Origin of the sequence: Campylobacter concisus (genome assembly GCF_003048615.2) — a bacterium.
Lineage (GTDB): Bacteria > Campylobacterota > Campylobacteria > Campylobacterales > Campylobacteraceae > Campylobacter_A > Campylobacter_A concisus_C.
On the sequence record NZ_CP049263.1, the window covers coordinates 1378943 to 1609628 of the forward strand.

The following is a 230686-nucleotide window of genomic DNA, read 5'->3' on the forward strand; positions in this document are numbered from 1 at the left end:
TAGTCGAGGTTTTAGGAAATTTAGAAGATCCGCTAAGCGATGAGAAAATTTCGCTTGCTATTTATAATAAAAATGATAAATTTAGCGAGGCTTGCGAGCTTGAAGCAAAGGCATTTGGCGATGAAGTCGATGCTAGCATGTATCCAAACAGGGTTGATCTAAGAAATTTAGAGTTTTGTACGATCGATCCAGTCGATGCCAAAGACTTTGACGATGCCATATATTTTGATGAGAAAAAGCGCGAAATTTACGTCGCAATTGCCGATGTAAGCGAGTATGTGACCGCATATAGCGCCATTGATAGCGAGGCTAAAAAAAGAGGCTTTTCTATTTACTTTCCGCACATCTCAGTGCCGATGTTGCCGCGTGCGCTTAGTGAAAATATCTGCTCGCTAAAGCCAGACGTACCACGCCTTGCATTTTGTTTTAAAATTTCACTCGATGCAAACAATGATGTAAAAAAAGAGGAGCTTTTTGAGGCGATCATCCTTTCAAAAAGGCGCTTTAACTACGACGAGATCGATGAAATTTTAGAAGGTAAAAGAGAGTGTGAAATTTCATGGATCAAGCCACTTTTTAAACTCACCACGAAGCTTCGCAAAAAAAGGCTTTTGCACGCATTTGACTTCAGGACAAAAGAGCTTAGAATGAGCCTTGATGAAGAGGGTCAAATTTTGCAAACTAGGTTTGAAAGCGACTCCGACTCACATAGACTTGTTGAAGACTGCATGCTTTTAGCAAACAAGGCCGCCGCAAAGCTCATCACAAAGGGCGTTTTTAGAAACCACGCTTCGCCTGATTTTAAAAAGATAGATACCTTGCTTGAGGACTTGCAGCTTTTGGGGCTTGATTTTGCCTACGAGAGCGACCTTGCAAATTTGATAAGAAAGATCCAAGCAAAGGCCGATGAACTAGGCAACCGCGAAGAGATAGATAAGCTCATCATCAAGTCTCAAAAAAAGGCTGAATACTCAAGTGAGAATTTAGGCCACTTTGGGCTTGGATTTGATAGATACACGCACTTTACAAGCCCTATTAGACGCTATTCTGACCTTATTTTACACAGGCTTTTAAAGGCTAAAATTTCAAAAGATGATAAGCTTTACAACTTCTTGCTTTTAAACATCCAAAGCACATGTGCAACCTTAAGTGAGCTTGAAAGAGAGGCTGACAAGGTGGCCTACGACTTTATGGATAGGAAATTTGCGCGTTGGGCAGCTGCAAATATCGGCAAAGAGGTGCGCTGCTACGTGAGCGAAAACCAAAATGTCTTAGTTGCCAAGCTTGATGATTACTTTGTTGGAGCTAGGATTTTCATCACTGGATACAGCGCAAATTTACTTCAAAAGCTTGTCGTAAAGATCACAGAGGCCGACATCGCGAGCGCTAAAATTTTTGCAAAAGTAGTAAGAAAGATCGATGTATAGAAAAGATTTGGAGCTAAATTTAGCAAATGCAAATTTAAGCAACTACTTCTTGCTTTTTGGCGCAGATGAGTTTCAGATAGAGCTTTTTGGCAAGGAAATTTTGAGCTTTTATGCAAGTGAAGATGCAAATTTATTAAGCCTTTATTTTGACGAGTACAACTACGCTCAAGCAAGCTCTCACCTAAGCGAGCAGTCGCTTTTTGGCGGCAAAAATATCCTCTATGTAAAAAGCGACAAAAAGATCCCAGCAAAAGAGCTAAAAGAGCTCATCTCGCTTTGCTCAAAAAGCCATGACAACTACTTTTTATTTGAGCTTTATGAGGCCGATATGAAGCTAGTTTTTGATACGCAAAAGGCTTTTGGGACAAATTTTGCTAGATTTTTCAAGCCCTCAAACCCAGATGAAGCTATAAATTTACTAGCCAAAAGCTCGGCTAAAATAGGCCTAAACATAACCAAAAACGCACTTTATGAACTTTACTTTACGCATAATGAAAATTTATATCTCGCAGCAAGCGAGCTAACAAAACTAAAGAGCCTAAACACCCACATCGAACAAGACGATGTAAAAAGGCTAGTTTTTGGACTTGGCGGGATAAATTTTGATGATTTTTTTAACAAATTTATGGCTCTAAAGGATATAAAAAACGACTTTTTTACCTATCTAGAAGATCCAAATTTTAATGAAATTTTACTTCTAAACTCACTTTACAAAGCATTTTTTAGGCTATTTAAAATTTACTCTTACATTAAGATAAATGGCCGATTAAATTTAGATGAGGCAATTGGTTATCAACCACCTGTAAATGTGGCAAATTTACTAAAAGCAAATAGCTTAAAGCTAAGTTTAAATGCCTATTTAGAGATATTTAAAACGCTAAATTTAGCCGAGCTAGAGCTAAAAACAAATACAAAAATGGATAAAGAAATTTTCGTTTTATCAACCATTTTAAACCTCCAACATCTAATATCAACAGCAAATATTAAGTAAATTTAAGCTAAAATCCACCCTTGCTTAATGCAAAATCCTTGCTCACAAAGTGAGCTAAATATCCATAAGGAGAAAAAATGAAACATTACGAGCTTTTATTTATTCTTAAGCCGACATTGACGGAAGAGGAAGTTAAAGCTAAGGTTGACTTCGTAAAAGAAGTCATAACAAAAAACGGCGGCGAGATCGCTACTGTCGTTGAGATGGGCACTAGAAAACTAGCTTATACCATCAAAAAATATGAGCGTGGAACATATTTTGTTATCTATTACAAAGCTCCACCAGCACTTCTTGCAGAGCTTACAAGAAACGTAAGAATCACAGAAGATATCATAAGATTTTTAAGCGTTAAATATGAAAACAAACGCGAAATCGCAGCTTGGGAAAGACTTTGCAAAGGTATCAAGCAAACTATAAAAAAAGAACCACGCGAGCCAAGAGCACCACGCGAGCCAAGAGCTGAAAAAGTAGACGAGCAAACATTTACAGAAGAATAATCAAGGATAAAAAATGTTCAATAAAGTAGTATTAGTTGGAAATTTAACCAGAGATATAGAGCTTAGATATACTACTAGCGGGTCAGCTATCGGAAATTCTGGTATCGCTGTAACTAGAAGATTTAACACAAATGGTGAAAAACGCGAAGAGACATGCTTTATTGACATATCATTCTTTGGCAAAGCAGCTGAGATAGCAAATCAGTATCTAAGTAAAGGCTCAAAGCTACTTGTTGAAGGAAGATTGAAATTTGATCAATGGACCGACAACAATGGACAAAACCGCTCAAAGCACTCGATTGTAGTAGAAAATATGGAGATGCTTGGCGGAAATGGCGGAGCTGGTGGACAAAATCAAGGTGGATTTAATCAAAATAATTCATACTCACAACAAAGAAATTATGGCTCAAACAATAACTATGGTGATGGCGGATATCAAAACTCAGCACCACAAAGACAGCAAGCACAGCCACAAAATAAAAAGCAACAAGAGTATTATGAAGAGAAAATCCCTGATATAAATGTTGACGCTGACAATTTTGAAGGCGATAACGAAATACCGTTTTAATTTTAAAGGATAAAGAAATGGCAGAAAAAAGAAAATATTCACGCAAATATTGCAAATTTACAGAAGCAAAGATTGATTTTATAGACTACAAAGATACTTCACTTTTAAAGTATTGCTTATCAGAGAGATTTAAAATCATGCCAAGACGCCTAACTGGCACATCAAAAAGATATCAAGAGATGGTAGAAAAAGCAATCAAGAGAGCTCGTCACGCAGCCATCATACCTTATATAATTGATCGCAAAGACGTAGTTTCAAATCCTTTTGAAGGTCTATAACTACCTTATTCGGACCCATATTTGGGTCCAACTTCTTTAGAAATATTTTAAAATATCAATACTCATGTTAATAATTTAATATATCAAACTAAAAATGAAGTTGAAAACATATGTTTCAAACTCCAACGGAGTAAATTCTAATTAGGGATTGTCTTTGTAGAGTTAAAGCCAATATATGGTTTCAAACTCCAACGGAGTAAATTCTAATAAATTCTCCCAGTCTTGCCCTTCTAGGTTGCAAAGTTTCAAACTCCAACGGAGTAAATTCTAATATATATGGCTAGACTGGGCGGAGGAGATGTATAAGGCGTTTCAAACTCCAACGGAGTAAATTCTAATTCTAAAGCAATACCCCTAAAACATCGAGAACCAAGTTTCAAACTCCAACGGAGTAAATTCTAATCTGGCTTTACCGATGAAGTAGAGCAAAAGGTTGTTTTGTTTCAAACTCCAACGGAGTAAATTCTAATCGTAATAGGATCAAGCCAATGACCCTCTCCATCATGTTTCAAACTCCAACGGAGTAAATTCTAATTATCAAGTATCTGTAAATGATTATTTTACAGATTTATAGTTTCAAACTCCAACGGAGTAAATTCTAATCACCCATTTTCTCATTATAAAAATCAGGGCGACATTGTTTCAAACTCCAACGGAGTAAATTCTAATGATACTTGGGATTTTGATAGAGAGGAATACAGAAGTTTCAAACTCCAACGGAGTAAATTCTAATTTTGGCTGAAGAGGCAAAGAGGGGAGTAGCCACAAGTTTCAAACTCCAACGGAGTAAATTCTAATAAAAGCAAAGAATATTTTGCTAGCCTCGCAGGTGTGTTTCAAACTCCAACGGAGCAAATTCTAATCATAATACTTGACGCATTTTTTGAAATTTGGAAAGGGCGTTTCAAACTCCAACGGAGTAAATTCTAATTCATAAAAATATCTGACGGCGACACTATCACTGTGCGTTTCAAACTCCAACGGAGTAAATTCTAATTAGAAGATGATGAGATAAAAGCCTTGCACTCAAACGTTTCAAACTCCAACGGAGTAAATTCTAATTTAATTGCATTATAGAAAATGATTAAATTGCATTGTTTCAAACTCCAACGGAGTAAATTCTAATTCTCTTTAGTTGCTTTGCTATTATTAACATAATAGTTTCAAACTCCAACGGAGTAAATTCTAATTAGAAAAGTTAGAATTGTTTAAAACTTTAGACGAATGTTTCAAACTCCAACGGAGTAAATTCTAATTCTCTTTAGTTGCTTTGCTATTATTAACATAATAGTTTCAAACTCCAACGGAGTAAATTCTAATTGTTCTACATCAAATATAGTATCATCATTAATTGTTTCAAACTCCAACGGAGTAAATTCTAATGGTGCTGTTCTAGTTGCTTATGGCGTATTCTTCGCTGTGTTTCAAACTCCAACGGAGTAAATTCTAATAAAGTTAAATCAAATTGTTGAGAGTGCTAAACTCTCGTTTCAAACTCCAACGGAGTAAATTCTAATAGCCATTACGTCTAAAAGCTCACTTTTAGTTTTAGTGTTTCAAACTCCAACGGAGTAAATTCTAATATTAAGTTTAATTTATTGCGCTTGATTAGCTTAATGTTTCAAACTCCAACGGAGTAAATTCTAATTTAAAGATTTTTTATATCTTGAAGATTATTTATAGTTTCAAACTCCAACGGAGTAAATTCTAATGCAAGTTTAGCTTTAATAAGAATATATCGAAGTTTAATGTTTCAAACTCCAACGGAGTAAATTCTAATGAAAATTGTAAAACTCGAAAATCGTCAGACGATAAAGAAGTTTCAAACTCCAACGGAGTAAATTCTAATGCTAGATTATTGATATATTCAATTACGATTTTTTCGTGTTTCAAACTCCAACGGAGTAAATTCTAATTTTCTCTCTTTTAGGCTGTGATACTGCTCGCTTTCGTTTCAAACTCCAACGGAGTAAATTCTAATTTGTTTTCATAGGCTTATGTTAAAAAAATTTACATTAGTTTCAAACTCCAACGGAGTAAATTCTAATGAAAATTGTAAAACTCGAAAATCGTCAGACGATAAAGAAGTTTCAAACTCCAACGGAGTAAATTCTAATGCTAGATTATTGATATATTCAATTACGATTTTTTCGTGTTTCAAACTCCAACGGAGTAAATTCTAATTTTCTCTCTTTTAGGCTGTGATACTGCTCGCTTTCGTTTCAAACTCCAACGGAGTAAATTCTAATTTGTTTTCATAGGCTTATGTTAAAAAAATTTACATTAGTTTCAAACTCCAACGGAGTAAATTCTAATGAAAATTGTAAAACTCGAAAATCGTCAGACGATAAAGAAGTTTCAAACTCCAACGGAGTAAATTCTAATGCTAGATTATTGATATATTCAATTACGATTTTTTCGTGTTTCAAACTCCAACGGAGTAAATTCTAATGCTTTTGATTTTGGTAAAGGAACAAAACTTTGAGGTTTCAAACTCCAACGGAGTAAATTCTAATTAAATTCAATTTGATACTTATAAAGACACTAGAAAATGTTTCAAACTCCAACGGAGTAAATTCTAATCGATTAGAAATAGCAATGAATAACACATTATTTTTGTTTCAAACTCCAACGGAGTAAATTCTAATCTTATGCAAGCGGTATAAAAACAGACGAGCTAACTGGTTTCAAACTCCAACGGAGTAAATTCTAATATTGACCTTATTAGAAACGAGTTTGACGAGTGGAGTTTCAAACTCCAACGGAGTAAATTCTAATTAGTATTGTTTTCAAGCATCGTGTTGAAGATCCAAAGTTTCAAACTCCAACGGAGTAAATTCTAATTTCTAGCGGTGGCAATAATAACGGCTCGAGTGGCAAGTTTCAAACTCCAACGGAGTAAATTCTAATTCATTGTCTTATCTCTTTTATGCTCTCTTGCTTTTTCGTTTCAAACTCCAACGGAGTAAATTCTAATGGTATTTTTGATCATTTTGTTGTTTCTGATTATCCGTTTCAAACTCCAACGGAGTAAATTCTAATAAAATTTAGTTCATTTCTATTTTTATATCTTTTTGTTTCAAACTCCAACGGAGTAAATTCTAATCAACTCTAGCGGAGAGAGTGGCAACTCTTCAAATAAGTTTCAAACTCCAACGGAGTAAATTCTAATGCGTCCGCCCCTGCAAATTGGGCGTTCTTGTCAAATGTTTCAAACTCCAACGGAGTAAATTCTAATCCCCTTTAACTATTTATATAAGCTTGTTTCCTTATAGTTTCAAACTCCAACGGAGTAAATTCTAATAAAGCTATGATGTATGCGAGTATAAGGGCTTTGTTGGTTTCAAACTCCAACGGAGTAAATTCTAATGGCTTAATAGCCCCTATTATACAGACCCAACGGGGTTTCAAACTCCAACGGAGTAAATTCTAATTTGGAAATACAACAAAAATCCTCAGCCATTTGTTGGTGAGTTTCAAACTCCAACGGAGTAAATTCTAATTTTTAAAACTCTTTCAAATTCTGCATTACAAGAAAGTTTCAAACTCCAACGGAGTAAATTCTAATGCTCGCTTTGTAGTGCCGAAAAAGAAGTAGCAGTATGTTTCAAACTCCAACGGAGTAAATTCTAATGTATTTTGCCTCTTGGCTCGTTTAGCTTCATCGAGTTTCAAACTCCAACGGAGTAAATTCTAATTGCAGCTCCTATTCCGTTGCCGCCAGTCGTGGGGTTTCAAACTCCAACGGAGTAAATTCTAATTGCTGTCGGTCTTGGTATTAGCATTTTAATGACAAGTTTCAAACTCCAACGGAGTAAATTCTAATATGTTATATTCCACAATACTAGGGTTGGACATATACCGTTTCAAACTCCAACGGAGTAAATTCTAATAATAGTGGCAACGGCAAAGAAGACGGAAAGGGTGACGGGTTTCAAACTCCAACGGAGTAAATTCTAATTTTACGCACGCTTTCAGACTGAATAGCCCCAGCAGTGTTTCAAACTCCAACGGAGTAAATTCTAATTTTTTTACTCCTTATAGCCTATCAAATTTCAAAGGTTTCAAACTCCAACGGAGTAAATTCTAATGGTGCTGTTCTTGTTGCTTATGGCGTATTCTTCGCTGTGTTTCAAACTCCAACGGAGTAAATTCTAATTTTGATTTTGATGATGCGGAGGTTAAAGAAGAGGGTTTCAAACTCCAACGGAGTAAATTCTAATTTATCCAACACATCAAATACGTGCCAACAAAGGCAGGTTTCAAACTCCAACGGAGTAAATTCTAATATTAGCATTGAAGAAGCTTTGCAAAACAGCAAGGGTTTCAAACTCCAACGGAGTAAATTCTAATAGTATTAAAATTTTCACCAGCATTACAAGTAGCAAGTTTCAAACTCCAACGGAGTAAATTCTAATAACGATATACACGATATTCGTTTAAAGAACCATAATGTTTCAAACTCCAACGGAGTAAATTCTAATGAAATCGGACGAACTTCGTCACAAAAACCTAAAAGAGTTTCAAACTCCAACGGAGTAAATTCTAATTAAGGCACTTAAAAGATGATGGTATTCTTAGTTTTGGTTTCAAACTCCAACGGAGTAAATTCTAATCTTTTCTTGATACGCCACACTTTGAAAGAAATTGTGTTTCAAACTCCAACGGAGTAAATTCTAATAGAATAAAAATGAAGCGACAACCGCAGGGCGTCAGGTTTCAAACTCCAACGGAGTAAATTCTAATATACGCTAACTATTGATATTACGCTGATAAATCAATGTTTCAAACTCCAACGGAGTAAATTCTAATGCTAAATTAGATTAATTCTGTAACTAGATAATTATCGTCGTTTCAAACTCCAACGGAGTAAATTCTAATAGCACCAAAAAGCTGATTTATAGGCCTTTTGATGCAAGAAGTCTATATTTTTTCGCCTTAAATTTGACTAAATTTTAGCCATGTATAAATACGCCAAGCCCTAAATTTCAAGCTTTTTAAAATCTTAAAAAACGCTTTATTAAAATGCGATTTCACTCCCACTTAAATCCTTCATAAGGCGCGTCCTCGCAGATGCACTTTTTAAGCTTGTTTGCTTCGCGGCGGATCACCTGCCTCCACGTTAGCTCCCTACCGCCCACCGTGAGCGTCTCGCAAAGACGCGAGATCATCTTTAGCTCGATCTTTTGCACGGCGTCGTTGCTAAATTTTATCCTGCCAGCGTCCGTTTGGAAGTCCTTTGCGGTGATCTCTTTTTTATTTAGCATATTAAAAATCAGCGTATCGCCCAAGATCGGCTTAAAAATCTCCGCAAGATCGAGGTGTAGGCTTAGTGCGCGGTAGTTTGGCTCGTGCAAAAAGCCGATGCGAGGATCTAGCTCGGTCTTGTAAATTTCGCTGAGACAAACGTTATAAATGCGCGTATTTACGTAGCTTATGAAGCTGTTGATCTTATCAGCGGGCGGGCGTTTTGAGCGGACGGTAAATTTAAAGCTTCGCTGATCTGCGATGATCTCGTTCCACTTTTCGTAGTAGAGCTTTTGAAATGCACCCTCTACCGCCATGATAGCAGGCACGCTAGTGGCCGCATCTAGTGCCTTTATGTGAGGCTGCACGTCAAATTTTACGCCGTGTCTTTTGCAGTTTGCAGCGTCATTTATGATGTGGGCTCTAGTGATCTCGCGCGCGATATATGCACGTTTGATCGGATCATCAAAAGAGCGGAGCTGGCAAAGCAGCACAAAGCCGCTTTTATTTACGGAGTTTGGCGTGTTTGGGTAGAAATTCCCGCGAAAGCTCTGATACGGACTAAAGATGTGCAAAAGGATGTTATTATCCGCTAAAAATGCGATGGTGTAGGTGTCGATCTGCACCTTTGCCAGCACGTAAATTTCATCGATCGCGTTTACCGGCAGGATCTTGCACGAAGCTCGCTCGCCCATCTCGTCAAATTTTTCAAAATAGATATTGTTATCTTGCCTATAAAGCCTACCTGGACTAAGTATAAAGTGCGTCCTGTCGCTCTTTTGCATATTTGCTCCTTAGCTAAATACCGGGCTATTTTTATCTACGCCAATGACGATGCGCTCGGAGTATTTTAGTGAGTTAAATGTATAGATGACGATGGAGTCTAGCTCGCTTACGCACTCTTTTTGCAGCGTCTTGCTTAGCTTTTTAAAGTCGCTCTCGCGGATCTCGCCCTCATAGACTGAAAACTGGACGCGAGGCAGAAATTTCTCGACCGCTTTTCTGATGCGATTTGCGTTATTTCGCTCTTTTTGCTCGCGCCCTGCGATGTCGTAAAAAAGTATCACATACATCTTCTCTCCTAAGCAGTGCAATAGTCGCGATATGCGCAGTTTTGGCAAAATTTGCCCTGCATAAATTTGGGCGGCTTTTCTAAATTTACAAGTGCGCTTATCTCGCCTAAAATTTGCTCCATTAGAGCGAAATTTTCGCTGGTGTCATCAACTAATATCACCTTTTTACCGCTTATTAGTTTGCCTTTTACCTCTTTTAAATTTAAGCACGTTTTTAAAAGATAGATGTAAAAAAGCAGTTGCATCTTGCCTGCAAGCTCGTTTTTTAGGCTCTTTTTATACTCAGTGATGAGGTAGTGGCCGTGCTGTTTTGAGAGTTTGTCAAATTTTAGGTTGCCAAAGGCAAATTCTTGCAAATCGCGCTCTTTGATGTCCGCCAGCGCCTTGCCCATCAGCACGTTTTCATCCTCTTGGTCGGCATGGATCTGATGCGCGTAAAGCCACGCCTCGCGCTTACAGGTGAAGTAGTAATTCACAAGCGTGCCAGTGATCTGATCTTTTGAGAACATTAGTCAAATACCTCGTCGGTTATGTCTAAATTCATATCTTTTTTAAGGCCACACTCGGCACTATAAAAATAAGACGAGCCAAACGGCAGATAAAACATATCTTTTAGTCCGTTTATCTGTTTTAAATTTGGCATTAGCTTATTCATATCTTTTAACGTTACATTTATGCTAAATTTCGACAACTTTCTGATGTGGTTTTTAAAAAGATCTCTTATGGTAAATTTCTCATTTGGACTATTTTTGATCTCAAAAATTCTAGCTTCAAAATCTTTAATGAAATTTTCTTCAGGTTCGATTATTATGGTTTGTTTGTAGTTGCCGTTCATGATATCTTCGATTTTTTGATTGATATTTTCAAATTCCAACTTTTCTATCTCGCTTTTTATATGCAAATTTTCCAGTTGATTGCTTATCTTTTGAAAATATAAATTTGAAATTTCTAAAATTTCGCTCTCTCGCACCTCTTTTTGCTTAAGATCGCTCAAAATAGCCCCGCTTACTTTATATAAATCGCCGTAAATCAAATTTGTAAATTTACTTATTTCGGGAAAGACGTATAACTCGCCGCAAATTTCTCCAAAATGCCTATTTACACGGCCTGCTGTTTGTATGATAGAGCTAATAGGCGAGACTTCGCGAAATCCAACGTCAAAGTCAAGATCCACTCCAGCTTCTATGGACTGCGTGGAGATAAGTAAAATTTTGCTTGCGAGCGGATCAACTTTGTTTTTATCTATCGCACACCTTACGGCATTGGTAGTAGCGCGCTTGTGATCATCATACATATATCCGTTTAGGCAAAAGCAGTTAAATTTATCCCTTAGCTTTGTAAAAAGTTCTTGCGCTTTTTTGATAGTATTTACGACGACTAGAGTATTTTTATCGCTTACAGCCTCGCAAATCTTTTCTAAAAGCTCATCTTCGCCGCCTATATCAAGCCATTTTATGACGTATCTATCCTGCTTTGAAAAATAGTCCAAATTTGAAATTTCTTTAAATTTTTCGCTTTTGATAACCGGCATCGTCGCCGACATAAATATAAAAATAGTGCCAAGCCGCTGCGAAATGATCTCGCAAAGCAGGATAAAATCTTTTCTAAAATTATATGGGATCGCTTGGGCCTCGTCGATGATAACGACGCTATTTTTGAGTTGATTAAATTTGACGTTGTCTTTGTTTTTATTACCAAATAGCGCAAATATAAGCTGATAAAGCGTAGTAACGTTTATCTCGCCGCTAAAAGATTCCATCAAAAATTTGATCTTAGAATACCTATCGTCTTCGGTCAGATTTTCTTCATCTATCGTCGTTTTGTGATGAGCCTTGCTAACCGAAATATCGTTATTTTTATAAATTTTCGCGATAATATCGTAGGTTTGATCGATTATCGAAGTGAAAGGAAGCGCATAAATTATGCGAGATTTGTTAAATTTCAATGCAAAATTTAATGCCGTCAAGGTCTTTCCGTAGCCCGTAGGCGCAGTTAAAGTAAAAAGCTTGTAGTTTTCGTCAAAGTTATTTAAGACAAAATTTCTAAACGCGTCTCTCTTTTCATTTGGCGGCAAATTTTGGATATCACTCTCTAAAACATCTATCGGTATATCTTTGCTTTCTTGCTTTGGTATGCTAAAGATAGCTTCAAATTTATCGCTATAAATCAAATTTGAATATAGGCTTTTGAAATTTATAAAGTCCTCATAGGTAAATTTGCGCCTGTACTGTGATAAAATTAAGTATTGACGAAGCTTCTCCGCTCTATCTAAAAACTCATCTTTTTTTGTTGATAATCCAGAATAGATCTTAATGTTTTTAGCAGCGCCAGCCACTTCGTCCCACTGCTCTAGCTCTTTTTGGTTTTTGAAAAATTTATTAGCCTCCCTAGCTAGCGTCATTAAATTTACCACGTCGCCATGGTGCGAAACGATGGTAAGAAAGCCAAATATGGTTAGTATCTCATCAAATTTTGAGTTTAACAAGAAAAAATATGCCGACAAAAGCGAGTGGTTTTTATCTAGCTTGTCATTTGAAGTATCTCTGATGTAAATTTGAAAATTATTTTTCAGTTTTGCGATGTCGTGAAAGAGCTTGACCTGCCTATCCAGTTCTTCATCGTTAGGCGAGATCATATTTTTTATATGATTTTTTAAAAGTTTATTTGGATGAGACCAAAACTCGTCAAATAAAATAGACTCTTTCATCGTTTATCTGATATATATTTCCACGGTTTTTAGATTTTATAAGCTCTTTGCCGTTTATCTCCATCACAAAGTCTTTAAAATCTTTAAAAATTCGCCCATTTTCGCAGCCACAAGGCATTCTAGCCGTAGTTAATTTCGCTTTTTCATTAATGCCTTCAAAAACAAAATCATCCATAAGCGTAAATGTATTTATAAAGCTTTCATCTTGCGATATTTTTTCGCATATTTTTATATCGATCCAGCTAAAATCCGCTATGCAAAAATTTATCCCAAGATAGGGCGTAAAGGCGGTTTTGTGCTCTTTTAAATTTGAGATTATTTTATCTTGATAGCTTTGCTCTAAATTTTCTAAATTTAAAAATACGACATAAGACGGCGAGCAGATTAGCTCTCTGTAAAACTGCTTTTTCTCTTTTGCGTTTTGATAGCCTTCTTCTATGTGCATATTGCTTGAGAGGGCAAATTTTATGCCGTTAAAAACAAAACTCTTTTTTAAAATTTGCCTATCTATTTTTACGCTGTATTGGATGTTTGATAGCTTAAAGTAGTCCTCCTCGCCTATAACAGCGCCTAAAAAGCCCATTATAGTGGTCTTTGGTGGCACTGGATAGGTCAAGCTAGAATAAATCGTCGCTGGATGTGAAAAATGAGCGTAATCTCCAAATAATCTAAAAGCAACAATGCTCATTTTATGCCTCTATCTTTTTCCAGCTGCTGTCAAAATTTTCTTTGTTTATCGTTTCAAAATCATAATCGCTCATATACTCTATCTTTTCTATATTTGCAGCGTATCTTGCGAGTTTACTTTTTAAATTTGTAAAGTCGATAGTGTATTCATTGATGCTTCTTATCACTCTATCTTCTTTTTCGCTTTTTAGACTTATGCTATTGTTTAGATCGCCTGCAAACGTATCGTCTTTGTATGTGATGATTAGCATAAATCTTGGAGTTTGACCGATTTTGGAGCGAGTTGTCAGATTTTTAGTACCGTGCCACAAAGCTTTTAAAATTTTAGCCTCATCGGCTTCGTTAAAGCCTGTTTTTGCTGCATTATAGTTATCTATGATGCCATAAGTGGCAAAAATAGCGTATTTTATAAATTCCTCTTCTCTAAAAGTCGCTTGATCTTTTTGTTTTTTTGTGTCGTTTGGATCATAATCACTAGCAAAAGCGCCAGTTCCTTTGACATGCTCTACTTCGACCTTGTTTAGGGATTTGCTTAGTCTAAACTGCACTGGCCCAGTAAATTGAACGCCTGCGGTTTTTATCTCTTTGTCTTGCTTCATCTCGTCTTTATCTGAAATAGGCAAAACTCCGCCAAATGCGCGGATATCTATAAATTTAGACAAAATTTCTCTTTGCAGTTCGCTTTTGTTTTGCTTTATATTTATACTTTGTCTGATCGCAGTTTTAGCGTCTAGTAGGGCGTCTTCTATCCTATACTCCTTTATAAAAATCGACGCCTCATCTTTTTTCATGATCTCATCTCTAATAGTTCTTTTTATACGCACGTCCGTCACCTCGGCTACGCCAGTTTCATCATCTCGCCTAGGAGCGTTGTCCTTTAGCATGTCGCCGTTTGGGTTCCAGTTCTCTCCGTCCCATAAAAAAAGTATCTCTTTTTTTTGCATCTTATTCTCCTTATTTTGTTTTTTCTTTTATAAATTTACGATAGTCGCTTCCGCCCATAGCAAAGGCAAGCGTAGTATGCGAGGTTTTTACTATCTTTCTCTCCTTAGAAAAGACCTGCGGTAAAATTTCGATCAAACACTCTTTTATGTTTTCAATGTTAGAATTTGGCTTGCCAGAAGCGGCCTTAAGTTTTCTAATCATCTCATCGCACTTGGTCCAAATTCGCTCCAAATTTTCCATACTTATCGATCCGCAGTCGTTGAGCCAGTTGCTAAAAGATACGCCACCGTTCACGCCAAGCTGCCAGTTTATCAGGGCTGCACTTAGCATGCCGAGTAAATAAGCGCTAATGAGCGCATCGTTTTGATTTAAAAACTCGCTATTTTTGATTAGCTCTTTGATCAGTTCTTTTTTATCGGTTAAATTTTCCAAATCGCACTCCTTTTGAAAGACTAGTTTTTTGTTTAAGACATCGGTCTCATTAAAGAAATTTTGATATTTTGCAATATTTTCAAACTTTCTTTCTTTATAAAAATCGTTAAAGTATTTGCTCCATTCTAACTTTTTTGCGTAACTTTTATTGACACTACCATAATAAATCAGATCGCTATATCTTTCAATCATAATCTCTAAATCAAATTTATTTCTTGATAGCAAAAAGCTCATCACGCTAAGCCTGCTTTCAAATAAATTTTGCAGATAAATCGTCTCATCTGTGCCACTATTTTTTTCATAGAAGGCTTTTATGTTAAAACGGCTCATTAAATTTGAGATGTAAGAGATAAAAGATGGTAAAACATCGTCTATCGCAAGCTTTAAATCGATAGCAGCGTTGCTTTGCGTGTAAAATAAAATCGTATTTAAAACAGGTAAAATTTCCTGCTTTTTGGCTGTTGTCTCGAGATAATAATCTATGCTAAATTTTATAGCTTCCTCGGCGATTTCAATATTTTTTATGTCGCTCTTTGAAGTTTCTTCAAGTATTTTTACAATCTCTTCTAAATTTACTGAGCTACTCAAAATAGTCGGTAAAATCGCCATTTTCATACCATAAAAATTATGCGATAGCTTATCTTTTATCGCTTTAAAGCCATTTTCTACCTTTTTTGCGCTATTGGCGCTCAGTGGCAGGAGCTTTGATTTGATAAATTGCATATTAGCAGGCATCTCATTTACTGAGCAAAACGCTAAATTTGCATCACCGCCGATACCCTTTTCATTTGTCAAGATATCGTATCCGTAAGATGATTTTTGCTCTTTTACACTGATATGATTTTCAAAAATTTGCTTAAAATATGCAGAAACTGGTTTGCCATTATATGAGAGCGAGAAAAAAGTAGCGACTTTTTTGCCTTTTTCGTTTTTTAGCTCATCAAGACCTTTGATCTCATCTATAATACCAACAAAATACTCTTCGTTTATGCTTGATAGTATGGATAAAATAGCGTCTTTTTCTATAATGCTTGGCTCAAAAAAGGAGAGCAAATTTGAAATAGATTTCAAAATGCCTCTTATAAATTTAGCTTCGTCTTTATTTACTTCTTTGGATAAAAATTGAGAATTTGGGAAAAGATTGCCAGAATTTGCTCCAACGCCAAATCTACATATTATTAGGTCGTCTTTGCTTATGTTTAAATTTGGCTCGATCTGCTTGGTCGCTATGTCGCAAAGATAGACTTTGATCTTGTCGTATTTATGAGCGCCATTTTTGAGCTTAAGCTCTTCTTTTTCATATACCTCGCCTATGTCAGCAAGAATTTTAACTATATCAGCCAAAATATGCTCCTTAAACTAAGTAAGCATTACTTTACTCCAAATATTTTTAAAAGTCAAGTTATCATATTTTATACAAAGATATTTTGATCTATTGTCTATTTTGTTGTACAATAATCCAAGAAAAGCAAGCCAAATAGTAGTCTCCTTGTAGGATTTGAAATTCATATTTTATTCAACTTGCTTTTCTTCTACCACTTCTAAAAACCCGAGTCCGCAGTTCATACATCCACTACCAACTCCCACATCAAGGATCAAATTTATAAGCTCTGGCTTTGCTTTGATATGCCATTTTGCAGGCCATGCTCTGACTGGCATATTGTTGTTGCCGTAGTAAAAATATAAAGGCTTTTGTAAATTTTGCCAAAGCAAATTTAGCTCAAATTCGCCCTCATATTTATACCCCATAAGTGTTTCAAATCTTTGTAGCGCGTTGGTTTTCATCATTTCAAGATGTCTGGAGTCTTGCGGCTCAAGATGCACTTTGTATCCCAAAAGTCCAACAACTGAACACGCTACGCATCCTTGAAAAGTAGCCTCATTTTGTGAAATTCTATGCTCTTTAACTGACACAGACGTATCAAGCAAACAAATATTGCCAAGTTTTAATCCGTCTTTTAGTACAGCAAAAGCGATCGTTTTTTCAAATTCTGGCACAAACGAGCTAAATCTTATTTCTAAGCTTAAGCCATTTAGCTTAAAATCAAAATTTGATCTTTTAAAATTTTTACCACTTGTCTCATGCTTGTATCCATCATGCTCAGCCTTTGGCAAATAGCTGTAAATATAGCCTTGTATGAGCCTAGATAAAGACTTTTCTATTTTTAAATTTTGAGTTGGAAGACGTGAACTTATAATGATCATCCTTGCTCCTTGTTGTTGCTAAAATGGATTATAACTCAAAATTTTGTAAAAAATAGACAATTATATAAAATAAATTTTTTAGAATTTATTTTTTATTTTAAAATAATGTAGCTAAATAAAATCAAAGACTTATTTGAAAATTTAAATGATCTTTTCTTGACATATAATAATGTTTTTTGTATAATCTCAATTCTTTTTTAAATAATCATGTCTTGCTAGCTCAGTCGGTAGAGCATCTCACTTTTAATGAGGGGGCCGTTGGTTCGAATCCAACGCAGGACACCATTTTTGGGTTTATGACCCTTTCGTCTAGTGGCTCAGGACTCTACTTTCTCTGTGTAGGAACAGAGGTTCAAATCCTCTAAGGGTCGCCAGATATTTTAAATTTTTAGGTCGCTTAGCTCAGTTGGTAGAGCGCCACCCTTACAAGGTGGATGTCATAAGTTCGAGTCTTATAGCGACCACCATTACTTTTAGGTGCAGCGGTAGTTCAGTTGGTTAGAATGCCGCCCTGTCACGGCGGAGGTCGCGGGTTCGAGCCCCGTCCGCTGCGCCATCTACTTTTAAATTTTTCATTTTTTTATTTTTGTCTTTATTTTTTAAGTTTAATGCAATTTTTTTATAAAATATTCTGTTAAATAATATGTAAAATAATACATAAAATATTGTCTTTAGAAAAATTTAAAATATATTTTTCTTTATTAAAAATTTTTAGTTTTTATAGCAAAAATAACAATGAAAGCCCAATTTTCACTCGATTTTCTAAACAAAGAATATTTTAATTTTAAAACCAAATTTAATATAAAATTTTTTAATTATCTTTATAGCATTATTGAAAATCAAAATAAAAAAATATCTATATTTAATGTACGAGGCATATTTTAAAATTTAAAGTCAAAATTTGTTTTATAGCGCAAATATATAAATTTTATGCCTATATGAGATAAATTTATCCTGCCAAATGGCTAATATAAACCTCAAAAGCTTAAATTTTGGTGTAAATTCTATTTTTTCTCAAAAGTAATTACCGGCAAAGAAAAAATATGGTTTTTATCTTTTGATTATCAAAATATCAATATAATCGTAAAAATTTATAAAAGGATAATTATGGCACTTGAAAATGTATTAAAAGCAATTGAGGATATAAAAAATGGGAAAATGGTCGTCATGGTCGATGACGAGGACCGCGAAAACGAGGGCGATCTAGTCTTTTCAGCAACTAGTAGCGACATGCAAAAGGTAAATTTTGCTATCACTCATGCAAAGGGTGTGCTCTGTCTTGCGATGGACGAGGCAAACGCTAAAAGGCTTGATCTGCCGCTAATGGTAGCCAAAAACACATCGAGCCACGAGACAGCATTTACAGTCACGATCGACGCAAAAGACGCAACAACGGGCGTTAGCGCATATGAGCGCGATATGACGATCAGGCTTGCAGCTGATGCTAGCTCAAAGCCTGAAGACTTCGTGCGCCCAGGACACATATTCCCACTCATCGCTAAAAATGGCGGCGTGCTCGTTCGCACAGGCCACACCGAGGGCTCAGTCGATCTTTGCAAGCTTGCAGGTGTTACTCCGATGGCTTCGATATGCGAGATAGTAAAAGAAGATGGCACTATGGCAAGACGCGATTATTTAGAGGAGTTTTGTAAGAAATTTGGGCTAAATATGATCAGTGTTTCTGATCTGGTCGAGTATAGACTAAGCCATGAAAGCCTCATAAGAGTTGGAGAAAAAAGTGACGTGATGATCGCAAACTGCGCTGCAGCAAGATACGATATCGCCGATCACAAAGGTAAAATTCACTCAGCTTATCTTTTTGGTGAGCCAAAGAGCAAGGCAAATGTCAAATTTCAAAAGATCCTAGCCGATCACGAGCTTTTGAGCAGTCCAAAATATGAAGAGCTTTTAAAAACTATCAAATTTCTAAGTCAAAATGGTGGAATTTTGATCTTTTTAGATAGCGACAATTCAAACACAAGCAAGGACTACGGCATTGGAGCGCAAATTTTAAATCACTTTGGCGTAAAGGATATCGAACTTTTAAGCTCAAATAAAAATAAAGAATTTGTAAGCTTAGCTGGTTTTGGGCTAAATATAGTCGGTTATAAGGAAATTTAAAACTTTTATCAACTGTGCTTTTTATTTTCAACAAGCACAGTTTTTACTAAGAAACAACTTTTTGTCTTAATAACAAAACTCGCTACTTGGGAAAATTTTGCTTTTTACTTCGCTAGCATACTCTTGCACGCCTTTTCGCACAAGAGCGGCTCCGTCAAGATAGCGCTTGACAAATTTAGGTTTAAAGTCCTCGAAAAATCCCAACATATCAGACCAGACAAGCACCTGCCCATCGACATCCACCCCAGAGCCTATGCCCACAACTGGCACACGAACCTGCCTTGTTATCTCGCTTGCTACCTTGCTAAGTGTGCCCTCAAGAAGTATGCCAAACGCACCAGCTTGCTCAAACGCCAAAGCCTCTTCAACTAGCCTTTTTGCCTCAAGCTCGCTTCTACCTTTTATCTTATATCCGCCCTCAAATTTAAAAAATTGTGGCTTTAGTCCAATGTGAGCCATCACGTTTATGCCCTCTTCGCAGAGGCGTTTTACTAAATTTGCCTGATGCATGCCAACTTCAAGCTTTACCGCATCGGCATTTGTCTGCTTAAAAAATTTCATCGCATTTTTGATCGCTTGTTTTTCGTTTGTGTAGCTGCCAAATGGCATATCAGCTAGGATAAAAGTCTTTTTAGCACCGGCACAAACTGCCTTTGTGTGATAAAGCATGGTGTTCATATCGGCACTTAGTGTGCTCTCTTTCATATTAAAGCTCATGTTTAAGCTATCGCCAACAAGGATAACATCAGCATAATCATCAAAAATCTTAGCAAAAAGCGCATCGTAGGCGGTTATCATCACGATAGGCTCGATGCCTTTTTTGTTTTTTATATCATTTATAGTGAGTTTTTTCTTTGCGATTGTTTCATCTTTCATGGCTAAGTCCGGTAAATTTTGTGATAATGCTAACAATTTTATCAAAATTTTGCTACAATTACGCCAATTTCTTAAGGACATGAAAATGGGTATATTAAAAAGGCTTGAGGTCGATTATTCTTATGATATAGTTGAGGAGTTTCTCTCCCACTACACTTTGATGTGCGATTTGCTAGAGCCTTTGATAATAAATTTAGGAAGAGCTGATAAGTATAAGGAGAGCATTTTAGAGCTTTCTAGGATCTTTCACAATATCAAATCAGCAGCAGGTTTTATGCATCTTGACCCGATCTTAAAACTAACGACTTTGGCTGAAGAGGTCACTCAAGAGGCTAGAAGCTTAAAAGGTCCAGCAAATGATAAATTTATAGATTGGTTGCTGCTTATTAGCGATCAGTTTCATAAATACAAAGGCGACGTCGAGAAAGACCTAGAGTATTTTAGCGTCCTTGAGCCAAAGATCATTGACGTACCTGCAAAGCTTGACTAAACAATCCAACTAAACCATTTCATTTTTTATGGGAGCGACTTGGCTTCGACAGGAGCAGAGTTTGTACGGTGGCACGTCGCTTTGAGCAAAGCGTAAAAAGCTCAAATTAAATTTAAACGCAAACAACGTTAATTTCGCTCCTGCTTACGCTAAAGCTGCGTAAGTTCAGTTGAGCCTCGCTTTGTCTCATTCTAGCTAGGATGTAAGCGAGTAATTTAGCTAGAGTAGGCCAGCAAAGTGACTGCTTGCTAGCTGAAATTTTAGTCTTAGTCTAAATTTTGGTTTTGGAAAGTGAGCCTTTTTAGATGAAATTTTCACTTTTGCTAAGCGTGTAGAGGCTGTACGGATTTTGTTTTTGGACAGGGGTTCGATCCCCCTCGCTTCCACCATCCTTACATTATATTTCTCATTAAAATAAACCAAAAATCATATAAATTCTTGGCTACCTTTTATTTTAAAAAAGCTCTTCTGATTCAAGATAGTTTTGCGAGATGTTTCGTTCTTTTTCGTCGGTATTTACATGAAGGACGTAGTAGCCTATCTGCGTGTTGCTAGCATCAAGTAGCGGCACAACGCAAAAATAGTGCGTCTTATAGACGTAAAATTCATACTTTTTAAGGTCGATATCACGCAAAATTCCAACTATATTTAAATTTGCACTGCTTAAATTTTCGATGTAATAATCACTTAGAATTTGATCACTCGGCGCGCTTTTATGTGCTGGCATCTTATCTTTTGATAGGAGCACGAAAAGATCTATGCCTTGCGTTTTATAAAAATTTCCAAGTGAGTCGTAGTTTAGCAAAACCTCGATGCTACCGATATTTTTGCCCTCATGCATCACATTTGAAACAGCCCTTATATGCACTCCAGCATACCACGCCTCGATGCCAACCATGGGCTTATTTTGACGTCTTGACTCTTGGACTAAAAACCTACCACTAGCGATCATATCGCCATATCTGTTTAGATCCCAGCTTCTTACGTAGCTTTTTAGATCTTTGTCGTAAAGATGAAGTTTGATGTTGTTATACATCGATGCTGCGCCAAGAGTTTTGGTCAAATTTTCGATGTTTTTTACGCATTCGTCGCGGTCTTGACCTAGCAAGCACATCTGTATAGACTCATTTTGAGCAAGCAAGATCGAGATCGCCATTGATGAAAATTTCTCATCATCGATGCTTTTGTTAAGTTGCTTTACGTGGTAGTCAAAAAAGACGCGCATGTTGTTTTGCTTTTTTTCAGCCATGTATGAGCTATAAAGAAAGTAAAAAAGGCTACCAAGCAGCGCAAAAACGACTAGGACGATATAGATATTAAAATATTTTTTATATTTACTCAAAACTTTGCCTTAGTTTTTTTTCTAAAAATTTAGCAAACTCATCAAATTTAGGCAGCTCAAGCTCGCTTTTTCTCTTTTCATTAGCCCAAACGCTATCTGGGAAAAACGCGTCCTTTTCAAATCTCGCAATAACGTGAATATGCACGTGTGGCACGTAGTTTCCAAAGCTTGCGATGTTTATCTTAGTTGGTTTATAAAACTCAAGCATCGCCTTTTCAGCCACCAGCATCGCCTCAAAAAGCCTAGCTCTACTCGCCTCATCGCAGTCGCTTAGCTCGCGGTAGGGCTTAGCAGTAAAAATTTTCACCCACGGAAGCTCATTCTCTTCGCGCTCAACTCTTATAAATTTATCTTCATATATCATATTTTGCCCCTATTTTATACGAAATTTCTCTCACGCAAAAGCGTGTAAAGCTTGATCGTTGAGACAAAAAATGTCACGATCGCAGGTCCAAGTATCACGCCCCAGAAGCCAAACGTCGTGATGCCAGCGATCATCGCAAAAAAGATGAGTAGCTCGTTTATCTTTGTTGGTATCTTGACTAGTTTTGAGTTTATAAATTTAATGACAAGCGGTTTTAGCAGCGTATCAGCGCCAAATGAGATCACGATGATGGTGTAAAGTGCGATCGTAATAGCGGCTGCTGTGTTGCCATTTGCAAACTCATAAATGCTAATAGGCGCCCACGCCAAAAAGCCGCCAACGACTGGGATGAGTGAAGCGAAGCTAAAAAAGATGCCAGTTAGCACGCCGTCATAGCCGTAAAAACTGGTTACAATGGCAAATAAAAAGCCCTGGATGATCATATTTGCGATGGTTGAGTAAAAAACGACGCCCATCACGTTACCAACCTCGCTAAGTATCGACTCAGTGTCCTCTTTTTTAAGCGGAAGCGCCTCTTTTAGGTAGTTTATAAGCTCGTTGCCGTAAAGGTTGCAAAAGAAAAAAAAGACTAGGATAATGATCATATCAACGCCAAATTTAAGGCTTAGTTTGCCTAAATTTGCAAGATTAGCAGCGACTTGCGAAAAGAGCATCTTGATATCAAGCCCGCCTATAAATTCCTTGATCTTTGGCTCTAAGAAATTTATCGACTCTGGCAGGCTAAAGTCGTAGTTTTTGATAAATTCGATCGTCTTTGTGACGTTGTTTATATCAAAGCCAGCTGCGTATTTCGCGATCTCGATGACGGCGTAAAGAAGCGGCGCGATAAATAAGCAAAGAAGCGCAAATGTCGTAAGACCTGATGAGAGCGTTTTGCGGTTTTTAGTAAGCGCTAAAAATGCGATCTGCACGTTTGCAACAGCCACAGCAAGTAGCGCTGCGATAAAAATGTCAAGTAAAAATGGTTTAAAAAGATAGACCACCAAAGCCAAAGCACAAAACGCAAAAATTCCAAAAAACAGCCTGTTATTCATTTCGCTCCCTTAAAATGGGGTAATTATAGCAGATTTATCAAAGCTACTCATTTGCTCGATAAATTTACTAAAACGCTTTGGCGCCAAATTTGTAAAAAGCAGGCTTTTGGCATTTTAGCGTGGGTTAGCACTTAGTAAATTTAGATAAATTTATGCCTTACGTAAATTTTCTAGCTCAAAAGCTCCTATAAATTTAGCCTTTTACGTGCACTGAAAATTTGCTCCAACAACCTCGCACTCATCACAAATTTGCATATAAATAGTGCCCTCGCCGTCTATCAAGGCACCAAAAGGAATTTGCGCTAGATATTTCATCGTTTTACCGCATTTTGGGCAGGCTAGATACTCGCTGTCTTGCTGCCACTGCGGATACCCGCCAAGTAAAATTTCACTATCTATCATATATGAGTAGTGAGCGCAAACCTCGCTGGCGAGCTCAAATTTTTGCCCATCAAGCGTTGCCACAGCATCTCTTACATAGTCTTCGCTCTCACCCTCGCCCACTACCTCCGTTTGCACGCTTTTTCCGTCGTTTTGACAAAAGTACTGCACAAAGCCAATGCATGTCGGGCAAAATTGAAGCACGGCGTCATTTTTAAGCTCTAGCCCAAGTCGCTTTAGGCTCTCTTTTTTGATTGTAAATTCCAGCATCTCGCCGTTACAAAATTTACATTTTTCATCATTTGCTGCTTTAAATTTAACGCTTGCCTCTGCGCTTTGGCTTGGCTCGCAGGTAAAGCACTTATCAAAAACTAGGCTTCTTCTCTTGCCACTGCTATCAAAACTCCAGCCAGCAGTCTGAGCATATGCGTCAGTGTCGGCATAAAGCTTCGTCTTCCAAGGCTTTGACGCACCATAAAGCCTAAAAAATAGCTCTCTCACCACCTCATCGCCCTGCCATGCAAGTGCTGATAGGATGTGATTTAGCTTGACTATATTTTCTTCGCTTGAAAGCCTCTTTATAAGCTCATCTCTGATCTTTATTGAAGCCTTTTTGTAAATTTCAGGTGGGTAGTACCCGCTGTTTTTTGTCACTTCTTCGATGATCTGCTCGTCGCAAATGCCGTGTAGGTAGAAAATATAGACAAGATCGCTGTAAATTTCATCGTATTTGCCTATCTCGTCTATATGCGCTAGGACATTTTTTAGCTTTTGTTTGATCTCGTCTTTGCTTAAGCCTTGGTAAAACTCCAGCTTCTCTTTTTCCCTACACTCATAACAAATCCCGTCAAAGTAAATCGTCCTTTGCTTGCACTTAGGACAAAGATGTGGCTCGCCCATTTTTGCTCCAAATTTAAATTTCGCTACTCAAAAAGCCCTTTTTCGATGTCGATCTTGATGTTAAAGGTCTCAAAGCACTTCGCACTTGCGATCCTACCCTTTGCGGTGCGCTCGATAAAGCCATTTGCAAGCAGATATGGCTCGATGACATCCTCAACCGTGCCCTCATCCTCGCTAAGTGCCGCTGCGATCGTGCTAAGCCCCATAGGACGGCGCCTTGCTTGCATCAAAATTTCTAAATACCTAATATCCATCTCGTCAAATCCAAGCGAATTTACCCCAAGCGCGTTAAGCCCCTCTTTTGCACGCTCGTGGCTGATGATTTGCTCGTCATTTACCTCGGCAAAGTCGCGAATTCGCTTTAATAATCTAAGAGCAATCCTTGGCGTGGCACGTGAGCGTTTGGCGATCTCAAGCGAGGCGTTTTTATCGCACTCTTTGCCAAGCTTGGCAGAGGCGATCTGCACGATGCGGCTTAGCTCGCTGCTTGTGTAAAACTGCAACCTAAAGTCCATCCCAAAGCGGTCTCTTAAAGGCGCTGAGATCATGCCAGCACGCGTCGTTGCGCCTATTAGCGTAAATTTTGGCAGGTCTATCTTGATAGTCTGGGCAGCTGGCCCTGAGCCAATGATGATGTCTAGCCTAAAGTCCTCCATCGCAGGATAGAGCACCTCTTCGATAGCTGGGCTTAGGCGGTGGATCTCATCGATAAAGAGCACGTCGCCCTCTTGTAAATTTGTAAGGATCGCCGCTAGGTCGCCACTCTTTTCTATCATCGGCGCTGCGGTCATTTTGATACTTACGCCCATTTCGTTTGCGATGATGTGAGCGAGTGTAGTTTTACCAAGCCCTGGAGGGCCGTAAAATAGCACGTGATCTAGGCACTCGTTTCGCTTTTTGGCGGCTTTTATAAAGACATCTAAATTTTGTTTTATCTTTTCTTGACCGATATAGTCTTCAAATTTTGTCGGTCTAAGCGAGACTTCAAAGTCATTTTCAAAGCTTACTTTTTCGATTTCAACGATTCTATCCAAAGTTTTTCCTTCTAAATTTAAGGCTTCATTTTACGCTTTTATGCTTAATCTAAGCTCGTTTAAATTTATAGTAAAAGGTGCTACCTTCATTATAAACGCTATCAACGCCGTATAAAATGTCATGTTTTTGACAAATTTCACTGACGATATTTAGCCCAAGGCCAAAGCCGCCTTGGATTTCATCCTCTCTGACGTAGCGCTTCCAGACCCTTTTAACGTCCTTTATCCCCTTGCCAAAGTCCTGCACGCTAAGATTGATGCGCTCATCTTCAAGCTCTAAATTTACTATTATCTCGCTCTCTTTTGGGCTGTATTTTATGGCATTTGTGATGGTGTTATCGATGATGCGCTGAGCTTCTACCTTGCTTAGCATAGTAAATGCCTCGCTTGCTAAATTTGTCTTTACCACGATGTGCTTGACATCAGCTACGCTTGAGAGAAATTTCACTCGCTCTTTAACGTATTCGCCTAAATTTAACCTCTCAAGTGGAAATTTGATGTAGCCTCGTTTTATGAAGTACTCGACATCTTCGTAGGTTATTTGCATCTGTTTTAGGGCATTTTTGATGCGGGTTATATACTTGTTTTCAAGTCCAAGCATCTCAAGGTTCATGCCAGCTACGCCAAGTGGGGTCTTTAGCTCGTGCATAGCGTCGTTAAAGAAGTTGTTCATATACTTTTGAAACTCTTTGTAAGGCTTAACGCTGCTTAGATATAAAAAATAGACGATAAAAAGCACCGCCACAAGGATAACAAGCAGCATGATAGCTGTTAAAAAGATGTTCTTTTTGTTATCAAGCTCCTTTTCTACGACGATGTAGTAAGGGGTCTTATCTTTTATAAAAAAGCTCTTGTAAAAAAGATATCCGCCCTCTTCTAGAGTTACAAATTTAAAGCTACTTGGCTCTTTGCTAAGCGTTGAGATGACTGGTTTAAAATTTACGTCATAAATCGCAAATTTATACTTTAATGAGCTAGCTATATTTTCGTTTTTTAGAAATGAATTTTTAATGATGGTTTCATGCTTCATAGCGCCAAAGAGAGCCTTTGAGCTGCTATTTTTCTGACTTAAATTTAAGATCACAAAGCTTTGAAAGCAAAAGAGCGACATTATGACAAATGTCGCTATGATCTGGATCTTAAAGCTCTTGTGCATCTATCTTGTAGCCTATGCGCCTCTTTGAGATGATGAAGTTATTGTTTGTCTTATTTCTTATCTTTAAAACGTGCATCCTTATATCAGCGCCCTCGATCTCTTTGTCGTTCCAGACAAGATCTCTAAGCTCCTCCATGCTGACGTAAGAATTTAGATGTGAGACCAAACACTCGACCAAAGCGACCTCTTTTGCGCTAAGATCAACCATCTTGCCATCTTTAAGTAGCACACGTTTATTTAGGTTAAAGCTAAACTCGTTATTTATCTTAACTATGTTTTTATCATCAGTGCCATAGTACTTTCTCATAAGCTCAGCAACTCTAAATTTAAGCTCAGCTAGCTCAAATGGCTTTTTTAGATACTCGTTACAGCCAAGCTCGTAGCCAATCGCCATATCATCTATATCAACTAAAGATGTCGTTATCATGATAGGAGCGTTTGGATTTAGACTTCTTATATACTTGATGACCTCGTGACCATTTACTCCAGGCACTTTTATGTCAAGTATAAAAAGGTGATAGAAATTTTTTTCTATCAGATCACAAGCCTCTTGACCGTCGCTCACCGCTGTAACTTCATAACCAAGCGTCTGCAAAAACTCACAGACGCTCTCTTGAAACCCCAAATCATCTTCTAAAAGCAAAATCTTCAAAATGCTCTCCTAAAAAACAAACTTTAATAAGATTTTTATCTATTGTAATACTTAATAGGTAAATTTCAAATTAAAATTCTTTTTTAAGTATTAAATAAAAATTTGTCCTGCATAGACTATGTAATATCTTAGCAAAAAGACGCCACAAATGACTAAAATAGCGTTTAGCACGGCAAATTCGCGTTTGAAATCATGCACCTTTAAAACGCTTAAGTCCAAGATGATAGGCACAGCCATACCAAGGCCTATGACGCCGATATAAAACATCAGCCCAAGTGAATTTGCGCTAAGTGCGTTTGCTACGCTCTGCGCACCACTTGCACTTGTACCTTTTACAACCATAAAAAGAGCAACTATCAGCAAAAACTCGGCTACGATCGCTAAAAAATCAAATTTTAATAAAAAGTGTGCAGTTTGTTTTTGCGCTCTCTTTTCATCTTTTAGCACGCCAAGAAGCAGTGTAAAAGCACCAGCACAGCTTAAGCCAGAAACTAAGAATAATAGTGGCAAAACTGGCGTGTTCCAAAGTGCGATCTTGTGAGCTGCACTTAGCAAAAAGCCTGTATATGCGCCAACGCCGATGCCTAAGATGAAAAGCAAAACTCCAAGCAAACCTGAAAGCTTACTAGCTAAATTTGCAAGCGCGTCAAAAAGTGAAATTTTAAGTGATGCGATCTCGTTTTTAAACGCACCAATCGCGTATATAACGCTAAGAGGCGTATAAACTAGAAGCAGCGCAACGCCTATTGACATAACTGAGTCAAAGTTGTAAAGCAAGAGTATCCAGTAAAAGCTAAGCGGCTTGCCAAGATCAAGCACCAAAAGAGCAAGTCCAAGGATGATCGCCACTGGAGCGATAAGAGCGGCTGCTTTAAAGTAGTAGTTATCCTTGCCAAATTTATTTGAGATGAGCACAGCAACGATGCTAGCACCTGCGCTAAGTCCTGCTAAAAATAGATAAAAAGCTATCGGCCAGCCCCAGTAAATTTCTGTGTATTGAGCTAGGCTTCCTGACATGTTATTCATGGTGTGCTCCTTTTGTATTTGCGATCATCGCAAGTGAAGGTTTTGTGTTTAACTCCGCTTTTGGCAAGTAGTATTTGCTCTCTTTTAGTTTCTTTGAAATTTTAGAGTTTTCATCATTTACGTCGCCAAAAGTTAGGGCATTTGTAGGGCAGACGCTAACACAAGCTGGGTCTTTGCCCTCTTCTAGCCTGCTCTCATAGCAAAATGTGCATTTGCCTATCTCGCCATCTGGTAAGACGTAGCGAGCGTCGTATGGACAGGCTAGGATGCAGTACTTGCAACTAACGCAAATTCTGTGATCAAGCAGCGTCACGCCATCAGCCGTTTTAAAGCTAGCTCCAGTTGGACAAACCTCAACACAAGGTGCATCTTCACACATAACGCAGCTTTGACGCAAAAAGTCAGTCTTTAAATTTGGAAATGTCCCACTCATCTTTGCATGCACCTGCAAGCGGTAAAGTCCCCTTGGTACGTTATTTGCACTTCTGCAAGCTACCGAACAGCCTTGACAGCCGATGCATAAATTTTCATCATGTATCATCATATATTTTTTCATTTTCTATCCTTACGCTTTACTTATGCTAACGCCAACATTTGTAACCATAGTCGCAGCCACTGGACCCTCAGCTGGATCAAGAAGCACGCTTGTGTTAAGCCCTACGTGATCTATGCTCTTAAGACCTGGTGTGATGTGTCCAAAGCCGTGATAGATAAAGAGCGTATCTTCTCTAATGCCCTCAGTCACCATAAGCTTGCCCTTTTGCTCGCCAAATTTATTTTTGACTAAGACCGTGTCGCCGTCACGTAAATTTTGCTTTTTGGCGGTGTTTGGATTGATCCAGATAGGGCTATCGCTCATAAGGTCATTTAAAAATGGAACTGCTTGAGTGTGGCCGTTTGTATGAATAGGCGTTTTACCACAAGTTAAGCAAAGCTCGTGTCCGTCAAATGTGTCCATATCTTTGTCATTTAGCGCGCCATATCCTTCAAACTGCGCCTCGACATCAGGCAGATATAGCTCTATCTTGCCGCTTTTTGTTTTAAGCTTAGCCATATCGTCCATTAAACCATTTTCACCTACAAATTTAGATGCTACTGGATATTTAGCGATAAATTTATCGATCATGCCTTTTTCTCTAAACAAAATTCCCGGCTCATCCCACGTGATAAAGCCATCTTTTTCTAGAGCGGCAAGTAAATTTATATCTCCGCCAGCTTGTTGCATCCTAAACTCACGTATGTCGTTCCAAGTGTAAAGCTCATCTATCTTCATGCGGCGTGCTAGCTCTCTAAAGATAAACGCCCCGTCCTTCGTGTCGCCAACTGGATCAACGACTTTATTTCTTATCATATAAGCTGGTTTTAGACCTGACTTGTCCTCTATGCCCTCGTCACGCTCTAGGTAACTGCTCTCAGGCAAAATGACATCAGCAAAGGTCGCCATATCGTTTAGATAGACATCGCTTACTACGATGAGCTCAAGCTTCTTCATCGCCTCTATGCTCTTCATCGTCTCAGCCACGTTTATGAGGTGGTTAAAGCGGATGTTAAACCAGCCTTTTATGGCGTAAGGCTTCTCGTTTAAGATAGCGTTATCTATATCCATCAAAACGCCATGTTTTCTGCTTACAAATTTATGCGCTCCAGCCTCGCCAGCAAAGTCTAGTCTAGTGACTTTTGGCACTTTAAATTTATCATCTGGGTTTTTAAGGACTGGAAATTTATCCTCGCCAACCAGTTTGTTAAAGGTCTTTGCATTTTTACCACCAAAAAGGCCGCCCTTAACCTCCCAGTTGCCCATCATCGCATTTGCCACCATAATGGCTTTTGTCCTCATGTATTCAGCTCTTGTGGTAGTTGTCTTGTGACCAAAGTCGATGATAACTCTTGGAGCAGCTTTGTAAATTTCATCAGCGATGCGTCTGACATCGCTTGCTTTTATACCAGTGATGCTCTCTTGCCACTCAGGTGTTTTGCCCTCGACACTCTTTACGATCTCATCAAAGCCAGTTGTAAATTTCTCAATAAATTCTTTATCGTAAGTGCCATTTTGTATCCAAGTATTGATGAGTGCTAGCACAAATGCTAGGTCAGTGCCAGGTTTAACTGGTAGCCACTCATCGGCCTTTGCAGCTACAACGCTAAATCTTGGCTCAAGCACAAGTAGCTTTGTGTCCTTGCTGGCTGCAAATTTAGCAAGCTTTTTGGCATCAGCTATGACGATACCCTCAAAGAGGTTGTGACCAAAATTTACAACGTATTTTGCATTTGCAAAGTCTCTTTTTAGCTTAGCGATGCCATACATCTGCTCGCAGACCATTTGGTAGGTGATCGGACAGCATGAAAAGTGCGAAAAGCAGTTTGGCGAGCCATAAGCTGAGGCAAAATTTACCATTAGCTTATGCGTTTGCGAGCTTTTACAGGTAAATATAAAGCTTTCAGGACCATACTTTTGCTTGATCTCAAGCATCTTTGAAGCGACATAATCAAGCGCCTCGTCCCAGCTAACCTCGCGCCATTTATTTTCGCCTCTCTCGCCAGCTCTGATTAATGGCTTTTTGATCCTATTTTCATCATAGAGCTGACTTAAGCCTGAGCCACCCCTTGCACAAAGAGAGGTTGCTGTGCCGCCAGCTTTTGGATTGCCACTTAAAAAGCGAACTTTGCCATCAACGACTTTTGCTTCGATAGGACACCTTGAAGAGCACATCTCACAAAAGCTATGAACGTGTTTTTCGCCTCCATTTGCAGCACCTTGCAAAGCACCACCTGATAGAGATGATGCAGCCGCGCTAACTCCTGCACTGAATTTTAAAAATTCTCTTCTATTTAAGCTCATCTTTCTCCCTTTAAAAGAAATTTTACTTTTGTTGTTTTATTATTTAAAGTTGAAACTAAAATTAAATTTTATTTAATAATTTTTTTTAGTTTTTATTTTTTATGATATGTGAGATAAAATATCAAAATAGAGCAAATTTTAAAAATGATAAATTAAGGAGGATTAAATTTTAGTGCGATTTTTGCGTGATTTGTAAAAATAAAAAATTTAAAATTTAAAAAGAGATATTATTTAAGGATTTGATATAAAAATTGAAAATTTAAAGTGTATTAAAAAAGCCGAGAGAGATCTCGGCTTAAGTTTTATATAAGAACTGGAGCTACTATAAATCCAAGGATAACTGACAATGCAACCATTATAGTTCCTGGGATGAAGAATGAGTGGTTAAATACAAATTTACCAACTCTTGTAGTTCCTGTATCGTCCATCGCTATCGCACCTAGTGTTGTAGGATATGTTGGCAATACAAATAGACCAGAAACTGCAGCAAATGAAGCTACAAGGATCCAAATTTGACCTGAATTTTCAGGGCTAGTCATACCAAGAGCAGCAGCAACAGCAGGCATCATAACCTTTGTTGTAGCAGCTTGTGAGTATAGCAAGCAGCTTAAGAAATAAAGTGCAACAGCTAGTATAAATGGATACTGAGTAACGAAGTCTTTTGCAACCTCTTTGATAGCGTCAAGGTGTCCATTAACAAATGTTGTACCAAGCCATGCGATACCAACAACGCAGATGCACGCATTCATACCGCTTTGGAAAGTGCTAGTTGATAGAAGTTTGCCTGTCTCAACTTTGCAAGCTACTGCTATTGTAAAGCCGATAGTTAGCATAAAGCTAATGATAGCTGCATCTCTTGAAAGGATAGGTTTTTCTACTAAATTTAAGCTCTTTGAAATGCATAGTGCATAACAAACAACGATCAAAACACCAACTGCAAAGATAGCAACTGATCTTTTTGCGTATGGTTTTGGCTCGTGATACTCGACATCCTTAACCTCTGCAACCAAACCTTTTGCAAGTCTATCTTGGTAGATAGGATCTTTTGAAAGGTCAAGATCGTAAAATTTATTGATAATAAACGCAGTGATAATCATCGCAACAAATGTAGTTGATATACAAATAAATAGCAACACTGGATAGCTAACACCTAGCTTTTCACATAGACCGCTCATAGCAACAAACGCAGCAGAGATAGGGCTTGCAGTGATCGCCACTTGAGAAGAGACAACTGAAAGCGCAAGTGGAGCTGAAGGTTTGATGTTTTGAGTTTTTGCAACCTCAACGATAACAGGGATCATAGAAAACGCAGTGTGTCCAGTACCTGCAAGGATAGTTAAAAAGTAAGTAACTATCGGAGCAAGAAAGTTGATCTGTTTTGGATTCTTGCGTAAAATTTTTGTTGCTACTTGAACTAAATAATCAAGTCCGCCCGCAACTTGCAAAGCTGTGATCGCTGAGATAACTGAAGCGATGATCAAGATAACATCCATAGGGATGTCTTTCATATCGACTTTCATACCAAGTAAAGCGAGTATCACAACGCCAAGACCACCTGCGTAGCCAACGCCCATACCACCTAGTTTGACACCAAGATAGATGCCGCCAAATAGGACTATAATCTGTAAAATCAGCATTATATCCATCGAAAACTCCTTTATTAAATTTTATTACTAAAATCACCACTTAAGCGTGTCAGAATTCTGGCACGCTTTTAATAATACTTTGCTTAAAATTTTACTTAACCATGCTCGGATTTAGCATATTTTTAGGCTCTAAAATCTTATCTATCTCTTCTTTGCTTAGATAGCCTCTCTCTAGGCAGATATCGCCAACTGCTTTACCTGTTTGAAGGGCTTCTTTAGCGATACTTGCTGATTTTTCGTAACCGATATATGGGTTAAATGCTGTTACGATACCAACTGAGCCAAGAACTGATTTTAGGCAAGCCTCAGGGTTTGCTGTAAGTTTTTTGATAGCTTTTTCAGCTAGTGTTTTCATAGCATTTTCAAGGATAAATATAGAGTTAAATAGTGCATAAGCGATGCCTGGCTCAAACGCATTTAGCTCAAATTCGCCTCTTTCAGAGCAAAGCATAATAGTTACATCGTTGCCGATTACTTCATAGCACGCTTCACCTACAACCTCAGCGATAACTGGATTTACCTTACCTGGCATGATTGAGCTGCCTGGTTGCATTTGAGGTAAATTTATCTCGCCAAGACCGCATCTTGGACCTGAGTTCATTAGTCTTAGGTCGTTTGCAATTTTTGAAAGTCTAACAGCTGCGGTTTTAAGCGCACCACTTACATGCACAAAGTCTGCAGTATCTTGTGTAGCAGCGATGAAGTCATCAGCCTTTTTAAAATCAACTCCAGTGATCTCTTTTAGTTTTTTAACAACTACATTTTTATACTCTGGGTGGCAGTTGATGCCTGTACCTATCGCAGTTGCGCCCATGTTTAGATGTGTCATTGACTCTCTAGCAGCTGTGATCTTTTCAATGTCACTTTTGATATAGCTTGCAAATGCGTTAAAAGTGTTGCCAAGTGTTGTAGGGACGGCATCTTCAAGCTCTGTTCTACCCATTTTAATGATATCTTTAAATTCTTTTGCTTTTTTCTCAAGCTCATCTTTTAGTAAATTCATAGCAGCAAGCAAGTCAGTAAGCTTTGCATAAGTTGCTACTTTAATAGAGCTTGGATAAGTGTCATTTGTGCTTTGTCCAAGGTTTGTGTGATCGTTTGGATGGATGTATTGATACTCGCCTTTTTTATGACCAAGGCTCTCAAGTGCGATGTTTGTGATAACCTCGTTTGAGTTCATATTTGTACTTGTTCCAGCACCACCTTGAACCATATCAACGACAAATTGATCTAAAAACTCACCAGCTATTACTCTATCAGCAGCTTTTGCTAAAGCATCAGCTATCTTTGGATCTAAAACGCCAACCTCTTTATTTGCAAGCGCAGCAGCTTTTTTGATCTGTGCAAATGCCTTTACAAAGTATGGATACTCTTTTAATATTCTACCACTCATGTGGAAGTTCTCAGTAGCCCTAAATGTTTGGATACCATAGTAAAAATTGTCAGAAATTTCCAACTCGCCAATAAAATCATGTTCTTTTCTGGTTGCCATAACAGCTTCTCCTTAGTAAAAATTTGTTACCGAGTGAAATTATATAGGTATTTGAGGTTTTAAATATTAATGACTACTTATTTTTTTTAAGCTTTAAGCTTTTGACTTGATATGGCGCTTTTTGGAATAAAATTATATTTCATATTTAAGCTAATTTTTAGGAATTTGCTTGTCTAAATTGTTATATTACTAATAATATCACTTTTTTATTATATAAAAAGGGTCAAATTAACTCAGATTTGTCCTACACTTTAAGTTTAAAAGCCATTTTTGAGAAAATTTAACAAAAAATTAATGTAAATTTAAAGTTTATACAACATAAAAATAAAAAAAATTAAGTTAAACTTTAATTATAATATTAATTCGTGACACATTTATATGATGAAAATTTAAAATTTGCAGTTCTATACAAATTTACAAATTCGCTTTGGGTAGTAAATTTAAATGGGTAAATTTAAACTGCCTCTAGAAAAACTAGAGGCAAAATGAGCATTTATGCTTCAAGTCCTAAATTTGCTCTGTATTCTTCGTATGTGCCTTTAAAATCAACGACTTCGCCATTACCTTTTAGGTGTAAAATTCTATTTGCAAAGGCATCTATTAGCTCCCTGTCGTGGCTCACGCAGATGACTGAGCCATTAAAGTTGTAAAACGCCTCGCCAAGCGCGATGATAGCCTCGAGGTCGAGGTGGTTATTTGGCTCGTCCATGACAAGCAAATTTGGTCTGTGAAGCATGAGCTGAGCTAGTCTTACTCGGTGTTTTTCGCCGCCGCTTAGTGCGCCTACTGCCTTTTCTTGTTCAGCACCGCTAAAGAGCATCCTGCCAAGGCACTTTCTGATCTCGTCGATGTCCTTGTTTTTGGCATCTTGCAAGTATTCATAAAGCTTTAGCTCGCCATCTATCTTATTTACCGTATCTTGCGCAAAATATCCTAGCTCGATGGTAGCACCTATATGCACCTCGCCTGCGTCAGGCTTTATCTCGCCCATTATGATCTTACAAAGCGTGCTTTTACCAACGCCGTTGTGGCCGATGATAGCTAGTTTATCGCCCTTTTCAAGCTTGAAATTTAACCCGTCAAATATCACTTTATCATCAAATTTCTTACTTACATTTTTAAGCTCTATTAGCTCATTGCCTATCTCGCGGTTTGCACGAAAAAGTATGCTTGGATCACGCCTGCTTGAGACTGCGATCTCGGCAATATCTAATTTTTCAAGCTGCTTTGCACGTGAAGTCGCCTGCTTTGCCTTGCTCGCATTTGCTGAAAATCTCGCGATAAATTTCTCCAGCTCCTCTTTCTCTTTTAGCTTCTTGTCACGCTCCATCTCATGCTGCTTTGCGATCAAATTTGCAGCCATATACCAATCATCGTAGTTGCCTGAAAACTCGCGAATTTTCTTAAAATCCACATCCAAAATGTTTGTGCAAACTCTATTTAAAAAGTGCCTGTCGTGGCTGATAACCACAAGCGTGCCCTCGTGGCGGTTTAGCTCGTTTTCTAGCCACGCGATCGCGTCTATATCAAGGTTGTTTGTTGGCTCGTCTAAGAATAAAATGTCTGGCTTTGGAAAGAGCACTTGAGCTAGCAAAACCTTAACTTTATCTGAGTTTTCAACCTCGCTCATGAGCTTGTCAAATTCATTTAGACCAAGCGAGCTTAGGATTTTTTCTATCCTAGTCTCATACTCGTAGCTTGGATCCTCCTCAGCACTTATCATCTCAAGCTCGCTTAAGCGCTCATTTATCTCATCAGTAAATTCCTCGCTCATATAGAGCTTTTCTTTCTCTTTTACAGCGTCGTATAGGCGTTTGTTACCATAAAGCACCGCATCTTTTAGCGTGAAATTTTCAAACGCAAACTGATCTTGCCCAAGCACACCAACCTTTAGTCCATTTTCTATGATGATCTCGCCGCTAGTTGGCTCGATAGCTCCACTTAAAATTTTTAAAAATGTCGATTTACCAGCGCCATTTGCGCCGATTAGTCCGTATCTGTTGTGGCGATTTAGCTTTAAATTTACATCCTCAAATAGCAAACTACTTGCAAATCTTTGAGTAAGTCCCCTAACTTCTAACATTATTTTTCCTTGAATTTATTTTTTGCGATTTTGCCTAAAATTTGATTAAAAAGCCATTTGCTACTTTAGCCTAAAGTGCCCCGTGATCTTGTAGCTATAAAGTATGTTTTCTTCTTGCACACCAGAGCCGATATTGTGGATGACAAGTGGTGTTTTGGCGTAAAATTTATCTGAGATCACGCCGATGTGAGGCAAATTTCCTGGTAGCATCCAAGTGACGATATCGCCTGGCAAAAATTTATCATCACTCACCTCAAAACCTTTTCTTTTTAGATAGGTAGCGATGTTTATAACACGCCTGTGATCGATGTTTTTATCAGCCTTTTTAAGCCCCCATTTTTTAGGATAGCTTGCGAAATTTTTGCTCATATCTTCAAAAATGAGCCTTTGCAGATCCATATCTTGATGCCGCAAAGCCCTTACTACAACGTCGGTGCAAACGCCCTTTTTGATATCCACGTCGCCCATTGGGTAAGCGAGCCGCTCGTAGCTTGGATCGTAACTTATCGTCACGCCGATCTGTGACCTAGCGTCATTTACAAATTTGCTCGCCGAAAAGGCAAAAATTTGCGTGGCAAAAAGAGCTAAAAGTAGAAATTTCTTCATTTTCTACTTTAAAAGCATGGTTTTTAAGATACGTTTTCCTATCTCAACGCCTGGCTGATCATAGGTGTTGATGCCTAGCATGATACCAGTAGCCGAGGTCAGTAGCTCGTAGTAAAAAATGAGCCAGCCAGCGTGAAACTCATCAAGCCTCTCAAGCGTGATCGTATCGACACTTATGCCCTCTTGCACCAGCGCCATAGCCGTTGCATCGCACTGCAAATTTATAAGCTCATTTAGGCTTAGACCCGCCACAAAATCGCACTCTTCAAGCCCTTTTAGGCTCAAATTTGGGATAGTCTTGTCGCTTGCGTGATCTTTTATCTTTATAAATGTCACACTCTTATCTTTTACGCCGTCCATGATAAGCTGTAAAAAGCTGTGCTGATCGCGACTGCCGACAAGTCCAACTGGCGTAAGACCGACCCTTTTATAGCCTCTTTTTTTACCAAGGCTCTCAGCCCAAAGCTGCACGTACCAGTCGTTAAATTCAAAAAATCTATCACAATAGCTAAAAATGACATTTATGCTGGCATTTCTGCTAGTAGCGTAGTGGTAGGCTTTTGCAACTATGGAGCTATCTTTTTGCTCGATGTATTGCTTCTTGCAAGCAAGCGCGCCATCTAAAAGCGCCTTTATATCGTAGCCGCAGATACCAAGAGGCACAAGGCCGATCGCACTTAGCACGCTAAATCTCCCGCCAACATTTTTTGGGATATTAAAAAATTTAATGCCATTTTCTTTGGCAAAATTTTCTAAATTTGTGCCTGGATCAGTGATGATGAGGAAATTTTTGCCCAAATTTTGAGGCTTAAAGTCATCAAGCAAACACTTAAAAATAGTGATCGTCTCGATCGTGTTGCCTGATTTTGAGCTTATTATAAAAAGCGTCTCGTCAAATTTAACCCCACTAAGCGTGCTTTTGTAGCTACAAGGATCGACGTTATCTAAAAATAAAAGCTCTCTTTTTATCCCTTTTGTGCCATCAAGCATTGATTTTAGCGCCTTTACGCCAAGACTGCTACCACCAATGCCAACAAGTACTACATTTTTGATATGAGCTAGCCCCTTTTCATACTCCCGGGTCTCGCCAAGTAAATTTTGCCCAAGAGCTGGCAGGTGGTAGTAGCCTATCTCGCCGCTTTCGTACTCGTCGTTTATGCGCTTGGCGTAAGAGTCGATGACCTCGCTGCTTGCAAAGTTAAATTTAAATGAAGTCTCTATCATTTACTGCGCTCGTAAAAGAAATTTGTAGCCTCGACAAAGCCATCGATGCTGCCGCAGTCAAACCTCTTGCCCTTAAATTTATAAGCTAGCACCATGCCATCTTTTGCCTGCGTTTTTAGTGCGTCCGTGATCTGAATTTCGCCGTTTTTGCCCGGTTTTGTTCGCTCTAAGATGTTAAAAATATCTGGCGTTAGGATATAGCGCCCAATTATCGCTAAATTTGTCGGAGCCTCAGCAGGATCAGGCTTTTCAACCATATCATCAACCATTATAATATCATCTTCTATAAACCTACCGCTTACGACGCCGTAAGACTTGGTCTGCTCTTTTGGCACTTCCATCACAGCAACGACGCTGCAGCGGTACTTTTCATAAATTTTAACCATCTGCGAAAGCACGCCCTCGCCGTTTTCATTTATGCATAGATCATCTGCCAAAATAACTCCAAATGCTTCATCTCGAACTAGCGTTTTGCCCGTATAAATGGCGTGTCCAAGCCCTTTCATAGCATTTTGCCTAGTAAATGAAAATGTGCATGAGCTCATTAAATTTCTAACTTCGCTAAGCAGTGACTCTTTTTGGCTGCCTGCAATCTCTTTTTCTAGCTCGTAGCTGATGTCAAAATAGTCCTCAAGCGCCCTTTTTCCGCGTCCTGTGACAAAGGCCATATTATCCATGCCAGCCTCAAGCGCCTCATCAACGCCGTAGTGAATGAGCGGTTTTGTAAGGATCGGTAGCATCTCTTTTGGGAGCGATTTTGTAGCTGGTAAAAATCTCGTTCCATATCCAGCCGCTGGAAATAGGCAAGTTTGTATCATTTTAGTCCTTCGTGAAAAATTGCAAAATTCTACTATCTTTTCCTTAATAATATAAATTTATCTGAATTTACAAGGCTTTAATTAGCAAATTGATAAGATTTTTAAAATTTTAAAAAAAGAGCAAATTTGCAGACGATTGATAGGATTTTTAAAGCCCAGCTTGATATAAAAAAGTCAAATTTCTTAGCATTTTTATGTCCGATAAGCTCGTTTAAAAGCTTGCATGAGCGCCTAAAAGAGGAGCATTTTAAGGCTGTTCACGTAGTTTGGGCGACAAGAGAGCTAAACAAATACGGACAAATAGTCGAAAATCAAAGCGATGATGGCGAGCCAAAGGGCACTAGCGGCCAGCCAAGTCTAAATGCCTTGCGAGGAGCTGAGCTAATAAACGTTGGGGTCTTGATAGTTCGCTACTTTGGCGGGATAAAGCTTGGCACTGGAGGGCTTGTAAGAGCCTACTCAGGGGCTGTGAATGAAGCGATAAACGAGGCTATAAAAGATGGTGGTGTGATGAAATTTGAGATAAAAGATGAGGTTAAATTTTTTACGCCATTTTCGTTGATGAGCCGCTTTGAGCACCACTTTGCCACTAAAAATTTAAGTGAGTTTGAAAGAGAATTTAATGACCTTGGAGCGATCTGGAGCGTAAATTTAAACGAGGCCGAGTTTGATGAGCTGTTTAAATTTTGCAAAGAATTTGAAGCAAGCGAGTTTAAATTTCTGGCCTTGCCACTTGGTAGCAAAGCGCTGTTTATTTATTAATTGTAAAATCGCATAAATTTAAAAAGAAAGTAAAAAATGGAAATTTGGAACGACATTTATAACCACTTTAACCCAGTCGCCTTTAGCCTCTTTGGCTTTAGCGTGCACTGGTATGGGCTTATGTATATTTTGGCCCTTGTTTTAGCACTTGCCATGGCAAAGTATCTCGTTAAAAAAGATGATATCCCTATATCAAATCAGCTTTTGGATAACTACTTTTTTTGGGTAGAGATAGGCGTTATTTTAGGCGCTAGACTTGGCTGGGTTTTAGTATATTCAGGCGAAGTAAGCTACTACTTGACACAACCTTGGCAAATTTTTAATCCATTTCATAACGGCGAATTTATAGGAATTCGTGGCATGAGCTACCACGGAGCAGTAGTTGGCTTTCTGCTTGCGACATATCTATTTTGCAAAAGGTATAAACAAAATTTATGGCAGCTACTTGATCTTTGCGCCATCTGCATACCTTTTGGCTATACATTTGGCAGGATCGGAAATTTCTTAAATCAAGAGCTTTTTGGCAGGGTTACAGACGTGCCTTGGGCGATAAACGTCTTTGGTCAGCCAAGACATCCAAGCCAGCTTTATGAAGCATTCTTAGAAGGTTTAGTTATTTTTGTCATTTTATTTTTATATAGAAAATATAAGAAATTTAATGGCGAACTCATAGCACTTTACGCCATTTTATACACATTTGCAAGATTTATTTGTGAATTTTACAGAGAGCCTGATTCTGGACTTGGATTTATTATTTTTGGTCTATCGATGGGGCAAATTTTATCACTTATTATGTGTGGGCTCGGAATTTTTGTCTATATTAAACTTTATAAGAGTTTTACGAAAATTTAATGTCAATATTTAAAATTTATTAAAGTAAAGTTCTGATAGCATTAGCTTTATCAATTAATGCTAATGTTTAAATTAGTATTAAGAAATGATAACTTATTTCAAATTTCTTAGGAGGGCTCATGACCGGGCTTATAGAAGGTTTTTTGGGGAAACGGTCGGACGGCAAAAAAAGCCGCACACCAGCCGCTTGGGATAGATGGCAAAGTATTACAGGATTTATTCTAGCCTGTTTCATATTGTGCCATATGGTTTTTACTTCTACTATACTACTTGGCAAAGACGCATTTAACGCTGTCGTAGGATTTGCAGAGGCTAAATTTTTATTTGGTGAGGCTACTTGGTGGATCACAAATGTTATAGCTGCTGTTATCTTTGTAGTTTTTGTTACTCACGCCTTCTTGGCCATGAGAAAATTTCCTGCAAATTACAGACAGTATCTAATGTTTAGAGGCCATAAAGACCGCATGAAGCACCTTGATACCACACTTTGGTGGTTCCAGTTTTTAACAGGCTTTGCTCTATTTTTTGCAGCAAGCGCCCACATAATCGATATCATCTTTGGTGGTCACATCACAGCTGATAAGTCAGCCGCTGCTTTTCACAAACTAGAAATTTTCTACTTCGCACTACTTGTTTTCATGGTCGTTCACGCTGGCGTTGGCATGTACCGCTTGTATGTCAAGTGGGTAAGTATTGATGGCGCAAACAAACACGAAATGCTTGCTAAAAGAAATAAGGCAAAGACAGTTGTATTTGTCATTTATGGCATACTTGCTGTGATTGCGCTAATCGCCGATTTCGTGTGGATCAGCCATTAAAAAGGAGCTAGAAGATGAATGTAAAATATTATGACGCATTAGTAATTGGTGGTGGTCTAGCTGGTCTTAGAGCTGCTGTGGCTGCTGGAGAAAAGGGCTTAAGCACCGTAGTTTTGAGCCTCATCCCTGTAAAACGCTCTCACTCTGCTGCTGCACAAGGCGGCATGCAAGCAAGCCTTGGTAACTCTAAAATGAGTGAAGGTGATAACGAAGATGTACACTTTGCTGACACGGTAAAAGGTAGCGACTGGGGTTGTGATCAACAAGTTGCACGTATGTTTTGTCAAACTGCTCCAAAAGCGATTCGTGAGCTTGCAGCTTGGGGCGTGCCTTGGACTAGGATCACAAAAGGCGAAAGAAGCGCTATCATCAACGCTCAAAAGACAACTATCGTTGAAAAAGAAGAGGTTCATGGCCTTATCCACTCACGTGACTTTGGTGGTACAAAAAAGTGGAGAACTTGCTACACAGCTGACGCAACTGGTCACACCATGCTTTTTGCTGTTGCTAACGAAGCGCTTAAACACAATGTAGAAATTCACGACCGCAAAGAGGCGATTGCTTTGATACACCAAAATAATCGCTGTTACGGCGCGATCGTTCGTGACCTGGTAAATGGCGAGATCACAGCTTATGTTTCAAAAGGCACACTTATAGCAACTGGCGGATACGGCAGAGTTTATAAACACACTACAAACGCTGTTGTTTGCGAAGGTATCGGTGCTGCGATCGCACTTGAGACTGGCGTAGCTCAGCTTGGCAACATGGAAGCTGTTCAGTTTCACCCAACTCCGATCGTCCCATCTGGTATTCTTTTAACAGAAGGTTGCCGCGGTGATGGCGGAATTTTACGTGATGTTGATGGATACCGCTTTATGCCTGATTATGAACCAGAGAAAAAAGAGCTAGCTAGCCGCGATGTCGTTAGTCGCCGTATCATGGAGCACATCCGTGCAGGCAAAGGTGTGCCTAGCCCTTATGGCTATCACGTTTGGCTTGATATCTCTATCCTTGGACGCGAGCACATCGAGAAAAATTTACGTGACGTTCAAGAAATTTGCGAAATTTTTAACGGCATCGATCCTGCTGACACTGAAGTATATACCGACGAGACAGGACATCAGCGTGGCAAAGGCTGGGCACCGATCCTACCTATGCAGCACTACTCAATGGGCGGTATCAAGACAAAACCAACTGGCGAGAGCCCAACACTAGCAGGTCTATTTAGCGCTGGCGAGGCTGCTTGCTGGGATATGCACGGCTTTAACCGCCTTGGTGGTAACTCAGTTTCTGAGACAGTCGTCGCAGGTATGATCGTTGGTGATTATTTTGCAGATTACTGCGCTAGCCATGAGATCGAGATAAACACAGCTGATATCGAGAAATTTGTTAAAAAACAAGAAGATTATCTACTAAGTCTTGTCAATAAAGAGGGTAAATTTAACGTCTTTGATATCAAAAACAAGATGAAAGAGGTAATGTGGGAGCACGTTGCGATATTTAGAACAGGCAAAGGTCTAGAGCTTGCTGTTAAAGAGCTTGAAGCACTTTATAAAGAGTCACTTGATGTAAAAGTAAGCAACAAAGCACTATTTGGCAACCCAGAGCTTGAAGAGGCTTACCGCGTGCCAAAGATGCTAAAACTAGCGCTTTGTATCGCAAAAGGTGCGCTTGATAGAACAGAGAGCCGTGGTGCTCACTGCCGTGAAGACTATCCAAAGAGAGATGACCTTAACTGGCTAAACAGAACGCTTACAAGCTGGAAAGAAGGCGACACTATGCCAACTATCACTTATGAGCCACTTGATATCATGAAGATGGAGATGCCGCCAGCATTTAGAGGTTATGGTGCAAAAGGAAATATCATCGAGCATCCAAACAGTGCTATCCGTCAAAAAGAGGTCGATGAAATTCGCGAAAAAATGCAAGCAGAAGGCAAAAGCAGACAAGAAATTCAAGAGGCTTTGATGCACTATGACCTTCAACCAAAATATAAAGCACCAAATGAAAGAGCAGGTATAGGAAATGAGTAGAAAAATAACCATAAAAGCTTTTAAATACAATCCTTTAAGCAAAGTTTCAAAGCCTCATTTTGCGACTTATGAGCTTGAAGAGACTGATGGTATGACGCTATTTATCGCGTTAAATCAAATTCGTGAGAAATTTGATCCAGATCTCAGCTTTGACTTCGTTTGTCGTGCGGGAATTTGCGGTAGTTGTGGCATGCTAGTAAATGGCAAGCCAAGCCTAGCTTGCAGAACCTTAACAAAAGACTTTGAAAGCGGTGTCATAGAGCTTATGCCTTTGCCAGTCTTTAAACTACTAAAAGATCTAAGCGTAGATACTGGTAACTGGATGAACGCTATGAGTAAGCGCGTCGAGAGCTGGATACACACAGATCATGAGACAGATATCTCTAAGCTTGAAGAGAAAGTTGAGCCAGAAGTCGCTCAAGAAGTTTTCGAGCTTGATCGCTGTATAGAGTGCGGAATTTGCGTCGCATCTTGCGGAACAGCTATCATGAGACCTGATTTCATCGGCGCTGTTGGTCTAAACAGGGTTGCTAGATTTAAGATAGACGCACTTGATAAGAGAACTGATGAGGACTTTTACGAGCTAATCGGCGATGATGATGGCGTATTTGGTTGTATGACTTTGCTTGGCTGCGAAGACAACTGCCCAAAACACCTACCACTTCAAAGCCGCATAGCTTATATGCGTAGAAAAATGGCTGCTATAAAGTAGCAAAGGGGCTGTAAAAAGCCCCAAATTTATTTAAAAACTCTACAAACAGACACCAAGATGCAGATACAAATATCTAGCGTTGCAAATAAGAAAAATACAAATATTAAAAGTGGAAACGACAAGACTAAGCCCATTATATAGCCAAGTGGTAAGGTAATAAAAAATAAAAGACCAAAGCCAACACTAAAGCAAAAAAATAGCGCGAACAATGAAGCAATCACGTTTATAAATAAATTGATATTATCAGAGAAAAACTCTGTTAGGCTTACATATTTCATGCGGTGATTATAGCTTTTAAGATTAAAAAATTGATGAAAATTTATCTAGCATTTTAGAAAAAATGGACTATGGGACTGGGAGCCTTACAAACAAAGGATTAGAAGGCGGGATAGACGGCATTATAGACGAAGATGAGCTAGAACTTTCTAAAATTTACATCCAAGCAAAGAGATATAAGGATGGCAGCAACATAGGCAGGCAAGAGATACAGCAGTTCATCGGTGCTATCTCAAATAAAAATACCAAAAAGGCGTCTTTATCACTACAGCGAAATTTACAAAAGAGATCCAAACGTTTGCTAAAGATAGTCAAAACTTTAGCGTGGTCTTAATAGATGGCGACAGACTAACTGAGCTAATGATAAACTATAAAGTAGGTGTTCAAACAAGCCAAATTTATGAAATTTGCAAGATCGATACCGACTTTTTTGACGAAAATAATTTTTAAGGCGTTGATTTGAAATTATCTTTTGCTATTTAAATTTTAAAACAAAACAGTAAAAGCAAGCTTTGTGGCATCATTAAATTTATACAAAAAGGCTTTAATTTTTAAGATTTTACTTTTGTAAGGCTTAGCAAGACTCTATCTTACAAAGCTTTACAAATAAACCAAGACTAAAAATAACAAAATTTCTAAAATACGCACGCAGCCTTAACCACGTGCGTTTTATTTAGTTTTCCACCGGTATCTGCCCAAATTCTCCTCTGCGATAATCATCAATTGCTTGATTAATCTCCTCTTTTGTATTCATCACAAACGGTCCATATCCTACTACTGGCTCATCTATCGGCTCACCTGAGAGAAGTAGTATCTTTGCCTCACCACCCATAGCTTTTATGACTACTGCACCGCTAGCGTTTTCAAATCTTACTAGTTGTGTTTCACTTGCTTTTTGTGAGTTATTTATTATCACATTGCCACGCAAGATGACCAAGCTTAGATTGTGGCTTGCTGGTAAGTCTAGCGTTATCTTACCATCTTCTTTTATGCTTATATCCCAGACATTTAGCGACGTAAATGTATTTGCAGCACCCCTTGTGTTCTCATACTCACCAGCTATTATCCTAGCTGCACCATTTCAAAAAGCCCACCTTTTTGACTAAATTCTTTTGAGTGAAATTCTTGATGAGTTACTCCTGCACCAGCCGTCATCCACTGCACGTCACCTTGCTTTATGACACCGCCACCACCTGTTGAGTCTCTATGCTCGACCTCACCAGCATAAGCGATAGTTACCGTCTCAAAACCTTTGTGCGAATGCTCGCCAACGCCACGAGATTGTCTATTATTTGGCTCAAAATACTGCGGTGCTGCATAATCAAGCATCAAAAAAGGATTCGTTCCTTTATCAACTTCATCCATATGTGTAAAAAGCGGATATACTAAAAATCCATCACCCACCCAGTGCTAGCTTTTTGGATTGTAAATTTTGCTAACATTTCTCATGTTTTCTCTTTATTTTTATTTTCGTGCGGAGATTATAAAAAGGCACCATTGACATATAATTTAATTTCAGTAAATACTTATTAATTTTCTTAAATAAATCTTAGACAAATAAATCAAAAGTAAATTTCACTTTAATATCACCGAACTCTCTTGCAGTTTTTCTAGCTTTAAAATTTGCTCTTTTGGCTTTGCCTTTAGGCGCTCAAGCATCGCTATTTTTTGGGCGTAAATTTCATTAAATTCTGTCTTTATGTCAAGCAAAGTTTTATTTAAAAACGAGTTATTTGAGCACATAAGATCGTCAAATTCATAAAGACTAAAGGCATTTAGCATGCGCTCATAAACCTCTTTAGCGCTTGGGATATAAAGTGGCGTGCCCATTTGCAGGTGCGAATTTAGCGAGTTTTCGATCTTTTGCTTTAGAAAATAAACCGCAAGCTTAAGCGCATTTTCGTAGTTTGACGCAACCTTTACGTCAAGCTTTTCAAAAAAGAGCGATATCTTTTGCGTCGCCTTAAATTTGGCATTTTCATACTCTCTTAAGAAATTCTCATAGGTCCTGCCAGCGTAGGTGTTTATCGATTTTGTCTCGTAGTTTGAGGCAAACTCATCAAATGGATTAAAGCTCTCGTAGCGAGATTTGTAAACGAAAAGCTCATCTTCTAAACTTTTATAAAGCCCATTAAAAGCCGATATGATCTCATTTTCAAGCTCTTTTAGGTCTTTTTTGTAGCGTTTAAAAAATTTAGAAAAGACGATATCTTCGTAGATGAGCTTTGAAAAGACCTCGTCCGTGTCAAGGCTTATCATCTCAAAGTTCTCGCGTTTATAAATTTCTTTGTTTAAGAGCGTCTTTGCTGGGTTAAATTTTGTCCTAGAAAATGGCTTAAGCAGCTTAAAAACTTCATCACTTGCAAGCTTTATGGCCTCGCTCATATCGCTGTATCGCAGGGCGATTTTAGGCTTAAACTCCTCTTTTATCGCTTCTAGTTTTTCTTCAAGCGTGGTATTAAATTTATCTAAAATTTCATCAGCTGCGCCATAAACTTTAAGGCGATTTTCTTGCTCGCTAATCAAAAAATTTACTATCTTTTTCGCCCTTGCTTTTATGAAATTTTCTTTAAAACTGGCACTTAAAAACGTCTCTTTTACCGCGCTTAGTGCTTTAGCGAAATTTGAGCTTTCTAGCTCGCTCTTGTTTTCATTTGTGATGCCATGGAGTGCTTGCTTTGACGAGATAGCGATGATATCTTCAAAAAGCTCGCCATAAGTTTGCCTAGCGTGCTTTAGCAAGCTTTCAAGCTCGTCCTCGCCTAGCTTATCCTTTTGGTTGATGAAGCAAAGAGCCTTTATATCGTTTGTCCTTAAAATTTCTTCTACGCTTTCAAGCTCACTAGCCTTTGCAGCGTTGTTTGCGAGGCTTAGCCAGATCGCGCCACAGACCTTTTTTAGCGTATTTTTGGTCTCTTTTGTGTCGGCATCTCGTAGTGAGTTTAGCCCGGGCGTGTCGATGAAATTTACCTCTTTTAAAATTTCACTTGGCGCATAAAGTGTCATGCTCTTTATCTGCTCGCTCATGGCGTTTAGCTCTGCAAGCTCGCTGCTAGCTAGCAAGCTCTCGTTACCATTTGTAAATTTCACGCTAAGAAGTGGCATCTTTGCAAATTTTAGCCGCACAGCCTTTGCCGTGACAGGCGTTAGACCTGATGGCAAGATGTTTTGTCCAAGCAGAGCGTTTAAAAATGTTGATTTGCCACTTGAAAACTGCCCTATAACAGCGATTAGAGGCGGCTCATTTAGAGTGTCGATTAGTAAATTTAGGCTCTCTTTTATCTCATCGCTTGCGTGCAGGCTTGGATCATTTAGCTCATTTACTAGCCTTGCTAGCTCACCCTTAAAGTCACTTGTAAAAACCTTAAAATATCTCGCCTTATAGGCATTTATAAACTCATTAAACATTTTCTAGCTCCCCTAAAAGCGAGCAAATTTCATCTTGCAGGGCGTTTTGCTCTTTTAGTTTTAAAAGTGAGTTTTGATTTTGCGAGCTAAGCTTTTCTAGCTCACGATCTAGCTCTTTTAGCCTCTTATCAAGCGTGGCTTTTTGAGTGGTTTCATAGGTTTTTATGAGATTTAAAAGGCGATTTTTTTCATGGTCAGTTAAAATTTCACAAAATTGAGAGATATTTTTATCTTTTAGTAAGCCCTCTTTTAAGCCTAAAAGTGCTTCACTTGCGTCACTTGAAATTTTAGCTCTAAATGCAGCTAAAAGCTCCTTAAATTCAAGCTTTACGCCCATTTGCTCTAAAAAGTCATTTATGTTAAAAATCTCATCTTTGCTCATAGCATAATCATCAAAATTTAAAGCGATATTTTGCTCGCACGATCTTGTTTGCACCAAAGTTTCGTTTCTAGCCTCTCTCATAAGTGCCATCACACCGTCTCGAAGTGTCGTTTTTGCGATTTGCTCTAGGCGATCTAAATTTAAGCTTTGCTTTTTGCTTTTGCAGTAGGTTATCTCGCTTTTTACCTTATCATTTAGGTTTTGCAAAAGCGTCTCAAGCCCCATTTTATAGATGTTTTTAGTGTTGCTACTTTCAAGCTTTGCAAGCTCATTTTTGGTTAGGCTTTCAAGTTTAGAGAAATTTTCGCTAAGTGCGTTTTTGACGTTTGCCTGCTCGTTTTGAAGCTTTTTAAGCTCCACTTCATAAGCTTTGAGCGACAAAATTTCAGCCTTAGTGGCTTCAAGCTTGCTATTTAGGATATTTTTTAGCTCCTTTTGATACGAGCTTAAGATAAGGGCTGATTTTTTAGAATTTTTGCCAAAGAGCACCTCGTAAAGATAGTCCTTAAACTCCTCTACGCCGCTATTTGCAGCGCCTTCTAAGTAGCTTTTTGCACTAAGCGCAAAATAATCAATCTCCACGCCATTTATCTGTTCGCCAATCGCTTTTTTAGTGTAGTTTAGCGTCTCGTTTAGCTCTTTAGCGCTTAGCTCATCAGCGTGAGTTAGCACCACAGCAATCCTTACGATGTGCGAGTTTTCAAGGCATTTTTTCAAAAAGAGAGCGTCTTTTTGCGTGGCACTTTGTGAGGCGTTCATGAGGTGGGCTAAAAGGTCACACTCTCTCATAAAATTTGTAGTGATCTGCTCTCTTAAAACCACCGCATCATCGATGCCTGGCGTGTCTATGATGCAGACGTTGTCCTTTAAAAGCTCTAAGTCGTCATAAAGCTCGACGCTTTTTACGAGATTTGCTGTTTTTGAGCTTGAAGAGGTGTAGTTTTTTATCTCACCTATGCCGATATCTACGCTTTTGCTTGGTAAATTTTCACTTGATATGCCAAGTACCAAAAGCTCATCTAAGGTGTAAAAATTTACCCTTGCAAAGCTATCTTTGGAGTATTTTAAAATGGTTAAATTTATCGTTTCTGGCACGTTTGAAGCGCCAAGGACGGACTTGTTTAAAAGGGCGTTTAAAAGGGTTGATTTGCCAGAATTTATGACGCCGCTTGCAGCTATGTTAAAAAGCGTTTCGTTTGATCTTTTTTTGGCAGCCATAAGCGCCTCTAAAAATGTTTTATCACTATCAAGTAAGCTTGCTTTTTCGTTTATCTCATTTAAAAAGTCTAGGTTTTTATGGAAGTGATCTTTTGGCTTGGTATGAGAAATTTTAGCCTCATTAGCGCCTTTGTTTTTGCTTATGATCTTTTCTAAAAAGGTAAATTTCTCATCATCTATGATCTTTTCATCGCACAATATTTTTAGGTATTTTACTATCTCATCACTTGAAATTTTAGCCTCGTTTAGTGCTTTAAGAGTCGCAAGCTGCGCACTTTGTATGCTAAATATATCTAGCTCAACCTTAAGCCTTTTTAGCACCGCTCTAAACTCATCAAGCGCCATAAACTGGTCTAAATTTCTCTCGTCGCAAACTAGAAGAAGAGCTAGCAGATCTGGGTAAAATGGCACGCTAGCAGCAGCATTTGTGTAAATTTTATTTGCACGCCAAGCCTGTTTTAAAAACTCATCCATAAAGACTCTTTTTATTGATATTTTGGGATTTTATTAAATTTTTACTTATGAAGCTATCAAAGAAGAGTTACGAGCTTTAGTAGATAGTAAAATATAATTTTAACTTCTCAAAATAGCGAATTTGCTCTTATTTGAATGAACTAGAGCATGCTTTTAAAATGTAATACTTTTAAACTTAAAGATATTTATTTTAGTAGCAAAATTTATCTTGCATAAAACATCGCAACCAAACCGCGGTTTATATCTTTCGTATCGCCATCATCTATCTTTGTAACCTTTGAGATGCTCACACTTTTATCGCTATTTATCGTGAAAGTGAGCTCAATAACTCTCTCATTTACCTTTCTAGCATTTTCACCAAAATAGATCACTTCTGGCTCTTTTTGCGAGTAGTAGGCGGCATATTTGCTTTGGGCTACGACGTTGTCAAAGACCCATTTTTGTTTGATATCCAAATTTTGAGCAAGCTCATTTTTAAACTCAAGGTCACAGCTAACAGAGGCTAGGTAGCCAGCACTTTCTTTTGTCGGATCAAATTTACAGTGCTTGTTTGCAATTGATAAAATAGTCTCTTTATCTATGCTTTTACCACTTTTTAATATGCTATTTGCACTATCAAGTGCTAGCTCTAAGCTGTTATCAACTCTTTTTTGCTGAGCAGCTTTTGCATTATTTAGAGCTTTTATGTAGCCGCTATTTTTTCTTTCAAACTCATCTTCAAGCACATTTTTCCCCACAACGCAACTTACTTTAACCACTTTTTTATCGTCACTACTGATGTCTTGCCACTGAGTGCTTGTACAGCCCTTAAAGCTATCTATCGCTGAGCCTATTGTTATTGATTTGTTACCTTTTAAAATGTAGTTTTTAACAATACCTATGTTGCTTTCCTTGCAGCCCACTAATAATAAAAGTGCGCTAAATCCTAGAAATAGAGCCTTTTTCATCATTTTACCTTTTTGTAAATTTGATGAAATAGTACCAAACTAAAGTTTAAATTATTATGATTTTATTAAAATAAATTACATAAATATAATTTATTAAAATAATTATTGAAAATTTAAGCTTGAAATAGCGCAAATTTGTATTGTTTTAAAAATTTAAAAATAGAAAATTTTAAATAAAAGGTTTTGAAGAAAATTATAGATCTAGCTCAAATTTCTTAAAGCTAACCCTTGGGTTTATAGTTAGCTTATCATGCGAGATAAACTCTTTTTTTAAGTATTTCTCACGCCCAGCTCTTGCTATCATCAGCGCGTTATCAGAGCAAAACGCAAGCGGGGCTAGCAAAAGCTCACATCCATTTTCTTGACAAAGCGCTTCAAGCCTTTTTCGTAAATTTAAATTTGCACTTGCTCCACCAACCACGCCAAAACGCTTGAAATTTCTTAGCTTAAAAACCTTTTCAAGCTTATTTAAGATGTGTTCACAGGCCGTATTTTCAAAGGCGTAGCAAATATCTGAGATATCTTTTTGTGTGATAGTTTCAAGCTTTGAAATTTCAACCCTGACTTGGTTTTTAAGCCCCGAAAAGCTGTATTCAAGGCGTTTGTCGTGAAGAAGTGGGACGGTAAATTTAAACCTCTCTTTATCTTCGCACAAAAGTGCATTTTGCTGTACCACAGCACCCCCTGGATAGCCAAGATCAAGCATCTTTGCCACCTTGTCAAAGCTCTCACCAAAGCTATCATCGCTTGTGCTTGCAAGCTCCAAAATCTCGCCATTTTCGCTAATCTCAAGAATCATCGTATGTCCGCCACTAACTAGCAAAACGCCAAGTGGGAAGGTGGCTTCATGGTCTAAAAATAGCGAGTAGATGTGGCCAACTAGGTGATTTACGGCGATTAGTGGGATATTTAGGGCGATGCTTAGCGCCTTTGCCATGCTCACACCTCCTATCAGGCTCACGCTTAGCCCTGGCTCGTTTGTCACAGCGATCGCGTTTATATCTTTTAAATTTGGCAAGATGTCATTTAAAAGTGCTGGCAGCGCCTTTGTATGAAGCCTTGCCGCAAGCTCTGGAACCACGCCACCAAAGATAGCGTGCTCCTCTTCTTGCGAGATCTTTTTATAATAAATTTGCTCCAGCGTCTCTTCGTCTATGAGCGCGACAGAGCTATCATCGCAGCTACTTTCGATGCCAAGTATCATCTAAACTCCGCTAGTATCATGCCAGCAAATTTCTCTTTGCCACTTTCACTTTTGTAAAACTCAACTCGGTAAATTTTGCCATCTTTATCTATGCTATAGCTTTTGTTTAGGCTGTTTTTATCGATCTCTTGCTCGCTCTCATCAACACTTTTAGTGCCGTATCCTATGACATTTACGCGCACATTTTTGAGAGCTTTTATCTTAAAGCTCTTTTTAACGCTAAATTTATCGCCGCTTTTTAGCACCTGCTCGTTGCCATCGCTCATAAGAGAAATTTTATCAAGTGGCTTTGCAAACTCGAAGTATTGCGGTTTTAGCCTAGTGACAGAGCGGTTGCCATACTGCACTTTGTAAGTCTCTTTTTCTTTTATAACGGCGATTAGTGGATTTGGCGAGTGGTAGCTTAGCTCGCCCTTTTTAAATGGGACAAAATTTATCACAGGTTTTAAATTTTTAAGGCTAAGAGCGTAGCTGTCAAATAGCTCAAGCCTAATCTCTTTTTCGATCGCTTTTTTCACGCTTTTGACATCGAGCTCAAAGGGCCTAGTAAAGCTAATGCCAGCCTTTTTCATATACTCCTCGATCGCTATAAGGTGATAATATGTCCTTTGCTCGGCGTTTAAATTTTTACTAGCTTCGTTTGCAAAGGCGGACTTGTTTTGCGTGATCGCGTAATAGGTGAGGCTTTTTAGCATCTCTTTGTCGCCCATCGCTGTGTGCGTATTTTTTACGTGATACTGATGTTTTGGATCTATAAGGTGCTTATTTAGCACGTCTTTTACGCTTGAGGCGATGCTTTCAAGCTCTGGGTACTTTGAGCCTGGTAGTGTGCTTTGGTCTATGATGCAGGTATTGCCCCATTTGTCGGGATTTTCGTCCTTATTTATAAAAGTATCTCTGTAATATCCGCTGCCATCGTGTAAATTTAAAATGAGAGTGACGTTTTTGTCGGTGATAACGTCTTTTATCTTCATCACCGAGTTGTAGTCTGGATCGTCTTTATCGACGTGGGCGAATTTTCTATTCATATCGCCCTTTGTGCCGCGACTTCGCTCGATGATACTTGGGAAATTTAAATTTGGCACAACCCAAAGCGAGCCTTTTGTGATATTATAGTCAGTCGCCACGATAGAGGCCGCCAAAAAGCCGCCTGGCTCGTCGCCTTGTATGCCACCGATTAAGAGCATAGTATTGCTACTTGGCTCACCTTTTTTGATAAGTGCATAGTCCAGTGCGCCTGCATTTGCAAGGCTTGCAGCCGCTAGAGCTGCTAGAAAAAGTCTAAATTTACGCATTAATATCCTTCGTAATGCTTTGTTTTTGGCAAAAGCAAATTTAAAACTATACCAGTAACCGCGCCAAGTCCGATACCTGAAAATTTAACCGCACCAAGATCAAGCACCATGCCGCCGATGGCAAAGATGAAGATGAGGGCTACGATTATCATATTTCTAGGATCGGCAAGATCGACTCTGTTTTTTATAAGTGTCTCCATGCCAACGCTTGCGATGATGCCAAAAAGTAGCAGCATGATACCGCCGATAACTGGAGCTGGGATGGTCGAGAGCACCGCGCCAAGCTTGCCAACGAAGGCTAGCACGATAGCAGTGATCGCTGCAAAGGTCATGATTGCTGGATTATACGCTTTAGTAAGGCTAACTGCGCCTGTGACCTCTGAGTAGGTGGTGTTTGGCGGACCACCAAAGGCAGCAGCTAGCGAGGTGGCTAGACCGTCGCCTAAAAGGGTGTTTTTAAGACCTGGATTTTTCAAAAAATCCTCTTTTGTGACGTTTGATATAGCGAGCATATCGCCGATGTGCTCGATCGCTGGGGCGATGGCGATAGGTATCATATAGATGATCGCTTCAAGTTCAAATTTTGGTGCGCTAAAGCTTGGCACTCTAAACCAAGGGGCGCTTGCGATGGCGCTAAAATCAACCATGCCAAAGCAGTAAGCCACGATGTAGCCAGCGATGATGCCAAGCAGGATCGGTATGAGCCTAAACATCCCCCGTCCTAGCATCATGACAACGATAGTAGCTATAAGCGAGGTGGCTGCTACCATCATAGCTACGTTTTGAGTGTAGGTTTCGGTAGCTGAAGTAGCCATCTTAACGGCATTTGGAGCTAATATCAGACCTATGGTCATGATGACTGGACCAACGACAACTGGAGGCAAAATTTTATGCAAAATTTTCTCTCCGCCAAAGCGAACGACAAGACTTAGTGCGACGTAGAAAAATCCAGCAAATATAACGCCGCCCATGGTCACTGGTATGCCCCATTTTTCGATGCCGTACTGAAGCGGAGCGATGAAGGCAAACGAGCTTGCTAAAAAAATAGGCGGAACATTTTTTCTAGTTATTAGCTGAAAAAGCAGCGTGCCAAGGCCAGCCGTAAAGAGCGCTACGTTTGCATCAAGCCCCGTAAGAATAGGCACGAGCACGAGCGCGCCAAAGGCGACAAATAAAAACTGCACACCGATCAAGCTTTGCCTAAGATCAAATTTATACCCCTCATACCTTTGCATTTAGCATCCTTTTTGCGTATTCTCGAACCTCTTTATCAACTTCATAAATTTCATCTACGCTTGAAATTTTAAGACTCTTAAATTTCTTAGCCAAGCCCAAAATGAGCCTTGAGATATCCAAAAATGAGCACTTTTTCTCTAAAAAGCTAAATACTCCAACCTCGTTTGCAGCGTTTATTACAACACCTAGATCAGGGTTTGCCAAGACTTCATCTTTTAGTGAAAAGACTGGATACTTTTTAAGGCTGATCTTGTGAAATTTGATATTTTTTAGATCAAGTAAATTTGCGTGCGAGACGATATTTTGCTCAACTTTTTCAAAGATAGCATGCGCGATAGCTAGCTTCATATCTGCTCGCGAGAGATGCATTGTGCTTGAGCCGTCTACGAACTCGACTACGGCGTGGATGGCTGAGGTTGGCTCTATCACGGCCTCGATATCTTTTATGCCGTAAAGCCAGTAGGCCTCCATCACCTCAAAAAGCTTGTTTGTCATCGTCGCGCTATCAATTGTTATCTTTGCGCCCATATCCCAGTTTGGGTGTTTTAGCGCGTCGCTTGGCGTGGCATCTTTTAGAAATTTGATCGGCTTTTTATAAAATGCCCCGCCACTTGCTGTGATGATAAGCTTGCTTGTGGTAGTTTTGTTTTCTAGTAGAAATTTAAGCCCAAAATGCTCGCTGTCAATTGGCAAAATTTCTCTTGTTTTTAAAAATTTGCCGCCAACTACAAGGCTCTCTTTGTTTGCAAGTGCCAGCTTTTTACCAAGTGCTTGCGTCTTTAGACTAGGAGCAAGTCCAGCAAAGCCAACAAGGGCGTTTATCACCTTTTTTGAGCTTGAAATTTCAAGCATTTCTAGCAGTCCAACTTCACCAAAAAAGACGTTTTTAGCTTCAACATTTTTTACATTTTTAGCCAGCTTTTCATCGCCCACGCAGACAAATTTTGGCCTAAATTTTAAAATTTGCTCGTTTAGAAGATCAACATTTTTAGCGCAGCTTAGCGCCTCAACCTCTACATTAAATTTTTCGCAAAGATTAAGAGCATTTTTGCCGATCGAGCCAGTTGAGCCAAGTATTACCACGATAGCGACCAAAGTAGCGCAACAACGCCAAATAAATAGCCATCTATCCTATCAAGCATGCCGCCGTGACCTGGGAAAAGCGCGCCACTGTCTTTGACACCGCAAAGTCTTTTTAAGTAGCTCTCAAAGAGATCTCCCCAGACCGCAAAGACGCAGACTAAAAAGCTTGAAAATAGAATTTGAAAAAATCCATCTGTTACGAAATTTCCAACTACGCAGCCAACTATAGTGCCCACTATCACGCCGCCAACTGCGCCTTCTATGGTTTTGTTTGGTGAGCTTGGGCTAAACGGATGCTTGCCAAAGGCTTTGCCAACGAAAAATGCGCCACTATCGCTTGCAACGACGCTTAAGATAAGCCATGCAAGATAGCCCATGCCATACTCTGAATAAAGCATCCACATCATAAATATAGGAGTTGTCGGATAGACAAAAGGGGCGACTAGCTTTAAATTTTCGCTTTTTATGTGTGCAAGGATAGATGCTACCAGCATGATAGCTAGGATCGCGATGAAGATCGGATTTGTAAAATATGTAAGCACGTAAAATGCGAGTGCTGCATAAACTAGCTGTTTGTGATCGATGCCGTAAAGCTTGAGCGACTCATTAAAGGCAAAGTAAAGCACAGCGCCAAGCAAAATAAAATTTAAAATATAATTATCTATAAAAAAAACTACCAAAATAGCAACAAACATCAAAACGCCAGTGATAATGCGTGAGGACATACACTCTCCTTAAAATCGTTATTTTGCCGTAATTATAACACTTAAAATTTAGACGGCGTTTATAAGAGTGAAATTTGGTTTAAAATGTGTTTTAAAATTTGATACGAGCATGAAAGGATGTTTGATAGTGTTTTATATTTTCATGTGGTTTATTAAATTTTAAAATTTTATGAACGAGTAATTTCGGCTCTAAAATTTGAGCTAAGCTGTAAGCGAAGCCAAATTTTAGTAGTCAATTCTTGCGAGTGAATGAAAGTTTTAAAATTTACCAAAAAGTATAAATTTACTACGATCCATGCGGTGGTTTAAATTTGTTTAGTGCAGATTTTATCTGCCATATCCCTACTCCACCCTGCCTCTTGCTAAAACTGGCACTTTTTCGCAGACCTCATCGCCGCTTACAAGATAGGCGTAGTCATACAAATTTACCACTGGGCAGATGTGATTTGGATAGATGCGAACAAGATCGCCCACGCGTACACTTTTTGCAAATTTCTCGTTTAAGATGATCGCATGCTCGTCAAATAGACTATCTATCCACACTTCATGCTCCGCGATGAGCCCCATGCCAGGCGTCGTGCAAAAGCCCTCGCTGCGTCTCTCTTTGGTTAGCGCCTTTGCCCCAGCATCAAGGATCGTGCGGGTCGCAGTCGGCCTTGAGATCACGACGCTAAGCACGCTAGCAGCGTTCATATCAAAGCTGCCATAAGCATTTGCCTGCGACGCATCCATAAATATATATGTGCCAGGGCGAAGCTCCGTAACGCCTTTTGGTATCTCAAAGTCGTTTATCAGCGACGGCGTAGAGCCGATGCTAACGGTAAAATTTTCATACCCAAACTCACGCGCGATATCAGCAAATTTTAGCGTTCTTGCAGTCGCTACTTTAAAAATTTGCTCGCACTCATGCTTATCTTTTGCCTTGTACGAGTGGCCATCATGTGAGAAAACGCCGCAAAATTCCACGTTTTTGCACCCTTTAAAAGCGCTCATCAAAGCTCTAAAATCGCCCTCTTCAATGACACCCGAGCGGTTTTCGCCAACCTCTATCTCGACAAGCAGCCTAGCTATCTCGCCAGCCTCGCCAAATACCTCGTCAATGAGCCTTAAAACGCCCACGCTATCGACGCCAAAGCTCACTTTTACGCCAGATCTTACAAGGGCTATGATGCGAGCAAATTTCTGCTTTGTGACAATCTCATTTGCGATGAAAATGTCGCTTAGCCCCTCTTTTGCCATCACCTCAGCCTCGCCCACTTTTGCCACCGTGACGCCCTTTGCGCCACACTCTACTTGCAGTTTTGCAAAATACGGCATCTTGTGCGTTTTGGTATGTGGTCTTAAGCTTACGTTAAATTTATCAGCGTATTTTTGCATTTTTTCTAAGTTTTTTAGCACTATCTCCCTGTCTATGAGTAGCGCTGGGGTGTCTATTTCAGCGATTTTCATGAGCTATCCTTTCTTTTTTCTTAGATTTTAACTCTAATTATTTAAAAAAGGATAGCTTTTAGCACTTTAAATTTTCAAAGTGTTACTTTTAGGCCTTTCTTGCGCCGATCTTTGGTGCGTCAAACGCCCTGACACGCTTTGGCGTGCCCTTAAATTTCTCGACCTCGACAAGGCTCGTGTGGGCAGTGTTGCTCTGGCTCATCTTGCTTGATGGCACGTCTTTTGTGAGCACGTTTAAATTTCCGTGCAAGCAAAGGCTCTTCTCACCTGGCACATCTGGGTCGTACCAAGCACCCTCGCTCACAATGACAACGTTTTGCGGCACGTCCTCGGTCACAAATGCACCGCACAAAATTTCGCCCCTGTCGTTGTAAATTTTCACTACGTCGCCCATTTTTATCCCTCTAGCCTCGGCTGTTTTTGGGTTTATGAGCACTGGCTCACGCTCTGCGATCTCGTTAAAATGGCGAAGCACAGAGTTGTTTAGCTGCGAGTGAAGTCTAAATTTAGAGTGCGCACCGCTGATGGCGATAGGGTATTTTTTATTTTTTGCGCCCAGCCATTCAAATGGCTCAAGCCACGTCGCATGCGGTGGGCAGTCATCGTAGCCAAAGCCAGCGACCGTTTCAGAGTAAATTTCTATCTTGCCAGATGGTGTTTTTAGCGGATTTGCCGCTGGATCATCACGGAATTTCTTGTAGTTTGTAAAGTAGCGTTTTTTCTCATCGACCTTGTCAAATCTAAAATAACCCTTCTGCCAAAACTCATCAAAGCTTGGCATGCTCTCATACCCAAGCCCAGCAGCCTTTTTAACGGCATCTTCGTAAATTTCTTTGACCCACTCTAGCTCGCTTTTGCCCTCGCTAAATGCCTCTTCTCTGCCCCACTCTTTTGCGATCAGCCTTGCGATCTCGAAGTCACTTTTACTCTCACCAAATGGCGCGACAAGCGGCTTAATGGCAAAGAGATACTCGTTAGTTGAGTTTGCCATCTCGATGTCCGTTCGCTCGCACTCAAGCGCAGCTGGCAGGACGATGTCGCTAAATTTAGCCGTGCTCGTCCAAAATGGCTCGCAAGTGATGATCGCACTAACTTTTTGCATAGCTTTTATCGCTCTATTAGTCTCTGGATGCCTTGTAAATGTCGAGCCGTTGGCGTTAAACATCACTCTGATCTTTGGTAGCTTGTAGCTTTTGCCATTTCTAGTTATCTCTTTGCCAGGACTTAAAAGTGCGTCTATGAGCCTTGAGTTTGGCAGCTCATAGCCCTTAGTCTTTGGCACAAGGCCACTATCAATGAATTTTTGTGGCACCTTCGTCTCAAAAGCCGCTAGTTTAGGCGCTATATAGCTCTCGTCAGCGTTTTTGTGCATGCCGTCATTTGTGACAAAGCCACAACCCTCTTTGCCGATGTGTCCAAGCATCGCATTTAGCGTCACGAGCGCCCAGTACGCCATCTCGCCGTGATCTTGCCTTTGGATGGCGTAGCCACTAACTATGACTGAGTCGTTTTTAGCTAGATCCTCGCTAAATTTCGCCAGCTCTTGCTCGCTCACGCCACAAATTTTGCTTGCCCAAGCTAGGTTTTTATTGACCCCATCTTTTGTGCCAAGCATATACTCTTTAAATTTATCAAAGCCAACGGTGTATTTTTCTATAAATTCTTTGCTATAAAGCCCCTTTTCAAAAAGGTAGTTGCACATACCTATCATCATCGCCGTATCGGTGCAAGGCACGACTTCAAGGTACTTTGCGCCAAAATATCTTGCGCTTTCGTTGTGATAAACATCGACGCTATAAATTTTCATCTCGCCGTTCTCGCCTTTTTTTCTGATCTCATCGTAGTATTTATATGAGTTGTGAAGCGGCACACCAATGGCGATCTTGTTTGAAACGACTGGGTTTGTGCCCCAAAATACGATCGTTTTGGCATTTTTTAAGATAGCCTCCCACTTTGTTGGCGCGAGCGTTGGATCGATAAAGCCTGTGATGTGCGGCAAGATGACAGTCGCTGCGCCGTATGAGTAGCCACCAAGCTCATTTACATATCCGCCAAGCACGTTAAGTAGCCTCTTTGCGGTCTTTTGGCTGTGGCCAACTTTACCAAGGCTACCCCACTGATAAACCTGTCCGTATATCGCTTCAGCGCCGTATTTATCAAAATTTTCTTTTAAAATTTTCGCACTTAGTTTTATCGCTTCGTCCCAGCTAACGCGCACAAATTCCTCTTTGCCACGAAGCTCTGGCTTTGGGTTGTTTGAGTCAGCCAAAAAGCTCTTTCTAACAAATGGATATTTTACACGGCTTTCATTTTGGATATGATCAAGAAGTGCGTTGTTTAGCTCATTTGGGCACGCATCGCCCTCAAATGGCTCAGTCTCAACCACGCGGCCTGCGATAGTTTTTACATAAAATGGGCCAAATTTGTTTGCACTTAGTCCGCTTTGCTTGTCAAAGAGCGCCTGAGCTGCTCCGTCAAGCTCTTTTGCTTGAAGGCTTGCTGCACTTAAGGCACCAAGCTTTAAAAAGTCTCGTCTTTTCATTTTTTCTCCGATTTTGGTTAAATTTACTGTTTTTTTGTTGGTTTTATGAGTTATAAATTTAGTATTTTGTATCATCTAGTCATTAAAAGGCCTTGTAATGTAATACGCAAACTTGCGTCTAAATTGCGTTATTTTAGCCAAAAAATATTAAAGGATAGACAAATGGTAGGATTTTATGTAAATGTAAAGTTAAAAGCTGGATGCGAGGCGAAATTTGAAGAAATTTTAAAAGAGATCGTGCCAGCTTCAAGAAAAGACAAAGGCTGCATAAGCTACGAGTGTGGCGTGGTTGCGGGCTCTAAAAGCGAATACTGCTTTATGGAGAGCTGGGAAAATTTAGAGAGCCAAAAAGAGCATATGAAGAGCGCTCACATGGTGAAAAATGCGGCTGCGCTGGAGGCTTGCAAAGAGAGCCAAGAGGTGAAAATAATAAATTTTGTAAGTGTAAAGGAATAATATTTGCTTAAAAAGGGACAAAATTTAGAAAAATGAGCGAAGAAAAGATGCTTGAGATGATAAACGCGACTGCCGATGTTATTTTTATGGCTATACTTAGAGGACGTGTGAGCCTTGAAGCCTGCAAAAAGGACAAGGAATTCATCGACGCTTTAAGAGAAGAGCTGCTTAGCAAAAACCCAAACAAGCTCAAAGTCGCGCAAGATTCGCACCAGATGATCGCCATTTTTGAAAAATACCGCAATAAAAAATAATCCCACTTAAAATTTAAATCCATTTGCCGATATAGTGTTAAAGGATTTGACATGATAAACGCACTAAATGGACTTAATCAAAGCTTTAACCACCAAGACACTTTTAATAAACAGCCAACGACTATCGCAAATTTAGACAGAGTAAAAATTTCTCCCAATGCCCTAGACATCAAGCATCTATCGCTCTCTGGCTACTCGTCAAATGATAAAATTTCTATCTGGGGCAAAATGAACGGGCTTGATAGCAAGATGGGTAAAGATGAAGTTGCTAGCCTTAAAAATTTCGTTGATAGCACGAAGCTTTGGAGGTTAAACTCCATTTTAACTAGCGAGAAAAACGGCTTTAGCGTAGATGAGTTTAACAAAACTTACAATATATATGCTATTGCCACCGACAACCTGAAAATTCTAATCAACCACGCCAATGGCACACTTTATCTAAACCGCGAAGCTACAAATTTGCTAGACTCTGATCTAAGTATCGATAAGTTTAAAGACAAATGGCTGGAATTTACCGCCGAAAGAATACTTGGCGAACATGCAAATGTGAAAATTTCTTTTAAAGACGGGGCTCTCTCTTATGAGCAAACATCGGCTAAGAAGCGCATAGAGATCTTAGGTCAAGCGATGCTACAGCGTGTAAGCTACGCTGATAAAAACAGCAAAGATGAGTTTTTGAAATTTCTAAAAACAAGTTATGAAAAGGGCGAAAATATCGCTGATGTGCTGCAAAATATCGCCCTTATGCCAGTTAGAGAAGATGGCGATGAAGATATAGAAGAAGAGAAATTTAAACCTATGCAAGTTACCAAAAAGAGCGTGACCTATACTGACAAGGATATAAAACGCGAATTTTTTGAGGAATTTATCAGGCGCGAGGTCGAAAATGGAGCGAGCTTTGATGATCTAGTGCAAAAGCTAAACAAGCTAAAACCAAAGGATATACTGGCTTAGCTTTAGGTTTAAATTTTGGGGCTGGCTTGGCGCGCTAAATTTATTTAGGCTTAAATTTAAAAAGCCAGCTTAGCAAACTAAATTTTTATTTAGATTTAAATTTCTGGAGGCTGGCTTAGCTACTCAAATTTCTGCTTAATCTTAAATTTTAAAAAGCTAGCTTAACTCCAAATTTTCTACTCAAGTTTAAATTTAAAGAGCTAGCTTGACTTCTCAAATTTCTGCTTAATCTTAAATTTTAAAGAGCCAGCTTTGCTCCATAAATTTATATTCAGGTTTAAATTTAAAGAGCCAGCCAGCCCAGCCCCAAAAAATTTCTACTTTGGATTATTTATACTTATCACCATATTTTTCTCATCAAGATATAGCCTAGCAGCCTCTTTGATATCGTCATTTGTGAGCGCTTTGACCGCATCTATATACTCATTAGCCGTGTAAAGTGGCGTGTTAAAAATTTTATTTGAGATGATGAGATTTTGCCAAAACTCAGGCTTTTCGTAATCTTTCTTTATAGAAATTTCACTCTGCGCCTTAAAATCCTCCAAATGTTTTGGCATAAGCGCGCCATCACGCTTTATGCTAGCTATTATCTCTTTTATCTCGGCGATGATCTTGTCCGTGTTTGCAGGGTCGCAAGTAAAGCCGATCACCGCTTTTGAGTGCTCATACGGATAGCGAGTGAGCTTGGCATTTAAGCTAAAGCCGTATGTTTGACCTTTATCTTCTCTGATCTTTTCTCGAAGCGCCGTTTTTAAGACCGAGCTTAGTGCTCTTAGCTTGACCACCTCTTTGAAGCTGTATTTTGTATCTAAATTTACGATATCCACGCTCACATCGCTTCTTTTTGTGCTTTGATACCCTCTTTTAAAGGTGTGCTCTCCCTTGATGCTTCGCACGCCGTCGTCTTTGAAATTTTCGGCCTCACCAAGCTTTGGCAGCGTGGCGATATACTTTTTCACAAGAGGCAAAAGCCTCTCCTCGTCGGTGTCGCCGATGATTACGAAGGTGTATGAGGCTGCATTTGTAAATTTATCTTTGATGATCTCTTTTAGCTCATTTAGCTTTAACGCATCAATATCATCCATCTCAAGTGGCGTGACACGCTTATTATTTTCGTAAAAAAACTTGCTAAATTCGGTGCTAAATTTATATTCAGGCAAATTTTGCTCTTTAGCTAGCTCATCTTTTGCTCTTTGTTTTATCCTCTCAAGCACGTTTGCATCGGCTCTTGGCGAGCTAAACTCTAAATTTATAACAGCTAGCAACGAGCCAAGATCACCACTGCTTGAAGAGCCGTAAATGCCCTGTGTAAGCGCCTCTATGCTCTTTTCGTAGCTTACTATCTTGTCGTTTAGCACCTTTGAAAGCTCATAGTTGTTAAATTTACCAACGCCACTTTCATTTGTAAGCGCAACCGCAAAGCCACCAAGCTTAGGATCGGCAAGATCTGAAGTGCCACCCTTGCTAATGGCTGCAAACAAGATGCTATCTTTTTTGGTGGCTAGTGGCTTAAAAATGACTTGTGAGCCATTTGGCAGCTTATAAGTGTAGATGCCATGCTTTTGATCAAATTCTTTAGAAACGATATCTTTTGGCTCTAAATTTTCATTGCCAAGGCTCTTATTTAGGCTCACGTTAGTTAAATTTGTATCGTAAGGGCTAACCTCATCTTTTAGCTTCAAAAAGGCACCTTTGCTAAGTTTAAAACCATCTTTACTAAAGACCCTCACGCGCTCATCAGGTATGGCTAAAATTTGCCTAAATCTAGCATTAACATCTTCAAGCGTGATCTCGTTTAAGAGCTTTAGGCTAAGGTTTTTGCTATCTTCATCGCTTAGCACAAAGCCGCCATTTTCGATCATATTTAAAATTTCACTTGCATAAGCGCTTGATTTTTTAGTTTTTGAGCGTTTAAATTTAGCCTCTACATTTGCCACAAACGCCTTTTTCGCATCGGCAAAATCGCCTTTATTAAAGCCAAATTTCTCAATGCCCTTTAAAACGCTTAACATATCTTTAAGGCTAGCGTTAAAATCATCTCCGATCACATTTGCCTCAAAGCTATAAATTTTTTGCTTTGCTTGAAGCGTTTGCGCCATAAAATCAACACTTAAATTTGATGAATTATTTGCATTTTTTTGCTCATAAAGCATATTTATAAGGCTAGCTATTAGCGCATCTTTTAAATTTCGCTTCACGTCAGCCTCGTCTGAGACTGGCTTAAATTTATCAAAAAAGCTAAGTCTTACAAACTGAGCTGCCGTCTCGTTTGCGTCGTAGTTAAAGACATTTAGCCCATCTTTAAAAGCGATGCTTTTATCTGGATGAACGTAAGAGTTGCTGTTTTTTGCTGCGCTAAAGTTTTTCTCTATCAGAGTTTTTATCTCGTTTTTATCAAAGTCGCCAACTGCTACAAAGCTCATAAATCTTGGCTGATATAGCCTCTCGTAAAACTCTTGCATGTGCTTAGCATCCACGCTTTTTATCACGTTCATATCGCCTATAGGCACTCTTTTTTGATAGATGCTGCCAGCAAAGATGTCCTTGCTCTGGGCAAGATAGAGCCTATATGCTGGCGTGTTTCGCTGGCGCTCCTCCTCCATTATGACGCCTCGCTCCTTATCAAGCTCGCCCGCGTCGATCTTTACGCCATCGATCCAGTTTGAAAAGACCTTGAAAACGTCCTTTAAATTCTTCTCATTTACATTTATGCTTAGCGTGTAGCTCGTCTGATCGTAGCTGGTTTGCGCGTTTAGATCAGCGCCAAATTTAACCCCAAGGCTCTCAAGCTGTTTAATGAGCTCATTTTTGCTAAAGTCACGGCTGCCATTAAACGCCATGTGCTCCAAAAAGTGCGCAAGCCCCTGCTCGCCGTCTTTCTCATCAGTAGAGCCTGAGTTTACGACTAGGTAAAAGATAGCTGTATTTTGCGGGAGTTTATTCTCTTTTATATAGTATTTAAGCCCGTTTTTTAGCTCGCCACTTAGCATATCTTTGTCATTTTGCAAGGCAAAGAGACTAAGCGCTAGGCACAAAAGTAGCAGAATTTTTCTCATAATCCGTCCTTTAAATTTCTATGTAAAAGCGGATTTTAGTATAAATTTTAAAATGCAAGATAAAGCTAGCCTGCTAAATTTGCAGGCTAGTTGGGAGGTGTTATTTTAGTTCGTATTTTTTAAGCAGTGCGTCGTAGCTGCCGTCTTTTTTCATCTCATCTAAAATTTGATTTATCTTAGCAATAAGCTCGCTCTGCTTATTTTTATCAAAAGCGATTGAAAAGCCCTCGCTACCATCAACCTCTTTGAAAAACGCCTCTACTTCAGGGTTTTTCTTGATAAAGCCATAGCCGATTGAGCTATCAAGGATGACTGCGTCAAATTTGCCAACTTTTAGTCCCATTATGAGTGGCACAGTGTCCTCTGAAGGCACTACTTTTGCGCCATTTATCGCATTTGCAGCTAGCTCTTGGATGGTGCCTTGTTGCACGCCTACTTTTTTGCCAGCTAGCTCCTCTTTAGCTTTTAAAGCATCGTTGCCTTTTTTCTTTAGGTAGATGTTTTCAGTTAGGTAGTATGGCTTTGTAAAGTCAATCGACTTTAGTCTATCGGGAGTCGCGCTCATCGCACTTATGATGCCATTTATCTTGCCAGCTTTAAGCGCTGGGATAAGGCCATCAAAGCTCATATTTATGATCTTGTATGAAAAGCCAGCACGCTTTGAAATTTCATCTATCAGATCGATGTCAAAGCCTGTTATTTTGTTGTTTTCATCGATGTATTCAAATGGCGGGTAGTTTGCCGCAGTACCAAATTTTAGCTCGTTTGCACAAAGAGCAACAAAAGCTGTCAGTAAAAGAGCAAAGATCTTTTTCATGTCTATCCTTTAAGGTGATTTAAAGCCCTAATTATCGGCATTTATCTATTAAAATTTGTTTAAATTTAGCGCAATGACAGAAATTTACATAAGCTTGTAAAGTGTATAGGTACGTGCTCTAGAAAGATTTTGATCAAATTTTAAAACTAGCTCAAAAATTATCTGAATATAAACTGCATGCAGTGCAAAGCACTGAGGCATGCCACTTCTAACGTGCGAGGGGTTTAGGGGATTTAAAGGGGGATAAGGGGACGGCTTCGTAATTCAAGTCCCCTTGTCCCCCTTTGGATAAAAAAGCTAAAATTTCTTCTTCCTAACCTCTTCAACTATAGCTTTAGCCATCTCATCTACTTCTGATGTTACTTCGTTTGCTTGGTTAGCTATGGATACACTCTCTTTTGTTAAGTGATCTATTTGAGCAACTGATTGATTGATCATATTAATTCCATCAGTTTGCTCTCTTATAGACTCACTCATCTCATTTATTGATTGAGCAAGTACATTTGCATTTGCTTCTATCTCACCAAGTGATTTTTGAGTACGTTCAGCTAGTTTTCTAACTTCATCAGCAACAACTGCAAAGCCACGTCCGTGTTCTCCTGCACGTGCTGCTTCAATAGCAGCATTAAGAGCAAGTAAATTTGTTTGATCTGCTATATCTCTTATTATTACGATGATATTTTTTATCTCTTCAGATTGTCTTGTTACATCTTCTGCTTTTTGACTTATTGCATTCATTGAGCTAGACATTTGCTCTACTGCAGCAGCTGATTCTTGCAAGCTATTTGCTTGGATGCTAGCTGAGTTAGCTACTTGTGAGACTGAGTCAGACAAAAGTTTTGCTTTTTCTTCAAGTATTTGTGCTTTATTTAGATTGTCATTTAGCATTTTAGATATCTCTATGCCTAGAGAGTTTATACCACTTGCTATCTTACCTTCATCATCAAGTCTTTTTGTAAAGTCTTGGTTTTTATAAGTGTTTAGTAGATCAAGAACATCTTTGCCGTTACTTGAGATTGCATTTTTAAGAGCAAGCTGTAGATCTTTAAATGTGCTTTTTAGTTGATTTAGAGCTGGGTTATTAGTATCTGCTTCTAAGCTTGCTTCATAGTTGCCATCTTTTATCTCATTTACAAAGGTGTTGGCTTTTTGGATGAAGATACTTTGATCTTTCATACCATCTTCAATGGCTTTTGTGTTTTTGTTTATTAGCTCTGCCATTTGACCAAATTCATCTTTAGATGTTATCTCTATAGGCTGGGCTTTGTTTGTCTTGTGATTTAGTAGATCAAAGAAAGATAGTAGGCCTGTTTTTAGTTTGAGGATGATTTTTAAAAGATATGATGATAGGTAAAGTGAGAGTAATAGTCCTAAAATAAGCACCACTACAAGCACTCCGACAGATGCATAAGCAAGTGAGTTTAGATCCTCTAAAAGCTCGTCTTTGTCTAGCTCGCCGATAAGATACCAGCCCATACTTTTGATATATTTTGAGCCGATCAATAAATTTCTGCCATCTTTTTCTAGTGAGACATAACCACCATTTTCACTGAGAAGTTTTTTGAGATTTGCATCGCCGACTATATCTTTTAGATTACCACTTACGTCTTTGCCGATCTTAATGTCGCCTTTTCCATCGACAAGTAGAAATTTACCGCCACTACCTATCTTTTGTGACTGGACAAAATTTACTATCTCGCTTAAATTTACGCCAGTTGCTGCGATGCCATAAAATTTATCATCTTTTTGAACTTTGTAGTTTATATACATCATTATCTTGCCGCTGCCGTCTTCAGCCTTGTTGATGTCGATTAGGCTTGGGCTGCTGCCATCTTTTAAGGCGTAGTACCATTTGTCATTTTCTGGATTAATGACCTTTAAAATTTTATCTTCAACGTAGTAGTTTAGGGTTCTATCTGAGCCAAACATTATCGTATCTAGCTTTAAATTTTTAGCAAGAGTTTGAAAGTAGTCAAACAAGACCTTTCTGCCGTGCTCGTCCTCGCCGTTTTTGACCCAGTCTATTAAGAAGCTATTTTGAGTTATTTGATAAGAAGCGTCGATTATCTTATCGATGTAAGATTCTATTTTATAGCCAACTTCATTGACAGCAAGTGGGAATTCTTTACTTTCGACCCTGTCGGTATATAAATTTTTAGCCATGTTATAGGTCACAAGACCAACCACACTAACACAAACCAAAAGCATGACACTTAGCACAAGTGCCGTTCTCATCCTGAGTGATTTCATTACATTCTCCTTAAAATAATTTATCTGTAAAATTAAGTGCGTATCATCTACTTTGCAACAAATATTTAGTAATTTTAAAACCTCGTTGATTTATGCTTTTCTCTCTAATGCGTTGGCTGTTTATACGCAAATACCATTCCAAAAGCACCATAAGTATCGACTGCTAATTTAGAAGTTTCTACTGTACATCTTGTACCTAATTTTAGACCAAAAAGATCAAAATCTTTACAAAACATTCCATCTATTCCGTAAGCGATAGAAATTTCTTTTAAAAATTCGTTTGCTAATAAACCTTCCAGAGTCTGTGCTTTAGGTTGTCTGACAGATTCAAATGCTTCGATCATTGCTCTTCTATGTGCTGCTTGATCAGGAACTGTCACTGAAGCTATATAAATTAATAATCCTAGCCAAAAAATGGTTTGCAGAATTTCTGAAATTTTCATTTTAAATCCTTTTAATTATTTAAATATTGTTAAATTTTAAAGATCTTGATCTTTTTACAGCAAGCAACTTACCTGCTACAAAATTATAGTTTAAAATTTACTTCTTTAAATCATACTTAGCGAGCATTTTGTCAAATTCGCCAGATTTTTGTAGCTCTTCGATCGCAGCATCTATCTTTTTGATAAGATCAGTATGTTTGCCCTTATCAAATGCCATCGCAAAGCCCTCTGTGCCATCAGGAAGTCTTAAAAACTCCTCTAAGTCTGGATTTTGTTTTAAAAACTCAACACCTATTGGACTATCAGTAAGCACAACATCGATCTTACTGGCATTTAGTGACATTATAGCTGCCGCTACGTTTTCAGCTGGGATTGACTGATTTGTGATCTTTTTAGCTGCCTCTTCTTGAAGTGTGCCAACTTGAGCTGAAATTTTCTTATCTTTAAGGTTGTCTTTATTTACATCTGAGCCTTTTTTGCGGATAAACAAATTCTCTGAAAAATAATATGGCTTAGTAAAATCAACAGACTTTCTTCTCTCATCAGTCGCGCTCATGCCGCTTATCGCGATATCGATCTTACCTGTTTTTAAAGCTGGTATTAGTCCATCAAAACTCATATTTGCAACGTCAAATTTGATCCCAGTTTTTTTAGTGATCTCATTTAAAAGATCGATCTCAAAACCAACGATTTGATTTTTATCATCAAGATATTCAAATGGAGGATAATCAGCACTTGATCCTACCTTATAAACTACCTCTTTGCTAGCTTCTGGCGCAGTTGCAGCGGTTTTTTTGCCACTATCATCACCACAACCTATAAAAAACAGAGCTAACCCTACCATTAAAAATTTTAATAAATTTTTCATTTTACTCCTTATTAGTGATTTAAAATTTTACCTAAAAACTCTCGCAGACGCTCATGCTGCGGATTTGTAAAGACATTTTTTGGTGTGTCATCAACTGCTATCTTGCCTTTGTCCATAAAGAAAATTCTATTTGCCACGTTTCTTGCAAAGCCCATCTCGTGAGTTACAACAAGCATCGTTATACCCTTTGCTGCGACATCTTTCATGATATCAAGCACCTCGCCGATCATCTCAGGATCTAGCGCGCTAGTTGGCTCGTCAAATAGTATCACCTCTGGATCCATAGCTAGGCTTCTAGCGATTGCTATACGCTGCTTTTGACCGCCTGAGAGCTTATGCGGGTAGGCAAATTTTTTATCGCTTAGCCCAACGCTCTTTAGCAGCTCATCTGCCCTCCTCTCAGCACTCTCTTTGTCTAAGATCCCAGCTTTTATCGGAGCTAGAGTTAAATTTTGCAAGACGTTTTTGTTTGCAAAAAGGTTAAAGTGCTGAAACACCATGCTCACTTTTTGGCGAATTTTATTTATGTCTGATTTTTTATTGAGGATATCTTCGCCATTTATCTTGATATGCCCGCTATCTGGCTCTTCAAGGCGGTTTATGCAACGCAAAAATGTACTTTTTCCACCGCCACTTGGACCAATTATCGCTATGACTTCGCCTTTTTTGATATCAACGCTAATATCATTTAAAACACGCAAATCGCCATAGCTTTTGTTTAAATTTTTAATCTCAATCATGGCGATTTAGTCTCCTCTCAAGTAGTTTCACCAAAAGGGTGAAAAATTTAACGCTCACGTAATATACAATGCCCGTAAAAATGACTGGCTCTGGGCTGTAAAAGACCGCTTGAAGGCTCTTACTTTGCATCGTAATATCAACGACACTTATGTAGCCAACGACTGAAGTCTCTTTAAAAAGCGAGATAAATTCATTTGCAAGCGCTGGCAAGATGTTTTTTGTAGCTTGTGGAAAGACTACCTCACACATAGAAACGTAGTAGTTTAGACCCATCGCACGGGCTGCCTCCATCTGGCCTTTATCAACGCTATTTATGCCGCTTCTTACGATCTCAGCGACGTATGCCGAGCTATTTAGCCCAAGTGCGATCACAGCGACGTAGAAGTTATCGCTCCAAGTGGCGAAAATCACCACAGAAAATATTAGAAGTTGAAGTATTACAGGCGTTCCACGCAAGATGTCGATATACTCATCTATGACGAAATTTAAAACCTTGATATCTAAAAATTTAATAAAAGCTAAAATAAATCCAAGTGTGATGCCTATAGCAATACCGCCTATCGTAAGGCCAAGTGTTACTCCGTAACTTTTAATATATGCGATCTCTTGCGCCTCACTAAGATCTCTTGGATAGAAAAAGTATGTTCCAAGTGAGACAATTATTATAAAAAATAGAAATTTGGCTAAATTTTGAGCGTTCAACTTCATCCTTTCTTTAAAATGTAGCCTTAAATGATACGAAAAAAAATATATCATTTTGCTTAAATAAATTTAAGGATTGCCTTAGCATTGAAATTTAAATAAATTTGTAATAACATAAGCGTTTTATTTTATTTGAAAGGAAATTTATGAGCTTTGGGTCTTATTTAGCCATCGCCATCTATTTTGGTTTCTTGCTCTTTATCGGACGATATTTCTACGATAAAAACGCAAGTATGAACGAGTATCTACTGGATAACCGCCAAATGGGTCCAGTCGTCACCGCACTTAGCGCTGGCGCTTCTGATATGAGTGGTTGGATGCTACTTGGCGTGCCCGGGGCCTTATACGCAACTGGCGTTGCAAATGTCTGGATGATAGCTGGCCTTATCGTGGGAGCTTACTGCAACTACTTATTTCTAGCAAAAAGGCTTAGGGTCTATACCGAGGTTGCAAGTGATAGCATCACGATACCTGATTTTTTAGAAAACCGCTTTAAAGATAGGACGAAAATTTTAAGGATCATATCTGGCCTTATCATCTTGATATTTTTCACACTTTACGTAAGTAGTGGCATCATCGCTGGCGGCAAGACATTTGAGAGCTTTTTTGGCTTAAAATTTGCATACGGAGCGGTCTTTACGCTCATAATCGTAGTCTTTTACACATTTTTTGGTGGATTTAAGGCTGTTAGCATAACTGACGCATTTCAGGGTCTTTTGATGTTTTGTGTCCTAGTCTCGATCCCAGTCGTGGCATATCTAAATTTAGACTTGCCAAGCGATACAAATTTGATAAAAGAGATAAGCAGGCTTGATGCAAATCACCTAAATCCATTTAGAGACCAGACTTTCTGGGGTATTTTAGGCCTTCTAGCTTGGGGGTTTGGCTACTTTGGACAGCCACATATCATCGTTAGATTTATGGCGATACGCGACTCAAAAGAGCTTGCAAAGGCAAGAAGGATCGGCATTGGCTGGATGACGATCGGCCTACTAGGTGCAATTATGAGCGGACTTATCGGCTTTGTCTATTTTAGCCAAAGAGGCGGACTAAGCGATCCTGAGACCGTGTTTTTAAAGCTTGGTGAGTTACTTTTCCCGCCATTTTTTATAGGTATTATCATCTCAGCCGTGCTTTCAGCTATCATGAGCACCATCTCAAGCCAGCTCTTAGTCACTTCAAGCTCGGTCACAAAGGACTTCATCTTTGCCTTTTATAAAAAAGAGGTGAGCCAAAGCACGCAAACAGCGATCAGCCGCTACGCAGTCGTGGCCGTAGCGATAATTGCCACCGTACTTGCCTTTATCTCTACAGATAACGTTCTAAACGTTGTTGGCAACGCTTGGGCTGGATTTGGCGCGAGCTTTGGACCAGTGCTACTTTTTAGCCTTTACTGGAAGCGTATGAGCGCACTTGGAGCGCTTGCTGGCATGATAGCTGGCGGTGCGACCGTGATATTTTGGATAACATCAGGACTAAATGCCTATGTTTATGAAATTTTACCAGGCATTTTAACCTCAAGCCTAGCCATCATCATGGTCAGTATCTGGGGCGACGCGATAAATAAAATGACTAGCGAGCCACACGAGCAAGTGATAAAAGATGAATTTGAAAAGATGAAAACAAGACTTTAAGTCTTAAATTTATTAGAAATTCCCAGTACTTGTAACTGGGAATTTCTAAAATTTATCTTACCGTCTTTATTGGATAATTATTTCTCGCTCTTCATATAAAATTACAAAATAAGCATTTGCAAAGCTTTTATTTTTTTCTTGTATGCAGCAACACTGCAACTTTTAAATTTGCACTTTAACTATTCTAAAATTTAACTATTCATATTTATTTTTCTTCCATCTTATATGTCACAATCCATCTTGCAGCTTCTAAGCCTTAGGGGTCTTGGATCGTACTCTTTTTAGTATCTTTTTTCATATCTTCATCAGTAAGAGCAAAATCAAAACTTCTATATTTTGTTTCATACGCTCATTCTTTACAGATTTTGGGATATCAATGACATCTCTTTGGATTAACCACCTTAGTATAATTTTGCCCTGCGTTTTTATAATATTTATCATCTGCAAATGAAGCCCAAGCCTCATTTACTCCTTGCCATACTCGAGCTACACTTTGCCATCTATAACTCAAGCAAGGCTGTCCATGAAAAGTATCTCTTGGGCAAACACATCACCTTCATAAAACACATATACATCAACGCTGACATTTTTGTTTTGAAAAAGCCATTTGCGAATGACGTTTTACGATACTTGTATCTTTGCAGAGATTGCAAATTTGACTCATCTGGTATCCTTTTTTATGAAGTTATAAGAGAATAAGAGCAAAATTTCATTAACTAATGCTAATAAAAGCTCAATTAAAAAATTAAAAACATAAAAGAAGTTCTCTTTATAGAAAACACTATAAAGGGGCTTTGTGTTTATTCCTACTCGATATGTCCATTGATATCGAGTTGTATAAATGGAATAAACCAATATCTTTATTACCTGATTTGGTTTTATTATCCGCTTTATTTCTGTTTATCTGATTTTTGTAAGCATATTGCAAGCACGAAGATCTATTGTAAATTGTCTATATACTGTTTTATTTCCTTAAAAAGTTTAGTATTTTTAGTTAATGCAGAAATATTTCTAACACCATCCGGATAAGTCTCAATTATATTTTTGTGTATTAAAAGTATTGCATCCTTAATTAACTTTTTATCATTAAATTCTATTTTTTGATTTTTATATTTATCCTTTAATAATTTTGCTGTATTTAATATAACTATATCACCTGTATTCATAAACAAATACTCATCAATCTTATTCAAAAAATCAGAATGAGGTATACCTAAAAAGTCAGATATTTCCGTCTTATTTTCATTTCTTCTAGTCCTTCTATAGCTGGTTATTATTTTGCTAATTTCTCTATACATATTATTAGCTTCTATAACCCTATCTGCATTTATGTCCATCAATATTTCATCAATTTTATTTTTATCAAACAATAGACCTTTTCCTCTTTTAGCTGTAGAAGCATACTCATCAAGCCAATATCCTACATAATGTTGTATAACGCTTTCTAATTTTATTGGAACAAGATTATTAAGACCCTTTCCTCCATAATGTTTTTTATATTCAAACTCATTAATTTGTCTTTCTAGATAATATCCTTTATTTTCTAATGATTTTTGCAAGTCTCTAATTATTGTGTGGTTTGCTATAAAATAACTATCTTTTATTGGATTTTGGGAATTCAAATACTCCGTAATCTTCATTCTTTCATTATAGTCTGATATTTCGATAATCCTTGTCAAAATATCCACTCCATTTTCAAGTTTGTTTTGAGTGTATAAATCATATAAAGATGTTACTGTTTGACACCCATTTACTATAGATACCCCTTTTAAAGAAACACTCAATTTATTTGGACTATTATTAACTTTATCGCATATAACAGTAACTCCATTATTGTAGAAATAGAACATTTCACTTTCTTTAGGATTAGATGCTGTAGCCTTAATCGAATTGTTAACACTAGTTTTCCCCTCGTACAATCTTATGTTTTCATCAAAAATAGTTTCAATACTATTTTCAATAGAAGATATAAGAGACCTACCATTAACCAATCCAACATATGATTTTATATTCATTGAATCTATATCATATGCAGAAGCCAACTGTTTATATGAAAGTGTAATCTCTAAATCATTTTTCCTATTCATTTTTTCATATATATTAGAAATTATTGATTTATCATGAATTTTTATTTGTAATTCACTGCCATAATCTTTTTTAAAGTTTCTAGCAAAGTTTTCTACTAATTCTTTATTAGCAATTGCATCTATGCCTTTATTAAAGCTAACAAAAAAAATCTTAAAACTAAAAATATCCATATCATTTATTCGTTCTTTGAATTGATTAAACTGAATATTTGATTCTTGGTTCGTTGTTTTATCAATTAACAAATTAAAACCATTAAAAGTTTTTAATATATCGCCTTGGCTTATTTCATAATTAATACCATTTATATCTTTTGGAAACTTGAATTGCATTACAATTAGTTCTTTTTCTTCTTCATTTAGTAAGATTGCATCTATACCATTATCACCAAAGCCATCAATTATTGCTTCACCAATCTCTTGTTCTTCTAAAAATAAATGATTTTTTAAATACCAATGTATGAATGCATTTGATGAATTTTTGTAATCATAATTTTCTTTGATCTCATCAACTGACTCTTTAATTTGTTTATAATATGATTCATATTTCGTAACTGCCATTTTTCCCTCCTAGTTAATAATTAACTTCTATACTCTACAGTAACCTCTTTTATCATCCCATCATGCCAATCTATGGTCTCTAATGGTATTTCATGGTATTTATCAAATACTTCATACAGATACTTGTACTTAACCTTATTTCCAATTATTTTCTTAAGAGAATCTGTATCCATTGAAATAATCTTCATTCCTGTAATGATTTCTTCATCTCTAGTATATGGAATTACCTTTATATATCTAAAATCTGAAATCATATCTTATCTAAGTATGTGCTAAAAAATAAACTATAATCAAATGGATTATCAAATCTAATCCCATAAATCGCCCAAATGTCTTAAAACAGGCTCTATTTCAACTCTTCTTTGACTATTTCCATCTGCAAGAGTTGTTTTAAACAATAATATTAGCTTCTAATGATAACTTATTATATTAAAAGCATTTTATCATCTTTCGCTAATTTTGTATCGTATAATTTCTAAAGTATATTGTTGGATGAATAGTTGTATGCAAAATCAGCCTTTCTAAATAGTTCTTGTATAATTTAAAGAATCAAAAACCATATCTTGTATGCTATGGCTTTTGTATTCGCTTATAAAACTACTATGAGTTATTGTTTAATATGTTCCTTTTAAAATACTTATCCATTTTACAATCGCTTCTCATTTCAAAGACTACAAATTTTTGTTTTAAGCCATCTTCTAATAAAAACTATTTTACTCCCACTCGATAGTTGCAGGTGGCTTGCTTGAGATGTCGTAAACTACGCGGTTTATACCATTTACCTCGTTTATGATGCGGCGGCTTACGTTTTCAAGCAGATCATAAGGAAGCCTTGAAAAGCTTGCAGTCATGCCATCACTTGCATCGACCACGCGCACACAAACAGCGTTTTCGTAAGTGCGGTTATCGCCCATAACGCCAACAGAATTTACATTTAAAAGTACGCAGAATGCCTGCCAAGTTTTGTTATACCAGCCACTACTTTTTAGCTCATCGCGCAAGATCACGTCAGCTTTACGAAGTAGCTCAAGGCTTGGTTTATTTACCTCGCCCATGATGCGGATAGCAAGGCCAGGTCCAGGGAAAGGATGGCGGAAGACTAGCTCGCGGCTTAGTCCAAGCTCAAGTCCTAGCTTTCTAACCTCGTCTTTAAAAATCTCTCTTAAAGGCTCTATTAGCTCAAACGTCATCCAATCAGGCAAGCCTCCAACGTTGTGGTGGCTCTTTATCGTCTTGCTTGAACCAACGACAGAGCTTTCGATGATGTCAGTATAAAGAGTACCTTGAGCTAGAAATTTCACATCGCCATGCTTCTTAGCCTCTTTTTCAAAAATTTCTATAAATGTCTCGCCTATGATCTTGCGTTTTTTCTCAGGATCAACGACGCCGGCCAAGCGACCTAAAAAGGTCTCGCTCGCATCTATACTAACTAGCTCAACACCAAGCTTTGTTCTAAATGTAGCTTCAACTTGCTCTTTTTCGTTTGTTCTAAGAAGTCCGTTATCGACAAAAACAAGGATCAAATTTTCAGGCACAGCAGCTGCTAAAAGTGCCGCAGTCACAGAGCTATCCACGCCGCCACTAACTGCACAAAGCACCTTGTGAGTGCCCACTGTTTTTCTTATCTCTTCTATCTTATTTTTAGCGAAGCTTCCCATGTTCCATGTGCTCTCGCAACCGCAGATATATTTGGCAAAATTCTTTAAAATTTGCGTGCCATACTCGCTATGTTGCACCTCTGCATGAAACTGGATCGCATAAAATTTACGCTTATCATCGCCAAAAGCGCAATAAGGCGAATTTTCGCTAATCGCAATCGCCTCAAAGCCCTTTGGCAGGTCTTTTACATAGTCGCTATGACTCATCCATACGATTTGTTTTGAAGGTGTATCTTTAAAAAGATCGTGCTCTTTTACGACGCTAAGTTCAGCCTTGCCGTACTCTTTGTGATCAGCGGCTAAAACCTCAGCACCATGCGTGTGAGCAAGTAGCTGCATACCGTAGCAAACGCCAAGTATAGGGATATTTAACTCAAAGACGCCGTTATCGCAAAAGTAGGCATCTTTAGCATAAACACTAGCTGGACCACCACTTAGAATGATACCTTTTGGATCTTTCGCCTTTATATCGCTTAGTTTTGCGTTAAATGGCAAAATTTCAGTATAAACTCCTTCTTCTCTTAGCCTTCTAGCTATTAGCTGAGTATACTGCGAACCAAAGTCCAAAACTATAATCGTATTGTTCATTTATAACCTTTTAAAAGTAGATGTGAAAAATTTCAAACTGCACATACCAAACAATGAGTGATACGATGTATCCTAAAACTACCATCCATGCATATTTCATATGCGCACCAAAGGTATAAATTCCTTTTAATTTACCCATTACTCCAACGCCAGCTGCTGAGCCAAAGCTGATCATCGAACCGCCGATACCAGCTGTAAGTGTCACAAGTAGCCACTGACTCATAGCCTCGCCCGCATCAGCTCCCATAGCTGGATTTGCTTTTAGAACGGCTGACATAACAGGGACGTTATCAACGACTGCTGAAAGGAAGCCAACACCGATATTTACAGGTGTTGAGCCAAATTTATCATAAAGTGACACAGCGTAATTTAAAAATCCAGCAAAGTGAAGAGCGCCAACTGCAGCTAAAATCCCAAAGAAGAAAAATAGCGTGTTGTTCTCGATCTTTGACATATAGTGAAAGACGTTCATAGGCTCTTCGTCTTTGTGAGCTTTTTTGAAATAATATGTGTAAAGGCTAAGCAGTGAGAAGCCAAACATCATGCCCCACATCGCTGGTAAGTGAAATAACTGGTGCATCATAACTGCACAAAAGATAGTAAATGCACCTATAAAGATAACCGCTTTACCACCCTTTTTCATAACCACTTTTGGCTCATTTGCCACGTCAAAATGAGGCGCAGTATTTGGCACGATGCGTGAAAGTAAAAACGCTGTCACAAACCAGCCGATAAATGAAGCTGGGAAAAGTGCAAAAAAGTCTAAAAATGGTGACTTGCCAGCCGCCCAAACCATAAGTGTAGTGATATCACCAAATGGGCTCCACGCTCCTCCTGCATTTGCTGCTACAACGATGTTTATCGCACCTGCGACTAGGAAATTTGTATTATTTCTATCTATCGTTAAAAGCACGGTTGATAGGATAAGCGCTGTTGTTAGGTTATCAGCCACTGGGCTAATGAAAAACGCCAAAATACCAGTTAGCCAAAATAGCTTTCTGTAAGTGTAGCCTTTTGAAACTAGGTTGTATTTAAGTGCGTTAAATACATCTCTTTCAACAAGTGCTTCGATAAATGTCATCGCTACCATTAAGAAAAATACGATCTGAGCTATCTCTAAGATCAGGTGATTTACCTCGTGCTCTAGCGAATGCACATCCATGCCATTTATAAGCATATAAACGCCGATTAGCAAAAACATAAAAGTGCCGATAAAAATGGCAGGTTTTGCCTTGTCGATGTGAAAATTCTCTTCTGCTGCTATGAAAAAGTATCCAACAACAAAAATGATAAGCGATAAAATTCCCGCCCATGTAGTAGTTAAGTCAATAGCCGCAGCTTCTCCGTCAGCACCAAAGGCTATAGCAAAAAACAAGCCTAGAAGTCCAAATAACCTCATATACTCTCCTTGTAAGATAAAAATTTGCGTATTTTACTTAAATGAGCCTAAAATTTAGGTTAGTTAAATTTATTAAGCTTGCATTACATTTTTATCTTACGCGAAATTTAAGATCAAATTTTATTGATCTTATCTGTTTTTTTCTCTTTTACAGGTGCATCGCCATAAAATGGATCGTCCTTGTAGCCGCAGCCACTAAGTGCAAAAAGAGCGAAAATTAAAATAAAAGATGATAAGATTGCCTTATGAAAGACGCCAAATTTATGATAGATGCTATCCACGAAAATCCTTTGTATAAAGAAAAATTAAGCATGGCAGACGAGTGCCAAGAGCTTCTTCGCCTCATGGGTAAAGCAAAGCGATTTTACATAGCTTTTTGCTACGTTAGAGAAGGCATTTTAACCTTCGTTCTCACTCATCCCTCAGGGCTTTTGGAGCTTAGACGTGATAGTAGTATAAATGATATAAAAGGGTTATTAAAAACCTTTTGCAAATTTAATAAAAATAGCATTTTTGCAAGCGTCATCGAGCCAAAACCTCTTAGCGAGATCAACTATATAAAAAACAAAAAAGAAGAAAATATAAGATTTATCGTGAGCAAATATCTAAAATTTTTCACGCCACAACCTACGCAAAGATCAAATTTCATCATGCCAGCCAGCAAGGGCAAGTTTAAAAATTTAGCCACAAATGAGCAAATTTATAAGAAATTTGAAGAGCTAAGAGAAATTTTGCTAAAGAAAAACGAGCAGGCAAGATGCTGATAGACGAGATAAGAACGCTTCCAAATGAGCCTGGCGTATATCAATATTTTGACGCTCAAAACAGACTTTTATATGTCGGCAAGGCCAAAATTTTAAAAAACAGGGTCAAAAGCTACTTTAAATTTACCCCAAGCCTAGCTCCAGCTGAAAAACTAAGCCCAAGAATTTCAAAGATGATAAGCGAGGCTGTGCATCTTGAATACATCGTCACACCAAGCGAGGCAGACGCGCTCATACTTGAAAATTCGTTTATCAAACAGCTAAAACCAAAATACAACATCTTGCTTCGTGACGACAAGACCTACCCTTATATCTTTATAAATTTAAACGATGAATTTCCTAGATTTGAGATCACTAGAAAGGTGGTAAAAGGCTCAAATATACGCTATTTTGGGCCATATTTTAGCGGAGCAGGAGAGCTTCTTGAGGCGCTTTATTTAAATTTCAACCTAGTTCAGAAAAAGTCCTGCATCAAAGGCAAAAAAGCTTGCCTTTTTTACCAGCTAAAACGCTGCTACGCCCCATGTGAGGGCAAAATTTCAAAAGAAAACTACGCCAAAATAGTCGCTGACGCCACAGCCGCTTTGCAAAATCCAAATTTGTTAATCGCTCGCCTTGAAGAGCTCATGCTAAACTACGCCAAGGCCGAAGACTACGAGCAAGCAGCCGCGACTAGAGATAAGATGCAAACGCTTAAAAATATGCAAACAAAGGTCGAGGTCGATCTTGCCAAGCTTGAAGACTTTGAGGCCTACTCAGTCGCTTGCGTGCATGATATGATCTGCGCAGTGAGATTTAGCGTGCAAAGTGGCAAGATAACAGGCGTAAAAACCGATATCACGCAGGCTAAAAACGCTCAAAAAGACGAGATAAACGAGGCTTATAAGCAGGCCATTTTAAAAAGCTTTATCGCTGGTCAGCCAATAATTAGCACCAAAATTTACGTCAATGAAAACTTTGAAGATAGCGAACTGGTGGAGGAAATTTTAAACGAGAGGTTTGGGCGTAAATTTAGCATCACATGCCCAAAAATAGGCGATAAGCGTAAAATTTGCGAGATCGCTACAAAAAACGCTGAAGTTAGCATCGAAAAATACCTAAAAACACACGACAACGAGCTATTAAACGAGATAAAAGAGTATTTTAATCTAGCTCACACGCCTTACGTGGTCGAAGCTTACGACAACTCACACCTTTTTGGCGAGGCAAGTGTCGGAGCGATGGTGCGCTATGAGCATGGCGAGTGGGCGAAACAAAACTACCGCCACATGCATCTAAATTCCAAAAACGACTACGATCAGATGAGAGAGAGCCTCACTGCTAGAGCACTTAGGTTTGATAAGCTTAGTCCGCCTGATCTTTGGGTCATTGATGGTGGCGAAGCGCTTTTAAATTTAGCTTGCGAAATTTTAGCAAGCAGTGGTGCAAACGTCGATGTAATCGCTATCTCAAAAGAAAAAATAGACGCCAAAGCTCACCGCGCAAAAGGCGAAGCAAAGGATAAAATTTATACAAAAAATGGCAGCTTTAGCCTAAGCACGAGCGATAAAAAGCTGCAGTTTTTCCAAAAGATGCGCGATGAGAGCCATAGATTTGTCATCAGTTTTCACAGAAAAACAAGGCAGAAAAACGATATGCAAAGATCAGTGCTAAGACAAGCTGGCGTATCTGAGGGCAGTATCGCGAAATTAATCAGCTTTTACGGAAGTTTTGATAAAATCAGCGAAGCAAATTTAGACGAAGTGGCAAAAATAACAAACAAAAGCGTGGCAGCAAAGCTTTTAACGCTCAAAGAAGGAAATTTGAAGTGATAATATACGATGAAAATTTAAAAATATCTGCAATAACACAAAATTCACTCGAGGTATTAGGCTTTGATAGCCTAGATGACTTTTTATCACATCATAGCGATCTTGGTGAGCTAGTCATAACAAGTCAAAAAAACATGAATTGCAGTTTTTTAGAATTCCTACAAAATGCGAATAATAACACAGCTAGAATAAACATAAAAAGAAAAGATGGCAGCGCTATTTTGCTAAATGCGAGCTTGCAATGCGCTACTTTAAAAAATGAAGAGAAAATTTTCGCCATACTTTTAGAAAGACAAGACACACTAAATAATCAAAATTTAGTCGCAGCTACAAAAACAAAGCCTATTTTAAGACTGCCTATTTTCGAGATAAATGCGAGGTATCTTTTTGACTCAGATATACAGGTTTTAATAGACGATACTTGGTTTGAAACATCAGCTAAAGTTTTAAATTTACAAAAAGATGAACTAGCATATTATTTAAATATTTTTTCTCGTAATGCAAGAGAAAAATTTATCTTGATACAATCATCACTAATAGCAAAAGACGAAATGATGTTAAGAAAATATGTAAATGAGATAAAAGAAGCAGCCTTAAATCTAAAATTAAACATATTTGTCAAAGAACTTGAAAATCTACTAAAAAGTGATAGAAAAGAAAAGCGCAAAGAGATATCTATGTTTTCCAAAAGGCTAAGCGAAATAGATATAATCGTAAAAAAATATAGCAAAAAGAGCGTGTATGAGAACTAGAAAATTTTATTTACTACTAGCACCTACATTAATTTCAGCACTATTTTGCGCATATAATGGATATAAATACTATAAAGATTTTACAGCATTAAATGACCTAGAAGAAAAACTAAATAAACAATCTTTAGCTCTACATGTATCAAGCTCGACTTTAGATGAGCACGATGCCCTCACAGGAAAGAGTCAAACAAACATAAACAAGCTACGAGGCAATACTCTAAAAAACGCACAAAATTTCATAAATTCTACAAAAATAAATAATAGTAGTGAATTACGGAATATAAATAAGTTAAAAGAAGTGCTTGCTAATTTAAATCAAACAGATAAATTTGAAGATTATTTTTATGATTTTTTTAAAAATATAAATGGTGAAATAAATGCGGACTTTGAGCAAATACTTAAGCAAAATTTGCCACCAAAAATAAAAAACTATGCTACTGCATTAAATCAAATTTATAAACAACTATCTTTAGTAAACGATGCTAAATACTATATGAAAAATATCTTAATAGACAGATCATTAGTCATATCAAATGACACCGTAAAAGACAATCTCTACTATATCAATGACAATATGTTTGGTGCTATCGATTTATTGCCAGAAGATGAGCTAAAAGAGAATATATACGATAGTTTTTCTCAGCTCGAAAACAATTATAAGAGCAAAAATTTAGAAGAGGCAAGGGCTAAAGTCATACTATCAGGAAAACTAAGTCCTAATGACATAACATTAATAAAACAATATGAAGATGACAAATTTCATCTTTTGCTAAATAGTGCTATAAATATACAAAATGGATTAAAAAATATTATAAAAAAAGATAAATTGGAAAGTGGCTTAGTAGCATTGTTTACATTTCTACTTTCAGGTTTGCTCTTTTTATCTTCACTCGGTATTTTTACAAGATTAAAATTCTTAAAGATGTTTGCTAACAAATCAACATACATTAAAGAGCACATCTTACAGTCAAGTGATCCAAACGTAAATATAAATAATGCTATATCAAAACTCATAAAGGCATATGAAGCTTTAAAAGAAACATATGCAAAAGATAATAATTTTTATCAGATAAAAGACAAATACATCTCATCAGTAAGCAAAAAGTTAGAAACAATAAACAAAGAAATTTTAACCTCTGTTATGGCTCTAAAAACAGAAATAAACGAAAATAAAAAGCAGGGCATTATTAGCATAATAGAGAAAAATGTAAATATTATGATATCGCTTTATAATAATGCAAAAAATATTTCTAATACAAAAAAAATAAAAGAGTATAATACAAATGAACATTTTTATCCACAAAAAAGCTTTGAGGAGATGCTACAAACAAATATCATCTACTCGCAAAATAAAAAGATAAATTTCATAAGCTATATAGATCCGACTCTAATAAATGAGCTAGAGGGCGATCTAGAGTCTCTCAAAGCTGCTTTTAACAGTATATTTCTAGCCTCTCTTTCAATGTCCTCAAAATATCAGAATTTAATAATCCAAATTAAAAAAGTAAAACAAGAATTTAGCAAAAACGGACTTTGCACCATAAGCTTTAGCATCAAAAATAATTCGACAGCTATGAGCGAAGAGCAAATTTTGGATATATTCTCAAATAATAAAACAAGCATGGATAATGATGAGAGCGAATTTTATTTAAAAATAGCACAGACTTACTTGAAAAATTTAGAGAGCAAACTTGAAATTAGCTCACTTAAAAACGTTGGAAATGATTTTAAGTTTATAGTTATTTTCAAAACGACTCCTAATCACAAAGAATTTAATATTAGTAACGATCATAAACTAGCTTTTCTGCAAGATACAAGCATTGTATATAATGATTTTTTTGAAAAAACAGTAAATGAACTAGGTTTAAAGGTGGATATACTTGCAAATAGCAACACCATAGCTGCCAAAAGTTATGACGCTGTATTTTTAAGAAATACGAGTACAAAAGCTGACGATATTAAAAACCCTCTTATTTTAAAAGATCCACTCACACCTCTTGCTATCATAAGACTACTCTTTGCTGATGATCTTGATACACTGGCTAAAGATATAAATAATAAACCAAGAATTTTAATCTGTGATACAAACGAATTTTATATAGAAATAACAGCAAGTGGATTTAGAAAGATTAGTTGTGAGGTAGTTGGTGTTTGCAACAAAAAGGATCTTAAACAAGCAATAAAACAAGGAATGTTTGATCTTATTTTTATAAGTTCGAAGTTATTTGAAGATGAAGAGAATAGCTTTGCAAGAAGTTTCAATCTCTTGAAAACAGCCACACAAAATACCAAAACGCCTCTAATTTTAATGCTATCAAATACTTCTAATATTGATGAAAATAGCACTAAAGTCCACTTTGATGCAACTATTAAAACACCAATAAATAGCGATGACCTAATACAGCTTTTTAAAAATTTTCTACCACATTTTGATAATCCTATCACAAACGAAAATTTACTAAATAAAAGTGAAAACATCATCTTGTTTAAAAAAACACCAATGGAAAATAAAATTTTTAGTTCAGCTTTGGGAGAATTTTATAACACACTAGAAACCGCAAATAGTTTTGATGAATTGCTAATAAAAATAAAAACTAAAACTTACGGTATTGTTTTAGTTGATGAAAACACAAAAGATTTTGACTACAAAGAGCTAATCAAGATAATGAGCGAAACGAGACAAAGCAAGATGATAAATACAAAGCTACTGATCTTTGGTACAAAAGAAAGAGTCGACCTTCCTTTTGTAAAAATGTTAGCTGAAAATATAAGTAAAGCAGAACTTGCAGCAACAGTAAGAGCACAACTTGATACTACTACTGATGATAAAACAAAAGACTCTTATGAATTTATAAAATTTAGCTCTTAAACCTCTTTTGCGCTGTTTTTAAAGACATTTACCACGCTTGCTCGTTTGTGGCAAATTTCAGCATACTCTTTTTCGCTTTTTGAGTCATAGACTATGCCAGCTCCAGCTCCGACAAAGACATCGCTAAAGCCGTTTTTAGCTGGCACAAAGATGGCTGAGCGGATAAGGATCGCCACCTGAGCGTCACCATTAAAATGCAAAAATCCAATGCCGCCACCATAGATATTTCTCTCAAAAATTTCAAGCTCATTGATTATCTGCATCGCTCTGATCTTTGGCGCACCGCTTAACGTGCCAGCCGGGAAGATGCTAGCTAGCACGTCAAAAAGATTAAGCTCCCTAGCGCACTTGCCATAGACGTCGCTAACGATGTGCATCACTTTTTCAAATTTCTGGATATGCATCGCATTTTTTACCGCCACGCTCTTTGGCTCTGAGACCCTGCCGATGTCATTTCTTGCAAGATCGATTAGCATCTTGTGCTCCGCGAGCTCCTTTTCGTCGCTTAAAAGCTCATTTTCAAGTGCCACGTCAGCATTTGCATCACCCCCTCTTGGCCTTGTGCCAGCGATTGGTGCTACAAAAATTTGCTCACTTTTCATCTCAAAAACAAGCTCAGGCGACGAGCCAACCACATCGCCATAAGGCGTAGGAAAATGAAACATATATGGGCTTGGATTTGCAGTGGCTAGCTTTTTGTAAAAGTCCAAACTATTCATATTTGTTGAAATTTCAAGTAGCTCACCAAGCACCACTTGAAAGACGTCACCGCTTCTTATGTATTCTTTTGCCACTTCAACCATATTTTCAAAGTGTTTCTTCTCGCTACTAAGATCAGTTTTTATGCTAAATTCACACTCTTTTTCGCCCTTATACTCAGCCTTTAAATTTAACAAAAAGTCATAATACCTCTCTTTATCTCCATAAAAAGTGTAAATTTTACTCATCTTATCAAAGTGCAGATATGCTTTAGCATCGGCGTAGATAAATTTTGGAAATTCATATTTTTTAGTTTTCTCTTCGCCGATATATTCAAAATATCTCACGCCATCATAAGCAAAAACGCCAAAAAGCCCAGCAAAAGGTGCGAGTGATCTGTTACGATTAGTATCAAAGTAGCTTCTAAGTCCGTAAAAGTCCATATCTTTTTCATCGATATATTCGCAGTCGATGCCGATTATCGTTTGCGTCTTGTCTTCAGCAAGGTAGCTATTTTTAAATTTCTCTCTGATCGCTTCATAATAAAAAAGTGGTTGTTCTAAGAGCATCTTTTTCCTTTTAAAATTTTATTGATTATAAAAAATTTTCGCTTTTACTTTTTAGAATTTTGGCTAAATTTTTAAATTTACGCCTTTTTTACTATTTTTTTAAGAGCCCCTTGGCTAAAATTTGCACCAGTCAAGGGAGAAAAAATGCTTTTTGTAGAACTTTTTATATTAGGTATCGGCGTTGGTTACATAGCTGGATTTTTTGGCATCGGTGGCGGCACGGTCGTCGTTCCTATCATGGTCGCCTTTGGATACGACGTCAAAACTGCCATTGGCATAAGCGTCATGCAGATGATCTTTAGCGCAACATTTGGCTCATATCTAAACTACAAAGCTGGGCTTTTAAAGCTAAACCGCGGCGTATTTTTGGGGCTTGGCGGTCTTGTGGGGGCAAGTTTTAGCGGTATCATCGTATCGCACGCGCCTGCACTCTTACTTGAGTCTATGCTTCTAGCAACATTTGTCTTTTCGCTTATAAAACTATACTTTTCGCCAAACAGCGACGGCTCAAATGCGAATAATTCGCTCTTTTTGCTATTTTTAGTTGGTGTTTTTGTTGGCGTTTTTGCTATTAGCATCGGCATCGGCGGAGGCGTCTTTATTGCTCCTATCTTGGTTGGCTTTTTACGCTACGAGCTAAAAAAAGCGGTCTCAATGGGCGTGTTTTTCGTTATGTTTGCAGCCATCGCTGGCTTCATCTCGCTCTCGCTAAATGGCCATATCTCTTATGCTGAGGGCGCATTTTTAGGTCTTGGCTCGCTAATAGGCGCATACTTTGGCACCAAAAAGACGCAAAATACCGACAAAAAAACACTTAAAAAATGGTTTTTGGTCTTTTACATAGCGATGATATGTTTGATATTAAAAGATATGTTTTTTGAGTAAGAGCATGGCTAAATTTGCCACGCTCTTTTTTTTAAATTTCTTCAAAAAAGTAGGCTTCGCTTAGTTTAAAAGCAAGCTCTTTTAGCTCATCTTCACTTAAATTTACGCTCTTTTCGATCTCTTTAAAGCTGGCCTTGCCGTCAAATTTCAAGGCGGCTTTGATCTCTTCAACGCTTAAGCTAAGCTTGCCATTTAGCTCGTTTGCCAAAGATATGACTGGTGAGCTGGTATTTAGAAAATACCCCAGATACGCTGCTGCTCTAGGCTTTAGCCTAGTTTTTTTAGGCTCATAATCAAGCGCAATAAGCTTTGATGATGAAATTTTAGTATTTTGATCATTTAAAATTTCAAGTAGCCCCATAAATGCTTCGCTCTCGTTTTCGCCAAGAGCGTCTTTGACCTCGTCTAAATTTAGGCTTTGCGGATAAGCTTTGCTTAAAATTTCTTGCGTTTTTGTCCTTGGCTGTTCGCTAAAGTAGGCAAAATTTAGGCTATTTAGCTCGCTCTCTCCAAGCACCGCGTCAAAGTCATCAGCGCCATTTAGCCTTTCTTTGTGAGCGATGAGGCTTTTTCTAAACGATCTATCAAACAAAAAGTCGTTTAGCTGCTCTTTTTTGATGCGAGTGTTGTAGCTTTGCTCGATGTGCGCATCAAAGCGGTAAATCCCGGTCGAGCTTGCAAAGATATCGTTTAGCGAGGCGTCTATGACGTAGCAAAGCCCGTGTTTGTCGATGTGTTTGGCAAATTTATGAAAGTAAGTTGGCTCATTACTCGCCTCCAAAAAGTCGTGCAAGATGTAGTAGTCGCTGCCCTTTGCGATGATGCCTTGCAAGAAATTTAGCTGCGTTAAAAGTAGCTTCATGCTATCTTTATAGACGACGTCGCTTTGGTTTTGCAGGCTAAATTTCAAATAATCCTGCAAGAAATTTAACTCTTCTTTGACGTGAGGAAGTGAGTCTTTATCGCCCCTATTTGCGCTCGCAAAAAGCATGAAGTCTCTTAAGATATCAAGGCTCTTCCAGCCTGGGTAGGTGTTATAAGAGACGTAGGCGATGCCATCTTTGCTAAGTAGCGCCTTTATCGTAGCTAGCAGCGCATCTCTTACGTTTGGGCTCACCCAGCTATAAACGCCGTGGGCGATGATGTAGTCAAACTCGCCAAGCTCTTTGATATCGTGCTCATTCATGTGCAAAAAGTCGCGCTCAAGAAGAGTGAAATTTTTTAAATTCATCTTCTTTGCGATCTTGTTGCCCTCTTCTACTTGGTGGCTTGAGATGTCGATGCCAACGACCTTTGCCTCTTTGTGAGAAGCTGCAAATGGCAAGATGTTGCCACCATATGATGAGCCAAGCTCCAGCACTCTGGCATCTTTTAAATTTGCCGCCTTTAGGCCTAAAAATTTAGCAACCGCCTCTATCCTAACAGGCGAGCAGTCGCTAAATGCGGCTGAGAAATAAGGAATTTCATCGTAAGCTTTTTTTGCCTTATTCATCAGCTGTGCTTTCTGGCAAATTCTCTCATGAACTCGCCAAGTTTCTCAACGTCGCTTTGGCTAACGGCGTTATATATAGAGGCTCTTATGCCGCCAAGATGTCTGTGGCCTTTTAGTCCAAGCATGCCCTCTTTTAGCGCTTCTTCGACGAAAACTGGCTCAAGCGCATGATCTTTTGGTATGGTAAAGCTCACGTTCATATCTGACCTGCTTGATTTTTTAGCGTGTCCCACGTAAAAGCCATTTGAGCTATCTATGATGCTGTAAAGCGTGCTTGCTTTTTTGGCGTTTATCTTCTCAACCTCGGCAAGTCCGCCAAGATCTAGCAGGTGCTGCATGGTTAAATTTAAGAGATAAATTCCAAAAGTTGGCGGTGTGTTGTAAAGTGAGTTTGCCTCTACGTGCGTTTTGTAGCGTAAAAACATAGGGACGTTTTGGCTGCTCACGCGATCAACTAGGTCCTTTCTTAAAATGATGATAGTCACGCCGCTTGGGCCTGCATTTTTCTGAGCTCCGCCGTAAAGCAAGCCGATACTGCTAAAATCAAGCGGTCTAGCGAAAAAATCACTCGAAGCATCGACAACTAGGGGCGATTTGGTCTTTGGCATAGATTTATACTGCGTGCCATAAATAGTGTTGTTTGAGCAGATGTAGGCATAGTCAGCATCGTCACTAAATTTCACCTCAGGGATATAAGAGAAATTTTCATCCTCGCTGCTTGCTACGACATCTACATTTACGCCAAGCACTTTTGCCTCTTTGATGGCTTTGTTTGTCCAAACGCCAGTATTTGCGTACTCAGCCCTGCCACCTTGATATAAATTCATCGGTATCATGCTAAATTGCAAGTGCGCGCCACCTTGCAAAAATAAAATTTCATACTCATCGCCGATGCCATAAAGCTTTCTTATCTTCTCCATCGCACCGAAGTGGATCTCCTCAAAGGTCTTGCTTCTGTGGCTAATCTCCATGATCGAGTAGCCCTCGCCTCTGTAGTCGGTAAATTCGGCCTTTGCGTGCTCTAAAACGTCTAGTGGTATCGCGCTTGGGCCTGCGCTAAAGTTGATTTTTCTACTCATTTTTACTCCTTGATAATTGCTTTTTTATGTGTATTTTGCGAGATAAGCTCGATCTCATCATTTAAATTTAAATCCCTAAGATCAGCTCTCTTGCCATCTTTTCTAACCTCGATAAGCCCCTTCGTACTCTCAAAAAAGAGCTCCCTCATCTCATAAGCCTTCTCTAGCGAGCTAAGAGCCGAACCAAGAACTAAAATTTTCCTTGAAACGGCGTTTGTTAGGGCATTTTGCTTGTTTGCTACCTCACTAATTTTTAGCTCGATCCTAGCTTTTAGAGCGTTTGACGAAAATTTAGAAAGTAGTAAATTTAATAAATTTTGCTTTTTGGTGATCTTTAAATTTAATGCACTATCAAGATCGTCGCTGAGCCTGTCAAGATACTGGAAAAACGCCTCTTCATCAGGCAGCAGATCAAGCATGGCTGCACTTGGCGTAAGCGACCTGCGGTCTGCTACAAAGTCACTTATGACGTAGTCGATCTCGTGGCCGATAGCGCTTATGACAGGCGTTTTGGTAGCGTAAATTTCACGCGCCAAGCCCTCGTCGTTAAAGCACCAAAGGTCTTCTTTGCTGCCGCCTCCGCGCGCTAGCACGATCACATCAACGCCGTATCTATCGGCCTTTCGCAAAGCTTTTATAAGCGAGCTTGGGGCATTTTCGCCCTGAGTTAGCGCGTCAAATATATAAATTTCACTTAGCCTCCAGCGGCTCGTGACGACTTTTAGCATATCCTGAAGCGCAGCTGAAGTGGCGCTTGTGACAAGAGCTATTTTTTTAGGTAAATTTGGTATCTCTTTTTTTGCGCCGATATCAAAAAGCCCCTCGTTTTCGAGCTTTTCTTTAAGCTGTCTAAACGCAAGCTCAAGCTCGCCCTCGCCATCTGGCAGCATAGCACTAGCCACTAGCTGATAGGACCCACTTGGCGAGTAAATGGTCACTTTGCCATAAATTTTGACCTTCAAGCCCTCTTTTGGCAGAAATTTCACCTTTTGGTTATTCATACGATACATCACAGCTGAGATGCTTGACTTTTCGTCCTTTAGCGTGAAGTACCAGTGGCCAGAGGCGTGCTTTGTTAGGCGCGAAATTTCGCCACTTACCTCGACATAGTCAAGGGTTGCCTCAAGCAGTGCCTTTGCTTTTTCGTTTAGCTCAGATACGCTAAGCATTGATTTCTTTGACCTTTTTAGCGATAAATAGCGTCGAGATGTCCATGCTAAAGCCCTTGCAAAGCTCTATCTCAAAGCCAGCCTCCACAAGCTCATCACAAAAGCTCTTTGCATCGAGGAAATTTTCTATCGAGCTTGGCAGATACTCGTACGCCTCTTTGTTTTTCGAGATAAAGCCGCCTATACTTGGCAAAATCTTACTTAGATAAAAATCTCTTAGCGCAGTTATAAAGCCCTTTTTCTGGCGTTTGGTAAATTCAAGCACGACGACGTAGCCATCTGGGGCAAGCACTCTATTAAACTCTCTTAGTGCAGCCTTTCGCTCGACCACGTTTCTGATGCCGTAGCTTATGCTTAAAATTTGAGCCTCGCCACTTGCAAGCGTCGTATTATCAGCGTAGGCCTCTATAAATTTAAAATTTGGAAATTTCGCCCTCGCCTCTTTTAGCATGCCACTTGATGGGTCGATGCCAGTAAGGCTTTTCACCTCCACGCCAAATTCTTTTGCCATTTCACTCCAAAGCCCCATCATATCGCCAGTACCGCAAGCCACATCCACGATATTTATGCCTCTTTCTTTAAAAATTTCTAGCATATACCTGCAGGCAAATTTCCTCCAGCTCACATCCACGCCAAGGCTTAGCACCCTGTTTGCGACGTCGTAAGTCGGAGCGATCTGGTTAAACATATCAACTATCTTTTCTTGTTTTTGCATAAATTTTAGACCTTTATATGTAGTAAATTTTTAAATTTCGCGAGATCTTGCGAGTTGCTTTTATAAATTTAAGCCGTTTTTTTAGTATCTCTTCTCTAGTTTTGTAAATTTGTTTGTAGATTTTGCTCTCAAGTTTTTCTTTGCCAGCAGCCTCTGGCAAACGCTCTAAGATGCCAAGCCAAACGTCATAGTCTTGAAGCGCACCAAAGATCTCTTGCATATCTTTTAGCCGCTCTTCATACTTTTTAAGCCCGTCAAAATAAAAAATCTCACTCAAAAACTCGTAGGTATATCTCACCTTTTTAAGCTCGATCCTGATCTTGTGAAAGCTCTCATTTGGGCAGTCTTGATCTAGGCTTTTTAGCCTCTTTTGAGCCAAAACTAGAAGCGTTCTTAGCTTAAACGAGCCAAGGCGTGAAAGGCTCACGTCAAAGAGCTTTGATCTATAAAACTCGCCCTCGTTTAAAAATATCTCCCACTCTTTTAAAAATGCGTAGTTTTCCTCGTCACTCAGGTAGCTTTTAACGTTTTCATACTCTAAATTTAGAGCCTTTTGCACAAAGTAAATTAGCTCATTTGCATGCTTTTGTTCGCTTAAAAAGCCTAAAAATATGTCTAAGTCTCGCTTTTTATTGGTTGAATTTGCCAAAATTTTAAAATTCTCTCCAAAAAAAAGCGTCACTTTCTCATCAAAAACTCCGTTAAAAATTTTAAGTAGCGACCTAACTTTTCTTAAATTTACTCGCAGGTTGTGCAAAATTTCTTCATCGTGATCTTGCAGATAGTCGCTCTTTAGCCTCTTTATCTCTTTAAAGATGCTTAAAAACAAAGCTCTAAGAGCCTCACCACTTTTTAAATTTGCAGCAAAATTTGGCGAAATTTCTCTGTTTTTAAAAACATTGTAGGCTCTTTTGTAGTCGATTTGTTCATTTTCATTTGCGTGAATGGCAAGAAATTTGTTTTTATATCTTTTATCGCAGGTGACATCGGCCTTACAAAACTGCTCCAAAAAAGCTGGCAGTTTAAAATATACAGCCTCGTTTTCATCACTAAATTCGATCTCAAATGTGCAAAGTCCATTTAAGCCGTCTTTAAAAACGTCGATGTTGCAGGGATTATTGTTTAGCCGAAAAATGTATCTATCTTTTGTGATTACGTGCCCGATGCGGTTTTTTAGAGCCTTTTTAAACTCCGCCTTTTCGCAAAATTCCTCATTTTCTTCTCTTATAAGATCTTTGCCGACCTTGACCGTTTTTATAAATTTACCCTCTTCGCTTCTGAAGCGGATCTCTTCATTTTGCGTGATCTTGGTGTAAAACTGAGAAATTTCAAGGTGCTTAAAAACTAGCCCAGCCTCTTTTAGAAAATCTAGAATTTGAGAATTTTTGAGTAAAAATTTACGCTCTATCTCCAAACCCACATTTTTCTCCGAAATTTTTTGCTTATTTTAGCGAGTTAGTGCTTAAAATAATGAGAAAAAAGCTAATTTCAGGCTTGTTTGAAGTGTTTTATGAAGAAAAATAAAAATTTATGTTGCATTATGCAACATAAATTTTGCCTTATCGGCAGTGCTTACAGCTTTTTACGCTAGCAACGATATTTAGGCGCTCGATGATGTTACCGATCTTTTTTTCAAGCGCTTCTTGGTATTTGCCAAGCTCTGAGTCATCATAGCTCATATCCTCGACGCTACCGCAGTTTTCGCAAACCACGTGAATGTGCGGATGCTCGTAGATGTCGTATCTCGCCTTTTGATTGACGATATTTACCTCAACTACAAGGCCTTCGTCTTTTAGAGTGTTTAGGTTTTTATAGACTGTTGCGAGCGAAACTGATGGATTTTCTTTCAAAATTTCATCATAAAGCTCATCGATCGTTGGATGTGTGTGACGATCAAGAATTCTTAAAACGCTAAGACGCTGCGGCGTTACTTTAAGCCCAGACTGTTTTAGCAACGATACATATTGCATAATTTTCCCCTATACAAATTTTTGCTTTATGCTAGCAAAAGTAATATTAAACGTTTCTTTATTAAATGATATTAATTATTCTCTAGTAATTTTTGGGTAATTTGCTCAGCGCTTATGCCAAGACTCTTTTCAACCTCAGCTGTCGAGCCATGCTGGATAAATTTATCATCATATTCAAAGCTAATAACGCTTACATTTGAGATGCCATTTTCTTGTAAAAAGGCACTTACGATCTCGCCAACGCCGCCTTTTTTAGCGCTATCACTAAAGATATACCACTTTTTAGTGCGTTTTGCTAGCTCACATAAAAGCTCTCTATCAAGCGGCTTTACAAAGACTAGATCAACAAGGATAGCTTCAAGCTTGCCAGCTAGTAAATTTCTAACCAAATTTGCCTTGCCAACGCCGTTGCCATAGCCTAAAAATGCGGTCTCACTCTTTGTGTCAGCCAAAATTTCACCCTTGCCAAACTCTAACGGTTTAGCCTTAAACTCATCTCTTAAGATAAACGCCCCACGCGGATATCTAAACGCACTAACACCCTTGTAAGAGTAGGCAAATTCCATAACATTTTTCATGCTCTCTTCGCACCTTGGAGCAAAAAGAACCATGTTTGGCACAGCGTTTAAGAAGCTAATGTCAAAAGCGCCCTGATGCGTTTCGCCGTCCTCGCCCACGATGCCTGCTCTATCCATCGCAAATGTGATGTTTAAATTTAAGATAGAAGCGTCGTGAATGACCTGATCGTAGGCTCTTTGCATAAAAGTCGAGTATATCGCGACAAATGGCTTAAAGCCCTCTTTTGCCATGGCTGACATTGAGGTAACTGCGTGCTGCTCGGCTATCGCCACGTCCCAAAAGCGGTCTGGAAACTCATGTATGAGCACGTCCATGCCAGTGCCTGTTGGCATCGCAGCCGTTACGCCAACAATGTCGCTGTGCTCTCTTGCCATCTTTAAAAGCTGCTCGCTAAAGATCGCCGTGGCTGACTTGTTTGACTGTCTTTTGATAAATTCGCCACTTTTTAGATCAAATGGTCCAACTCCGTGCCAATTTTCATAGTAACCCTCGGCAAATTCATACCCTTTGCCCTTTAGCGTCTGCACGTGCACGATGACTGGTTTTTTCATGTTTTTGGCAGTTTCAAATGTGCTAAGAAGCGCTGAGAGGTCGTGTCCATCGACTGGGCCTATGTACTCAAGTCCAAGCTCTTCAAAAAACATGCCAGGAGTGATGAGCCTGATGCCCTCCTCCATGCGTCTAGCCATATAAGCTGCGGAGTCTGGCATGTAGCTTAAAAAGCGCTCGACCCTGCCTTTAAATTTTTGATAAAACTGCCCAGCCATCATCTGGCTTAGATACTTGCTAAGTGCGCCTATTGGCTTACTTATGCTCATTTCGTTGTCGTTTAGGATAATGACGCAAGGATATTTTCTATCCCCAAGCTCATTTAGCGCCTCGTATGCCATGCCGCCACTTAGCGAGCCGTCGCCTATGACAGCTACTGGCAAGCGCTCTTCATTTTTTAGTTTGATCGCCTTTGCAGCGCCAACTGCAAGCGATATGGACGTTGAGCTATGGCCTGCTACAAAGTAGTCAAATTTACTCTCGCTTGGCTTTGTGTAGCCGCTGATGCCGTTAAATTTTCTAAGTGTATCAAAGTTGTCCCAGCGCCCAGTTAGTAGCTTATGCGCGTAGCTTTGGTGGCTCACGTCAAAGATAAACGGATCTTTTGTAACGTCAAAAATTTTATGAATCGCAACGATGATCTCGACTGCACCGATGTTTGAGCTAAGATGTCCGCCATTTTTGCTAACGGTGGATAGAATTTTATCCCTGATGTCGTGGCAAAGCGCGTTTAGCTCATCGACATTTAGGCTTTTAACGTCTTTATTCATTATTTACCAGCATTTTTAGCTTTTCAAGCCTTGTTTGCATCGTCGCATCGATGTTTCCGCCCTCGCTTATTATCACCACGCCACCTTTGCTTATGGCATCATCAGCGCTTACTTTTACGCGTTCATTTTTGCTAAATTGCTCTTTTAAATAGTCGCTATCTTCTGGATTTACGCGAATTTCTATATTTTTTACGTCGCTTAGCTCTTTTATAAGCGAATTTGCTAGGTGGTGAGCGATCTGGCTAGATGCGCTTGATACCTCTTTTTCTATCACCTCTTTTGCGATCTTTATCGCAGTTTGTCCAAGCTCGTCCTCGCTCTTTTTCAAAAACTCATCAAATTTAGCGTACTGCTCGTCAAGCTTTGCGGCTGAAGCGCTAAATTTAGCCTCAAGCTCCTTTATCTTTGCCTCGTTTGTGGCATTTGTTTGAGCGATGCCTTCGTTTTTGCCATCCTCTTTTGCGCGGGCGATCTCCGCTTCAAGTCGCTTTGCAAATTCGCTCTCTTGATTTTCTATTTGCATTTGAAGTTTGATGATGTTGCTGCTTAGCTCATCTGTCTTTTTAAGTAGCTCCTCGACAAAACTCGAGTCAAATCCAGGCTGGTGAGCTTGGCTGTTTTGAGGCTGAGGTGCAAAGTGATTTTGCATGTTTGGTTGCATTTGGTGAACTGGCTGGTTTTGCGGCGTGAAATTTTCACCACCTTGCTCTAAATTTTGCTCATTTAGCTCTTCACTAAGGTTGTTCTCTTCTATCAAAACAGGTGCGCTATCTTGGGCTCTTTCATTGCTCCCAAGCACCTTAAATCTATAATTTTCTATAAAATGAGCTGGCGAGGTCTCACTTGTTATTACGCTACTTTTCATTCTATCATCTCATCTGCTTCGCCAACTTGGAAAACGCCTTGATCGGCTAAGGTTTGTACTACTTCTACAATGCGTCTTTGAGCCTCTTCAACATCTTTTACACGCACGGCACCAAGGTATTGCATCTCCTCTTTAAAGGCTTCGGCTGCACGCTGAGACATATTTGATAAAAATTTATCCTTAATGCCATCGCTTGAGCCCTTAAATGCAACCATAAGGTCCTTTTTATCGACATTTTTGAGAATTTCTCTAATCGCAGTTGCGTTAAGATTGATAATATCTTCAAAGGTAAACATAAGCTCTTTGATCGTTGTAGCAAGCTTATCGTCGCTTTGCTCGATGCGCTCGATCGTGCTTTTGCTAGCTTTTTGACCAAGTCTGTTAAGCACTTCTGCCACAGCTCTTGGACCACCAACCTCGACCTTGTAAGATGTAAGGCTTTCAAGTTTACCCTCAAGCACGGTTGAGACACGCTTAATCACTGATGGGCTAATATCGCCAAGATTTGCCATCCTGATCACTACCTCGCTTCTTAGCTCATCTGAAAAAAAGCTTAGTGTCTCAGCAGCACTACTTGAATCCATATGAGCAAGGATTAGCGCGATAGTTTGAGGGTGCTCTTTTACGATGAAGTCTGCGAGTTGCTGCGGCTTTATCTTATCAAGATAGCCAAAGCTTTTTGAGTTTTCCATGCTTTTTGCAAGCTTGTCTAAAATTTTCTGCGCAGCCTCTGGACCAAATGTGCGGTATAAAATTTCTTTTGCATACTCTAAGCCACCACTTCTCATATATTGATTTGACTGCATGAGAGCGTAAAATTCTTCAAGTACTGCGCCTGCAACTTGTTTATCTATATTTTTTGCAGTCGCTATGTAGCCTGAAATTTCAGTGATAACATCAACATCCATATGAGAAAATATAACAGCTGTCGCCTCTTCGCCAAGTTGAATTAATAAAATAGCAATCTTTTCAGGCATTGATAGATCATCGTAGATCATCTTTTGCTTATCATTTAACTTCATCGACATTAAATTTCCTTGCGCATGTTAAAGTCATTATCATTTTTAACCATATCTTGAAGTAATGCCGCAATCTCTTCACTACGTTCAGAGATAACCGTTCTCATTTTTTCTAGCAATACGTCGTATTTTAGCTCGTCTTCATTAAATTCACCACCAAGACCAAGCTGCTCCTCGACTTTCTTGCGAGCAGCTTTAAATTTCTCAAGTGTATCTTCAGCATCAGTCTCGATATCTTCAAACTCATTCTGAACTTGTTCTTCTTCCTCTTTTGTCTCCTCAAGCATCTTTTGCATAAATGGTACGATAACTTTTTTGTAAAAGATGTAAAGCAATAATGCTGCAAAAAGATACTTAAATATCGGCAAGAAAGGCACCACATAGCTATTCATAAAGCTATCCATTTTTTCGCTAGCACTTACGTCTTTATGTGTTTTAAACTCGAAGTTATCCAAGCTTACCTCATCGCCTCTATTTTGATTGTAGCCGATTGATTGTTTGATTAAATTTGTGATTGATTCTCTTTGCTCTTTGGTAAGCGGGTTAAATTCAAGCTCGCCAGTTGGTTTGCCATCACTATCTTTTTTACTTTTATAAATGCCATCTATAACGACAGCTGCGCTCACTCTGTTTATGCTAGCAAACTGCCCTTTGACATTTGTCACTTTCTTTGAAATTTCGTAGTTTGTCTGCTGTGAGCTTTTATTGTACTGCTCTTTTAAAGTGCTATCATCAAGACCTTGAACAGGGCCTATGTTGCTAACTGCACCTGGTACGCCGCCCACTTCATTTGGAGCTGAGCCTTGACGCTTTTCTTCGATGTTGCTCTCGCTTCTTACAACGTTATTTGGGTCATAAACCTCGCTTTTTGTATCTTTTTTATCAAAGTCAAAGTCGATATTTACCTTTGCTACGACCTTATCTGCCCCGCCCACGATAGGAGCTAGGACATTTACGATCTTTTGCTCGTAATTATTTTCAAACTCGCGCTTATAGCGAATCTGCTGAGCTATGGCATCACTATCAAACTCTCCGTCTTCATCGCCAAGTGCGACGCCATCTTGATTGACGATCTTGACATTTTCTGTGCTTAAATTTGTAACAGAGGCGGCGACTAAGTTTTTAATGCCAAAAATTTGCTTCGCATTTAGACTAACGCCTGGCTTTAGCTCAACCACGATCGAGGCCGTTGGCAGCGACTGGCGCTCGGTAAAGACACTCTCTTTTGGTATGGCTATTCTTACGGTTGCTTTTTGTATAGATGAGAGGCTCTCGATTGTTCTAGCTAGCTCACCCTCAAGCGCTCTTTGGAATTTAACTCTCTGCTCGGCGTCCGTTGCGCCAAATTCTTGCTTGTCAAAAATTTCAAAACCGATCTTGCTCTCTTTTGGTATACCAAGCGTTGCAACAGCGATACGCTCTTTATATACATCACTTATTGGCACAAGGATCGTGCCTTCATTTGCTAGTTTATACTTGATGCCATCTTTGTTTAGCTGATCGACTATTAAGGCTGAGTCGCTTGGGCTGATGTTTTCAAAAAGGACGCTATATCCTGCAAAGCTATCACTTTTGCTTTTGTAAAGCGTTAAAAATACCAAAAAAGCCACAACCAAAACGATCGAGCTGCCTGCGACGATCTTTTGTTTTAATGAAAGCTTTTGATAAATTTGACTTATTTGATGAAGTAATGCCTTAAAATCCATATCCCTACTTTAAAATTTGCTCTAACTCTTCAAAAACTCTATCGTTTTGCCATGCCTGACCGATGGTGATTCTCACCGCATTTAAGGCGTAGCTTTTTAAATCTCGTAAAATTATACCTTTTTTTAGCATCTTTTCGCATATCTGGCTTGATTTTGACTCGTTAAATTTAAATGTGATGAAATTTGTGTAGCTTGGGATAAACTCGATGCCATTTTGCTCTGCAAATTCCTCATATCTCTTCATCTGCTCGAAGTTGTTTTGCATGGTTTTTTGCACAAACTCATCATCATCAAGTGCTACTATCGCAGCTCTTAGGCTTGGAGTTGTGATGTTAAATGGAGCTCTTAGCTTTGAAAGAGCGCCTATGATCTCTTCATTTGCCACGCCGTATCCCACGCGCATGCCACCAAGTGCGTAGGCCTTTGAGAAAGTGCCAAGATAGATGGCATTTTTAAATTTCACCACCTCGCTTGGCTTTATCTCTTTTTTGCTATCTTTAAATTTAGCGAATTCGTTGTAAGCACAATCAAGCACCACAAGCGTGTTTTCATCAATGTTTTTTATAAATTTATAGACTTCATCGGCATCGATGCATTCGCCCAAAGGGTTGTTTGGCAAGCAAAGAAATATGACAGAAATTTCATCTTTATGTGCGTTATAAATTTCTAAAAACTCACTCAAATTATGCTCCACGCTCTTTGTGCGGTAAATTTTAGCCCCTGTTTGTTTTGCATAAATTTCATACATCGCAAATGTCACGCCAGCCATCAAAACGCCACTTTGTTTGTTTGCCTTTGCGTGAAGTGCAAACTCTATGATCTGGTCACTTCCAGAGCCGATGATTAAATTTTTGCTAGTTACGCCAAATTTCTTAGCCAGTCCCTCTTTTAGCTCAAAGTAGCTATCGTCTGGATAGAGATGTGCGTTTTTAGCGACCTCTTTTAGCGCCTCTTCTACGCGTTTGCTAGTGCCAAAAGGGTTTTCATTGCTCGCTAGTTTTATCACATCTTTTGCATCGATGCCAAACTCTCTAACTACAAGCTCGATCGGCTTTCCAGCCTCGTAATTTACTAGATCATCTAAAAAGTCATTAAATTTCATTACTCATCTCCGTTTAAATAGCTTCCAAGCCACGTTATCTCAGCGCCGCTCTCTTTTGCGAGCTCAAAGGCGTTTTGCACCTTCTCATCGTCGATATGCCCTTCAAAGTCAAGGTAAAAAATTGACTTAAATTCACGCTGCTTTATAGGACGTGACTCAAGTTTTGTGATATTGATATTTTCATTTTTAAAGATAGAAAGCAGATCAGCAAGGCGTCCTGGACTGTGATCAGTCTTTGCTAGGATCGAAGTTTTTGAGTTTTCAACCTTGGCGTTTTTAAAATCACTAAGAATGAGAAATCTCGTTCTATTTGCCATATTATCTTCAATAGTCTCATAGACGATTGGCACGTTGTAAATTTTAGCTGCAATTTTTGAGCAAATGGCGGCTGATTCTCTATCCATAGATGCCATATATGCGGCTGCTGCGGTTGATTTGGCTGGGACAAATTCGACCTCATTTAGCATATGATCTTCTAAAAATTTACGGCATTGGTTGTAGCCTTGCGGATGCGAGTAAATTCGCTTTATCTCTTTTAAATTTTCATTTATGCTAACAAAGCTGTGGTGGATATCTACGTAGAGCTCTGCCACTATCTTTATATCATCAAATTTACTCAAACAATCAAGCGTAGCTCCAACAGCGCCTTCAGTGTTGTTTTCGATAGGCACAACGCCATATTTTGCCTCTTTTTGAGCTAGCTTCGTAAAAACTGCCTCGATCGTAGCAAGTGGTAAATACGCGCTCATCGCGCCAAATCTACTTTGCGCCGCTTGATGCGTATAAGTGCCCTCAGGCCCTAGATAGACGATCTTTTGAGGCATCTCTAAATTTCTACTAACAGCAAAAATTTCAAGATAAATAGCCTCGATAGCAGCCTTATTTAAGGCTTTATCTTTACTAAGGCTAGTTAAGCGGTTTATGATAGCTCGCTCGCGCTCAGGACGATATATGGGCGTCCCAGTCGTTTGCTTTAGCTTGCCGATCTGCTCGACAAGCTTCATTCTTTCATTTAGTTTATTTAAGATGAGATCATCGATGCTATCGATCTCTTTTCTAAGCTCATTTAGCTCTTGCATCAGCACTCTCCAAAAACTCAATCTCAGGTGCCACGACATCCTCAAAGCTCTCTCGTCTTCTTATCAGCCTATCTTTGCCATCAAGAACGCAAACTTCAGCGGCTCTGTTTCTTGTGTTGTAGTTTGAGCTCATGCTAAAACCATAAGCTCCAGCCCCTTTAACTACGATGATATCGCCACTTTCACACTCTGGTAGCTCTATATCTTTTGCTAAAAAGTCGCCGCTTTCACAAACTGGACCGACCACATCGCAAGTGCCTAAATTTTCATCCTTGCCATAAACAAAAATTTTGTGATGCGCGCCATAAAGGCTTGGTCTTATAAGATCATTCATCGCGCCATCAGTGATGACAAATCTCTTTTTGCCATTAAATTTCTCATATAAAACGCTTGCGACAAAGTAGCCAGCATTGCCCACGATGAAGCGTCCTGGCTCGCAAACGATGGTCACATCTTGACCCTTTAGTGCGCCTAAAATTCCTTGTGCGTAGTCGTATAAATTTATCTCTTTTTCATCGTTGTAGATGATGCCAAGTCCGCCGCCAACGTCAAAAAATTTGATATCGATCTCAAGCGCTCTTAGCTCTCTTAAAAGCTCACTTACGATCTTTGCAGCGTCTATTATCGGGCTTAGTGAAGTTAGCTGCGAGCCGATGTGAAAGTGTATGCCAGTTGGCTCAAGAAACTCTGATGCTTTAGCGTGGATATACATCTTTTTAGCTGTCTGTGCATCGACGCCAAATTTGTTTTCATTTAGCCCTGTCGAGATATATGGGTGAGTTTTTGCATCGACGCCTGGATTTACCCTGATGCTAATCCTTGCCTTTAAATTTAACCCTTTTGCTATCTCTTCAAGCCTTAAAAGTTCGGCAAAGCTCTCGACATTTATCAGCAAAATTTCATTTTCTAAAGCCTCTTTTAGCTCTTCATCGCTCTTGCCAACGCCGCTAAAGATGATCTGATATCTCTTAGCTCCTGCCAAAAGCGCTCTTTTGACCTCGCCGATGCTCACGCAGTCAAATCCAGCTCCAAGATCAGCCAGAAATTTTAAAACGCTTAAATTTGAGTTTGCTTTTACAGCGTAGCAAACCAGAGATTTTCTAGCGTAAAATGCGTTTTTTAGCGCCTCGTAGCGCTCTTTAATGTAGTTAAAATCATAAACGTAAAGTGGGGTTTTGTATTTGCTTGCAAGCTCTTTAAAATCCATAAAATAGCCTTTTTTAAAATGGCTTGATTTTACAAAAAAGTTGCCAAAATTTGGCTTAACGATGCGATTTTATGAGATAAATGGCGTATGCAAAAAGCAAAATAACAGGGAGAACCATGCCGATCTCTGGCAATATGACTGAGGTTTGAGCAAATTTGATTAAGATAAAGAGAAGCCCCCAAACTACGAGTGTTATCACAACAAAGATAAATGTTGAGAGTGCGAGGTTAAAAAACCTGCCAGTCACTGGCAAATGATAGTAGAAAATAAGCAATAAAAATGGCGCAAAAAATGGCGTGATGGCGAGGTTATAAAAGGCAGTTTTTGCGCTGTCAAGTCCAATGCCTTCGTTTTTAAATGTCTTTATAAAATTTATCGCATCAGGTATGTTAAATTTAGAGTTTTCAACGCTTGCAGCACTCTCAATGCTCTTTGGCTTAAAGCCTCTTAACGCATCTAAATTTTCGCTTTTTACCTTATTAAAACCATTTTCGCCAAGCTCTAAGGTTTGAGGCAAAAAGGTCTGATTTACATCCTCTAAAATCCACTCATTGTCTTTAAATTTAGCGTGGTCGGCAAAGGTTGTCGAGAGCAAGTCAGTGCCATTAATGTCAAAAATTCTCACGTCATTTGCCCTTTGCTTGGCTGAGTTTAGCTCTTTTATATAGATAAATTTGCCTTCAAACTTCAAAAATGAGTCGTTTGTGCTTTTTGAAAAAGCGGTATTTTTTGTGATACTTTTTTGATAGTCATGCGCATAAGCAAATGGCGTAAAATTTAGCCCAACGTAAAAAATCGTCACAAAAAGTGCGATGAGAAATGGCGGCAAAATGAGCTTGTTTTTACTGATGCCAAGAGCATAAAAGCTGATTAGCTCGTTTGAGCGAACCATATTTACATGTAAAATTATTAGCGCAAAAATGAGTGAAAGTGGCAAAACGTAGCTAATGGCACTTAGTGCAGTAAGGCCAACATAGAGTAGCTGAAGGTTAGCAGATGGCGGCAGATCTTTTAAATTTGTAAGCAGATCAATGCCAACATAAAATAGCTCAAGCGCTAAAAATACGATAAGAAAAGATTTTATATAGACCCAGCCAACGTATCTGGCGTATAGTTTCATTTGATAAGACCTTTTTTTACCGTAAATTTTTGTGAAATTTCGTTGATGTCGCTCTTTAGCAGCTCGCAAACCGCATTTTTTGTATAGGCTAAAATTTCATCTAAAGCCTTTTTCTCCTCGTCACTAAACTCGCCAAGGACAAAATTTTTAGCATCGCCCTCATGTCCGATACCAACACGCACCCTTTCGTAGTCGTTGCCTATTATATTATCGATCGATTTTATGCCGTTATGTCCGCCGCTACTGCCGCCTTTTTTAAATTTAACCGCGCCAAAACTAAGATCAAGATCGTCGTGGATGACGATGATCCTATCTGGTTTATAAAAGTCTTTTACCGCCTTTACACTTTGACCTGAGAGGTTCATAAAGGTTGTTGGTTTTAGCAAGATAATGTCGTTAAATTTAAAAACTTCACCTTGAAATTTAGCTGAGCTAACATCTTTGAAATTTGAGTCTTTTAGGAGGTCTATAAGCATAAAGCCTATGTTGTGTCTAGTATTTTCGTATTTGGGGCCAGGATTGCCCAGCCCCGCTATTAGTGTCACAAAAGCCCTTTTTATTTAGCTTTAATAACTCCAAGTACCGCAACACGGTCAGCGTCAATGATTGTAACGCCTTTAGGAGCTGTGATATCACGAACCAAAATCGTATCATCAATGTCAAGTTTGCTTACATCAACGTCAAATGAATTTGGTAAATTTTCAGCCGTGCATTTTACGCAAAGACGTCTTTTTGACTGGATCAAAACGCCCTTATTTTTAAGACCAATAGGTGTTCCAACTGGCTTAACTGGGATCATATATTTTGATAAAACGCCTGGAAGTGCTACTTTTAGATCTACGTGTTTAAGATCGCTTGTAACAACATCTCTTTGGTAATCAACAATAACGACATTATAAACTTTTCCGCCTACTTTTACATCAAAAGCAAGGCTCTCTTTTTTGCGTGCTTCTTTGATAAAGTCATTGACTTTAAAAGCAGCTGCAACATTCTCTAATCCCTTGCCATAAATGTTGGCGATTAGATAACCATCTCTTCTCAAAGCCTTCGCAGACTTCTTACCGATACTCTCTCTAACGATTCCTTCTAACATCGTTTTCCTTTCATAAAAAATAGGTGCTGATTTTATCTAATGCTTTATAAATTTCAGATAAAGCTTATTTAAATTTCTTTAAGTGCGATCACTTCAGGTTGATCTTGTTTGCTTTGAGGTTTGCCAAAATTTACACCATTTTCAAAGCTAAAACCTGCTACATTTGAGCTTTTTATCTTAAGCTGCAAGTCGCCCCTGTTGCTAGCATTGTCAAGCGCTACTTCGGCACTAATTATCTTATTTTCATAAAGCTCAAGCAGGTGCTGATCAAAAGTTTGCATGCCGTAAGTATTTTTTGACTCAGCTATGGCAAGATCGATCTCATCAAATTTCTCTTCAGATATGAGCTCTTTTATGCGGGTATTTTTTCTCATGATCTCAACTGCTGGGCGTCTTGTGCCAAAAAGCGTCTTAACTAGCCTTTGTGAGATGACGCAAGCAAGCACTGAAGAGAACATAAGGCTGACCTTATCTCGCTCACCTTGAGGGAAGCTATTTACTATCCTATTTACGCTCTCTTTTGCATCAAGTGTGTGAAGTGTCGAAAGCACCAAGTGACCAGTCTCAGCAGCTCTAATGGCAGTCTCAATCGTCTCAAGATCTCTCATCTCGCCCACCAAAATGATATCAGGATCTTCTCTAAGTGAAGCCCTTAGCGCATCTGAGAAATTTAGCGCATCTGCCCCGATAGAGCGCTGGTTGATTATACTTTTATCGTCGTTAAATACATACTCAATCGGATCTTCGATAGTCACGATATGTGATCTTTTTGTCTGATTTATGAAATTTATCATGCTTGCAAGCGTTGTCGTCTTGCCGCTTCCAGTTGGGCCAGTCACCAGGATGATGCCACGAGTGGTCTCTGTGCAAATTTTTTCTATCACGCTTGGTAAATTTAGATCTTTTATGGTTGGAATTTTTGTTGGAGTGACACGAAAGACAGCAGAAATTCCATTTATCTGCAAAAACATATTTACACGAAAGCAGTACTCATCATTTAGTTTATAAGAAAAATCTATATCTTTTTTATCCATAAACTCATCAAATTTAGCCCCCAAAAGCTCGTTTGCGATAGCCACCGCATCACTTGGGTCTAAATTTTCTTCACTAAGCGGCATGATCTCACCATTAAATCTACCATAAACAAGGCTTGCAGACTTTAGATGAAGGTCGCTGCCGCCTTTATCTACCAAAGAGCACAGATATGAGTCTAGGTCTTTTTTGGTCATTAAAGTGATTTCATAATCTCATCAAATGCTGCAACAAACTGCTTTAAGCCGTCATTTAAAAGCTCTTTATAAGTAGCATTTATATCGATCTCATTATTTTTTATAATGTGAAAAAAGCTTGAGATATTCTCTTTGCTAGGGGCATTTTTTGCCTCAGCTTTTTCTTTTATAAATTCTTTTATCGTATCTATCGGAGCTGTGTTTATAGAGTTTTTATACATTAGCTCCCTAACGTAATAATCCCCTCTTAAGCCACCACCTTTTACGCCAGTGCTTGCAAAAAGTGTCCTTACGTTTTCTAAGCCAAAGTCCTCAATGATATGATAGATATTTGCAGCGTTCATTATGCCGATCTGCCCTGTTGGTAGGCTCTTTGCAGACATTGTCTCATCAAGCTTTCTGTCAAATCTACTAACAAAAACGCTGATCACACCTTTTGGCATCGTCGTATCCACAAAGCGGCTTGCATAAGCTTTGCTGCCCTCTTTAAAGGCCTCTAGGCAGTTTTTAGCCTGATCTGGCGAGAAAATGAGCGTCGCATTTACGCTGATACCTCTTGCCATAAGCGCACTCATCGCTTCATAACCCTCTTTTGTGGCTGGAATTTTTATCATGACATTTGGCATTGAGATAAGGTTATGAAGCCTAATGCCCTCTTCTATCGTCGCAGCTGTTTCGCCACTTAAATTTGGATCAACCTCAATGCTAACAAAGCCATCATCGCCATTTGCGTAGTTTTTTAGCATTTTACATGCGGCGATCTTGATATCTTGGGTCGCTAAAATTTCATAAAGATCTTTTGGATGACGCTTGTTGCTATTTTGTATGATCTGTTTGTAAGCAGGTGATGCAAAAGCTGTTTTAAAGATAGCTGGGTTGCTTGTAGCTCCGTTTATAACGCCTTTTTCTAATAAAGAGTTGAATTCGTTTTGTAAAAAATCTCTCTCTATAAAGTCACACCAAAGAGAAAATTTAGCTTCATTGTCATACATTTTTTTACCTTATAAAATTTAAAATTTCACGCAGATCCTTGACATCCACGCAATGCGTCGCCTCTTTTTTTAAAATTTCTTTCGCACAAAAGGCAATTTTTAGATCACATTTTCTAAACATTGACACGTCGTTAGCTCCGTCGCCAACGCACATGATCTCTCTTTTATCTAAATTTAATAGTCCCTTTAAGCGATCTATCATTTCGCCTTTTGAGCTACCAAACATCATCTCTCCGCCAACTTCACCTGTTAAAATTCCATCTTTGTGGTGCAAGATATTTGCAAAATTTGCATCAAATTTAAGTTTTTCTTGCATCTTATCAGTTGCGATATGAAAACCGCCACTAAAGACCACGACCTTTATGCCTTTTTGCTTTAGAGCAACTATAAGCTCGCTAGCTCCTGGCATGATGGGTAAATTTTTACAAATTTCATCTGCTTTTGAAAGTGGCATTCCTTTTAAAAATTTTACTCTTGCTGTAAGACTTTCAAAAAAATCAAGTTCGCCGTTCATCGAACGCTTCGTTATGCTAGCCACCTCATTACTGGCGTTGTTAGCGGCGGCGAGAATATCAATCGTCTCGCCGTCCATTATCGTAGAGTCAAAGTCAAAAACACAAAGTTTTATCAAACTATGCCCTAAAAATCACGCTTTAAAAGGCTTTCAACCTTTAAAATCGTAAGGATGTTTTGATCGCGTTTGCCGATACCATAGATCATGCCTTTGTCTTTTACCAAAGTCTCTGGCGGCGGATCAATCCTGTTGCGGTCTATTCTGATAGCCTCCGTCAAGCGGTCTATCACGAAGCCTGCTATGTTATCCTCATCTTTCATGACGATATATCTTGTACTTGGGCTTTGTTTTGTAACATTTAGTGAAAAACGCTTACGCAAATCAATAAGTGGGATAACGTTTCCACGTAGGTTAAAGACGCCAAGAACATAGTCAGGCACGCTAGGAACACGGGTGTATTCAATAGGTTTGATTATCTCTTGGATATTTAAAATAGGTATCGCATACTCTTCTTCGCCAACAACGAAGCCTACTAATTGAACTATATCTTCATTGTTTTTTGACTCAGGTCCGTCAATTTGTTGTTTTTGTTTGCTTAAAACCTGGTTTAGTTTATCGTTCATCCCTTACCCCTAAGCTAATTTTATATTTTTTCTAACAACGTTTTCAAGGTATTCTGCTGAATACGGTTTAGTAATGTATTCAGTCATACCAACCTCTACACCACGCAATCTATCTGTTTTAGACGTCCTTGACGTAACAGCAATAAGCGGTAGATTGCGATATTTAGAGTATTTGCGAATTTCACCAGCAAGTGTATATCCATCCATCCTAGGCATCTCAATATCAATCAAAATTGCATCAAATGAATGCTCGCCAGATTTTATAACATTTAACGCCTCGACACCATTAGTTGCTTCTATTATAGTTACTCCGGTTGGTTCAAGTGCTTTTTGCATGATGGTTCTATCCATTTTAGAGTCATCAACAATCAAGACCTTATAATCACTTGGCTTTTCCTTTGCTTTTGTGCTATCTTCTATTTCGGCTCTAATATCTACTTTTATATCTTTAGCCATCTCCATCATAGCACCAACGTCTATAATAAGAGTTACACGGCCATCGCCTCTAATGGTAGCTCCAGCAATGCCTGGGATATTTTGTAGATAATCACCCATTGACTTAATAACGATCTCTTCTTGACCAACTAAAGTATCTACTATGATGCCTAGTTTTGCTTCAGCAACGCCGATGATAACGACATAAGTATGATCACCGCCATCAAACACTTTTTCAACTCCAAAGACATCTGAAAGTCTAACAAGAGATAAAACCTCATCTCTTAGTCTTAGAACGTTTTTGCCATCGATCGTGTAAATATCATCAATAGGCACACGAACAGTCTCAAGAACGCTAGCAAGTGGTATCGCATAAAATTCCTCTTGTGTTCCAACAAGAAGTGACTGAATAATCGCAAGTGTGAGTGGAATTTTAAGCTTCATGACTGTACCTTTTCCAACTTCACTCTCGATATCGATGATACCATTTAGTTTTTCAATGTTTGTCTTAACAACGTCCATACCAACGCCACGACCAGATACGTTTGTAACCTTTGCAGCAGTTGAAAATCCTGGTCTAAATATAAGACCAAATGCCTCTTTCTCACTCATCGCATCAGCTTCTCGCTCAGTGATGATGCCTTTTTCTATAGACTTAGCTTTAAGCATATCAGCGTCCAAGCCCTTACCATCATCAACTATCTCAACAACGATATGGTTACCCTCGTTGTAAGCTTTTAGCTGAACAAGACCTTTTTCAGGTTTGCCCATTGCCTTTCTTGTCTCAGGATCTTCAATACCGTGGTCGCATGAGTTTCTAATGATGTGAACTAGAGGATCACCAATCTCTTCAACGATTGACTTATCAAGCTCCGTCTCTTCACCTGAAATTTCAAGATCTATTTGCTTACCAAGGTCGCGGCTAAGATCACGTATCATACGTGGAAATTTATTAAAGACTTTAGCTATTGGAAGCATCCTTGTCTTCATAACAGCTAGCTGGATATCAGTCGTAACTAGACTTAGACTTGAGACTACTTGATTTAGCTCCTCAAGGAATTTCTCGCCCTCATATCTCTCTTCTACGTCATCATAAATTTTTAATAAGCGGTTTTTACCAAGAACAAGCTCACCGATTAAATTCATCAAGTGATCAAGTCTTTTTACTTCAACACGTATCGTTTGCTCTTGTGCTACTGCACTGCTACTACTAGCTGCTGGTACTTTTTTATCTGCATCTCTTTCTCTACTAGGAGCTGGTTTCGCTGCAGGTGCTGGTGCAGCGCTTGCAGCTGGAGCTATCTCTTCAGGAGATTTTGGGGCTATGCCTTTTGAAGCACGTCTTGCTTGATCTTCTGCTTTTCTAACTTTTAAGAGTCTCTCTATCTCAGCTTCAACCTCAGAGTCACTTAACTTTGAAAGCTCGGCATCGCTTACTTCAGGAGCTGCTTCTACGGCTGGTGCGACAGGTTCTGGCTCTTTTACCGGCTCAGGCGATGGTGCTGCTGGAGCTTCTGCGGCTGCGCTTGGTGCTTCGCCTTCAGAAATTTGAGTAAGTCTTACACAAATATTTTTAATATCGATGCCAGCAGCCGAGTCACTACCATTGTCTCTAATACTTTCTAGTAGTCCTTTCATCATATCAACTGACTCAAGAACAACGTCCATAATGTCTGGAGTGATCTTTAGTTCGCCTTTTCTAGCTTTGTTCAAAACATCTTCCATGTGGTGAGTAAGCTCTGTTAAAACATCAAAATTTAAAAAACTTGAGCTACCTTTTACTGTGTGAGCAACGCGGAAAATTCTATTTAAAAGCTCTAAATCCTCAGGGTTTGACTCAAGTTCGACAAGGTCATGGTCTATCTGCTCAATAAGTTCGAAAGCCTCTATTAAAAAGTCTTCCATTATTTCTTTCATATCATCCATAATTCACCTCATTTTGCAGATTGAGAATGTGCTTCAATTACTTTTAGCACCTCTTGATAAAATACACTAGCATCAAATTTTGTAAGATACGCAGCGCCACCAGCTTCTTTACTCTTAATCTCACTAAATTCATTACTTAATGAAGAGTTAAATACAATTGGAACCTCTTTGAACCTATCATCATTTTTAATAGTTGAAGCAAAGCGGTATCCATCCATTTGTGGCATTTCGATATCACTTAAGATAACTCTAAGCTCTCTTGTTAGGTTATCCCCATATCTTTGATAAAGCTCCTCCATTCTCTCTAAACCCTCAACGCCGTTTTTGGCTTCAACTACGCTAAGGCCCATCTTCTCAAGTGCATCTTTTACTAGCTTTCTAGCAGTCGAGCTATCATCTAGAACCAAAGCAGCACCTTTGATCTTTTGATCGTCTGTTACGTCAAATTCGATCTTTGGTGAGTAAATTCCTAGCTCTTCAACGATGCTTTCAAGATCAAGAATAAGAAGCACTTCATCATCTTCTATTCTTGTTACACCTGTGATCTTGCCCTTATCTAGAGTGCCAGACCCTGAAGCAAAATTTGCAGGCTCTATGTCTTTCCAGCTTATTCGCCTAATCCTCTTGGCCTCATGGACGATAAAACCGATCAATATACCGCTAAATTCAGCGATAATAACACGTGGCTTTATAACTACACCCTCAGTTGGTTCGACGATATTCATCCATCTTGCCAAATTTATAACAGGGATAACCACACCTCTTAAATCAAAAATTCCCTCGATATACTCAGGAACGCCAGGAAGCTCGGTAAGATTTGGCATCTTAATGATCTCCCGCACCTTTGCGACATTGACTCCGTATATTCCTTCATATACTTTGTTTTCGGCCTTTTTAAAGATACGAAAATCAACAAGTTCCATCTCGTTTGAGCCCGTTTTTAGTACGTTGTCTCCAAACATCAATGTCCTTTCAAACTCATTTTGAGCAAATTCAACTTTTGCTGGGCGTATTCTACAACAAAATAACTTTGCTCGCATGCAAAACAAGGTAAATTTATATAAAATCTATCGTAAATATCAAATAGTTCACCTTGATGATAGTGTCCCTCTATCACTATACTTGCGTCAAAGCCCTGCAAATGCTTGCTCATTAGCTCCTTGAAGTTTGAAATTTTATAGTGCAGATTTTTCTTAGTAAGTTTGGCTAGTATCGCTTTTGAAATTTTAAAATCCGAAATTTTATCAAGCGCGTTCATAAATTTCAAAAACCATCTAAGCCTTAAAAACCTAAGCGCATACTTATCTATAAAAAGTAAAAATATATCGCCATGTGCGATCTGGACGTGCTCGCCACTTATAGTTCTAAATTTCACTGGCTGAGCGCAAATGTCATAGACCTTTACCCCCTCAAAGCTTAGCCTCTCGCCTTTGTCCCAAAAATCTCTAGTTTTATTAAATAAATTTGAAAGCCTAAAATCGTGGTTGCCCTCGAAATAAAAAATTTCCACCTTTTGTGAAATTTTATTTATAAGTCTTAAGTGCTCAGCGTAAAATTTTTGCGTATATTCGCCCTCGCCCGTTAAAAAATCAAATATATCGCCAAGCAAGAAAATCTGCGGTGGCTCCTTAATCTCTTTGCTATCAACGGCGTGCAAGAATTTCAAAAATCCATCTCTATTTACATTTTCATGCGCATCAGCCAAAAAGATCGCGCCTTCTTTTATAACGGGGGCATATAGATATTCGCTCAAATTTTGCCTTAATTAAAAATTAGCAGAGCCAAAAAGCAGTTTTTAGCCCTTCGCCTCATCTTTTTAGTCAAATTTTATAGGTTTGTAGCAGATCTTAACGATCTCGACGTCGCTTCTGCCTTTTGGTAAATTTAGCGCTACCTCATCGCCCTCAGCCTTGCCTAAAAGCTGCTTTGCAAGAGGTGAGTTTATTGAGATATAGCCCTTGTCTAGGTCACTTTCGCTCACACCAACTATCGTGTAAGTATGCTCTACCTCGGTCTCTTCGTCCATTATCGTCACACTAGAGCCAAATCTCACCCTATCATGCTCGTAGCTACTTGGATCGATCACTTCAGCGTTTGCTAAAAGTGCGCTAAGCTCAGCGATCCTAGCGTCTATAAAGGCTTGCTTCTCTTTTGCAGCGTGATACTCAGCGTTTTCTTTTAGATCGCCATGGCTTCTTGCGATGTCGATCTCAGTTACGATTTGTGGGCGCTGAACTAGCCTCAGATCTTTTAGCTCAGCTTCTATCTTCTCGTATCCATGCATTGTCATTGGTTCACTCATTTTTTACTCCATATTTTTTAAAATTTTTACTACATTTTTACTGCTGCCATGACCTAGGTAGGCCCTTAGTTCATCGCAGCCTTTTAAGAATTTCTGCCTATCGCAGCTCTTGTAGGCTCTTAGCAAATTTTCAGCCGTTGCAAACTCTTGAATAAATTCCTCATGAAGCGGCTCTTTACCCATAAAATCAAACATTATATTTGCAAGTCCCGCGTGCTTGATCTTTACAAATTTTCTAGCGATGAAAACATCTATCGCTTTTGCCTTATATGTTAGCACAAATGGCGTGCCAATGAGCGCTGCCTCAAGCGTAGCAGTGCCAGAGCAAACAAAGGCAAAGTCACTCTCATACAAGGCTTCAGGCGTGTTTGAAACGACCTCAAAATCGCTCACATCACCATAAATTTCATCCACTTTATCAAGCAAAAATGGCGGCACTACAAGCAGCCTTTTTGCTTCTATCTTTTTAGCAAGCTCTCTATAAACTGGCATAAGCCTTGAAATCTCTGACCTTCTTGATCCCGGCAAAAACGCCACTTTGCCACTGCTACTTAGGCTAGTTTTCTTAAGCTTTATCTCATCCATCAAAGGATGGCCCACGTAGGTCGAGCGACTATAAAATTTAGAGTCAAATGGCAGGATCGAAGCTAGGTTGTCACAGTATCTCTCCACAACGCTCACTCTTTTTGGCTTCCACGCCCAAACCTGGGGCAAGATGTAGTATGTCACGGCTGCTTTTGCACCGGCCTCTTTTATCGCCTTTGCAAGTGGGAGATTAAAGGCTGGACTGTCTATTAGCAGCACTGCATCAGCCTCTTTTGCCATCTGACTCATCACTTTCATCGCTTTTTTTGCCTTAAAAATGAGCGGCAAAACCTCGACAAAGCCCATCGCAGAAAACTCGCTGCTTTTCATATATGGCGTGCCAAGCTCTTCGCTAAAAATTCCCATTAGCTCAAATTTGCCCTCGAAATTTTTCAAAATTTCTTTTAAATGCAAATTTGCCGATGGCTCAAGAGCGGAGACTAAAATTTTCATTTACACACTTTCATCAGGTCTTTTTTTGGGGGCATTATACGCAAAAATTCTTTAAAATTTTAAGAAAGCTGTGATAAAATCCAACCCTTTAAAGGATAAAATTTGAAAGAAATTTTGATAACAAATGACGATGGATTTGAGGCGGCTGGACTACTTGCCTTAAAAGAAGCTTTAAACGAGCTAGATGGCGTAAATGTCACGATCGTAGCTCCAAGCTCTGAAAAATCAGCCTGCGCTCACTCTTTGACGCTCACAAGGCCTCTTAGGTTTATAAAACTTGATGATGGCTTTTTTAAACTTGACGACGCAACGCCCAGCGACTGCGTCTATCTCGCACTTCACGCACTTTATAATAAAAAACCAGATCTAGTGATAAGCGGCATAAATCACGGGGCAAATTTAGGCGAAGATATCACTTATTCTGGCACGTGTGGAGCGGCGATGGAGGGCGTTTTACAGGGCATTAGAAGCATCGCTTTTTCGCAGTTTTATGAAAACAACTCACTAAATGAACTTGGCTTTGAGCTAGCAAAAAAGATCGTTAAATTTATCGTACCGAAGGTGCTAAATGATGAAATTTCGCTAAATCAAAGAGAATTTCTAAATGTAAATATCCCAGCTAGAGCTAGCAAAAATTTCAAAGGTTATGCCGTCGTGCCAGCTGGCAGACGCACCTACGCCACGCATGCCACGCTTAATCGCAACCCAAGAGGCATCGAGTACTACTGGCTTGGAAACGCCGCACTTGAATACGAAAAAGGCGAGCCAAGCGACATCAGCAAGGTAAATGAGGGCTTTGCCACGATAACGCCCATAAAACTAAATATGACTTCATACGAGAGCTTGGAGAGCTTAAACGGGAAATTTGATGCAAAATGATAGATTTACAAGGATAAGATGGCTTTTTGGTGAGGATGGTTTTAGCAAGCTTCAAAGCGCAAAAGTGCTAGTTTGCGGAGCTGGTGGTGTGGGCGGAATGTGCGTAGATGCGCTTGCTAGAAGCGGGGTCGGAAGCATCGCGCTGATCGATAAAGACATCTTTGACGTGACAAATCAAAACCGCCAAATTTACAGTGAAAACGTAGGCGGCGTAAAGGTGGAGGAGTTTGCCAAAATTTATCCTTGCATCACGCCTATGCAGACGCTGATCACGCCTGAGTTTGTCTCTGGATTTGACTTTAGTAAATTTGACGTGGTGATCGACGCGATCGACGATATCGCTGCTAAGATCGCCCTTGCAAATGCGGTAGATCCTAGCAAATTTATAGCCTCGATGGGTGGGGCAAAAAGGGTTGATCCAACCAAGATAAAGGTGGCCTGCGTTTGGAAAACTTCGGTCGATCCACTAGCTAGAAAATATAGATATGAGCTCAAAAAATCAGGCTTTAGTGGTAAATTTGACGTGGTCTTTTCAACAGAAGAGCCACTTTGCAAGCCACTTGGCAGCTTCATGGGCGTGACTGCCTGCTTTGGGCTAAATTTAGCCTCACTAGCTGTTAAAAAGATAGTTGAGCAATAAGTCAAAAATTTACACTCCGAGCAAAATTTCAAATTAGAGCTAACATTTTGGATAAATTTAACAGCCAGCTCTACAATACACAAATTTAACAATCCAAGATGAGCATCTAGCAAATTTTAAAATTTCATGAACGAGTAATTTTAGTAGTCAATTCTTGCTAGTGAATGGAATTTTAAAATTTGTAAAGCAATCTAATCAAATTTAAATGTTTGATTCTTTGTTAAGGGGGAATAGGCTTGAATTACAGTCTGCTTGCAGTTACGAGGCAAAGCCCTAGTAAACCCCCTTCGCACGTTAGAGATGGTATGCCTTAGTGCTTCGCACAGCATGCGGTTTGCTTCTAAGAAATTTCTAACAAATTTTAAAATTTTATGAACGAGTAATTTCGACTCTGATTTTAGTGGCAAGCTTTGCGAGACCTAAAATCAGTAGTCAATCCTTGCGAGTGAAAGGAATTTTAAAAATTTAAAAAACGCAGTAAATTTAAAGAGTAGCTAAATTTAAATTAGCCAGCTGCAAATTTAGCAGCCAGCTAAAATTTTAGTTTTTATGGATGCGAAGGTAGCTATTTAGTGCGCCGACATAGGCCTTAGCGCTTGCCATCATCGTATCAATATCAAGTCCGTGACCCATTACGGCTGTCTTGCCCTCAAACTCGACTTTTACATCAACCTTTGCAAGAGCATCTTTGCCCTGAGAAACAGCTGTAACCTTGTAATCTTTGAGCGTGCCATTAATGCCGCTGATGCGATCAACTACCTTAAATATCGCATCTGCTGTGCCATTGCCAAGGGCTGAGTCGCTAACGATCTCGTCGTTGTGCCTGATGCTCATAGAGGCGCTTGCTAAGCTGCCACCGCTACTTTGAAGCAAGTCCGTGATCTCGTAAGCTTGCGGGATCTTGGTGATCTCCTCTGCCACAAGTGCCCTGATATCGTCGTCAAATATCTCTTTTTTCTTATCTGCCAACTCTTTAAATTTCTCAAATGCCTTATTAAGCGCATCGCTGTCAAGGTCAAATCCAAGGCTAGCAAGCTTATCTTTAAACGCATGGCGGCCGCTGTGCTTGCCAAGAACGAGCGAGTTTTTCTCTAAGCCGATGCTCTCTGCACTGATGATCTCATAAGTCTCTTTGTGCTTTAGCACGCCGTCTTGGTGGATGCCACTCTCGTGCGCGAAGGCGTTTTTACCAACGATTGCTTTGTTTGGCTGTGGCTCGATGCCTGTGATGCTAGCGATCAGTCTTGAAGTCGGATAAATTTCTTTTGAGATGATGCCTGTGTAAAGCGGCGCAAAGACGTCCTGGCGAGTTTTTATAGCCATCACGATCTCTTCAAGTGCAGCGTTTCCAGCGCGCTCGCCGATGCCATTTATCGTGCCTTCAACCTGCCTTGCACCAGCTTTTATAGCAGCTAGCGAATTTGCCGTAGCCATGCCTAGATCGTTGTGGTTATGCACCGAAACTACCGCTCTATCGCCTATAAATTTTACTATTTCGCTGATGCGAGCTGTGATCTCCTCTGGATACAAGTAACCAACCGTATCAGGGATGTTTATGGTTTTTGCCCCTGCGTTTATCGCTGCGTCGCAAATTTCTTTTAAAAAGCTCATCTCGCTTCTGCATGCATCCTCGCAGCTAAACTCCACATCATCGCAAAACGTTTTTGAGTATTGCACCGCCTCAACTGCACGCCTGATCACCTCATCTGGGCTCATTTTTAGCTTGTACTGCATGTGGATCGGACTTGTTGCTATGAAGGTGTGAATTCTTTTGTTTTTAGCTGGAGCTAGTGCCTCGCCAGCCGCCTTGATATCACGATCAACCGCACGTGCAAGCGAGCAGACAGTGATGTTTGAAGCTTGCTTTGCGATCTGATTTACCGCGTCAAAGTCCCCTGGACTTGCAGCTGCAAATCCAGCCTCCATCACATCCACACCAAGCCTTTCAAGCTGAAGTGCGATCTGAAGCTTTTCAGCTGTGTTCATAGAAGCTCCTGGGCTTTGCTCGCCATCTCTTAAAGTCGTATCAAAGATTATAATTTTATTTTTATCCATTTTTTGTCCTTTTATGATTTTTTATATTTAAATTTAATGAGTTAAGTAAAGAAGAATTTGCTACCTAAGTAGCAGCAGTAGAGAGTTTTTGATTTCGATTTTTGGTAAAAATTTACGCGATTTTATTATGCCATTTTCGCTCATTCGCTCTCCTTTTTTTTGTGATTTTTGCTAAACATTATAGCCGCTCTAATAATACCATAAAGCATATAAACGCTCATAAAAAAGGTCGCACTCTCGTAAGGATATAGATAAAGCATAGAAAAAACAACTACAAGTGCTACTAAAATTCGCATAACATGAGTTTGTTTTAAATTCATCTTTTTAAAGCTTGGGTAGCGGATGTTGCTAACCATCAAGATAGCTAAAACCGCTTCAAGCAATATCAAGCACCACTCAAAACCATATAAAAATTCATGCTTTAGATAAACACCAACCCAAAGCACTCCGATGATGGCTGCTGATGGTATAGGAAGTCCGATGAAAACATTTGGCTCGTATGTGCCGGTAGTGACATTAAAACGAGCTAGTCTAATAGCTCCAAAGACTACAAACATAGCTGCTATTAGCGCACCAAATCTGCCAAATTTTGCACCAACTGTTAGATAAAATAAAATCGCTGGAGCCACACCAAATGCTACAAGATCCGCAAGGCTATCAAACTCCACGCCAAATTTACTTGTAGTCTTTGTAAGTCTTGCCACGCGTCCATCAAGTCCGTCTAAAATCAGTGAAAGAATGATGTAAATAATGGCTTTAAAATAGTTCCCCTGAATAGATGAAATAATGCTTATAACGCCCAAAAAAGCGCTTGCTGCGGTAAATAAATTTGGCAAGATATACATTAACTGCATTTTTTGTATGCTATTCATTTTATTTTTCCTCTTCAAAGTATCCAAGAAGTGAAGCAGCTTTAACGCTCTCGCCAACGCTTACGCAAATTTTAGTATCTCTTGGCAAGTATAAAATCACTTCTCCGCTTCCTAAAAAGCCAAATTTTCTAGAGGCTTTTAGACTGGTAATGTTATAAATTTCTAAACTTCTACTAAAAACTCCAGCTATGATCTTCATAGCAAATTTAATACTTCCTTTTTCAAAACGAATTATCGCTCTTTCATTTAGCATCTCTGAAATTTTCATAGCTTGGCATAAAAAGAGCCCATGCCTTTTTTTAACTTCAGTGACGTTAGCATCGCTTATAGCTCTTAGAGTGCCTACACCAAAAAATGGCTTTGAGATAACTATCTTAGCTACCTCTTTATCATCAAAATTTGAAACGCTGATCTCTTTTATCTTACCATCTATGGGCGAAAGTAAGGCTAGTTTATCGTCAGTAAAAGGCTCTCTTTCAGGGTCTCTAAAAAAATATAGAGTTAAAAGAAGTAACGCTAGAAAAAATAGTGGCGCAATACCAAACAATGCAGATATAGCAAATAAAATCAAAAAGAGTAATATAAATTTATATCCTGCCTTTGCGATGTAACCACTCATTTTATTCCTCTTTTTTGCCTTTTTCCTCTTCTTCAAGCTCTACAAGCCTGCTTTCAAGACCATTTTCTTCTTCGTAGTTTTTGATGATCTCTCTAACTCGTTTTCCCTCGATAGTCTCTTCTTCATAAAGCGCTGAGACCATGTTTTCAATGGCACCTTTATAAATTTCAAGAAGACCAAGCACAGCCGTATATCTCTCATGAAGAAGTGCTTTTACGAACTCATCGACTTTTTCGGCCATCTTGTCGCTATAGTCTTTTATGCTTTGCCCGCCATTTAAAAATGTCGCGCGTTGCTTCTCAAGCACCATAAGACCAGCAACATCGCTCATACCATACATACTAACCATAGCTTTTATGATATCAGTTGCACGCTCTAGGTCATTACTAGCTCCAGTTGATATCTCTTTTATAAAGACCTCTTCAGCAGCCCTACCAGCCAAAAGCACATCCACTTCTGCAAGTAACTCATGCTTTTGCATCATAAATTTATTCTCTTCAGGTGTATTTAGCGTATAGCCAAGCGCTGCAAGACCGCGTGGCACGACTGAGACTTTTGTCACTCTTTTTGCACCTTTTGTTAGCTCAGCTACCAAGGCATGGCCGCTTTCATGGTAAGTGACTATCTTCTTCTCTTTTGGATTTACGCGGCGTGATTTTTTCTCTAAACCAGCTATCGATCTCTCGACAGCCTCCACTAGATCAGCCTGCTCAACAAAAGTCTTTGACTTACGTCCTGCAAGAAGAGCTGCCTCATTTATGATATTTTCAAGATCAGCCCCTGCTAAACCTGTAGTAAGTCTTGCTATATCTTCGATATTAACGTCTTTGCCGATCTTTACATCTTTCATATGAACTTTTAAAATATCGCAACGTCCCTTAAAATCAGGCTTATCAACAAGCACTTGCCTATCAAATCTACCTGGTCTTAAAAGCGCAGCATCCAAAACCTCAGGTCTGTTTGTAGCTGCTATAACGATGACCGGTGACTTATCCGCATCAAAGCCGTCCATCTCAGAAAGAAGCTGATTTAGCGTCTGCTCTCTCTCATCATTTCCCCCCATTGGACCAGAATTTCTGCTCTTACCGATCGCATCGATCTCATCTATAAAAACAATCGCTGGAGCCTCTTTTTTTGCATTTTCAAAAAGATCTCTAACTCTACTTGCACCAACGCCAACAAACATCTCAATGAAGCTTGATGCCGACATAGAGAAAAATGGCACACTAGCCTCGCCCGCAACTGCTCTTGCAAGAAGCGTTTTACCAGTGCCTGGAGGGCCAACTAGTAAAATACCTTTTGGAATTTTAGCTCCAAGTCTTAGGTATTTATCTGGGCTTTTTAGATAATCAACTATCTCTTGAACCTCTTCTTTTGCCTCTTCAACGCCTGCGACGTCATCAAATTTAACTTTTGGCTTTTCAGAATTTATAAGCTTTTTCGCACTTCCTATGCCAAGTATGCCACCGCCGATATTCTTTTGCATACGACTAGCGATAAACATCCAAATAGCAAAAAATATAAACACCGGTATGATCCATGAAAATATAAGATCTCCAAACCAGTTATTTTCACTATAAACGCTGTAAGTTATGCCATTTTGCTCAAGTATGCCAATGAGCGTTGGATCATTTATTCGCTTTGCGAGATAGATGGTTTTGTCATTACCAACGCCTTTTATCGTGGTTTCAGATATCGCAACCTCATTTAGTTGCTTATTTTTTAGCATATCCTTAAATTCAGAATAAGCTATCATCTTGCTTTGAGCGTTGCTACCAAGCCCAAAAGTACCGCCTAGTCCGTCGCCACTAAAGCTTCTAAAAGCTAGAACTATAACTATCGCAAAAATAGCAAAGATAAAGATGGGATTTTTGTTAAAAAACCCGTTATTATCGCCATTATTTTGGTTATTATTTTGATTATTCATCCATTTCCTTATAAACAAAGCTAACCCAATCATTAGCCTGTTTTATCTCAACTAGCTCCAAATCCTTAAACGTATCTTTAATCCTATCTTCGTATTTATTCAAAATTCCTGACAATACTAAATAGCCGCCTTTTTTAAGCGATTTTTTCAAGTCATTTGAGAGCATAAAAATGACATCAGCAATGATATTTGCTACGACGATATCATATTTTTGCTCTAAATTTGCAATAGATCCTGTCCAAATTTTATTAAATTTAACCTCATTTAGCTGGGCATTACTTAGCGAGCTTTGCTTGGCCTGCTCGTCTGTATCGCAGGCATCGACCTTGCAGCCAAGCTTTGCTAATGCAATACTTAATATCCCACTTCCGCATCCCACATCTAAAGCGGTATCGCCACTTTTTGCATATTTTTGTAAAAGTTGCAAGCAAGAATTTGTGCTTTCATGGTGCCCTGAGCCAAAGGCTAGAGCTGGGTCGATTATGATATTTGTTACGCCGCTAAGTGGCTCTTCCCAGCTAGGTCTAATATAAATTTTATCAACCAAAATAGGCTTAACCGCCTTTTTATATTCGCCTAGCCAGTCCTTATTTTCTTTTAAATTAAGAGAAATTTTTAAATCATTTGAAATTTTACGAACGCTAGAGAGCCCTTTTGCATACTCTTCGACACCCCAAGCTATATCTTTTAGATCATACTCTTCCCTGATGATGATCTCATGATCTAGCTCTTCTACACAGGTGACCCCAAAAGAAAAAACTAACTCTAAAATTTCATCATAAAAATTTGATGTTTTGATGCTTAATTCGTAAAATTTATCTTTCATTAACCAAGAACGTCTTCAAGCTTCTCTTTTAAAACTTGTGGCGTAAAAGGTTTAACGATGTAGTTATTAACACCTGCTTTTAAAGCTGTTATAACCTCGGCTTTTCCGCCCTCTGTTGTTACCATTATGATAGGCATATCAACATATTTTTGCTCAGCTCTTACCTTTTTAACAAGCTCAAGACCGTTCATCTCAGGCATGTTCCAGTCAGTAATAAGAACCTCAATACCCTCGTTTTGTGTCAAGATATTCCAAGCTTCAAGCCCGTGCTCAGCCTCGAGAATTTCTTGATGTCCTAACCTTTGCAAAGTATTTTTTATGATCCTTCTCATTGTTGAGCTGTCATCTACAACCAAAATCTTCACATAATATCCTTTTAGTAAAAATTGCCCTATTCTAGCTAATTAAAATTTATAAAAGCTTTAACGCTAGCCAACTTGTTTGAAAGCATCTTTCAAATCAAGTCGTCCCTCATAGTAAGCTTTACCAACGATCACGCCAGCTATCTCTTTTGTCTCTTTAAGTGCCAAAATGTCGTTTATATCGCTCACACCACCACTTGCTATGGTCTCAAGCTTGCTGCTTCTAGCTATTTGCAAGCTAAAATCAACATTAACTCCGCCAAGCATTCCATCTTTGTTAATATCGGTGCAAATCACAGCTTCTACACCCACATCTGCAAATTTTTTTGCAAGATCGACTGCTTTTATGTTTGAAACCTCGCCCCAGCCTTGCACTGCCACATAGCCATCTTTGGCATCTATGCCAACTACGACTCTGTAAATTCCAGCCATTTTTGCTGTAAATTCTGGATCACGAAGCGCAACTGAGCCAAGGATCACTCTGCTAACTCCAAGGTCCAAATAACGCTTTATACGCTCTTCATCCCTTATGCCGCCACCCACTTGCACCTTTAAATTTGTAGCTTTTACTATCTTTTCTATCGTCTTAAAATTTATAGCTTCTCCTGCAAATGCTCCGTCAAGATCGACCACATGCAGCCATTTTGCGCCGTAATCTTCAAACCTCTTAGCAAGCTCACTTGGCTCACTGCTATAAATTTTAGCGCTTTGCATGAGCCCTTTACTAAGCCTAACTGCCTGCCCTTCTTTTAGGTCTATCGCTGGGAAAATTTCCATCACAACCTCGCAAAATTTTCTAAAATTTTAAGCCCAACCTCGTGACTTTTTTCTGGATGAGGCTGAAAACCAAAGAGATTTTCATGTTGAACCGCACTTGTAAATTCATAGCCATAAGTTGTCTTTGCAAGTGCAAATTTATCATCACAAACCACGTGGTAGCTATGCACAAAGTATAAATACTCAAGCTCTTTTAATCCTAATCTTAAAGGGCTATTTTGTTTAAAGCTAAGCGTGTTCCAGCCAACATGTGGGATCTTTAGTGACTTATCAAATTTAGCTTCATCAAATTTAACAACCTCTCCTGGCAAAAGAGAAAGCCCCTCATGCTCGCCAAATTCAAAGCTTTTTTCAAATAAAAGCTGCATACCAAGGCAAATTCCTATAAAGGCTTTTCCATTTTTTACAGCCTCTTTTATCGCTTCATCCATGCCATTAAATTTGAGCTTTTTCATCGCCTCACCAAATGCCCCAACACCTGGTAAAACGATGTGAGAGTGCTCTTTTAAGCTCTTGGGTTCGCTTAGTAAAACGCACTCATGTCCAAGAAATTTAAAAGCATTTATCACGCTTTTGATGTTTCCAGCGCCATAATCAATAACAGCAATCATCTGTTCTCTTGTCTTTTTACGCTAAAGAGATAAAAGCTAAGTGCTGCCATTAGCATCGCCACACCGCCTATTAGATAGATAGCGTTTATGATATTTTCAGGTGCAGTGATAGCAAATTTAAAGACTAGCATGAGCGCCTCGATCGCAAGTGCGATGATGATAGAGCCGATAAATCTCACCATCGTCTTATAAATAACGCTATTTTCTTCGTGATTTTTACCTAAAACCTCTTCTTCAAATATCGTCTTAACAAGGTCAAAAATGGCAAGAGCCAGCGTTAAAATGATGGTTGATTCAAAAATTTCTTCGACATTTATATGCTCGATACTCTTTGAGATAAAGCTCTTTACGCCGTGCCAAAATAAAAATGCGCAGATCATAAAAAGCGATGCACAAAAGAGTGCATAGACTGTCTTTAAAAATCTACCAAAATGCTCCTCGACAAAGCCGCTATCGACCATATTTAGGATATTTTCTAGGCTTATATCGATGCAAGCGATAAATTTAAGCTCATTTTTTTCATTATAGATAGGCACGCTTGCTGTGACGCACAAACCTCCATTTAGACTTGATGGATATGGATCGCTTAAAACGCACCTTTTCTCGCGCACGGCGGTGTAGTAGTATGCCTTGTTTGCGCGGTTTTCACCTTTTGGGATTTTATACTTTTCATTTAGGCTGATCGAGTCTTCGATTTGTATGCCATTTTCATCTAAGATGTATAGTGCGTCAAAATTTTCTATCTCGTGGCTGATCTTATCAAAGCCAGCTTTTATGTTTTCTAAGCACACTCCAGGCAGTCTGTTTGGCAAATTTCTACTAAATAAATAGCAGATATACGCCCTTGCCTTGTATCTCGTGTCGCTAAATCTCTTAATATCTTTTATAACCAAAATTAGCCTTTTAAATTTAATGCATGATTAAACTCTGGCACGATCACCTTAAGAGCAGGTGCCACCTCGTCATCTTCAAGCTGCAAAAGCCCATTTATCTGTGAATTTAAAAGGGTCAGATCATAAGGCTGCGAGTGTGTCACAAAGATCGACTCATACTTAGTTTGAACGTCATCTTTGTTGATAAGTAGCTCTTCATAAAGCTTCTCGCCAGGTCTAAGCCCTACAAATTCGATACCTAAATGCTCTTTATTTGAAAGCAGAAGCATCTTTTTAGCAAGATTGACGATCTTAACAGGCTCGCCCATATCAAGCACGAAAAGCTCTCCACCTTTTGCGATAGAGGCTGCTTGAAGGACTAGCTGGCACGCTTCAGACGTAAGCATAAAGTATCTTGTGATCTCTGGGTGAGTGACGCTTAGTGGCTTATTTGCAGCGATCTGTGCCTTAAATTTAGGTATGACTGAGCCACTTGAGCCAAGGACGTTACCAAAGCGCACACAAACTATCTCGCACACACCTGCTTCGTTTGAATTTAATGCGTAAAGCTCACAAACACGCTTAGTTGTGCCCATTATGTTTGTTGGGCGCACAGCCTTGTCTGATGAGATCATGACAAATTTCTTAGCACCGTATTTTTTAGAAAGATCGACTGCATTTTTTGTGCCAAGGATGTTGTTTTCAACTGCTGAGCGAGGATTTAGCTCGCAAAGTGGCACGTGCTTGTAGGCCGCAGCGTGGATGACGATCTCTGGTCTAAATTCTTCAAAAACCTCTTCAAAGTCTTTTAAATTTGTGATATTTACAAGCTTGCTAACAGTTCTTTTATCTCTTGTATCTTCACCTATTTTATAAAGGTTAAACTCGCTGTGTTCAACCATTATAAGCTCGCTTACGCCATATTTCAAGCACTGCTTACAAATTTCGCTTCCTATACTACCGCCAGCTCCAGTGACAAGCACTTTTTTGTCTTTTAAGAAATTTGAAATGGCTTCTGGATTAAGGTCTTTTGGCTTTCTAGCAAGCAAATCTTCGATCGAGATATCTTTGATCGGCTCATTTTCGATAAGCGAAAAGAGCTTCATATCTCTTATGCCATATCCAGTTAGCTCATCAACTAAAGCTTGAAGCTCGTCTTGATCAAGTGCTAGTGCGATGATAGCAGTCTTTGCGTCGTAGTCTTTTATAAGGCTTGGTATATCTTTTTTATCTTGAACTAAAAATCCATCGCAATATGTGCCAACAAGATCGCTTCTACCATCTACCACGCCAACTGCGTAGTAGTCAAGATAGCCCTGCTTTAAGCCACGTAAGACGTGAAGCGCCTTTGAGGTCGCGCCTATAACGATACAAGGCTCGCCTTTGTGAGGTCTGTTTGAAAAGTCAAGCACCATACGCTTTGAAATTCTCAAAAGCCCGATAAGTAGGCATGAGATGAGAAGATCGATAAAGATAACGCTTCTTGGGTAAGGATTTAAAAAATCTTGTATGATGAAAAACACGATCGTAAATAAGATCGCCGCGCAAACGTGAGCTAGGAAAATTTTACGTGCTTCATTTAAGCCAAAAAATCTCCACGGCACCTTGTAAATTTTAAACATCCACATAAAAAAGAGCTTAAATACGATCAAAAATCCAGCCGTTACAAAAAGCCCTTGCACGTAGATGTCTGGGATGTCGGCGTTAAATCTTAAAAGATAAGCCGCATATATCGAAAAAACAAATATAAAAACATCGCCAAGAAGGAAAAATACGAGCCTTTTTAACTTCGTTGCATGAAACATTTACGCATTATCCTTGACTATTTTTATCACTCTTTCTTGTGTCTGCTCGCTCATATCGCTGCCACTTGGCAAGCAAATTCCTCTTGAAAATAGATCTTGGCTATATCCATCGACAAAGCTTAACGCACCTTTAAAGACAGGCTGCAAGTGCATAGGCTTCCAAAGTGGGCGGCTCTCGATGTTCTCATCAGCTAAGGCTTTTATAACCTTTAAATGTGCATCTTTTTTAGCAAAAACACCAGTTGTGAGCCATCTGTTACCACGAGAATTTGCTAGCTCTGGCATAAATTCTAAAACGTCGCCAAGCTCTTTTTCATAAATATCAAAGACTTTTCTCTTTTGCTCGACTCTCTTTTCTAAAACCTCCATCTGAGCCACGCCAATAGCGCCTAGGACGTTGCTTAAGCGATAGTTGTAGCCGTAGTCTTTATGCTCATAGTGAAGCAAAGGCTCTCTTGCTTGCGTGCTGTAAAATCTAGCTTTTTCTACAAATTCGCTATCTCCAACTAGCATGCCGCCACCTGAAGTGGTGATGATCTTGTTGCCATTAAAGCTATATCCACCCATCACGCCAAATGTGCCAAGTGCCTTGCCACCGTAAAATCCACCAAGTGCTTCAGCTGCATCTTCGACCAAAGCGATGCCCTCGTTTTGGCAAATTTCGCAAATTTCTTTCATCTTTGAAGCTTGTCCATAAAGATGAGTGACGACTAGCGCTTTTGGCTTTTTAGGTAAATTTGATATCGCTTTTTTAAGTAGTTCTGGGCTTAAATTCCAGCTCTCGTCGCTATCTATAAAGACTGGAGTTGCCCTTTCATAAAGTATCGGCGAGACCGAAGCCATGAAAGTAAAGCTAGAAGCTAGCACAAGATCGCCCTCTTTTACACCAAGGACGCGAAGTGCTAGGTGGAGTGCCGCAGTTCCAGCGCATAGTGCAAGTGCATCTTTGGCGCCAGTGTAAGCCTTTATGCTATCTTCAAATTTATTGACATATTCACCAAGTGGCGCTATGTAGTTGCTTTCAAAAACTTTTTTTATATATTCCTGCTCTTTTCCACTCATATTTGGTGGAGATAAAAAAACCCTATCCATTTTCATACCTTCATACCTTTCGTGATTTTTTGGCGATTTTAGCACTTATTTTTAAATTTATATCTTAGCACGCTCGCATGCAGGCACGCCATACGCCTTTACGCCATCTTTTATATCTCTAATGACCACGCTTCCAGCGCCGATAATGCAGTTTTTACCGATGCTTATGCCTTGAATGACACTTGAGCCAATGCCAACGTGCGTAAATTCGCCCACGCTCACATTTCCAGCAAGGGCTGCATTTGGGCTGATGTGAGCAAATTTGCCTATCACGCACTCATGCTCTATCACTGCGCCAGAGTTTATGATAGCGCCCTCTTTTATGCAAGCTTTTGCGTTTATCACGGCATTTGGCATGACCACTACGCCCTTTTCTATCACGGCGCTTTTGCTCACGACCGCACTTTTATGGATCAAATTTACTATCTCAAAGCCAGCAGCCTCCACCTTTTGGCTGATCTTTTGCCTTGTTTTATTATCACCTATGGCTATTATGATGTCAGCTTTTTCAAGCTCTGGGCTAAATTTACGCTCGCTAGCATCGTCTAAAAAAGCTATCTCATCATAGCCATTATCTCTAGCGATGTCAGCGATCACAAGCCCATGCCCACTCGCTCCGTAGATGTAAATTTTCTTAGTTTTTGCCATTAAATTTCTCCGTCGTCGCCTGCCCCTCTTTGCTGACACCACTTCGTTTTAGCACTTTTTCGATGGTCTGTAAAGCGATCTTTACATCAAGCATAAAGCTTAAATTTTTAGCGTAATAGACGTCGTATTCAAATTTTTTCTCCCAGCTTATGGCATTTCTGCCATTTACCTGCGCTAGGCCCGTGATACCAGGGCGCACGTCGTGGCGGTGCTTTTGCGTTTCGTTATAGATGGGTAGGTACTCGACCAAAAGCGGCCTTGGTCCGATAAAACTCATATCGCCCTTTAGCACGTTAAAAAGCTGTGGCAGCTCATCGAGGCTAAGAGAGCGGATCAGCTTGCCAAATTTGCCAAGACGCTGCTCATCTGGCAAGAGCTCGCCATTTGCGTCACGCTCGTCACTCATCGTCTTAAATTTATAAATTTTAAAAATTTTCTCATTTAGCCCCGGTCTTGCCTGCGTAAAAATGATGTCACGGCTTACCTTAAAATAGATAAAAATCGCCGTTGCTATGATGATAGGCGATGTTAAAATGAGCAAAAACAAAGCTCCCAAAATATCAATCACCCTCTTTAAAAAATTTCTATACATCTATAAATTTCCTATAAATTTCTATATATCTTTTTGCGATTTGTTTCTCGTCAAACTCACTAACTGCCCAGTCTCTGCCATTTTGCCCAAGTTTAGTGCAAAGCTTCTCATCATCAAGTAAAATTTTTATCTTACTAGCGAGATCACTTGCATCTTTTACCTTGCATAAAAGTCCGTTGTAGCCCTCTCTTACAGCTTCATTACAGCCTGTCACATCACTTGCAATGACTGCTTTAGCCATGCTCATCGCCTCTAAAACCGTTCTTGGAAAGCCCTCTTTATAGCTAGGAAGTGCCAGCAGATAAGAAGCCTTTAAAAGCTGTGGTATGTCGTTTCTAGCACCAAGATATCGCACCTTGCCACCTTTTAAAAAGCTCTCGTCTGCGGTTGATTTATTACCAGCAAAGCCCTCGCCCACAAAGACAAATTCGCAGTTTTTATAGCCATTTAAAATTTCTGCTGCCTCGTAAAATTCACGAACACCCTTATGCCACATGGCTCTGGCGATCATGAGAACCACCTTTTTATCGCCAAGATCAGCTGCCTGCGTGATAGCTGGGTCAAATTTAGCAGTATCCACGCCGACACTTTTTATGCGGTACACCTTGCTTTTATCTATCAAATTTCTAGAGATCAGATAGTCTGGATCTGCGTCATTTACGAAGATGCAAGCATCAGCCTTTGCAAAAGATAGCTTATAAAGGCTCTCCATGACAAAACGCACAGCCTTTGTCTTAATATCATCATCGATATAAAAGCTACCAAGGCCTTCAACCAAATTTATCACGTGCTTTATGCCAGCATTTTTAGCAGCAAATGTGCCAAAGACATTTGACTTGTGAGCGCCAGTTTGAAGCAGGTCTAAATTTAGCTCGCCTAAAATTTGAGATAGTTTTTTTGAGTTATTTATCACGGTTAGCGGATTTAGGCTCGCCTTATCAAGCTCGTAGGTGACGGTGTGAAAGCTTTTAGCAAGCTCATTAGTGAAATTTCCTTTTGGAGCGATAGCAAAAACCTCATGCCCCATATCTTTTAAAGCCTGCATTATAGGGCGTCTAAAAAAGTGTATGCTCATATCAGCATGGCTTAAAAATCCTATCCTTGCCATCTCTACCTCTTTAGCCTATAAACTTTTGCCGCCCCATCAAGTATGACTGGCTCAAAGACCTTAGGATCGTATCTTTCAAGCACGAAAAGCTGGATGTAGGCGCTATTTAAAATGCTCTCATCAAGGATGATAAACCTGCCATAGTCTCTCATAAAAATGACAGAAATGTTTGAACTTTCATTATTTTTATACTCTTTTACATTTAGCTTGCCAGCCTCGTTGTAGTCGGTCTCTATGAAAGATCTTAGTGGTAAGACATTGCCATCATAGATCAAATTTGTGACATCACTTGTTAGAGTAAATCCGCCACTTAGCCTAATGCCCTTTTCGCTTTGCGAGATCGCTCTAGTGGTTATGAAAAGTCCATTGTTTAAATTTTTACCACTTTTTAGATCGATCTTGCTAAACTGCAAAATAGTCGGGAAAATGCTAAGCATCCTATCTGGCAGGTAATAATATATCTCTCTGCTCTTTGCTGGTAGGCTAAAATTTGCCTCTTTTATCTCGCTAAAAAACTGATCAACGCTTAAATTTCTATCTTTTAAAATTTGAGCCAAGTTTCCATTAAAGTGCTCTTTGAAATTTCGCTCAGTGTATTCTACATCGAGCCTTGCCATATTTGCCGAGCTCATCTCGTCGCTTCCAAGCGCAAAGCTCACGGCAAAATTTTCACGTCCAAGGTGCTTTCCGCCGTCAATTAGCGTCTTAACATCACTGTAATATCTAATCGGATATCCATAGTCCCACCACGCAACCACGTAGTCCTCGCGTCCTGCGATGCTTTTTAGCTTATTTAAAATTTCAACCTCTTTATTTACAAAGACTGGTTCAGCCTTGTAGCCATAGATATGAATGATCGCTGGAGCAAGCACAAGAGCTGCTATGAAGGCTCTTATGAGATTTAGCACGGCTCCTTTTAGCTTTAAATTTGCAAGCACAAACTCTACTAAGTAACCAAAGCCAAGCGCCATTATAGGCACGGCGTAAATGGTAAATCTAAGGCCGCTTTTAAAGGCTAAAAAGCCAAGTGCGAGCATGCCAAGCGAGACGGCAAATGAGCGGTGCTTGTAGCAAAAAAGAGCGACGCCAGCAAGCGAGATCAAAAATGTGATGACATTTGCGCTGATCCTCTCGCAAAATAGCGTAAAATCAACCACGCTTGACTCTTGAATAGTTTGATTGACATTAAAAAAGTGAAAGCTCATGCCGCCAACTTCAGGCGTGCCTCTAAAGACGTAAAATTTAAGTTGAAAGATTATAGGATTTAACCCGCCACGAACGCAAAAGACTATAAATACGCCAACCAAAATGCCAAGAGCAAATTTTAAATTTATCATCTCTTTTTTAAATAGACAAAGTGCGTAAATAGCGATTACAGCGATAAATTTAAGAGTTAGATCAAGGTTTGAGATAGCAAGTAAAAGCAGAGAAATTTCAAGGTAAAAAAGTGGATTTTTCCTATCAAAAATGAGCGTGTAAAGTAAAAATAGCCCAGTTAAAATGCTAATAAGCGAAAAGGCGCTTAAGTACCACCACATATAGACAAGCACGCTTAAAGGTGCTATTATCAGGCTCTTTGCGTCCTTTTTCTCAAGCACTCTAATAAGCCCCCAAACGACAAAGACGCTAAGAGTAATGATGAGCATATCAGTGTCGTAGTAACCAGCCATCGTGCGGTTGTAGTAGCTATTTGCGATCACTGCAAGAAGTGCAGCGATGAAGCCAGCCATTTTTGCTTTGTATTCATTTGCGATCAAGATAACAGGTATAGCGACGAGCGACGAGAAAAATACACTCATATAAATCATCGCCGTCTCAAGCTTGACGCCTAGAAATTTCACAATCCAGTAAGTAAGCGTCGAGAGCGGATAGCCGTAGTAGCTAAGGTCGTTTTCTTGGTGAAAGCCAGCTAGCATATCCCTTGCGCCCTCAGCAAATGCGTAGCCATCGTTTGTGCTGATCATCAGCTCGTTGTTCCAAAAAAAGACTGGATACTCACTCGCCCAAAAGACCCAGTAAAGCCTGCAAACCATGCCAAAGATGACTGCGGCAAATATCATAAGGTATAAAGAGTAATTTTTAAAAAATAAATTTCTATTCATTAGGATTTTCCAAAAAATTTATAAGCTTGCTCGCTATGTTTTCACTATCAAAAAATTTAGCCCGATTATACGCAACATTTTCAAAATTTTGCCTTATTTCACGCTCGTTAAGCACCTTTATCATCGCCTCTTTCATCGCATTTTCGTCATCAACTGGCACTAAGATGCCAAACTCGCTATCGCCCAAAAGCTCCTTTGCACCGCTCTTGTGCTCGGTTGAGATGATGGTTTTCTCGCATGCTAGTGCCTCCAAAAGTACGTTTGAAAAGCCCTCAAAACGCGAGGCACAAAGTAAGCAAGAGGCGTTTTTTATATGCCTAAAAGGATTTTTATCAGTGCCAAGAAGCTTTACTCGCTCACCCACGCCAAATTTGTCTATCAAATTTTGCAGCTCATCCTTTAAAGGCCCTTTGCCAAGGATGCCAAGCGTAGCACGAGGGTCGTTAATCAAAGCGATTATTTTTATTAGCATGGCTTGATTTTTACCGCTATCAAGGCGGCCTATGTTTATGAAAAATGGCTTAAAGCCATCCTCAAGCGGCTCATCTTTTAGCAAATTTATAGTTTTTAGATCAAGGGCGTTATAAAGCACCTTTGTTTTGTCTGCGCTCATGCCAAAATTTCGCACCAGATCCTCTTTGTTGCCAGCTGCATTTGCGAGGATTAGATCAGCTTTTTTATAAAGATGAGTGAGTAAAAATTTATTAACCCTGCCGCTTAGATCGTCTTTATATAGGATCGACGGACAGCTTCGCTCGCTGATAACCAGCCTAGCCTTTAGCCCTAAAATCCTAGCAACCCCAGCTATGTAGCATGGGCGGTTCATCAGCACAAACTGCGTGTCGATGTTTAAGCTTTGGCAAAGATTTTTATACTTAAAGGCAAGCATTGGCATCGCTAAAAAGAGCCTTGCAAGCTTCTTTAGCCCACTCTCGTAAGGATCGCTATTTTCTATAAAGTGGATTTTTACCTCGCTTGGGATCTCGTAAGCGATGACCTTGCTCATTAAGATGAGATGAACTTCATAACGTTTTACCAAAAATGGCAGTAAATTTGCCACATTTCGCTCAGCCCCGCCAGGTCCCATCGAGTATAAAAAAACGGCTAATTTTTTCACTTGCTAACAACCTTTTTTATAAATTCTCGCCACTGTTTGATGATATTTTCTTTGCTAAATAAATTTGCACTTTCGCTGGCGTTTTTTGCTAGTTTTTGCCTTAAATTTTCATCTTTTAAAAGCATCTCAAGCTTATCTTTTAGATCATTTGCATCGCCATTTTTAAAGATAAGCCCGTCCGTGCCGTCATTTATAAGCTCTCTTGCGCCAACGGTGTCGCTACTTAGCCTAGCGCAACCAAAAGCGCCTGATTCTATTAGCACATTTGAAAGCCCCTCGCTTCGTGAGCTAAGAGTGAAAATTTTTGCCTCGCTATAAAGCTTACTAACATCGCTCATGTGACCTAAAAATTTGACATTAAGCCCCAAATTTGACGCCATTTGCTTCAGTTGCGCTTCTTGCCTGCCACTGCCTGCGATCTTTATCTCCCAGCCATCAAGCAAGCTCTTATCCACCTTGCTAAGCGCCTCAAAATAGATATCATAGCTCTTTACCGCCTCCAGCCTCGCCACGCTCAATATAACGTTTTGCTTCTCGCAAATTTCAGGCACATCGATAAAAAGTGGATTGTGGATGACCTCGCGATTTTTGGCAAATTTATAGTAGTTGAAGTCGCTTTTACTTAGCACGCTTAAGCCATCTACAAAACGGTAGCTAATATCACGCATAGCGCTTGTGATTTTGCTTTTTAAGTAGCTGTGCTCGTGGTGTTCAGTTGCTATTAGTTTGCTCTTTAGCCCAGCATTTGCCAGCACGCAAGCGACGTTTGTCCAGTCGATAAAGCTCATTATCAGATCAGCCCTTTGCTCTTTAAAAAGCGCTCTAAGAGCGAGAATTTTTTTAAATTTTAAAGCAAGCCCTGAGCCAGTGACGCTAAGGTTTATGATCTTTATCTTTTCACTAAATTTATAAAGCCCAAGGTCCTCTTCAAGAAGAGCGATAGTGATCTCATTGTCTTTGCAAAGCTCGTTTGCAAGCACGTTTAGCACGCGCTCGGCTCCGCCATTTCTAAGTGCGGCGATTACAAAAAGAATTTTCACTTCACGCCTCCAAGCCTTAAAAGCTCCAGCCATTTTTTATAAATTTGCTCCACACTAAACTCATCAAGTCTAACTCTTGCGTTTTTGACAAATTCGCCCATTTTTGCCTCATCTTGGATCAAATTTGCAAGCTTTTCGCTCATCTGATCAGCGTCATTTATCTCGCAAAGCAAGCCATCAAAACCATCTTTTATAAGCTCTTTTGCCCCGCTAGTTCTTGTCGCAACACGCACGCAGTCATAGTTTATCGCCTCTATCAAGGTGTTTCCAAGACCCTCGAAATTTGAGCAAGAGAGCAGCACCTTTGCCCTTTTATAAAGTGAGGCGATGTCGCTTACATTGCCTAAAAACTCTACATCAGCGCCTAAACTTTTAGCTAAATTTTCTAAATTTGCCCTCTCGCCGCCATCTCCAGCGACGACAAATTTATAGCCGCTTTGCTTTAAATTTGCAGCCACTCTTACAAACATTTCACAGTTTTTTATCTTATTTAGCCTGCCAACAAAGATGACTAAATTTTCTTTAGCAAAGCTCTCACTGCGCACCTCTTCAAAGAGTGGGTTGTAAATTTTCATCACATTTTTGCAAAATTTAGAGTAATGTCCTAGATCCTCGTCGCTTAAGACACTAAGTGCATTTGCAAATGGATAACTAAGGCGTCTTAGCACCTTAAAGATCGCCCTTTTTGGTGCAAGATAGTTTGTGTGCTCGCTTATGATTATAGGCGTTTTTAGCCCAGCCGAGCTAAAGAGAACCAAGATATTTACGGCGTCTAAAAATGATATCACAGCGTCAAATTTGCCCTCTCTTATGAGCGCTCTTAAGGCAAGCACTTTTGAAACTCTCTTTTTTAAATTTCCAACCAAGCCAAGCTCATCAGCCCCAACGCCTAAATTTATGAGCTTCACGCCACTTGCTAGCTCGTAAAATGGCTCGTCCTTGTCAAATTTAACAAGACTTACATCATGATCCATGCTAAATCTTGATGCGATCACCGCGCAAACTCGCTCTGCACCGCCACTTCTAAGCGTTGATGTGACAAATAATATCTTCATACGCCAAACCTTTGTTTTATCTTTACCCTAAGCTTTGAAAGTGCCGGTAAAAGCCCACTTGGAAGCGGGCTAAGCAGTAAGAAAATAAACGCTTCTTTACTAAATTTAATGCTAAGACTTTTAAAGATACACCTTAGCATAAGGCCATATTCGCCTGCTATTTTGGCGTAGTAAGCGGCATTTTTATACTGCATAGCTAGAAATTTTGGCTCATTTTTGATAGCGATGTCGTAGTGTAAATTTGCTGTTTTGATGTAAGCGTTTGCCACATTTAGCGCGTGCTTGCCAGCATTTAGTGTCGCACTGTCGCTTCTTGCGATGCGGTAGATGTAAAGTGGCTTTTTAAGATAAAAGACATTTTTTTCAAAAAAGCGGATATAAAGCTCATTTTCGCCGCCAAAACTGCTCTCATCAAACCTAAAATCATCTATAAATTCACGCGAAAAAAGCTTAAAATACTCGCCATTTATCCGCCCACAATGATAATCAACCTTGCTCATCGCCCCACTCTTGCTATACGGGCTTCTACCAGCCACGACCTCGGTCATCACGCCATCTTTCTCGCAGATCGCGTCTGCAAAAACGCACGAATACTCGCCACTTTTTAAAATTTCATAGCACTGGGCAATCGCCTCTGGCAAAAGCTCGTCGTCATCGTCAAGTAAGCAGACAAACTCGCCTGTTGCGTTGTCAAAGCCGTTATTTTTGTTGCCATTTGGGCTCTTTTTGTGAGCGCTATTTTTTACAAATTTGATCCTAGCATCGTTAAAACTCTTGCAAATTTCACTCGCACTCTCGTCATCGCCGTCGTCAGTGACTATGATCTCTAGGTTTTTATAGCTTTGAGCTAGAGCGCTTTTTATGGCTTTTTTTAAAAGCTCTGGACGCTTGTAAGTCGCGGTTACGATACTGATTAATGGCTCGCTCATTTAGCCCCTTTTAAAAATTCTCTCATAGCCTTGAAGCTTTTCAAGACGTGAAAAAAGTATAAATTTAATTGTCTTGACATAGGCCTTTAAATTTGCGCTGTATCCTCTCTCAAGGCGCTCGCCCTCGATGTTTGAGCCACTAAGATCAGTTGGATGCGCAAAAAGGTCGCAAAAATACATCTGCATATCATTAACGCCAAGCAAATAATCCCAAACATCGGTCGTGCAAAGCGCACGTTTATGAATTTCAAGCAAATTTTTAGCGCTTTTTTTGGTTAGCACATAGGCCCCTGCTCTATAAATGCTTGAAAATGAGTGCTTTGAGACCTGCCAAAGTGGCTTACTTAGGCTACTATCCACCTTTTTGCCAAAGGCGCTAAACCTGCCTTCTAGCCCATCTTGCATGCCGCATATTAGCACGCTGTTTTCTGGCATCTTGCTAGCTGCTAAAAATGCCTCTTTTATGGCATTATCATCTCCTATCACGTCGTCTTCAAAGATGAGAGCAAATTTAGCCTCGCTTGCCAAAAATGCCTCATAAGCCTTCACATGCGAGAGCGAACAGCCAACTTCTGCTGGGCTTAAAACCTTGCCGTAAGCTTTAAATGATGGCGAAATGATCTTATAGTACTCCCTCGCGTTTAGCTCCCTGCCATCAACTGCGTCTATTAGCTTAAAGCTATCATAAGAGCTAAATTTCTGCTTTAAAAGCTCGCGCCTTTTGGTATCTTTAGCCAAAGAGATCAGATAAATTTCATTCATTTAAGACCTTTTAAATTTTTTTAAAATTTTACGCCAGACTATGCCTCGCTCGAAGGCATTAAAAAACAAAAAATATCCCAAAACATAAGCTGCGCTGGCGTATATCGCAGCAAAGATAGCAAATTTTAGCCAGTTATCTAAGCTCACAAAGTCCTTGCAGACAAACATCGCAAGCACGCAAAGCGCAAAAACGGCTAAATTTTTAAAATAAACCCCATAAAATGTGGTGAGTTTCACCTCTAAATTTAAGGCTGCATTTATAAGGTCAAAACCAAGAATCCTTATGCTGTAAAAAACGGCTGCGACGATGACGATACCATAAACGCCGTAGTCACTAAATTTAAGCAGTGCGATCTGCACTATGATCGTGCTAACGCCAAGGATAGTGTTGGCAATGGCTGGTCGGCGAAGCTTGTTTGTCGCGCTATCAAGGTTAAAAAGCGAAAAAACAAAGCTTATAAATACGATAGGCACTAGCGTGATCATCGAGACGTTGTAGATAAATTTAACCTCATCTGCGCTTTTAAAAGGTAGCCAAAGCGTGTAAAAATCAAGCCCAAAAACGACAAAAAACGCTGCTGGAGCGCTCATCACAAAGGCGATCACTTTCATCGAAAATTTAGCCTCTTTTATGAGGTCCGTGATCAAATTTTTAGAGTAGAGCTCGACAAATTTTGGCGCAAAGATACCGCTAAGCTGTGCTACAAAGCTCTCAAGTATGATAGGGGCGGCCTTTGCAACTGAAAGAAGTCCAGTGGCGTTTGCATTTACGAAAATGTTGCAGATAAATAGGTCCATGCCTGTTAAAAGTATGCGGTTTAGCGCATTAAAGCTGTTCCAAATGCCAGAGCTTAGAAGCTCTTTGATCTTAGAAAAGTCAAATTTACTAAGGCTAAATTTTAGCTCCGGCGTGATACGAGCTGACATAAAAATAGTGCTAAAAAAGACAAAAAGGCTAGCAACTAGCGCTGAAATGGCGATGTATGAGATAAATGGCTTAAAAAAGAAAAAGAGTGCCACGATGAGGATCGCTAGGATCGCGCTTGAGATGGCATTTCTGATGGAGAGTAGATAGAGCTTGTTTGTCACAAAAGCACAAACCGTCAAAACGCCGTTAAATAGCCCAACACAGAAATTTATAAAGTAAAAAACAAGGGTCATTCTCACATCAAAGAGCAAATTTTCAGGGACATTTAAAAAGCTTTGCAAATTTAGTATAAAAACAGAGCTAAGCACCACGACAACGGCGCAAAAAAAGATATTTACGACAAGCACTGATGAGTAGTAGGTGTTTGCAAGGCTTAGATCTTTTTTGTGCCACGCATGAGCGACAAAGCGCCCACTGACAGAGTTTATGGCTACACTTACGACCGCTGCGTAGCTAACGATGGCGTTACTAAGCCCCACAAAACCAAATGCCTCATTGCCAAGGCTTTTTAAGATAAATGGCGTAAGAAAGAAATTTATGCCCATTGATACGACAAAAACGACGATCGAGCTTATTAGATTGATTAGCATTAGACTTTTAACCTGTAAATTTTTACGCCACTTGAGATGACAAATGGCTCAAAGTATCGCTCATCAGCTCGCTCAAATATAAAAAGCTGCACAAGGGCTGAATTTAAGGCATTTTCATCAACTAAAACCACACGCGCATAGTCCTCCAAAAACAAAACAGAGATTTTCGCCTTTTCGTCGATAGTTTTCTTATCTATTTGTAGCTCTTTGCCAGAGCCTTTTATCTTATAAAAGGACTTTACCGCCACTTTTTCACCGTTTTGAGTGATAAATTTTGGCTCTTTTAGCGGCAAGATATAGCCATTTCCAAGATCTATGCCCGCTTCACTAACGCTATTTATAGGGCTAATGTAGTAAAAAAACTCCTCTTTTGGCCGCTCGCCACTCATAACATCGATGTAGCTATATCTAAATATGTTTGGAGCGATATCTATCATATCTGGCACAAGATAGTAAAAAACCTCTTTTTTTGCCGCTGGAAGAGTAAAATTTGCGCTTTCAAGCTGGCTTAAAAAGAGGTTTAGATCGCTTGTGTTGTGATCTTTTAAAATTTCTTCTAGCACTCTACTTTTTTTCTCAAACGATATGTCGCCATACTCGCTCACTACTCTAGCTAGCTTGGCCGAGGTTGCCTCATCTTTTCTTAAAGCAAGACTAACAAAATAGCCGTTCTCGCCGCCTTGCCTGCCAGGATCATTTAGCGTCTTAACATCAGCAAAGTATCTTACTGCATATCCATAATCCCACCACGAAAGCACGTAGTCATCGCGCTTAGCTACCTTTTTTAACTGATCAAGCGCTGTTGCTTCTTCATGCGTGATCAAAGTATGCGGTCTATAAGAGTAAGCGATCTCTAAATTTGGAGCAAGCGCAGCAGCTGCAAAGATAAAAAAGGATAAATTTTTAAGAGAATTTCTAAGGTCAAATAAATTTAAAAAAAAGTGCAAGAAATATCCAAAACCAAGTGCGACAAGCGGCGTTATATACATAGCAAATCTAACTCCGCCAAATAGCGATAAAGTGCCAAGTCCAAGCAGTGGCAAACTAAGTAAAAATGGGCGAAATTTAAAACAAAGCACTAAATAACCAATTGCTGCTGCTAGTAAAATAAGGATATTTCCAGCCATGAAATAGACAAAGTATAAAGGGCTAGCGCTTTTTACCTCATCAATTAGCGTGTATTCACTTATAAAGTGAAATTTACTTGCAACCTCTGTGCTGCTTTTTAAAACGTAACTGCCAATCTTTGAGATAATAAAATCAAAACCGCCAAAATAGATAAAAATAGCTAGCATAATAGCTAGAAAAATGCTCAAATTTCTAGGTGAAAGCAGTTTTTTATATTTGCAAAAAATGGCGTAAAATAAAGCAATGACCGCTAAATTTAAAATCAAAATTTTATTTGCAATGAGTGGATCTTTTGAAAAAATATTAAAACTAACGATACTTATAAACATAAAAAATATCGCTTGATAGTTTTCTATCCTACTTCGCATAAAAGCAAGCGTGTAGATAAAAAAGACAAAAATGATGCTTAAAATAAGAGCATAAGAGCTTTGATACCACCAAAGATAAAGCGATACAAAAACTCCAGGCAAAACGATAAATTTTTGTTCATTTGCATTTAAAAGTCTGATCAAAAGATAGATGATAAAAAGCGCAAACGTTACATTTAGCATATCGCTATCAAAGTAACCAAGTGACGTTCTTACAAGATAGCCTGGCAAGATAACGCTCATAAATGCCGCCACAGCTCCAGCTTTTAGGGCTTTAAACTCATTTGATATCAAGATAACTGGAAGCGCGATAAGGGGTGCTAAAAGCGCGCTCATATAAAACATCACGCTTTCTATCTTGAAAGGTAAAATTTTGCAAATATAAAAAACTATTGTTGAGATTGGGTGATTAAAGGGGCTAAAGTCATTTTGCTGATGAAAGCCAGCAAGCATATCTCTAGCGCCCTCTGCGTAATAGTATGCGTCATTTGTCGTAAGCATAAATTCGCCATTAAAGTAAAACTCTGGCATATCCTTTGCCCACAATACCCAAAGCATCCTAGCTGCAAATCCAAACAGATAAGCAGCCAGAAAGATAAGTAAAATTTTACAATTTACGCTTACTTTGTGCACTAAATTCCTTACAGCCTAGCGTCAGCCTCTGGGTAGATATTTTTTATATCATAAACCAAGTGGCCTTTTAGGTTGAGCTTTTTAAATTCATTATGAGCTACGGCGATCACGATGCAGTCGTAGTCGTCTAGGTTATACTCTTTTACTAGATCAAAGCCGTACTCATGTTTTACCTCAGCGCTATCAGCCCAAGGATCAGTCACATCGACCTTGCAGCCAAAGTCTTTTAGCTCATCAACCACGTCTATAACGCGAGAATTTCTTATATCTGGGCAGTTTTCTTTAAATGTCATACCAAGAACAAGCACGCGCGCTTTGTTGATAAGCACACCCTTTCTTATCATTAGTTTTATCACTTGATCGGCTGCGTATCTGCCCATATCATCGTTGATGCGGCGACCTGCTAGGATCATTTCAGGATTGTAGCCTACCTCTTGAGCTTTGTGAGTTAGGTAGTATGGATCTACGCCGATGCAGTGACCGCCAACTAGACCTGGGCGGAAATTTAAGAAATTCCACTTAGTACCTGCGGCCTCAAGCACGTCTATAGTGTTGATGTGAAGCTTTTCAAAGAGCATCGCGAGCTCGTTTATAAAGGCGATGTTGATGTCACGCTGAGTGTTTTCGATGACCTTTGCAGCCTCTGCTACTTTGATGCTTGAAGCTTTGTGAGTGCCAGCTGTGATGATAGAGCGATAAATTTCATCGACCTTGTCAGCGATCTCTGGGGTTGAGCCACTTGTGATCTTTTTGATCTTTGTAACAGTGTGCTCTTTATCGCCTGGATTTATGCGCTCTGGAGAGTAGCCGCAGAAGAAGTCTTTGTTAAATTTAAGCCCACTCTTTTCAAGAAGTGGCACGCAAATTTCTTCTGTAACGCCTGGATAAACGGTGCTTTCATAGACAACGATGTCGCCTTTTTTAAGCACTTTTGCCACGCTCTCAGTCGCTTTTACCACTGGGGTTAGATCAGGGCGTTTGTTCTTATCTATCGGAGTTGGTACGGTTACGATGAAGAAGTTACAACTTCTGATGTCGTCTAAATTTAGGCTAAATTTCATGCCATTATCGATAGCTTTTTTCATCTGCTCGTTGCTAAGCTCAAGCGTTCTATCATAGCCACTTTTAAGCTCTTCTATACGTTTTGCATTTACGTCAAAGCCGACTACTTCGTACTTTTCACTAAAAGCTGCTGCTAGTGGAAGTCCCACATATCCAAGTCCTACTACTGCTATTTTCATTTCTCTTTCCTTTTTAAAATTTTTGGTTTTATTGTTTCCACACGTTCATAAATTCTTATCTCTGCGCCCACGCCTTGCGGAGTTACGATCTTAATGGGGCTAATGCCAGGTAAAATTTGAGTAAATTCATAATAAATTTGCCTCTTTTTCTTTTTGCCGTTGCAAGGCTTAAGTGGCTCATCATCTGCGCTAAATTCATAATAAATCCCGCTTTTATCCTCTTTTTTATCTAAACGTCCGCCCTCTAGCATAGCAAATTCGCAATCCGTTTGCACCTCTTTAAAAAATGCAACTTCATATTTAAAATAATCATGTGGCATCTTTGAGATAGGCAGCTCAAAAGCCTGCTCTTGCGTATTTGCTTCGCTTTTATCTGAAGCTTCACTAGCTAAAAGCATAACAGGCAGCAAAAAAACTATGAGAGATAAAATTTGCTTCACGCTTTGACGCCTATTTGGAAGTATTTAAAGCCATGCTCGGCTAAAGACTTAGCATTATACTGGTTGCGTCCATCAAATATGACAGCATTTTTTAGCCTCTCTTTGATCTCCATAAAATCAGGCGATCTAAACTCACTCCACTCCGTCACAAGCACCATAGCATCGGCGCCATTAAGAGCGTCATACTTATTTTTAGCATATTTTATATCTAAATTTGGCATATATTTTTTAGCTTCTTCGCTTGCTTTTGGATCGTAAGCGACCACTTTTGCGCCAGCCTCGTCTAAAAGCTTTATCAAAGTTAGCGAGCTAGCCTCTCTCATATCATCGGTATTTGGCTTAAACGCAAGTCCCCAAAGTGCGATCGTCTTGCCCTTTAGATCGCCGCCAAAGAAGTTATAAATTTTATCAAAAAGAACTCTTTTTTGAGCCTTATTTCTTGACTCGACCGCGTTTAAAAGCTCTGGTTCAAAGCCGTTTTGTCTAGCTGTATAGATGAGCGCCTCAACGTCTTTTGGAAAGCAGCTGCCGCCATATCCGCACCCTGGATAGATAAAGCTATATCCGATCCTTGAGTCACTACCGATACCTTTTCTTACTAAATTTACATCAGCTCCCACACGTTCGCAGATATTTGCTATCTCGTTTATAAAGCTTATCTTGGTTGCTAGCATCGAATTTGCAGCGTATTTTGTCATCTCAGCTGACTTTACGTCCATGCAGATAAGCCTGTCGTGATTTTTCATAAATGGCTCATAAAGCTCTCTCATCACACTAAAGCCCCACTCGCTACTAGCTCCGATAACTACGCGGTCTGGCTTTAAAAAGTCCTCAACCGCCGCGCCCTCTTTTAAAAACTCTGGGTTTGAGACGACCTCAAATTTGACATCTATGTTTCTTTTTTTTAGCTCAGCCTCGATCACCTCGTGCACCTTGGCTCCAGTGCCCACTGGAACGGTCGATTTATCGACAACTATTAGCGGTTTGCTTAAATTTTCTCCGATAGATTTTGCAACTGAGAGGACATATTTTAAATCCGCCTGTCCATCAGCGCCCATAGGCGTGCCAACTGCGATAAATAGCACATCTGCATGCTCTAGCGCCTCGGTTATCTGCGTGCTAAATTTAAGCGAGCCATTTTTATAGCACTCACTCACGATATCAGCAAGTCCTGGCTCATATATCGGCACGACGCCGTTTTTTAGCGCCTCGATCTTTTTGCTATCGACATCGACGCAGATCACGCTGTTGCCCATCTTAGCAAAACACGCACCACTTACTAGTCCAACATATCCGGTTCCAATTACTGCTATTTTCATGTTTTCCCTTAAATTCTCTTTTCCCACTCAAGGGCAGTTTTTATGATGAGTGCTAGATCGTCTCTTTTTGGCTTCCAGCTTGTTAGCGAGCGCAGTTTGCTTGCGTTTGAGATAAGGATAGCCGGGTCGCCGTCCCTTCTTGGCGCATTTAGCACTTTAAAATTTACTCCACTTACCTTTTTTGCGGTTTCGATCACCTCTTTTACGCTAAATCCCCTGCCATATCCCACGTTAAAAGTTTCGCTGCCGCTTTGGCTGATGTATTCAAGTGCGCTTATATGGGCATCTGCTAGGTCGCTAACGTGGATGTAGTCTCTAACGCATGTACCATCTTTTGTCGCGTAGTCATCGCCAAAGATACCCATGCTATCGCGCTTGCCAAGGGCAGTTTGCACGGCCACCTTGATAAGGTGCGTGGCGTTTGGATAGTTTTGACCGATAAGCCCCTCTTCGTCCGCGCCTGCGACGTTAAAATAGCGCAAAATCGCAAATTTGAAATTTTCATTTGAAGCGGCGTAGTCTTTGATGATCTGCTCGCTCATTAGCTTGCTTCTGCCGTATGGATTTATCGGGTTTGTAGGCGTTGTTTCGCTTACTTCTGCCACGTCTGGCTCGCCATAAACTGCGGCAGTTGAGCTAAATATAAATTTATTTACATTGTAAGTTTTTGCGTATCTTAGCACTCTTGCGACGTTTGCGGTGTTGTTTAGATAGTATTTTAGCGGCTCGCTCATGCTCTCAAAGACCTCAATAAACGCTGCAAAATGGATGATCGCATCAAATTTGCCATTTGCGAAAATTTCGCTTAGATCATCCTCTAAATTTGCGTTTATAAATTTGAAATTTCCTATTTTTTGGAGTGCCTCAAGTGCTTTTTGTGAGCCCTTGCAGAGATTGTCGATGATGGTTATCTCATCTTTGCCTTGCTTTAAAAGTGCTTTTACTACGTGGCTGCCGATGTATCCAGCTCCACCTGTTACTAAAATTTTCAAGTTTAAGCCTTTCATTAAAAGTGTGTAATTTTATCAAAAATAGAGTAAAGCAAAAGTAAAGCAAGGTTAGTTTTTAAATTTTGCTTGAAGACTGCATGGATAGGTCTTTGCCTTTATAAATTTAAAATAGACTTACAATCTATTTTAAATTTAATCTTTATAATCTCTCATCTACAAAAAAAGGATAAAAAATGAATCTCTCAATCTTAAATTTACTACCAATAAAACAAGGCGGTGACGCAAAAGACGCCATAGACGCAGCCATTAGATTGGCTAAATTTGCCGAAGATATCGGCATAAAGCGCTACTGGGTTGCCGAGCATCACAACATGCAAAATTTAGCTAGCTCAGCCACGCAGCTCATCATCGCGCACATCTTAGAGCATACCAAAAGCCTTCGCGTGGGCTCTGGCGGCGTGATGCTACCAAACCACAGCCCCTACTCCATCGCCGAGCAGTACGCCACTCTTGAGACGATATTTCCTAACCGCGTCGATCTTGGGCTAGGCAGAGCTCCAGGGACTGACCAAGAGACAGCTGCCGTGCTTAGACGAGGCGCAAGAGAGATAGAATTTGACCTGCAGATAAACGAGCTAATGGACTATTTTAACGCCAAAAGAGCCGTGAAAGCCTATCCAAAAGTAGACAAAATTCCGCCCATCTACATACTTGGCTCAAGCATATATAGCGCATACGTGGCGGCTGAGTTTGGTCTGCCTTACGCCTTTGCGTCGCACTTTGCACCACGTGCGCTAGAAAAAGCAGTAGAAATTTATCGTCAGAATTTCAAGCCCTCTGCGTTTCTTTCTGCCCCTTATGTCATCGCAGGAGCAAATGTGATAATAGCCCAAAGTGACGAGTTAGCAAAGAGTTTAGCAACCACGCAAACGCAGTTTTTCTTAAACGTAGTCACTGGCGAAAAAGAGTATTTACAGCCACCGAAAAAAGATAACGACGAGGTCTTTGCTGCATCTTGCAAAAGAGGCGCCAAAGCTCCACATTTTGGGCCGATCGACTTTAGACAAATAGAGCTAAAAAACAGAGAAAGAAGCGTCACAGAAGAGATGATGGCGTGCTCTTTCATAGGCTCAAAACAAAGCGTTAAAGAGCAAATTTTAGAGTTTCAAAACATACTTGAAGTCGATGAGATCATGGCTCAAAGTTTCATTTTTGATGAGGACGCGCAGTTTGACTCTTTTAGGGCGTTAAAAGAGATCGCGAACGAAATTTAATCCTCTCTGACCCTTAAAAATATAGGAAATCTTGGCTTGCCATAAGACGATAAATTTTGAAATTCATATGTGATGATAGAGCCTATCTTTGGGGGATTTGTGCGTTGCTCGTCGCTTAGTCCTGAGCCTATTTTAAAGGTAGTGCCCTCTTTTGGCTCGCCAGCTTTTTCTCTATCATCTTTGCCGCCAAGCGCCTTGCATGTGAGCGAGCCAGCAAGATTAGCGTATTTACCGCTGCCTTTGTTTATGGAGACCACCTCGCACTCGGCATCTTTAAATTTCTTAAATTTAAGTGCATTTTTGCTTCGTTTTCGCTCGTAGGGCGCATTTGGCTCACGCACGACTGCTCCCTCGCCACCTTTTGCGATAATGTCCTTTGTAAATTTTAAAAACTGGGCGTTATCTCGCACTTTTATCTGTTTTATGATGATTAAATTGTCATTTGGCTCATTTTTTAAAAATTTGGCCAAAACTTCAAGCCTACGAGGCAGGCCACCATTTGCCTCTGGCACGTCAAAAACGTGAAATTTAAGCCTGCTCCACGCCTTTTCATCTGGCAGCTTATCCATCACGGTCGCTTGAATTTCTTCAAATTTAAGCTCTTTTGCGTAAAGCTCGCCATCAAGTGCAAATTTAGGGAAATTTTTAGTAAAACTTTGCGGTGCATTTAGCCTTTTGCCCTGCCTTGAGAGTAAATTCTCTCCGTCCCAGTAGGCACGCACGCCATCAAGCTTCTCGCTAGCTAGCCAGCCTGAGACGTTTTGATCTTTAAATTCGCTAAGGCGCAACAGTTCAAGAGAAAATGCAAAATTTAAAAGCACCAAAAGTGCAAAAATTATTCTAATCAGCCTTTTGCCTTACAAAAACAATAGTCCATATGATCATCCACCACGCCCACGCTTTGCAAAAGGGCATAGGTGCTAACAGAGCCTAGAAATTTAAACCCTCGCTTTTTTAGCTCCTTTGCCACAAAGTCAGACATCGGCGTGGTTGCCGGCACTTGCTTGATATTTTGATAGTGATTGATGATCTGTTTGCCGTCAAATTTTGGGTCGAATTTCTTTAGCAAATGTCCCCACAAATAGTCATAAAAGCTACCAAATTCTTGCGTCACAGACAAAAATGCAAGGGCGTTTACAGAAAGCGATTTTAGTTTTAATCTATTGCGTATGAGCCCTTCGTTTTGCATAAATTTAGCTATCTCAGCCTCGCCATAGAGCTTGATCTTTTCAGGGTCAAAGCCGTCAAACGCCGCTCTCATAGCCTCTCTTTTTTGAAGTACCCCATGCCACGAAAGTCCCGATTGAAAGCCCTCCAAAACTATCATCTCAAAAAATTTTCTATCATCTTTTATGACCTTGCCCCACTCATTATCGTGGTAGGCTATGTCAAGCTCGCCCTTGGCCCACTCGCAACGTCTCATTTAGATCTTTATCCCGTAAAACTCGCTATACCACTCGACAAATTTAGCTACGCCGTCATTTACTTTTGTATTTGGCTTGTAGTCAAAATCAGCCACCAAGTCGCTCACGTCTGCAAATGTCGCTGGCACGTCGCCTGCTTGAAGTGGGAGAAAATTTTTCTTGATCTCACGGCCGATCTTTATCTCAACTGCTTTGATGTAGTCCATGAGCTCAACTGGGCTATTATTGCCGATATTATAGACCTTAAACGGCGCTTTTGAAGTGGCAGGGTCTGGGTGCTTTGCGTCCCAATTTGGATTTGGCTTAGCAGGGTTGTCGATGCACTTGATGATGCCTTTTACGATGTCGTCCACGTAGGTAAAGTCGCGCTTCATCTTGCCATAGTTAAAGACGTCGATGCTCTTATCTTTAAGTGCGGCATCAACGAACAAAAATAGCGCCATATCAGGGCGTCCCCATGGTCCATAAACCGTAAAAAAGCGAAGTCCAGTCGTTGGCACGTTAAATAGATGGCTATAAGTGTGCGCCATCATCTCGTTGCTCTTTTTGGTCGCTGCGTAGAGGCTTATAGGGTGATTGACCCCCTCGTGCGTAGAAAATGGCATGTTTTCATTTAAGCCGTAAACCGAGCTAGAGCTTGCATAGACTAAATTTTTGATCTCATTGTGGCGGCAGCACTCGAGGACATTCATAAAGCCTGTGATGTTGCTATCTATATAGGCTTTTGGATTTATGAGCGAGTAGCGAACGCCAGCTTGTGCGGCTAAATTTACAACTACGTCAAATTTTTCCTTAGTAAAAAGCTCTTTCATCGTCTTTTCATCAGCTAGGTCAGCTTTTATAAATTTTAAATTTGGATGCGTTTTTGAGGTGATAAGCTTGCCATAGTCTATCTCGCTCACGTCAAAGCCAGCCGTTTTTAGGCGCGCAAGCTTTAAATTTACGTCGTAATAGTCGTTTATCACGTCATATCCAACGACCTCATCTCCGCGCGCCACAATGGCATTTGCAAGGTGAAATCCTATAAATCCAGCTGTTCCAGTTACTAAAATTTTCATATTTTTCCTTTCATTTTGACTTATTTTAGTGCAAAAATGTAAATTTATGTATTTAGATCAGGATAGTCCCAGCAGTTAAACTCAGCGCTCAAATCGTCATTTTCTTGCCCTTTGCAGCATAGCCACTCAAGCCCTGCTCGCCTCTCCATAACGACCTCTTCGTCAAGTCCAGCCGCCTTTGTGCCATTTACTCTTGCATTTACGCACGCCCAGTGGTAGCGATAAACTAGATCAAGCTTACTTAAAATTTCATCCATACTGCGAAGCTTTGAACGGCTTTTTAGCCCGCCCTCTCTAAAGACATTCATCACAAACTCGCAGTCACAAATTTTATCCATCTGACCGATATCTTCAGCTATACCAAGCGCCCAAAGCAAGATCCAAAGCGACTCATATTTCCAGCCCATATTCACAGCCGTGTCCATATCGGCTCTGTCCTCAACGACCTCTTTTTCTTTTACGCTTAGCCCATCATAGGCTTCACCTAAAAAGCTCTTTGCCCACGCCATATTTTCTTCGCCCAAAGAGCCTTCATCACGGATCGTGCAAGCGCACATGATCGCTGTAAATGAGCAAACTGCACGCCTTACTATCTCATCAATATCTCTTGGCATAACCTCGCTATTTTCATAGCGAAGCGGCAAGCTCTCAAGCACCGCCACGCCCTCTTTTTTTAAAATTTTTATGCTCTCATCTTTTCTTTGTTGTGCTGTTTTTGGCATATCCACACCTCTTTTAAAAATATCAAATATTCCCATTTCTTACCCAAAAAACTCGGCGTTAAATTTCTCTTCGTCAAAATTTTTACCCAAGAATTTGCAAATTTCCTCCATATCAGCCCTCGCCGTTTCAAAACAGCTAGTAGCCCCTGGGCTTGGCGTCATGTTAAAGCTTATGCCCTCGCCTGTGCTGATCTTGCCCTCGCCAAGCTCTAGCCTTTTTTTATTGCGGTCGATCACCTGTGGCCTTACGCCACCAAAATTTACAGCGTAGCTTAGGTCATTTTCACTTAGACTTGGCACGATCTTTCTGGCGTCTTTAACAAATTCTTTTTTGTTGATAAATGGCACTTCAAATAAGAAATTTCGCAAAATATATGACCTTATATCCCCATCTTTTAGTAAATTTGTAAAGACTTCAAGGACGTTTTTGTCAAATTTTAAGCACTTTAAAAAGTCAAAAAAGCTAGAACAGCCGTGAAATCTCTCAAGCTTTGGTATGACAAGGGCTGTTGGGCCAAAGCGAGTGTTGCCATTAGCTAGGATGTCTGGGTCGCCGTGGAGTGCGGCAAATGGCAACTTGTCGTTTTGCACCATATAGACTTTGCCGTTTAGCAGGCGCTTATTCGCGAAATAAAAGCTTCCAGCAACTGGCAGCGTGCTAAGATGAAGCCCATAACCCATCTTGTGAGCTAGAAATAGCGAGTGCGCTCCAGCATCGACTACGACGTAGTTTGCTGTGATCACCTCGCCGTCATTTATCTTGATGTGAAAGGTATCGCCCACCTTTTTCATATCAGTCACTTCTGAGCTTAAGCTGATCTCATAGCCATCTCCGCCTAAATTTAGCGCATTTTGCACGAGCGAATTTGCCACGCCGCCAAAGTCCATCGTCGTAAATTGCCCATTTTGCGTGCCAATGGCGATGATATTTTCTGGGCGCTCATTGCCATTTGCGTCAAAAACGACATTTGGCTCGATCTGCTTTAGCTTCTCTTTGTCATAAATTTCAAGATAAGCAAACAGCTCTTTAAAGCTCTCGTATCGCTCCTTGATGCGCTCTACTTCAGCATCTCCAATGGCTAGCGTCATCTTTTGATGAGCAAACATATATTTGCCCTCTAAGTTGTATTTTAGAGCGTATTTTACTGGCATATTTGCCACTTGTGAGACCTTTTTTGCCTTTTCTAGCGTGTAGTTTGTCTCGATATCGCCGCAGTGGATGGTCTGTGAGTTTCCCTTGCCGCTTGAATTTAGCGTCGCTACGCCGTCATATTTTTCTAAAAGCGCGACCTTTTTTATATCGCTAAATGCAGCCAACTCGTAAAAGAGTGCCGTCCCGCTAATGCCCGCTCCAACAATTGCCACTTCAAAGTGCTTTTGCCTCATTTTCTCCCCTGAAAGTTTAGTCGCACAAATGATACTATATTAAATTTAAATCAAACAGCAAAAAGCGAGGTGTGAAAAATAGGCTGTGTAAAAGTGAAATTTGGCAAGGCTCTCACCTTGCCGTGAAGTTAAAATTTATAAGATACATTTACCTTGAAATTTCTACCTGGCTCCCAGTCTATGTAATTTTGATTACCTGTATAGTCAGCCATTCTTTGTGACTGCGAAGCGTATGCCTTGTTAAAGAGGTTGTAAATTCCAGCATTTATCTCTAGCCCTTTAAATTTACCGCTGCTTGGTGCATAGGTAGCGTAGATGTCGCTAACTGCGTAGCTTGGTATATTATCGCTCTTATCATTGCTGGCTGAGACGGTATTTTTTGAGGCAAAGTAGATTAGGTTGTAGCCTATTAGCGTATCGATCCTTGAAAATGCGTACTCTGCGTTAAATGTGTATTTATCGCCCTGATCGCGGTAACCGATGACGTTTGAAGCGTAGTAGCCGCCTGTTGAAGTATTTACAACTCTATCTTTATATTTTACATTTTGATGAGTGTAGCTAGCAGCTAGGCTTAGTGCGTCTAAATTTAGCCTTGCAAGTAGCTCAACGCCGCTTATATCAGCACCACCAGCGTTTTTTCTAATCATTATCGGATTTGTTCTACCACCTGCTGCGTTATTATCGACTATTAAATTTTTATATTTTGTCATGAAGTATTTTGCAGAGAGGTTATATGAGCTAGCTTCATTTATATCGCCGTGGTATTTAAGACCAGTTTCGTAGCTGTTGCCAGTTGTAGGTTTCAGATCTTTGTTTGCTTCCCAGCTTCTGCTTCCACCTGCCATCATCGACTCCATAACGTCAGGCCCTCTAAAGACCCTCGCATAGCTTGCAAATGCGTTAAGCCCTTTAATGATCTCATAATCAAGTGCAAGCGCTGGGGTAAATTCGTTAAATTTATATGTGTAGCTCTTCACATTTCCAGCTCTGCCATCGTAGCTTTTTAGCTCGTGATGAGTGTATCTGATGCCAGGTGTAACGGTTAGCGAGCTAAAATTTAGCGCATCTTCTGCGTATATTGAGTAGTTATTTACCTTTTCTGGGTAGTGATTATCTGGTTTGTTGAAATTTTTACTTTGATAAAACTCAGCACCATATCTAAATGTCTGCGTCAAAGCACCAGTCTCGACTACGCTTTTAGCCTTTGCATTTATGCCATTTGTCTTTACGCCTAAAATTTTTAAGACTGGGTCATCTTTTTTGTGCTCGGTATTATATGCCGTTACCTCTAAATTCAAAAGATCGCTTGGCTTATACTCATACTTTAGCGTCGTCGTATCACGCTCATATTTGCGGTAGTCATCGACATTTGCTCCATTATGCCAGCTACCAAATTCTGCTCTAAATGGATAAATGCCTTTAAATTCATTATGCTCTCTTGAGATAGAAATTCTATGTGCATCAAGGAAGCTATAACCAAGTTTTAGAAGATAGCTAAGGTCGTTTCCGTCGCCACCTATCTTTCTTTTATTGCCGCTTTTGCCATAGTCGTAGCCTTTGTGATTAATAGCTGCTATAAAGTCAAGCCCTTCACAACTGGGGCAGTAAAAAGCATAAGGCCTTGAGAAAATTCGCTGTTATTTGAGGCGTATCCTGTCTTTATCTTTGCGCCGATCTTCTCGCCGCTTTCTAGCAAGTCTTTTGCATCGACCGTTTTAAAGGCGACTGAGCCACCAAGCGCGCCAGAGCCATTTACGACCGATCTTGAGCCAACCTCGACGTCTATTGCCTTTATGAGATCAGGATCGATCAGCAAGTCGGCGTTATGGTGAAAAGTATTTCCATTTTGTTTCGCGCCATCTATCGTGATATTTAGACCGCGGTCACTTACGCCTCTCATATAAATTTTTTGATTCATGCCGTTTGTGCCGCCCACATAAACGCCAGGGATGTCCCTCATCACGTCTTTTGCTAGGCCAGCGTTTCTAGTTGAAATTTTGATGTCATCAATGCCGTATCCACCGCTGCTACTTGTCACCTCAACACCGCTTAGCACGCTCTCGTCTGCTGCGTTTGCACAAACTGCCACGCTTGCTGCAAGAGAGAGCTTAAATAAGCCCTTAAATCTCATCTCTCCTCCTAGTTTAATTATTAAAATTACTATTTTAGTTTATAATCTAATTTTGAGATTGAATATTATAATTTTAAATATAAATTTCAGGTAAAAATTTAAAATAAATGCGATTTTATAGCTATGAAAATAGAAATTTGTATTTGCTGTATAGAAAAAATAGCAAGTAAATTTTAGTGATTTTATTTAAGAAAAGTGAAATTTGGCAAGGCTCTCACCTTGCCGTAAATTTTAGTATGCCCTTTTATAGGCATTTTCTATTTTGTCATTTTCGCCAAATTCTTTCATGGCACTAAAAGCAAAATATGGGTTGCGCAGTAGCTCTCTGCCAAGCGCCACGCCGTCGCAAACATCACCAAGCAGCAGCGCCTCGCACTCGCTTGCCTTTGTGATAAGGCCCACTGCAAAGACTGGGATTTTGACTGCATTTTTCACAGCTTTTGCATAGCCAGCTTGATAAAGAGGCGTAAATTTAGGCGCGCTATCAACTTTTGCATAGACTCCGCCAGCTGAGACGTGGATAAAGTCAGCTCCATTTTTCTCTAGCTCACGCGCTAGTTTTACGCTATCTTCTACGTCCCAGTCGCCCTTAAGCCAGCTACTTGCACTTATCCTAACACCAACAGTGATATTAGCGCCAGCTTTGATCTCTCTTAAAATTTCAAGCAGCAGCCTTATGCGGTTTTCAAATGTGCCGCCGTATGCGTCACCTCGCTTGTTCGTGCCAGCGCATAAAAATTGATTTATCAAATATCCATGCGCCGCGTGTATCTCCACAGCCTCGTATCCTGCGCTCTTTGCCCTAATGGCCGCCTCCACAAAGCTTTGCTTGACGCTTGCGATATCCTCTGCGCTCATCTCTTTTGGCGTGGCGTAGTCTTCGCTAAATTTGATAGCACTTGGCGCTATGATGCCCTCACACGTGCCCTTTCTGCCAGCGTGAGCTAGCTGGATGGCCATTTTGGCGCCGTATTTACTGCAGCCTTTTACCAGCTCCGCGTGAGCCTCGATCTGCTCGTCACTCCAAAGCCCAAGGTCTTTTTTGGTGATCCTGCCACGCGCCTCCACAGCCGTCGCCTCAACGATGATCATACCAACACCGCCGATCGCCCTTGTAGCGTAGTGGAGCTTATGAAAGCACCTTGGACGGCCATCATCTTTTTTGACCTCATACATGCACATCGGAGCCATGATAATGCGGTTTTTGATCTCGATGCCGCCTATCTTAAGCGGCATAAAAAGCTTACTTTGCATGAAATTTCCTTTAAATTTTTTGATTATTTTAGGATATTTGTTTAAATTCTTGGATTTGTAGGAATTTATCTCTTGCAACTTAGAAAGTTCGGGTAAATTTTAAAATTTCATGAACGAGCAATTTCGGCTCTAAAATTTGAGCTAAGCTACAAGCGAAGCCAAATTTTAGTAGTCAATTCTTGCGATTGAATGAAAGTTTTAAAATTTGTAAAGCAATCTCATCAAATTTAAATGTTTGCTTCTTTGTTAAGGGAGAAGAGGCTTGAATTACGGTCTGCTTGCAGTTGCGAGATGAAGTCGAAGCAAAAGAGCTCCCTTCCCCCTTAACAATCCCCTAACCCCTACGACGTTAGAGGTGGCATGCCTCAGTGCTAACGCACAGCATGCGTTTTATCATCATGCGAGTGTCAGGCAAATTTTAAAAATTAATGAGCGAGCATATCACGCTTCAAAATTTAGTAAGTTGCTAAGGTGAGTGAGTAAGATTTTAAAATTTGCAAAAGCTGAAATTTACAAAAACAATCCTATTTCTTCTCCTTAAACAAAGAAGCAAAATACTCATCGATATTAACGCCATCTTTTTTCATATCTTTTAGCCTCGCCCTTACGTCGGCGTCTTGCCAAAGAAGCGGTGGTAGCGCAAACATCACCTTATCAAGGCTAAAATTTCTAACATCCTCGCGCCAGCCATCCCAGCGGTAAAGCTCGTAAAATTTAGATATATCCCCACAAAGTGCCCAGTATAAAAACTGCGAGTAGCCAAGCTGCGTATCTTCCCATTTGCCGCTATCTGGTGCGTAGTAAAAGACGTTGCCAGCTTTGCCACCAAAGGCGCCGCCATTTACCGCAAAAAATCCGCCCAAAACATCGTCCGCCACGAACAAATAGCTAGGCATCTGCCCTGCTTCGCTAAAGCTTTTGCCAAGGTTGAAGCTATAAATTCCGCGCTTCATCTGCTCGCATCCTGAGCCAAGCAGGCGCAACCAACCACCATCTATCACTATGCCGCCGCACCCATAAACAAGCGCTCCCATCGGTGATCGAGTGGTGACCTGAAGCCCTAAAAGCTCGCTTTGCGCCCTACTCTCATCGCGAGGTAAAATTTCATAGTCGTTTTTAGCCTCTTTTAGCCACTCTTCGATCAGCGCCCAGCCTGGCTCATTTGTATCTATAAGCTCGTCTAAAGCTCTCATTTTCTGTCCTTTCGATAAATTTGGTGAAATTTAAAAGAAGAATTTGGCGAGTCGCCCCGCCAAAATTTATATCAGTAGATTATTTTGCGTCCCAAGCTAGGATCGTGTTGCCCTCGGCATCGGTAGCCACGTCGCCCATGCCCATGATGTTATAGCCACAATCTACGTAGTGAACCTCGCCTGTTACGCCGCTAGCTAGGTCGCTAAGCAGATACATAGCGCTGTTGCCGACGTCTTCAGTGGTGACGTTGCGTTTTAGCGGGCTATTTACTTCGTTGTAGCGTAAAATCATCCTAAAGTCGCCTATACCGCTTGCGGCAAGCGTTTTGATAGGGCCTGCACTGATCGCATTTACGCGGATATTTTTAGCGCCAAGGTCGTGTGCTAGGTAGCGAACTGAGCTTTCAAGTGCCGCTTTTGCAACGCCCATTACGTTGTAGTGTGGCACAAATTTTGGTCCGCCAAGATATGTAAGAGTTAGCACCGAGCCGCCATCTTTTAGCACCGGTAGGACCGCGCGAGTAAGGCTTAGTAGCGAATAAACGCTAGTGCCCATCGCTATGTCAAATGCCTCTTTTGTTGTATTTACAAACTCGCCCTCAAGCGCCTCTTTTGGTGCGTAAGCCACCGCATGCACGACAAAATCGATCTCGCCAAGGTCTTTTTTGATTTGATTTGCAAGCCCGTCTAAATGTGCTTGGTTATTTACATCAAGCTCGTAGACGAATTTGCTACCAAACTCCTCAGCGATCGGCTCTACGCGCTTTTTAAGAGCGTCGTTTAGGTATGTAAATGCCATCTGCGCACCTTGATCGTGACAAGCTTTTGCGATGCCATAAGCTATCGACTTGGCGTTGGCAACGCCTACGATTAGACCTTTTTTACCTTTTAAAATCATTATTTCTCCTTTCTATTTTTGCTTGGCTTTTGAGCGATATTTAAATTTTAAACCAAATTTAATAGCGGCAGTATCGTGAGATGAATTTTAATGTTGTGTAGAAATTTTAAGTCAAGACTAGGCAAATAGCCTGTCGCAGACTTAAAATTTCGAACTCATTAAAAAGCGCTCACGAGACAACGCGTATCAAATTTAAAAAATTATTCGCATCCCAGCTAGCTGTGCCTACCAAAACCCCATCGCAGCTTTTTATACCTGCGATATCAGCGATATTTGCTGCATTGACGCTTCCGCCGTAAAGTAGCGGCACGTTTGCCTTTGTCTTTAAAAAACTTAGCACCTCATCTATCTGCTCTATGCTAGCGCTCCTGCCAGTTCCTATCGCCCAGATCGGCTCGTAGGCGATGACTAAATTTTTATAGCCAAGGTCTATATTTTCAAGCTGACGGCTTAGAAATTCTTTGGTCGCTCCGCTTTCGTTTGTGCTTAAATTTTCGCCGATGCAGTAGATCATGTTCCAGCCATTTTTTGCGGCAAAGTCAAATTTCGCTCGCAAAAACTCCTCGCTTTCGTTTAAAATTTCACGCCTCTCAGAGTGGCCGATCAGCACATCTTTGATCTCAAATTCATCAAGCATCGCCTTGCCGATCTCGCCAGTAAATGCCCCACTCTCGCATGGGTAGAAATTCTGCGCTCCAAGCCTAAAAAGATGCCTTTTTTCATCAAAGGCACTAGCCGGAGCAAAGACGCTCACGTCGTCGTTTGCGCTTAAATTTTCGTCTAAAATTTTCGCGTACTCTCTAAAGCTCTCTCTTGTGTGGTTGCACTTTAAATTCGCTAGAAATTTCAAGACCTACTCCTCTTTTCTAAGCGGTTTTATGCCAGGCAGCTCTTTGCCTTCTATTAGCTCCAAGCTCGCACCACCGCCAGTTGAGATAAATGTCATCTCATCAGCGTCGCCTGCGCGCTCGACCACGTCAGCCGTATCGCCACCGCCAACAACGGTAGTTGCGTGAGTGTCGATGATAGCGTGGCTCATTTTTATGCTGCCTTTGCTAAATTTATCCATCTCAAAAACGCCCATAGGTCCGTTCCACCAGATGGTTTGTGCATCTGCGATAACCTCTTTAAATAGCCTAATCGATGCTGGTCCGATGTCAAGTCCCATCCAGCCATTTGGGATTTCCTGCGCAGGGACGTATTTTACGGCACTTTCAGCTGAAAATGTCTGAGCAGCGACGACATCTACTGGCAGGTAAATTTTCACTCCTAGCTCTTTGCCTTTTTGTAAAATTTGCCTTGCATCTTCGATGAGCTCTTCTTCAAGGAGCGAATTTCCGATGTTTTCGCCAAGTGATTTTAAAAATGTAAATGCCATGCCGCCGCCAATTATGAGCTTATCGACGCGTGGCAGAAGGTTATGTAGGGCTTGAAGTTTGCCGCTTACTTTTGAGCCACCCACGACTGCGACAAATGGACGTGATGGATGTTTTATCAAATTTTGAGCGAAATTTATCTCTTTTTGTAGTAAAAATCCCGCTGCTTTGTGCTTCTCATCATAAAATTTAGTGATCGCTTCAACCGATGCGTGAGCTCTGTGGCAAACGCCAAATGCGTCATTTATGTAAAATTCGCCAAAGCCTGAAAGCTCTTTTGCCAAAGCCTCGTCATTTTTGGTTTCGCCCTTTTCAAAGCGTAAATTTTCTATCATTAAAATTTCGCCTGGCTTTAGAGCCGCAGCCTTTGTTTTAGCGTCATTTCCGATCACATCTTCAGCAAATATCACCTCTCTATCAAGCAGCCTTGATAGCCTCTTTGCCACACCTTGAAGCGAAAATTTCTCTTCATAGCCGTTTTTTGGACGCCCTAAGTGACTGGCCAAAACCACGCTGCAGCCATTGTCCAAGCAGTAGCGGATAGTTGGTATCGCCGAGCGGATCCTGCGATCATCAGTGATGTTTAAAAACTCGTCCATAGGCACGTTAAAATCGCACCTTATAAAGACTTTTGCACCATTAAGCTCAAGGTCGTTGATCGATAAAATATCACTCATTTTTTACCCTTTAAATTTACTTTGTAGCCACGATCTTAGCAAGATCAACAAGCCTTGTTGAGTAGCCCCACTCGTTGTCGTACCACGCAAAGACCTTCACCATATCATCAGCGATAACCTGCGTAGTGTCGCTAGCTACGATGCTGCTAAAGGTGCTTGTGCAAAAGTCGCTGCTAACTCTGTAGTCGTCATCAATAGACAAAATTCCCTTTAAATTTGACTCCGCAGCCGCCCTAAATGCCTCATTTATCTCATCTTTGCTAGCTGGTCTTTTTAAAACCGCCGTTAGATCGACCATAGAGACGTTTGCCACTGGCACGCGCACCGCTTGACCGTGCAGCTTGCCGCTTAGCTCGGGGAGCACTTTAGCGATCGCTTTTGCAGCTCCGGTGGTCGTAGGTCCGATATTTAGCGCTGCAGCGCGTGAGCGGCGAAAATCTTTTGCCTTTACATCAACTAGGCTCTGGCCATTTGTATATGCGTGGATCGTAGTCATCAGCCCTTTTACGATGTCAAATTTATCGTTTAACACCTTTGCTACTGGAGCTAGGCCGTTTGTGGTGCAGCTTGCGTTTGAGACGATCGCCTCGCCTGCGTATTTATCGTCATTTACGCCAACTACAAATGTCGCTGTATCATCTTTTGCTGGAGCGCTCATGACGACTTTTTTGACGCCGCGAGCAAGATATGGCTCACATTTTTCGGTGGTTAAAAACTTGCCAGTGCACTCTAAAACCACGTCTACGCCGTAGTCTGCGTAGCTAAGCTCGTTTAGATCTCTTGTAGAAAAAACTCTTATCTTTTTGCCATTTACTTCTATAAAATCGTCGCTTATCACCTTAACGTCTTGCTTAAATTCGCCATGAACGCTGTCGTATTTGAGCAAATACCTCGTCATATCCCTTGTTGCGGTGTCGTTAATAGCGACAAGCTCAACATCATCACGCTCTAAAATAATACGAGCAGCACACCTACCGATACGCCCAAAGCCGTTTATTGCTACTTTAACTGACATCTTAGCTCCTTTTGATATAATTACGCCTAATTCTACAAAAAAGAATTTTAAAACAAATATAAACAAGGCACTTTAATAGATGAAGTTAGCACTTTTTGGCGGGAGCTTTGATCCGGTTCATTTAGGACACGATAGCATTGTGAAAATGGCACTAAGCGGCCTTGACATCGACAAGCTCATCATCATGCCAACTTTTATAAGTCCCTTTAAGAGCGAATTTTCAGCTCCGCCAGAGCTTCGCCTAAAGTGGATAAGAGAAATTTGGGGCGGCCTAGAGAAGGTCGAGATCTCAGACTATGAGATAAATTTAGCTCGTCCAGTGCCTACAATAGAGACGGTTAAGTATTTGTATGAGAAATTCAAGATAGAGAAATTTTATCTCATAATAGGCGCTGACCACCTAGCCACGCTTGATAAGTGGCATGGCTACGAGGAGCTAAAAAGCTTAGTGCAGTTTGTGATCGCCAAGCGCAATCACATAGAAATTCCGCAAAATTTACAAAAAATGGACGTGCACGTGGATGTTAGCTCGTCGCAGATCAGGCACCAAAAGGGGCTTGATGAGCTGCCTAGCGAGATAAAAGATGAGATTATAAATTTTTACCAAGGATTAAAGATGCAGGAAAGATCGATGCAAGAGCGCACCGAAAGTATAGTTAAGGTTTTAGACGCAAAAAAGGCTGAAGAGATACAAGTGTTTGATATGAGCGGAGATGATTATTTCGTAAAGGCCGTAGTTATCGCTACTACGCTTGGCGAGAGGCACGCTTACTCGCTGGCTGAGGATCTAAAAGAGGAACTTAAGCCTCTTGGGGAGAGATTTATAGGCACTGAGAGCTCGCCTGATTGGATCGTGATGGACCTTGGCGACATTTTGATACATCTTTTGAGTCCAGCTTACAGGGCAAAATACAACATCGAAGAGTTTTTGCAAAAGCTAAAAACTAGCAAAGAGTCTTAACAAAAACAAGCGATGAGCAAATAAGCCATAAAAATATAAAAAATGCTAGCAAAAATGGCTTTTTGCCCGTCGCTTTAAATATACTCCTATCTATCCCAAATCCCAAAGCACACATCGCAACGCAAAGACAGATACTAGCGGCTAGCTTTAAAATTTGCACCAAATTTTCAGGGAAAAATGGCAAAGATCTAACGCAGATCGCCACTAAGAAAAATAGCGCAAACCATGGTATGCTCTTTAGCTTTGAACCACCGCTATTTTGGCTTAAATTTAAGAAATTTAGCAAAAACAAAAATGGTACTAGCATGATGACGCGAAGCATTTTTATGATGAGGGCAGTGCTACTTACTGTGCCGTCAAATGCCGCTGAGGCTGCCACTACATGGGCTACTTCGTGAAGTGAGCCACCGATAAAAAAACCGGTTTGGTGTGGCGTGAGAGCTAGAAATTTAGCGATAAATGGATAGATAAACATGCCAATAGTCCCAAAGAGCACCACCGTGCAAATGGCGATAGCAAGCTTGTTTGCGTCTGCTTTTATCTCATTTTGTGTAGCCATAACAGCAGCTGCACCGCATATACTTGCCCCTGAGCCAATGAGCACGGCACTATCCTTGCTAAGTCCCAAGGCTTTGGCTACAAAAAGCGCAAAGCAAAAGGTCGCAAATACCATAAATGATGCGTATATCACGCCAAGAGTGCCGACACTTGCGATCTCGCTAAGACTTATGTTAAAGCCAAAAAGTATGATGCCTAGCCTTAAAATTTGCTTCCCAGCGATCGCTACGACGCCACTACTTTTTAAAATTTGAGTCTGTTTTGTAAAAAGATTTGCAAAAATAGCACCTAAAATAATAGAGATGATGAGTGGGCTGGTGTGAAATTTAGTCAAAAGTGTGTTTGAGAGCGTAAAAGAAATGGCGCATATGAGCGCTAAAACAAGCACAGCAAGAAATTTATGAGACATATTTTAACCTTAACTCTTTTTTTAAAAATGCAATTAGCACGTTTGGGTATAATTAGACGAATTTTATAATGCAAATTTAAAATAAAGATAAAGGGATAGGCCTATGATCATCCTTGGCGAAAAATATACTTTCACCAAACTAGAGCTAGAGAAGCTTAGGAAGAAATTTGGTCAGGTAAATTTTCTATCCCCAGAAACTAGCGACGCAAAAGCTCTTCGAAGCGCGCTAGAAAATCTCATAAAATCAGGCGATCAGAGGCTAATAGTGCTAAATACCCAAAAGCCCTTTGATAGCAAGCTGGTGAGATTTCTCACGCTTTTGCAGTTTAAGACGAAGTATAAAAAGATCAAATTTCTAAATGTGGAGAGCTTTTTAGAAATTTATCTGCAAAAGTGCTACATCCCAGAAAATGGCGAAAATTTAAACTTTTTAAACGATATCAAGCCTTACAATGCCTTTGAATACGCCTTAAAACGCGTGATCGACTACGCAAGCTGCTCGCTGCTTCTTGTGATACTTTTTGTGCTTAAATTTTATGTAAAGAAAAAGATAGACGAGCAGTCCCCTGGCAGCCTTTACTTCTTGCAAAACAGGGTTGGGCTGGGCAACAGAGAATTTGAATGCATCAAATTTCGCTCGATGGTGGTTGATGCTGAAAAAGATGGGGCTAAATTTGCTAGCAAAAACGATGAGAGAGTCTTTGAATTTGGCGATTTTATGCGTAAAACTCGCATCGACGAGGTGCCACAGTGCGTAAATGTGCTTCGAGGGCAGATGCACCTAATAGGCCCAAGGCCAGAGCGAAGATATTGGATAAATTTCTTTGAAAAAGAGATACCTTACTACAATGAACGCCACATCGTCCGCCCAGGGATTACCGGCTGGGCACAGGTAAACTACCCTTACGGCGCGAATTCACTTGACGCTAAACAAAAGCTGATGTATGATCTTTACTACATAAAGCACTGGTCACTTTGGCTGGAGATAAAGATCATAGCAAAAACTATCGTAATTATTTTTACTAAAAAAGGCGTTTAGTCATAAAACTTCTATCATTTTTTTAACTAATACTTTATATGATAAATTATTTTTAACATATTCTTTACCATTTTGCCCCATTTGTTCTCTTTCCTCTTTTGGCATATTGTAAATTTTCAAGATAGCGTTTTGTATTTCAAGCATACTACCAGATTTAACGCTAATACCACATCCTGCTTTCATTACAATATCATGCTCCTTATAGTCAAAAGAATGAACTATTGGCACACCAGCAAACATGTACTCATTCATTTTAAGTGGAGATATCCCGTAACTATAAATTTTTAATGGTAACATTGCACGGTACAAAACATCACATTTAGACATTATCATAAAAGCTTCCTCTTTTTTAACTGCATCTATATACAAAATATTACTTGAATTATATTTTTTTACTAGATTATTTTTATTAGACCCATCTCCCACAACTAAAAATAAAATATCTTTATAATTTTGTAAAAAATAGTTGGCACTCTCTAGTAAAAATTCTATAGCATTCGATTTCGTAATACCTCCTATATAACCGACTATAAATTTATCACTTGGTATATCTATTTGTAAATTTTTATGATTTATATTTTCATAAAAATCCAAGTCAAGTCCAGTAGGAATATGCTTAGCTTGAATGTTAAGACCAGAATCATAAAAATATTCATTTATATTATTAAGAGGAGATATAATCTTATCTTGAACCCTATAAGCAAAAAGTTCCGTCAGCTTTGTGAGCATTACAAATGGATGATATTTTTTTGCACTCGTCAATTCTGTAATAGATAATGGCCATATATCTTTAATATCAATTATTAGTTTGGCTTTTGCTTTATTTGCCATAAATTTTGCGGCAAAAATAGCAAACGGATGCGGAGAGGCCATTATAATAACATCAATATTTCCTATTTCAACTAATAGTTTTTTTGTGCATTTTATTAAATTTAACACAAATGCAAACATATTTACTATGCGTCTAAGTCCATTACCTTTATAGAATGGTGTTTTTATACTAAAAAAACTAACTCCACTATCAATGTGTGAAATATATTGATTATCTATAAGCTTTGCGTCATGGATACGGTGAGAAAATGCAGCATTAATTATTGTTGTTTTATAGCCAAGCCCCACCAATTCTTTAGCAAAGAAAAAATGTCTAGTATCGAAATCATCCTTAGCGCCATTATAATGTCCAATAAATACAACACTTTTAGGCATTTAATATCTCTTTAACTATTATCTCGCTTGCCTTACCATTGCCATATAAATTTAATTCCAAATTATTTTCATCAAAAGTTTTTATAGTTGAAAAGGCAGCTAAAATTTTATCTTTATTTGCACCCACTAAAATATTTGCCTTGCATTTTACAAGCTCCACCCACTCCGTTTCATCACGTAATGTAATACACTGTTTTTTAAAGAAAAATGCCTCTTTCTGAAGTCCTCCGCTATCGGTCATTACAAAAAAGCAATTATCAATAAGCCATGTCATTTCCAAATAACCAACCGGCTCTATAATGGTAAGATTTATAGTGTTTATGTTTAAATTTTGCAATATCTTTTTGGTTCTTGGATGAAGCGGTAAGATAACTTGGATATTTTTAGCTATATCATTTAAAGCTTCAAAAATAGCCTTAAGTCTAACCTCATTATCTGTATTTTCGGCCCTATGTATAGTACAAAGTATAAATTTTTTATCAACATTCAGATTTGGCTTTTTTGCAAACTTTTTATAAAATATTGCCCCATCTTGCATTACATCGCCACTTTTTATTACTTTGCAGTCAAATTTTTCAAAACCTTCGTTTTTCAAATTCTGCACTGCGGTATCAGTAGGACAAAATAAAATTTGACTCACACGATCTGTCAAAATTCTATTGATCTCCTCGGGCATTTTTGTATTAAAACTTCTTAGCCCAGCTTCAACATGTGCGAGCTTTATGTGCAGCTTTGAAGCAACTAATGCACCAGCTAATGTAGAATTTGTATCGCCATATACCATTATCATATCTGGCTTTGCACTGAAAGCTATCTCTTCTATTTTCTCCATCATCTGTCCGGTCATAGCACCATGAGTTTTACCTCCAATGCCCAAAAAATAGTTTGGCTTTGGTATTTGCATCTCATCAAAAAATATATCACTCATGTTTGCATCATAGTGCTGGCCAGTATGAACTATAATCTCTTTGATGCTATCAAATTTGGATATCTCACGGCTCACCGATCCTGCTTTTATAAACTGTGGTCTTGCGCCTAAAATTGTCAGAAGTTTCATTTTAGTAGACCTTCATAAATATTAAACAATTTTTGCTCCTCAATTTGCCAATTATATTTTTCCAAAATAGCCCTCTTGCCATTTTCTCCCATTTTTTGGGCAATTTGTGGATTTTGCACGATAAAGTTTATAGCCTTGGCTATATCCTTTGGACTTAGCGGATCAACACAAACTCCACATCTATTTTTTTCGATAATTTCTTTCCAAAGTGGAAAATTTGAAGCTACCACTGGAATCCCTGCGCTCATATATTCAAACATTTTTATAGGTAAAGAATCAAGATAATTCACAATAGGATATAAAACAACAAGACCGGCTTTTGAAAATTTTAACACATTACAAACTCCTTTTCTATCCAAGAAACCATATTCTTTTACCTTTGCTTCTTCAATTAGCTTCCTAACATCTTTTGAAAAGCTAATATTGTCAAACTCTCCAACCAAATTTAGCATAACACCTTCTATACTTTTAATAGCTTTTATAATCTCTATAACGCCTCTGACTCTAGAAATTCCACCTATATAACAAACTTCGTCTTTTTTTTCAGCCCATGATACGCTAGTTAGAAGCTCATTTAAAATAGGAAAATTATTAATATCAATACAATTTTTATTTATTTTTAAAAATTTATCTCTAATATGTGGCGTAGCGGTAACAATATAATCAAATTTTTTACAAGCATACCTTTCATAAGAAGCATAAATGAAAGAAACAATACTTCTTAGATTTTTAGGTATCCACTCTTTTGATAAAATATCCTTATCTACATCTTCATGTGAATCAAATATAACTTTCTTCCCAAGTTTTTTAAGTTTTAGACCAACCGGCATTAACTCCGGATCATGTAAATGATAAATATCGCTATCTAGCTCAATAGCTTTTTTAAAAATTTTTCCAGTAACTTTTGTCATACGTGTAAATCTGTTACCAGCATTTACACCCACATCCAATATACTTAATCCATTTTTTATCTCATCACCTTTGCCATCTGCAACAACCAAACTCACGTTATAATTTTCTTTTTTTGCTAGAGAGCTACACATTTTTAAAAATATACGAGTATCATATCTAGGATGAGCTGAAGTAAGGTGAGAGATTTTAACAACCATTTTTTAGTTCCTCATAAACAGCAATCATCTTTCTTTCTTGAATTTCCCAAGAATTTTCTTTGGCAAATTTTAAGGCATTTGCTCTTAGCACTTCAAAATCTATCTGCAATAGCTCATCAATTGCCTTATTTATTCCATATGGCGTATCTTCGTCAACCACTACACCAAGGTTATATTTTTTTACATTTTCGCTTAAATCCTTTAAATTTGAAACCAAGACTGGAAGTCCAGCCATAGTATATTCAAAAAATTTATTTGGCATACAATAATAATAATTAAGGCAACTATTGTAAATATACGATACAGCAGCAGCAGCAGAAGAAGTATAATCTAATAATTCATTTGGAGAAACTGCGACATGATAGAATATATTGCTATATTTATTTGCATAATCTTTAATAGTTTCTTCAAGCTCACCATATCCCATAAAAACAATCACTACAATATCATCTTTGCGAATTTTAAAGGCGTCCAGTAATAATTCAAGACCTCTACCGCGGCTTAACCCTCCTTGATAAAGCATAATTATAGAGCTTTGTTTAATAGAAAATTTCTCTCTAAAAATATCTGTTTTTTTTGGTTTAATAAATTTTGGAGAATTGTATAATATTGTTGGTTTAACTGCATACATTTTATAATATTCATCTGCTATAGACTCACTAACAGTAAAACAAGCATCAGTATATTTGATTAGAAATTTTTCTAAAAAATATAGTAGCTTTATGGATATTTTACTTTGATGCGGCTTTTGGTTTATTTCAAATTCATGCGCATCATAAACAATTTTAACTTTTTTGTTAAAAAATATTTTTATCAAAACACCTATAGGCAAAGTATCAAGATCATTGCAATGGAGAATATCTGATTTTTTATATTCTTTTATAAATTTATATAAAAATTCCATATACTTTATTATTTGAATTATTTTATGCTTTGACCAATTTCTAGTTTTCAACCTAATTCTATGAATAGAAATGTTAGATATATTATCAAATTCTAATAGTGGCTCTTCATGAAGTGCAACAACTTTCACATTATAACCATTGCTTTGCAAGGTTTGTGCTTCTTTCAATACCCTACTGTCATTTTTAAAATTATTTAATACCACTAACGTAACACTACTATTTTGCTTGAACATCATAAACTCTCTCCCAAACACTCACGCAATAAAGACGCCACATTATAAGTATATTCATGCTATTAAGCTTAAATTTTAAATGCTCCATATCGGCAACAGACTTAATAATATCAGAGCCTAATATATCCTCTTTCATTTTATCTTTGATACTATTTAACCAAATATTATCAGGCGCATTAAAACCAAATTTATTTTTTCGCCAAACTACTTCATTTGGCAAAAAGCTATCAATAACCTTTCTTAAGACATATTTACTCCAACCATCTTTAATTTTGTATTTTGCATTTATGCTCAGAGAATTTTCTAAATTTACATAATCTACAAATGGAAGTCTGGTTTCGATAGAGTGTCTCATTGAGTTTTTATCCTCATATCTCAAAAGCGCTGGTAAATTTGTGGTAAAAATTTCATATTTTTGCATCTCATCTATATTGAAATATTTTTTTGACAAATTCCCCAAGAATAAAAATTTATTTTCAAAAGCTTTTAAATAACTAACATTTCTTTTAATGTAAATTTTTCTTATCCCAAAAAATAAACTTCCAACTATATATTTCAATATCCCAAATAAACTCAATTTTGAGTTATTTTTATTTGACCTCATTATCTCTTTTAAACAGTACACTAAACCAAAATTTTTAAACATATCTAAATAAATTGCTGGGTAATACTTTTCATATCCAAGTAGAGTCTCGTCACCACCTTGGCCATCCAACATAACCTTACAGTTTAAATCCTTTGCTTTTTGCATAACAAAATACTGCATAAAAATAGATGGGCCACCAAATGGTTCCTCTTGCGTATAAACAACTTCTTGTATGTTATCAATAAATTTTTGTGTACTTGGCTCCACTATTTGTAAATTTAAGTCGCAATGCTGCGCCACCATTTGTGCATATATACTTTCATCTGTACTTTCCTCTATTGATTTTGCATGAATGGCTATAAATTTTTCCTCATCATTGGTATATGCCATAGAAGCAAGCGCTGCCACACTCGAGCTATCAAGCCCTCCGCTAAGACAAGTTCCGACTTTAACGTCCGATCTCAACCTCAATCTAATTGCTTGTTTTAAATTTTTTGAAACCGAATCTACGCTTTGAGTTTCATCTAATTTTTTATTATTTTCATTTAGTGCTATATCGTAATATTTTTTAATTTTAAAATTATGAGTTTTTAAATCATAAATCATATTATGAGCTTGCTCTAGTTTATAGATACCTTCAAAAAATGTTTCATTAGTATGTTCTAGCATACCGGTAGCCAAAAAATCAATTAGCAAGGTCTTGTTTACAAATTTGCTATTGCAGAAATTTAAAAGTTGTTTTATCTCTGAGCCAAATACAAATTTATCTTTTGTCTGCGTAAAATAAAATGGCTTTACTCCAAATCTATCTCTTGAACAAAACAATATATCTTCTTTTTTATCATATATTGCAAAAGCCCACATTCCATTAAATTTTTCGACACAATCTTTGCCCCATCGATCATAGCTTGCTAAAATAACTTCGGTATCAGTTTTTGAGTTAAATTTATATCCAAATTCTTCAAGCTCTTTTCTTATCTCTAAATAATTAAAAATTTCACCGTTATATGTTATTGTATATTTATCTTCCATATAGCTCATAGGCTGATGACCATCTTTGCTAAGATCCAGGATAGATAATCTTCTATGTCCTAATGCAAAATTTTTGCCATAAAAAAAGCCCTCATCGTCTGGCCCTCTATGAACTATCAAATCATTCATATTTTTTATTTCATCTTTTGCCACAGCAACATTGCTCTTATTGATTATTCCACTTATTCCACACATAAAATCTCCACGAAAACTATTTTTTTTAATTCTAATATTATACGAGTATTGTGCAAAATTAACCTACTTTAACCACTAATGCATATACAACAATAAATATTATAAATAAGAATAAAATTTTAACCACCATATTAAACAAACTAATTTCATTAAGAAAATATATAATAATATAAGAAAAAGAAAAAATCATAATACATGTAAATACTATTTTTATAAGTGAATAGTGTATGGGATAATACTTATATGACAAAAAAACGTATATAAAAAAAGATACTCCAGAGCTAATAAGAGTCCCAAAAGCTGCACCCAAAGAAGCTAATTTTGGCACAAATATCCAGTTTAAAATTATATTCAATAAAGCAAATATAGCAGTAACTATTACTGTAAGGTAAGTTTTTTTTGCTATACTTATCCCTGGTGCGAATATATACATGCCAGCCAAAAAAATAGATAAAGTTAAAATAGGTATCGATGAGCTTGCAGCGTAGTAATTTTTTGTTGTAAAAATAAAAAGAATTTCTTTTGAGAATAATATACTTCCTGTGACAATACAAATCATTAATAAACAAAAAATATTAAAAATTTTAGAAATATTCACATGGGTATCACTTTCGAGATAGTGCTTGTAAACCAATGGAGTAAGAGCTTGTTGAAATCCAACTATTACTAAACTAGAAATAGATGCTATTCTATATGCAACCCCATAAATTCCAAGCTCATCAAGACCAATAAAATTTTTTATTGCCATTCTATCTATATTGGCTCCAATAAATATACCAATACCAGAAAATACCAAAGGAAATGAAAATGCTATCATTTCCTTTAATTTAGTATAACTAAATACTATTCCGTAATCGAGCTTAGCGCTATGTATACCAACCACAGAGCCTATAACACATCCAATTATTTGACCAATAAAAATCGATTCAACCTTTAAATTTGTAGTAAAAAGTAAAAAAATAGTAATAAAAGTAGCAATGATGGAATTTAGTATACTTGTGAAAACAATTGTTTTGGGCATTATTCTCCATTTTAAGTGATTTTGAATAAAATAAAAAATCCCACTACTTGCTATAAAAATAGAAGCTAGTATAAAAATTTCCTCCTTATTTTTACTGTCTAGCAACCAAAAACTAAATTGTTCACTAAACACACAGGAAATAACAACATAAACTAAGTACATAGCTACAGTAAATAAAAAAGAAGTAGAAGTATACATTCTTCTTTGCAAATCATCACTCGCATCATGATAATATCTAGCAAGGGCTTGTGAAATTTCAAAAGTAATTACTAAATTTATCATGGAGGCCAAAACAGTAAATAAATCCAAAATCCCATATTCATTTGGCGATAACAACCTAGTATATACTGGCAACAAAAAAAATGAAATACCTTTTGTTAAAATATTGCATAATATATACATCAGGCTATTAGAAAAGAAAATTTTAATCATATTTTATAGAATTTCTTTTGATAACAATAAGTCATTAATATATTTTTTTGCATAGTCGTATGTATAGTAATTAAATGCAAAATCATAACCGTTATTTGCATAATATTTAATTTTCTCGGGGTTATCAAGTAGATACTTTAGATTATCGTATATTTCCCAGTATTTTGTCATAAGCCATATATCATTAGTATTCTTATTTTTTAAAAATTCAATATCAAGTTCCGCAGACATTAGTACTGCACAATTATTTGCCATTGCTTCCACACCAAACAGACCTGGCACATAGCCGTAAAAGCTATTTAGAACTATATGAGAGCCCCTAAGTTTTTCTAGGACTATATGATTCGGCTCATCAACAAGTTCTATATATTCAAAACTATAACCTTGAGCCTTTAATTTTTTTATGGCCGCCCTAACTAAAGGAGTGCCTTTCAGTATGGCATTTGATGGTACGTGCAAAACCCTAATAATTTTGGTATTGAATTTACTATTATCTTTATAAAAATTTTTTTTATCGTAAACATAGCACCAAGGCTCAGATTTTTTATGTAAATATGAAATCTGATCTATATCTGAACCAAAAATTATATCTGCGTATAGATCAGCAGAATTAGCAGTCATCTTTTTCTTGTTATCATAATCAATACTAAAGAAATTTCGATCAATAAAGCCATAATAATTCGCATAAGTATCTATATCTAACTTTTTTGATTGGTCCACTGTTCTTATTATTGATCTTATATCATCGCCAACAAACAAGCAAATTATTTTTTTATGTTTTCTCTTTAAAAATTTAAACTCTAAATTTCTATCCAATGTAAAACCTGTATCCCATATGTAAAAAAAATGAGTATTTTTAGTAGCTAAATAAGCCAAAAGAATTGGTCCATAAACGATTCTGCAAGACCAGTAAAATAAGCTGCTTCTAAATTTTATTAAAGAGTGATCGTATTTTGAATTATAAAATTTGTTTCTACATAGACACACAGTAGTTGAATTTGTTAAGATATTTCCTATAAAAAATATATTATTAGCTATTTCATCTACGCCTATTACAAAACTATGAACATCTTTAACATTACAACCAAACCTCGAAAAAATGAAATATAGTAATGCTAAAACAAAAAATTGTATTTTTATTAAAATATATAAAAAAAATTTTTTAAACAAATTTTACCCTTTAACAAGTGGTATGTATATTTCAGCCACACCGTCGATCACGACCTTACTCTTAACCGAGCACGTTGTTTTAAAATATACTCTTCGTTTTATCAAATTAACATCGGCTACTTCAACTTTAACAGTAACCGTATCATCAATATAAATTGGTCTTTTAAAATTTAGCGACTGGGAAACATATATGCTGCCATGTCCTGGTAGTTTTGTCCCAAACAAAGACGAAAAATATGAAGCCAACATCATACCATGTGCAATTCTTTTTTTATATCTTGACCTTTGAGCATATTCATCGCACATATGTATTGGGTTTTTATCTCCGGATACTCCGGAAAATATTTTAATATCCGCATCTGTTATTGTTTGAGTATATAAAGCGTACATTCCTATATGAATATCTTCTATTGGTATACCGCTAAAATTATCACTTAACATATTTTTTTCCAAGTTGTATTGTTTTATTAAGCCTAGCTACATCCCTCATGCTCAAATTACTTATAGATGCTAGGGTTTTATTTGCCTCTACGTCTTTTAAAATGCAAACACCGGCACCCAAAAAAGAATTATCCCCTATACTAACTCCATCCCTAATTGTAACATTTGGTCCAATCCAACAATTTTTTCCAATTTTTACACTGCCGCTTATTTCGGACATGGCAACAATACACACATTTTTTTCTATTGTAACATTATGGGCAATAAAAACACAATCATCTATTTTTACATTATCTTTTATTACTGTTGAATTTAAAGTCGCTCTAGCTATGACTGTGTTGGCACCAATCTCAACATTGTTTCCTATTATTACGTTGCCAAAATGCGGAAATCTAATAGGAACCCCTTTTTCATCTCTTTCAAAACCAAATCCAGCACCTCCTATTAGAGCACCAGCCTTAATATAGCAGTTGTCTCCAATAACTGTATTGGCTTCTATGACAACGTTTTCTTCTATTATAACATTGCTGCCAATTACAACATTATCTTTTATTGCAGAGTTATATCCTATTGATAAATTTTTGCCAAATTTACAGTTATAGCCAATCTTAACAGAGTCATCCACGCCAAAAACTCTTTTTTTTTGAAAAAATTCATTTAAAACCCTTATAAAATCCAATCTAGGTTTTTTACTTAGTATAAAAGTTGCATGCGGATTACTACATATATCAAAATCGTCTATGGCTATAATCAAGCATCTTAGATTATTATCAATCTTAAAGCACCTCTTATTTGCGAAAGTCAAGCAATTGTCTTTTACCATATCCAAGGATGTAAATTCACTGATGACAAAATTAGAACCAATAAAAGGTTTTTTTAAAAATTTTGCAATATCCGATACGCTCAAGTTACTTAACATTTATTCTCCCATTATCTTTTAGTGTTTGGTCATATTTTTTAATCGTGCTATCATACCTACCCTTTATACACTTCAGTATTCTATCTCTTGGTTTCATTTCTTTTCTTTGCCACCAAGCTGGATGTGTCAATATTTGTACCCTATCATGGCATTCACTCAAAAAACTATCTAATCTTTTATATCTCCAATATCCATTACTATCACTACAATATGCAACATGCTCCTTAAAATACTTTGCGTATGCATTAATCATATCAACATATGCCATATCGTCATACTTTAAAATATCACTTGAAGGATTATGAAAAGAAAATGCCTTGATTGTAGTCTGAAATAAATTTTCTAAGATACTTTTTTCAAATACTAAGTGTTGATTTAAATCAGAAATATTAGATATGTGATATTGAGTAGGATCAAAATGTAATCCAATCTGATGCCCCAGCCCTAATATATTTGAAACCAATTCTCTAATTTCATGTTCAAATAAATTATAAAACAAAGAACCAAGCTGAACAAAGTAAGTTGCCTTTAAGCCAAGATTATATTCTATCTTAGATAAAGCAAACGCCCTATGCATTGAAAAATCAACATCATGTCGCAATATGACATATTTGTTCATTTTTTGATATTCGTCAAAAAAAATAGTAGTATTCTTGATTTTCTTTAATAGCTCTTTATAGTTATTTTCAGTAAAGTCTTCAATAAAACAATTCATTACCTCAACCTTTTTCTTATGCTTTTTATCTTTTCCCCAGGAGAACCAACAAACCCCATATACTCTATTGTATTAATTTTCAGCTTCCCATTGCCAGTTATAACTATTATACTACCATCTTGGTCTATACTACATACCTGACCACACTCGGATAAATATTTTTCATCATCATTATAAAGTTCAGCATCCCAAATAATAAATTTATTATTATCATATTCACAATAAGCTCCACAATATGGCTTATTGGTGGCATTTATCAAACGCAAAATCTCTAAATTTGTTTTCCTCCAGTCTATCTTTCCGTCTTCTGGCAGCCTCGGATAACACCTCATTGCTCTACTGGAATCTTCATTTTTGCTCTCTAGTACATAAAGTGGATTATTAGCCAACTTATTTATTGATTCTAAAAACATATTTGGTATAACCTCTGCAAACCATTGATAAATATATGTTATTTTAGTATTTATATCTATATCTAAAAATTTTCTATCAATAATATTGCCATTATCAACCTCACCACCAATCATAGAGTGAATGCATAGTCCGATTTTTGTTTCACCGTTTAATATAGCCCAAGCTTGGCATGCATTACCTCTATATTTTGGCAAATCTCCACCATGCGCATTCAAAATACCAAGTGGAAACAAATCAATAACCTTTTGAGAAATAATACTAGAATAATTTAAGCTCACAGCTATATCACAAGAAGCATCTTTAATATCTCGGACATAATCATCTAACCTGCTAGTATATATATATTTTATTTTATTCTTTTTTGCTATTTGTTCAAATTCAAAAGCACTCTTTGTATACTCAGGCGCTTCTTTTGATGTTATTATTAACCCAATCTCATAATTATTATCTAACAGAAGTTTTAATGTTTCATATAATATTTCAGTTCTACCTATAACAGCGACTTTCACATTATCTCCATGTAACTTTTTAAATTATAAATATTTATTTTTTTATTACTATACGCTTCTATAATATCTTCAAGCATAGATTCTGATCCAAGCAAACTATTTTTCAATATATTTCCAGTTTTTTTATATTCAATATAACTTTCATTTGTGCTGGAGTTTAAAAAAATATGAATAGGATGAAAATCAAGTATTTTATGAGTCATATTACGTATACTTTGCAAGCTATATTTTTTATTTAATTGATAAAATTCATAATCGTCTTCCCAATTATATGGGCATCTTATTAGTTTCAAACCATTTATTTCAAAATTAAATTTTATCATTTGATTAATATTTGGCATCAAAATAGAGCTATCAATTTTTATACCCCTTTCCATCATGTATATTAAAATATTTGATGAAATACTTAATCCATGAGATCTACTAGATATTGCCTCGGGAACAATATTTAAACAATAGTCTATAACATCTTTATAATTATCTCCGTGACTTGAGCCATTATTAAAATTCGGATGGATGCCAAGCTCAAAAAAATCATATTTTCTTATAGTATGAAGTAATCTGGTATCATGTGTAATAAAAAAAGTGGCTGGAACACTATTTGGTATTAGCTTATCCAACAAATAGGAAAGTACTTCATCATTACACCAATCTAGGTCAAATGTTAAACTTAAATTATCACTATTCAAATTATAAGCTCTTTTATGGTTCTCATAATCAGCATATCCTTATAGCTAACATTTTGCACTTTACCGAAAATATCATTTTTTATTATAATTTCTGGCTCATTATATCCAGCCATTGCTCTCAAAGATGTTGTTCCGGACAATCTTGGGTTAATCTCAAAAAGCATTAACTTGCCACCAACTTCTCTACATTGTATATTTAGTGGTCCCCTAGAATCTAGAACTCTTGCTATGTGTTCCGCCTGCCTTTGTAAGTCTTCTCTATGACAAACATACCCTTGGGAAACACCGGAAGATATGACGCAACCATTTAATTTTTTATTTGTAGATAATGCATTATTTATGATGCGTTTAACAACAATACTACCCAAGATATTACCATTCTTATCTGAACTAACACCTATTGTATACTCATTTTCATGTGTACCTATATATTCTTGCGCTACTAAATCAACGTTATGTCTTAACATAAACTCAGCCAACAACCTACAATCATATTCATCAAAAACCACATAAACATCGGCCGATCCACCAGAACCAGTGCTTGGCTTTAAAACCAATGGATAGAAATCTATTTCACCTATATCATCAAGAGAAGCTATTTTTTTAAATTTAGGTAAAGCAATTCCTTTTTCTTTTAAAAAAACATATGTATTAAATTTATTCATACATAAAGATATAACTTCTTTTGAGTTTAAGGGATGTCCAATCCCAATTCTTTCAAACTCGCTTCTATATTCGGATATAAATTTTAACTCTGCCTCAGATCCGTGAAATATAAAAGAGATATTATGCTTTTTTATAATATTAAAAACAACATTTTTGTAATTACTTTCGGTAACTTTGGGAACGACATAAAAATGGTCGACCAAAGCCTTTCCAGTACTAAATTCACTAATATCTGTCCCTATAATTGTTAGATCAATATCTTCAATTAATTTAAGTGACTTTAAAATTTGTTCACCATGTCCTCCACCGCCTATACCAGTTACCAATATATTAGCCTTCATTCTTATCTCTCTTTAAAATTTTTATTAAGCTATCATGATATCCATTGTAACTCAATTGTTTTGAAAATGTATTAAAATCTTGGTCTACTTTTTGAATCAAAACACTATTTCTTTGAAAATCTATAATTACATAAGATGACTGCTTGGTACAATCCCTAGGCTGTCCAACAGAACCAGGATTAATAATACATGTTCCATTTTTATATAAAATACTTGGAATATGAGTATGTCCAAAACAATAATAATTATAAGATTTTAAAAAGTTAGACCCCAATTCATGCGTATTATATAAATACTTTTCAGCATTATTTGGCAATGAATGTGTCATATAGATAATTTTATCGCCTTCTTTTAAAACTATTTCATCTTTTAGAGACATTAAAAAAGACAAATTTTCACTACTGAGTTCTTTAATCTGTCTCTTAAAGCCATAAATAATTTCATTCTCTATATCATATTTGAGCTCACCTAATAAATATTTCTCATGGTTGCCTTTTACACAATATATATTTTTTTCTCTAATAAAATCAATTACATGATTCGGTTCATTATAATATCCAACAAGATCGCCTAAACAATAAATTCGATCAATATCGTTACGATTAATACTATTAAATACATTTTTAAAATAAAAGAAATTGGAATGTATGTCAGATATTAACGCTATTTTCATACTTAACCCAATCTATATATTTCTTTAAACCATCCTTTAATCTGGTTTTTGGAAAATATCCAAAATCTTTAAAAGCTTTCTTGTAGCTATATTTTGGACGATAGTTCTCCTGCGGATCTATTCCATCAAAAATTATTTTGGATTTAGATTTTACAATATCTATAATTAACTCTGCCAATCTAAACATCGATATATTACTTTTACCGACTATTTCATATGTGCCTTGAACATCTTTTTCTATTGCTAGTTCTATCGCATTTAAAATATCTCCAGCATATGTGAAATTTTGCTCTCTACTTCCATCTCCAAATACTATAATATCCTGATTACTAAGTGCCCTATTTACAAAAATTCTTAAAACATTATTTGCTTTTAAAAACTCACCATATGGGGATGATATTCTAAATGAAGTAGCATCTACACCATTTTTATTTAACATTGAACAAAAAAGCTCGCCAGTAATTTTTGATAATGTATAATAGTCGCCAACATCAAATAATTTTGGATTTGTCATAGAACCGAAAGTGCTCATATAAATAAATTTTTTAACATTATTTTTTAAAGTAAATTTGAATAAATTTTCGACCATATATGTGTTGTCTTTAAATAACTGATATGTCGCTTCTGCAAAATTCCTTGGTATAATGGATGCATTATGAATAATACAATCTATTCTCTTATTACATAAAATCTCACAAATATTAGTATATAAACTATCAAACTTCACAAAACCATCATCTAAAGAAGATGTTGTGGCAAAAATAATCTCATAATTATTTCTTATGTTACTTCTTATATAGCTTCCAAGAAATCCAGTAGATCCAGTAATGACTATAGTTTTTTTATCCATATATTTTATTCCACTCTTCAAAATTTAATAAACTCCAAATAAAAAGCCTTCTATTTTGCCTACCATTTAAATGTTCTCCTAATAACCTTTTAACTGTTTTCTTATCAAAATAGCTGTAAATTTTGGCATCCTTGTTTAAAAGTTTCATCCTTACAAAATCAATGCTATCACCCCTAAACCAACTCTCGTCAGGAGAGCTAAAGCCTTGCTTAATGGCATCATTAATCTCGCTTGGTATATATTTTTTCATGGCCTTACGTAATATTATTTTACCGTCATTTGTCTTCTGAAGTTTCCCTATAGTATTTTCATCAACATTAATAACGCTTTTTAGATTCTTAAGTTTAAATTTTACCGGTATTTTCTGAACAAAATCAACCAAATCATTATCCAAAAACGGCACTCTAGTTTCCAATGAATGTGCCATTGACAACTTATCTTCAACAACTAAAAGTCCGTGCAAAAAAGTTTTAGCTTCAAAATATAATGAGTCATTTATGTATTCTTCTGGAGTTTGTTTTGTTTCCTTGTTTATAAAAATATTTGAAAAAATATCTCTTGTCCATACATTCTCGACATCCTTTACAATTGGACGAAAAAGATCTTTTAAGTCCTTATTTGGCAAAAGCCTCTTCCAGAAACCATAATACTTATCTATATAGTCATCAAAATTTATATTATTGATAGCCTTATAGTACCTCCAAGGATATCCAGCAAATAACTCATCTCCTCCAGTCCCCCCAAGAACAACTTTAGAAAATTTACTGGCAAGTTTTGCGGCATAATAATTTGGATAACTCTGTCCAACACGTGGTTCCTCTAGATGATATGCAAAATCGCTTAAACACCTCTCCATATCGCCAGATTTTAAAACCATTTCATAATGTTCTGTTTTAAATTTATATGACATATATTCGGATTTTGCTCTCTCATCAAAACCAAGCTCTATACCATTTGTACTATTTAAATCAAAACCAACAGTGAATGTATTTAGCCAAGGAATGTTTTTAGAAGCAATAGCAACTATTGAACCACTATCTAAGCCGCCACTAAGGTAGCTTCCAATGGGAACATCAGCAACAAGTTGCCTCTTAACTGCTTGAGTTAAAAGCCTATCTAATTCTTCTATGCACTCTTTTTCATCTTTAAAATTTTCTTCCTTAAAGTTAAAATCCCAAAATTTAATATTTTTAATATCCTTAGTTTTTAAATTAATATCAAGAAAGTGGCCAGGTTCTAAAATTTGTATATTTTTATGAAGGGTTTTATCGGTAAAGATATTTTGAAAGGTGAAATATTCCAATAATGCTTCTTTATCGATTTTTGATTCATAATCTTTATACTCCAAAATAGACTTTATTTCACTTGCGAAGACAAGAGTATTATTTTTGGTTAAATGGTAATAAAGAGGCTTAATACCATAGCGATCACGTGCTAAAATAATGCGTTTTTTTAAATTATCATATATACAAAAAGAAAACATACCGTTAAACTTTTCAATACATTTTTCGCCCCACTCTATATAAGCATATATAATAACTTCGGTATCAGTATGACTTTTAAATTTATGTCCTATTTTTATTAGCTCATTTCTTATTTCTTGAAAATTATAAATTTCACCATTATAAACAATCCAAATATTTTTAGATAAATCACTCATGGGCTGATGTCCTGCATAGCTTATATCAAGTATCGCAAGTCTTCTGTGTCCTAAAAACAAATCATAATCATGTAAATATAATTCTCTTTTTATAGAATTAGATTCAATAGTTGGAAGCATGTCATCTATATTTTTAAATTTATCATCCGTTAAATTTTGAAAAAAAGACAGCTTATCATTATTGTGTCTAGATCCTGTATGAAAAAATAAGTATCCAGCATCATCGGGGCCCCTATGGGAAATCTTATCAGTCATAGGTTTTGCATAATCAACGCAAATACTTTTAGCTTCTAATGATATCGCCCCAACAATGCCACACATCTTAAGCCAATGCCTTTTTTATATGATCTATCACATATTGAAACTCTTCATCACTCATGTCTGCATACATAGGCAGTGATATAGTTAACCTATCTGCAGCATAAGAATTTAAAAAATCCTCATCTTTAAAATTATTTTTTACTTTATAATAACCTAGTGTATGTACGGCATGAGTACCTTGTCTTGTTGCTATGCCATTTTCTTCAAGAATTTGCATTAGATTATTGCGCTTTTGGTTTATATTGTCTATTATATCCTTATTTAGTTCTGTCAAATCTACCCCATCCGTAAATAAACAAACATATGACTGATATCCATGCTTATATCCATTTGGTATATATGGTGGAATTAAAATTTCAGATAATTTTTTATTATTAACTACTTCGCTTTTTAATGCATCATCGTATTTTTTAGCGATCCTTCGCCTGCCATTCATAATTCTCTCTTTTTTATCCATTTGACAAGAACCCAAAGCACCCTGTATATCAGTCATTCTGTAGTTATACCCAAGAATATCAAAATTTGGCAAAAGAGAACCACCCTTTTCAATATGTCTTTGCAAATCACTCTTGCTAGCACCATGATCCTTTAGCATAGAAACCAAACCAGCTATCTTTTCATCATTAGTAATCAACATTCCACCTTCGCCAGTACTAATAGACTTTCTTGGATGAAATGAAAAACACCCGCAGTCGCCAAATGTACCAGAATGCCTGTCTTCTATCCATCCATCAAAACCACAAGCACTGTCTTCTATAACTTTTAGGTTATACTTCTTTGCAATCTGCATTATAGCAGGCATATTTGCACAAAGTCCAAATAAATTTACTGGCATTATGGCTTTTATATTTTTATCATTTTTTATCAAATTTTCAAGTCTAGTTTCATCAATATTAAATGTTCTTAAATCGATATCGCAAAATACAACTTCTGCACCAGTGTATTCAACAGCATTTGCACTGGCCACAAAGGTAAAAGATGGTACAATAACTTTATCACCTTTTTTGATACCCATTGCCACTAACCCTAAATGTAAAGCAGTTGTGCAATTACTTGTTGCATATGCAAACCTACTATTCGTAAAATTTGCAAATTTATCTTGAAATTTAGACACATTTGGACCCTGAACAACCCAACCGCTTCTTAGCGGCTCGATAATTGCCAATTCCTCATCTTTATCAAAAATGGTTTTTGTAATTGGGATATTCCTCTTCATTTTTTTCTCCGTAAAATCTTTTATTAAACTCATCAATAGTCATAATTAAAGCATTAGGATAATATGCCAAAACTCTATCTTTGTATTGTGTGTCCTTTAGTGCAATATAAATTTTTTCATTTTCCAAAATAATTAGGATCTGCAATACACGTTTATACCAAGTTTTTATATCTGAATAAATAAAATCTGCCACTCCATAATAGTTAATTCCATCAGAAGAAAACGATTGTGTATCTAAGTTTTCATCAGAGGATAAAAACACAAATTTTATATCATCCCAATTTATATCTTCAAAAAAATCCCTTAGATTCATTTCTTTGTTTTTATACATAAAATATCTATTATTGTCTATATCAAATAGAGTCCATTTTTCGTCAACTTTTACTTCCAATAAAGTATGAACATTGTCATAAGTATTCCATTGTTCCATGGTTAAAAAAGAAGCTATTCTGCTTTCAATTCCTTTTTGTTGCAATAGCCGTTGTATAAACAAAGATATATCACCGCATGTTAAAGAGAGCTTATTGTTTGCAATTTTCTTTATCCGTTCTTCATGCGATAACAAACGATCCTTTGTACCGTGTACATGTAGCCATGACAAAGATAACAACAAAGAAAAAATATTATGTTTATATATAATTAAATTTTTATTAATATTTGAATTAAAATCAACTAAATAATAATACCCCTCTCTTGTCATATTATATTCCGCCCCCCCCATTTATAGATGCCAGGCTCATTGATAAGTGTACTATTGATGGACATTGAGCTTTCATTATTGACAATATGATATATTTTTTCCACGCTAGTACCATTAAAATATAAAACCAAATTCTCATTTGAAATTTTAGATATTTTTTTACTATCATCTTTGTTATCGTAATAATTTCTGTAAGGGTAAAAATAATTGTATATTAATATAAAGGACATAGCTACAATAAAAATAAGTATTAAAACTATTTTTCTCATTATTTACCCAAGAATTTCATTTGCCTCGCGCCAAGCAATCAACTTTTTAAGGCCTTCCTCTAATGAGTATTTATATTTAAACCCCAATTCTCTTTCTGCTTTTTCTCTTGAGCCTATACGATTTTGAACAAGCTGCCTAGCATCATCTGCACTATATGGTATAAATTTTATTTTTAAATTCGAGTTTTTAAGTCTAAGCATCGTTTCACAAAGTGTTTTTATGGTAGTTTGTACTTCTGTGCCAACATTATAAAAACCAAATTTTACATCCGATTTAAGAGCAGATATATTACATCTTGCTATATCTTCAACATATATAAAATCATAAGCTTGGGATCCGTCCCCATTAACAGATGGCTCTTCGTTCCTATCTATTTTATTTAAAACTATAGGTACAACACCACTATATACAGCATGCTGGTCTTGTCCGGGACCATATACGTTCATGTATCTAAGTCCTATAACTTCCAAACCATATCTATCATTATAAGCAGTACACATAGCCTCTCCAGCTATTTTTGTAGCACCATAAAAATTTTTATTGTTAAAAGGGTGTGTTTCTTTCATAGGAACTTCTACCGCATCTCCGTACACTGAAGCAGATGAGCTATAAATTAATTTTTTAACTTTATGCTTTACACAAGCTTCAAGTACATTAAATGTACCAGCTATATTTACATCAAATGCAGTCCTTGGAAAATCTTTACAATGCAAAAGCCACATAGCAGCAAGGTGAAAAACATAATCTATACCCTCCATCGCTTTATCCAAAACATCCACCTCCCTAACATCACCACCATATGAGAAAATATGACATCTTGGATCTCTAAGACTTTCTCTTATATTATCCAATTTTCCACGAGTAAAATTATCATAAATTATAACCTCTTTAACTGGCTCTTTAAGTAGCTCGCTTACAACAAATCCACCTATAAAGCCTGCTGCACCTATAACTAAAACTCTAGAATCTTGTAACTTATTATTATTCATTTTTACATCCTATTTATTTTAAATTTTCTACAATAAATTCAATTTCCACATCTTTTAAATATGGATTCATAGGTAAGCTCATTATCTCATTTGAAATCATTTCCGCTATAGGGAAGTCTCCGGACTTATATCCTAAATATTTAAAACACTCTTGTAAATGAAGTGGCATAGGATAATGTACAGCTGTTGGCACACCGGCTTCTTTTAATTTTAGCTGCACTTTATCTCTATTTTTTATTCTAATAGAATACTGTGCCCAAGCTGACTGAGCTCTACTATCAATGTATGGCAATATTACATTTTTATCTTGCAATGCATCTGTGTATTTAGATGCCACTTCTTGTCTTAATGATAAATCTTTTTTGTAATGTCCAAGTTTTACCAACAAGACAGCTGCTTGAATAGTATCTAATCTACCACCAATACCAATATATTGATGATGATATCTTTTTGACTGCCCGTGTAAGCGTAAAGATTTTAACTTTACCGCCAAATTTTCATCATTTGTAAAAACAGCACCACCGTCACCATAACAGCCAAGTGGTTTAGCTGGAAAAAATGATGTAGTAGCAATATCGCCAAGAGCCAAATCTTTGACATTATTAAAGCTTGCGCCAAAACTCTGCGCACCATCAACTATAACCTTTAGGTTATGTTTTTTGGCTATTTTTGAAATTTCGTCCATATCAGCAGGCTGACCATAAAGTGAAACTGGAAGTATGGCTTTTGTTTTTGAAGTTATGACTGCTTCTATTTTATTAGCATCTATATTATAAGTTTTTTCATCGATATCAACAAAAACTGGTTTTGCTCCAAGCAAAGCAATCATTTCAGATGTTGCTACAAAAGTAAAAGGTGTTGTAATAACTTCATCACCTGGCTTAATATCAATAGCCATTAGAGCCATCAAAATGGCGTCAGTTCCACTACTGCAGCTTATGGCATACTTAACATCTATATATTTTTCTAGTTCTGTTTCAAGCTCAGAAACTTCAGTGCCCATTATAAAGTTACAATTTCTAGCTACCTTTAAAATAGCTTTTTCTATTTCATCTTTATAAAGTTCATGTTGATATGTTAAATTTGCAAAATCTATATTCATATTTTACTCTTTCACTACTATTAAATTTTCATCAACTACCCTATAACTACTACCATCAAAATTATCAACAGCCAATCCGTTACCATCAAATTTCAGTGTATTTCCCGCCTTACTAACCCAACCTATTTGTCGCGCCGGCACACCAACCATAAGCGCATAAGGTTTCACGTCGCGATTTATAACAGCTCCACTTCCTATGAGAGCATACTCACCGATAGTAACACCACAAACTATAGTAGCATTTGCACCAATGCTACAGCCTTTTTTTAAAAGTGTTTTTTTAAATTCTTCTTTTCTAATTATAAAAGCGCGTGGATTTATAACGTTTGTAAAAACCATAGATGGTCCCAAAAACACATCATCTTCTATTTCAACACCTTCATATATTGAAACATTATTCTGCACTTTTACACCATTACCGACTCTAACATTTGGTCCAACAACACAATTTTGACCAAATGAACAATTTTGTCCAATAATAGAATTGGCTAATATATGAGAAAAATGCCAAATCTTTGTTTTTTCCCCAATTATTACATCACTATCTATAAACGAACTTTCGTGAGCAAAATATGGCATTATTCTACCACCTTTTTACAAAAAGGATGATATTCTCCTTTTAATCCAATAGGTGACATTTTTCTTATGCTTGAAACAATATTTATGGAATTTCTAGCCTCATCCAAGCCAAATCCTTCTCCTGAAAGGATGTGCTCATAGCTTTTGGTATGCAAATCAGTAAAACCATCAGAAAATTCTATTTCATCACCATCAACCTTAATACTTCTAAAAGTTCTTTTTCCACTGTTTTTTATATTCTCAGGAATATAATCATAGTTGACAGACAAAAACCATCTAACATTTGCGTTTTTAAGCCTCATATATCCTGCATTTGCATCAGGTTGCTTAAGGTGAACTATATTTTCCTCTATAGGTCCAAAAATCCAAGAGAGCATATCAAAAAAATGCACTCCAATATTTGTAGCAACGCCACCAGACTTATCTTCATCGCCCTTCCATGATATAAAATACCATTTACCACGAGATGTTAAGTAGGTCAAATCTACATCATAAATTCTGTCTGGGTTTTGTAAAAGCTCTTTTGAAATTTTGTTTTTTAATGCAACAATTGACTCATGAAGCCTTAGCTGTAAAATATTAAATACTTTTTTGCCACTCTCTTCTTCGATTATTTTTAATTGATCTATGTTATGCGGATTTAAAACAAGTGGCTTCTCACATATTGCATTTGCTCCGCTTCTTAGAGCAAAACGAATATGGCTGTCGTGTAGATAATTTGGAGTAGTTATTGCAATATACTCTATTTTTTTATTACCGTTTCTTCGCCACTTATCAACAAATCTATCAAACCTTTCATATTCAGTAAAAAAATAAGCTTGCGGGAAATAACTATCCATTATTCCTATTCCATCATAGGGATCTAGAGCTGCAATCAGTTCATTGCCTGTATCCTTAATAGCCCTCATATGCCTTGGAGCTATATATCCACTAGCGCCTATCAAACCAAAATTTATACCACTCATCTTAATAATCCTTTTTATCTGAAATTTAAATCTTACATCCTATCTTTAGCTGTGATTCCCATTATATTAAATGCTGTTTTTATCGAGACAGCAACGACTGCAAATACCTTTAGTAAGCTATCTTCATTTTCGTTGCCAACCACGCGGTTTTCATTATAAAATTTATGAAAACTAGCAGCTAGTGACTTTAGATAGTCTGGTATTTTTTGAAGCTGCCTTGAAGCAAAAGCATCCTCTAAAATTTCAGGCAAGATAAGCGCTTCAAAAAGTAAATTTTTAGCATTTTCATCTAGGCACTTAAAGTCCGCATTTATCACGTCACTAACGCTTTTTTCAGCCTTTGCAAAGACCTGATTTATCCTAGCGTGAGCGTAATTTATATAAAAAATAGGGTTTGAGCTATCCTCTTTTTTAAGCTCATCCACGTCAAATTCCAAACTGCTCGTGTTTGCCTTGCTTATAAAGATAAATCTAAGTGCCTCAGCACCGATCTCGCTTGCGATATCACTCATAAGCACGGCATTGCCAGCGCGCTTACTCATCTTGTATGGCTTGCCCTCTTTTAGCAGACTAACCATCTGCATAAGTATCACTTCAAGCCTGTTTTCATCGTATCCAAGGAAATTTATCGCAGCCTTTAGCCTTGCGATATATCCATGGTGGTCAGCACCCCAAATGTTTATGTAGTGATCAAAATTTTTCTCAAATTTAGCATTATGATAAATGATGTCACCAGCTAGATATGTTGGCCTGCCGTCATTTCTAACCACAACCCTATCATTATCATCGCCAAGTGTGGTCGAAGCGATATAAGTAGCGCCCTCTTTTTCATACATTTGATTTGAACGTTTTAGCTTGTTTATAGTTGGCTCTAGGCCATCATAAAGAGCTTTCTCGCTAGCCCAGCTCTCTATAAATATCCCAACGTCCGCTAAATCTTTTTTGATAATCTCAAGCACGATATCCTTGCCAAACTCGGCAAGCTCGAGATTTCTGCTCTCGTCATAAAAAATTTCCTTGCCAAATTTCTCATTTGCAAGCTTAGCAATATCTAAAATATAATCCCCGCGGTAGTATTTCTCTGGATAGACAACGCTTTCGTTAAAAAGCTGCTCTTTTGCCGCAAGTGATATCGAAGTGCCAAGTAGGTCGATTTGATTACCAGCATCGTTTATATAGTATTCTGTTGAGATAGCGTAGCCAAGTCTTTTACCAAGTCTTGCCAAAGTATCACCGTAAACTGCGCCTCTAACGTGCCCGATGTGAAGCGGTCCAGTTGGATTTGCGCTGATATATTCTATTAAATAGCTATCTTTTTTCGCATCTTCTTTTGCAAAATTTTCGCTATCTAGCAAAATTTGCTTTGAAATTTCATCTAAAAATTCGCTCTTAAGCTTGAAATTTAAGTAGCCATTTACCGCGCTAGCTTCCACTATATTACTGTCACTAAATTTATCAGCAAACTCACTAGCTATCATAGCTGGCGACTTTCTTAGCTCTTTTGCGAGGCTAAAAAGCGGCGTCGCATAGTGGGCTAAATTTTTATCCTTTGGCTTTTCAAGCACAAATTCTCGCTCTAAAACCTTTGAAATTTCAGCTTTTACTTTATCTTTCAACTCTAAAACCTACGCGTTTTTAGTTGTTTCTTCTATCTTTTGACTAGTAGCACTATCTTCTTTATGCTCGACTTTTTCGCTCTTTTCAGGGGTTGTGTCCTCCATCTCAGCCTTAAAAGTCTTTATACCCTTACCTAGTCCTTTCGCAAGCTCTGGGATCTTCTTTGCTCCAAAAAGTAATACAATGATCGCTAAAACGATCAACCAGTGGCCAATACTAAAAGAACCCATCTTTTCTCCTTATCAAATTTTCTCAAAATATTATCATAAATTCCTGAATTTCTAACAATCTATCCACTCGTCGATGACGTTTCTTAAGTTTATCTTAGCACTTTTTAACCTCATCGCTCGAAGGATTGATTTTAGCCCTTTATAGCTCTTTTCTATATCATCATTTACTAAAAAATAATCATACTCTAAAATATGCTCCATCTCACCAACTGCGTTCATTAAGCGGTTTTCTATCGTCTCGTCACTATCTGTTCCGCGGTTTTTCAAGCGCCTTTTTAGCTCTTTTTTATTCGCAGTTGTGATAAAAACTGAAGTGATGTAGCTTTTAAATTTCTCAAGTGCGATGTGAAAGCCCTGCACATCGATATCAAATATCACTATCTTTCCAGCCTCAAGTGCCTCTAAAACTGGCTTTAAGCTTGTACCATAGTAGTTTTTATGCACCTGCGCCCACTCTAAAAACTCGCCTTTTTCTATACCGCTTTTAAATTCATCTTCTTTTATAAAATAATAATCCACCCCATCAACTTCGCCATCCCTTTTTGCTCTAGTCGTGCTTGAGATAGAAAAATATAGGTCTTTCTCTTCCTTTAAAAGACGGCCCAAAAGCGTGCTTTTACCGCTTCCACTAGGTCCCGAAACTACTAAAATTTGTCCTTGCAACTACTTTTCCTCGAAACTTATATTTATCTTGATGTTCATATCTTTTAGCACATCTCTTAGCGAGCTCTCATTTAGTGACTCATGGACGTGTTTTGTGATCTTTTTAGTTAGCTCTTCTTTATAGTCTTCTTTTGCATCATTTTTTGAGCTTGTTTGAGGTATATCTTTTAATCCAAATGCCGCTAACATCGTGTTTTCATCTATATCATCTATCGATGCCGCGTCAAAATTTAACTCACTTGATGCCGCATCTTTACTATCATCTTGTGCGTTTTCTTCTTGAGCATTTTCTTCTTCAAAAGTTTCGTCCGCAAGGCCTAGATCTTCTTTGGCTTCTGGCTCGCTAGCCTCTTCTAGCTCTTCTACTGGCATCTCACTAGAAGCGTTTTCGCTTTCGCTAGACTCTAAATTTTCTAGCTCCTCACTTGAAATTTCATCCAAAGCCTCTTCTTCTATATCTTCTTCTGCTTTTTCATCATCTACTTGAATTTGCTCTTCATCAGCCTCAGAGCTCTCATCTAAATTCTCATCATTTTTAGGCTCATCTTCCAAATTTATCTCATTTTCAAGGCTATTTTCATCATCAAATTTAGCTAGATCGTCTATATTTAGCTCTTCTTGCTCTAAATTTTGAACATCTAGCTCAGTATCCTCTAAATTTTTATTTTCCTCATCAGCCTCTTCACTATTTAGCTCTTCATCAAGCGAATCGATCTCAATAAGCTCTTTTTTACTTTGACTAATATCATCTAACTCTTCATCATTCTCGTCTGTTTTTAAATTTTGTGTATTTTGCTCAACTATCTTTTCAAGCTCGTCTCTAGCTTCTTCATCTACTGGGCTGCTCTCGTCCATATTTTCTATCTCATCAACAAGTGCGCTAAGATCCCCAAAATCACTGCTTAATCCATCTTCGATAGTTTCTTCTACTTTTGGAGTTTTACTAGATTCATCATCTACATTTTCATTAGCCGCTTCAGTTTCTTCACTATTTTCGTCAATTAGCTCAGTATCAGCCTCGTCCAAACTGATCTCTTCATCTTCTAAATCTCCAACACTAGAATCTTCTAAGTGCTCTTTTAAAAGCTCATCATTTAAAACATTATCATCTAATTTTTCGGTTTCATCTTCTTTTGCTAAATTTTCAAAATCTGTGTCAATTTCTGGCAACTCAAAATTTTGTAGTTCTTCATAATTTTCATCAATATGTTCAAAATCATCGAAGTTTGCGGAATCATCAAGTCCTAGTTCAGCCTTTGTATCATCACTAGCCACATTAACCGCCTTACTTTCTTCAAATAAATTTATAAATTCGGTAGGAAGGAATGGCTTTTCAAGCATAATGTCAGCAAAATCAGGCTTTATGCCGCCTCTTGGGGCTAGATACATCACTTTTTGGTCAAATTTTACATCAGCGCTCTCCATATCGCTGTCAATAATAATATAGTCAAATTCACCACTTACTGCATTAACATCATCAAATTCTACATACTCTACGCCTATTTTATTTAGACTTAGTGTTATGAGACGTGAAACTGCTGGATTTTTGTTTACGAGCGCAACTTTCATAATCCCTCCTTGAAGCACTTGAAGCTGTATTTTATGATAAATTTCATTGCTATTTACTTAAAAAAATAATGACGGCATATCGTTTAGAATTTGCATCATCATATCAGTTATTATCTTTATAATGCCAGCAAGAATGGCTATCAAAACAGAAAAGCCAATCGTTACTTTAATAGGATAGCCAATAACCAATAGGTTAAACTGAGGCATCGTCTTCATAAGCATGCCAAAAATAGCATCTGAAAGCATAGATAACGCAATAATAGGAAAAGCTAGAACAAAGCCAAACATAAAAAGATTTCCAAAAAGCTTTATAGCATAGCTCATCACACCATTTCTTGGATAAAAATCTCCAAGTGGTATGACAGCGAGAGAATTCGAGTAAAACTGCAATATCAAATGATGCCCATCAAGTGCCAAAAAAGCAAGAAGAACTATGAAATTTATAAGGTTTGCTATAACTGGAGAGTTTGTGCCAGTTTGTGGATCAAGCACTGATGCCATCGAAAAACCCATGACCATTGAGATTTGTTCGCCTGCCATTTGGAGTATGGCAAAGACGATATTTAGTAAAAGTCCAGCACAAAGCCCAAGTAATGCCTCACTTAAAATTTCTATGACTAAGAAATTTATGGCGTATTCATGAGTGTGCGATAGTGGAAAAAATACTATACAAAGAGCAAAAACTAGTAGAGTTTTTACGCTTAATGGAACTTGATTGTGAGAATAAAAAGGGAAAAACATAATGAGTCCGCTAAGACGTGCAAAAAGAAGCATAAAAGCAATAACCTTGTCAGCTCCAAGAAACTCGACTAGTTCCATCTTTTTATATTAGCGCCTCATCCATTTCAGCTGGGATATCAAGCCCCATGAGCTTTAAAACGCTAGGCGCGATGTTGTTTAGACCGCCATTTTTTAGCTCTTTAACACCATCAGCCATCACAAAGCAAAAGACGTCATAGGTCGTGTGGTTTGTCAGTAGTTCGCCACTGCTATCACGCATCTCTTCGCAGTTTCCGTGATCGCTCGTGATGATCATAGCGTAGTTTTTCTCTTTTGCCTTGGCGTAAATTTCTCCAAGAGCCGCATCCACCGCTTCGACTGCCTTTATAGCGGCCTCATAGTTGCCAGTATGCCCCACCATATCGCCATTTGCGAAATTTACCACTATAAAGTCTTGCTCGTCATCCATGCCCTTTAGCACGGCTTTGCAAACCTCAGCAGCGCTCATCTCTGGCTTTTCGTCGTAGGTTTTTACTTTTGGACTAGGGATGAGCACCCTTGTTTCGTTGCTAGCTAGCTCCTCAACGCCGCCATTAAAAAAAAATGTTACGTGGGCGTATTTTTCAGTCTCTGCCGTGTGAAGCTGCCTTAGTCCAGCAGCCGCTATGACCTCGCTTAGGGTGTTTTTTATCTTTTCATTTTTAAATAGCACTTCAAATTTAAAATTTGCGTCGTATTCGGTCATGGTGATAAGATTTTTAACGACAAAAGGTCGCTCAAACTCGCCAAATTTCTCTTCACCCAGAGCCTGGCAAATCTCTCTTGCTCTATCATTTCTAAAATTTATTACTATCACGCCGTCATATTCGCCCATGCCACTAAAGCCATTAAAGCTTGCTGGCTTTACAAACTCGTCTGTCACGCCCTCATCGTAGCTTTTTTGTAGATACTCGCTTGGCGTTAAGCTGTTTAAATTTGCTCCCTTTACCAAGCTATCATAGGCCTCTTTTACGCGCTCCCAGCGTTTATCTCTATCCATCGCGTAAAATCTCCCGCAAATGGTAGCAACTTTAAATTTAGCTTCCAAGCTTTTTATGAAATTTAGACCGCTATTTGGGCTAACGTCACGTCCGTCGGTGATAGCGTGGGCAAAAACTTCGCAGCCATTTTTGCTAGCAAGCTCGCACATGCCATCAAAATGCTCCATGTGAGAGTGCACGCCGCCGTCGCTATAAAGCCCTATGACGTGGATCTTTTTGCACTTTTTAAAAAGAACTTTTAACGCTTCATTTTCTGCTACCGAGCCGTCATTAAAGCCGCGTGAAATTTTGACTAAATTTTGATACAAAACTCGCCCACTTCCTATACACATGTGCCCTACTTCGCTATTTCCCATCTGCCCTTCAGGTAGTCCCACAGCGTTTCCAGAGGTTTTTATGAGTGAGTTTGGAATTTCTTTAAAAAATTTATCGTAGTTTGGCTTTTTAGCCGCCTCAAATGCGTTAAATTTGCCATTTTTGTTTGATCCAATGCCATCAGTTATTATAAGTATAGTTTTTTGAGCCATTTTTAAATTTTATCCTTAAATTTAGATAATTTTTAAGGCCATTATACTAAAATTGCTTTTTTTTAAAATAAAGGCCCCTATGTTTTACTATATCTATGAAATTTTAAATTTTAATATCTTTCAGTATATCACCGTTCGCGCTGGCATCGCGTTTTTCATAGCATTTATCTTGACAGCTTATCTGATGCCTAAATTTATCGCTTGGGCAAAGGCAAAAAACGCCGCTCAGCCTATCTACGAGCTTGCCCCACAAACTCACCAAAAAAAGGCCAAAACGCCAACCATGGGCGGACTTGTCTTTGTCTTTACAGCCGTGATCGCTACGATCATCTGCGCAAGGCTTGATAACGCTTTCGTACTAGCCTCGCTCTTTTGCCTAGTTTGCTTTACTCTGCTTGGCTACAAGGACGACTACAGCAAAATTTTAGGTGCGAAAAACCACGCTGGCCTAAGTCCAAAGGCAAAGCTCTTTTTTCAGTTTCTAATCGCCTTTTTACTCGCAGCCTTTTTATACATCAGCAAAGAGCTAAACACCGAGTTTTACCTGCCATTTTACAAGCAGCCGATCTTTGACATGAAAATTTTTGCCATTTTCTTTTGGACGCTAGTCATCGTCGCAGCCTCAAATGCGGTAAATTTAACAGACGGACTTGACGGACTTGCCGCCGTGCCATCGATATTTTCACTTCTAACTCTTGGCGTTTTTGCCTACATCTGCGGCCACGCTGTCTTTAGCTCGTACCTACTTTTACCAAAGATCGCAGGCGTTGGCGAGAGCGTCGTCGTAGCCTCTGCGCTAATTGGCTCACTTATGGGCTTTTTGTGGTTTAACTGCCATCCAGCCGAGGTCTTTATGGGTGACAGCGGCAGCCTAAGCGTTGGTGCATATATCGGTTTTATGGGCGTTGCGACCAAAAATGAAATTTTGCTCATCATCATCGGCCTCATCTTTGTCGTTGAGACGCTAAGCGTCATCTTGCAGGTTGGCAGCTTTAAAATTTTTAAACGCAGAATTTTCCTCATGGCGCCTATACATCACCATTTTGAGATAAAGGGCTGGGCGGAAAATAAGATCATCGTGCGCTTTTGGATCATCGCGCTTTTAGCAAATTTGATCGCACTAACGGCGCTAAAGATCAGGTAGATCATGCGAGCGCAGATAGAGCCTGACTTTGAGAGTGCTAGAAAAAAATATGATGAAATTTTGGAGCAAATTTTAGCCTACACCGACTATTGCGACGAATTTGGCGATGAAGACGGCGAAGAGTACCGCAAGGTAGAGCAGCGTCTAGCCAAGATAAGCGGCAAAGATATGAGTAAATTTAGCCTGCACGAGTGGTGGGAGGCCGAGGGCGCTGAAAATCTCGCCTTTGACATCGCTTTGCCAGAGCCAAAAGTGGTGCCTGATATAACAAAAGACGAGCTTAGGCAGATCGTGGAGCGCATGTTGGCACCTGTGCCTGAATTTGATGATGATTTTTTAGAGGCATTTTACGTAAGAGTGACATTTGCTTGCAAGGGTGCATATTTCGCAGAGTTTTTGAAGCTAAATTTTGCCAAAACCTTTAGCTTTGAACTCTTTGATCGCCGCAAGATAGAGGGCGTGATGCGTGAGCTTAGCGCTAACGAGATAGTAGAAATTTTATGGGGCAAAAGAGGATAAAAGCATGAGAAAATCACTATTTGGCTATGGTGGCACGACAAAGGCTATCGCTAAAAACTTCGTAAATGACGGACTTTGGGACATCTACGATGATAAATTTAGTGAAGCTTCAAAGGACGAGTTTGGTAATGCTCTTTTGCCAGTTGGCGAATTTGACCCAGCAAAAAGCGGCCTAGAGATACCAAGCCCAGGCATCCCGCCTCACCACGAGCTTGTCAAAAAAGCTAAAAATTTGATCAGCGAATATGACTATTTTTATGAAATTTACAAGGCGCATCTGCCATTTAACGTCTGGATAAGCGGCACAAACGGCAAGACGACGACTACAAAGATGATGCAGCACCTGCTAGAGAGCAAAGGCTCAGTTATGGGAGGCAACGTCGGCATCGCGCTAGCAAATTTAGACCCGCACGCTAAAATTTGGATACTTGAGACTAGCTCATTTACCCTGCACTACACAAACCGCGCCACACCAGGAATTTACGTGCTTTTGCCGATCACTCCAGATCATCTAAGCTGGCATGGCAACATGAGCGAGTACGAAAAGGCAAAGCTTAAGCCGCTTGCTAGCATGAGTGAAACAAGCGTAGCTATCGTGCCTGAAATTTACGCTAAAACGCCTACAAAGGCCAAAGTGATCGCCTATAAAGATGAGAGCGATCTGGCTAAATTTTGTGGTGTAAATTTAAACGATATAGCCTTTAAAACGCCATTTTTACTTGATGCACTGCTGGCACTTGCGGTAGAGAAAATTTTATTTGACCGCTGCGATGTGGGGCTTTTAAACACTTTTGTCATCGAGGCAAACAAGCTTGAAGAATTTACTGACAACAAGGGTAGAACCTGGGTAAATGACACAAAAGCGACCAACATAGATGCGAGCATTCAAGCTGTGAAACGCTACAAAGATCACTTCATGCACCTGATCTTAGGTGGCGATGACAAGGGCGTTAGCATGGATGAGCTATTTGAAAATTTAAAGGGTCTTAAAGTCAAAATTTACGCCATCGGCTCAAACAGCGACAAGCTTATGAATTTAGCTGCTAAATTTAACGTGCCTGCCCTAAAATGCGACTTTTTACAAAACGCTGTAAATGAGATAAGCAAAGAGCTAAAAAAAGGCGAGATAGCACTTCTAAGCCCAGCAGCTGCGAGCCTTGATCAGTTTAAGAGCTACGCTGAGCGAGGAGATAAATTTAAAGAGTTTATAAGGGCTCTTTAAATCACAATTTACTCTTAAATTTAACCTGCTATTTCATAAATTTATAGGTATTACTTTGACATAAAACAATGATAATATCTAGCGTATCTTGCTACAATCCCCAAAAAATAATACTTTAGCTATATATGTTTTATAAATTTGTCCGATATGACTTAGAATACAACGAGGAAAAGATGAAAGATAAAAAGCTGGTCATAAAAGACATTCAGGGTGAAATTTACGTCATAAGCCAAGATGGAAGCATAAAAATGCTAAAAGATGGCGATGAAATTTACGCTGGTGAGAAAATTTTTACTAAAAATTTAGACGCCAAGATCACTTTAGAAGATGGCAAGCAGGTAAATTTAAGCGCTCATCAAAGCATAAATTTAGATGAAATTTTAAAAATTTCAGCAAAAGGAGCTGAGGAGCAAAGCGATCACTCTAACGGCTTTGGCGCGAGCGAGGGCATATCTTTGAGTGCGGCTAGTTTTGCTACAAGCGGACATAGCGCAAATATCCATCAAATTTACAACCAACACAGATCTTTAGAGCCAAACATAAGTAGCGCCCAACCAAGCAAGCTAAAAAGCGTCTCAGGTGCTTCTAGCATGCTGGTAGAAAAAAGTAGCACCGCTGTGGAGCCAAAAGAAGAGCCATTTATAGATACCATAAATGTACTAAACGTCACAAATAGAGGACTAGACGCAGATATCTGGCTTTATGACTCAGCTAGAAACCATGGACGAGGTCTTGATTATTATAATTTGGAGCGAAGCAAAAGTATACTAAAAGAGTGGAGCGCAAGCCATCACGTAAGTGCGACAAGCACATTTAACGACTTGCGTTATGCAACTGGTAATCAATACATGCCACCTTTTTCATCAGAAGACCTAAATGTAAAAGTACGTAACCGCACTCCATCAGACATCGAGCTTGCTAGGATAGGACGAGACCCAAATGTAAATTACACCAAAGATAGAATCGATAGAGGTTTTGACCCAAATGTTGAACCACCTAATAAAAATGGTCACTATAAATTATTCGAGTCCAAAATCACCGCAGATGGAGTAATGGTCAGCATGGATGGCTGGATATTTATAAAAAACCGTAGTGCTATCGACAAGTTTTATTATGAAACAAAGCAACAAAGGCAAAGTATTAAGTTTGAATTTGATGGTAGAGAAATTTCATGGCAGCCATTTTCAACAGCAACTAGAAATGGTGGCATAGATGAAGGCAGTGCCATACAGAGCGAAAGTACAAATAGCCTAAATTTAACAAATGATTATGGATTTTATAAAGTACATATAGAAGTATCCGATGAGAGATATAGTTATATGTTTAGAGTGCATCCAGATAGCACTTTTAGTAGAATTATTTCAAATGACCCTAACATAAAACTAGTCAGCAACTCCTATATGGAGGCTCTTGCTCAAAATCACCTTGCGACAAAAGAGAGCGATACTTTCTACAAGGCAAAAGAAACAAATGGTGTGAGATTTGGCGACAATGCAAGTGACTTTGATAAGCCATTTGATCTAAAATTTGAAGGTACAAAAGACGTTGGCAGTAATGATGATGACAAATTTATCTTTAACTCACACGATATCGACGCAAAAGGTGGCATAGACATGCTAGTTTTTACCCAAAACGTGGATCTAACAAAGATAAGTGAGCTAGATAAGCGCCTTGAGAGCTTTGAGCGCATCGAGCTTGACGGCACAAAGGCAGTAAAGCTAAAGCTAAATGGTCAAAACATAAGCGACATGATAGACTCCAACCCTACCAAAGGGCCCGATGGCTTAGAGAGCCTAAATACTATCCTTAAAATTTCAGGCGATAGTGACGATGTGGTGCAGCTAGTTGGAAATTTCGTAAAGGCCACAAGCGGCGAAGTAGCCGCGCTAAATACAAAGCATAGTGTTATCGGAGCTGATTATAACAAGCTCACAGTAGAGCCAAGTGGCGACGCGGTCAATCAAGTCTATAAAGGCGAAAATAACGCTGGGCAGACATTTTTCGTCGAGATACAAAAAGACGTACATGTCGAGGTGATGTAGTAAATTTACAAGAGTTAAAAACCTCATCCCAAAAAGCCACAAAACTATATAAATTTTAAGAGATTTTCCGATATTACAATACACACTTTTTACAGGGATGAAAAAATGCCAAATTTTGACGCCATAAGGATCGGCGTTATCAAAAAGATCAAGGGTGAAGCCATCGCCATAAGCAGGGACGGCACTATGAGGGTGCTGCACAAAGGCGATGAAATTTACCTTGGTGATGATATAAAAACGAGTGAAAACTCTAACCTTACCATTGTTTTTGATGACGGCGAAAAGGCTTATGTCGGCTTTAGCTCGGTATTTCACACGATAAATGTCTTTGCTGAGCATAAAGGCGAGCTAGTCATCCCAAAAAATGCAAACATCCTTGAAAATCACAAAGAACACGCAAATGACGATGATCAAATCTCCCATCAAGAGCCATCTTCTCACGGCTCATCACCGCACTACTTCGCCTCTGCTGGCAGTGGCGGCATCAAATTTGAACTAGGCGGCCACTACTCAAATATCTACGACTTTTACACTGGTTTGCGCGCTCTTGAAGCTAGGCATGACGAGGTCAAATGGCCAGTTGGTGGGACTATAAAAGGGGCATTTTATAGTGCTAAAAGCACTATAAACTCACAACCAGAGCCAAACATCGTGCTAAATTTTAACCTCACAAGCGATACTGGCGAGAAAAAAGGCTTTTTAGGAGGAGCGCAGCTAAACTCACTACCAAAAACTCCTGATGGCAAGAAAATCATCACAAGCATAGGCGTCGATATCCCAGACGTTGCTAAAAATGGCGACATCATTACAATAAAGACAAACATGAAAGGCGGTGGCAAAACTAGTAGCTACAAAGTAAATACGATAACAAACGAGCTAATCCCAGTTGATAGCACCGGCACGCCCACTGGAGCGCCTCCTATACCTATCGTAAATGGCAAAGCAGAGATCACTGGGGTTGAAATTTTAAACCATGGCAAAACAACCGTGACAAGCTCATACACCACTGGTGGCAGGACATTTACCGCGCCGCCAACTACTTATGAGCTAAACGACACGCCAGCCATCTCAAAAGTGACAGCCACGCTCGATCTTGATAAAAATGGCGACGGCGTGATAGATGCGACCGAGCTAGGATATGGCAGCGGCACGCAAACTAGCGGCATGAAATTTATAGTGCCTGACGAGCTTAGCACTGGAGATAAGATCACGTTTAAGCTAAATGAACCGGGCAAGCCGCCAGTTGAGAAGAAATTTACGCTAGATAAAGAAAATGGCACAGCCACTGACGAGGACGGCAACACCTATACATTTACGACCGATGAAAATGGCGCAGTCAGCTTTAGCGTGCCAAATATCGCAAACATAACAGCAGGAAGCAGCATAGAAACTGGCGTAGTCGATAAATTTGGCAACGTCTCAGCCACAAGCACTACGCCAAGCAGCAGCGTAAGCGACACAGTCAAAGTGACGCTAACAGCTGATAAAAATGGCGATGGGCTGATAAGTGGCGACGAGATAGGAGACGGCACTTCAAAGGTTGAGATAAATTTACCTCGCACCATAAAGCCAAAAGAGAGCGTCACTATAAACATAGGTGGCTCGCCAAAAGAATTTGTCGTAAGCGACGATGGTACAAGCGTCTATGATAAAAATGACCCAAGCGTAGTAGTGCCAATAGTTAATGGTAAATTTGAAGTGCCAGGCGTAAGCGTGCCAGTGACACCTGGCTCAAGTGTATCTATAAGCACAACGGTTAATGACGAGCATGGCACGCCAAAACCAAATGGCACAAGCAACCAAACCACCCCAAGCGTCGTAGTAACTCCACCTCCAAAATCAGCCAAGATAAGCTTTGTAGATGATAAGCCAGGATCAGATGGAAAACCTGATGGAAGGCTTGATACTTCAGAAAATAGATACGATACTGGCGATCCAACTAAAACAGATGCCTACATCAAAATTCCAAGTATCATAAAAGAAGGCGATAAGATAGCCATCGATGTCACCAACCCAGACGGCAGTAAAACGCACAAGGTTTATACATACACTAACGGCAAGATAATCGCCCCTGACCACAATGAAGTGCCACTAAATGATGGTAATTTTAAGATCACAGTGCCAATAGAGCATGGCAAAACCACAAGCATAACGACGACCATGATGGATAAGGCTGGCAACAAAGGCGAGAGCGATACAAACGAGATAAAATTTAATGCTAGTCCGGTGGCAAAATTTGTAAAAGATTTGGACGGAGATGGACTTATAGATGACACTGGACCAGTAGCTGTTACAAGCTCAGATGTAAAAGTCTATGTCCCAAGCGGTACCCAGCCAGGCGATACGCTAAAGATCAGCATACTTGATCCAAATACAAATAAACAATCAACCGTAAGCTATGTCTTAGATGACGATGGCGTACATATGATAAACAAGAAAAATCCAAGCGATATCAAAGTGATAAACGAAGGAGCTATCACTATACCAGATGTACCGGTAAGTAGCAAACGTCCGACTTTAGTCGATGCGACCCTTATAAAAGATGATGGAAGTGCCATTTCTGGTACTTCAAGTGGCAGGCTATTTGCCTTTGGCGTGCTTGATTATATAGACGATATAAAGCTTGTTACAAAGATCGACAACGCTCCAGTTAGAGCTTCAAAATACTTAAACGAAGAAGATTATGAGCATATTATCACAACAAGTCAGTTTGACTCAACTTCTACCCAAAAAATAAACTACAATATCGCTCTTACAAATGACGAACAGCCATATATAAAATTTGGTATAAACAAGCCTGACACCATAGTAGATAGCACAACTGGTGAGCTAAAAGGCTATGTGTTGATAGAGATAAAAGATGAAAATGGGAACATAAGTGATAGTTTTAAACTAAAAATAGACAACAACACAGTCGAAGCCAACTTTGAAGCACTAGGCAAAAAAATCGATAGAACTCACCATATTATAGATGCTACTTATGTTGATGCGTCTGGGGTTGAACAAAGAGATGATAATCTAACTATCACAGTTGATCTTGATTCATTGCCAGATATTTTGCTTGAGTCAGATTTTAATAATATAAAAAATGGAACTAATAACTACGCTATAAATTTTGCCGGAAAGGCTTCTCCTGCAAATAATCTAAACGATGAAACATCAAAAGAAGTGGAAGTTATAGATATAGAAACTTCTGAGAAAAAAATATTAACACTTGATGGAAATTTAAACTATTCTGGAAGCTTTAATGCCTCTCAAAGTACTGGAAGTAAAAATTTCATCGTAAAAAGGCTAGATGACGCAGGCAACTTAGCAGTGCAAACCGTAACAATGGTAGCAAACAAAGGACTTGATGTTGATATGTGGTTTTATGATTGTACAAACAAAGATTTCATAAACAAATTTATGTATCCTGGACCATTTTTACCAACAGATAGTGCAAATTTATTTTTCGTAAAACATCACTTTAAAGAGTGGATGGAGTGGGCTGGCGTTAGCGCAACTACTACTTTTAACGAAGTCTCTTTTATAGGAGGTAAGGACTACAAGCTTGACTGGACTAGACCATCAAGAGGAGAGCTAAACACAAATGATATGGCAAGAGTAGGACACTCTCCAAAGGCAAACGATACTGATCATACTGGTACGCACTATAATGTAAATCACACAGGCAACTATACATTACTAGAAGCCGAGACGGTAGGAACAGACCTTGTCATGCATATGAGTGGATGGATATATATACAAGAAGATGGCGAGTACCACGTAAGAGCGGACCGCTTTCAAGACTATGTACATATGGAGCTTGGAAACTATAAAATAGATGCGCCATGGTGGAGGGGACAACCAGAAGATGCCGCTGGTAATACACTTTGGTCTACAACAGAAGTTAATAGAGTGGGCAATACTGTTTTGGGATACCCTAATGTAATAACTTTAAAAAAAGGCTTTTATAAGCTAAATATCGACTATATAGATCAAAGAACAGATGTGGATTTAGATATACAGATAAGAAAACATCAAAACCCTATATATACTGATGCTGATTTTAAAACAATAGGCTCGCAAGGTAGTGGTACATATCTTTTTAGTGATAGCTATGTAAAGGCACTAAAAGACAAAGGATATGTTAGTGATGAAGATGCGGATGGCTTTAGATCAGCACTAAGGGGATATGGCGATAATCCAGATGATTTTAACAGAGTCATGCACCTAAAACATAGCGAAAATGGAAGCGGCATCACTGGCAGCAACCTAAATGATGTATTTATCTATAATGGCAATAAAATAGATGCAAAAGGTGGTATAGATACACTTATATTTGTTGATGACGTTGACCTTAGCAAGGTAGAACATCTAAAAGAAAATATAAAAAGCTTTGAGAAAATCCAACTTGGCACAGAGGATCAAGCTGTTTCGATAGCCTTAAATACACAAAGCGTCCTTGACATCATAGACTCAAGAGAAACAACTATAACTGTTGGCTCAGGTCCAGCAAGAAAAGAGATACAAGGTACAAAAAGTATAAACACCGTCCTTAAAATTTTAGGTGATGACGATGATGTGGTAAAACTTATAGGAAATTTCACAAAAGCCACTGATGAAGAAGTAACGATGCTAAACTGGAAGCACAGTCAAGCTACTGGCGATGAGTTTAACAAAGTAGATGTTACAGCCACAAGTGGTAGCAAGACCTACTCTAATCATAGTAATGTTACAAATGACACCAGCGGAAATGCAACGATACACGGAATGGATCACGCAGTAAATCAGGTCTATAAAGGCGTGAACGGTACTGGTGCAAATGCACAGACATTTTTTGTGGAAATCGGCAAAGATATACACGTAGACATAGTGCCATAATCACAAATACACTTATAAATTTGCACTCACTCTTCGTCTAAATTTATCTCAGGAAGCTTTTCTTCTAAAAAACTCTTCTCTTTTTTGCTAGCTGGAGTGATCTCATTTGCTTTTTTCAAAAGCCCATCAAGCCCTTGTTTTGCTAAACGCTCATTTAGCTGCTCTGGCGTATCTTTTACACCATCAAAATCACTAAAATCATCAAATTCCTCGTAATTCTCACTCTCTTTTTGAACCTTTATCTCGTAGTCTAACTTGCCAGAAATTCTTGCTAGCTCGTCGCTTATCGCAGAGCAAAAGACCTCAGTGTATCCTCTGTGAGCGCAGTTTTTGGCTAGAAATTCGCTCATCACGTTTAGGTGATTTATATAGTCATCTTGCAAGATATTTGCCTGCAAAAGCTCAAATTTCAAAAAGAGCCAGTATGTGTTAAGCACGTCACTTTCGCAGTATTCGTTTATCTTATCAAGCTCGCCTGCATAGTATAGCTCAAGCACCTGATCGCCGTGCACGTCGTATTTGCCAGGTAAATTTAAGCTAGCACAAAGCGTATCGAGCTTTAGCCCTCTAACACTTCCAAAATCGCTTATAAAATCAAGCAGATCAAGGTGAAATTTAGGCGAATACCTTGCCCTATAATTTTCCCATTTGTTTTTGTTTAGCTCTTTGTTCTCGCTCTCGTAATATGCCGCTGCGTTTAGGTTGTAGCGCATCGCACGCACCATAAGCATTGGCAGGTCAAAGCCACGGCCATTAAAGCTAACAAGCCTTGGGTTATAATCATTTATAAATTTTAAAAATTTAGCGATGATCTCGCGCTCGTCCTTGCCCTCCATCGTGCTAACTTTTAAAAATTTGCCGTACTCATCGGCCATCACCGCAGAGATCGCCACGACTCTATGAAACATCACAGGCAAAAACTCACTCCCACTGGCCTCTTTTTGCAATGCCATCGCCTGCACGCTCACATCTTCGTCGCTTCCGTCAATGCCGTAAATTTTTCTTATCAAATTTGCATCAGGTATCGTCTCGCAGTCAAAGACGCAGATGTAACTTTTCGCCATTTTAGCCCTTTTTTAAGCATTTTTTTTTAAAATCATACCAAAAATTTATATTTAAAGTAGCCAATGCAAGATAAAAATCAACTAAAAATAGCCATCGTAAAGCTTTCGGCACTTGGGGACATCGTGCACGCAGCCATCGTGCTTCAGTTTATCAAAAAGCACTGCCCAAATGCTCACATCACATGGCTAGTTGATGCCCGTTTTGCAAGCCTTTTAAAAGACCATCCCCTAATCGACGAACTAGTCGTTTTGCCGCTTAAAGAGAGCTTTAAAAAGAGCTACAAGATCATAAAAACGCTTGGTAAATTTGACAAGATCATCGACCTGCAAGGACTTTTCAAATCAGCCGTCGTCGCAAAACTACTTGGCAAAGAAATTTATGGCTTTAGCAGAGAGAGCGTCAAAGAAAAGATCGCAGCCAGACTTTATAGGCATAAATTTAAGATCGACTACAACGAAAATATCATAGTTAGAAACCTAAGCCTCGTTGGATACGCTCTAAATTTTAGCTTTGACAGAGATGAAATTTTAAAAAAATCGCCCTGCTTTGAAATTTGCAAAAAATTTAAAAATGAAAGCGGCAAAAAACGCGTACTAATCGCTGCATTTGCAAGCGAAGAGAGCAAAATTTATGACAAATTTAAAGATGTGATCAGACTGCTTGAGGGATGCGAAATTTACCTTTGCTACGGGAGTGAGAGCGAAAAAACAAGGGCTGAGGCGATCATTTCAGGCACTAAAGCAAAACTGCTTGAAAAGCTAAGCATAAAGGATATGATAGATTTTATCGCGAGCTGCGATCTAGTAATCGGCAACGATAGCGGTCTAACGCACCTTGCATGGGCTGTAAACAGGCCTTCTATCACGCTTTTTGGCAACCGCCCAAGCCACCGAAATGCCTATGTCACAGACAAAAACCTTGTTGTTGATATGGGCAAGGAGATAGATGCTAGAAGCATCGATAAAAACGACTTTTGCATAAGAGAAATTTACCCTGAAACGGTTGCAAATTTCGCAAAAAGGCTACTAAATGGATAGGCTCTATCTAGCTGGCTTTTATACCTTGAAATTTCTTATATTTATATTGCCAAGTTCGCTTCAAAATATGCTTGCTAAATTTTTAGCATTTGCCTTTATGAAGCTTAAAAAAAAGAGATTTCACGTCGTGATGACAAATTTAGACCTTGCATTTGGCGAGACAAAGAGCAAAGAAGAGAAGCTAGAGATCGCCAAAAAATGCTACTACAACTTTGCAAAATATCTTGGTATAAATTTCATCCTCAATCAAAACACGACAAAGCAAAAGATACTTAAACAAGTTGTTTTTAAAAATGAGCACTTTTTACTTGATGCGATAAAATCTGGCAGGCCTATCATCGTCACGACTGCGCATTTTGGGCAGTGGGAGATATTTGGCCTAGCTGTCGCGGCTCGCTTTGGAGCTTCTTCAGCGCTTGGCAGAAAGCTTGATAGTAGCGTCATGGATAAAATTTTAAGAGCAAACAGAGCGCAGTTTGACGTGGAGCTCATCGATAAAGATGGCGGCGCAAAAGATATCTTAAAAGCGCTAAAAGCTAGGCGAATAGTAGGAATTTTAGTCGATCAAAATACTGCGCCAAAAGATGGCATAAAGGTGCAGTTTTTTGGCAAAGACGTGCTTCATACGCCAGCGGCAAGCGTGCTAGCTCAAAAGACAAATGCCCTTATCATAAACGCATTTATCTACCAAAAAGGTGAAAATTTAAATGAAATTTGCTTTGAGCAGCCAATAGATATAAGCACGTTTGACAAAGAAGATGCCGTGCAAAAAGCGACGCAGATGCAGTGCAGTGCGTGCGAAGAGATGGTTAGAGCAAGGCCTGAGGAGTACTTTTGGTTTCACCAAAGGTTTAAGAGATTTTATGAAAATGAGTACAAATGCTAAGCGTTGTCATTTTGACTTTTAATAGCGAAAAGTACCTAAAAGAGGTGTTAGAGAGCGCTAAATTTGCTGATGAGATCATCGTGGTTGATAGCGGCTCAAAAGATGGCACAAGGCAAATTTGTGATGGCTTTAGCAATGTGAAATTTCACGAGCAAGCTTGGCTTGGATTTGGACCGCAAAAGCAAAAGGGCGTGGATCTAGCCAAAAATGAGTGGGTCTTTGTGCTTGATAGCGACGAAGTGATAACAAACGAGCTTAAAAATGAGATCATTAGCACGCTAAAAGAGCCTAAATTTATGGCTTACAACGTTGCTAGGCTAAATTTTTTCTTTGGCAAAGCGATAAAAAACATGGGGCTATATCCAGACTACACGGTGAGGCTTTTTAATAAAAATTTTGCCAAATTTGATGGCAGGGCTGTGCATGAAAAGGTCATTTTAAATGACGGCTCACAAAGGCTTGGCGCGCTTAAAAATTACTTCTTGCACTACGCGTATGAGAGTGTCGAGCAGTTTATCGCTAAGCAAAATCGTTACTCAAGCATGGGTGCAAAAAGAAATTTGCTAAAGGCGCTTACAAGCCCAACTTGGACATTTTTTAAGCTTTATGTGCTAAAAGGTGGCTTTAAAGAGGGCTTTTCTGGCTATGTTATCGCTAGACTTTACGCCCAGTACACATTTTGGAAATATATAAAATGAAAATACTTGTGATTAAATTTAGAAACATCGGCGACGTGCTTTTGACAACACCGCTCATTGAAAATTTGCACCACTACTACCCAGACGCTACCATCGACTTTGCCCTAAATAAAGGCACAGAAGCGATGATAGAAGGCAATCCTTACATAAATAAAATCCACATTTACGATAGGCAAAGTGCAAATTCTGGCTTTTTTAAAAAGCTAATTACCGAGCTAAAATTTATAAGAGCGATCAAAAAAGAGAAGTACGATATGGCGGTGCAAACGACCACTGGAGACCGCGGCGTCATCATCTCAAAGTACGCCAAGATAAAAAAGATAGTTGGTTTTTTAGGCAAGCATAAGGCGATAAACAAGCTTTTAAGCGTAAAGGCAAAATACTACGAAAATTTCTCCCACACGGTTGATCTAAATTTAAACGCGTTAAGGGCTTTGGGCTTTGAGCCGGTTAGCAAAAAAGTGAGCGTTTTTTCAGACGAGAGCGTGGAGTATCTAAATTTACCAAAACGCTTTGTACATGTGCATCTAACAAGCCGTTGGATGTTTAAATGCGCAAACGACGAGAGCATGGCAGAGCTCATAGACTACTGCGAAAACGAGCTAAATGTAAAAGTCGTGCTAACAAGTGACAACAAAGAAAATGAGCTAAATAAGCTTGCAAGCGTGCTAAAAATTTGCAAAAGCGAGCCTATAAATTTGGGTGGCAAACTAAGCCTAAAACAAACGATCACCCTCTCAAAGCGCTCAAGCCTCTTTATCGGCGTCGATACTGCTATCATGCATATAGCCGCAGCAAACGATGTGCCAGTGATCGCCTTTTTTGGCCCAAGTAATGCTTTTGAATGGGGACCTTGGGACAATGGCTTGATGCAAAATGGCTACACAGCGCAAAATGGCATCCAAAGTATGGGCAAGCACATTATCTATCAAAAGGACTGGGACTTTGTGCCTTGCGATAAAGAGGGTATAAAAGAGCACGGCATCGAGAAGACTTTAATGGACTTTAGCGATGAAATGGGACATATAAAGGCGAAAATAAGATCAAATTTGGAGCTAGCGCAATGAACATCCTCCACACGCAGACGCTTTTTAACTGGGGTGGCGAGCAAAACAAGACGCTAAATGAGATGCGCTTTATGCGTGAAATGGGTCATGAAGTGATGCTCTTTTGCAACCCAAATTCGCAGATCGAAAGCATCGCGAAAAAAGATGGATTTAAGGTCATCACGCACGAGATGAATAAGAAAAATTTTCACAAAAGCGTGCCAGCACTTTGCGAAGCGATAAGATCAAATAATATAGATGTCGTGATCACACATGGCTCGACTGATAGCTGGGTCGGCGCCATAGCTGGGCTTTTTTACCGCAAAAAAGGCGTTAAATTTTATAAAGAAAGACACAATCTTTTCCCTATAAAGGGGTTTGTTTCTAAATTTATGCATAAAAAGCTTTTTGACAAAATTTTATACATCTCAGGTAGCGTCAAAGAGTATCTCCTATGCATCGGCGTTAGCGAAGATAGGCTCTTTTTTATGCCAAGCACGGTTGATGTCGAAAAAATTGATAGCACAAAAAGCACTTTTAGAGATGAGTTTCATATCGCCAAAGATGAGCTAGTCATCGGCACTTTTACCTCACTTTACCGCAAAAAAGGGGTCTTTGACTTTGCAAGTGCCGCAAAAGAAATTTTAAAGACAAAGGATGCGACTATTGTATTTTCTGGCAACATTAGTGATGGTACAAAAGAGCAGATCGCCTCTATGTTTGATGAAAAAGATAAGATCATCTTCACTGGCTTTAGAAATGACGCGGCAAATATTATAAAAAGCTTTGATATATATGTATTTGCCTCGCACTCTGAGGGGCTTGGTACGGTCTTGCTTGAGGCGATGAGCTCAAAGGTGCCAGTCGTGGTCTATGATAATGCTCCGATGAACATGCTGGTTAAAGATAAAGAGCGTGGGCTTTGTGCTAGAAATTTAGATGAAATTTCACTAAAAGAGTGCATTTTAGAACTGATAAATAATCCTGAAAAAGTCAAAATTTACTCTCAAAACGCCTTTAAATTTGTGGATGAAAACTTTAGCCACAAGGTGCTAAAAGAGGCTATAAGAAATTTACTGGAGCAGAAATGAACTACCCAGTTTGCGTGCTAACGATGCACCACTGCAATAACAATGAAAACGACTTTGCCATAAGGCCTGAGCTATTTAAAAAAGCGCTTCTTATGGCACTTGACGAGGGCTATAAATTCATAAATTATGGCCAGTTTAAAGATATCGTTGCTGGCAGGTCAAAAGCCTCCAAAAAGAGCATTTTGCTAACTTTTGATGATGGATATTTTGATAATTACAAATTTGCTTTTCCTATCTTAAAAGAGCTAAATATCCCAGCCGTTTGCTTTTTGATAACAGATAAGATCAAGGATTTTAAAAGGCAGGATTATGATTTTTCGTTTAAAAAGCACAAAGAGATCAACTATGACAAAGATGCGGAGTATTTTTTAAATTTAGATGAGATCAGGCAGATGCAAGAGAGCGGGCTTTTTGAATTTGATAGCCACACAGCGAGCCACTTTTCTTGCAGAAGTGACGATGAGACAAGGCTAAGAGAGGAATTTTCTAGCTCACTTGCTAAGATAAAAGAGCTATTTCCAGAAAAAAAAGAATTTGGCTTTTGCTTTCCAAAAGGGCATTTTAACGAGCTTTCGCAAAGAATAGTTAAAGAGTATTACGGCTTTGCTTTTAGCGTGATAGATGGTGGATTTTGCATGGGAGATGATAAATTTAAGATAAGACGTATCGATATCTCAAACAACGCAAAGAGCGAGAGTGACTACATTTTTAGGATTAAAAAGAAGCTTTTTATCTATTCGACTCCTTTTGTTGGCAAAATTTACTCAGACTTTAGAAATCGAAGCTTTAAATAGTGCTTAGTTCTAACTCCTAAGAAAAGCATAAATAGATCCCAAAAAGTCATTTTGATAGATAAACATAGTCTTTTTAAGCCATTTTTCATCACGTTTTGTCACTATTCGTTTTATCTCCTCTAAATTACCATCGGCCTTGTTTATGCCGCGTTTAGTTGTGAAAAATGCCTTGTAGCCATGCTTTTTAGCGGCATTTAGATACTCGTCATTATATTTGCCTCTTGGCCAGCAAAGTGCCTCATCTTCAAAGCCAAAATTTTTCTTCATAAACTCACGGCAAAGACCAAATTCCTCGTCCAAGCTAAGCTGTCCAAAATATCCATCAAAATGCCCATGCGTATGCGAGTGAAAATAAAAGCAGTCCTTCATCTTCTCGATCTGCTCTAAATTTAAGATCACATCTTGCGGCCTACTTGGAGCAAGTCTCTTGCACTCGTTGTGATCAACGTTTAAAAAGCTAGCAGGCCTCATCTCGTGTGCCTTTTGCGCCGCTTCTATCCAGCCAGTGACTATGAAAAGATTTGCCTTTAGGCCAAATTCTTTCACAATAGGATAGGCGTATATGTAGTTATCCATCCAGCCATCATCAAATGTTATGCAAACGCTCTTTTTAGGCACCTCAAGCTCGCCCTTTTTGTACGCGATAAATTCATTTACGCTTAGAGTTTTATAACCATTTTCGGCTAGAAATTTCATGTGCGATATAAACTCATCCACGCTACTAGCGATAAATCCGCTCTTTTCAAGCACGTGGTGATACATCAAAACCGTTACGCTCATTTTGCAAGTTCCATATATAAATTTTGTGTGTTTTCTATCATTTTTTCGATACTAAATGTCTCTTTTACGTACTCTCTGCCAAACTCGCCCATCTGCTTTCTTAAATTTTCATCCAAAATGAGCCTTTCAAGCACCTTTTTTAGCCCCTCTTTGTCACCATTTTGAAATAAAAATCCACTCTTTCCGTCGCTCACTGCCTCGCCAAGGCCGCCCACGTCGCTTCCGATGGTAGCTAGCTTACACGAAGATGCCTCAAGTAGCGCCCCACCGATAGCCTCCATGTCTGAGGGTAGCACGCAGATATCAAGCGAGCCTAAAAAGTCGCTCACGTCGGTTCTGTTGCCAAGCATGAAGATATTTTTCTTATCTTTTATATACTCGTGTAAATTTTTATTTTGAGGACCGTCGCCCACGATAAAAAGGGCTGATTTTTTTAAATTTAGCTCGCTAAATGCATCGATTAAGAGCTTGTGATTTTTAGCAGCTCTTAGCACTGCAACGATGCAAACGCCAACCACGTCGTCACTTAGGCCAAATTCTCTTTTCATATTTATCTTAAATTCTGGCGTGTATTTTTGCGTGTCGATTCCTGTGTAGATTTTTAGCACCTTCTCTTTTTTCACACCTCTTTTGATAAGATCAGTGCAAACCGAGTTGCAAACGCCGACCACTTTGGTGCTTAGGTTATATGGCAAGGGCGATGTTATAGGTAGCTGTAAATGCCTAGTGCGAACCACATTAACGCCACAAATTTTGCCCACGATAGCGCCTATGGTGCCGTCTTTGCCTGAGTGAGTTGAGATGATTTTTATATTATTTTGCTTTACAAATTTGCAAATTTTTAAAATTTCAAGGATATTAAATGGCCTTTTAAGGTTAAACTCGACAAATTCGCACTCTATCTGCTTTTCAAGGCTTTTTGAGCCAGGGTTTAGCCCATAAAAAACCTTAAATTTGCTCTTATCTAGCCCATTTATCACACGCTGCGTGCGATGCTCTTGCCCACCAAATCCTAAAGAGCTTTCAAGCTCTAGTATGTTTATCATTATTTTTCCTAACCATTTAAATTATCCGAGTCTATAATACAATCGGTATCATTTCAAAAAGCTTTCGTTATTCAAATTTTGTATATTATTTTAATTCATCAATGATAGAGTAGATACCTAAATTTCAAAGGATACGCATGAAAAATGACATTATGTCAAAACTTTACAATCTTTTTTTAATTATTGTTTTGTTTACACTGCCAGTAACTGAGGGCTTAAAACAAATTTCACTCATACTTTTTGTTTTAGTTGGAATTTATATTTGCGTTAAAGAAAAAAAGCAATTTAAATTTGATGTTATCAACACCTCACTCTTTATCTTTGTTTTGGCCACTTTTATAAGCTGCCTTGTAAATGGGATTTCACCTTCAAGAGTGCTTGATCCATTAAGATGTATGTTATTTTTCTTTGTAGCTAGAACTGTTGGAACAGAAAAAATAAATTTTAAATTTATGTTTTATGCACTATTTGCTGGTTTTATTGTTGCTTTTATACCAGCTTGTATTAAAAAATTTACCTCAAACGATCCAATGGCATTTTTTGAACTAAAATCAATAGGACATGTAAATCATAGTGCTATCTTTATACTACTAGTTTTTTGTGTGGCACTAATGTCAATGGCTAATTTTAAAAAACTATATGAAAAATACATAAGCATAGCAGTAGCTGGAATTTGTGTGCTTGGTATTATGATAGCTGGCTCTAGAGCCACCATGTATCTTTTACCTGTTATTGTTTTTGTAATTTTAATTTATCAAATTTCAAACAAGCAAACTAATATTAAAAAATCTCTTGGTTTAATAATTGTATTTAGCGCCATAGCTATTTTTTATACGTATATATCGACAAATATTACACAAGATGAAAGAATTTACAGCCAACTAACAAAGGGTGTAACAGGTTCAGAGACAAGGTATCCTATCTTTGCAAGTGCCTTTTATACTTGGCTAGAGCATCCATTTTTTGGCATAGGATCTGGAGAGTTTAAAGTTATTGATATAACAAAGTATTTTCCAGGCAACTACGAGGTTCATGTTAGCCACTCACATAATACCTTTTTAACATTTTTAACCGAAAAAGGCATCATCGCCCTGCTTGCATATTTAGTATTTCAACTATCGCTTTTTGCAAAATTCATTAAAAATTTCAGGCAAAATAGCATAGTTTTTCTAGCGCTTTTGATACTTGTTTTTCAAAACGTAATTTCACTTGTCAACACGACATTTCACCATGAAAACGCACTTTTGATGCTCTTGTTTTGGGCACTGGCCTTAAGCTCTATCGACCAAAAAGACAACATTTATATAAAATAATATTTATACTTTTTAAATCCCAACCGTTTAAAAAACGGTTGTTTTTATATTACTTTTTCTTCATCTCTTCAAGCTCTTGCGCTAGAAATTCCCCTGTGTAGCTGCCAGTTCTTTTGTAGTTTTTAGCTACCTCTTTGACGCTGCCACAAGCTATTACTTTACCGCCTTTTGCGCCGCCTTCTGGCCCCATATCTACGATATAGTCGCAGTTTTTGATGACATCCATATTATGCTCGATCACAAAGACAGAATTTCCAAGATCAACTAGGTGATTTAGCACTTTTACTAGCCTATCAACATCGGCAAAATGAAGTCCTGTCGTTGGCTCATCAAGGATATAAAGCGTATTTCCAGTGTCGCTTCTACTAAGCTCTTTTGCTAGCTTCACGCGCTGCGCCTCGCCGCCACTAAGTGTGACTGCATTTTGCCCAAGTGTGATGTAGCCAAGCCCCACGTCTTGCAGTGTGGTGAGCTTTGAAGCGATCTTTGGCACAGCCTTAAAGAACTCAACCGCCTCATCTATGCTCATATTTAGCACCTCGGCGATATTTTTGCCTTTGTATAAAATTTCCAAGGTCTGAGCGTTATATCTAGCGCCATTACAAACGTCACAAACCACATTAATATCAGGTAAAAAGTGCATCTCGATAGTGATCTCGCCCTCACCTTGGCACTTCTCGCAGCGTCCGCCTTTGACATTGAAGCTAAAGCGCCCTATTTTATAGCCTCTAAGCTTGGCCTCTTTAGTCTGCGCAAACAAATTTCTTATCTCATCCATCACGCCGGTGTATGTCGCTGGATTTGAGCGTGGGGTGCGGCCTATCGGGCTTTGATCGAGGTATATGACCTTGTCTAAATTCTCAAGACCGCTTAAATTTACCCCAGCTATCTTTTTCACTTTTTTAGCTCTATTTAGCTGCTCCTGCGCCTCTGGGAGCAAGGTCTGAAGCACTAGAGAGCTCTTGCCAGATCCTGAAACTCCGGTGATACCCACAAGGTTTCTAAGTGGAAATTTAGCGGTTAAATTTGAGATATTGTTGATATTTACATTTGAAATTTCAAGCCACTTCTCAGTTTTTCTATTTTTTTGATAGTCGATCTTTTTCTTGCCATTTATGTATTGTGCAGTCTGAGTGTCTGAGCTTAAAAGCTCTTTTGCCGTGCCTGCAAAGACCACGCTGCCGCCAAATTTACCAGCTCCAGGGCCGATATCTACGATATAGTCAGCCTCCTCTATCGTCTTTTTATCATGCTCGACGACGATCACGGAGTTGCCTTTAGCTTGCAAATTTCTAAGTGTTTTTATGAGTTTTAACGTATCTCGCTCGTGAAGGCCGATACTTGGCTCATCAAGCACATACATGACGCCACTGAGCCCACTTCCTATCTGGCTCGCAATCCTGATGCGCTGTGCCTCGCCACCGCTGATCGTCCTAGCATCACGCCCAAGCGACAAGTAGCCAAGTCCCACATCGTACAAGAAGAAAAGCCTCTCGTTGATCTCTTTTAAGATAGGCTTTGCGATTGCTTTGTCATAGTCGCTAAGATAGGCAAAATTTTTCTCATTTGAGAAGAAAGCGGTGCAGTTTTCTATGCTCATATCTAAAATTTCACCAAGCCCAAGGCCAGCGACTTTGACCGCTAAGCTTTGAGGCTTTAGTCTGTGGCCATTACAAGCGTCACAAATTTTCTCGCTCATATACTCGTCAAAGTCTTTATAATCCTTCAAAAGCCCGTGTGAAATTTTAACTACTCCGTCAAATTTTCTAAGCAGTTTATTTCGCTTCCAAAAGAACTCAACATCCTTGACGTTGCCATATAAAACGAGCCTTTTTTCATCTTCGCTAAGCTCATAATATGGCTTTTTAATGTCGATCTCATTTTGCTCACAAAACGCAAGTAAAAATTTATAGTAATAGCTCATGTTATAGCCGTAAAGTAGCTTGATAGCGCCGTTTTCTATCGACTTTTCCTCATCAATGATCTTGCTCATATCTAGGCTATATCTTATGCCAAGTCCGTCACAATGTTCGCAAGCGCCCTTTGGTGAGTTGAAGCTAAAGCTTAGTGGCTCAAGCGGCGTAAATGAAATTTTACAGTCAAAACAAGCCATGTGCTCGCTGTAATGTATAAAACTCTCTTTTAAGCCAAGCTCGTCAGCATTTGCGATCTCTATCTCGACCTCGCCAAAGCTCTCATTTAGCGCCTTTTCCACGTCACTTGCAAGGCGCTCGTGATTTTGCTCGTCGATGGCGATCCTATCAACGATGACCTTTATCGTGTGTTTTTTCGTTTTTGCAAGCTCGATCTCCTCATCAAGCCTCACCACCACGCCATCTATATGTGCTCTAACAAAGCCTTTTTGACGTAAATTTTCGATCAGATCCGCCCATGTTCCCTTTTTCTCACGAACTAGCGGCGCATAGATGATCACTTTTGCGCCAAGTGGGAGCTTTGAAATTTCATTTATGATGTCGCTCGCACTCATTTTTGAGATAGGTTTGCCGCATTTATGGCAGTGCTGCACGCCAACCCTTGCGTATAAAAGCCTTAGATAATCATAAATTTCAGTGATTGTGCCAACCGTTGAGCGAGGATTTTTTGAAGTTGTCTTTTGATCGATGGCAATTGCAGGCGTTAAACCCTCGATCTTATCGACATCAGGCTTGCCCACACGGTCTAAAAACTGCCTAGCGTAGCTACTAAGGCTCTCCATATACCTGCGCTGCCCCTCAGCATAGAGCGTGTCAAAGGCTAGCGTGCTCTTACCACTGCCGCTAAGACCAGTAAAAACTACTAGTTTGTTTTTAGGAATTTCAAGGTTTAAATTTTTAAGATTGTGCTCGCGCGCGCCAGTTATTTTTATAGTATCATTCATTAAATTTATACGACCTTTTTAAAATTTTAATCTGTAAATTTAGTCTAAAAGTGATAAAAACTTTATAAAGTAGTTTAGAGAAATTAAGCGTGCTATGAAAATTTAAGAGTATATTTATATCATTTTCAGTTTTTTTTGATATTCTACGCCAAAATTTTATTTAAGGAGAAAAAATGTCTGTAAAAATAACCGATATATGCATAAGCTGTGGTTCATGCATCGATGAGTGCCCAGTTTCAGCTATTGTTGATGATAGCGACAACCCAACTGGAGCAGATACATACTATGTTTATTCAAACAAATGCGTTGAGTGCGTAGGCTACAACGACGAGCCAGCCTGTGCATCTGCCTGTCCAACTGATGGTTGCATCGTTTGGGATGCCGTAGTAGCAGGACAACCTTCACGTGATCAAATCGGTGCTGACGCTCGCACTGGCAGCACTCCAGTTATCCAATAAATTTACAAATTTTAGGCTCAAATTTGAGCCTATTTTATTTTTAAGCTTTATTTGATATAATTGCCAACTTCATTTAAATAACCTAAATTTTAAGGAAAATTTATGCAAAGAACACTTTCTATTATTAAGCCTGACGCTGTTAAGAAAAATGTTGTTGGAAAGATTATAGATAGATTTGAAAGCAATGGCTTAAGAATCGCAGCTGCAAAGAAAATCAAACTTAGCAAATGCGATGCAAAAGCATTTTATGCAGTTCATAAAGATAGACCTTTCTTCAACGATCTAGTTGAATTTATGGTAAGCGGACCAGTTGTAGTTATGGTTTTAGAGGGCGAAAATGCAGTTGCTAAAAACCGCGAGCTAATGGGTGCAACTAACCCAAAAGAAGCAGCACCTGGCACTATTAGAGCTGATTTTGCTGATAGCATTGACGCAAACGCAGTTCACGGAAGCGACAGCCTAGAAAATGCTGTAAATGAGATAAATTTCTTCTTTGCTTCAAGAGAAATTTGCTAATTTTGGACTAAAATTTGATTATTCCATTTTCTAAAATAGCAAACAAAGAGATAAACTTTGAGCTAGTAAGAAACAATGATCTAGTTTTTAGTGGAATTTTAAAAAGAAAAGACCCTTTTTTGGTAAAATGCCAAGGCACTATAAAGGGTGAGATAAAATATATTTGCGATCGATGTGGTGATGAATTTATGCTACCTATCGATCAAGACGTAGAGCTAAATTTAAGTGATGGTGTCTATAAAGACAGAGAAAATGAGCTTAGCGATACGGTTGAATTTTTTGATGGCAATATTGATTTAAAAGAAGTTTTTGAAAGTGAGCTAGAAGCTTTTAAGAGCGATTATTTTTATTGTGAAAAATGTAAAAATTTATAAAGGAGAGTAAAATGGCAGTACCAAAGCGAAGAGTGAGTCATTCTCGTGCAGCAAAACGTAGAACACATTACAAAGTTACACTTCCAGTGCCTGTAAAAGACAAAGATGGTTCTTGGAAAATGCCTCACCGCATAAACAAAACAACAGGTGAATACTAAAATATGATTCGCATTGCTATTGATGCTATGGGTGGTGATTTTGGTGCAGAGCCTATAATATCTGGCGTTATCGAAGCACTAAAAGAGGCAGAATTTAAAGCTGTATTAGTTGGCGATAGCAATGCCATAAAACCACTCATCCCACAACCCTATTTAAAAAATATAGAATTTATAGAAGCTACCGAAGTCATCTCGATGTCAGACGGAGCGACAGACGCACTAAAAAGAAAAGATAGCACGATCTACAAAGCTGTTGAGCTTTTAAAAGACAAAAATGTCGATGCTGTCGTTTCTGCTGGTCACAGCGGTGCTACTATGAGTTTAGCTACGTTAAGAGTTGGTAGATTAAAAAATGTATCTCGTCCAGCAATCGCTACACTTATGCCTAATTCAAAAGAGACAGCTACTTTGGTTTTGGACGTTGGTGCAAATGTTGATTGCAGAAGCGAGCACCTTTTTCAGTTTGCCATAATGGGCGAAGCCTATGCAAAAGAAATTCTAGGCAGAAAAGAGCCAAAAGTGGGTCTTTTGTCAAACGGCGAAGAGGAAAGCAAAGGCAATGAAGTCAGCAAAGAGGCTTTTAAACTAGTTTCTAGACTTGATAGCTTCGTTGGCAATGCAGAGGGCAATCAAATTTTTGATGGCAGCATTGATGTCATGGTTTGCGACGGTTTTATGGGAAATATTCTACTAAAAACGAGCGAAGGTGTCGCTGATGCCATAGGCAAGATCATTAAAAAGCAAGTCAAAAAATCGCCCCTTGCTATGGCTGGATCAGTGCTCATGAGAAAAGTCTTTAAAACTCTAAAAAAACAGGTCAGCTACGATGAGTATGGCGGTGCTCCGCTTCTTGGCGTAAATGGCTGCGTCATCATAAGCCACGGCAAAAGCAACTCAAAAGCTATAAAAAATGCAATCTTTCAAGCAATTAAATTTGCTAACTCGAATATAAATAAAGTTATAGAAGAAGAACTTTCACACTTTGCAAGGTAAAATATGCCAAAAGCTTCATTGATCTCCATTGCGTCATATGTTCCAGAAAAAATTTTAACAAATTTTGATTTTGAAAAAATGGTCGATACGAGCGATGAGTGGATAGTGAAGCGAACTGGTATAGAGCAAAGGCACATCGCAACAACCGAGATAACAAGCGACCTTGGCACAAAAGCTGCCGAGCTAGCTATAAAACGCTCAGGTCTTGAAAAATCACAAATCGATGCGGTAATCTGCGCTACGATATCTCCGGATCATCTTTGCATGCCTTCAACTGCTTGCAAGATAGCTTCAAATTTAGGCTTAAATTTTGGCATTACAGCTTTTGATATAAGTGCGGCTTGCACAGGATTTATATATCTTTTAGAGCTTGCAAATTCTCTTATCGTAAGCGGTGCTAAAAAAAACGTTTTGATCATAGGAGCTGAAAAACTAAGCTCGATAGTTGATTATACAGATAGAAGCACATGCATACTTTTTGGTGACGGAGCTGGCGCTGCTGTGGTAAGTGCAAGTGAAGAAAACGAGATCATTGACATCCACACTGCAAGTGACGGCAGACAGGCTGAGCTTTTGATAACTCCAGGATGTGGCAGTGCATTTCCAGCTAGCGAAGAGACGCTAAAAAATAGGCTAAATTTCATCCACATGAGTGGAAATGAGGTCTTTAAGATAGCGGTTCAAACGCTTAGCAAAAGTGTGATAGAAATTTTACACGCAAACAAAATGCAAAGTGAAGATATCGACTTTTTCATACCTCATCAAGCAAATATCAGGATAATAGACGCCGTAAAAAATAGGCTAAATTTCACTGACGAACAGTGTGTTTTGACAGTTGCAAAATATGGCAACACAAGCTCTGCTTCGATTCCAATGGCGATAAATGATGCTTACGAGGATGGACGCATCAAAAATGGTTCAGTTTTGCTTCTTGATGCATTTGGCGGTGGCTTTACTTGGGGTTCGGCGATACTAAAATTTGGCGGTAGAAATTTTAGCGATCTGTAATTAGTCATTTCTTCACTCAAAACTCTAAATTTAATAAATTTTCTACAACATCTTCTATAAATTTTTAAAAATTTCCATTCATTTTCAAATGCATATTAAAATTACACTGTTTTAAATTTTCAGATCTATTTAATTAGAATTTAAATTTTTATGGATATAATTTCGCAATCAATAAAATTTATTATTAAGGAGAAAATATGTTAGTAACAAAAAAAGCACCTGACTTTACAGCTGCAGCAGTTTTAGGAAACAATCAAATTGTAAATGATTTCAACCTTTACAAAAATATCGGCGAAAAAGGCGCTGTTGTCTTCTTCTACCCAATGGACTTTACATTCGTTTGCCCAAGCGAGATCATCGCATTTGATAAAAGATATGACGAGTTCAAGTCACGCGGTATCGAAGTTATCGCGGTTTCTTGCGACAACCAGTTCTCACACTTTGCATGGAAAGAGACTCCAGTAAATAAAGGCGGTATCGGTAAAGTTCGATTCCCGATCGTAGCTGACATGACAAAATCAATCGCTCGCGGCTTTGACGTACTTCTAGAAGACGCTGGCGTAGCACTTCGCGGATCATTCTTACTAGACAAAGATGGCACAGTTCGCCACGCAGTTATAAACGACCTACCACTTGGCAGAAACATCGACGAGATGATTAGAATGGTAGATACTATGCTATTTACAAACGAGCACGGCGAAGTTTGCCCAGCTGGCTGGCACAAAGGTGACGCTGGTATGAAACCAAGCACTGAAGGTGTTGCTGACTACCTTTCACACAACGAAAGCAAACTATAATTATTCAAAATTTCTAGGCAGCTTTGCCTAGAAATTTCTTCTCTACACAAATTTAAATATTTTTTTAATATAACTTTATATATGATAGCGATGTTTTAATAAATAACCTTTTTTGGAGACCCCATGGAGTTTAAGGGCAGGCAAGAACTTGTCGAAAATTGCGAGGATTGCATACTTGGTTTAAGAGCTAAATTTATAGATGAGGGCATCAAATTTTGCAGACAACTAACCCTTGTAGTGCCACACGAGCAGATGAAAATTTGCCTTGAGAGTATCTTTGACGCACTACTCATCCAAAAGCCAAATGCCACACAAATTCGCGACGACTTAAACAGCCTAATACCAAAACTAAATGCAAAAGATGAGCTAGTAAATTTCTTGCTCTTAAATTTGACGCTAAATTTTAGTCATGCCTGCGACAATGCAGTATATGTGGGCTATTTTGTAAATGCCGTCTCAAGGATGAAAGAAATTTTATATAACACGCAGGATCACCAAGAAGCCACAGTAAAAACGATGATCGATACTGGCTCATTTTTTTACGAAGATCCGATCAACACATTTACACGCATGAAAAATGCCAAGGTCCGCCCTGAGTTTTTAAATTTATACGACGGACTAAATATAAAATACGAAGCCGAAATTTTAGAAGTTAAAGAAGATAGCGTCGTTTTTCGCGTAGATATGATGCAAATTTTAGCCATGAAGCAAGATGGCAAGGGCTTTATCCTGCCAAACAGCTTCTTCTCAAAGCAACTTCGCGCCGACATCATCGACTATAATATCGCCGATAAAAGCGTCACTCTTTCAAATTTCTCGCGCACAGCGACCATGCATGCAAACAAGAGAAAATTCCAGCGCGTCTTGCCAAACCGCTTTACCAAAATTTCTCTAAAAGGAGAGCAAGGCGAGCTTGAAGGCAGCCTTTATGACATCTCAGAGGGCGGCATGAGCATATTAAGCTCGCAAGCTACAAATTTTAAAGACGGCGAAGAGTTAGAGGCAAATTTTGACATCATGCTCTCACCAGATGAAGTAAAAAACGTCTCTTTAAAGCTAAAACTTGTCACAGAGCTAGCCTACAAGGGCTACATCAGATACTGCATGCAGCTAGTTGATGATGACAAAACGATAAAAGACTTCACGCAAAAGCGCGTCAAAGAGACACTTGACGAGCTTCGCTCACGCATAAATTTATACGAATAAGGCAATTAGTGAAAACCATACAAGAAAATTTAAAGCTTTTTTACATCGGACTAAAAGATAAAGAGCCATTTTTTTACAAAAACAAGGACCTAACCACCCACGCAGCCATTATCGGTATGACAGGTAGTGGCAAAACAGGCCTTGGTATCACACTATTAGAAGAGGCCTGCATAGACAACATCCCCTCTATCATCATCGATCCAAAGGGCGATATCACAAATTTAGCCCTCACCTTTCCGCAGATGAGAGCGGAGGATTTTTTACCATACGTCGATGAAGCAGAAGCGGCCAACAAAGGTCAAAGCGTAGAGGAATTTGCCGCCGCTCAGGCCGAGCTTTGGAGAAACGGCATAGAGTCGAGCTTTCAAGACCTTGAGCGAGTAAAAATTTTAAAAGATAGCGCTAGCTTTAATATCTACACGCCAAAAAGCTCAGCTGGCATAGGTGTGGCGCTACTTAGCGACTTTACATGCCCAAATATTAGTGACGAAGAAATTTTTAGCAACTATATAAACTCACTAGCAGCATCGGTGCTATCGCTTATTGGCATGAGTTCAGAGGATATGAGCTCAAAAGAGCAGCTGCTTATCTCCACTATATTTGAGAGCAAATTTAAAGAACAAAAAGACGTCAGCATCGAAGAGCTTATAAATTTCATAGCAAATCCGCCGTTTAAAAAGATAGGCGTTTTTGACGTGGATACCTTCTATCCAAGCAGTGAGCGTCTAAAGCTTGCCATGAAGATAAACGCGCTCATCGCAAGCCCAAGCTTTAAGGGCTGGACGCAGGGCGTTAGACTTGAAATTTCAAAGATGCTTTTTGACGAAAACGGCAAAGCAAAATGCAATATCTTTACCATCTCACATCTAAATGATTCTGAGAGGATGTTTTTTGTCACCCTTTTACTAAACGAGATCATCGCATGGATGCGTGGCACAGAGGGCACTAGCTCACTTAGAGCGATCCTATATATGGATGAAATTTTTGGCTTTTTTCCGCCAAACGCAAATCCGCCGTCAAAAACGCCTATGCTCACGCTCTTAAAACAAGCCCGTGCATTTGGTCTTGGCTGCGTCTTAAGCACGCAAAACCCAGTCGATCTTGACTACAAAGGCCTTAGCAATATCGGCACTTGGTTCATCGGCCGCCTCCAAACTGCGCAGGACAAAGCCCGCGTGATCGACGGACTAAGCGGCATCGCAGGCTCAAGCTTAGACAAAGCCTCACTTGAAAATCTCATATCAAATTTAGCCAAGAGAAATTTCTTACTCAAAAATATAAACGAGGACGGCTTAAACGTCATCTCCACGCGCTGGGCGCTTAGCTATCTAAAAGGCCCGCTTAGCCGCGAGCAAATTTCAAATTTGATGAAAGATAAAAAAGAGAATTTAAGTAGCCAAGGCGTAGATAAAAGCGAGATGAAATTTAGCGCAAAACCTATCATCTCAAGTGCGATCACACAGCTTTATGCTAACTCAAAAAGCCTCACACCAAATTTGCTAGCAAGCGCAAAGGTTAGAATTTATGACGCCAAAAAAAGGATAGACAGCGTTTGTGAGGTGAGCTATCTTTACGAGCTTAGTGAAAATGACAAAGAGCCAAACTGGAGTGAGGCTAGCGAAGGCATACACGTTGATGCAAGCGAAAATGAACCAAGCGGCGCAAGCTTTGCTGCTGTGCCAAATTTCATAACGAGCGCTAAAAATTTTGACGCTTTAGAGAAAGATTTTAAAGAGTTTTTGTATAGAAATTTCAAATTTAACACCTTTGAGGCGATGGGAATTTACTCAAAAGAAAACGAGTCAAAAGAGGAGTTTTTCATAAGGCTTCAAGATAAGTGCAACGAAATTTTAGAGGAGCAAACCGCAAAACTCACGGCTAAATTTGAAAAAGAGCAAAAGAGCTTGCAAGACAAGCTAAATAAAGCCCTTGCAAAGCTTGATAAAGAGCAAAAAGAGATGACTACAAGCGGCCTTGATGCGGCTATAAATATAGGCGCAAGCATATTTGGAGCGATATTTGGCAACAAGCTCTTATCTCGCCAAAACGCGGGTAAGATCGCCTCAAGCGCAAGAAGCGCAAACAAGGTCTTAAAAGAGCGAAGCGACGTCAAACTTAGCGAGCAAAGCGTAAATGATATAAACTTAGCCATAAGCGAGCTTGAGGAGAAATTTGCACAAGAGTGTGACGCGCTAAAAGAGGCAAATGATGTTAAAAACATCACGATAAACGAAACGCAAATTTCGCCAAAGAAAAGCGACATCTACGACGAAAAAATCGTGCTTTTGTGGAGATGATTTATAAAAAAATTAGTATTTTTTTAATATCATTTCTCTTTAAATTTAAAAGGTAAAATATGCAAAATTTAATACTTTATGCCGTTAGCTACCTGCTTGGTAGCATCCCATCAGGGCTCATATTAGCAAAAATTTTTGGCCATGTTGATATAAAAAAAGAGGGCAGCAAAAGCATAGGCGCGACAAATGTTTTAAGGGTTTTAAAGCAAACAAACCCAAAACTAGCCAAAAAACTAGCCATTTTAACAGTAGTTTGTGACGTTTTAAAGGGTGTTTTGCCACTCATCATAGCCTCTTTGCTTGGAGCTAGCCAAAGCGTGCTTTGGACGATGGCAGTTTTAAGCGTTGCGGGGCATTGTTTTTCTATATTTTTAGGCTTTCAAGGTGGCAAAGGCGTGGCAACTGGAGCTGGCGTGCTCGCATTTTTCTTGCCAGTTGAGATAATAATCGCTCTTGTCGTTTGGTTTTTGGTCGGTAAATTTTTAAAGATAAGCTCTCTAGCCTCTCTATGCGCGCTGATAGCTCTCATCGCATCAAGCTTTATCATCCACCCAGAGCTTGATGAAATTTACACTCACGCGCCGATCCTTATCATCGCATTTTTGGTAGTTTATAAACACATACCAAATATCGTTCGCCTGCTTTCAGGCAAGGAGCAAAAAGTCCTATGAAGAGTGAAATAACAACTATCATTAAAGATTATAAATTTCAAACCATTATAGGGATGTTTGACTTTGAGAGAGTTGCAAAGCAAGAGGTAAAAGTAAGCTTAGAATTTCGCTCAACTAGCTTGATTGATTATGTTTTGGTGGCTGATTTTATAAAAGAATTTTACAATGAGATGAAATTTCAAAGCGTAGAAGAGTCACTAGAAGCAACCTGCAAAGCGCTAAAAGAGAGGTTTAGCTCACTTACAAGCTTGGATATGGAGATTTTAAAAACCGAGATTTTACCAAATGCAATCGTCGGTGCAAAAATCAGCACTGTTTTTTAAAAATTTATTAAAGTATCTTGAAATATTTCTTAATTTATGATACAATCGACCATAAATTTTAGTTTAAGGAAAAGAAATGCGTATTTTAATAGTAGAAGACGAAGTAACGCTAAATAAGACTATTGCTGAGGGGTTGCAAGAGTTTGGTTATCAGACAGATAGCTCTGAAAATTTCAAAGACGCTGAGTACTACATCGGCATCAGAAACTACGACTTAGTTTTGACTGACTGGATGCTTCAAGATGGTGACGGCGTTGATCTTATAAACATCATAAAACATAAATCTCCACGCACTTCAGTTGTAGTTCTTTCTGCAAAAGACGACAAAGAGAGCGAGATAAAAGCACTTAGAGCTGGCGCTGATGACTACATCAAAAAACCATTTGATTTTGACATTTTAGTAGCTAGATTAGAGGCTAGACTACGCTTTGGCGGTACAAATATCATCAAGATAGACGAGCTTATCATCAATCCTGACGAAGAGAAGATCACATATCTTGGCCGCGACATCGAGCTAAAAGGCAAGCCATTTGAGGTGCTTACTCACCTTGCAAGACACTCAGATCAGATCGTATCTAAAGAGCAACTACTTGACGCTATCTGGGAAGAGCCAGAGCTCGTAACTCCAAACGTTATCGAGGTTGCTATCAATCAAATCCGCCAAAAAATGGACAAACCGCTAAATATTTCGACAATAGAAACTGTCAGAAGACGCGGATATAGATTTTGCTTTCCCAAAAAAGCTTAAGAAATAGATTTATACTGCAATTAGCATCTGGTGCGATGATGCTAATTGCCGTTGTTTCGGTGATGCTCTATCACTACATAAGAGTCACCGTTTTTCAAAGCGTAGTTAATGAACTAAATCAGCAAGCAGCAGACTACAAAAACAATCCACAAAATTTCAATCCTAACAATCTAAAAACTTTTACTATAGAAATCCCAAACAAAACTCTAGCCACCGTAAAAGCGGGCGAGCTTAAAGGCGAAAAGCCCTACCTTGTGATGCAAAAGATAAAAGATAAGAGTATAACCACTCTAACAACAAGGCTAGATGACAGTAGCTACTTAGTCCTAGAAAAAGAGACCTCACTTCAAAGCCAAATAGTCGAAGAAATTTTTATAGATATTATAATCGTAAACGTCACAGCGATACTTTTGGTGCTATTTTACGCACTATTTTTATCAAGAATGCTTTTAATACCTATAAAAATTTTAAGTCACAAGCTTACAAATTTAGATGAGAAATTTCTAAAAGAGATCGATATCAAAAGCTTGCCAGATGAGTTTTTGCCACTTGGTAATAGCATAAATAGGCTAATTTCTCGCATACAAACTTTTGTCTTATACCAAAAAGAGCTCTTTGTAGGCGTTGCACACGAGCTAAAAACTCCACTTGCTGTCATGAAAACCAAAAATGAAGTTACGCTTTTAAAACCAAGAGATAGCGAAAAATACATAGAAGCGCTAAAATCAAACAACGAAGCGATCAACGGCATGAACGCTATGATAGGCTCGGTCCTTGAGATAGGTCGTCAAGAGGGCGCGCAGTTTGAAGAGCCAGTAAATACCGACGTGATCGCATTTTTGAAAAAACTAGGCAAAAACTACGAGGTGCTCGCAAAAGGTGAAGAAAAAAATCTCGCACTCGATCTAAAACCTGAAATTTTTAATCTAAACATCCAAACCAGCCTACTAACTCACATAGTGCAAAATTTCGTCCAAAATGCTATCAAATTTTCTCCAAAAAATAGCACGATTACGATTAGCTCAAAGCTTGAAAAGAGCAAATTTATCATCGAGGTTGCCGACGAGGGTGTGGGCATAGACGAGAGCAAGGACTTGTTTGCTCCATTTAAAAGATACGGCGATAAAGGCGGTGCTGGACTTGGACTATTTCTCGCAAAGGGCGCAGCACAGGCACTTGGCGCTGAGATATCTATCAAAAATAGAGAGAACACAAACGGAGCAGTTGCAAGCCTCGTTTTAAATTTAAAAGGATAAAAAATGGCAAAGAGAACCGCAGTGATCGATCTTGGCTCAAATTCTATGCGTATGGCGATATTTGAGCGCACGTCACGCTTAGCATTTTTTATACTAGCTGAATATAAAACCAAAGTGCGACTGGGCGAAGGTGGATACGGCTCAAACAACGAAATTTCAGAAGCTTCAATGCAAAAAGCGATCAAAGCTTTTGGCGAATTTGACAACATCATAAAAAGCTACAAATGCTCTAAAGTCCTATGTGTCGGCACTTCAGCGCTTAGAGATGCTCCAAACTCAGGCGTTTTGATCTCTCTTTTAAGAAAAAAACTTGGCATAAATTTAAAAGTCATTGACGGCAAAGAAGAGGCTACTTTTGGAGCGATAGCGGCTAAAAATTTGCTTCACAATCTAGCCGAGTGCGTCACTATCGACATCGGCGGAGGCTCGACCGAACTTGCTAGGATAAACAACGGCAAGATAGTCGATGTCCTATCGCTTGATATAGGCACAGTGAGGCTAAAAGAGCTATTTTTTGATAAGAAAAATTTAAACAAACTACCAAAATTTCTATCGCAGATCACAGCGCAGATAGATGAGCGATTTAAGTGTCCAAATTTAATAGCCATCGGCGGCTCTTTAAGAGCGATCTCATCGGCCATAATGAGCAAAAATTTATATCCGCTCTCATCACTACATGGCTTTTGCTACAAGCTTAGCGACGAGCAAGCCTACATCGAGAGCATCGCAAACGTTAGCGTGCTTGAACTAAATAAATTCCCTATAAAAAAGGATAGATATGACACTATTAGAGAGGGCGCACATATATTTTTAGCCCTTGCCAAGGCGCTAAATGCCAAAAACGTCACCACAAGTGGCGTTGGCGTAAGAGAGGGCGTCTTTTTAAAAGACTTTTTGCGTCCAAGTCTTAAATTTCCAGAAAATTTTAACCCAAGCGTCAAAAGCCTACAAGACCGCTTCATCCTCTCTTGCAACAAAGCCGTGGCAAGATACGCAAAGGATATTTTTGTGGCACTTAAAAAGCTTCATGGGCTAAATGAGAGCTATCTTGAGACGCTGCTAATTGCTGCAAAGCTTCACAACGTCGGTCAAGAGATAGGCTTTTACGGCGATCACAAAAACTCGGCTTATATCATACTAAATGCCCTAAACTACGGCTTCTCACACGAGCAAAAGGCACTAATAGCCGCAGTCATCGGCACAAATGGCAAGAAAAATATTTATGAGTTTGAAAAGTATAAAAATTTATTGCCAAAGGGTGAGTGCGTAAGGTGGCTAAGCTTCATCCTTGCGCTAGCCAAGGCACTTGATATAACCTGTGAGGAGCTAAATTTAAGCTTTGAGTTTAGCGGTCACACACTAAAAATAGAGGGCGCAAAAGAATTTGCTATGGCAAAAGAAGAGATAAAAAAGATCGCAAAACCTGAAATTTTTGCCATTTCGTTTGTGTAGATCAAAAACTTAGCGGTCAAATTTATAAATTTATTTTCTAAAAATAGGGGGTGGGTAAAGGCTTCTATTTTGCTTTGTAGGTTTGCAATGCAAGTCAGATACGAAGTCCGTACACCTTACCCACTCTTTTTATCCTTCAGCACACGTTCAAAGCATGCAATAGTGCCAAAGAGCCATGTTTTTAGTGTGTTAAACAAATTTTAAAATTTCATGAACGAGTAATTTCGGCTCTAAAATTTGAGCTAAGCGGTAAGCGAAGCCAAATTTTAATAGTCAATTCTTGCGAGTGAATGAAGTTTTAAAATTTACGAATTTGCTTTGTAGATTAAGTTTTTTGTTAATTTGTTAATGGGGAAGAGGCTTAAATTACGGTCTGCTTGCAGTTACGAGCTAGCGAAGCAAAGAAGTTCCCTCTCTCTCCTTAACAATCCATTGTCTGCTTGCAGTTACGAGACGAAGTCGAAGTAAAGCCCGACAACGTTAGAAATGTATGCAATGGTGCTTCGCGCTGCATGAATCTTATATGAGAGAATTTATTGCAAATTTTAAAATTTGCGAAAATGCTCTTCTAAATTTTTAAATTTAGTAGCGAAGTGGGACTAAAATTCCCCGCTCATTTTATCTTTGTAGTTATTTAGGCTATTTTGACGCTCTTGTAAAAATGAGCCAAGTTTTTTCTTATTTTCTTCAAAAAATACCGCAAAGTCCTGCTCATTTTGGATCTTCTCTTCGCCAAAGCTATCAAGCATGACGTTTGAGCTGCCAACTATCACTAAATAGCGTCTATTTTCGTAGCTTAGAAGCATTAGCTTGTTTGTGCGATCAAGGTATTTTTCGTAGATGATATTGACGCCGCTATTTTGGTTTTTAAGTAGCCAGTTCATCGACTTTGTGTCGTTTTGTGGTTGATTTTGTGGCGTTTTAAATCCACTAAAGTCACTACTTTTTGAAGTGATATATCTTTTAAAAACATATAAAAATATAAGAAGCGCGATGAGCACACTTAGAACGATGAAGTATCTCGAATCAATATTAACCATAGGTTCATTTTCTGTCTTTGGCGTGCTAGCAGTTTCTATCTTTGCGCTTGCTTGAGGCATATTTTGCACTTGTGTTTTTGTATTTTTTAGCGTTACGCGGATGCGAAGCCCGAAGCTGTCAGTTGTCTTTGAAGCATTTACGATGATCGCATCGTTTGAGCGTAAATTTAAAACTAAAGAGTTTTGCTTTGGCTCTATCTCAAGCTCTTGAATGATCTTTGAGTTTATATCCTTGTTCGCGCTTTGATCGTAGCTTAGAGAATTTAGTATCAAAGAGGTCGTATCTTTTTCACGCTTTTGAAAGATGTTGCCCTCATACGGCGCATCAAAGCTAAGCATGATGTCGACCCTGTCGGTGCGCTCATAGATGTTGTATGTTAGCAAGTTTGAGGCAAAGATCTGCGTAGCAAAAAGCACAAAAAATAGTACAAATTTCATAAAAGTTCTTTTTTGAAGTACTGAATAACTGACTTTGAGTCCAAAATTTCATTTATCCTGATGGCTAAATTTTTCTCATAAACCATTACTTCGCCTTTTCCAAAAATTCTATTATTTATATATAGCTCCACGCTCTCGCCAGCTGGTTTTTCGAGGTCTATGACCGAGCCAGCTTCAAATTTCAAAAGCTCATTTATGCTAACTGTGGTAGTTCCTAGCTCAGCTATAAAATCAACGCTTATATCCATAAGCTCATCATAGCTCTTAAAAAGCCCTAGCTGTTCTAGTGTCTCTATCGCACCTTCGTCGTTCATTGTATCTTGTAGCCTATTTGAAATGTTCTATTTTTTATCTTATATATAAATTTCTCTTTTAGCTTTATGCCAAAATTCTCAACCTCGCCCAAAAACTCAGGCGTTCCGAGTTTATAAGCATTTGGCTCTTTTTCATTTAGCAAATTTTTAGCCTTGCCGATGATCTGATTAGCTATCTCTTTGCAAAGATCGTCCAGATCGCCACCATCGACATCTTCGTGACCAAAAAAGGCATTCATAAAAATTTTTAAAGTATCTTTTTTAAAAAATAGATAAAACTGATACTCGCTTTTACCCTTATAAACTGGTATGCTAGCCCCGTAAAATCCTTTACCAAGGCTCTTGCCAAACTCTAAATCCAGCCCCAAAGTATCTTTGCAAAGATAGCTCGTGGCTTCATCTATAACTTTTCTCATATCTCTTCCTTAAGACTTGAAATGCGCGTTAATTATACTTTGGCTTTACTAAATTAGCTATAAATTTATTAAGCATTTTAAAAGAGTTTATCGACCTCTTTAACTAGCTCTTTTGCGCTAAATTTGGCGCAAAGCTTGACTATTTGTGTGCCTATGATCGCAGCGTCAGCATATTTTTTCACTTCGCTAACATCATCTTTGTTTTTGATGCCAAAGCCCACAGCCACTGGCAGATCACTCTTCTTCTTAAGCTCTAGGACTAGATTTTTTATCCTATCTTCATCAGCTCTTTTTGAGCCGCTAACGCCGATAGCACCTAGCACGTAGATAAACCCTGAGCCAAATTTTAATATCTCATCCGCCCTGCCCCCAGAAGTGACACTTATAAGTGGCACAAGGCATAAATTTAGCTCCTTGCACTTTAGAGCAAATTCCTCGCACTCCTCACAAGGAAGATCTGGCACGATAAAGCCACTAACTCCCGCCTCACGTGATCTTTTTAGAAATTTATCAACGCCGTAAGCAAAGATGATGTTGTAATAAACTAGAAAAACAAGTGGCTTTGTCACTTTTGCTTTACAGCCCTCAAGCATATCAAAGACAACGTCGGTATTTACGCCACTTTGAGCCGTCTCAAAGCTAGCTTGTGCGATGAGCTTGCCATCAGCCAGCGGGTCAGAGTACGGGATGCCGATCTCAAGCAGATCAAGCGTGCTCTCATCTAAATTTTCTAAAAATTCCTTAGTTTTTTCTAAGCTTGGATAACCAGCCACGATGTAGCCGATGTTTGCCTTTTTGCCGTTAAATGCGCTTTTTACCTTATCCATAAATTTTTCCTTTTTCGTAGCCGATGACTGTGTTTATGTCCTTATCGCCCCTGCCTGAGATATTTACGACGATGACGCTTTTTTTATCAAGTTTTGGACAAAGCTTCTCCAGATACGCCACCGCATGCGCGCTCTCGATAGCTGGGATGATGCCCTCCATCTTGCTTAGAAAATACAAGGCATTTATGCACTCATCGTCGGTCACGGCTTCGTATCTTACCCTTTTGATGTCATTTAAGTGAGCGTGCTCTGGGCCGATGCCTGGGTAGTCTAGGCCTGCTGAGATGCTATGCACTGGCGAGATCATGCCGTATTCATCTTGCAAGACCGTCGTTTTCATGCCGTGGATGATGCCGGTTTTGCCTTTGCTAAGCGTAGCTGCGTGATAAGGCGTATCTATGCCAAGGCCGCCAGCTTCTATACCTACTAAATTTACGCTCTCATCATTTAAAAACGCACTAAAAATGCCAATAGCATTACTGCCGCCGCCAACGCAAGCGATGACGTAGTCGGCCTTTTTACCGTAGTCTGCAAGCTGGGCTTTGGCCTCTGTGCCGATCACGCTTTGGAAGTCACGCACGATCTTTGGATATGGGTGTGGGCCAACGGCTGAGCCAATGACATAAAATGCGCTTTCTATCTCATTTACCCACGCTTGTATGGCCGCAGTAGTCGCCTCTTTTAGCGTTTTTAAGCCATCTTCTACGCTCACCACTTTTGCGCCAAGAAGCTGCATGCGAAAGGCATTTAGCTGCTGTCTAGCCACGTCTGTTGCGCCCATATATACGTCACACTCTAAGCCCAAAAGTGCTGCCGCAGTCGCTGTTGCCACGCCGTGCTGACCAGCTCCAGTCTCAGCTAAAATTTTCTTTTTACCCATCTTTTTAGCAAGCAGCGCTTGAGCTAGGGCGTTATTTATCTTGTGCGCGCCCGTGTGGTTTAGATCCTCACGCTTGAGGTAAATTTCATGTCCGTAGTGCTCGCTCAGACGCTTTGCAAAAAAGAGCGGACTAGGCCTGCCAACGTAGTTTTTAAGCAGATCATCAAGCTCGTCTTTAAACTCTTTTGTCTTTGCGATGCTCTCATAAGCATTTTCTAGCTCATCAAGGGCAAACATCACCGTCTCAGGCACGAACTGCCCGCCAAATTTTCCAAAATACGCCTTATTATTCATCTTCTACCTCACCTATGATCTTTAAAATTCTCTCTATCTTTTGCACATCTTTTATGCCGTTTTCGTCCTCGACTTTTGAGTTGATATCGACTAGATATGGCTTAAATTTCAGCGCTTCTTTGATATTGTGCTCGCCTATACCCCCAGCCATGCCAAATTTAAATTTAACCTCTTTTAAAATTTCCCACTCAAAGCTAGTGCCGTTTCCTCCAGCATTTTCGCCCTTGCAGTCAAAAAGCGCCATGTCAAAATGCTTAAAATCAACCTCTGGCAAGCTATCTTTCACGCTAAAAACCTGCCAGATCTCAAGCCCCATATCTTTTAAATTTGCCTCTAAATTTTCACTCATCACTCCATGCACCTGAGCTACGTCAAGACCAGTAAACTGGCAAATTTCCATTATCTCGCACTCACTTTGCTCCGCAAAAACGCCAACTACTTTTTTGCCCTTGCTGTGAGCAAATTTCGCTATCTGTCTAGCTAAATTTAGCTCGACCTTTCTTTTGCTTTTGGCAAATATCAGCCCGATAAAATCAACATCCAAAGCACAAACCGCACTTGCCTCATCTAGCGTTTTGATGCCACAAATTTTAACTAGCGCCATTACGCTTGCGCCCTTATAAACTCTTCATAAAATTTATACGCCTTGCCTGAATTTATCGCTTCAAGCACCATTTTTTTGGCCTCGTCTGGGCTCTTTGCGCCATCAGCTGCGTAGAGTGCAAACATCGCATTAAAGACCACGATGTCAAATTTCGCCCCCTGCTCCTCGCCTTTTAGCGTGCGGATCAAAGTTTTGGCGTTTTCTTCAGGTGTGCCGCCCTCGATGTTGCTGTGA

At 38.7% G+C, this 230686-nt stretch carries 208 protein-coding genes, 4 tRNA genes, 1 other RNA gene, 3 pseudogenes and 1 CRISPR repeat array (2 of these 217 cut by a window edge); of the genes and pseudogenes, 60 read left to right on the top strand and 156 right to left on the bottom strand.

The genetic code is table 11. The features are described from left to right. The 5 genes from CVS89_RS07020 to rpsR all read left to right on the top strand — a co-directional run. A protein-coding gene (locus CVS89_RS07020; RefSeq protein ID WP_107847656.1) for an RNB domain-containing ribonuclease crosses the window boundary here: on the top strand, window positions 1-1427 show its 3' portion. It extends 493 nt beyond the left edge of the window; the window shows 1427 of its 1920 coding nt (coding positions 494-1920); its start codon lies beyond the left edge, outside the window; it ends in the stop codon at window positions 1425-1427. Further along, window positions 1420-2418, top strand: coding sequence for a DNA polymerase III subunit delta (holA, locus tag CVS89_RS07025; protein ID WP_107847655.1), 999 nt, complete (start codon window positions 1420-1422; stop codon window positions 2416-2418). The genes CVS89_RS07020 and holA overlap by 8 nt, the downstream gene beginning before the upstream one ends. A gap of 77 nt (window positions 2419-2495) precedes the next feature. Continuing rightward, a complete protein-coding gene (rpsF, locus tag CVS89_RS07030; protein WP_004317779.1) occupies window positions 2496-2915 on the top strand; it encodes a 30S ribosomal protein S6 in 420 nt (139 codons plus the stop codon). 13 nt (window positions 2916-2928) lie between these two features. Beyond that, window positions 2929-3483: a single-stranded DNA-binding protein gene (locus CVS89_RS07035; protein WP_021085928.1), complete on the top strand. Its 555-nt coding sequence runs from the start codon at window positions 2929-2931 to the stop codon at window positions 3481-3483. A 17-nt stretch (window positions 3484-3500) separates the two neighbouring features. Further along, a complete protein-coding gene (rpsR, locus tag CVS89_RS07040) occupies window positions 3501-3761 on the top strand; it encodes a 30S ribosomal protein S18 (RefSeq protein WP_021085886.1) in 261 nt (86 codons plus the stop codon). Between the two features lie 112 nt (window positions 3762-3873). Next, a CRISPR array of direct repeats spans window positions 3874-8642; the repeat unit is 30 nt; unit sequence GTTTCAAACTCCAACGGAGTAAATTCTAAT. 152 nt (window positions 8643-8794) lie between these two features. On the opposite strand, the gene cas1 is transcribed toward rpsR, so the two are convergent. The 8 genes from cas1 to CVS89_RS07080 form a co-directional block, all read right to left on the bottom strand. Next, window positions 8795-9793 carry a CRISPR-associated endonuclease Cas1 gene (gene cas1, locus CVS89_RS07045; RefSeq protein ID WP_107847654.1) on the bottom strand — a complete coding sequence of 333 codons (999 nt, stop codon included), beginning with the start codon at window positions 9791-9793 and terminating at the stop codon, window positions 8795-8797. 9 nt (window positions 9794-9802) lie between these two features. Next, a complete protein-coding gene (gene cas2 / locus CVS89_RS07050; protein WP_021089505.1) occupies window positions 9803-10081 on the bottom strand; it encodes a CRISPR-associated endonuclease Cas2 in 279 nt (92 codons plus the stop codon). A gap of 8 nt (window positions 10082-10089) precedes the next feature. Next, window positions 10090-10590, bottom strand: coding sequence for a CRISPR-associated protein Cas4 (locus tag CVS89_RS07055; RefSeq protein ID WP_107847653.1), 501 nt, complete (start codon window positions 10588-10590; stop codon window positions 10090-10092). Then, window positions 10590-12788 carry a CRISPR-associated helicase Cas3' gene (cas3, locus tag CVS89_RS07060; RefSeq protein ID WP_107847652.1) on the bottom strand — a complete coding sequence of 733 codons (2199 nt, stop codon included), beginning with the start codon at window positions 12786-12788 and terminating at the stop codon, window positions 10590-10592. Before cas3 ends, CVS89_RS07055 begins: the two co-directional genes overlap by 1 nt. Continuing rightward, window positions 12766-13476, bottom strand: coding sequence for a CRISPR-associated protein Cas5 (gene cas5, locus CVS89_RS07065; protein ID WP_107847651.1), 711 nt, complete (start codon window positions 13474-13476; stop codon window positions 12766-12768). The genes cas3 and cas5 overlap by 23 nt, the downstream gene beginning before the upstream one ends. A gap of 1 nt (window position 13477) precedes the next feature. Next, entirely contained in the window at window positions 13478-14419 is a 942-nt protein-coding gene (cas7b, locus tag CVS89_RS07070) for a type I-B CRISPR-associated protein Cas7/Csh2 (RefSeq protein ID WP_107847650.1), read from the bottom strand. Between the two features lie 10 nt (window positions 14420-14429). After that, the gene (locus tag CVS89_RS07075) at window positions 14430-16196 is read right to left on the bottom strand and encodes a TM1802 family CRISPR-associated protein (protein ID WP_107847649.1); all 1767 of its coding nucleotides are present in this window, start codon (window positions 16194-16196) and stop codon (window positions 14430-14432) included. A 168-nt stretch (window positions 16197-16364) separates the two neighbouring features. Continuing rightward, window positions 16365-17057 (bottom strand): CRISPR-associated endoribonuclease Cas6, encoded by a 693-nt coding sequence (locus CVS89_RS07080; RefSeq protein WP_107847648.1) that lies wholly within the window; start codon window positions 17055-17057, stop codon window positions 16365-16367. Window positions 17058-17266: 209 nt separating this feature from the next. Here CVS89_RS07080 and CVS89_RS07085 point away from each other — a divergent pair. From CVS89_RS07085 to CVS89_RS07105, 5 genes are all read left to right on the top strand, one after another. After that, window positions 17267-17342, top strand: a tRNA-Lys gene (locus CVS89_RS07085). Between the two features lie 13 nt (window positions 17343-17355). Then, window positions 17356-17431, top strand: a tRNA-Glu gene (locus CVS89_RS07090). 17 nt (window positions 17432-17448) lie between these two features. After that, window positions 17449-17524 (top strand) — tRNA-Val (locus tag CVS89_RS07095). Between the two features lie 12 nt (window positions 17525-17536). Then, window positions 17537-17613 (top strand) — tRNA-Asp (locus tag CVS89_RS07100). 551 nt (window positions 17614-18164) lie between these two features. Further along, complete coding sequence (locus CVS89_RS07105) at window positions 18165-19178, top strand: bifunctional 3,4-dihydroxy-2-butanone 4-phosphate synthase/GTP cyclohydrolase II (RefSeq protein WP_107847647.1); 1014 nt, start codon at window positions 18165-18167, stop codon at window positions 19176-19178. A gap of 66 nt (window positions 19179-19244) precedes the next feature. On the opposite strand, the gene panB is transcribed toward CVS89_RS07105, so the two are convergent. Next, entirely contained in the window at window positions 19245-20054 is an 810-nt protein-coding gene (panB, locus tag CVS89_RS07110; RefSeq protein ID WP_107847646.1) for a 3-methyl-2-oxobutanoate hydroxymethyltransferase, read from the bottom strand. A gap of 85 nt (window positions 20055-20139) precedes the next feature. Between panB and CVS89_RS07115 the strand changes: the two genes are divergently transcribed. Next, a complete protein-coding gene (locus tag CVS89_RS07115) occupies window positions 20140-20544 on the top strand; it encodes a hypothetical protein (RefSeq protein WP_004317574.1) in 405 nt (134 codons plus the stop codon). 30 nt (window positions 20545-20574) lie between these two features. Next, window positions 20575-20933: a transfer-messenger RNA gene (gene ssrA, locus CVS89_RS07120) on the top strand. A gap of 65 nt (window positions 20934-20998) precedes the next feature. Here the strand turns inward: ssrA and CVS89_RS07125 are convergent. From CVS89_RS07125 to galU, 16 genes are all read right to left on the bottom strand, one after another. Further along, the gene (locus tag CVS89_RS07125; protein ID WP_107847645.1) at window positions 20999-21886 is read right to left on the bottom strand and encodes a cache domain-containing protein; all 888 of its coding nucleotides are present in this window, start codon (window positions 21884-21886) and stop codon (window positions 20999-21001) included. Further along, window positions 21879-22250 (bottom strand): HIT family protein, encoded by a 372-nt coding sequence (locus CVS89_RS07130; RefSeq protein WP_107847644.1) that lies wholly within the window; start codon window positions 22248-22250, stop codon window positions 21879-21881. Before CVS89_RS07130 ends, CVS89_RS07125 begins: the two co-directional genes overlap by 8 nt. A 14-nt stretch (window positions 22251-22264) precedes the next feature. Further along, entirely contained in the window at window positions 22265-23305 is a 1041-nt protein-coding gene (locus CVS89_RS07135; protein ID WP_107847643.1) for an AI-2E family transporter, read from the bottom strand. A gap of 201 nt (window positions 23306-23506) precedes the next feature. Next, entirely contained in the window at window positions 23507-24586 is a 1080-nt protein-coding gene (locus CVS89_RS07140) for a cytochrome C (RefSeq protein ID WP_107847642.1), read from the bottom strand. A 23-nt stretch (window positions 24587-24609) separates the two neighbouring features. Next, window positions 24610-25620, bottom strand: a complete 1011-nt coding sequence (gene ruvB / locus CVS89_RS07145; RefSeq protein ID WP_072595167.1) for a Holliday junction branch migration DNA helicase RuvB — start codon at window positions 25618-25620, stop codon at window positions 24610-24612. Window positions 25621-25669: 49 nt separating this feature from the next. Further along, window positions 25670-26776: a sensor histidine kinase gene (locus tag CVS89_RS07150; protein WP_021086580.1), complete on the bottom strand. Its 1107-nt coding sequence runs from the start codon at window positions 26774-26776 to the stop codon at window positions 25670-25672. Next, entirely contained in the window at window positions 26760-27428 is a 669-nt protein-coding gene (locus CVS89_RS07155; protein WP_103611339.1) for a response regulator transcription factor, read from the bottom strand. Before CVS89_RS07155 ends, CVS89_RS07150 begins: the two co-directional genes overlap by 17 nt. 90 nt (window positions 27429-27518) lie before the next feature. Beyond that, window positions 27519-28454 (bottom strand): NrfD/PsrC family molybdoenzyme membrane anchor subunit, encoded by a 936-nt coding sequence (nrfD, locus tag CVS89_RS07160; protein WP_107847641.1) that lies wholly within the window; start codon window positions 28452-28454, stop codon window positions 27519-27521. After that, window positions 28447-29010, bottom strand: a complete 564-nt coding sequence (locus CVS89_RS07165) for a 4Fe-4S dicluster domain-containing protein (RefSeq protein ID WP_009294242.1) — start codon at window positions 29008-29010, stop codon at window positions 28447-28449. Before CVS89_RS07165 ends, nrfD begins: the two co-directional genes overlap by 8 nt. Before the next feature lie 9 nt (window positions 29011-29019). Beyond that, window positions 29020-31293 (bottom strand): thiosulfate reductase PhsA, encoded by a 2274-nt coding sequence (phsA, locus tag CVS89_RS07170; protein ID WP_107847640.1) that lies wholly within the window; start codon window positions 31291-31293, stop codon window positions 29020-29022. Between the two features lie 302 nt (window positions 31294-31595). Further along, window positions 31596-32939, bottom strand: coding sequence for an anaerobic C4-dicarboxylate transporter (locus tag CVS89_RS07175; protein ID WP_021090082.1), 1344 nt, complete (start codon window positions 32937-32939; stop codon window positions 31596-31598). Between the two features lie 91 nt (window positions 32940-33030). Further along, complete coding sequence (locus CVS89_RS07180) at window positions 33031-34431, bottom strand: aspartate ammonia-lyase (protein ID WP_107847639.1); 1401 nt, start codon at window positions 34429-34431, stop codon at window positions 33031-33033. A 493-nt stretch (window positions 34432-34924) separates the two neighbouring features. Beyond that, window positions 34925-36514, bottom strand: coding sequence for a ribosomal protection-like ABC-F family protein (gene abc-f, locus CVS89_RS07185; RefSeq protein WP_103594124.1), 1590 nt, complete (start codon window positions 36512-36514; stop codon window positions 34925-34927). Window positions 36515-36574: 60 nt separating this feature from the next. Next, window positions 36575-37120 carry a DUF1287 domain-containing protein gene (locus CVS89_RS07190; protein WP_107847638.1) on the bottom strand — a complete coding sequence of 182 codons (546 nt, stop codon included), beginning with the start codon at window positions 37118-37120 and terminating at the stop codon, window positions 36575-36577. A 3-nt stretch (window positions 37121-37123) separates the two neighbouring features. Beyond that, window positions 37124-38344, bottom strand: a complete 1221-nt coding sequence (locus CVS89_RS07195) for a glucose-6-phosphate isomerase (protein WP_107847637.1) — start codon at window positions 38342-38344, stop codon at window positions 37124-37126. Beyond that, complete coding sequence (galU, locus tag CVS89_RS07200) at window positions 38341-39162, bottom strand: UTP--glucose-1-phosphate uridylyltransferase GalU (protein ID WP_107847636.1); 822 nt, start codon at window positions 39160-39162, stop codon at window positions 38341-38343. Before galU ends, CVS89_RS07195 begins: the two co-directional genes overlap by 4 nt. A gap of 126 nt (window positions 39163-39288) precedes the next feature. Here galU and CVS89_RS07205 point away from each other — a divergent pair, with 126 nt between their 5' ends. From CVS89_RS07205 to CVS89_RS10155, 7 genes and pseudogenes are all read left to right on the top strand, one after another. After that, entirely contained in the window at window positions 39289-39924 is a 636-nt protein-coding gene (locus CVS89_RS07205; RefSeq protein ID WP_107847635.1) for an IMPACT family protein, read from the top strand. Window positions 39925-39960: 36 nt separating this feature from the next. Further along, window positions 39961-40776: a prolipoprotein diacylglyceryl transferase gene (lgt, locus tag CVS89_RS07210; RefSeq protein ID WP_107847634.1), complete on the top strand. Its 816-nt coding sequence runs from the start codon at window positions 39961-39963 to the stop codon at window positions 40774-40776. Between the two features lie 119 nt (window positions 40777-40895). After that, window positions 40896-41594 carry a fumarate reductase cytochrome b subunit gene (locus tag CVS89_RS07215; protein WP_035142502.1) on the top strand — a complete coding sequence of 233 codons (699 nt, stop codon included), beginning with the start codon at window positions 40896-40898 and terminating at the stop codon, window positions 41592-41594. Between the two features lie 14 nt (window positions 41595-41608). Further along, a complete protein-coding gene (locus tag CVS89_RS07220; protein WP_103568587.1) occupies window positions 41609-43627 on the top strand; it encodes a fumarate reductase flavoprotein subunit in 2019 nt (672 codons plus the stop codon). Beyond that, window positions 43620-44339 carry a fumarate reductase iron-sulfur subunit gene (locus CVS89_RS07225; protein WP_004317555.1) on the top strand — a complete coding sequence of 240 codons (720 nt, stop codon included), beginning with the start codon at window positions 43620-43622 and terminating at the stop codon, window positions 44337-44339. The genes CVS89_RS07220 and CVS89_RS07225 overlap by 8 nt, the downstream gene beginning before the upstream one ends. A gap of 340 nt (window positions 44340-44679) precedes the next feature. Further along, a pseudogene (locus CVS89_RS10050) lies at window positions 44680-44912 on the top strand (restriction endonuclease); the annotation flags it as partial. A gap of 27 nt (window positions 44913-44939) precedes the next feature. Then, the gene (locus tag CVS89_RS10155) at window positions 44940-45065 is read left to right on the top strand and encodes a hypothetical protein (protein WP_269778494.1); all 126 of its coding nucleotides are present in this window, start codon (window positions 44940-44942) and stop codon (window positions 45063-45065) included. A 223-nt stretch (window positions 45066-45288) separates the two neighbouring features. Here the strand turns inward: CVS89_RS10155 and CVS89_RS10055 are convergent, their stop codons facing one another. From CVS89_RS10055 to CVS89_RS07285, 12 genes are all read right to left on the bottom strand, one after another. Beyond that, window positions 45289-45681 carry a pirin family protein gene (locus CVS89_RS10055; RefSeq protein WP_343218631.1) on the bottom strand — a complete coding sequence of 131 codons (393 nt, stop codon included), beginning with the start codon at window positions 45679-45681 and terminating at the stop codon, window positions 45289-45291. Beyond that, window positions 45678-46019 carry a pirin family protein gene (locus CVS89_RS10060; RefSeq protein WP_232523964.1) on the bottom strand — a complete coding sequence of 114 codons (342 nt, stop codon included), beginning with the start codon at window positions 46017-46019 and terminating at the stop codon, window positions 45678-45680. The genes CVS89_RS10055 and CVS89_RS10060 overlap by 4 nt, the downstream gene beginning before the upstream one ends. 171 nt (window positions 46020-46190) lie before the next feature. Continuing rightward, window positions 46191-48023, bottom strand: a complete 1833-nt coding sequence (locus CVS89_RS07240) for a dynamin family protein (RefSeq protein ID WP_107847632.1) — start codon at window positions 48021-48023, stop codon at window positions 46191-46193. Continuing rightward, entirely contained in the window at window positions 48016-50097 is a 2082-nt protein-coding gene (locus CVS89_RS07245; RefSeq protein ID WP_107847631.1) for a dynamin family protein, read from the bottom strand. The genes CVS89_RS07240 and CVS89_RS07245 overlap by 8 nt, the downstream gene beginning before the upstream one ends. Before the next feature lie 203 nt (window positions 50098-50300). Beyond that, the gene (locus tag CVS89_RS07250; RefSeq protein WP_107847630.1) at window positions 50301-51044 is read right to left on the bottom strand and encodes a hypothetical protein; all 744 of its coding nucleotides are present in this window, start codon (window positions 51042-51044) and stop codon (window positions 50301-50303) included. Window positions 51045-51237: 193 nt separating this feature from the next. Then, window positions 51238-52248 carry a tRNA (adenosine(37)-N6)-threonylcarbamoyltransferase complex transferase subunit TsaD gene (gene tsaD, locus CVS89_RS07255; protein WP_107847629.1) on the bottom strand — a complete coding sequence of 337 codons (1011 nt, stop codon included), beginning with the start codon at window positions 52246-52248 and terminating at the stop codon, window positions 51238-51240. Beyond that, on the bottom strand, window positions 52245-53543 hold the full coding sequence (locus CVS89_RS07260; RefSeq protein WP_107847628.1) for a M99 family carboxypeptidase catalytic domain-containing protein: 1299 nt from the start codon (window positions 53541-53543) through the stop codon (window positions 52245-52247). Before CVS89_RS07260 ends, tsaD begins: the two co-directional genes overlap by 4 nt. Beyond that, window positions 53543-54778: a uracil-xanthine permease family protein gene (locus CVS89_RS07265; RefSeq protein ID WP_107847627.1), complete on the bottom strand. Its 1236-nt coding sequence runs from the start codon at window positions 54776-54778 to the stop codon at window positions 53543-53545. The genes CVS89_RS07260 and CVS89_RS07265 overlap by 1 nt, the downstream gene beginning before the upstream one ends. Continuing rightward, entirely contained in the window at window positions 54765-55874 is a 1110-nt protein-coding gene (gene dxr / locus CVS89_RS07270) for a 1-deoxy-D-xylulose-5-phosphate reductoisomerase (RefSeq protein WP_107847626.1), read from the bottom strand. The genes CVS89_RS07265 and dxr overlap by 14 nt, the downstream gene beginning before the upstream one ends. Further along, window positions 55856-56587, bottom strand: coding sequence for a phosphatidate cytidylyltransferase (locus CVS89_RS07275; RefSeq protein WP_107847625.1), 732 nt, complete (start codon window positions 56585-56587; stop codon window positions 55856-55858). The genes dxr and CVS89_RS07275 overlap by 19 nt, the downstream gene beginning before the upstream one ends. 342 nt (window positions 56588-56929) lie before the next feature. Beyond that, on the bottom strand, window positions 56930-58036 hold the full coding sequence (locus tag CVS89_RS07280; RefSeq protein ID WP_107847624.1) for a D-TA family PLP-dependent enzyme: 1107 nt from the start codon (window positions 58034-58036) through the stop codon (window positions 56930-56932). An 88-nt stretch (window positions 58037-58124) separates the two neighbouring features. Next, window positions 58125-60578: a molybdopterin-dependent oxidoreductase gene (locus tag CVS89_RS07285; protein ID WP_107847731.1), complete on the bottom strand. Its 2454-nt coding sequence runs from the start codon at window positions 60576-60578 to the stop codon at window positions 58125-58127. 162 nt (window positions 60579-60740) lie between these two features. On the opposite strand from CVS89_RS07285, the gene CVS89_RS07290 reads away from it, so the two are divergent. From CVS89_RS07290 to CVS89_RS07300, 3 genes are read left to right on the top strand one after another with little or no spacing between them, the layout of a single operon-like run. Then, window positions 60741-61034, top strand: a complete 294-nt coding sequence (locus CVS89_RS07290; RefSeq protein WP_021084216.1) for a putative quinol monooxygenase — start codon at window positions 60741-60743, stop codon at window positions 61032-61034. Window positions 61035-61066: 32 nt separating this feature from the next. Next, on the top strand, window positions 61067-61288 hold the full coding sequence (locus CVS89_RS07295; RefSeq protein WP_087581498.1) for a nicotinate phosphoribosyltransferase: 222 nt from the start codon (window positions 61067-61069) through the stop codon (window positions 61286-61288). Window positions 61289-61339: 51 nt separating this feature from the next. Then, window positions 61340-62242: a hypothetical protein gene (locus tag CVS89_RS07300; protein WP_107847622.1), complete on the top strand. Its 903-nt coding sequence runs from the start codon at window positions 61340-61342 to the stop codon at window positions 62240-62242. A gap of 317 nt (window positions 62243-62559) precedes the next feature. On the opposite strand, the gene CVS89_RS07305 is transcribed toward CVS89_RS07300, so the two are convergent. The 8 genes and pseudogenes from CVS89_RS07305 to CVS89_RS07335 all read right to left on the bottom strand — a co-directional run bounded on the left by CVS89_RS07305 (window position 62560) and on the right by CVS89_RS07335 (window position 71119). Continuing rightward, window positions 62560-65298: a M16 family metallopeptidase gene (locus tag CVS89_RS07305; protein ID WP_107847620.1), complete on the bottom strand. Its 2739-nt coding sequence runs from the start codon at window positions 65296-65298 to the stop codon at window positions 62560-62562. Window positions 65299-65398: 100 nt separating this feature from the next. Then, window positions 65399-66115, bottom strand: a complete 717-nt coding sequence (locus tag CVS89_RS07310) for a basic amino acid ABC transporter substrate-binding protein (RefSeq protein ID WP_012140154.1) — start codon at window positions 66113-66115, stop codon at window positions 65399-65401. A gap of 297 nt (window positions 66116-66412) precedes the next feature. Then, entirely contained in the window at window positions 66413-67591 is a 1179-nt protein-coding gene (locus CVS89_RS10325) for a methyl-accepting chemotaxis protein (RefSeq protein ID WP_430393994.1), read from the bottom strand. Continuing rightward, window positions 67583-68365, bottom strand: a pseudogene (locus CVS89_RS10330) (cache domain-containing protein); the annotation flags it as partial. The gene CVS89_RS10325 and the pseudogene CVS89_RS10330, both read right to left, overlap by 9 nt. A gap of 104 nt (window positions 68366-68469) precedes the next feature. Beyond that, window positions 68470-68808, bottom strand: coding sequence for a hypothetical protein (locus tag CVS89_RS07320; RefSeq protein ID WP_107847618.1), 339 nt, complete (start codon window positions 68806-68808; stop codon window positions 68470-68472). 97 nt (window positions 68809-68905) lie between these two features. Further along, the gene (locus CVS89_RS07325; RefSeq protein ID WP_107847616.1) at window positions 68906-69676 is read right to left on the bottom strand and encodes a basic amino acid ABC transporter substrate-binding protein; all 771 of its coding nucleotides are present in this window, start codon (window positions 69674-69676) and stop codon (window positions 68906-68908) included. A gap of 11 nt (window positions 69677-69687) precedes the next feature. Continuing rightward, on the bottom strand, window positions 69688-70416 hold the full coding sequence (locus tag CVS89_RS07330) for an amino acid ABC transporter ATP-binding protein (protein WP_103558564.1): 729 nt from the start codon (window positions 70414-70416) through the stop codon (window positions 69688-69690). Beyond that, a complete protein-coding gene (locus CVS89_RS07335; RefSeq protein ID WP_187424675.1) occupies window positions 70409-71119 on the bottom strand; it encodes an amino acid ABC transporter permease in 711 nt (236 codons plus the stop codon). Before CVS89_RS07335 ends, CVS89_RS07330 begins: the two co-directional genes overlap by 8 nt. Before the next feature lie 146 nt (window positions 71120-71265). On the opposite strand from CVS89_RS07335, the gene putP reads away from it, so the two are divergent. Together putP and CVS89_RS10065 are read left to right on the top strand one after the other, a co-directional pair. Then, on the top strand, window positions 71266-72753 hold the full coding sequence (putP, locus tag CVS89_RS07340; protein ID WP_103581913.1) for a sodium/proline symporter PutP: 1488 nt from the start codon (window positions 71266-71268) through the stop codon (window positions 72751-72753). A gap of 447 nt (window positions 72754-73200) precedes the next feature. Then, the gene (locus tag CVS89_RS10065) at window positions 73201-73452 is read left to right on the top strand and encodes a hypothetical protein (protein ID WP_148789712.1); all 252 of its coding nucleotides are present in this window, start codon (window positions 73201-73203) and stop codon (window positions 73450-73452) included. Window positions 73453-73691: 239 nt separating this feature from the next. On the opposite strand, the gene CVS89_RS07350 is transcribed toward CVS89_RS10065, so the two are convergent. The 5 genes from CVS89_RS07350 to CVS89_RS07370 form a co-directional block, all read right to left on the bottom strand. Continuing rightward, the gene (locus CVS89_RS07350; RefSeq protein ID WP_107847612.1) at window positions 73692-75398 is read right to left on the bottom strand and encodes an AIPR family protein; all 1707 of its coding nucleotides are present in this window, start codon (window positions 75396-75398) and stop codon (window positions 73692-73694) included. Between the two features lie 20 nt (window positions 75399-75418). Next, complete coding sequence (locus tag CVS89_RS07355; RefSeq protein WP_187424683.1) at window positions 75419-75652, bottom strand: hypothetical protein; 234 nt, start codon at window positions 75650-75652, stop codon at window positions 75419-75421. Window positions 75653-76111: 459 nt separating this feature from the next. Further along, the gene (gene guaA / locus CVS89_RS07360) at window positions 76112-77644 is read right to left on the bottom strand and encodes a glutamine-hydrolyzing GMP synthase (RefSeq protein WP_107847610.1); all 1533 of its coding nucleotides are present in this window, start codon (window positions 77642-77644) and stop codon (window positions 76112-76114) included. 10 nt (window positions 77645-77654) lie between these two features. Continuing rightward, window positions 77655-79043 carry a sodium:proton antiporter NhaD gene (gene nhaD / locus CVS89_RS07365; protein WP_009294572.1) on the bottom strand — a complete coding sequence of 463 codons (1389 nt, stop codon included), beginning with the start codon at window positions 79041-79043 and terminating at the stop codon, window positions 77655-77657. 113 nt (window positions 79044-79156) lie between these two features. After that, the gene (locus CVS89_RS07370) at window positions 79157-79324 is read right to left on the bottom strand and encodes an LptM family lipoprotein (RefSeq protein WP_012001408.1); all 168 of its coding nucleotides are present in this window, start codon (window positions 79322-79324) and stop codon (window positions 79157-79159) included. On the opposite strand from CVS89_RS07370, the gene CVS89_RS07375 reads away from it, so the two are divergent. From CVS89_RS07375 to CVS89_RS07390, 4 genes are read left to right on the top strand one after another with little or no spacing between them, the layout of a single operon-like run. Beyond that, on the top strand, window positions 79307-79807 hold the full coding sequence (locus tag CVS89_RS07375) for a hypothetical protein (protein ID WP_199907218.1): 501 nt from the start codon (window positions 79307-79309) through the stop codon (window positions 79805-79807). The genes CVS89_RS07370 and CVS89_RS07375 overlap by 18 nt on opposite strands. Then, window positions 79801-81618 (top strand): excinuclease ABC subunit UvrC, encoded by a 1818-nt coding sequence (gene uvrC / locus CVS89_RS07380; protein WP_107847606.1) that lies wholly within the window; start codon window positions 79801-79803, stop codon window positions 81616-81618. The genes CVS89_RS07375 and uvrC overlap by 7 nt, the downstream gene beginning before the upstream one ends. Then, complete coding sequence (locus tag CVS89_RS07385; RefSeq protein ID WP_021086152.1) at window positions 81615-82370, top strand: hypothetical protein; 756 nt, start codon at window positions 81615-81617, stop codon at window positions 82368-82370. The genes uvrC and CVS89_RS07385 overlap by 4 nt, the downstream gene beginning before the upstream one ends. After that, window positions 82360-85239, top strand: coding sequence for a hypothetical protein (locus tag CVS89_RS07390; RefSeq protein WP_107847604.1), 2880 nt, complete (start codon window positions 82360-82362; stop codon window positions 85237-85239). Before CVS89_RS07385 ends, CVS89_RS07390 begins: the two co-directional genes overlap by 11 nt. Here CVS89_RS07390 and CVS89_RS07395 read toward each other — a convergent pair. Then, window positions 85236-86507, bottom strand: coding sequence for an anthranilate synthase component I family protein (locus tag CVS89_RS07395; protein WP_107847602.1), 1272 nt, complete (start codon window positions 86505-86507; stop codon window positions 85236-85238). The genes CVS89_RS07390 and CVS89_RS07395 overlap by 4 nt on opposite strands. Before the next feature lie 144 nt (window positions 86508-86651). Between CVS89_RS07395 and CVS89_RS07400 the strand changes: the two genes are divergently transcribed. Then, window positions 86652-87392, top strand: coding sequence for a sulfite exporter TauE/SafE family protein (locus CVS89_RS07400; protein ID WP_103598330.1), 741 nt, complete (start codon window positions 86652-86654; stop codon window positions 87390-87392). A 31-nt stretch (window positions 87393-87423) separates the two neighbouring features. Here the strand turns inward: CVS89_RS07400 and CVS89_RS07405 are convergent, their stop codons facing one another. From CVS89_RS07405 to lpxB, 25 genes are all read right to left on the bottom strand, one after another. Continuing rightward, a complete protein-coding gene (locus CVS89_RS07405; protein ID WP_107847600.1) occupies window positions 87424-88884 on the bottom strand; it encodes a class I SAM-dependent methyltransferase in 1461 nt (486 codons plus the stop codon). Further along, complete coding sequence (serC, locus tag CVS89_RS07410) at window positions 88884-89963, bottom strand: phosphoserine transaminase (protein WP_107847598.1); 1080 nt, start codon at window positions 89961-89963, stop codon at window positions 88884-88886. The genes CVS89_RS07405 and serC overlap by 1 nt, the downstream gene beginning before the upstream one ends. A 2-nt stretch (window positions 89964-89965) precedes the next feature. Continuing rightward, the gene (xseA, locus tag CVS89_RS07415) at window positions 89966-91132 is read right to left on the bottom strand and encodes an exodeoxyribonuclease VII large subunit (RefSeq protein ID WP_107847596.1); all 1167 of its coding nucleotides are present in this window, start codon (window positions 91130-91132) and stop codon (window positions 89966-89968) included. Beyond that, window positions 91125-91847: a bifunctional demethylmenaquinone methyltransferase/2-methoxy-6-polyprenyl-1,4-benzoquinol methylase UbiE gene (gene ubiE, locus CVS89_RS07420; protein WP_107847594.1), complete on the bottom strand. Its 723-nt coding sequence runs from the start codon at window positions 91845-91847 to the stop codon at window positions 91125-91127. The genes xseA and ubiE overlap by 8 nt, the downstream gene beginning before the upstream one ends. Window positions 91848-91860: 13 nt before the next feature. After that, window positions 91861-93267, bottom strand: coding sequence for a CHAD domain-containing protein (locus tag CVS89_RS07425; protein ID WP_233091248.1), 1407 nt, complete (start codon window positions 93265-93267; stop codon window positions 91861-91863). A 139-nt stretch (window positions 93268-93406) separates the two neighbouring features. Continuing rightward, window positions 93407-93817 carry a Fur family transcriptional regulator gene (locus tag CVS89_RS07430; protein ID WP_009294652.1) on the bottom strand — a complete coding sequence of 137 codons (411 nt, stop codon included), beginning with the start codon at window positions 93815-93817 and terminating at the stop codon, window positions 93407-93409. Between the two features lie 71 nt (window positions 93818-93888). Beyond that, entirely contained in the window at window positions 93889-95715 is a 1827-nt protein-coding gene (gene dxs / locus CVS89_RS07435; RefSeq protein ID WP_107847592.1) for a 1-deoxy-D-xylulose-5-phosphate synthase, read from the bottom strand. Then, the gene (gene fliH / locus CVS89_RS07440) at window positions 95708-96580 is read right to left on the bottom strand and encodes a flagellar assembly protein FliH (RefSeq protein WP_107847590.1); all 873 of its coding nucleotides are present in this window, start codon (window positions 96578-96580) and stop codon (window positions 95708-95710) included. Before fliH ends, dxs begins: the two co-directional genes overlap by 8 nt. Next, window positions 96577-97608 (bottom strand): flagellar motor switch protein FliG, encoded by a 1032-nt coding sequence (fliG, locus tag CVS89_RS07445; protein ID WP_002939877.1) that lies wholly within the window; start codon window positions 97606-97608, stop codon window positions 96577-96579. The genes fliH and fliG overlap by 4 nt, the downstream gene beginning before the upstream one ends. Continuing rightward, window positions 97608-99305: a flagellar basal-body MS-ring/collar protein FliF gene (fliF, locus tag CVS89_RS07450; protein WP_107847588.1), complete on the bottom strand. Its 1698-nt coding sequence runs from the start codon at window positions 99303-99305 to the stop codon at window positions 97608-97610. The genes fliG and fliF overlap by 1 nt, the downstream gene beginning before the upstream one ends. Before the next feature lie 4 nt (window positions 99306-99309). Beyond that, the gene (gene hisC / locus CVS89_RS07455; RefSeq protein ID WP_107847586.1) at window positions 99310-100407 is read right to left on the bottom strand and encodes a histidinol-phosphate transaminase; all 1098 of its coding nucleotides are present in this window, start codon (window positions 100405-100407) and stop codon (window positions 99310-99312) included. Then, a complete protein-coding gene (gene pheA, locus CVS89_RS07460) occupies window positions 100407-101486 on the bottom strand; it encodes a prephenate dehydratase (RefSeq protein ID WP_021089638.1) in 1080 nt (359 codons plus the stop codon). Before pheA ends, hisC begins: the two co-directional genes overlap by 1 nt. Next, window positions 101470-102693, bottom strand: coding sequence for a diaminopimelate decarboxylase (gene lysA, locus CVS89_RS07465; protein WP_107847584.1), 1224 nt, complete (start codon window positions 102691-102693; stop codon window positions 101470-101472). The genes pheA and lysA overlap by 17 nt, the downstream gene beginning before the upstream one ends. 55 nt (window positions 102694-102748) lie before the next feature. Then, window positions 102749-103813, bottom strand: coding sequence for an LptF/LptG family permease (locus tag CVS89_RS07470; protein WP_107847582.1), 1065 nt, complete (start codon window positions 103811-103813; stop codon window positions 102749-102751). Beyond that, entirely contained in the window at window positions 103810-104358 is a 549-nt protein-coding gene (gene pth, locus CVS89_RS07475; protein WP_103648093.1) for an aminoacyl-tRNA hydrolase, read from the bottom strand. Before pth ends, CVS89_RS07470 begins: the two co-directional genes overlap by 4 nt. An 11-nt stretch (window positions 104359-104369) precedes the next feature. After that, window positions 104370-104906 carry a 50S ribosomal protein L25/general stress protein Ctc gene (locus CVS89_RS07480; protein WP_002939542.1) on the bottom strand — a complete coding sequence of 179 codons (537 nt, stop codon included), beginning with the start codon at window positions 104904-104906 and terminating at the stop codon, window positions 104370-104372. A gap of 68 nt (window positions 104907-104974) precedes the next feature. After that, window positions 104975-106135: a type IV pilus twitching motility protein PilT gene (locus CVS89_RS07485; RefSeq protein WP_103598339.1), complete on the bottom strand. Its 1161-nt coding sequence runs from the start codon at window positions 106133-106135 to the stop codon at window positions 104975-104977. Further along, complete coding sequence (locus tag CVS89_RS07490) at window positions 106135-107127, bottom strand: transaldolase (protein ID WP_021083637.1); 993 nt, start codon at window positions 107125-107127, stop codon at window positions 106135-106137. The genes CVS89_RS07485 and CVS89_RS07490 overlap by 1 nt, the downstream gene beginning before the upstream one ends. Window positions 107128-107131: 4 nt before the next feature. After that, window positions 107132-107758: a phosphoserine phosphatase SerB gene (serB, locus tag CVS89_RS07495; RefSeq protein ID WP_103611374.1), complete on the bottom strand. Its 627-nt coding sequence runs from the start codon at window positions 107756-107758 to the stop codon at window positions 107132-107134. An 8-nt stretch (window positions 107759-107766) separates the two neighbouring features. Beyond that, a complete protein-coding gene (locus CVS89_RS07500) occupies window positions 107767-108264 on the bottom strand; it encodes a chemotaxis protein CheW (RefSeq protein ID WP_021085973.1) in 498 nt (165 codons plus the stop codon). A 9-nt stretch (window positions 108265-108273) separates the two neighbouring features. After that, a complete protein-coding gene (locus tag CVS89_RS07505; protein WP_107847580.1) occupies window positions 108274-110625 on the bottom strand; it encodes a hybrid sensor histidine kinase/response regulator in 2352 nt (783 codons plus the stop codon). A gap of 8 nt (window positions 110626-110633) precedes the next feature. Continuing rightward, window positions 110634-111587, bottom strand: coding sequence for a chemotaxis protein (locus tag CVS89_RS07510; RefSeq protein ID WP_107847578.1), 954 nt, complete (start codon window positions 111585-111587; stop codon window positions 110634-110636). Then, on the bottom strand, window positions 111587-112378 hold the full coding sequence (locus CVS89_RS07515; protein ID WP_107847576.1) for a UDP-2,3-diacylglucosamine diphosphatase: 792 nt from the start codon (window positions 112376-112378) through the stop codon (window positions 111587-111589). The genes CVS89_RS07510 and CVS89_RS07515 overlap by 1 nt, the downstream gene beginning before the upstream one ends. Before the next feature lie 63 nt (window positions 112379-112441). Continuing rightward, on the bottom strand, window positions 112442-112927 hold the full coding sequence (gene greA, locus CVS89_RS07520; protein WP_012001423.1) for a transcription elongation factor GreA: 486 nt from the start codon (window positions 112925-112927) through the stop codon (window positions 112442-112444). 3 nt (window positions 112928-112930) lie between these two features. Beyond that, on the bottom strand, window positions 112931-113965 hold the full coding sequence (lpxB, locus tag CVS89_RS07525; protein WP_107847574.1) for a lipid-A-disaccharide synthase: 1035 nt from the start codon (window positions 113963-113965) through the stop codon (window positions 112931-112933). A 102-nt stretch (window positions 113966-114067) separates the two neighbouring features. Between lpxB and surE the strand changes: the two genes are divergently transcribed. Together surE and CVS89_RS07535 are read left to right on the top strand one after the other, a co-directional pair. Beyond that, on the top strand, window positions 114068-114844 hold the full coding sequence (gene surE, locus CVS89_RS07530; protein WP_107847572.1) for a 5'/3'-nucleotidase SurE: 777 nt from the start codon (window positions 114068-114070) through the stop codon (window positions 114842-114844). After that, window positions 114834-115484 carry a tRNA threonylcarbamoyladenosine dehydratase gene (locus CVS89_RS07535; protein WP_107847570.1) on the top strand — a complete coding sequence of 217 codons (651 nt, stop codon included), beginning with the start codon at window positions 114834-114836 and terminating at the stop codon, window positions 115482-115484. Before surE ends, CVS89_RS07535 begins: the two co-directional genes overlap by 11 nt. A gap of 540 nt (window positions 115485-116024) precedes the next feature. On the opposite strand, the gene CVS89_RS07540 is transcribed toward CVS89_RS07535, so the two are convergent. The 26 genes from CVS89_RS07540 to galE form a co-directional block, all read right to left on the bottom strand. Further along, the gene (locus tag CVS89_RS07540) at window positions 116025-117539 is read right to left on the bottom strand and encodes a 2-isopropylmalate synthase (protein ID WP_107847568.1); all 1515 of its coding nucleotides are present in this window, start codon (window positions 117537-117539) and stop codon (window positions 116025-116027) included. A gap of 140 nt (window positions 117540-117679) precedes the next feature. Continuing rightward, window positions 117680-118411, bottom strand: a complete 732-nt coding sequence (gene pssA / locus CVS89_RS07545) for a CDP-diacylglycerol--serine O-phosphatidyltransferase (RefSeq protein ID WP_009294672.1) — start codon at window positions 118409-118411, stop codon at window positions 117680-117682. A 1-nt stretch (window position 118412) separates the two neighbouring features. Next, window positions 118413-119030 carry a phosphatidylserine decarboxylase gene (locus CVS89_RS07550; RefSeq protein WP_107847566.1) on the bottom strand — a complete coding sequence of 206 codons (618 nt, stop codon included), beginning with the start codon at window positions 119028-119030 and terminating at the stop codon, window positions 118413-118415. Between the two features lies 1 nt (window position 119031). After that, window positions 119032-120957, bottom strand: coding sequence for an ATP-dependent zinc metalloprotease FtsH (ftsH, locus tag CVS89_RS07555; RefSeq protein ID WP_021087314.1), 1926 nt, complete (start codon window positions 120955-120957; stop codon window positions 119032-119034). Beyond that, window positions 120950-121783 (bottom strand): 50S ribosomal protein L11 methyltransferase, encoded by an 834-nt coding sequence (locus CVS89_RS07560; RefSeq protein ID WP_107847564.1) that lies wholly within the window; start codon window positions 121781-121783, stop codon window positions 120950-120952. Before CVS89_RS07560 ends, ftsH begins: the two co-directional genes overlap by 8 nt. Next, on the bottom strand, window positions 121783-122148 hold the full coding sequence (locus CVS89_RS07565; protein WP_002939933.1) for a chemotaxis response regulator CheY: 366 nt from the start codon (window positions 122146-122148) through the stop codon (window positions 121783-121785). The genes CVS89_RS07560 and CVS89_RS07565 overlap by 1 nt, the downstream gene beginning before the upstream one ends. Before the next feature lie 63 nt (window positions 122149-122211). Then, window positions 122212-122922: a 1-(5-phosphoribosyl)-5-[(5-phosphoribosylamino)methylideneamino]imidazole-4-carboxamide isomerase gene (gene hisA / locus CVS89_RS07570; protein WP_107847563.1), complete on the bottom strand. Its 711-nt coding sequence runs from the start codon at window positions 122920-122922 to the stop codon at window positions 122212-122214. Further along, window positions 122922-123533 (bottom strand): imidazole glycerol phosphate synthase subunit HisH, encoded by a 612-nt coding sequence (hisH, locus tag CVS89_RS07575; RefSeq protein ID WP_107847560.1) that lies wholly within the window; start codon window positions 123531-123533, stop codon window positions 122922-122924. The genes hisA and hisH overlap by 1 nt, the downstream gene beginning before the upstream one ends. After that, window positions 123530-124426, bottom strand: a complete 897-nt coding sequence (locus CVS89_RS07580) for a PDC sensor domain-containing protein (protein ID WP_009294679.1) — start codon at window positions 124424-124426, stop codon at window positions 123530-123532. Before CVS89_RS07580 ends, hisH begins: the two co-directional genes overlap by 4 nt. A gap of 2 nt (window positions 124427-124428) precedes the next feature. Then, window positions 124429-126210, bottom strand: a complete 1782-nt coding sequence (gene pglF, locus CVS89_RS07585) for a UDP-N-acetylglucosamine 4,6-dehydratase (configuration-retaining) (RefSeq protein WP_103634960.1) — start codon at window positions 126208-126210, stop codon at window positions 124429-124431. Further along, the gene (gene pglE / locus CVS89_RS07590) at window positions 126211-127302 is read right to left on the bottom strand and encodes a UDP-N-acetylbacillosamine transaminase (RefSeq protein WP_107847558.1); all 1092 of its coding nucleotides are present in this window, start codon (window positions 127300-127302) and stop codon (window positions 126211-126213) included. A 57-nt stretch (window positions 127303-127359) separates the two neighbouring features. Continuing rightward, window positions 127360-127950, bottom strand: coding sequence for a UDP-N-acetylbacillosamine N-acetyltransferase (gene pglD / locus CVS89_RS07595; RefSeq protein ID WP_107847556.1), 591 nt, complete (start codon window positions 127948-127950; stop codon window positions 127360-127362). Beyond that, window positions 127937-128542, bottom strand: coding sequence for an undecaprenyl phosphate N,N'-diacetylbacillosamine 1-phosphate transferase (gene pglC / locus CVS89_RS07600; protein WP_103571635.1), 606 nt, complete (start codon window positions 128540-128542; stop codon window positions 127937-127939). The genes pglD and pglC overlap by 14 nt, the downstream gene beginning before the upstream one ends. Next, window positions 128535-129650 carry a N,N'-diacetylbacillosaminyl-diphospho-undecaprenol alpha-1,3-N-acetylgalactosaminyltransferase gene (gene pglA, locus CVS89_RS07605; RefSeq protein ID WP_107847554.1) on the bottom strand — a complete coding sequence of 372 codons (1116 nt, stop codon included), beginning with the start codon at window positions 129648-129650 and terminating at the stop codon, window positions 128535-128537. The genes pglC and pglA overlap by 8 nt, the downstream gene beginning before the upstream one ends. Window positions 129651-129652: 2 nt before the next feature. Next, window positions 129653-131752, bottom strand: a complete 2100-nt coding sequence (locus tag CVS89_RS07610; protein WP_107847552.1) for an STT3 domain-containing protein — start codon at window positions 131750-131752, stop codon at window positions 129653-129655. Next, the gene (gene pglJ, locus CVS89_RS07615) at window positions 131745-132869 is read right to left on the bottom strand and encodes an N-acetylgalactosamine-N,N'-diacetylbacillosaminyl-diphospho-undecaprenol 4-alpha-N-acetylgalactosaminyltransferase (RefSeq protein ID WP_107847550.1); all 1125 of its coding nucleotides are present in this window, start codon (window positions 132867-132869) and stop codon (window positions 131745-131747) included. Before pglJ ends, CVS89_RS07610 begins: the two co-directional genes overlap by 8 nt. Next, window positions 132866-133909 (bottom strand): glycosyltransferase, encoded by a 1044-nt coding sequence (locus CVS89_RS07620; RefSeq protein WP_107847548.1) that lies wholly within the window; start codon window positions 133907-133909, stop codon window positions 132866-132868. Before CVS89_RS07620 ends, pglJ begins: the two co-directional genes overlap by 4 nt. Continuing rightward, window positions 133906-134964, bottom strand: coding sequence for a glycosyltransferase (locus CVS89_RS07625; RefSeq protein WP_107847546.1), 1059 nt, complete (start codon window positions 134962-134964; stop codon window positions 133906-133908). Before CVS89_RS07625 ends, CVS89_RS07620 begins: the two co-directional genes overlap by 4 nt. Continuing rightward, the gene (locus CVS89_RS07630; protein ID WP_107847544.1) at window positions 134961-135893 is read right to left on the bottom strand and encodes a glycosyltransferase family 2 protein; all 933 of its coding nucleotides are present in this window, start codon (window positions 135891-135893) and stop codon (window positions 134961-134963) included. The genes CVS89_RS07625 and CVS89_RS07630 overlap by 4 nt, the downstream gene beginning before the upstream one ends. Continuing rightward, window positions 135894-136655, bottom strand: coding sequence for a glycosyltransferase family 25 protein (locus CVS89_RS07635; RefSeq protein WP_107847542.1), 762 nt, complete (start codon window positions 136653-136655; stop codon window positions 135894-135896). Further along, window positions 136656-138173, bottom strand: coding sequence for an MATE family efflux transporter (locus CVS89_RS07640; RefSeq protein WP_107847540.1), 1518 nt, complete (start codon window positions 138171-138173; stop codon window positions 136656-136658). After that, a complete protein-coding gene (locus CVS89_RS07645; protein WP_107847538.1) occupies window positions 138173-140302 on the bottom strand; it encodes an STT3 domain-containing protein in 2130 nt (709 codons plus the stop codon). Before CVS89_RS07645 ends, CVS89_RS07640 begins: the two co-directional genes overlap by 1 nt. An 8-nt stretch (window positions 140303-140310) precedes the next feature. Next, entirely contained in the window at window positions 140311-141543 is a 1233-nt protein-coding gene (locus CVS89_RS07650) for a nucleotide sugar dehydrogenase (protein ID WP_002939912.1), read from the bottom strand. Further along, the gene (locus CVS89_RS07655; RefSeq protein WP_107847536.1) at window positions 141540-141983 is read right to left on the bottom strand and encodes an ecotin; all 444 of its coding nucleotides are present in this window, start codon (window positions 141981-141983) and stop codon (window positions 141540-141542) included. Before CVS89_RS07655 ends, CVS89_RS07650 begins: the two co-directional genes overlap by 4 nt. Then, complete coding sequence (locus CVS89_RS07660) at window positions 141980-143302, bottom strand: UDP-glucose dehydrogenase family protein (RefSeq protein WP_107847534.1); 1323 nt, start codon at window positions 143300-143302, stop codon at window positions 141980-141982. The genes CVS89_RS07655 and CVS89_RS07660 overlap by 4 nt, the downstream gene beginning before the upstream one ends. An 8-nt stretch (window positions 143303-143310) precedes the next feature. Continuing rightward, window positions 143311-144294: a UDP-glucose 4-epimerase GalE gene (galE, locus tag CVS89_RS07665; RefSeq protein ID WP_107847532.1), complete on the bottom strand. Its 984-nt coding sequence runs from the start codon at window positions 144292-144294 to the stop codon at window positions 143311-143313. Between the two features lie 191 nt (window positions 144295-144485). On the opposite strand from galE, the gene CVS89_RS07670 reads away from it, so the two are divergent. Next, the gene (locus tag CVS89_RS07670; protein WP_107847530.1) at window positions 144486-145526 is read left to right on the top strand and encodes an LLM class flavin-dependent oxidoreductase; all 1041 of its coding nucleotides are present in this window, start codon (window positions 144486-144488) and stop codon (window positions 145524-145526) included. Here the strand turns inward: CVS89_RS07670 and CVS89_RS07675 are convergent. The 14 genes and pseudogenes from CVS89_RS07675 to gap form a co-directional block, all read right to left on the bottom strand. Next, window positions 145523-146350: a DNA ligase gene (locus CVS89_RS07675; protein WP_233091249.1), complete on the bottom strand. Its 828-nt coding sequence runs from the start codon at window positions 146348-146350 to the stop codon at window positions 145523-145525. The two genes, CVS89_RS07670 and CVS89_RS07675, sit on opposite strands and share 4 nt — an antisense overlap. A gap of 20 nt (window positions 146351-146370) precedes the next feature. After that, window positions 146371-146949: a DNA-3-methyladenine glycosylase I gene (locus tag CVS89_RS07680; RefSeq protein WP_103590476.1), complete on the bottom strand. Its 579-nt coding sequence runs from the start codon at window positions 146947-146949 to the stop codon at window positions 146371-146373. Further along, window positions 146950-148008 carry an NAD-dependent epimerase gene (locus CVS89_RS07685; protein WP_107847526.1) on the bottom strand — a complete coding sequence of 353 codons (1059 nt, stop codon included), beginning with the start codon at window positions 148006-148008 and terminating at the stop codon, window positions 146950-146952. 44 nt (window positions 148009-148052) lie between these two features. Further along, window positions 148053-148730, bottom strand: a complete 678-nt coding sequence (locus CVS89_RS07690; RefSeq protein WP_107847524.1) for a DUF4272 domain-containing protein — start codon at window positions 148728-148730, stop codon at window positions 148053-148055. Between the two features lie 39 nt (window positions 148731-148769). Further along, a complete protein-coding gene (locus tag CVS89_RS07695; RefSeq protein ID WP_021083628.1) occupies window positions 148770-150116 on the bottom strand; it encodes an FAD-dependent oxidoreductase in 1347 nt (448 codons plus the stop codon). 128 nt (window positions 150117-150244) lie between these two features. After that, window positions 150245-151441, bottom strand: a pseudogene (locus tag CVS89_RS10070) (TonB-dependent receptor domain-containing protein); the annotation flags it as partial. Continuing rightward, window positions 151441-151578: a hypothetical protein gene (locus CVS89_RS10200; RefSeq protein ID WP_343218630.1), complete on the bottom strand. Its 138-nt coding sequence runs from the start codon at window positions 151576-151578 to the stop codon at window positions 151441-151443. The gene CVS89_RS10200 and the pseudogene CVS89_RS10070, both read right to left, overlap by 1 nt. Before the next feature lie 111 nt (window positions 151579-151689). Continuing rightward, window positions 151690-152247 (bottom strand): TonB-dependent receptor plug domain-containing protein, encoded by a 558-nt coding sequence (locus CVS89_RS10075; RefSeq protein WP_233091250.1) that lies wholly within the window; start codon window positions 152245-152247, stop codon window positions 151690-151692. 231 nt (window positions 152248-152478) lie between these two features. Continuing rightward, window positions 152479-153501 carry an NADH:flavin oxidoreductase/NADH oxidase gene (locus CVS89_RS07705; RefSeq protein ID WP_107847523.1) on the bottom strand — a complete coding sequence of 341 codons (1023 nt, stop codon included), beginning with the start codon at window positions 153499-153501 and terminating at the stop codon, window positions 152479-152481. Window positions 153502-154025: 524 nt separating this feature from the next. Further along, window positions 154026-154694 carry a DUF2625 family protein gene (locus CVS89_RS07710; RefSeq protein WP_107847521.1) on the bottom strand — a complete coding sequence of 223 codons (669 nt, stop codon included), beginning with the start codon at window positions 154692-154694 and terminating at the stop codon, window positions 154026-154028. Window positions 154695-154773: 79 nt separating this feature from the next. Continuing rightward, window positions 154774-155592, bottom strand: a complete 819-nt coding sequence (fabI, locus tag CVS89_RS07715; protein WP_103598206.1) for an enoyl-ACP reductase FabI — start codon at window positions 155590-155592, stop codon at window positions 154774-154776. 169 nt (window positions 155593-155761) lie between these two features. Then, window positions 155762-156442 carry a triose-phosphate isomerase gene (locus tag CVS89_RS07720; protein WP_107847519.1) on the bottom strand — a complete coding sequence of 227 codons (681 nt, stop codon included), beginning with the start codon at window positions 156440-156442 and terminating at the stop codon, window positions 155762-155764. A gap of 3 nt (window positions 156443-156445) precedes the next feature. Further along, entirely contained in the window at window positions 156446-157645 is a 1200-nt protein-coding gene (locus CVS89_RS07725; protein ID WP_002941208.1) for a phosphoglycerate kinase, read from the bottom strand. Between the two features lie 16 nt (window positions 157646-157661). Next, entirely contained in the window at window positions 157662-158660 is a 999-nt protein-coding gene (gene gap, locus CVS89_RS07730; protein WP_107847517.1) for a type I glyceraldehyde-3-phosphate dehydrogenase, read from the bottom strand. A gap of 79 nt (window positions 158661-158739) precedes the next feature. Here gap and nadD point away from each other — a divergent pair, with 79 nt between their 5' ends. Then, window positions 158740-159621, top strand: a complete 882-nt coding sequence (gene nadD / locus CVS89_RS07735; protein WP_107847515.1) for a nicotinate (nicotinamide) nucleotide adenylyltransferase — start codon at window positions 158740-158742, stop codon at window positions 159619-159621. On the opposite strand, the gene CVS89_RS07740 is transcribed toward nadD, so the two are convergent. After that, window positions 159605-160588 (bottom strand): YeiH family protein, encoded by a 984-nt coding sequence (locus CVS89_RS07740; protein ID WP_107847513.1) that lies wholly within the window; start codon window positions 160586-160588, stop codon window positions 159605-159607. The two genes, nadD and CVS89_RS07740, sit on opposite strands and share 17 nt — an antisense overlap. Window positions 160589-160691: 103 nt before the next feature. On the opposite strand from CVS89_RS07740, the gene CVS89_RS07745 reads away from it, so the two are divergent. Beyond that, window positions 160692-161627, top strand: a complete 936-nt coding sequence (locus tag CVS89_RS07745) for a sugar transferase (protein WP_107847511.1) — start codon at window positions 160692-160694, stop codon at window positions 161625-161627. Here CVS89_RS07745 and CVS89_RS07750 read toward each other — a convergent pair whose 3' ends face one another. From CVS89_RS07750 to gpmI, 28 genes are all read right to left on the bottom strand, one after another. After that, complete coding sequence (locus tag CVS89_RS07750) at window positions 161628-162833, bottom strand: glycosyltransferase family 4 protein (protein WP_107847510.1); 1206 nt, start codon at window positions 162831-162833, stop codon at window positions 161628-161630. Then, window positions 162826-163890, bottom strand: a complete 1065-nt coding sequence (gene wecB / locus CVS89_RS07755; protein WP_103607872.1) for a non-hydrolyzing UDP-N-acetylglucosamine 2-epimerase — start codon at window positions 163888-163890, stop codon at window positions 162826-162828. Before wecB ends, CVS89_RS07750 begins: the two co-directional genes overlap by 8 nt. Continuing rightward, the gene (locus CVS89_RS07760; RefSeq protein WP_103607873.1) at window positions 163887-164999 is read right to left on the bottom strand and encodes a glycosyltransferase; all 1113 of its coding nucleotides are present in this window, start codon (window positions 164997-164999) and stop codon (window positions 163887-163889) included. Before CVS89_RS07760 ends, wecB begins: the two co-directional genes overlap by 4 nt. Next, complete coding sequence (locus CVS89_RS07765) at window positions 164989-166140, bottom strand: glycosyltransferase (protein WP_107847508.1); 1152 nt, start codon at window positions 166138-166140, stop codon at window positions 164989-164991. Before CVS89_RS07765 ends, CVS89_RS07760 begins: the two co-directional genes overlap by 11 nt. Next, on the bottom strand, window positions 166121-167950 hold the full coding sequence (asnB, locus tag CVS89_RS07770; protein WP_107847506.1) for an asparagine synthase (glutamine-hydrolyzing): 1830 nt from the start codon (window positions 167948-167950) through the stop codon (window positions 166121-166123). Before asnB (CVS89_RS07770) ends, CVS89_RS07765 begins: the two co-directional genes overlap by 20 nt. A 58-nt stretch (window positions 167951-168008) precedes the next feature. After that, complete coding sequence (locus CVS89_RS07775) at window positions 168009-169403, bottom strand: lipopolysaccharide biosynthesis protein (RefSeq protein ID WP_107847503.1); 1395 nt, start codon at window positions 169401-169403, stop codon at window positions 168009-168011. 3 nt (window positions 169404-169406) lie between these two features. Beyond that, on the bottom strand, window positions 169407-170573 hold the full coding sequence (locus tag CVS89_RS07780; protein WP_107847501.1) for a glycosyltransferase: 1167 nt from the start codon (window positions 170571-170573) through the stop codon (window positions 169407-169409). 3 nt (window positions 170574-170576) lie between these two features. After that, a complete protein-coding gene (locus tag CVS89_RS07785; protein ID WP_107847499.1) occupies window positions 170577-171014 on the bottom strand; it encodes a MaoC family dehydratase in 438 nt (145 codons plus the stop codon). Continuing rightward, window positions 171004-171933 (bottom strand): UDP-3-O-(3-hydroxymyristoyl)glucosamine N-acyltransferase, encoded by a 930-nt coding sequence (locus CVS89_RS07790; protein ID WP_107847497.1) that lies wholly within the window; start codon window positions 171931-171933, stop codon window positions 171004-171006. Before CVS89_RS07790 ends, CVS89_RS07785 begins: the two co-directional genes overlap by 11 nt. Further along, window positions 171923-172648, bottom strand: coding sequence for a hypothetical protein (locus tag CVS89_RS07795; protein WP_107847495.1), 726 nt, complete (start codon window positions 172646-172648; stop codon window positions 171923-171925). Before CVS89_RS07795 ends, CVS89_RS07790 begins: the two co-directional genes overlap by 11 nt. Continuing rightward, window positions 172648-173571 (bottom strand): methionyl-tRNA formyltransferase, encoded by a 924-nt coding sequence (locus CVS89_RS07800; protein ID WP_107847493.1) that lies wholly within the window; start codon window positions 173569-173571, stop codon window positions 172648-172650. Before CVS89_RS07800 ends, CVS89_RS07795 begins: the two co-directional genes overlap by 1 nt. Then, window positions 173568-174260 carry a hypothetical protein gene (locus tag CVS89_RS07805; protein ID WP_107847490.1) on the bottom strand — a complete coding sequence of 231 codons (693 nt, stop codon included), beginning with the start codon at window positions 174258-174260 and terminating at the stop codon, window positions 173568-173570. Before CVS89_RS07805 ends, CVS89_RS07800 begins: the two co-directional genes overlap by 4 nt. Next, window positions 174257-175267: an ATP-grasp domain-containing protein gene (locus tag CVS89_RS07810; protein WP_103646472.1), complete on the bottom strand. Its 1011-nt coding sequence runs from the start codon at window positions 175265-175267 to the stop codon at window positions 174257-174259. The genes CVS89_RS07805 and CVS89_RS07810 overlap by 4 nt, the downstream gene beginning before the upstream one ends. Further along, window positions 175257-175940 carry a metallophosphoesterase family protein gene (locus CVS89_RS07815; protein WP_103646473.1) on the bottom strand — a complete coding sequence of 228 codons (684 nt, stop codon included), beginning with the start codon at window positions 175938-175940 and terminating at the stop codon, window positions 175257-175259. The genes CVS89_RS07810 and CVS89_RS07815 overlap by 11 nt, the downstream gene beginning before the upstream one ends. After that, entirely contained in the window at window positions 175918-176811 is an 894-nt protein-coding gene (locus CVS89_RS07820) for an NAD-dependent epimerase/dehydratase family protein (RefSeq protein WP_107847488.1), read from the bottom strand. The genes CVS89_RS07815 and CVS89_RS07820 overlap by 23 nt, the downstream gene beginning before the upstream one ends. Further along, entirely contained in the window at window positions 176783-178771 is a 1989-nt protein-coding gene (asnB, locus tag CVS89_RS07825) for an asparagine synthase (glutamine-hydrolyzing) (protein WP_107847486.1), read from the bottom strand. The genes CVS89_RS07820 and asnB (CVS89_RS07825) overlap by 29 nt, the downstream gene beginning before the upstream one ends. Window position 178772: 1 nt before the next feature. After that, window positions 178773-179987 (bottom strand): DegT/DnrJ/EryC1/StrS family aminotransferase, encoded by a 1215-nt coding sequence (locus tag CVS89_RS07830; protein WP_107847484.1) that lies wholly within the window; start codon window positions 179985-179987, stop codon window positions 178773-178775. After that, complete coding sequence (locus tag CVS89_RS07835; protein WP_159070847.1) at window positions 179950-180708, bottom strand: hypothetical protein; 759 nt, start codon at window positions 180706-180708, stop codon at window positions 179950-179952. The genes CVS89_RS07830 and CVS89_RS07835 overlap by 38 nt, the downstream gene beginning before the upstream one ends. Before the next feature lie 251 nt (window positions 180709-180959). Next, the gene (locus CVS89_RS07840) at window positions 180960-181946 is read right to left on the bottom strand and encodes an NAD-dependent epimerase/dehydratase family protein (RefSeq protein WP_012140261.1); all 987 of its coding nucleotides are present in this window, start codon (window positions 181944-181946) and stop codon (window positions 180960-180962) included. Window positions 181947-181959: 13 nt separating this feature from the next. Beyond that, on the bottom strand, window positions 181960-183048 hold the full coding sequence (locus CVS89_RS07845; RefSeq protein ID WP_012140262.1) for a DegT/DnrJ/EryC1/StrS family aminotransferase: 1089 nt from the start codon (window positions 183046-183048) through the stop codon (window positions 181960-181962). Between the two features lie 3 nt (window positions 183049-183051). Further along, window positions 183052-183627, bottom strand: a complete 576-nt coding sequence (locus tag CVS89_RS07850; RefSeq protein ID WP_012140263.1) for an acyltransferase — start codon at window positions 183625-183627, stop codon at window positions 183052-183054. Continuing rightward, window positions 183627-184592, bottom strand: a complete 966-nt coding sequence (locus CVS89_RS07855) for a Gfo/Idh/MocA family oxidoreductase (protein ID WP_012140264.1) — start codon at window positions 184590-184592, stop codon at window positions 183627-183629. Before CVS89_RS07855 ends, CVS89_RS07850 begins: the two co-directional genes overlap by 1 nt. A 32-nt stretch (window positions 184593-184624) precedes the next feature. Continuing rightward, window positions 184625-186208, bottom strand: a complete 1584-nt coding sequence (gene argS, locus CVS89_RS07860; RefSeq protein ID WP_107847477.1) for an arginine--tRNA ligase — start codon at window positions 186206-186208, stop codon at window positions 184625-184627. Window positions 186209-186217: 9 nt separating this feature from the next. Next, a complete protein-coding gene (locus CVS89_RS07865; RefSeq protein WP_103635478.1) occupies window positions 186218-186439 on the bottom strand; it encodes a Sec-independent protein translocase subunit TatA in 222 nt (73 codons plus the stop codon). Between the two features lie 51 nt (window positions 186440-186490). Then, window positions 186491-187102, bottom strand: a complete 612-nt coding sequence (gene gmk / locus CVS89_RS07870; protein ID WP_107847475.1) for a guanylate kinase — start codon at window positions 187100-187102, stop codon at window positions 186491-186493. Then, on the bottom strand, window positions 187103-188671 hold the full coding sequence (locus tag CVS89_RS07875; protein WP_107847473.1) for a Highly acidic protein: 1569 nt from the start codon (window positions 188669-188671) through the stop codon (window positions 187103-187105). A gap of 57 nt (window positions 188672-188728) precedes the next feature. Next, window positions 188729-189490 (bottom strand): flagellar biosynthetic protein FliR, encoded by a 762-nt coding sequence (gene fliR / locus CVS89_RS07880; protein WP_107847472.1) that lies wholly within the window; start codon window positions 189488-189490, stop codon window positions 188729-188731. Window positions 189491-189494: 4 nt separating this feature from the next. Next, a complete protein-coding gene (gene gpmI, locus CVS89_RS07885) occupies window positions 189495-190958 on the bottom strand; it encodes a 2,3-bisphosphoglycerate-independent phosphoglycerate mutase (protein WP_107847470.1) in 1464 nt (487 codons plus the stop codon). A gap of 79 nt (window positions 190959-191037) precedes the next feature. Between gpmI and mraY the strand changes: the two genes are divergently transcribed. The 5 genes from mraY to CVS89_RS07910 all read left to right on the top strand — a co-directional run bounded on the left by mraY (window position 191038) and on the right by CVS89_RS07910 (window position 200748). Continuing rightward, on the top strand, window positions 191038-192102 hold the full coding sequence (gene mraY, locus CVS89_RS07890; protein WP_021086091.1) for a phospho-N-acetylmuramoyl-pentapeptide-transferase: 1065 nt from the start codon (window positions 191038-191040) through the stop codon (window positions 192100-192102). A 3-nt stretch (window positions 192103-192105) separates the two neighbouring features. Further along, window positions 192106-192621, top strand: coding sequence for a hypothetical protein (locus tag CVS89_RS07895; protein ID WP_107847468.1), 516 nt, complete (start codon window positions 192106-192108; stop codon window positions 192619-192621). Between the two features lie 4 nt (window positions 192622-192625). Further along, a complete protein-coding gene (gene murD / locus CVS89_RS07900) occupies window positions 192626-193843 on the top strand; it encodes a UDP-N-acetylmuramoyl-L-alanine--D-glutamate ligase (RefSeq protein WP_107847466.1) in 1218 nt (405 codons plus the stop codon). Between the two features lie 173 nt (window positions 193844-194016). Beyond that, window positions 194017-195885 carry a hypothetical protein gene (locus tag CVS89_RS07905; RefSeq protein WP_107847464.1) on the top strand — a complete coding sequence of 623 codons (1869 nt, stop codon included), beginning with the start codon at window positions 194017-194019 and terminating at the stop codon, window positions 195883-195885. Between the two features lie 105 nt (window positions 195886-195990). Beyond that, window positions 195991-200748, top strand: a complete 4758-nt coding sequence (locus tag CVS89_RS07910; RefSeq protein WP_233091251.1) for a hypothetical protein — start codon at window positions 195991-195993, stop codon at window positions 200746-200748. Window positions 200749-200774: 26 nt separating this feature from the next. On the opposite strand, the gene CVS89_RS07915 is transcribed toward CVS89_RS07910, so the two are convergent. Continuing rightward, the gene (locus tag CVS89_RS07915) at window positions 200775-201812 is read right to left on the bottom strand and encodes a 3'-5' exonuclease (protein ID WP_107847462.1); all 1038 of its coding nucleotides are present in this window, start codon (window positions 201810-201812) and stop codon (window positions 200775-200777) included. A 63-nt stretch (window positions 201813-201875) separates the two neighbouring features. On the opposite strand from CVS89_RS07915, the gene waaC reads away from it, so the two are divergent. From waaC to CVS89_RS07945, 6 genes are read left to right on the top strand one after another with little or no spacing between them, the layout of a single operon-like run. Further along, window positions 201876-202850, top strand: coding sequence for a lipopolysaccharide heptosyltransferase I (gene waaC, locus CVS89_RS07920; RefSeq protein WP_107847460.1), 975 nt, complete (start codon window positions 201876-201878; stop codon window positions 202848-202850). Beyond that, complete coding sequence (locus CVS89_RS07925) at window positions 202843-203736, top strand: lipid A biosynthesis lauroyl acyltransferase (RefSeq protein WP_107847458.1); 894 nt, start codon at window positions 202843-202845, stop codon at window positions 203734-203736. The genes waaC and CVS89_RS07925 overlap by 8 nt, the downstream gene beginning before the upstream one ends. Further along, window positions 203730-204434 (top strand): glycosyltransferase family 2 protein, encoded by a 705-nt coding sequence (locus tag CVS89_RS07930; RefSeq protein WP_107847456.1) that lies wholly within the window; start codon window positions 203730-203732, stop codon window positions 204432-204434. The genes CVS89_RS07925 and CVS89_RS07930 overlap by 7 nt, the downstream gene beginning before the upstream one ends. Further along, window positions 204431-205501, top strand: a complete 1071-nt coding sequence (gene rfaQ, locus CVS89_RS07935) for a putative lipopolysaccharide heptosyltransferase III (RefSeq protein WP_107847454.1) — start codon at window positions 204431-204433, stop codon at window positions 205499-205501. Before CVS89_RS07930 ends, rfaQ begins: the two co-directional genes overlap by 4 nt. Next, window positions 205498-206571 (top strand): glycosyltransferase family 4 protein, encoded by a 1074-nt coding sequence (locus tag CVS89_RS07940; protein ID WP_107847452.1) that lies wholly within the window; start codon window positions 205498-205500, stop codon window positions 206569-206571. The genes rfaQ and CVS89_RS07940 overlap by 4 nt, the downstream gene beginning before the upstream one ends. Next, the gene (locus tag CVS89_RS07945; protein ID WP_107847449.1) at window positions 206568-207365 is read left to right on the top strand and encodes a polysaccharide deacetylase family protein; all 798 of its coding nucleotides are present in this window, start codon (window positions 206568-206570) and stop codon (window positions 207363-207365) included. Before CVS89_RS07940 ends, CVS89_RS07945 begins: the two co-directional genes overlap by 4 nt. A 9-nt stretch (window positions 207366-207374) precedes the next feature. Here the strand turns inward: CVS89_RS07945 and CVS89_RS07950 are convergent, their stop codons facing one another. Then, a complete protein-coding gene (locus CVS89_RS07950; RefSeq protein WP_107847447.1) occupies window positions 207375-208145 on the bottom strand; it encodes a polysaccharide deacetylase family protein in 771 nt (256 codons plus the stop codon). Further along, a complete protein-coding gene (locus CVS89_RS07955) occupies window positions 208142-209191 on the bottom strand; it encodes a glycosyltransferase (protein ID WP_107847445.1) in 1050 nt (349 codons plus the stop codon). Before CVS89_RS07955 ends, CVS89_RS07950 begins: the two co-directional genes overlap by 4 nt. A 137-nt stretch (window positions 209192-209328) precedes the next feature. On the opposite strand from CVS89_RS07955, the gene CVS89_RS07960 reads away from it, so the two are divergent. Beyond that, window positions 209329-210504 (top strand): O-antigen ligase family protein, encoded by a 1176-nt coding sequence (locus tag CVS89_RS07960; protein ID WP_107847442.1) that lies wholly within the window; start codon window positions 209329-209331, stop codon window positions 210502-210504. A 49-nt stretch (window positions 210505-210553) separates the two neighbouring features. Here CVS89_RS07960 and uvrA read toward each other — a convergent pair whose 3' ends face one another. After that, complete coding sequence (gene uvrA / locus CVS89_RS07965) at window positions 210554-213382, bottom strand: excinuclease ABC subunit UvrA (protein ID WP_107847440.1); 2829 nt, start codon at window positions 213380-213382, stop codon at window positions 210554-210556. A 173-nt stretch (window positions 213383-213555) separates the two neighbouring features. Between uvrA and CVS89_RS07970 the strand changes: the two genes are divergently transcribed. The 14 genes from CVS89_RS07970 (at window position 213556) to CVS89_RS08035 (ending at window position 225639) form a co-directional block, all read left to right on the top strand. Further along, window positions 213556-213840, top strand: coding sequence for an NADH-quinone oxidoreductase subunit I (locus CVS89_RS07970; RefSeq protein ID WP_002942606.1), 285 nt, complete (start codon window positions 213556-213558; stop codon window positions 213838-213840). A 102-nt stretch (window positions 213841-213942) separates the two neighbouring features. Then, window positions 213943-214356, top strand: coding sequence for a nucleoside-diphosphate kinase (gene ndk / locus CVS89_RS07975; RefSeq protein ID WP_087584078.1), 414 nt, complete (start codon window positions 213943-213945; stop codon window positions 214354-214356). 14 nt (window positions 214357-214370) lie between these two features. Continuing rightward, on the top strand, window positions 214371-214730 hold the full coding sequence (locus tag CVS89_RS07980) for a hypothetical protein (RefSeq protein WP_002942543.1): 360 nt from the start codon (window positions 214371-214373) through the stop codon (window positions 214728-214730). Between the two features lie 11 nt (window positions 214731-214741). Beyond that, complete coding sequence (gene rpmF / locus CVS89_RS07985) at window positions 214742-214888, top strand: 50S ribosomal protein L32 (RefSeq protein ID WP_002942540.1); 147 nt, start codon at window positions 214742-214744, stop codon at window positions 214886-214888. A gap of 3 nt (window positions 214889-214891) precedes the next feature. Continuing rightward, window positions 214892-215881 carry a phosphate acyltransferase PlsX gene (gene plsX, locus CVS89_RS07990; RefSeq protein ID WP_021084931.1) on the top strand — a complete coding sequence of 330 codons (990 nt, stop codon included), beginning with the start codon at window positions 214892-214894 and terminating at the stop codon, window positions 215879-215881. A gap of 3 nt (window positions 215882-215884) precedes the next feature. Next, entirely contained in the window at window positions 215885-216889 is a 1005-nt protein-coding gene (locus tag CVS89_RS07995; RefSeq protein WP_107847438.1) for a beta-ketoacyl-ACP synthase III, read from the top strand. A gap of 197 nt (window positions 216890-217086) precedes the next feature. Beyond that, on the top strand, window positions 217087-217686 hold the full coding sequence (locus tag CVS89_RS08000; RefSeq protein ID WP_002942572.1) for a peroxiredoxin: 600 nt from the start codon (window positions 217087-217089) through the stop codon (window positions 217684-217686). A 123-nt stretch (window positions 217687-217809) separates the two neighbouring features. After that, a complete protein-coding gene (locus CVS89_RS08005) occupies window positions 217810-218892 on the top strand; it encodes a PilZ domain-containing protein (RefSeq protein WP_107847436.1) in 1083 nt (360 codons plus the stop codon). Between the two features lie 8 nt (window positions 218893-218900). Beyond that, window positions 218901-221189, top strand: a complete 2289-nt coding sequence (locus CVS89_RS08010) for an ATP-binding protein (protein ID WP_107847434.1) — start codon at window positions 218901-218903, stop codon at window positions 221187-221189. 59 nt (window positions 221190-221248) lie between these two features. Next, the gene (plsY, locus tag CVS89_RS08015) at window positions 221249-221860 is read left to right on the top strand and encodes a glycerol-3-phosphate 1-O-acyltransferase PlsY (protein WP_107847432.1); all 612 of its coding nucleotides are present in this window, start codon (window positions 221249-221251) and stop codon (window positions 221858-221860) included. Continuing rightward, a complete protein-coding gene (locus CVS89_RS08020) occupies window positions 221857-222183 on the top strand; it encodes a dihydroneopterin aldolase (protein ID WP_107847430.1) in 327 nt (108 codons plus the stop codon). Before plsY ends, CVS89_RS08020 begins: the two co-directional genes overlap by 4 nt. A 76-nt stretch (window positions 222184-222259) precedes the next feature. Further along, a complete protein-coding gene (hsrA, locus tag CVS89_RS08025) occupies window positions 222260-222931 on the top strand; it encodes a homeostatic response regulator transcription factor HsrA (protein ID WP_002942555.1) in 672 nt (223 codons plus the stop codon). Between the two features lie 38 nt (window positions 222932-222969). After that, window positions 222970-224187 carry a sensor histidine kinase gene (locus tag CVS89_RS08030; protein WP_196088162.1) on the top strand — a complete coding sequence of 406 codons (1218 nt, stop codon included), beginning with the start codon at window positions 222970-222972 and terminating at the stop codon, window positions 224185-224187. A 3-nt stretch (window positions 224188-224190) separates the two neighbouring features. Continuing rightward, entirely contained in the window at window positions 224191-225639 is a 1449-nt protein-coding gene (locus CVS89_RS08035) for a Ppx/GppA phosphatase family protein (protein ID WP_103590444.1), read from the top strand. Window positions 225640-226238: 599 nt separating this feature from the next. Here CVS89_RS08035 and CVS89_RS08040 read toward each other — a convergent pair. The 7 genes from CVS89_RS08040 to trpD all read right to left on the bottom strand — a co-directional run. Then, entirely contained in the window at window positions 226239-227117 is an 879-nt protein-coding gene (locus CVS89_RS08040) for an excinuclease ABC subunit A (protein ID WP_107847428.1), read from the bottom strand. Next, the gene (gene fliN, locus CVS89_RS08045; protein WP_002942551.1) at window positions 227114-227431 is read right to left on the bottom strand and encodes a flagellar motor switch protein FliN; all 318 of its coding nucleotides are present in this window, start codon (window positions 227429-227431) and stop codon (window positions 227114-227116) included. Before fliN ends, CVS89_RS08040 begins: the two co-directional genes overlap by 4 nt. Continuing rightward, the gene (locus tag CVS89_RS08050; RefSeq protein WP_002942548.1) at window positions 227428-227847 is read right to left on the bottom strand and encodes a chemotaxis protein CheX; all 420 of its coding nucleotides are present in this window, start codon (window positions 227845-227847) and stop codon (window positions 227428-227430) included. The genes fliN and CVS89_RS08050 overlap by 4 nt, the downstream gene beginning before the upstream one ends. Window positions 227848-227924: 77 nt before the next feature. Next, entirely contained in the window at window positions 227925-228674 is a 750-nt protein-coding gene (gene trpA, locus CVS89_RS08055) for a tryptophan synthase subunit alpha (RefSeq protein ID WP_021093544.1), read from the bottom strand. Continuing rightward, window positions 228667-229848, bottom strand: a complete 1182-nt coding sequence (gene trpB / locus CVS89_RS08060; RefSeq protein ID WP_107847426.1) for a tryptophan synthase subunit beta — start codon at window positions 229846-229848, stop codon at window positions 228667-228669. Before trpB ends, trpA begins: the two co-directional genes overlap by 8 nt. Next, the gene (locus CVS89_RS08065; protein ID WP_107847423.1) at window positions 229841-230452 is read right to left on the bottom strand and encodes a phosphoribosylanthranilate isomerase; all 612 of its coding nucleotides are present in this window, start codon (window positions 230450-230452) and stop codon (window positions 229841-229843) included. Before CVS89_RS08065 ends, trpB begins: the two co-directional genes overlap by 8 nt. Then, window positions 230452-230686, bottom strand: partial view of an anthranilate phosphoribosyltransferase gene (gene trpD / locus CVS89_RS08070; protein WP_107847421.1) — the final stretch only. 1370 nt of this gene lie beyond the right edge of the window; only the last 235 of its 1605 coding nucleotides appear in the window; the start codon falls outside the window, past its right edge; it ends in the stop codon at window positions 230452-230454. The genes CVS89_RS08065 and trpD overlap by 1 nt, the downstream gene beginning before the upstream one ends.

Bases quoted from the DNA above. Each gene is read 5' to 3' on its own strand.
- nadD (WP_107847515.1), top strand. From the start codon at position 158,740: ATGAAGTTAGCACTTTTTGGCGGGAGCTTTGATCCGGTTCATTTAGGA.
- trpB (WP_107847426.1), bottom strand. From the start codon at position 229,848: ATGAATAATAAGGCGTATTTTGGAAAATTTGGCGGGCAGTTCGTGCCT.
- CVS89_RS07955 (WP_107847445.1), bottom strand. From the start codon at position 209,191: ATGATAAACATACTAGAGCTTGAAAGCTCTTTAGGATTTGGTGGGCAA.
- CVS89_RS07915 (WP_107847462.1), bottom strand. From the start codon at position 201,812: ATGGCGAAAAGTTACATCTGCGTCTTTGACTGCGAGACGATACCTGAT.
- CVS89_RS07395 (WP_107847602.1), bottom strand. From the start codon at position 86,507: ATGCTCTTAGAACAACCACTTTTTTATTATGAAGCGATCAGAGAGAAA.
- CVS89_RS07635 (WP_107847542.1), bottom strand. From the start codon at position 136,655: ATGAATGAAATTTATCTGATCTCTTTGGCTAAAGATACCAAAAGGCGC.
- CVS89_RS07250 (WP_107847630.1), bottom strand. From the start codon at position 51,044: ATGAAAAAGGCTCTATTTCTAGGATTTAGCGCACTTTTATTATTAGTG.
- CVS89_RS07625 (WP_107847546.1), bottom strand. From the start codon at position 134,964: ATGAAGATATTATTTGTCACATCAACGCTTAGAAGTGGCGGTGCAGAG.
- CVS89_RS07740 (WP_107847513.1), bottom strand. From the start codon at position 160,588: ATGTCTCATAAATTTCTTGCTGTGCTTGTTTTAGCGCTCATATGCGCC.
- dxs (WP_107847592.1), bottom strand. From the start codon at position 95,715: ATGAATAAAGACGTTAAAAGCCTAAATGTCGATGAGCTAAACGCGCTT.
- CVS89_RS07510 (WP_107847578.1), bottom strand. From the start codon at position 111,587: ATGTTTGGAGACAACGTACTAAAAACGGGCTCAAACGAGATGGAACTT.
- panB (WP_107847646.1), bottom strand. From the start codon at position 20,054: ATGAAAGATGAAACAATCGCAAAGAAAAAACTCACTATAAATGATATA.
- CVS89_RS07190 (WP_107847638.1), bottom strand. From the start codon at position 37,120: ATGAAGAAATTTCTACTTTTAGCTCTTTTTGCCACGCAAATTTTTGCC.
- ftsH (WP_021087314.1), bottom strand. From the start codon at position 120,957: ATGAATAATCAAAATAATAACCAAAATAATGGCGATAATAACGGGTTT.
- CVS89_RS08040 (WP_107847428.1), bottom strand. From the start codon at position 227,117: ATGAAATTTGTACTATTTTTTGTGCTTTTTGCTACGCAGATCTTTGCC.
- serC (WP_107847598.1), bottom strand. From the start codon at position 89,963: ATGAGTAGAAAAATCAACTTTAGCGCAGGCCCAAGCGCGATACCACTA.
- CVS89_RS07135 (WP_107847643.1), bottom strand. From the start codon at position 23,305: ATGAATAACAGGCTGTTTTTTGGAATTTTTGCGTTTTGTGCTTTGGCT.
- cas1 (WP_107847654.1), bottom strand. From the start codon at position 9,793: ATGCAAAAGAGCGACAGGACGCACTTTATACTTAGTCCAGGTAGGCTT.
- tsaD (WP_107847629.1), bottom strand. From the start codon at position 52,248: ATGATACTTGGCATCGAAAGTAGCTGCGATGATAGCTCTGTCGCGCTC.
- CVS89_RS07650 (WP_002939912.1), bottom strand. From the start codon at position 141,543: ATGAAAATAGCAGTAGTAGGACTTGGATATGTGGGACTTCCACTAGCA.
- CVS89_RS07950 (WP_107847447.1), bottom strand. From the start codon at position 208,145: ATGAGCGTAACGGTTTTGATGTATCACCACGTGCTTGAAAAGAGCGGA.
- CVS89_RS07840 (WP_012140261.1), bottom strand. From the start codon at position 181,946: ATGAATAATAATAAGTTACAAGATTCTAGAGTTTTAGTTATAGGTGCA.
- CVS89_RS07895 (WP_107847468.1), top strand. From the start codon at position 192,106: ATGCGAGCGCAGATAGAGCCTGACTTTGAGAGTGCTAGAAAAAAATAT.
- asnB (WP_107847486.1), bottom strand. From the start codon at position 178,771: ATGTGTGGCATTGTTGGGGCGATATCATTAGAAGCTAAAAGTATTTGC.
- CVS89_RS08030 (WP_196088162.1), top strand. From the start codon at position 222,970: ATGCTAATTGCCGTTGTTTCGGTGATGCTCTATCACTACATAAGAGTC.
- CVS89_RS07810 (WP_103646472.1), bottom strand. From the start codon at position 175,267: ATGAAGGCTAATATATTGGTAACTGGTATAGGCGGTGGAGGACATGGT.
- CVS89_RS07910 (WP_233091251.1), top strand. From the start codon at position 195,991: ATGCCAAATTTTGACGCCATAAGGATCGGCGTTATCAAAAAGATCAAG.
- greA (WP_012001423.1), bottom strand. From the start codon at position 112,927: ATGAGTGAACCAATGACAATGCATGGATACGAGAAGATAGAAGCTGAG.
- CVS89_RS07970 (WP_002942606.1), top strand. From the start codon at position 213,556: ATGTCTGTAAAAATAACCGATATATGCATAAGCTGTGGTTCATGCATC.
- CVS89_RS07320 (WP_107847618.1), bottom strand. From the start codon at position 68,808: ATGAAAATTTCAGAAATTCTGCAAACCATTTTTTGGCTAGGATTATTA.
- CVS89_RS07610 (WP_107847552.1), bottom strand. From the start codon at position 131,752: ATGAATAGAAATTTATTTTTTAAAAATTACTCTTTATACCTTATGATA.
- CVS89_RS07105 (WP_107847647.1), top strand. From the start codon at position 18,165: ATGGCACTTGAAAATGTATTAAAAGCAATTGAGGATATAAAAAATGGG.
- CVS89_RS07300 (WP_107847622.1), top strand. From the start codon at position 61,340: ATGATAAACGCACTAAATGGACTTAATCAAAGCTTTAACCACCAAGAC.
- waaC (WP_107847460.1), top strand. From the start codon at position 201,876: ATGCAAGATAAAAATCAACTAAAAATAGCCATCGTAAAGCTTTCGGCA.
- CVS89_RS07830 (WP_107847484.1), bottom strand. From the start codon at position 179,987: ATGAAGAGGAATATCCCAATTACAAAAACCATTTTTGATAAAGATGAG.
- CVS89_RS07710 (WP_107847521.1), bottom strand. From the start codon at position 154,694: ATGAGAGCTTTAGACGAGCTTATAGATACAAATGAGCCAGGCTGGGCG.
- uvrC (WP_107847606.1), top strand. From the start codon at position 79,801: ATGCTGATAGACGAGATAAGAACGCTTCCAAATGAGCCTGGCGTATAT.
- cas7b (WP_107847650.1), bottom strand. From the start codon at position 14,419: ATGCAAAAAAAAGAGATACTTTTTTTATGGGACGGAGAGAACTGGAAC.
- pglD (WP_107847556.1), bottom strand. From the start codon at position 127,950: ATGGCAAAAACTAAGAAAATTTACATCTACGGAGCGAGTGGGCATGGG.
- rpmF (WP_002942540.1), top strand. From the start codon at position 214,742: ATGGCAGTACCAAAGCGAAGAGTGAGTCATTCTCGTGCAGCAAAACGT.
- CVS89_RS10075 (WP_233091250.1), bottom strand. From the start codon at position 152,247: ATGAGATTTAAGGGCTTATTTAAGCTCTCTCTTGCAGCAAGCGTGGCA.
- CVS89_RS08020 (WP_107847430.1), top strand. From the start codon at position 221,857: ATGAAGAGTGAAATAACAACTATCATTAAAGATTATAAATTTCAAACC.
- CVS89_RS08035 (WP_103590444.1), top strand. From the start codon at position 224,191: ATGGCAAAGAGAACCGCAGTGATCGATCTTGGCTCAAATTCTATGCGT.
- CVS89_RS07875 (WP_107847473.1), bottom strand. From the start codon at position 188,671: ATGAAAGTTGCGCTCGTAAACAAAAATCCAGCAGTTTCACGTCTCATA.
- cas3 (WP_107847652.1), bottom strand. From the start codon at position 12,788: ATGAAAGAGTCTATTTTATTTGACGAGTTTTGGTCTCATCCAAATAAA.
- CVS89_RS07375 (WP_199907218.1), top strand. From the start codon at position 79,307: ATGATAGATGCTATCCACGAAAATCCTTTGTATAAAGAAAAATTAAGC.
- CVS89_RS07865 (WP_103635478.1), bottom strand. From the start codon at position 186,439: ATGGGTTCTTTTAGTATTGGCCACTGGTTGATCGTTTTAGCGATCATT.
- CVS89_RS07945 (WP_107847449.1), top strand. From the start codon at position 206,568: ATGAACTACCCAGTTTGCGTGCTAACGATGCACCACTGCAATAACAAT.
- CVS89_RS07855 (WP_012140264.1), bottom strand. From the start codon at position 184,592: ATGAGTGGTATAAATTTTGGTTTGATAGGCGCTAGTGGATATATAGCT.
- rpsR (WP_021085886.1), top strand. From the start codon at position 3,501: ATGGCAGAAAAAAGAAAATATTCACGCAAATATTGCAAATTTACAGAA.
- CVS89_RS07785 (WP_107847499.1), bottom strand. From the start codon at position 171,014: ATGTTAAGTGATAATTTTAGCGGTATACCAATAGAAGATATTCATATA.
- CVS89_RS07405 (WP_107847600.1), bottom strand. From the start codon at position 88,884: ATGAATAAGGCAAAAAAAGCTTACGATGAAATTCCTTATTTCTCAGCC.
- CVS89_RS08065 (WP_107847423.1), bottom strand. From the start codon at position 230,452: ATGGCGCTAGTTAAAATTTGTGGCATCAAAACGCTAGATGAGGCAAGT.
- CVS89_RS07925 (WP_107847458.1), top strand. From the start codon at position 202,843: ATGGATAGGCTCTATCTAGCTGGCTTTTATACCTTGAAATTTCTTATA.
- CVS89_RS07285 (WP_107847731.1), bottom strand. From the start codon at position 60,578: ATGAAAAGACGAGACTTTTTAAAGCTTGGTGCCTTAAGTGCAGCAAGC.
- guaA (WP_107847610.1), bottom strand. From the start codon at position 77,644: ATGAACAATACGATTATAGTTTTGGACTTTGGTTCGCAGTATACTCAG.
- CVS89_RS10325 (WP_430393994.1), bottom strand. From the start codon at position 67,591: ATGGGCTGGTATCTTATCGGCGAGCTAGACAAAGACGAGCTTTTAGAG.
- CVS89_RS07680 (WP_103590476.1), bottom strand. From the start codon at position 146,949: ATGAGACGTTGCGAGTGGGCCAAGGGCGAGCTTGACATAGCCTACCAC.
- CVS89_RS07845 (WP_012140262.1), bottom strand. From the start codon at position 183,048: ATGAATATAGATTTTGCAAATTTAACATATCAACATGAACTTTATAAA.
- rpsF (WP_004317779.1), top strand. From the start codon at position 2,496: ATGAAACATTACGAGCTTTTATTTATTCTTAAGCCGACATTGACGGAA.
- gap (WP_107847517.1), bottom strand. From the start codon at position 158,660: ATGTCAGTTAAAGTAGCAATAAACGGCTTTGGGCGTATCGGTAGGTGT.
- CVS89_RS07400 (WP_103598330.1), top strand. From the start codon at position 86,652: ATGCTTTTTGTAGAACTTTTTATATTAGGTATCGGCGTTGGTTACATA.
- CVS89_RS07725 (WP_002941208.1), bottom strand. From the start codon at position 157,645: ATGAGTGATATTTTATCGATCAACGACCTTGAGCTTAATGGTGCAAAA.
- phsA (WP_107847640.1), bottom strand. From the start codon at position 31,293: ATGAGCTTAAATAGAAGAGAATTTTTAAAATTCAGTGCAGGAGTTAGC.
- CVS89_RS07790 (WP_107847497.1), bottom strand. From the start codon at position 171,933: ATGTTAAGTAACTTGAGCGTATCGGATATTGCAAAATTTTTAAAAAAA.
- CVS89_RS07165 (WP_009294242.1), bottom strand. From the start codon at position 29,010: ATGAAAAAATATATGATGATACATGATGAAAATTTATGCATCGGCTGT.
- CVS89_RS07140 (WP_107847642.1), bottom strand. From the start codon at position 24,586: ATGGGCGAGCCACATCTTTGTCCTAAGTGCAAGCAAAGGACGATTTAC.
- CVS89_RS07745 (WP_107847511.1), top strand. From the start codon at position 160,692: ATGATCATCCTTGGCGAAAAATATACTTTCACCAAACTAGAGCTAGAG.
- CVS89_RS07940 (WP_107847452.1), top strand. From the start codon at position 205,498: ATGAACATCCTCCACACGCAGACGCTTTTTAACTGGGGTGGCGAGCAA.
- CVS89_RS07180 (WP_107847639.1), bottom strand. From the start codon at position 34,431: ATGGCAACCAGAAAAGAACATGATTTTATTGGCGAGTTGGAAATTTCT.
- CVS89_RS07505 (WP_107847580.1), bottom strand. From the start codon at position 110,625: ATGGATGATATGAAAGAAATAATGGAAGACTTTTTAATAGAGGCTTTC.
- CVS89_RS07760 (WP_103607873.1), bottom strand. From the start codon at position 164,999: ATGGTTGTTAAAATCTCTCACCTTACTTCAGCTCATCCTAGATATGAT.
- CVS89_RS07195 (WP_107847637.1), bottom strand. From the start codon at position 38,344: ATGATAGAGACTTCATTTAAATTTAACTTTGCAAGCAGCGAGGTCATC.
- holA (WP_107847655.1), top strand. From the start codon at position 1,420: ATGTATAGAAAAGATTTGGAGCTAAATTTAGCAAATGCAAATTTAAGC.
- pheA (WP_021089638.1), bottom strand. From the start codon at position 101,486: ATGCAAGAGCTAAATGAGCTTAGAAAAGAGATCGATAGCATCGATGAT.
- CVS89_RS07240 (WP_107847632.1), bottom strand. From the start codon at position 48,023: ATGTTTAATGAGTTTATAAATGCCTATAAGGCGAGATATTTTAAGGTT.
- uvrA (WP_107847440.1), bottom strand. From the start codon at position 213,382: ATGAATGATACTATAAAAATAACTGGCGCGCGCGAGCACAATCTTAAA.
- CVS89_RS07705 (WP_107847523.1), bottom strand. From the start codon at position 153,501: ATGCAAAGTAAGCTTTTTATGCCGCTTAAGATAGGCGGCATCGAGATC.
- CVS89_RS07245 (WP_107847631.1), bottom strand. From the start codon at position 50,097: ATGGATGAGTTTTTAAAACAGGCTTGGCGTGCAAATAAAATTTACACA.
- CVS89_RS07280 (WP_107847624.1), bottom strand. From the start codon at position 58,036: ATGAAAATCGCTGAAATAGACACCCCAGCGCTACTCATAGACAGGGAG.
- CVS89_RS07215 (WP_035142502.1), top strand. From the start codon at position 40,896: ATGACCGGGCTTATAGAAGGTTTTTTGGGGAAACGGTCGGACGGCAAA.
- CVS89_RS07390 (WP_107847604.1), top strand. From the start codon at position 82,360: ATGAGAACTAGAAAATTTTATTTACTACTAGCACCTACATTAATTTCA.
- CVS89_RS10200 (WP_343218630.1), bottom strand. From the start codon at position 151,578: ATGCACATAGAATTTCTATCTCAAGAGAGCATAATGAATTTAAAGGCA.
- xseA (WP_107847596.1), bottom strand. From the start codon at position 91,132: ATGCTTAGCGTATCTGAGCTAAACGAAAAAGCAAAGGCACTGCTTGAG.
- pssA (WP_009294672.1), bottom strand. From the start codon at position 118,411: ATGAATAGCATACAAAAAATGCAGTTAATGTATATCTTGCCAAATTTA.
- wecB (WP_103607872.1), bottom strand. From the start codon at position 163,890: ATGAAACTTCTGACAATTTTAGGCGCAAGACCACAGTTTATAAAAGCA.
- hisC (WP_107847586.1), bottom strand. From the start codon at position 100,407: ATGAAATTTAATGACTTTTTAGATGATCTAGTAAATTACGAGGCTGGA.
- CVS89_RS07535 (WP_107847570.1), top strand. From the start codon at position 114,834: ATGCAAAATGATAGATTTACAAGGATAAGATGGCTTTTTGGTGAGGAT.
- CVS89_RS07485 (WP_103598339.1), bottom strand. From the start codon at position 106,135: ATGACCAAAAAAGACCTAGACTCATATCTGTGCTCTTTGGTAGATAAA.
- CVS89_RS07055 (WP_107847653.1), bottom strand. From the start codon at position 10,590: ATGTTCTCAAAAGATCAGATCACTGGCACGCTTGTGAATTACTACTTC.
- CVS89_RS07175 (WP_021090082.1), bottom strand. From the start codon at position 32,939: ATGGATATAATGCTGATTTTACAGATTATAGTCCTATTTGGCGGCATC.
- asnB (WP_107847506.1), bottom strand. From the start codon at position 167,950: ATGTGTGGAATAAGTGGAATAATCAATAAGAGCAATGTTGCTGTGGCA.
- lysA (WP_107847584.1), bottom strand. From the start codon at position 102,693: ATGGATTTTAAAGAGCTTGCAAGCAAATACAAAACCCCACTTTACGTT.
- fliH (WP_107847590.1), bottom strand. From the start codon at position 96,580: ATGAAAAGTAGCGTAATAACAAGTGAGACCTCGCCAGCTCATTTTATA.
- ndk (WP_087584078.1), top strand. From the start codon at position 213,943: ATGCAAAGAACACTTTCTATTATTAAGCCTGACGCTGTTAAGAAAAAT.
- CVS89_RS07815 (WP_103646473.1), bottom strand. From the start codon at position 175,940: ATGAAAATAGCGTTAATATCTGACATACATTCCAATTTCTTTTATTTT.
- lpxB (WP_107847574.1), bottom strand. From the start codon at position 113,965: ATGAAAATTTTAGTCTCCGCTCTTGAGCCATCGGCAAATTTGCATTTA.
- CVS89_RS07265 (WP_107847627.1), bottom strand. From the start codon at position 54,778: ATGCAAAGGTATGAGGGGTATAAATTTGATCTTAGGCAAAGCTTGATC.
- cas2 (WP_021089505.1), bottom strand. From the start codon at position 10,081: ATGTATGTGATACTTTTTTACGACATCGCAGGGCGCGAGCAAAAAGAG.
- CVS89_RS10065 (WP_148789712.1), top strand. From the start codon at position 73,201: ATGAAGCCCAAGCCTCATTTACTCCTTGCCATACTCGAGCTACACTTT.
- CVS89_RS07470 (WP_107847582.1), bottom strand. From the start codon at position 103,813: ATGAAACTATACGCCAGATACGTTGGCTGGGTCTATATAAAATCTTTT.
- CVS89_RS07325 (WP_107847616.1), bottom strand. From the start codon at position 69,676: ATGAAAAATTTATTAAAATTTTTAATGGTAGGGTTAGCTCTGTTTTTT.
- fliN (WP_002942551.1), bottom strand. From the start codon at position 227,431: ATGAACGACGAAGGTGCGATAGAGACACTAGAACAGCTAGGGCTTTTT.
- CVS89_RS08005 (WP_107847436.1), top strand. From the start codon at position 217,810: ATGGAGTTTAAGGGCAGGCAAGAACTTGTCGAAAATTGCGAGGATTGC.
- CVS89_RS07150 (WP_021086580.1), bottom strand. From the start codon at position 26,776: ATGCACAAGAGCTTTAAGATCCAGATCATAGCGACATTTGTCATAATG.
- hsrA (WP_002942555.1), top strand. From the start codon at position 222,260: ATGCGTATTTTAATAGTAGAAGACGAAGTAACGCTAAATAAGACTATT.
- CVS89_RS07850 (WP_012140263.1), bottom strand. From the start codon at position 183,627: ATGCCATATTTTGCTCACGAAAGTTCGTTTATAGATAGTGATGTAATA.
- fliG (WP_002939877.1), bottom strand. From the start codon at position 97,608: ATGTCGATGAAGTTAAATGATAAGCAAAAGATGATCTACGATGATCTA.
- CVS89_RS07350 (WP_107847612.1), bottom strand. From the start codon at position 75,398: ATGGCAGTTACGAAATATGAATCATATTATAAACAAATTAAAGAGTCA.
- CVS89_RS07795 (WP_107847495.1), bottom strand. From the start codon at position 172,648: ATGAATTGTTTTATTGAAGACTTTACTGAAAATAACTATAAAGAGCTA.
- CVS89_RS07490 (WP_021083637.1), bottom strand. From the start codon at position 107,127: ATGTATGACAATGAAGCTAAATTTTCTCTTTGGTGTGACTTTATAGAG.
- trpA (WP_021093544.1), bottom strand. From the start codon at position 228,674: ATGGATAAGGTAAAAAGCGCATTTAACGGCAAAAAGGCAAACATCGGC.
- CVS89_RS07305 (WP_107847620.1), bottom strand. From the start codon at position 65,298: ATGAGAAAAATTCTGCTACTTTTGTGCCTAGCGCTTAGTCTCTTTGCC.
- CVS89_RS07960 (WP_107847442.1), top strand. From the start codon at position 209,329: ATGAAAAATGACATTATGTCAAAACTTTACAATCTTTTTTTAATTATT.
- fliF (WP_107847588.1), bottom strand. From the start codon at position 99,305: ATGGATTTTAAGGCATTACTTCATCAAATAAGTCAAATTTATCAAAAG.
- CVS89_RS07995 (WP_107847438.1), top strand. From the start codon at position 215,885: ATGCCAAAAGCTTCATTGATCTCCATTGCGTCATATGTTCCAGAAAAA.
- fabI (WP_103598206.1), bottom strand. From the start codon at position 155,592: ATGATTTTAAAAGGTAAAAAAGGTCTAATCGTAGGCGTTGCCAACGCC.
- CVS89_RS07540 (WP_107847568.1), bottom strand. From the start codon at position 117,539: ATGGATAAAAATAAAATTATAATCTTTGATACGACTTTAAGAGATGGC.
- nhaD (WP_009294572.1), bottom strand. From the start codon at position 79,043: ATGAGGTTATTTGGACTTCTAGGCTTGTTTTTTGCTATAGCCTTTGGT.
- CVS89_RS07330 (WP_103558564.1), bottom strand. From the start codon at position 70,416: ATGATTGAGATTAAAAATTTAAACAAAAGCTATGGCGATTTGCGTGTT.
- putP (WP_103581913.1), top strand. From the start codon at position 71,266: ATGAGCTTTGGGTCTTATTTAGCCATCGCCATCTATTTTGGTTTCTTG.
- CVS89_RS07835 (WP_159070847.1), bottom strand. From the start codon at position 180,708: ATGGGGGGGGCGGAATATAATATGACAAGAGAGGGGTATTATTATTTA.
- CVS89_RS07260 (WP_107847628.1), bottom strand. From the start codon at position 53,543: ATGCGTAAATTTAGACTTTTTCTAGCAGCTCTAGCGGCTGCAAGCCTT.
- gpmI (WP_107847470.1), bottom strand. From the start codon at position 190,958: ATGGCTCAAAAAACTATACTTATAATAACTGATGGCATTGGATCAAAC.
- ubiE (WP_107847594.1), bottom strand. From the start codon at position 91,847: ATGCAAAAACAAGAAAAGATAGTTGATATGTTTAACCAGATCGCTCCG.
- CVS89_RS07355 (WP_187424683.1), bottom strand. From the start codon at position 75,652: ATGATTTCAGATTTTAGATATATAAAGGTAATTCCATATACTAGAGAT.
- CVS89_RS07480 (WP_002939542.1), bottom strand. From the start codon at position 104,906: ATGTTAGAAGGAATCGTTAGAGAGAGTATCGGTAAGAAGTCTGCGAAG.
- pglC (WP_103571635.1), bottom strand. From the start codon at position 128,542: ATGTATAGAAATTTTTTAAAGAGGGTGATTGATATTTTGGGAGCTTTG.
- CVS89_RS07750 (WP_107847510.1), bottom strand. From the start codon at position 162,833: ATGCCTAAAAGTGTTGTATTTATTGGACATTATAATGGCGCTAAGGAT.
- CVS89_RS07930 (WP_107847456.1), top strand. From the start codon at position 203,730: ATGCTAAGCGTTGTCATTTTGACTTTTAATAGCGAAAAGTACCTAAAA.
- CVS89_RS07500 (WP_021085973.1), bottom strand. From the start codon at position 108,264: ATGAACGATAAACTAAACCAGGTTTTAAGCAAACAAAAACAACAAATT.
- CVS89_RS07630 (WP_107847544.1), bottom strand. From the start codon at position 135,893: ATGAGCGAGCCATTAATCAGTATCGTAACCGCGACTTACAAGCGTCCA.
- plsY (WP_107847432.1), top strand. From the start codon at position 221,249: ATGCAAAATTTAATACTTTATGCCGTTAGCTACCTGCTTGGTAGCATC.
- CVS89_RS07290 (WP_021084216.1), top strand. From the start codon at position 60,741: ATGGTAGGATTTTATGTAAATGTAAAGTTAAAAGCTGGATGCGAGGCG.
- CVS89_RS07550 (WP_107847566.1), bottom strand. From the start codon at position 119,030: ATGAGTGGTTACATCGCAAAGGCAGGATATAAATTTATATTACTCTTT.
- pglF (WP_103634960.1), bottom strand. From the start codon at position 126,210: ATGTTTCATGCAACGAAGTTAAAAAGGCTCGTATTTTTCCTTCTTGGC.
- CVS89_RS07905 (WP_107847464.1), top strand. From the start codon at position 194,017: ATGAAAGATAAAAAGCTGGTCATAAAAGACATTCAGGGTGAAATTTAC.
- lgt (WP_107847634.1), top strand. From the start codon at position 39,961: ATGGAAATTTGGAACGACATTTATAACCACTTTAACCCAGTCGCCTTT.
- CVS89_RS07080 (WP_107847648.1), bottom strand. From the start codon at position 17,057: ATGATCATTATAAGTTCACGTCTTCCAACTCAAAATTTAAAAATAGAA.
- CVS89_RS07775 (WP_107847503.1), bottom strand. From the start codon at position 169,403: ATGATTAAAATTTTCTTTTCTAATAGCCTGATGTATATATTATGCAAT.
- CVS89_RS07220 (WP_103568587.1), top strand. From the start codon at position 41,609: ATGAATGTAAAATATTATGACGCATTAGTAATTGGTGGTGGTCTAGCT.
- CVS89_RS07115 (WP_004317574.1), top strand. From the start codon at position 20,140: ATGGGTATATTAAAAAGGCTTGAGGTCGATTATTCTTATGATATAGTT.
- CVS89_RS07275 (WP_107847625.1), bottom strand. From the start codon at position 56,587: ATGTCCTCACGCATTATCACTGGCGTTTTGATGTTTGTTGCTATTTTG.
- pglE (WP_107847558.1), bottom strand. From the start codon at position 127,302: ATGGATAGGGTTTTTTTATCTCCACCAAATATGAGTGGAAAAGAGCAG.
- CVS89_RS07640 (WP_107847540.1), bottom strand. From the start codon at position 138,173: ATGCTAATCAATCTAATAAGCTCGATCGTCGTTTTTGTCGTATCAATG.
- abc-f (WP_103594124.1), bottom strand. From the start codon at position 36,514: ATGTTAGAAGTTAGGGGACTTACTCAAAGATTTGCAAGTAGTTTGCTA.
- CVS89_RS07685 (WP_107847526.1), bottom strand. From the start codon at position 148,008: ATGAAAATTTTAGTAACTGGAACAGCTGGATTTATAGGATTTCACCTT.
- CVS89_RS07660 (WP_107847534.1), bottom strand. From the start codon at position 143,302: ATGAAAATAGCAGTAATTGGAACCGGATATGTTGGACTAGTAAGTGGT.
- CVS89_RS07670 (WP_107847530.1), top strand. From the start codon at position 144,486: ATGAATCTCTCAATCTTAAATTTACTACCAATAAAACAAGGCGGTGAC.
- rfaQ (WP_107847454.1), top strand. From the start codon at position 204,431: ATGAAAATACTTGTGATTAAATTTAGAAACATCGGCGACGTGCTTTTG.
- CVS89_RS07765 (WP_107847508.1), bottom strand. From the start codon at position 166,140: ATGATGTTCAAGCAAAATAGTAGTGTTACGTTAGTGGTATTAAATAAT.
- fliR (WP_107847472.1), bottom strand. From the start codon at position 189,490: ATGGAACTAGTCGAGTTTCTTGGAGCTGACAAGGTTATTGCTTTTATG.
- hisH (WP_107847560.1), bottom strand. From the start codon at position 123,533: ATGATTGCTGTTATTGATTATGGCGCTGGAAACATCAAAAGCGTGATA.
- nrfD (WP_107847641.1), bottom strand. From the start codon at position 28,454: ATGAATAACATGTCAGGAAGCCTAGCTCAATACACAGAAATTTACTGG.
- mraY (WP_021086091.1), top strand. From the start codon at position 191,038: ATGTTTTACTATATCTATGAAATTTTAAATTTTAATATCTTTCAGTAT.
- CVS89_RS08000 (WP_002942572.1), top strand. From the start codon at position 217,087: ATGTTAGTAACAAAAAAAGCACCTGACTTTACAGCTGCAGCAGTTTTA.
- CVS89_RS07130 (WP_107847644.1), bottom strand. From the start codon at position 22,250: ATGATATATGAAGATAAATTTATAAGAGTTGAGCGCGAAGAGAATGAG.
- CVS89_RS07310 (WP_012140154.1), bottom strand. From the start codon at position 66,115: ATGAAAAAGATCTTTGCTCTTTTACTGACAGCTTTTGTTGCTCTTTGT.
- CVS89_RS07695 (WP_021083628.1), bottom strand. From the start codon at position 150,116: ATGAGGCAAAAGCACTTTGAAGTGGCAATTGTTGGAGCGGGCATTAGC.
- CVS89_RS07560 (WP_107847564.1), bottom strand. From the start codon at position 121,783: ATGAAAGATAAATTTTACGAATTAAGCATCAAAACATCAAATTTTTAT.
- CVS89_RS07295 (WP_087581498.1), top strand. From the start codon at position 61,067: ATGAGCGAAGAAAAGATGCTTGAGATGATAAACGCGACTGCCGATGTT.
- CVS89_RS07035 (WP_021085928.1), top strand. From the start codon at position 2,929: ATGTTCAATAAAGTAGTATTAGTTGGAAATTTAACCAGAGATATAGAG.
- murD (WP_107847466.1), top strand. From the start codon at position 192,626: ATGAGAAAATCACTATTTGGCTATGGTGGCACGACAAAGGCTATCGCT.
- galU (WP_107847636.1), bottom strand. From the start codon at position 39,162: ATGATACAAACTTGCCTATTTCCAGCGGCTGGATATGGAACGAGATTT.
- plsX (WP_021084931.1), top strand. From the start codon at position 214,892: ATGATTCGCATTGCTATTGATGCTATGGGTGGTGATTTTGGTGCAGAG.
- CVS89_RS07430 (WP_009294652.1), bottom strand. From the start codon at position 93,817: ATGCAATATGTATCGTTGCTAAAACAGTCTGGGCTTAAAGTAACGCCG.
- hisA (WP_107847563.1), bottom strand. From the start codon at position 122,922: ATGGAAATTTTCCCAGCGATAGACCTAAAAGAAGGGCAGGCAGTTAGG.
- CVS89_RS08050 (WP_002942548.1), bottom strand. From the start codon at position 227,847: ATGAGAAAAGTTATAGATGAAGCCACGAGCTATCTTTGCAAAGATACT.
- cas5 (WP_107847651.1), bottom strand. From the start codon at position 13,476: ATGAGCATTGTTGCTTTTAGATTATTTGGAGATTACGCTCATTTTTCA.
- CVS89_RS07225 (WP_004317555.1), top strand. From the start codon at position 43,620: ATGAGTAGAAAAATAACCATAAAAGCTTTTAAATACAATCCTTTAAGC.
- pglA (WP_107847554.1), bottom strand. From the start codon at position 129,650: ATGGCAAGGATAGGATTTTTAAGCCATGCTGATATGAGCATACACTTT.
- CVS89_RS07690 (WP_107847524.1), bottom strand. From the start codon at position 148,730: ATGCCAAAAACAGCACAACAAAGAAAAGATGAGAGCATAAAAATTTTA.